The organism is Xanthomonas sp. NCPPB 3582 (assembly GCF_041475735.2).
Taxonomy (GTDB): domain Bacteria; phylum Pseudomonadota; class Gammaproteobacteria; order Xanthomonadales; family Xanthomonadaceae; genus Xanthomonas; species Xanthomonas codiaei.
The window spans coordinates 3,184,930-3,415,615 of the sequence record NZ_CM192968.1; the positions used below are offsets into that span (position 1 = coordinate 3,184,930).

Below are 230,686 nucleotides of genomic sequence, written 5' to 3' on the forward strand. Positions count from 1 at the left end.
AGTTTCGGTCGGTCCGTACTCGTTGACGATGACCGCGTGAGACAGCACGCGCTCGCGAAATTTTTCCACGCAGCGCCAAGTGAGCTGCTCGCCACCCACCACGATCATGTGCGGCGTCGACCGCGGTGGAGTTGCCGCCATTCCCGCGAGAGCTTCCAGATGCGCGGGTGTCACCTTGAGCAACCACGGTGACGACTGTTGGCAGTACGCCAACAACTGCATCAGGCAGCGATGGTTCTCGTCCGCCAACAACACCACCTGCTTGCCGCACAGCAAGGGCGTAACCAGCGTAGTCAACGTGGCGTCGAAACTGAATGGCGTCGATACCAGCGCGCCGGCCATGTCGTCGAGTAGATACGTTCTCGATGCGTGATCAAGATAGTTGAGCGCGGCCTCATGGTGAACCATGACGCCCTTGGGTAGCCCGGTGGAGCCCGAGGTGTAAATCACATAGGCAAGATGATGCGCCGCGAGTCCGCGGCCGCGGGAATCCGGGTTCTGTTCCGGCTGCGCGGACAACTCATCGCTGGAGGCGTCCAGCACCAGCGTCGGGATCGAATCGGACGAAATGCGTTCGCGCTGGGCTTGCTGAATCAGCAGCGCCTTCGGCGCGCTGTCCGTCAGCAGATATTGCAGACGCTCGATCGGATACGCCGGGTCGAGCGGGACATAGGCGCCGCCGGCTTTCAGCACGCCGAGCATAGCGATAACCAGATCCGGTGTTCGCTGCGTGCAAATGACAACACGGTCGTCCGCATGCACACCGTGGGCGATCAGGTAATGCGCGACCCGGTTCGCACGTGCATTGAGCTCGGCGTAGCTGAGTGATTGCGACTCGAAGACCAACGCGGTGGCATCCGGGTGGGCCGCAACGCAGGCTTCGAATTGCTCGTGGATGAACGAGTCGCTCGGCTTTTCCGCCGGAACGTCATTGAAATCCACGAGCACGCGGTCTTGCTCCGCTTGCGTCAGCAGCGGCAGCGTGCCGACACGCATGGCATCGTTCGCCGCCATGCCCTCGAGCAACGTCAGGAAATGCGTCGCGAAGCGCTCGATGGTTGCGCGATCGAACAAGTCGCAGGCGTACTCCAGCTCGCCGGTGAGCCCCGTGGTGTCATCGCTCAGCAACAACGACAAGTCGAAATGCGCCGTGGTGTGCGGCGTAGCGAGGGGAGTCATCGTCAGGCCGGGCAACGCCAGGCCACCTTGCAACGCAAGCTCGCTGTCCGGCGTATTGTCCATCGCGAGCATGACCTGGAACAGCGGGCTGTAGCCCAGGCTGCGGACCGGGTGCAACGCTTCCACGACCTGATCGAACGGAAGTTCCTGGTGACTGAATGCCTCAAGGGCACTCGCTTTCACCTGTGCCAGCAAATCGCGAACGCTCGGGTTGTCGTCCAGGCGCACGCGCAGCGCGAGCGTGTTGACGAAGAATCCGATCACGCTCTCCACTTCGCGGCGCTGCCGGTTGGCGACCGGAGTGCCAATGACCACATCCTGCTGGCCGCTCAGTCGCGCCAGCAACACCGACCAACCCGCCATCAACGTCATGAACAGCGTCACTCCATGGCGCTGTGACAATGCCCGCAGGCGCGCGGTGAGCTCCGGCGAGATGTCAAGCCGCACCATGCCCCCCTGGTAACCAGGCATCGACGGACGTGCACGATCGGTCGGCAGCGTGAGCAACGGTGGCGCGCCGTGCAGATGTCCGCGCCAGAAATCGATCTGTCGCTCGAGTTCCTCGCCCTGCAACCACTGGCGCTGCCATGCAGCGTAATCGGCATATTGAAATTCCAGCGCCGGCAGCGGGTCCGCCTCACCCGTGCTGAACGCGGCATACAGCGTCGCCACTTCACGCACCATCACGCCCACCGACCAGCCGTCGGTGACCAAGTGATGCTGGGCGATCAGGAGGACGTGTTCCTCCTGCGACAGACGCAACAGGCGTCCGCGGATGAGCGGGCCCGTCGCCAGATCGAATGGTGCGCTCGCCGATTCGGCGGCTTCCTCCGCGACGGTTCGTTCATGCTCTGCGTGCGCGAGATGACTCAAATCTTTTTCGGTCAGGGCGAAACCGACATCCGTCGGCGCCATCACTTGGTGCGGCACTCCGTCCACGGTGACGAAGCGCACGCGCAGTCCTTCCTGTCGCGCCATCACGCGGTCGAGCGCGGCCTGCAGCACGCTCCGATCGAGCTTGCCCGTCAGGCGCAGCGCCGCGGGCATATGATAGGCCGCGCTCGCCGCCGGATCCATCTGCGCGATAAACCACAGGCGTTGCTGGGCGAACGACAGCGGCAGTGGCCGGCCATCGCGCGCCGCGGGCGTGAGCGGCGGTAGTGAGGCCTGCCCTCTCTTCCCCGCGATGTGCTGCGCCATCACGTCCAGTTCCGCGTGTTCGAACAACTCGCGCAGCGGAACCTCGATGCCCAGACGATCCTCGATGAGGAATGCGAGCTGCACGGTTAGCAGCGAGTGCCCACCCATCTGGAAGAAGTGATCGTGACGCCCGACGGATTCGACACCGAGCAGCTTTTGCCAGATGGCCGCAAGGACCTCCTCGATCTCGCCTCGCGGGGGTTCGAACTGCCGTCGCACCAACGCATTGTCTTCCGGAACGGGCAAGGCATGGCGATCCAGTTTGCCGTTCGGCGTCAGTGGGAACGCGTCGAGCACGACGAACGCACCCGGCACCATGTAGTCCGGCAACTGCGCGGCCAGTTCCTCGCGCAAGATCGCCGCCGACAGGATGGCGCCGGCCTTGGCCGATAGATAGGCGACGAGACGTTTGTTGCCCAGCGCATCTTCCCGAGCCAGCACGGCGGCTTCGCCGACACCCGCGCACCTCGCCAGTGTGGCCTCGATCTCACCTAGCTCGACGCGGAAGCCACGGATCTTGACCTGGAAGTCGTTGCGACTGATGAACTCGAGATTGCCATCCGGCAACCAGCGCACGATGTCGCCGGTCTTGTACATGCGCGCACCCGGAACATCCGAAAACGGATCCTCCAGGAAGCGCTCGGCAGTCAGCTCCGGTCGATTGAGGAAGCTGCGCGCAATGCCCACACCAGCCGCATACAGTTCTCCGGGGACGCCGATAGGCGTGAGAACGCGTTGGTTGTTCAAGACATACGACTTCATGTTCGCGATCGGACGGCCAATCGGCACGCCGTCGCCATTCGAGGCGGCGCGGCCCTTGTCGCAGTCGAACATCGTGCACGCGACCGACGTTTCCGTGGGACCGTACTCGTTGAAGACGATGGCGTTGGGTAGAACCCGCTCGCGGAATTTCTGCAGCCCTCTCCAGGTCAGCAGTTCGCCGCCCATGGCCAATATATGCGGGGTCAGGCTGGGCGATTCGGAAGTCATCTCGACCAACGCCTCGAGGTGCGCGGGCGCGATGCTGAACAACCAGGGGGTGGTCTGCCGGCAGTACTCGTGCAGCTGCGTCAGGCAGTGATGATTTTCATCCGGCAGCAGCACCAGTTGTTTTCCGCACAGGAGCGGCGTGATCAACGTGGTGATGGACGAATCGAAATTGAACGGCGTCGTCACCACGGCACCCGCCGCGCCTTCCGGCAGGTAGTGCTGCAACGCGTGATGAAAGTAATTGAGCACGCCCTGGTGCAGGGCCGCGACACCCTTGGGCATGCCGGTCGAACCCGATGTATAGATCACATAGATAAGATGTCCCGACGCGAGCCCGCGGCGCCGGGCATCCGAGTTCGTCGTCGGCTGGGCGGCCAGTTCGCCTTCCGCGGCATCCAAGGCCAGGGTCGGTATGGAATGGGACGGCAATCGCTCCCGTACTGCCTGCTGAATCAGCAGCATCTTCGGCGCGCTGTCCGCCAGCACGTATGCGAGTCGTTCGCGCGGATAGGTCGGGTCAAGCGGCACGTAGGCGCCGCCCGCCTTCAGCACCCCGAGAATTCCCACCATCATGTCCAGCGATCGCTCGAGGCAGATCGCCACGCATACATCCGGGCCTACGCCCTGCGAAATCAGGTAATGTGCCAGCCGGTTCGCACGCGCGTTGAGTTCGGCATAGCTCAGCGACTGGTTTTCGTACGTCGCCGCGATCGCATCCGGCCGTGCCGCGACTTGGGCCTCGAATTGTTCGTGGACAAACGCGTCGTCCGGAAGAACCAGCGCGGTGTCGTTGAAGTCCACGAGCAGTTGCCGTTCCTGCTCCACTGTGAGCAGCGGCAGCGCCGCCACGTGGGCGTCATCGCTCGCAACCATGCCCTCGATCAGCGTCACGAAATGCCCGACGAAGCGTTCCACGGTCGCACGCTCGAACAGGTCGCTGGCGTATTCGATCTCGCCTGAATATCCCTCCTCGCTGTCGCTCAGTGCCAGAGACAAATCGAAATGCGCGGATGCGCGCGGAACGTCCAGTGGCGTCAAGGACACGCCCGGCAACGTCAACGTCCGTTCGACCGCCACCTTGTCGAAGATAAATACGGATTGGAACAGCGGGCTGTAGCTCAGGCTGCGCGCCGGCTGCACCGCATCGACGACCTGATCGAAGGGCAGCTCCTGATGACCGAACGCCGCCAGCGCGGTGCCCTTCACCTGTGCCAATAACTCACGCACGCTCGGATTGCTTTCCAGCCGCACGCGCAGCGCCAGCGTGTTGACGAAGAATCCGATGAGGCCTTCCACTTCGCGCCGCTGCCGATTCGCCACGGGCGTGCCGATGACCACTTCATTCTGATCACTCAACCTCGCCATCAAGACTGACCACGCCGCCAGCAGGGTCATGAAGTCGGTCACGCCATGGCGCTGGGCCAGCGTTCGCACGCGCGCGCTCAATTCTTTCGAAATTCGAATCGGTACCTGGGCGCCGGCGTAGCTCGGCATCGCGGGGCGCGCACGATCGACCGGGAGGGTGAGCAAGGCCGGTGCGCCGGTCAGATGCTCGCGCCAGAAACCAAGCTGACGCTGCAACTCCTCACCCTTCAGCCAATCACGCTGCCAAGCAGCGTAATCGGCGTACTGGATATCCAAGGCAGGCAATGAATCCGCTGCGCCCTGGCTCGCGGCTTCGTACAGCGCGGCTACTTCCCGCACCAACACACCGATCGACCAACCGTCACTGATGAGATGGTGTTGGGTGACGAGCAGCACGTGCTCGTCCTCCGCCAACCGGAGCAGGCGTCCGCGGATCATCGGTCCCGCCGCGAGATCGAATGATGCCCGCGACTCTTCGGCACACTCCGCCATGACCGCTTGCTCGCGCATGTCTTCCGCGAGATGCATCAGGTTGGTTTCGATCAAGGCGAAGCCGACACCGTCAGGCGCGATGACCTGGTGTGGCACACCGTCGAGCAGGACGAAGCGCGTGCGCAGTCCTTCCTGGCGCGCCATCAGACGATCGAGCGCGGCGCGCAACGCCGGGCGATCCAACTTTCCGGTCAGACGCAACGCCGCCGGGATGTGATAAGCCCCGCTCGCCGCGGAATCGAGTTGCGCAATGAACCACAGGCGCTGCTGGGCGAAGGACAAGGGCAACGGGCGATTGCGATCCACCTTGGGAATGACCTCGCGCGTGTTTCGGTCGCCGCGCGCGCCCGCCTCTTTCTGGATTTTTTTCAGCAAGGCTGCCCGCAGTAGTTCTTCGCGCGTGGGTAGTTTTACAGACACTACTTCAGGTCCTTTAGGTAGGCGAGAAGATCTTCGTCAGACATGGAGGCGAGCTCGGCCTCCATCTCTTCCACTTCCTTATCGCTGAACAGGTTCGCTTGCGCGTTGACGATCAACTCGCTCATGGACACCAAACTCGCGGCGCCAAACAGCGCCTCCAGCGTCAGCCGGACCTGGAATTTCTCCTGGATGCGAACCGACAAGGTGATCGCCAGGAGTGAATGCCCACCGAGTGCGCTGAAATTATCGTGGCGGCCAACGCGTGGAACGCGCAACAGCTCGCGCCAGATTTCCGCCAGCGCTTCCTCGGTGTGACCTTCGGGCGGCTCGTACTCGGCCGCCAACGATTCGCCTTCCGGCACCGGCAAGGCCTTACGATCCAGCTTGCCGTTGGGCGTCAGCGGAAAGGCATCGAGCACGACGAACGCGCTCGGCAGCATGTAATCCGGCAAGCGCGAAGCCAGCTGCGTCAGCGACTCCCCCGCGGAGAAGCACGTCTCGTCGTGGCACGTGAGATACGCCACCAGGCGCTTGTCGCCCGGCATGTCCTCACGCAGCAGCACCAGCGCCTCCCGCACATTCGGCTGCGCCGCGAGCTTGCTTTCGATTTCTCCAAGCTCGATGCGGAAGCCGCGGAGTTTGATCTGGGAGTCGCGGCGACCCAGGAATTCCAGTGAGCCGTCCGGCAGCCATCGCACCAGATCGCCGGTCCTGTACATGCGCGCGCTCGCATCGCTCGCGCCGAGCTCACGTGCGAACGGATCGCTTAGGAACCGCTCGGCGCTGAGTTCATCCCGGTTGAGATAGCCCCGCGCCAGCCCGGCCCCGGCCACGAACAGCTCACCCGCGACTCCGACCGGAACCGGTTGCAATGTGGGCGTCAGCACATAGAGACGCGTATCGGCGAACCCTCGGCCGATGGGCACGTTACCCGCGCCAGCCAGAGGTTCGGACGTCACCGGATACCAAGTGCTGAACGTCGTGGTTTCGGTGGGGCCGTAGACATGCAGCAGCCGCTTCGGCATGCCTTTGCGAACGATAGTGGCAACCGCGCCCGGCGACACAGCCTCGCCGCCGAACAGCAACGTCCCCAACGCGGCAAAACAATCCGGTTTGCTTTGCGCGTGCTGATTGAACAGCGCGGTGGTCACGAAGAGCACGTTGATGCCGTCTTCGCGAATCTGCGCCGCCAGTCGCTCGGCATGGACCAGGGTGTCTTTCTCAACCACGACCAGGCGACCGCCGTTGAGCAGCGCGCCCCAGATTTCGAAGGTTGCGGCGTCGAACGACGTATTCGAGGCCTGCGCCATGACCGTGCTGCTGTCGAGCTGCACGTAGTCTTGCGTGGTGACCAGGCGCACCACGCTGTGGTGCTCGACCATCACGCCCTTGGGCTCACCGGTCGAACCCGAGGTGTAGATGACATACGCCAGGTGAGAGTCGTTCAGATCGGGAGACTTGACCGGATCATGCGTGGGCTGCGACTTCAGAACCTCACCATCGGACGGCGCGTCCAGCACCAGCGTCGGCAGCGCATGCATGCCCACTCGCTCCGCCAGCGAAAGTTGTGTCAGCAACGCCACGGGAGCGCTGTCGGACAGCATGTACTGGATGCGATCCTGAGGATAGGTAGGGTCCAGCGGGACATAGCAGCCACCGGCCTTCAGCACGGCCAGCAGGCTGGTCACCATGTCCACGCCCTGCCTGAGGCATACAGCGACCCGGTCGTCGGGCTTCACACCCAGGGACCTCAGGTAGTGCGCCAACTGGTTCGCGCGCGCATTGAGCGCGGCGTAGTCGAGCACGTCACCTCGATGAACCACCGCCACCGAGTCCGGGCATGCGTTAACCTGCGCCTCGAACAGCTCGTGCACGAGCGCGGTTCGTGTGTAGTCGGAGGTGGCATGGTTGAAGTCCGCTAGCAGTTGCTGTCGCTCACCCTGAGGCAGGATGTCCAAGGTCAGAACGTCTTCGCTGTTACCGTCTTCCAGCGCACGGGCCACGTTCTCGATCGCGGAACGGAAATAGCCAGTGATGCGTTCCGCCTCAAGTCCCTCGACGCAAATCGCGCCCAGCGTGAATTCATCGCCGTAGTCATCCACTTGCACGGCGACGGGATAGTTGGCCGATTCTTCAGTGTGCAACACCCGCACGCCCGCGACCGTCAGCGGCAGTGATTCACCATGCTCCTGCCGCGCGCTGTGCCGATAGTTCAGCAGCGACGTGAACAACGGCAAAGGGGACGGCACGCCGCTGCACTGCAAAGCCAGACTCAGCGGAGCCCGTTCATGGGCCAACAACAATGCCAGTCGGTCCTGGCATTCCCGCACCGCATTCCTGACCGGGAGCCGCGCCAACGAAATATGCACCGGCAATGTGTTGATCAGCAAGCCGATGGCGTGCGCGAAACCTGCATCGCCCTGCAGACGACCGGACAACACGGTTCCGAAAACCACGTCAGTGCGCCCGGTGCAACGCGCCAGCACCAGCGCCCAGGCGGTATGGAACAAGGCCGATGAGGGAACCCCGAGACGGCGAGCGCAGTCCCGGATGCGCCGGGACCATGCCGAAGAAACCCGACACTGCGCGGTCGTGCTCGTCGAGCCCGTCGCCCGCAGGTTCAATACGCCAAACGGCGCAGTGGGTTCTTCGATATCCGCCAGAGTCTTGCGGAAGTAGACCTCGTGCGATTCGAGCGGCGTATTGCGCACATGCGCCACGACGTTCCGGAACGGAACGCTGGCCGGCAGAAGCTCTTCCGTGCCGTTCATCAGGCACTGCACCTCAGCCATGATCAGCGCCAGAGATTCGTGGTCGAAGGCGATGTGGTGAGCCGAAAGCTCGAGCGTCCACTTGCTGGACGCAGGCTCCAGGTAGCAACAGGCGGCGATCAACGGCGCTTGCCGCACATCCAGGCGGGCTCGTTGCAGCACAGCGCGGCCCAGCGATCGACCTACGGGCGATTCCGGTGAAGCCAGTTCTGTCGCGACGAGGGTGGCCTTTCGGAGCACGACCTGCACCGGCTGGGAGAGTCCCTCCCACAACACGGCGGTACGCAAGGCGTCGTGCCTCGCGATCACGCGGTTCAACGCCGCCAGGAAATCATCCAGTCGATCCCTGCGGTCGAACTCCAAGACCGCTCGCAAGACGTATGCGTCGCGCTCCGCTTGCATCAGGTGATGGAACAGCATGCCTTCCTGCAAAGGCAGCAGTGGATAGATATCCTCGATGATGGCAACGCCTTCGGGGATAGCGGTGGTAATGACCGCGATGTCCTGAAGCGTCAGGTTCGCGAGCGGCAGCATCTCCGGCAGGATGACCTGCGTTCCGGGCGGGATGCGGCTCACCGGAATGTCGGACGACTCGCTCGAACTAGAAATGGGAACGAGCGCCGCGGCGCAGTCGAGCAGCAAGGGAGTCATGAACACGGTTCTGGCTTCCGCTCTGAACCTGCGCGCGCGCAGCAACTCCACCAGCCGCATCGCCAGCATCGAGTGTCCGCCGAGCTCGAAGAAGTGATCATGGCGACCGACTCCTTCGATGCCGAGCAGCGTTTGCCAGCTCTCCGCCAGCACCGCTTCGGCTTCCGTCCGCGGCGCTTCGTACTCGCGATGCACCACGGCGGATCCATCGGGCGCGGGCAACGCCTTGCGATCCAGCTTGCCGTTGGCCGTTTGCGGCAAGGCATCCAGCACGACGAACGCGCTGGGCACCATGTACTCGGGCAACTGCGCCATCAACTGCTGACGCAGCTCCCCGACACATAGGTGGACGTCGTCCTTGGCCACTAGATAGGCCACCAGTCGCTTGTCGCCCGGTACGTCTTCGCGCACCAGCACCGCGACTTCGCTCACGCCGGGGCACGCCGCCAGTCGTGATTCGATTTCCCCCAGCTCGATTCGAAATCCGTGGATCTTGACCTGGAAATCGTTGCGTCCCAGGTATTCGATGTTTCCGTCCGGCAGCCAGCGCGCCAGGTCGCCGGTCTTGTACATGCGCGCGCCCGTTTCGCCGGTAAACGGATCCTTCAGGAAACGTTCGCGCGTAAATTGCTCGCGATTCAGATAGCCGCGCGCGACGCCCGCGCCGCCAATGTAGAGTTCTCCCGCGACGCCGATGGGCACCAGAGCACCTTGCTGGTCCAGGATGTAGATCCGGGTGTTGGCGATCGGGTAGCCGATGACTGGTGATTCACCGGATTCGGGCAGTGCGCACTCGGTGGCATAGACGGTGGCTTCCGTCGGACCGTATGCGTTGATGAAGCGAATCGACCGCGACGCCCGCAATGTTTTCCACATCGCGCCGTTGATGGCTTCGCCGGCGACGACCACCAGCTTCAAGGCGGTATCGTCGCCCTCCTCGAGAAGGCCGGCTTTGAGCAGGGTATCGAGTTGCATCGGCGTGCAATCGAATGCTTCGATGCAGTGCTGACGCGCGTAGCGCAAGAACAGATTCGCATCGAGGCGCGCGGCTTGAGGAATGACGACGACCGTTCGTCCGGACAGGAGCTGGACCAGGCCCTGTACGGAAACGTCGAACGTGATGGGCGCGTTTTGCGCGACTCGCGCGTTCGATGGCAGGTCGTGGAAAATCGTCTTTTCCATGCTCGCCCACACGTTGATGACCGACGCGTGCTCGACCATCACGCCTTTCGGTTGCCCGGTGGAGCCCGATGTATAGATCACGTACGCGAGATGCCGCGGCGTAACCCCGAGGCCGCGGGCCGCCGGATTTTGTGTGGAGTATGGTTCGAACTCTTCGGATGCTCCATCCAGCATCAAGGTAAGCAAAGCATCGGCGCCCACGCGATCGCGTAGTGGCCGCTGCGTCAGCAGGACCTTGGGCGCGCTGTCGGCAAGCATCAAGGCCAGTCGCTCGGGAGGATGGGCGGGATCGAGCGGGACGTAGCCGGCCCCCGACTTCAATATGCCCAACAGCCCGACGATCATGTCCAGGCCGCGTTCGACGCAGATGGCCACGCGGTCATCGGGTCGCACACCTTGCGCAACCAAGTAGTGCGCAAGGCGGTTCGCGCGCTCGTTGAGCTCGGCGTACGTAAGTGAACCATCTTCGCAGACCACCGCGACGGCCTGCGGCCGCGCCGCGGCCTGCAGTTCGAATAACTCGTGAATAAGCGAGTCTTTGGGATATTCGCTCGCCGTCGAATTGAACGTGGTCAGCAGCATCGCGCGTTCTTCCTCGGGAAGAACGTCGGGCAACGCGAGCGCCTTGTCGGGATTCGACGTCACCAGATTCAATAAATGGACCAGTCGACTGCCGAGAAGCCTCGCGTCCGACTCGGAGAAATAGCTCCGGTTGCAGTCGAGCTTGATCTCGATCGAACTACCGCATTCCCACGACGTCACCAACAAGGGCGTGCTTTCGTGGTTGTGGCTGACGTAGACCAGCTTGGACAGGTTTTCGTCGAACTCGACATCGTCTTCGAAGTTCAGATAGCTGAATCCGATGTCGTAAATCTTCTGCGCTCCTCCGGAAAGACCGAGGTCGCGCACGATGTCGCCGATGGGATATCGCTGATGACGGAGGTTCGCCTTCTGTTTTTCGGCGACGTGCCGGGCAACCTCCGAAAAACGCTGACCCGAATTCACCGACAAACGCATCGGGCTGACGCTGGTGAAGACGCTGATGGCTTTCTTTTGCGCTTCCCCATGCCGATTGTGGATGGGCAATCCGACCACCAGATCCGACTGATCGTGAGCGAGTCCCATGCTCGACGCCAGGACGGCCAGCAGCACGTGCGGGACGCCGACCCCGATATCCGTCGCCGCCTGTCGCAAGCGACCCAGCTCTTCTGCGCTTAGGGTTACGACGTGACGCACACTGCTGTGAACCACCTGCCCGGTACCGGCGCCGGTGCGGGGAGACAGAAGCCGTTCCGGCAAGCTCTTCAATTCATCACGCCAGTAGTCGCGGTCACGCGCATACCGTTCGCTGGTCTGATAATTCTCGTCACTCGCCGCGATGTCACGCCAGCACAAGACGCTTTGATCCTGCGTTCCCGGCTTGTAGTGAGCCGCCAGCGCATGCGCCAGATTGATGAATCCCCACCCGTCGCACATCAGATGATGCGCGATGACCACGTACCAGTATTCAGACTCACTCAGCTTCAGAAGCGACGCCTCGAACAACTCCGTATCTTCGAAGGGCATGCGCGCTTCGAACAGGCGAGTGACTTTCTCCCTGGCAGCTTCGGCAGGCGCGGGTTGACTCGACAGATCGATGATGGGCAGCCCGAGCGTGCGCTCGTCTTCGTCCACGATGCGCTGATGGGTGCCACTCTCTGAAGAGACGATACGAATTCCGAAGGCATCGTGCCCGCGAACCAGCATTGCATGCGCGCGCTGCACGCGGGCCGCGTTCACCGCGCCCAGCTTCAGATAGCCACCGATGTTGTAGATAGGCGCGCCGGGGTGACAGATCTGATCGAAATAGATGTCACGCTGAGTCAGCGTCAACGGAAATTCCGGGGCGACGGCGGCGTTCATAGCTGGAACATCGGTGTTCATTGTTAGGAGATCAACGTGACGTCGAAGCCGATCGTCGACCGATACCCGCTCCTGGTCTTGTCGATCGCGGTGATGGGCGTGACCTCGTGCCAGAGCTCCGTTCCGAGATCCGCCTGGAAGATGCCCTGCCCGGCCTGCAGTTCGACCTGCAGCAGCTTCGTGCGCTTGTCCCTCCCGTAGATGACGCTTTTCCCGCCACTGATGTTGTTTCTCTCGACGACTAGCGCGGAAACGATGAACTCCACGCCGTCCTGATGAATGCCCTCGGGCGAGTTCGTCACGAGCTGCTGCGGATGGCAGTAGACGACCGTATTGTGAACACTGACGTTGAGCTTCTGGATGGAGTGCTTGGTCTCACGGACCATATCCGCGACGCCAACCAGCAGCGCGCGCAGATTGCTGTCGAACAGCTCCCCGGGGAGCTCCTTGAACTTTCTTAACGACTGCCGGTAGTCGATTTCTCCATCGCAAGCAATCAGCGCCTTTGTTTGCGAAACGAGGCTGCTGGGAATGCGCTCGATGTTCCATTTCCCGTTCCAATGCATCGAGTATTCGGACATGCACCGCTTCCGGGTGGGCACCAGCGCCTCGATCCGCGATTTGTCGCTCGACGAAAGGCCTGGAAAGACCGTGTAGAGCTCAGGGTTCTGTATGACGCCGGTGTAGATGTCATACCAGGTGTCATTCGAAACGTGCGCCAGCGACTCCCGCGGAATGACTTCCTTGATGAGGGATATCTTGTTCTGCTGCAGCAGGTACGAGTCCCATTCGAACTCCGAGTACGCTTCGCGCATCTGGTGCTGAAACGCATCCACGTTCACGCCGTACTGGCCTACGTTCAATACCGTGATGGGGGTGTCGAGTCTTTCAAGCAACATGGCTAGTCCTTAAACGATTCCTGGTCTTCGGCGTAGAAAGCGCGGGTCAGCATCTGAGTCCCGATGGGTTCCTTCATGCAGTCGCTACTCAGGTGAATCACCTTGTCAAGCAGTCGCGGTGCGGGCATCTCCCGCGCCACACCGCTTTCCATCAGGTAGATGCGATCGGCTACATCGAAGTAGCGGTCATCGTGACTGACGACCACCACCGCCTTGTTACTGGATTTCAGGTAAGGCAGGACATCGTGATAGAAGGCCTTCTTGAATTCCGGGTCCTGATCCGCCGCCCACTCGTCGAACAGATAGATCGACTTGTCTTCCAGGAGCGCGACCACAAGGGCGAGCCGCTTGCGCTGTCCGTCGGAGAGGGAGAGCGTCGAGATGCGGCCATTCGTCAGGGTGAGCTTGTGGTCGAGCTGCATCCACTTGAGATATTTCTGGATCGTTGCCTCATCCGCGTGTTTCGCCGCGCCGAACAGCCGATCGAACAGATAGAAATCCGAGGAGATCAGCGACAACTGATTGCGGTACGTCGTGATCCATTCCCGGTCTATCACCTGCTGGCCCAGGCTCACTGTTCCCGCTTCGGGGAAGTAGTGAGCGGTGATGAGCTTGCCGACGGTGGATTTTCCAGAACCATTGCCGCCCACGATAAAGGTGGTCTCACCCCTGTGGATCTCGAAACTGATCGGACCCACGGCGAAGCCGCCTCGCTCTCCGTCGACCTCATACCGGTACGACACGTCCCGCAGATACAGCGTTTGCCACGGCGGCAGCACCTGCAGCGTTTGCCCGATCTCCTCGTGCGGCATCTCGGAGAACAATTTGTCCACGGTCTTCAGGGAAACATTGGCCGACACGAGGTCCGGAATCGCGCTGAGGACGACGCTGATGGGAGCGCTGATGTACAGCAGCACCATGATGGCGCCGATCAGCTCTTCCGAAGACACGGAATGGCGGTTCACGAATATGAACGCCGCGAACCCGATGACGAAGAAACTGATCATGTCGCCGTAGTTCATGGCGGATCGCAAGATGGTCATCCCGCGCTTGTTGGCCCTGCGCACCTCGTCTTCGGAGTGCAGCAGCACTTCATTCATGTAGTCGTGGCGTTTTGCCGCACACAGCTTCAACTCTTTCACACCCTGGATGTTCCCCCGGATTCCCTCGTGCAACACGTCGATCTTGTGGCGCGCGCGGCCGAAGAAACGACTCCCCAGCAGCAGCGGAATCTGGAAAGTAATTGCGCCGAAGATGATCGCCTTGCAGACGAACCAGAACAGGTTCGTGTTGAGGTACATCAGGAACAGGAGCATGCCAAGCGCGGTGACTCCGCTGATCAGCAGATCCGGCAAATGCTGGGCGCCTTGAATCACCGTCTTCACATCCGTCGTGATGGAGGCGATCAGGCGCGGACTACCTACCTTCTCCAGCTTCTCGAGCGGCGCGCGCAGGATCGTGTCGTAGTACTTCCGGCGCAGTTGCGAGGCGGCATCGATGGCCACCCACGAAAGCAACAGCTGCGAGTAGGTTCTCGCCACGATGATCACGATGCACGAGAGGAAGAACAGGGCCGCGAATCGAAAATGACTGACCTCGAAAGAGAAGAACCAGGCGGTGCCCTGGTTCAACGCCGGAAAGTCGCCACTGGTCTCGAGGCTGCTCATGACGAGCGGAATCAGCAACGCGTAACCAATGCCCGTCAGTATCCCGAGCAGCAACGACAGCACCACCTTGAGTGGCGCCTCGTCGATCAGGATGTTGAATAGTTTCACGTGCGTCCTAGTTAGCGGCGGTGGGCTTCAGGATGAGCGTGTGGTCGGCCGTCAAAGCTGATGGCCAGGCCTCGTACTTTCCCGCCGCGAACTTCTCCAACATGTCGTCATAGTGCTCGCTCACGACATTCCCCGACTGCCCGGTTGAATTCATCATCCGGTGCTGTCCCGGTGCCGACGCCGATCCGAGTTGCATGATTTGCCGGAATGCGGGTCCGGTCGTTTGCACGTACCCGTCTTTGTCGCTGTAGCTGAAACCGGAAAGATTGACGGTGTTCGGCGAGCCGACCGCGGGCACGCGGCGTTCGAAGAGGAAATCGAGCCCCTTCACATCACTGAATGGCGTGTGGCGGAAGATGGCTTTGTGCGCGCTGCTCCAATGCCAGTCATCCATGTCCGAGCCCTGCAGGCGAGTCAACTCCCGCGCGGCTGCGGACAGCGCTTCGAGTTTGATGGTCTCGCAGGACTCGTGCTCCGGCGTGTCCCGACGATCGCACCAATCGAACTGCGTATCGTGAAGCGCCTGCCGGACGGACTTAGGTTCCATGTCCGCGACGATCTGATTCATCCGGCGCTGCAGACGGACATCCCCCCAGAAGCCTTTCAGCTTTTCGGAGAGCAATTCCGACCGTAGATGACGCATCGAAGAATAGAAAATGGTCGCACCGATGCTTTCCGAACTGGCGTTGCCATCCCACTTGCGCAGATACTCCAGCATTCGCGCCGTCTCGTCATCGTCGGGTTTCACAGCGGCGAACTCGGACAACATCGCTCTCGCTTCCAGATCGAGCGTGTCCATCTGGAAGACTTCGTGATCCTCGATCGAAAGCGGTTGTCCGCTGGCGAGCTTCTTCTGCATGAGTTGCTCGATGCGTTGCGCACGCTCGGGCTGCGCGAAGTCTCCCGAGACAAAATAGGGATAGTCGGCGGCCATCATGCGGTTGTTAGCCGAAACGATGTAGCCGGACTCCGGATTGAAACTCCGCGGCATCTGTTCATCGGGGATGAAACCCCGCCAACCGGCGGACTCGTCCCATGCCGGCACGGGCGTCATGCCCTCGCCGCGGCCGCGCAGCGGGATCTTTCCGATGCCGAGGTATCCGATGTTTTGCTGATCGTCGATGTACAGCAGATTGAGCGCTGGCGAAAGCAGGCTCCGCATGGCAGTGTCCACTGCTTTCGAGTCAGCGGCGTAGTTCAGCTGGAAAAAGCTTTCGTACGAGGTGTCCTGCGTGGAGTCACCCACCCACCCGAGTGACAACGGTTGTCTGGAAGCACCCGTGACATCCGAGATGACCGGCCCCTTGTCCGTGCGACGCACCAGGATCTTCACGGGCGCAAGGGCTTCGCGCAGAATGGCCGGGAAATCCGCTTTCACCTGAATTGTTTCGACATGGCTGTCGAACTTTTTCCAGGCATCTCCGCGACGATACAGAGTACTGTCCTCCGCATTCACGTCCTCGAAATACAGATCCATGGTGTCGGCCATCATGTTGGTCACACCCCAGGCAACGTGCTCGTTCCGACCGAGCATGATCACGGGTAGACCGACCAGGCTCATGCCGGACGCGCGCAAGCGCGCGCCGTGAATGTCCACCGCGTACCACAACGAGGGCATTTCGAGGCCCAGGTGCGGGTCATTGGCAATCGTGGCAAGACCGTTCGGCGAAAATTTCGCCGCGACGACCCAGGCGTTGCTGCCAATCTGTTTGCCGCCCACGCGCCAGCGGGTTTCGGCTTCGGTGAAGACCTCACCAAGCGCCGCCATCTGCGCCTGACGAAATGGCGTGGCTGCCACGCTGCTCTCCGGCGGCGATTCGTGTCGGCCAAACAATGTTTCGTACTGCCTGGCCGGCAGGTTCTGCGCCACGAGATATCGATTGAGGTCCTGCTGATAGCTACCCGATAAACTGAGCGCGAACAGTTTGACAACCGCCAGCGAATCCGCGGCGCGCCACTGCTCGGGTTTGATGCCGAGTAATCGGAACTCGACGGGCAAAGGATGCCCTTCCGACAACCACGCGTTGACGCCCGCGGCATACGCCAACAATGACTGCCGACCGGGTTCATCCAGTGCGGCGACTGAGAGCTCGGCATTGCGGTAGAGGCCCAGGGTACGCATGTAGATATCGATGGGGACCGCGCTCTTGCCGAACACCTCGGCCAACTTGCCCTGCGCCATTCGCCTCTGCCGCTCCATCTGCCACAGGCGATCCTGCGCATGCACGTAGCCCATGGCGAAGAAGGCGTCACGATCGTTGTCGGCCGTGATAGAAGGCACACCGCTTTCATCGCGGGCGATGCGCACTTCGGACTGGATTCCAGACAACAGCCGGCTGCCTTGCGATTCCGGCAGCGTTGCCGCAAGCGAACGGTGAGCCTGATAGAACCCGAACGAGGCCGGGACGAGCACGATCGCCGTGAACGAGTACAACACTGCGTGGGACCGAAAGATCCGATAAAGACGCTGCACGATATTGATCGAAAGTCCCTGCCCCACCATGCAGCTTCCCCTTTCCAACTTGCTCAATGGCAGCCTGCAAGGAAGGCGGCCTCATCTTTCTGGCTCCGCACGTCGCGGACATGTCGTACGCCGGAAGCCCTGGGCCACACAAATATGTGTGCGGCGACGCGGCACGTCGCCGCCGCGGCATGGGAGAGACCGATCTGCGCTTCACGCAGACCGGATGTTTCCCAAACGCATCAGTTTCGCCTAAGACTACTCGGCGAAGTTGAGACCGCGACGATTCTGCTTCAACACCCGGTTGTGGGAAGAAGGGTCATCGCCGGAGACCACGATCACCCCGAAGTTATCGAGAGAGATGCGGCTGCCGTACTCTTCCACATGGTCGGAGTCTGGGTAGACGTGCACTGAAGCAGGAACGTAGCGGGCAGCGAAGCCCAGGCGGGTTTTGTCCGTCGTGGAATTCGGGTGGGACGCGTGCATGCACGTCGACCAGAAGATCACGAACTGACCCGCGCGCATCTGCATCGACGCTGCCTTCGACTCATCCGGACGCCAATCCGGATCTTTCTGAAGATTGCGGTAGTCGTAGCCGAAGAAGCCTCGCTTGATGCCGTCCTTCTCAAGCTTGTTGACGTTCTCCGGCTCGTACTTCATGCCCTTGGACTCGTCGTAGAACATCTCTTCGTGAGTGCCGGGCATGAAGCGCAGGCAGCCCATCTCTTCGGAGGCGTCGGTCAACGCCGTCCAAACGGTGATCGCGCCACCGAACCGATCATTCTGCGGCCAGACGATCTGGGGCTGGCCTGAGGCATGCGCGAATGTATCGGCCTGGTGCCAATCGGTTCCTTCGTCACCCGGGTACTTGGGGAACAGTTCGGAACGCCAGCAAATCAAATCGGGGCCGAGGATGTCGGCCACCTTGTCAACGATTTCGCGGCGCATGATGTGCTTGCTCAAATCGTTGACATCCAAGTGGCGGTCATAGCCCGCGATGACGCTCTTGTTGTCCAGTTCGTAAGCAGCATGTGAGCGATCGAACAGTTCCGCGCGAATGCGCTTGTACTTGTCCTTGATTTCGTCTGCCTCGTAGAGATCGAATGGGCCGATAAAACCGTTCGCTCTGAAGCTCGCCTGTTGTTCCTGCGTCAAACCAAATGTTTTTCTCATATGAATCCGCCCCCTCCGTTCAATTGCGCTTAGATTTAAGATCAGTCAACCGCGGCGACTTTGACCGCGGACTTCGCTTCGATATAGGCCACGACCCATCCGTCTATCATCGGATTGGCCATAAGGTGCGAAGTCGAAACAGTCACGCCCAACTTCTCCTCGATCTGTAGCTGCATGTCGATCACCGTGAGTGACGACACACCCGCGTCGAAGAAATCCTGGTCGCCAGGCAGATGCTGTAAGCTTGGCTTGGATTGGATCACGCCTAGGACAATGGCGCGTACATCGGCGTCGGACATTTTTCTCTCCTAAGGCGATTTGCATTCATTTGCTTGTTAGTTGCATCAGCTAGTTGAAACGACAGACTCCCTGATCCGTTGTCGATCGATCTTGCCGTTCATGTTGATCGGCAGATTGGTACTCAAACGAATCAGGTCGGGAACCATGTAAGCCGGCAGTTCTTCGGCCAGTGCCCGCTTCACTTCGGCCACCGTGGTCGCGCCTTCCGCATCCAGCAACAAGTCGGCAATCAGGTGCTGATCACCGTTGTCGAATTTCTCTACCATCACAGCGGCGTCCACCACGTGGTCCAATTTCAGCAAGCTGGCCTGCACTTCTTCCAGAGCCACCCGGTAGCCGCGAATTTTCGTCTGATTGTCGCGGCGCCCTCGGAATTCGATTTCATCGTTCGCATTGCGAAGTACTAGATCGCCGGTGCGGTAGATCAAGCCATCTGCGATGGACGGATTGTGGAAGAATGCAGTGCTGAGTCCGTCATCGTTTAGATAGCCCAGCGCCACACCTGCGCCGGAGGCGTACAGCTCGCCGATCTCACCGTCCGCGACCGGCTGCAGCGCCTCATCGAGGATGTGCACTTGCGTGCCGGAAATAGTCGTGCCGATAGGCACGCACTCGGTCGGGCGTTTTGCAGTCGTCATGCGGTGGCAGCAGGTGAACGTCGTGTTCTCCGTCGGTCCGTAGCCGTTGATGAGCACCAGCTCAGGCATTGCATCCAGGACCTTGTTAACCATTTTCGGATAGAGAACATCACCGCCCGCCAACAGCACCTTGATTCCTTTCAGCGAGGTCAGGAAGCGAGTGGCTATCAAGTGGAACAGCGCAGCGGTCAACCATAGGATCGTTATCCGCTGTTCACGGATTTCCTTGGCAAACAGACTGGGGTCGAACGTAGCGCCGGAATACAACACGAGCGTACTGCCATTTAGCAGCCCCCCCCAGATCTCGAAGGTGGATGCGTCGAACGAGAGCGGCGCGAATTGCAGGATGCTGTCGTGTTCCGAGATTTCGATGTAGTTGGATTGCTTCACCAAGCGAATGACAGCGCGATGGGGAACGATAACTCCCTTCGGCTGACCCGTCGAACCCGACGTGAACATCACGTAGCAACGATCGTCAGGTTCCCCTTCGATCTCTAGGTTGTCGGAATTCTCCTCGGAGAAAAGATCCGCCGAGCGACTGTCGACGATGTGTCTGCCCAGGGCCAGCGATTCATGGATCTCGTGATCCGCAAGCACCAGGCTGACTCGAGCGGCATTCAAGCACTCCGAATTGCGGGCCACGGGATTGTTGCCATCCAGGGGCAGATAGGCGCCACCGCACTTGAGGACGGCCAGAATCGCGACCAATTGCTCCGGAGAACGCGACATCATCACGGCAACCACGTCGCCCCGAGCGACTCCGCACGCGGACAAGTGAGATGCGACCTGATTGGCGCGGGTGTTGAGCTCCGCATACGTGAGCGCGACGCTGGCGCATCTCAGAGCAATGGCCTGCGGACGCTTGGAAGCCTCTGCTTCGAATATGCGCGAGATCGACGCGTACTGATTGTTCTTATGCGACACCTTCGTACGCTCCCGTCAAAAAATCGCGAGTGACCCCCATGACTCGGGTAGCGTCACGCAACAATTCGTAGTGATCTCCTTCGGGCTCGATGACGATCGACGAGTTTCTCATGTGTTTCTGGATTTGCATCGAGCTGTAGACGTTGGTTTGCAAATCCCGCTCACAGGCGATCAGGAGCGTGCGGTTGTTGACCGTCGATGCGAGCTCCTGAAAATTCGTGGAGCGATACGACAGGTAGTTGAGCGCGTAGCGCTGGAAGAAATGAGCTTGGGAAAACGGCAATCTGATGCCTTCGGGGACCTGGCGCGCGCTCAACAGTTTGCGTTCGTCCGGTAAGCGCTCGAGAATGAACTGCGCCGTTTTCCGGTCTTTCGAAGCCATCGGCAGCAGGCTGTCGATGTCGCGACCGAACTGCGTGACGCAAGCCGGTTGACTCAGCAAAGCATAGTCGCCGCTGACCAGCACCAACGCGCCGAATCGATCCGGGTTGACGTTCACAGCGGCCAAGGCAATCCCCGCGCCCGAGCAGTAGCCCACAATATGCGCTTGCTCGACTTCGCAGGCATCTAGAATGGCAAATAAGTCAGCGACATGGTGCTCGACCGTGAGCTCCTTATCACTCACCGGATGTTCCGCTGGCGCGAGTATCAATCTCGCCTCCCAGCAGATCACGCGGAAGGAATCCTTGAAGCGATCGATGAATGGCTGCGCGAGGCCGAGCTTGAGACCGAACGGAATGACGAACAGGAGAGCCGGCTTCGCGGACGAAAAATCGCTACAGAAGTACTGTATTTGTACGCTATCGCGGTCAGTCGTCAGGTGTTCCAAGATCAGCATCCCTTGCTGTAATTTGAGAATCGCTTCCGGTGCGCCTCAATGAGCAACTAATTGCCACATTACGAGACCGTTGCAATGCACTTATACCGATCTGCAGAAAAAATTACAATAGACCGGGCGGATTCAACTTCGAAGTGCAATTTCCTAGAACTGAAGCGGACCCAGGTGTCGTAGGCTGCCGCTTCACGACCAAGAGAAGTTGCCCATGTCCTATCAAGACCTGACCCAAGACGAACGCTACCAGACGACGCCCTGTTTGGCCTGGATTTGAGCTGTACCCAGATTGCCCCAGCTTGAACCGCCCCGGCTTTCTTGGAGGCCGCTTAGTTTCAGTCAGGCCGCCTTGACCTGGCTGGCTTGTTGCCAATAGTAAGCCGCTTCGGCTTCCGCTGACGGGACGTGGCCGATCGGCCCCAGCAGTCGTTTGTGATTGAAGCAGTGCACCCAGTCCAGTGTGGCCAGTTCCACCTGGTCGCGGTTGCGCCATGACTGTCGGTGGATCTCCTCGGCCTTGTACAGTCCGTTAATCGTCTCGGCCAGCGCGTTGTCATAGGAATCACCCACGCTGCCCACCGATGGCTCGATCTCGGCCTCGGCCAGTCGCTCGCTGATGCTCACGTATTGCGATCCCCTGGGGAGTAATGGATCAGTTCGCCCTCCCGCTGCCAGGCGTGCACCGCCTGCTCCAACGCATCGGGCACGAAGTCCGTCGTCATTGATGACTCTGCCTTCCAGCCCACGATCCGCTGCGCGTACACGTCGATCACGAACGCCACGTACGCCATGCCCTGCCAGCTCGAGACGTAGGTGAAGTCACTTACCCACGGCGCGTTCGGTCGCTCGGCCTGGAACTGCCGGTTCACCCGGTCCAGCGGACACGGCTGCGCTTGGTCGCTGACCGTGGTCTTCACCGGCTTGCCACGGACAACGCCACGCAGGCCCAGCCGGCGCGTCAGCCGTTCCACCGTGAAACGCGCCATCTGCCAACCTTCCCGCAACAATTGCTTCCAGATCTTCCTGGCGCCATACACCTGCTTGTTCTCCTCCCGGACCCGACGGACTTCCACTTCCAGCGCCCAATCACGCCACCAGCGATCCGGACGCGTCTCGGGATCAGCCTGCTGCGCTGCATGGCTGTAGTACGTCGACGGCGCAATCTTCGGTTACTGACAGCGCAAGCTGGCCCAGGATTCCGTAGCAGCCTTGCCAGCCACGCTGCCGATTCGTGTGGCAGCGCCACGCAGGCGCCGATCACGCAGGTGCGATTGCCCAAGCGGGGTGATCGTGTCGGTGCCTGCCGCCGATCCAGCCTGGCTGGCCAGTCTGCTGCGCGCGCTGGGCGCGTGCTGAACGCTGAGGCCTGGTGGCTGGTCACCATGCCGACGGATCTGCGCTGAGGGATAGATCGCTTGCTGTTGCAGGCGCAGGCCGTGCTGGGTCGATGCCGACCGAGGGCGAGGCCTTTGTATTCGCCAAGCGGGCCGGGACCCGGATGAAGTTGCTGAACGTGGACCGGCATGGGGTCTTTGCCCGGCGAGGCCGTCCGCACTCGAAGCGCGGTCAGCTTGTCCAGAGCCATGAGAGCGTCCTCGCATCCGCATTGGGGGTATCGTGCCCCCGGCTCCGCGTTGTACCCCTCAGATATCCCCACGCCGCAGAGACGTCCGAAGATCTCCTAGGACACCTTCGGACAAAAACCACTTAATATTCAATAAATTAGAGATCAACTACGCCTCTACCGCACGGTGTGAGTTGTCTACGGTGAAGCTCTCGCCGCAACCGCACTCGGCCGTGGCATTGGGGTTGCTGAAGGTGAAGGTCTCGCTCAGGCCGTGCTTGCCGAAGTCGATGCAGGTGCCATCCACCAGCGGCAGGCTGACCGGGTCGACGAAGATATGCACCCCGCCCTGCTCGAACACCGCATCGTCGTCGCGCTGCTCGCGCGCCAGGTCGGTGACATGCCCCCAGCCAGAGCACCCGGTCTTGGTCACGCCGAAGCGCAGGCCCAGCGCACCCGGGGTCTGCTGCACGAAACGCTGCACGCGCTCCAGCGCGGCGGGGGTGAGGCTGACGGCCATGAGGGCACTCCAAAACAGTGGTGACAAGTATAGCGAGACCGCAACAACCAGGCGGGGACGCTGAACGGCGATGCCTGCAACAGATGGGGGCGGTGTGCGCCTGCGACAAGCGCAGCCGCCGGCACGCCGTTCAGACGCTCGCGCCAGCGCGGCCGCAGCCAGTAAACTCGCCGATCATTCAAGATCGCAACGGCGGGGAATAGTCATGACGGTGGTCAGCGTTGAACATGCGCTTGCGGGCAAGCTGCCCGAAGGCGGCGAAGTCACGGTACGGGGGTGGGTGCGCACGCTGCGCGGATCCGCCGGACTGGCCTTCATCAACGTGACCGATGGCTCGTGCTTCGCGCCGATCCAGGTGGTGGCCAACGACACCCTGCCCAATTTCGATGAGATCAAGCGCCTGACCAGCGGCTGTTCGCTGGTCGCCAAGGGCGTGCTGGTGAAGTCGCAGGGCAAGGGCCAGTCGTTCGAGATCCAGGCCAGCGGCGTGGAGATTGTCGGCTGGGTCGAAGACCCGCTGACCTACCCGATCCAGCCCAAGCCGATGACGCCGGAGTTCCTGCGCGAAGTGGCGCACCTGCGCCCGCGCACCAACCTGTTCGGTGCGGTCACCCGTATCCGCAACTGCCTGGCGCAAGCGGTGCACCGCTTCTTCCACCAGAACGGCTTCAACTGGATCAGCACGCCGATCATCACCACCTCCGATGCCGAGGGCGCCGGGCAGATGTTCCGCGTCTCCACGCTGGACATGGTCAACCTGCCGCGCGACGCCAAGGGCAATGTGGACTTCAGCCGCGACTTCTTCGGCAAGGAGACCTTTCTCACCGTCTCCGGCCAGCTCAACGTAGAGGCGTACTGCCTGGCGCTGAGCAAGGTGTACACCTTCGGGCCGACCTTCCGCGCCGAGAACAGCCACACTACCCGCCACCTGGCCGAATTCTGGATGATCGAGCCGGAGATCGCCTTCGCCGACCTGGCCGAGGACGCGCGCCTGGCTGAGCAGTTCCTCAAGTACCTGTTCCGTGCGGTGCTGGACGAACGTGGCGACGATCTGGCGTTCCTGGCCGAGCGCGTGGACAAGAACGCGATCAGCAAGCTGGAGGCCTTCATCAATGCGCCGTTCGAGCAGATCGACTACACCGAGGCGGTGAAGCTGCTGCAGAACTCGGGCAAGAAGTTCGACTTCCCGGTCGAATGGGGCCTGGACCTGCAGACCGAGCACGAACGCTGGCTCACCGAAGAACACATCGGCCGCCCGGTGGTGGTGACCAACTATCCCGAGCACATCAAGGCCTTCTACATGCGCCTGAACGACGACGGCAAGACCGTCGCGGCGATGGACGTGCTGGCGCCGGGCATCGGCGAGATCATCGGCGGCAGCCAGCGCGAAGAGCGCCTGGACGTGCTGGACGCGCGCATGGCGCAGTTCGGGCTGGATCAGGAGCACTACGGCTGGTACCGCGATTTCCGCCGCTACGGCTCGGTGCCGCATGCCGGCTTCGGCTTAGGCTTCGAACGCCTGGTGGTCTACGTATGCGGGCTGAGCAACATCCGCGATGCCATCCCCTACCCGCGCGCGCCTGGCAGCGCCGAGTTCTGAGGTGGGCAACGCGGCGGCCACGGTCACGCTGCACCGCCCTGCGGGGCCGGAGGAATACGCATTGGTGCGCGACTCCGGCTTTCGGCGCTGGCCGCTACCGCTGCCTGAGCAACCGCTGTTCTATCCGGTGACCAATCGGCGCTACGCCGAGCAGATCGCGTCGCACTGGAACGTCAAGCACAGCGGGGTTGGCCATGTTGCGCAGTTCGCAGTACGCGCAACGTTCGTCGAACCCTGCGCCATTGAAGAAGTCGGCGGTACACACCACACCGAGTGGTGGATTCGGGCCGAAGATCTGAATGCGCTGAATAACGATATCGTCGGTCTCGTTGACATCATCGGCCGGTTCGATGCGCCGCCCACGGAGCACGATGCATGATTCTGTTCTTCGCCTTGTGTTTCGTCGGCGTCGCCGTCGCCGGCCTGACCGCGCTGCTGATCTTCTGGCCGCTGACCCTGGTACACCTGCGCGACCGCCACCCGGACGCACTGGACAGTTTCGGCGACCCGGCCTTCATCAGTCCCGTGGCGTTGCGCTGGTTGCTGGCGCGTCGTTACCGCAGTTTCCGCGACAGTGCGCTGTCCGGCCTGGCCACGCCCGCCTGGCTCTCGCTGCTGACCATCTTTTTCGGCCTGGGCATGGCGGCCCTGCTCGGCCTGCTTTCCAAGGTTCTGACATGACTCACGCTGCACCCGATACCGAACTCGATCGCGACCAGTGGTGGCTGGCCACCATCGGCCGCACCCTGATCTGGGCACGCCTGCGCATCAAGGCCGCCGGCACCGCCGAAGTGCTGGACAGCGATGGCAAGACGCTGGCCTACGACAGCGAAGACAGCGCGCGCGCCGCACTGTTCGATGCCGAATTCGTCGCGCTGGACGGGCTGGACGAAGAAGACGCGCTGATCCGCGGATTTTCGCTACACGAGATTTCGCCGCCGCAGGGCACCGACGATACCGATCTGCGCGAACGCATGGTGATCAGCATGGGCGGCCGCGCCTGAGATGTACGCACCGCGCGCCTTCGCACAGACCGATCTGGCGCTGCTGGACAAGCTGCTGGCGCACGACCCGTTCGTGACACTGGTCAGTCCGGGCAACGACGGCGTGCCGGCCATTTCGCACCTGCCGGTGCTGTACCGGCGCGACGAACAGGCAATCCTTATCGAGGGGCACTGGGCACGCCCCAACCCGCAGGCCCGCGCCCCTGGCCAGGCGGTGATCGTGGTGCACGGGCCGCATGCCTATGTGTCGCCCACCTGGTATCCGGACAAGGAAGCCGCCGCGCGCGTGCCGACCTGGAACTACGCGGTTGCACATCTGCACGGCCACTGCAGCCGGGTGGACGACGAGCAAGCGCTGGGCGATCTGATCGGTCGCATGAGCCGGCACTTCGAGCAGCGTGTCGGTAGCGACTGGCAGTTCGAGATGGAGCGCGACACCCATCGTCGCCAGCTGCGCGGCCTGGTGGGCTTTTGCTTCGTGCCCAGCCGTGTCGAACTCACCTTCAAGCTGAGCCAGAACCATCCGGCCGCCAATCAGCGCAGCGTCAGCCAGTTCCTGGCGCAGCAACCCGACCAAGCCTCGCACGCGATCGCAGCATTGATGCAGGCGGCCATGGACGCCGATACGACGCGCTGAAACGGCCGCAGCCGCTCACGCGAACGGCTGATCGCCACAGGATGGGAGGCGTCGGCCACGGTGTTGGCCGACGCCGGAACCGACCTGCGCCCAGGTCATTACATCGCGCTGGCCCTGCGCCAGGCGGTGCCCTCGCCCTTCGTTTCGCTCATAGCATGATCAGCAGATGCGGGCCGTACAACTCGTCGTCGCGCCAGCTCTGCTCATCCATGCCCGCTTCGTGCGGCGCGAGTCGATACCGCGCTGGATCGACTCCCAGATTGCGACGTGCCGCCAAGGCATCTGCCCTGGCCCACGGTTTGTAGTGGTTGGGAGAGATAAAAAAGCGGGTATTGAGATAGTCGAAGATCAGTCGAACATTGCTACAGCCCTCCAGCATCACCGTGTATTCCACATACCCGGTCAGCACATCGCTCGTGCCCGAACGTTCGCGCTGCCGGTTCTGAACGTATGCCTTGCCCCGCTCCAGTATGTAGTCGTGATAAAGCCCGGCCCGCCCCGTCGGCGATGCTGGATAGTCGAGAACCGGAAGATAGCGGCGACCTCGGTCGTCGTTCTGGTGCACGTCGCGCATGGACCCGTGCACATTTTCGCCGTGCTTGGATTCAGGCACTGCATCGTAGACGCCTGTGCCACGAAAGATGCTGGTGACCAGCGTCCGCACCGGTTCCGCCACGTCGGTCGCCGGCACCTGGTAGATCGGCCGCGCAACCGGCATGCCGGAAAGCGGCTGCAGCAGCGTGCCAGCCCGATCACGCGCAAGCACCCGCTCCAGCGATTGAATGAACTCCAGATTGCCACCTTGCCCGGTGGCAGTGGCATTCTCGGACATGCTCATATTGTTCTCCTTGATGCGCAACGACACATGCCGCCGTTGCGCCTTGATGGATATAGCAACGGGCAAACTACTTCAGCGCGCGAATGGTGTCTGCGATACCCGTGTCGCCGGTGTAGTCCTTGGATTGAACATAGTCGATGTAGTCCTGCAACTGCAACGGCAGCAATGGCGGAGTAGCGTGTGTCGTGCCTTTGAATTTCGTGCTCTTGAACCTGAGCGTGTGCTCATACATGTTCATCAACACACGATACGGCTCCAGTTCGACCCGCTCCCCAGCGATGGCTCTCTGCATCGCGCCTTCAATCAGCTTGGAACGCGCCGCCTCGCAAATCAGGCACACGACGACACTCAAGCGTTGATTCATGTCGGTACCGCCCTCGCCGCCCTTGGAGAGCGCGGCGACCAAATCGGCGTAGGAGACGCCAGGAAATTTACCAACGTGCCGGTAGCTCTTGAGGTCGTACCTGCTGCCACCGATTTCGTAGGCGTTCAATTCGAAGTTCGGGGACTTCAAGAAGTAACGCGAGACTTTCTTGCTTTCGTTTTCATCCACGTAGACCACCTCGACAGAGTCCTGGTGGTCGTTGTCATGCCGCACAGCTGTCAGCGCATCGGCATAGCCCTTTTCATCAAGCCGCAAGTTAATGCTCATGGATTTATCCTGTATTGAATGATGTTGCGTCGCTGGACGCGCCCTCTGCGCGTCTGGACGCACCACCAGTGTGCGAATGGCGACCATCCTTCGGTATCGGTCAGGAACCCAGATCCAGGGGTGCATGCGCGGACCTGCCGCCGGAAGAACGCTCAACGCTGCAAGTGGAGCGGCCCCGGCGCCAGCTTTGGACAAAGCGCAAGCCGCTGACTGCTCGCGGCGACGACGAGGCGCTGCGATAAAAGTTGACGCAACATTCTCACTGTCACGACAGGATTGGCGCCACCGAAAGGTTCCTGCAGGCGCTCGCAAACCGCATCGTTGAGCATCGCGTGACCGGAACGGAAAATCCATCGATCACTCTCGGCGTAGCGAAGCACCCCCTCTCGCGAGGGCATCGCAGCCATGCGCCGAATGCTGTGTGACTGGCACCCGTCTTTGCAAAAGCCTGGGCAACTCAGCCAGCTTGGCACGACCGCTGCGGCACGAATGCTTCCGACAGCTCGCCACCACCGCCGGATACAGGATCCAGTGGAGAAAGCCCTTGTGCGATTGCATAACGGGTGAGCTGGGCGATGCTTTGGATATTGAGCTTCAACATGCAGTTTTCGCGATGCGTCCCCACCGTTTTCACGCTCAAGTGCAGGCGCGTAGCGATCTGCCTGGTGGACAGACCCTCGGAGTAAAGCTGCACGATTTCGCGCTCACGCGAGGTCAGCCGGGTATACGCGGAGTCGTCCTTGGCGGCTCGACGCAGTCCTGCGATCAGCGAACGCGACATCTGAGGACTGATATAGATCTGATCTTGACCAACGAGTTGAATTGCACGCAACAATTCGGCGAAGGTGCTGGTTCGCGCCAGGTAGGCTTTTGCGCCTGCCTCGAAGACTGCGCTGGCACGCATGCAGGCATCAGATGGAGCAATGCAGATTGCCCGGCTGTTGGGACTGCGTTGAATCAAACGTCGCGTCAGATCTATGCCATTGAGGCCGGGGAGCAGGACATCCACCAGGACGATATCCGGCTGCTCTCTGGCAGCGATCTGAAGACACGCCAGCCCGTCTTCGGCGTGCCCTACCACTTCGAAATCCGGAACCTTTTGCAGCAAAGCGACCATACCCTCCACGAGGATGGTGCGATCAGCAGCGACGACGATACGTGTCTTCATCATTCCCTCGGTTGCACGAATGGGGACCGCACTGTGCAGCGGCTTTCGAGCGGCGCGCTGCAGCGAATCGACAGATGCTCGGCAGGAGCACTTGAGCGAGCTTGTCATACGCTCACCTCGGAACCATCGGTCCTGGACTGATTTGGAAACCGTCAAATGCTGGTTTTGAAGACGGTGTAGATGTCGGTGTGACGCAACGACGGGTACGTTTGCGCAAGGTGTGTTAACACGTTGAACGAGCCGAAGCGAACTGTGCCGCTCCACACCGACACACATCCCACCTGATGCTCGGCACGCTGTGCCAGACATCGTTTCTGCATAAGGTTGCAGATAAATCCAACTCGGCTCTCGCTGCAGCGCGCCCGCTAAAGATCACGAATCGCCGGACATCATCTGCCTGGCGAGGCCGGCCAGTTGCTGACGCACTTGATCCAAACGCGGGTCCGCTTCCATCTCACGCTGCAGGTCCAGCAGACCTGCAGCAAGCTCGCCGCGCGCGCGGATGCCTTCGGACTCGACCGATGCGCGCTGCGACTGGATCGCGGCAGCGGCGTGTTGGCTGGAATCGCCGCGGACGGCAGTTTCCATGACTTCGACCATGCGCTGCAGCAGGCGATAGACGGCACTTGCCGAAAATCCGCCCATCATCGCCAGAGCGGGTTTTCCGAACGCGCCCAGGCTAGTTTCGGCAAACAGATCCTCCGGCAGCAACTCCACCAAAATCAGGCCGGCGATGAGGCCCAGGATCATGCGCGCGGCATAGGAAGAATCGAATCGCGGATCGTACGTCGCGTCGGCGACGTAACGATGGGCCTGAAAGAGCGCAGAAAACGCTGCACCAAGCCCGGCACAGGCCAGGATGAACATCACATTCCAGGCCAGCGTGCTGCCCGAGGAATCGAGAAACCCGAGCGCGATGTTCTGCTCGTTGACCGAGCTAGACATCGCCAGTCCGACCACTGTGGCAAGACAGCCGACCGAGCTCAAGGTCAAGGTGCGGATCAGCGGAATTGGGCCGAGCCAGCGCAAAAGACCACCGCGCAACCGCTCCCGCTCGATCAGCACCACCGCTTGCGGAGTTGCCGGTTGGATCGCGCGAACCAGCTGTCGGTGCAGACCTGCCAGTTCGCGCGCGCCGGCTTCGCCATGCAGGGAGGCGCCAGGCATCACCCGTAGTTCCGCCAACCGGCCAGGCAGATCGGGGGACATTGCCAACCCCTGCTTTAGCGCATACGACACCATGGCCCGACATTCGAGCTCCAGTTGCTCAAGCACGCTGGAGAACACCGGCCCGGTGAATCCTGCCGGCGAGACGGACTGGGCCACTGCGCGTCGCCGCAGGCCGACGCGCATCCTGGTTCGCTTCCACATAAGTGATTCCCGAGGTGCAGGCGCACACCTAAGCCAACATCAGGGCATCCGCTCGAACAGTGTCGTATCGCGCTGACCTTTCACGATAAGAGCAAGCTCTGCACTGCCATCGTCGCGGATCCGCAGACTGGCCTGACCATCGCTGAGCTGGCGGCAGTAGCCTCTATCGTTGGCTCCGATCCAGGCGTTCAACATGCCTGCTGCACGCCCGGCATAGCGCAATTCCACCTGACAGTCGCGGGGGGCGCCATAGCGCAGGCGACCGAGCACGTCTCCCGGGCGGAGTGTGGTCGCCACGATCTCCAGCTGGGCGGAAATCAGGCCCGCCCCGCGCCAGCGCCCGGCTTCGGCCAAACCTGCACTGCTCTGGTCCAAGGCAACGACCAACGGCGAATCGCGGCCAGGCAGCGTGAGTTGCATGCCGGACTTCGCACCTTCCGTCACCTCAAGCTGGGCGCGGCCACCAGCTAGCGCATCGCAAAACCTGCCGCCATTGCGCGACAGCAGCGCGTAACCGTCCGGCTGCGCCCGTAGCTCCAGCGCACAATTGAAAGGAGGTCCAAACCGCACGTCCGCCGTTTTGGTGCCGTCAGCTTCCACCGCGCGCCCGCTCAGGCGGACATAAACCGGGCCGGCACCGCCGCTGGCGGACAGGATTCCGCGCCAGTCACCCGTCGGAATGCTGCCAGCCGGAGCGGCCTGTACTGCGGTCAACGAAAGACACAAGGCCAGGGCTGAGGCGATGCGGAGAACGTGAGGCTGATGATGAGGTTGGCCAGACATGAGAAAGCTCCGATAAGAAGTTGGACAGGATGGAAAGATCGATCAAGCTTCTGCTCAGCACACCGGCTGCAGCAATCACCAGAACGGCAACCAGGTAGATAATGAAGATGGATCGCCGCCTGCGCCAAGACCGCCGGCGGAGATCCGCATGCAGGGTCGCCACATCGGTTCCTAGCCGCTCGGCGAGCGCGCGGGCATCGGCGTCTGACAGCAGCAACCTCACGGCACCACTCCGGGATCGGAAGGTGGCTCGTCCACGAACGGATGAAGCGTCCATTCCTTCAACGCGACGCCATCGAACCAAAGCACGCCACGCGGACACGTGCTGCCCTGATAGCCGATTTTCAGCGTGTGGCTCGACGTACGGCTGCGTGGCGGCGCAATACGCAGCGCCAGTCCGGGAGCACCGTCGCTCTGCGTGACCGCCTCTATCTGCACGTCCAGCATCAACGAAAACTCGCTGATTTGCGATAGCCGCAGCGCGCGCAACTGGCAGACCGGAATGGACAGCACGGTCTCCATTTTGCCATGGGCCGTTTCTTCATCATCCACGCAGCGAACCTGCATGCCGCAGGCGGCCACTGCAGCATGCACCAGTGCGGCGTGGCGCTGGCGGCATCGCTGTTGCGCTCGTAGGACGGTCTGGTCGAGCAACTCCACGAAGGCGTCCAAGGAATAGTTCGCCTGTGCCATCTACGACTCCGTCAGCCAGATCGGCTTGCGCTTGAACCCAACGTGGTAGCACAACCATTGCAGCACCACCTGATGCTCGCCCAGCTGCAGGATATTGAAGCTCTTCTCGATCCCGAGAATCGCTCCCTTGGGCGCTTCGCTGAGGCAGCGATTGAGCAGTTGCTGCGCGGCATCGACCTGCTCGGCAGTCTGCATCTTTGCCGGGTTGTCGCTGCCGACGATGATGCGCTTGATATAGCTCACTTCTGATAAATCGATCATCGGCAACGACTCGGGTGATAGAAAGGTACAGGACTCAGCAGCGACGCTTACGGCACCTGCACAGGCGCTGAGACTTTGCGTGGCGCTGCGGCGGTCTGCAGGATGTCGAGCACGCGCGACAGCCCTTCGGGGGTGCCGCGATCTTCGGCGTGCAATGCGACGTGATACTTGGCCGAGTTATCCGAAGATCGCGTGTTTTCCTTGTGGCTGGACACCGATCCCTGCACGTTGACCTTGGCCTTGAACACGCCCCAGCCGACGCTTGCCTCCAGATCCACCTTGAGGCTCTTGTCTTCGGCTTCCTTTTCCGAGAAAGAGGATTTGACTTCCATATCGAAGGTCACGTCCACGGTCTGGATGCTCAGATTGGGAACATTGACCAAGGTCAGTAGCGGCACCACGATCTCCACTTCCTCCTCGGCCATCCCGGTACCGCTGGGGTCTTCGACCGGGCGTTTGAACTTGAACTGCGCAGTCCGTGTGCCGCCGTTTCCGTTGGGATCGGCAGCAGGGTCGGTCGGCGGCAGGAAACCGATGACCTTGATGAAGTCGGCGGTGGCGCGGGCCAGCATGACCTGCGCATCGCAGGCTGCACGCAACGGGGCGCCGATCAGATCCGCCATCGGCAGGCCCTTGAATTGGTCGGACATATTGACAATATCGCTCATGGTGCTCTCCTGAAGAGTGATGTTTCATAAGAATCGATGACGGCGGGAATCAGTCTCCCTTGACCGTCTTGAACACGCCTTGCGACTGCGCAAGACGATTGATGAGACGTGCCACGCCTTCGGTCGGCTCGCTGCCTTCCACGCGCAACACGACATGCACCGCACTGTGCCGCGCACTTTTTGCGTTGGAGCCGAGATCGATGCCGATCTGGCCGGGCAGCGCCGGCGGCTTGGGATGCCAGTCCTCGACGGCGGCTGGAACCGCCAGCGACGCCGGCAACGCTGCTTCGTCCAGTTCGCTGAGCTCGCCGAGTTGCGCATCGAAGCTGATCTCGACGTCCTTGATACGCAGGACGTTGGACGACACCAGCGGCAACAGCGGTGCGCGATACAGGTCTTCGTCGTTCTCGCCCGCTTCCGGATGCTGCGACGGCAAGCGGATCAGAACGCTTCTGGGACGGTTGTCCTCGTCGAAGAACGCGCCCAGATTGGCCATCTGGTGCTGTTCGATCCGGTCCTGGGCGTCGATGACCGCCCCGGCCAGCGCTTCGATCAGATCATTGAGAGAGATTTGCGCCATGTTGGACTCGTTGGTCGGAGATGTCGCTGGGCCGGTGCCGGCTCAGACCGCCTCGGGAAAGCTATCCACGCGTGCCAGCCATCCCTTGAGAAACTTGCCAAGCGCAGGTCGCGCGGCGACCAGTCGCTGGTAGTAGTCCTTGCGGCCGGCCCTGTAGCGTGCATAGAGGTCTTGCTGGTTGCTGGATGCCAGTGCGGCGAAAGTCGCCGGTCCCATCCGCCCGTCCGCCACCAGCGAGCCGCCGGTCTGCGCGTTGAGCACGGTCTGCAGCAGCTTGATCGCGTTGCCGCCGGCGTTGACATAGAAATCGAACAGGATGTTGGCCAACGGCTGCAGTGCGATCTGGTCGGCGCGCAGCCGGTCCCAGTACTGCGCCTTGTAAATCACCCCGGCCTGGGCATCCGTCAAGGCACGCAGGTTCGCCAGGCTTGGCTCCACGCCCAGCAAGTTCTGGGCGCAGGCCTTGAAGGTCAGCAGCGTGATGCCTTTGTTGGTGGCCCCACCCGGATCGGCGGGATCGTTGACGAAGCCGCCTTCGTGCTTGAGCAGGGTTGGAAAAAACACGTTGAAGTCAGCCATCGGCGCCACCTGTCGAATTGATCGGTGGCGCCAGTTTCCACATCGGTGCAACAGCCGGACATCGGCCATTCGCCGATACTAAGTTGCCTGAAAGCTGATTCATCCCGGGCCCCGGCAGGGGGCCACCACGACCGCGTTTTCTGGAATACTGACCCCATGAACGAGCTCAACCATCTGCTAGACAACAACCGTGCCTGGTCCGAGCGTATCCGTCGCGAAGACCCGGAATTTTTCTCCAAGCTGTCCACCCAGCAGACGCCCGAATACCTATGGATCGGCTGCTCTGACTCGCGCGTGCCGGCCAATCAGATCATCGACATGGCGCCGGGCGAGGTGTTCGTCCATCGCAACATCGCCAACGTGGTGGTGCATACCGATTTGAACTGCCTGTCGGTGATCCAGTTCGCGGTCGACGTGCTCAAGGTCAAGCACATCCTGGTGGTGGGCCACTACGGTTGCGGTGGCGTGTTCGCCAGCCTCACCCAGAAGCGCATGGGGCTGGTGGACAACTGGATCCGTCACGTCACCGATGTGGCCGACAAGCACGAGGCCTGCCTGCACGATGCGGGTGATCTGCCGGTGCAGCACGCGCGCCTGTGCGAGCTCAACGTGCTGGAACAGGTGGTCAATGTGTGCCGTACCACCATCGTGCGCGATGCCTGGGACCGTGGGCAGGCATTGTGCGTGCACGGCTGGGTGTACAGCCTGCGCGACGGGCATGCGCACGACCTGGGCATGTCGATCGATCGCCCGGAGCTGTTGCAGGAACGTTACGACGCGGCGCTGGCGCAGATCCAGGCCGACCACGCCGAACGCTGAGTCGTCGCCCATACGTGAGCCACCGCGGTGCCCATCGGCGCCGCCGGTTGGCTATGCTGGCCTTCTTTGTCGAGAAATGCCGATGCTGATCCCGCCGATCAATCTGCACGCCTGGATCGAGCAACACCGCCACCTGCTCAAGCCGCCGGTGGGCAACAAGTGCATCCAGCAGGATGGCTTCATCATCATGGTCGTCGGTGGGCCGAATGCACGCACCGACTATCACTACGACGAAGGCCCGGAGTGGTTCTTCCAGCTCGAAGGCGAGATGGTACTGAAGGTGCAGGACGAAGGCGTGGCGCGCGATATCCCGATCCGCGCCGGCGAGATCTTCCTGCTGCCGCCGAAAGTGCCACATTCGCCACAGCGCGCCGCCGGCTCGGTGGGTCTGGTGATCGAGCGCGAGCGCCTGCCGCACGAGCACGATGGGCTGCAATGGTATTGCCCGCAGTGCAATCACCAGCTGTACGAAGCGATGTTCCCGCTGCGCAATATCGAAACCGACTTTCCGCCGGTGTTCGACCACTTCTATCGCTCGCTCGCGCTGCGTACCTGTACGCGATGCGGGCACGTGCATCCTGCGCCCGAGCGCTATGCCACCGCCGAACAGGCGGTGGGCAGCGGGGCGTGATCACGGCGGGCACGCGCAGCGCGATGCAGGCGATCGCCCATGCGCAGGTGCACGCAGTACCCGCACGTGACGGTGTCTTGTGCATGACACCCACGCAGTCGTTGTTTCCGTCGTCACCTCGCCCATCGGCACCATGCTGCGCGCACTGATCGACCTCAAGCCGCGCGATGTGCCATTGCGCGTGGCCCTGCGCAACACCGCTGCGGTGGTGTTGCCGCTGGCGGTCGGGGTGGCCACCGGGCATGTCGCGGCCGGGCTGGCGGTGTGCAGCGGCGCGCTCAACACCATGTTCTCCGACCAGCCCGGCCCGTACCGCGCGCGCCTGCAGCGCATGCTGATGGCTGCACTGGCGGCGGGCCTGGCGGCCTTGCTGGGCGTGTGGGTCGGGCACGACACGCCGGCGTTGGTACTGGCCGGGCTGCTGCTCGGCCTGGGTGGCGGCCTGCTGGTCGCGCTGGGACCGGTGGCGGCGCGGGTCGGGCTGACCAGCATGATCCTGCTGGTGGTCAGCGCCGACATGCGGCTGCCGGCCGAGCAGGCGCCCGGCGTGGCGGCATTGATCTTCGCCGGCGGCCTGCTGCAGGTGCTGCTGGCGCTGGCGGCCTGGCCGCTGCAGCGCTATCGCCCGGAGCGCTTTGCGCTGGCCGAGCTGATGCGGCAACTGGCCGGCATCGCCCGGCAGCGTCCAGACGCCGGCGCCGCACCGCCGGCCACCCAGGAAGTGCTGGATGCGATGGTGATGCTGCACGGCGAACACCGCTCGCGCGCGATCGCGGTGCAGAGCTTTCGCATCATCGCCGAGCTGTGCGACCGCGTGCGGCTGGAGCTGCTGTCGCTGGCCGATGCCGACACCCGATTGAGCGATTCGCAGGCGCGCCCGGCGATCGAACGGGTACTGGAACGCGGCGCCATCGTGCTGGAGCAGCTGGCGCATGCGATGACGGCGGGCGAAGACCCGAAGGCGGCCGATGCATCGATGACCGGCTTCGACGATCTGGTCGCCGCGCTGGCGCAGTTCCAGCACGATAACGCCGACACCCGCGAGCGCCGCCTGGTGCGCGTGGCGGTGGCCCGCGCGCAGGGCCTGGGTGGGCAGCTGCGCGCCCTGATCCGCAATGCGCACTGGGCCAGCAGCCGTGGCGACATCCAGGCGCAACTGGCCGAAGCGCGCCTGCCGGCGGCACTGCGGCCAGCGGCCAGGTGGGCGACCCTACGTGCGAACCTGGATCTGTCCTCGGTGGCATTCCGCCACGCACTGCGCTGCGGGGTGTGCCTGGCGCTGGCGATCGCCTTCCAGCGCTGGCAGCAGATTCCGCATGGATTCTGGATCCCGATGACCACCGCCATCGTGCTCAAGCCGGATTTCGGCGGCACCTTCAGCTTCGGCGCGCTGCGCGTGGCCGGCACCTTCGTCGGCCTGCTGCTGGCCACCCTGCTCGCGCATCTGGCGATGGATGGCGCCAGCATCCGCCTGGCCCTGCTGGCGTTGTTCTGCCTGGGCTTCCGCTTGCTGACCCAGGTCAACTACGGCATCGGCGTGGCCTTCCTCACCGGCATGCTGGTGCTGCTGCTGTCCTTCGAGGGCGTCACGCCCGGCGAGGCCGTTGGCGCGCGCCTGCAGGCCACCGTGGCCGGCAGCGCGCTGGCGTTGATCGCCTACGCGCTGTGGCCCACGCGCGAACGCCGGCAGATCCGCAGCGCGCTGGCGCAGTTGCTCGACGCCTATCGCGAACATCTGCACAACCTGCTGCTTGGGCGGATGGAGCGCCTGAACGACAGCCGCGCCGCGGCACGCGTGGCGCGGACCAATACGCAGGCCTCGATCGAGCGGCTGCGTGGCGAGCCGCGCAGCCGGCGCAACCTGCAGGAGCTCAAGCTGGCCGAATCGTTGCTGGCCAATGGCAACCGGCTGATCCGCGCCACCTTGCTGCTGGAAGCGGTGTTGCGCGATGGCCACCCCTTGCCCACGCTGGACGCGCTGCCGGCATTTGCCGAACGTGCCGACCAGGCTCTGGCCGAGCTCATTGCCTGCCTGGCCGATGGTGGCACGCCGGCCGCGGCCACCTTGCGCAGCGCCGAGCGCACGCTGTCCGACGCGCTGGCCGCCTTGCCCGACAGCTCGCCAACCACCGTTGCGCTGGCCGACACCATCGACCGCGTCACCGACAGCATCGGCACGCTCACCCATCTGCTGCGCCCCGTCCGAGCGACCTCGACCGACACCGCGGCAACGGATGACGGCGTGCATGGAGCCGGCGGGTAAACTGCCGCATCGATTCAGACCACTGCGAGCCCGATGACCACCGACGCACTGTCCCGCTCCCATGCCGCGGCGCTGGATGCCGCCGACCCGCTGCACGCCCTGCGCGATGCCTTCGTGTTTCCGCAGCATGCCGGTGCCGACCAGACCTATTTCGTCGGCAATTCGCTGGGCCTGCAACCGCGCAAGGCGCGCGCCATGGTGAGCGAGGTGCTCGATCTGTGGGGCGCATTGGCGGTGGAGGGCCACTTCACCGGCCCTACCCAGTGGCTGACCTATCACCAGCTGGTGCGCGACGGGCTGGCGCGCGTGGTCGGCGCGCAGCCTGGCGAGGTGGTGGCGATGAATACCCTCAGCGTCAACCTGCATCTGATGATGGCGAGCTTCTATCGCCCCACTACCGAGCGCGGTGCGATCCTGATCGAGGCCGGCGCGTTCCCCTCCGACCGCCATGCGGTGGAATCGCAGTTGCGCCTGCACGGGTTGGATCCGGCCACCCATCTGATCGAAGTGCAGGCCGACGAAGCCGACGGCACGCTGTCGATGGCCGCCATTGCCCAGGCCATTGCCGTGCATGGCCCGCGGCTGGCGCTGGTGCTGTGGCCCGGCATCCAGTACCGCACCGGCCAGGCCTTCGATCTGGCCGGGATCGTGCGCCTGGCGCACGCGCAGGGCGCCGCGGTGGGATTCGACCTGGCGCATGCGGTGGGCAATCTCCCGCTGACCCTGCACGACGATGGCGCCGACTTTGCGGTGTGGTGCCACTACAAGTACCTTAACGCCGGCCCCGGCGCGGTGGGCGGTTGCTTCGTGCACGAACGGCACTCCAGCAGCGATCTGCCACGCATGGCCGGCTGGTGGGGGCATGAGCAGCAGACCCGTTTCCGCATGGATCCACAGTTCGTGCCCTCGCCCGGCGCCGAAGGTTGGCAGCTGAGCAACCCGCCGGTGCTGGCACTGGCGCCGCTGCGCGCGTCGCTGGAGCTGTTCGACCAGGCCGGCATGGCCGCCTTGCGCGCCAAGTCCGAACGGCTCACCGGCCATCTGGAACAGCTGATCCACGCTCGGCTGCCGCAGGTGCTGCAGATCGTCACCCCGGCCGAACCGGCGCGGCGCGGCTGCCAGCTGTCGCTGCGGGTGGCCGGCGGGCGCGCGCAGGGGCGCGCCCTGTTCGAACATCTGCGTGCGGCCGGCGTGCTTGGCGACTGGCGCGAACCGGACGTGATCCGCATCGCGCCGGTGCCGCTGTACAACCGCTTCAGCGATCTGCACACCTTCGTGGAGCAGGTGGAAGCCTGGGCCGCCGCCTGAGCGCGGCAGGCTGACTGCCGTGCCACCAGGCCGCGCGACCGGCACGCGGAATCGCCGCATGCGCACGTACACTCCCAGCCCCGCCCATGGCTGATGCCAGGGCGGCCGCCATTGCCAGTTGCTGTCTCCCCCTTTTTGCCGGCGCTGCGTCCGGCTGCTGCCGGACATTGCATTGAGCCCAGTCTCCCCTCGCTCCCTGACCCTGATCGGCGCCGGCCTGGCCGGTTGCCTGCTGGCCATCCTGCTGTCGCGCCGCGGCTGGCAGGTCACCGTCTACGAACGCCGCGGCGACCCGCGCATCAAGGGCTACGAATCGGGCCGTTCGATCAACCTGGCACTGGCCGAACGCGGCCGCCATGCGCTGCGCCAGGCCGGTGCCGAAGACGCAGTGATGGCCAAGGCGGTGATGATGCGCGGGCGCATGGTGCACCCGGTCAGCGGGGCACCGCAGCTGCAGCGCTATGGCCGCGACGACAGCGAGGTGATCTGGTCGATCCACCGCGCTGCATTGAACATCGCATTGCTGGACCTGGCCGAACAGGCCGGTGCGCGCGTGCACTTCCATCGCCGCCTGCACACGGTGGACTTCGATGCCGGCTATGCGCGCTTCATCGACGACCGCGACGACCAGCCGCACGAGATCCATTTCCAGAGCCTGATCGGCAGCGACGGCGCCGGCTCGGCGCTGCGTGCGGCGATGCAGCGCAAATCGCCACTGGGCGAGCGCATCGAATTTCTCGATCACTCGTACAAGGAACTGGAAATTCCGCCGCTGCCCGATGGCGGCTTCCGCATCGAAGGCAATGCGCTGCACATCTGGCCGCGTGGGCGCTACATGTGCATCGCGCTGCCCAACGATGGCGGCACCTTTACCGTCACCCTGTTCCTGCCCAACGCCGGCGAGCCCAGCTTCGCCACTACCCGCACCGGCGAAGAAGCCCATGCCCTGTTCGCCCGCGATTTTCCCGACGCGCTGCCGCTGATCCCGAAACTGGAAGAGCACTGGGAGGAACATCCGCCCGGACTGCTCGGTACCCTCACCCTGGAGCGCTGGCACCTGGATAGCCGCGCACTGCTGATCGGCGATGCCGCGCACGCGATGGTGCCCTTCCACGGCCAGGGCATGAACTGCGCGTTCGAAGACTGCGTGGCGCTGGCCGAGCAGATGGATGCGCACGACGACATCGGCAGCGCGTTCGCCGCGTTCGAAGCGGCGCGCCGCGACGATGCCGCCGCGATCCAGCAGATGGCACTGGAAAACTACCTGGAAATGCGCGACCGCGTCGGCGATGCCGACTTCCTGCTGCAACGCGACCTCGAGCAGCAATTGCAGGCGCGCTGGCCCACCCGCTTCGTGCCGCACTACACCATGGTGACCTTTCTGCGCACGCGCTATTCGATCGCGCTGGCGCGCAGCGAGATCCAGCGCCAGATCCTGGTCGAGGCCACGCGCGGACACAGCGACCTGTCCAAGATCGACTGGGCCGCGCTGGAAGCGGTGGTGCATGCCCGCCTGGAGCCGCTGGAGGGCGCGCACTGAAGCCTGCCGCGCCTTGCTGCAATGGCCACATGCAGCGCATGCCTGCAGCGCTGTCGCCGACAGTCGCACAGCTGCGCCTCAGCGCACCCGCTCGGCGATGAGGGATACTAGCGGCCACTAGGCGGCGCCTGCACCGTGCGCCGCGGATCTGGATGTCGCCACCGCATGCCCGAGACCTTTCTCTTCTACGACCTGGAAACCTTCGGCCAGGACCCGCGCCGCACCCGCATCGCGCAGTTCGCCGCGGTGCGCACCGATGCGCAGCTGCGCGTGATCGAAGAGCCGATCAGCTTCTTCGTACAGCCGGCCGACGACCTGCTGCCCTCGCCCTACGCCAGCATGGTCACCGGCATCACGCCGCAGCACGCGCTGCGCGAAGGCGTGAACGAGGCCGAAGCGTTCGCGCGGATCGCCGAACAGATGGGCCGCCCGCAGACCTGCACGCTGGGCTACAACTCGATCCGCTTCGACGACGAGTTCGTGCGCTGCGGCCTGTTCCGCAACTTCTACGACCCCTACGAGCGCGAATGGCGCGGCGGCAATTCGCGCTGGGACCTGCTGGACGTGCTGCGCCTGGTGCATGCCTTGCGCCCGGACGGCATCGTCTGGCCGCAACGCGAGGACGGCGCCACCTCGTTCAAGCTCGAACACCTGGCCGATGCCAACGACGTGCGCGAGGGCGATGCGCATGAAGCGTTGTCCGATGTGTACGCCACCATCGGCATGGCGCGCAGATTCCAGCAGCACCAGCCGAAGCTGTGGGACTACGCGCTGCGCCTGCGCGACAAGCGCTTTGCCGCCACGCTGCTGGATGTGATCGGCATGCAGCCGGTGCTGCACATCTCCCAGCGTTACCCGGCCTCGCGCCTGTGCGCGGCGGTCGTACTGCCGCTGACCCGGCACCCACGCATCGACAGCCGGGTGATCGTGTTCGATCTGGACGGCGACCCGGAGGTGCTGCTGCGGCTGAGCCCGGAGGAGATCGCCGAGCGGCTGTACATCCGCGCTGCCGATCTGCCCGAGGGCGAACAACGCATTGCGCTCAAGGAAGTGCATCTGAACAAGTCGCCGGCGCTGGTGGCCTGGCAACATCTGCGCGATGCCGATTTCCAGCGCCTGGGCGTGGACCGCACCGCAGTGTTGGCCAAGGCCGAGCGCCTGCGCGCACTGGGCCCCGCCCTGGCCGAGAAGGTCCGCCAGGTGTACGCCAACGAGCGCGGCGCCGATGCCGCGGGCAACGATGCCGACGCCTCGCTCTACGACGGCTTCCTGGCCGAAGGCGACAAGCGTCTGCTGGCCCAGGTGCGCGCCAGCGCACCGGCCGAGCTGGGCGCGCTGGAGGCGCGCTTCCGCGACCCGCGCCTGATCGAGCTGCTGTTCCGCTACCGCGCGCGCAACTGGCCGCAGACGCTGTCGATCGCGGAACTGGACCGCTGGAATGCCTACCGCCGCCAGCGCCTGCTCGAAGACCGCGGGCTGGGCGAAGTGACGCTGGCGCAGTACCAGGCGCAGATCGCGGATTTACGGCTTGCTCACCCCGACGATGCTACCAAGCAAGCCCTACTCGACCAGCTCGCCGCCTGGGGTTCGGACCTCCAACGCACGCTATGACCAGCTATTTTTCCGATGCCAGTTTCAAGTTCCTGCGCGCCCTGGCCCGCCACAACGACAAGACCTGGTTCAACGACCACCGGCACCAGTACGAGGCGCATGTGCGCCAGCCGTTCCTACAGCTGATCACCGATCTGCAACCGGGCCTGGCACAGGTCAGCGAGCACTATCGCGCCGACCCCAGGACCCAGGGTGGCTCGCTGTTTCGCATCTACCGCGATGCGCGCTTTTCCAACGACAAATCGCCGTACAAGAACTGGCAGGGTGCGCGCCTGTTCCATGCGCGCCGACGCGAAGTACCAGCGCCATCGTTCTACATCCATCTGCAACCGGGCGAGAGCTTTGTCGGTGCAGGCCTCTGGCATCCGGAACCGGAGACCCAGCGCAAGCTGCGCCAGTTCATTTTCGACAATCCGGGTAGCTGGAAAGCGGCTGCGCACAATCCCAAGCTACGCCGCAAGTTCGCGTTGGACGACAGCGAGAAACTGGTGCGTGCACCGCGTGGCTTTCCCAACGATTTCGAATTCATCGACGACCTCAAGCATCGCAACTGGGCCTACCTGCGCCACCTGGACGACGCCGTCATGACCGGACCACGCCTGCGCCAGACCATCGAGGCGGACCTGGTGATCCTGGCGCCGTTCGTCGATTACCTGTGCGCGGCGCTGGATCTGGAATTCTGATGCGTCTGGCGAGGCAAGCAGTCGCTCGCCTGCACCCGCGACGCGCAATCGGCAATGCCCATCGCGCCCGGAGGTGCCGCTACCAATGTCGCGTAGCTCGGCGATCGCCGGGCGAAACGCCTGCAGCCGCCGCCACACCCTGCCGTAGGAGCGCACCCGGGCGCGACCGGGCGTCCTGGATGCCCCCGAATCACCTTCGAGATTTCGCACACGCCAGTCTCGGCCCGCTGCGCGCCGACACCTCCCACCTGGCAACGGAGTGCGAACGATGAAGAAACGTTGGTGGTTGTTGCCCTTGGCAGCGGTGATCCTGCTGGCCGCCTACGTGGTGGCCGGGCCGTATCTGGCCATCCGCGGCATCAGCCAGGCCATCGCCGAACGCGACGCCGCGCAGCTGGAACGCCATGTGGATTTCCCCAGCCTGCGCGTCAACCTCAAGGCGCAGCTGGACGACTACCTGGTGCGCCAGGCCGGCAGCGGCATGCAATCGAGCCTGCTGGGCGGCTTCGCCCTGCAACTGGCCAGCGGAATCAGCAGCGCCGGCGTGGATACGCTGGTGACGCCGCTGGGCATCGGTGCCCTGCTGCAAGGCCATGGCGTGTGGAATCGCATGACCGGCGATACCGTCAGTGCCGATACCTACGCGGCGCCGGCACCGGCGAGGCCACTGCAGGGCGCGCGCCAACGCTTCGAATCCACCCGCCGTTTCACCGCCACCACCCAGACCGCGGCCGGCGCCCCAGTGGTGTTCGTGCTGACCCGCCAGGGCCTGCGCTGGCGGCTGACCGATATCCAGCTGCCGCTAGGCGATGCCAGCTCGCCGCCGGCGCAGTGACGTGGCGCCGCGCCAGCCAGCCAAGCCGTGCTGCCGATGGCCGGGTTACGAAAACCGCCAGGCCCGCTCCAGCCACGCGGCCTGCAGCCGTCGCATCGCGGGGCGCAACTGGCGGCGTGCCATCCACGGCAACGGTGTCAGGGCCTGCTGCAGCGTGCCCGGGGTACCTCGGCGGTTCCAGGCGAAGGCCACCTGGTTGCGCAGATCCGGCTCGGGCAGCACCAGCACCAACCCGTCGAAGATCGTACGCAGCTGCGCCAGCGGCCCGGCAATCGGCACATCGTACAGATTGACTGCCAGCACCCCGTCAGGCGTCAGTGCAGCGCGGCACCGCGCGTAGAAGTCGGGAGTGCACAACGCTGGCGGGATGCCGTCGGCATCGTAGGCATCCAGCAGCAACAGGTCGTAGCGCCCGGCGCGCCCGCCGATCCACTGCGCGCCATCGCCCAGGCTGATCTCCAGCCGCGCATCGTCGGGCGGCAGCACGAAGGCATCGCGCAGTGCCAGCACCTGCGCATCGGCCTCCACCGCCTCGATACGCGCATGCCGCAGATAACGGTGGCAGAACTTCAACTGCGCGCCGCCGCCCACACCGATCAGCCCGATGCATGCAGGATGCGGCTGCAGCCACAACGCGGCCAGCATGCTGCGCGTATACGACAGCACCAGCCGATGCGGTGCCCAGCGCGCCATGCGGGTCTGCACCGTGTCGTCGCTGAAGGACAGCTCCAGCGTGCGCCAGGTGCGACGTAACGCCACGCGCAATGGCGGCGGCGCTTCGCTCATCGGCCCGGCGGATCGTTGGCCACGCCGTGCGGCACGTGCCCGGCCGCCACATGCTGATGCTGCCGCGCACTGTCGATGTTGTGCTGCGAATCGTCGAAGAAGATATCCGCGCCGAAGGCTTCGAGGAACGGCCCCTTGTGCCGGCCGCCGAGAAACAGCGCCTCGTCCAGCCGCACGCCCCACTCGCGCAGGGTGCGGATCACCCGCTCATGCGCCGGTGCCGAGCGCGCGGTGACCAGCGCGGTACGGATCGGCGAGGCTTCGCCGGGCGGGAACGCCGCCTGCAGCGCATGCAAGGCCGACAGAAAATTACGGAACGGCCCCACCGACAACGGCTCGCGCGCGCGCTCGCGTTCATGCCGCCCGAAGGCTTCCACGCCCTGCTCGCGCGAGATGCGCTCGCTCTCGTCGCCGAAAATCACCGCATCGCCGTCGAAGGCGATGCGCAACTGCGTGGACAGCCGGCTTTCGTCGTTGTCCACAATCGCTGCAGCCGCCTCGGCACGCTCGCCCGGCGCACGCGGCATGATGGTGGCCGCAGCAATGCCGTGCGTCAGCGCACGCCGCACCGAGTCCGGGTTGGCCGACAGGAACAGATCGGTCCCGAACGGTTTGACGTACGGCCAGGTCGGCTCGCCGGAAGTGAAGGTGGCGCGCACGATGCCCAGGTTGTAGTGCTGGATCGAGTTGAAGATGCGCAAGCCGGTATCGGCCGAATTGCGCGACAGCAGGATCACCTCCACGCGCGGGGTTTCTTCGGGCACGTCGTGGTTGAGCGCCAGCAGCTTGCGCACCACCGGAAACGCAACGCCAGGCTGCAGGATGTCGTCCTCGTGCTCGCGCTGGAACGCCGAATACGCCTCCACCCCGCTGGCCTCGAACAAGGCATGGCCCTCTTCGAGATCGAACAGCGCGCGCGAGGTCACCGCGACGGTCAGGAGTCTGGGGGAGTTGTCGGGCATTGGGGCTGGGATTCGGGATTCGGGAGTGGGGATTGGTTTGAAGCGGACACCGCCGCTGCACGATGCCAGGATGATCGCACGTCAACTGCAGACAGCGGGCCGGTGATTGACCAATCCCGAATCCCGAATGCCCAATCCCCGCCGCTCAGACTGCAAACTGCTCGCTGAAGATGCGTTCTTCCAGGTTATGTTCCGGGTCGAACAGCAGGGTCACGCGGCGCTGCGTGGATTCGCGGATGGTCACTTCCACCACGTCGCGGATCTCGTGCGAATCGGCGGTGACGCTGACCGGGCGCTTGTAGGGATCGAGCACGCGGAAGCGCACCTCGGTATCGGCCTTGAGGATGGCGCCGCGCCAGCGGCGCGGGCGATACGGCGCGATCGGCGTCAACGCCAGGGTGTGCGAGCCCAGTGGCAGGATCGGACCATGCGCCGAATAGTTGTAGGCGGTACTGCCGGCCGGAGTGGCCACCATTACGCCGTCGCCGATCAGCTCGGCAATGCGGGTCTGGCCGTTGAGGTCCACGCTCAGATGCGCGGCCTGGCGGGTCTGCCGCAGCAGCGAGACCTCGTTGTAGGCCAGCGAGCCGGCACTGGTACCGGATTCGGTCTGCACCAGCATCTCCAGCGGCCGCAGGTGGGCGGGCTCGGCGCGTTGCAGACGGGCCAGCAGATCGACTTCGTTGTCGCGGTACTGGTTCATCAGGAACCCGACCGAGCCCAGCTTCATGCCGAACACCGGTTTGTCGGCAGCACCATGGCGATGCAGGGTCTGCAGCATGAAGCCGTCCCCGCCCAGCGCGCAGACCACCTCGGCGGTCTCCAGCGGATGATCGCCGTAGCGCTGCACCAGGCGCGCGCGCGCATTGGCCGCAGGCTCGGTCGGGCTGGCCAGGAAAGCGATACGGGGTGCTGCGGTCATCGTCGACTCCAGAACATGCGAATCAGCATACCGCAGCCCCGTGGCGGGCTCGTTGCCGCTGCGCCCTGCCCTGGCCTGCGCGGCCGCGATTGCGTCCGCACGTTCAGGCGCCACCACGCCTTGGAGCGGCGAATACAACGGTGCGAGCGGTCGTCAGGTGAGTGCGGATGGCGCGCAGGAGCCGCAGTGTACGCGTGGTACATGCCGCACCGAGCCCTGGCCGCGCCCGCCTGGCGGTGAGCGCCGTCGTTTTGGTGGCTGCCCTTCGCCGTGTGCCGATACGACAATTGCGCTTGCTGGCGACTTCGCCGCTGCATGCGGCGCTCCATCCAACACGAGCGGGCTGGGCTCAGGCCGTCAACCGCCAGGCGCGATGGATGCGCGCATGCCGCTCGAAATCCGGGTCGATGGTGCGCGGGCTGATCTCCTCGCACTGCGCGAACTCGGCCACGGCGTCTTCATCCAGCTTGAAGCGGCGGAAGTTGTTGGAGAAATACAGCACCCCACCCGGCGCCAGGCGCGCCACCGCAGCGCGCAACAGGCGCACATGCTCGCGCTGGATATCGAAATCCTCCGCGCGCGCGGAGTTGGAGAAGGTCGGCGGGTCGCAGAAGATCACATCGAAATGCGCACGCTCGGCTTCCAGCCAGGCCAGCGCATCGGCCTGCACCAGCTTGTGCTTGCTGCCGGCCTGGCCGTTCAAGGCCAGGTTGTCGGCGCACCACTGCAGGTAGGTGCCGGACAGGTCCACGCTAGTGGTGGCACTGGCACCGGCAACGGCCGCCTGCACGCTGGCCACGCCGGTGTAGCAGAACAGGTTGAGGAAGCGGCGACCCTTGCTCTGCTGCGCCATGCTGCCGCGCAACGGGCGGTGATCCAGGAACAGGCCGGTGTCCAGATAGTCGAACAGGTTCACCCGCAGCAGCGCGCCGTGCTCGCGCACGTTGATGATTTCGTTGCGCTGCTCCAAGCGGCCGTACTTGCTGCCGCCCTTGCCACGCTCGCGCGACTTCAGTGCGACACGCTCGGCCGGCACCTCGAACACCTCGCGCGCCGCCGCCAGCAACTCGCCCAGGCGACGGCGCACATCCGCCTCGGGAATGGTCGCCGGTGCGGCATACTCCTGCACGTGCAGGAAGATGCGCCGGTCGCCATCGGCTTGCTGGTACACGTCGATGGCAGCGGAATATTCCGGCAGGTCGGCGTCGTAGACGCGAAAACATTCGATACCTTCGCGCGCACGCCACTTCTTGAATTTCTGCAGATTCTTGCGCAAGCGGTTGGCCACCATCTGTGCGCCTTCGCTGAGCGCGGTAGGCGCCGCCAGCGGGGTGCGACGCGGTACCGCGATCGGGTCGCAGACGATCAGCGCGCACTCGATCGCGCCATTGAACACCTGGTATTTCTTGCCGGCGCGCAGCCCGGTGGCATAGGCCAGCTCGGCATTGCCGCACAGCAGGCTGGCACGCCACTGCGGCACCACCCGCTGCAGGGTATCGCCGAGCCGGCGGTACAGCGCCGCATCGGCGGCCAGGCGCTCGTCGTAGGGCGGATTGCACACCACCACGCCGGTGGCCTGCGGTGGGGTCTGCAGGTCGCCGACCTCGCGCACGCCGAACCAGATCGCTTCGGCCACCCCGGCCACCTGCGCATTTTCCCTGGCGGCGCGGATCGCATGCGGGTCCATGTCGCTGCCATGGATCACCTGCTTGAGCGCGGCACGCCCGGCGCTGTCGCGATCGCGCGCCTCGCTTACCAGCTGCTGCCACTGCTCGCGATCGAAGCCGCGCCAGCGACTGGGCACATCGCTGCCATAGCGCTGCAGGCCGGGCGCCACGTCGGCGGCCATCAGTGCGCCTTCGATCAGCAAGGTGCCGCTGCCGCACATCGGGTCCAGCAGGCCGCCGCCATCGGCATGGACGCGCGGCCAGCCGGCACGCAGCAACACCGCCGCAGCCAGGTTTTCCTTCAATGGCGCCTCGTTCTGCGCCATGCGCCAGCCGCGCCGGTGCAACGGGCCGCCGCCCAGATCCACCGAGATGGTGGCGCGGCCCTTGCGCAGCGACAGGTTCAGGCGCAGGTCCGGGCTGTCCACGTCCACCGACGGACGTTCCAGCCCCTCCCGGCGCATGCTGTCGACCACCGCGTCCTTGATGCGCTGCGCCGCATAGCGGGCATGGGTGATAGCGGTGCCGGAGACGTGCGCATCCACCGACAGGGTATGCCCCACCGCCAGATGCTCGTGCCAGGGCAGCGCGGCCACACCGGCGTACAGCGCGTCCTCGTCCGGGCAATCGAACTCGGTCAGCGGCCACAGCACCCGGCTGGCCAGGCGCGACCACAGCACGGCGCGCTGCGCGTCGCGCAACTGGCCTTCGACGTTGACACCGGAAATGGTGGCGGTGGCCTTGCTGGCACCGAGCGTCAGCAGCTCGTCGGCAAGCAGGTATTCCAGGCCTTTGGCGCAGGATGCGAAGAATTTCACGTGGGCAGGTATCAATAAAGACGCTGGCCGTGGCGGCGAGCGTGGGAGCAGGACGGCGGGCCGGCGCCCGCAGAGGGCAATGCCGTGGCCGCCGTGGACGGGCGCAAATGGTCGGCCATCGCGGCCGGCATTACCACCCCCGCCGGCCGCCGCGCGGTTCACCAAGGCGCCAGCCGCCACTGTGGCTGTGCGGTGTCCAGACGCTGCTGCAGGCCCAGCCGTTGCAGGAAAGCGGCATCGTGCGAGGCCACCAGCAGCGCACCAGTGTAGCCGCGCAGCAGCTGCCCGATCGCCTCCACCGAGGCCAGATCCAGGTGATTGCTGGGCTCGTCCAGCAACAGCAGCTGCGCCGGCCGTGCCCGGTACAGCGCGCAGGCCAGCGCGGCCTTGAGCCGCTGCCCGCCGCTGAGCTGGCTGCAAGGCAGATCCGCGCGCGCCTGATCCAGCCCCAGCAGGGCCAGCCGCAGGCGCTGCACATGCGCCGCAGTATCGGGGTCTGCGCCGTACAGGTGGGCGAAGGCCGAGTGCGCCGGGTCCAGCATGCCCAGGTCCTGGTCCAGATAGGCCACCGGCACATGCACCTGGCAACGGCCCGATGCCGGGCTCAGCCGCCCAGCCAGCAGCTGCAACAGCGAGGACTTGCCGCTGCCGTTGGGGCCGACCAAGCCGATGCGCGGCTGCCCGTGCAGCAGCAGGTCCAGCCGTCGCCCGCCCCAGTGCCCGTCACCCAGTTCCACCTGCTGCAGCGTTGCCAGCCGCTGCGACGCAATGGCCGGCCGTGCCGGCGCCAGTACGGCGATGGCCTGCGGCTCGTCTACCTGCGCCGCGGCCTGCACCACTGCCGCGCTCAGGCGGGCGTGTTCGGCCTGCTGGCGATGCTGCAGTCTGCCGGCACTGGCCTCGCTGCGTTGCTTCTGCGCGCCGAGCAGGATCAGCGCCTGGTTGGCCTGCGCGGCGCTGCGCGCCCCGCGCGCCTGGCGCTGCTGCTGTCGCTGCAGCTGCGCCTGCAGTGCCTGCTGGCCACGTGCACGGGCCTGTTTGCGCTGCGCGAGCAGCTCGGCCGCCGCCTGCTGCTCGCGAGCGCGCTGCTGCGCGTAATCGGTGTAGTTGCCGCCGTAGCTGCGCACTCCCTGCGCCGACAGTTCGACGATGCGTTGCATGCCCTCCAGCAGCATGCGGTCGTGGCTGATCACCAGCACCCCGCCCGGCCATGTCTGCAACTGCGTCACCAGCCGTTCCCGCTGCAAGCCATCCAGATGATTGCTGGGTTCGTCCAGGATCAGCAGGTCCGGTTGCAGCAGCCATGCGCCGGCCAGCGCCACCCGCATCGCCTCGCCGCCACTGAGGCGGGCGGCCGGCGACTGCGGATCGCGCCCGTCCAGCCCGTGCTGCTGCAGCGCGGCAGCAAAGTCGGCATGCGCCGTCCAGCGCTCGCCCACCAATTCGAAATCGGCCGGCGCCACGCTACCGCGTTCGATGCGCTCCAGCGCGTCCAGCACCGGCGCCACGCCGGCCAGGTCGGCGATGCGTTGGCCCGGCATCGCGCTCACCCGCTGCGGCAGGTAATGCACGCTGCCGCTGCGCAGGCAGCGCCCGGCACTGGGTGCCAGCTGGCCGGCCAACAGGCGACCGAGCACACTCTTGCCTACGCCGTTGCGGCCAACCAGGCCGGTGCGGCGCTGATCGATGTGCAGGCTCAGATCGGAAAACAGCGTGCTGCCGTCGGGCAGCACATACGTCACGCTTTCCAGCGTCAACGACGGACAGGTCATCAGCGTCTCCATTGCATGCCAGGACACGTCGCGTTCCGGGCGGAACGGCAACGGGTATGGCCGTCTTCACGACGGCGGCATCAATGGCGCATCGGACCGATCTCACATGGCGGGCTGTGCGCCCAGTCTACGCGCGCACCGAGCGGTGCAACACCCCAGGCATCCGGCTCCGCAGATGCCTGCATGCGGCCACGCGTTCAAGCAATGGCGTGTTGCCGGGCTGCAGGAGATCGGCGTGCGGTTGGCAACATGGAGCATCCGCGTGCCGGCGCGGCAAGCGCGGCGCTGCTGCACCCTTGCATGCGCTCCGACGCAGCGGCGCTCAGTCAGCAGGCTTTCGCGCAATCACCGTTGGAAACGCGCAGGCGCTGTCGTCGATGAAGCGCACATCCACAAAGCCTGCGCGCTCCAGCTGCTCACGGGTCTGCGCGTGGGTACGGAACGAGATGGCAACCTGCACGATCTCGGCAAGCACCAGCGTCTGCAGACGCAGGCCCTCGGCATCGACCGCGTCCAGATTCCAGGGAGACTCGGCAGACACGCCAGGTGGAGGCGTCAGTGCGCTGGTCACCAGCGTTCCACCCGGGCGCAAGCGCTCGTAGAACCTGCCGTACAGCGCCACCACGCGCTCGTCGTCCGGCTCATAGATGTTCAGGCCATTGCTGGTCAGCACCTCCACGCTGGCCGCCTCTCCCGGTGCCCAGGCATCGTCGAGCTGCAGCGACAGCTGGCCATCCAGACCATGCTGGCTGGCGAGGCGACGCGCACCCTCCAGCGCCTCGGGATCGAGGTCGATGCCGATCAGGCGCACGCCGGGGCACTCCCGATAGTCGAGCAGCAGCAGTTCGCCCATCCAGCCGCAGGGGATCGATGCCAGGGTGATGCCCGGACGCAGCAACGCCTGCAGCTGTTGACGAAAAATGCCGAACCGCTCGCGCGTGGCCAGCAGCAAGGGCATCGACTCGAACAACGCGTACTGCAGCGCCGGTGTCGACTCCTTCGCCAGGGTTCCCGATGGATGGGTCACCATCTGGTGCGCCCACTCGGCATTGAGCCCACGATTGATGAGCAGAAAGCGACCCAGCGCGAAGGTCCATAGCTCGTCGACCAGGGCGAGCAGTTCGTCCACGTGCGCATCGGCGCCGTTGGCGGTGGCCCGCAGACGCGCGCGGACCGCCTGCAACAACGCCTCGTCCTGCGGCGGGGGCTCGGCGGAATGGGAAATCAGCTGGCCACGAGAAGTGGATTGGCCCGGGTGCAGGTCGTTGTCTTGCATGGTCCGCCTCCGCATCGGCAATGGGGGATTGCATCGTCGTGCCCACGGTTGCAGAGCCCGACACCGTGCGGTGGTCGGAAGGACGAGGCCAGTTGCCGCGAAACGAATCATTGCCGGTGCGTGCATGCCGGCCGCTCATGACTGAGGGGCCGCAGCTTGATTTCGGGATTCGGGATTCGGGATTCGGGATTCGGGATTCGGGAATCGGGAATCGGGAATCGGGAATCGGGAATCGGGAATCGTAAAAGCGTGCGTTGTTGCGCTTGCAGGGTGTGCGCGATGGCGATGCCGGTGTGGATACGGCGCGCATCGCTCGTGTCGGTGCGCAGGCTGCCGTCGATACCGCCCAATCCGCGCGGTAGCTATTGCAGCCCGCACCAGGCCGTCACCCCACGAGGCTGGGGCCACCGTTCGCAATCGCACCGGCTACGCACCGGTTGCTGCGCACCCCGCCAATATCCAACGGAGGGCCGACCGTAACGTTGTCGCTGCGCTCTCAGCCCAGTCCGAACGTCGGGTGATACGCCACATCGGCCAGCGGCAGCAGGCGGTCGCCGAAGGCCAGCGCCTGCAGTTCCGACACCGGCGCTCCGGGCAGGCTCAGGCCGGGCTCCACCGCGAATCCCAGTCGCTTGAAGAAGCCCGGTGCCCCCAGCGCCAGGCAACCGGCCGCCCCGCGTTGGCGCAGATTCGCCAGCGCCGCCTGCACCAGCCGCGTGCCCAGACCCCGACCTTGATGTCCCGGCCCGACCGCCAATGGCCCCAGCGCATACCAACCGGACGAGCCGTCCGACAGCACGACCGGCGAAACCGCCAGATGCCCGACCACGTAGCCGTCGTGATCGGCCACCAGCGACAACGCCAACGCTCCGTCCTCGCGCAGCGCCGCGATCACGTACTGCTCGTCGTGGCGGCTGTGGTCATCGCGCATGAACGCGACCATGGTCAGGATCTCGATGGCCGCCGCATCGTCTTCGCCGGCCTCGCGAATCAGCACGTCCATCGCTCACCTGGCAGGCCGCGCCAGCCACGGCACGCGTGCATCACAGGCTGTTCAACAGGTCGGCGAATGCGGCCGACGCCGCATCCACATGCGCGGCCAGATCGTGTTCGTCGTCGACCAGCAACAAGCGCGCACGCCGCGCCTGCGCCCAGGCAATCACCTCCGCCGCCGGGATCAACGCATCGCGCCAGGCATGCACGATGGAGATCGGTACCGGCGCGGCATCCAGCGCCGGCATCGGGCCCATCGTGGTGGGTGGCACCATCAGGAACAAACCCTGTGTGGGCACCTGCAGCGACACCTGTGCGGCGATATACGACCCCAGGCTGGAACCGGCCAGCACCAGCGGGCCCTTATCTGCGGCTGCACGCGCAGTCTGCAACAGCCGCAGCAGCCGCCCCTGCACATCGCCAAGCCGGCTGATCTGGCGCTGCGCATCCAAGTCGGTGAAATCCGGGCGCTCGTGGCTCCAGCCCAGACGCTCGGCCACCTCTGCCAGCGCGGTGACCTTGCGTGCCGCCGGGCCGCTTTCGAAACCGTGCGCCAGAATGCAGTGACCGCGGCTCATAGCGCCTGCACCGCATCGCCCAGCCGCACCACGCCGCCGCGCAGGATGCGTGCGCACAAACCGCCATGCCCGCGCATCGCGTTGTAGCCACCGGCTCCCAGCGCGTCTTCCATGCGCGAGCAGGGGTCGCAGGGATCGGTGCCTTCCAGCTCGACATCGCCAATGCGAAAGCGCCGCCCCTTCAAGGCGATCAACGGAATCCCGCTGACCACCAGATTGCGTCGCAGCGTGGCCGGCGCGATCGCCGCGTGCCCGGCCAGCGCCGCGATCACCGGCAGATGCTCGACCTGGATCAGGGTGACCCCACGCTTGCCGCTGCCGCCCTTGTAACGATCGCCCACCAGCCCGACGCCGGCGGTGGCCTGTGCCGCGTCCACTTCCAGCATCGCCACATCACGCGCCGGACGCACGCCGATCCAGGTCACCTGACCGGTCTGCGGCAGCGTTGCCATCAATTTGCCCAGGGGGCTGTCGGGATTCAAAGCCATCGGGCAATGCTAGCATCCGCTTCATGTCCGATGCCGTCCTGCCGTCGCCGCCGATCACCTACGCGCCGTTGCCCTACGAATCGCGCCTGGCCCGCCGCGCGCTCGGCCAGATCGACATGGTGGTCATCCATTGCACCGAATTGCCGGACATGGCGATGGCGCGCGACTACGGCGAGCGCGTGCTCTACGACAGCGGCACCGGCAACAGCGGCCATTACTACATCGACCGCAATGGCAGCATCCAGCAGTACGTTGCGCTGGAGCGCATCGCCCATCATGTGCGCGGGCACAATCCGCACACGCTGGGCATCGAACTGGTCAACAGCGGGCGGTATCCGCACTGGCTGGATTCGCGCCATCAGCTGATGCAAGAGCCATATCCGCAGGCGCAGATCGCCGCGCTTGTCACGCTGTTGCAATGGCTGCAACAACAGTTGCCTTCGGTGCGCCGCATCGCCGGTCACCAGGAACTGGATACCACCCTGGAAGCGGCCAGCGACGATCCGGCGCGCAAGATCCAGCGCAAGCTCGATCCTGGCCCGCTGTTTCCGTGGCCCCGCATCGAAGCGGCGGTGCACTGGTCGCATGCAGTGCGTTGAACGCATGCCGGGTCAGGGCGTGCAACGCCCGAGCGATCAGGGATCCGGCGCGCGATAGGTCTTTTCGCCCGCGTCCACCGCCACGTCCAGCCGGTTTTGCAGTGGCGCGATCGGGCAGACCACATGCGGGGTGAAGGCGCAGGGCGGGTTTTCGGCCAGATTGAAATCCAGGGTCACCTGTCCACCGCTTGGCATCGCGGTGAACAGGTAGCGCGCGCCGCCATAGCTTTCCTTGCCGCTGGTACGGTCGGCAAACAGGAAGAACAGCCCGCTGCCGTCGTCCTGCATGATCGGCTGCAGGCGATATTCCCGGCCATCGCGTTTGAACACGGCCTCGCCCGGCACATCCACCGTCAACGGCGTGCCGATCGATGTCAGCAAGGTGATGCTGCGTGGCGTGGCATACGGCTGCCAGCGCGCCTTCACCCGCCATTGCGGGTCGGTCGGGAAATAGTCGAAGCCCTGAAAACGGCGGATCGTCGCTGCGCCCGGGTCGCGAAAGCGCCAGCCGAACAACGTGCCGGTCTGCACCAGATAGAACTGCCGGTTCTCGACATCCAGCCGGTCGCCGCGCTGCCCCGCGCGTTCGGGCTCCAGACCGACCTCCACCACCGGCTGCCCGTTCAAGCGCACCGGCACCCCGGCCGCAGCGCGGAAACGCACGTGCCCTTCGGTATCCAGGCTCAGCTCGCCCAATTGCCCCGGCCCGGCCGGCAGGACGAGATCGCTGTGCGGATCGCTACCAACCCGGTAACGGCCGGCGCGCAGGCGACCGGAGCCGGTGTAGCTCAGCCAGCCATCGGGTGCGCGCACCTGGTCCAGCCGCCGGGCACGCGCGTCTTCCAGCGCAACCTGATAGACCTGCGGCCCGTCCGCATCGTGGCGACCGCTCATCCGCACGCCGTCTGCGTCGGCGGTGGACCCCGCCGAACACGCCGCTATCGACATTACCGCGGCGCACACGACGCCGACCTGCAAGTGCAACCGCATGTCACGACCAACCCTGCAAGAATCCGCGCTCCGCGCCGCGAGCCTGCGTCCCCACAGACACCATTCCTGCCGGTATTGTGCCTGATCAGGCAGCGGTCGCGACCGGACGCGCCGGATCCTGCAGCCATCCGCTCCAAGAACCGGCGTACACGCGCGCACCCGACAGCCCGGCCACTTCCAGCGCCAGCAACAGATGGCAGGCAGTCACGCCGGATCCGCACATCACCACCGCCTGCTCCGGCCGGTACGTGCCCAGCAATGCGGACAGCTCCGCACGTAGTTCCTCGGCCGGCTTGAAACGGCCATCGCACAGGCTCAAGCCCAACGGACGACTGAGCGCGCCGGGCACATGTCCGGCAACCGGATCGATCGGCTCCACTTCGCCGCGAAAACGCTCGCCGGCCCGCGCATCCAGCAGCCAGCCCGGCGCCTGCTGCAGCCGGGCCTGGATCTGCTCGGCCTCCACCACCGCATCGGCATCGAAACTGCCCGGATACGCAGGGCCGGCGTGCAATGCAGGCGGCTCGGTGATCTCCGCCAGGCCGGCGGCGCGCCACGCTGCCAGCCCGCCATCGAGCACCGCCACCCGGCGATGCCCCATCAACCGCAGCATCCACCAGGCGCGCGCGGCCGCCATGCTGCCATCGCCGGCGTCGTAGACCACCACCTGGCTGTCCGGAGCGATGCCCCATGCGCCCAGGCGACTGGCGAAGTCGGCACTGTGCGGCAACGGATGCCGCCCCTGCCCGGGCCGCGACAGATCGGCCAGGTCATGGTCCAGATCCACGTAGTGCGCACCGGGCAGATGCCCTTGCGCGTAGGCCTTGCGTGCCGCATCCGGGTCGGGTGCGGTGGGCGGCGCGGCGCGCGCATCCAGCAAGCGCAGCTGCGGATGCGATAACGCGCCGGCCAACGTGGCGGTGTCCACCAGGGTGGTCCAGTTCGGCTCTGCACTCATGCGACCTGCTCCAGGCGACGACGAAGATTGAGAAGAATGGCGGCCGTGGCGCCCCAGATGCGCTGCCCGGGCCAGTCGTACTCGAGCACGCGGCGCGGCCGCCCGCGGAATTCCAGCTCCACGCTGCGCAGATTGTCCGGGTCCATCAGATAAGCCAGTGGCACCTCGAAGACCTCGGCCACTTCCTCCGGCTGCGGCACCGCCACGAAACCGGGGTCGATCACCGCCACCACCGGCGTCACCCGAAAGCCGCTCACGGTCAGGAAGGGATCCAGGTACCCCAGCGCATGCACCTGCCCCGCGCCCAGCGCGATTTCCTCGCAGCTCTCGCGCAAGGCCGCCGCCGCCGCGTCGGCATCGGACGGCTCCATCCGCCCACCCGGAAAGCTGACCTGCCCCGCATGATGGCGCAGGCTGTCGGTGCGCCGGGTCAGCAGCACCGTGGTGCCCTGCGCGCGCGGCACCAGTCCGCACAGCACCGCCGCTTCGGCGCAGGTACCGCCCTCGCTCAGATCGATCAGCTCGGCATGGTTCCAGCCCGGCCCATCGGGTGCGGTGTCCAGCGGATACAGCGCCCGCCGCAGCCGCGCATGCTCGGGCAGCGTGGCGATCAGCCCGCGCGCCGGCAAGACGGTGTGCAACAACTCCTGGCGTTCGGTGTCGCTCATGCTCATCCAGCGTGCAATTTCATCCAGGCTGCGCAGGCAGCCGACGCAGTGCGACTGCGCGTCCAACGAACATACACCGATGCAGGGGCTGGGCAGCGGCGCACCGGCCGAATCGGTCTGGCTCATCGGTCGCTGCTGCCATGGTGGTGCGATCTGTCCATCGCTCTGCTCGCGCCTGTCTATCGGTCCAAAACGACGACGCCGGCCTGGTGGCCGGCGTCGTCACTGCAACAGCAAACACGGCAAACGCGATTACTTCACGCTGACCAGCTTGATCTCGAACTGCACGGCCACGTTCGGCGGGAACGGCGTGCGCGGATCGGCGCCATAGGCCTGCTCCGGCGGCAGGGTCACTTCCCACTTGGAGCCGGCCGGCATCTGCAGCAGCGTCTCGCGCATCGCCTTCATTTCGACTTCGCTGACCTTGATGGCCGGAATCTGCTGCGCCGGACGCGCCTTCTCGCGGTCGCCGAAGGGGAACGGGCCGGCCACTTCCAGCTGCACGGTGCTGGCCTGGGTCGGCTTGGCGCCCTTGCCGGCTTCGATCACGCGGTACTGCACGCCGCTCGGCAGGCTCTGCACGCCAGCGGTGCCCTTGTTCTTGGCCAGGAACGCATCGCTCTTGGTCTTGTTGGCGGCAGCGGCCTTGTCGTACTCGGCCTTGGCCTGCTGGGCACGGCCCTGCTCGCGCTTCTGGAACGCTTCGACCGCCGGCTTCAGCTGGTCGGCCGTGATCGCCGGCTGCTTCTTGGCATAGGCGTCCTGCAGACCCTTGACCACCGAGTTGATGTCGAGCTGCTCGCCGCGACCGCTGAGTTCGGCAAGGTTGTTGCCGTAGTCGTAACCGAAGTAATAGCTCAACTTGCCCTTTTCGGACGTCGTGTCCTGGGCCAGTGCATTGCCCGTCAGGGCCAGGGCCGCCACGGCGACCGCGATAGAACGCAACTTCATCAAACAATTCTCCAGGGTGGTGGCACAGGACGGGTCTGCCGCCTGAGATGACGCGCTAGGATAGCGGCCGCGCTAGCGAACCGCTACTTATCGCGAAAGCTAGGACCAGCAAGGCTTTCGGAAGTTCCGCATTTACTATTTTTTTACGTTCACAAGGGTTTTCGATGTCCAATCACGTCATTCTGATCGCCGATCACGCCAGTGTCCGGACCATTACGGTCAACCGGCCGGACAAACTGAACGCCTTGAATCGCGACACCATGTTGGCGCTGGACCAGGCCTTCGCCGACGCGGCCAAGGCCGACGAGGTGCGCGTGGTGATCCTCACCGGCGCCGGGCCCAAGTCCTTCGTGGCCGGCGCGGACATCGCCGAAATGAGTGAGCTGTCGGCGATGGAGGGCCGTGACTTCTCGCTGGTGGGGCAGCAGCTGATGCGCCGGATCGAGCGCATGCCCAAGCCGGTCATTGCGATGGTCAACGGCTTCGCGCTGGGCGGCGGGCTGGAACTGGCCATGGCCTGCCACCTGCGCATCGCCGCGAGCAGCGCACGACTGGGCCAGCCGGAAGTCAATCTTGGCCTGATCCCCGGCTTCGGTGGCACGCAGCGCCTGCTGCGCCTGACCGGACGAGCCGCCGCGCTGGAGCTGTGCCTGCTTGGTCAACCGATCGACGCGGCGCGCGCCTTGCAGCTGGGCCTGGTCAACCGCGTGGTCGAAGCCGACGCCCTGCACGAAGAAACCCTGGCAGTGGCGCAGCGCCTGGCCGACTCGGCACCGCTGGCGGTGCGCGGCATCCTGGACGCGGTGGTGTTCGGCGGCGAATGCGGCCTGGAAGAGGGGTTGCAGCTGGAAACTGCGGAATTTGCACTGCTGTTTGCCAGCCAGGACATGCGCGAGGGCACCCGCGCCTTTCTCGACAAGCGCCCCGCCCAGTTCCGCAATCGCTGACGCATCATGCCGCCCAACCCCACACCGGCAATGCACGCGCTGCCGCTGCAACTGTTCGACTGCGTGCGGGCGGACGATCTCGATCGTGCGCTTGCACTCGGACTGATGGACTACCAGCCGACGCCGCAACAAGACGGTGCGGACGCCACGCCAGCCGACGTCGTCGCCGCACTGCTCGCCGCGCAACAGCGCCTGCGCACTGCCTGGGCCGCGCGCGAACGCTACCGCGCACGCGCAGCCCGCCTGCAACGCCGTGCTGCCGAGCGCGAGGCGCGACGTGCGCCTGCCCCGGCTCCCAGCCAGACGGCCGCGCCCGCACTGCCGCCGCTGGCCGCCGCCATCCTGGCGCGTGCCAAGGCCAAGGCCGCCGGAGGCGCGCAGTCTTGACTCCCGTTCGCTCAACCGCTGCGCCACGCCGCGGCCGCACCATGCGCACACCCGAGATCCAGGAAATGTTCGCGCGGCTGCGCGAACTCAATCCGCATCCCACCACCGAGCTCGAATACACCACGCCGTTCGAATTGCTGATCGCCGTGCTGCTCTCGGCGCAGGCCACCGATGTCGGCGTCAACAAGGCCACCCGCAAGCTGTATCCGGTGGCCAACACCCCGCGCGACATCCTGGACCTGGGCGAAGAAGGCCTGAAGCGCTACATCTCCACCATCGGCCTGTTCAATGCCAAGGCCAAGAACGTCATCGCCACCTGCCGCATTCTGCTGGAGCAGTACGGTGGCGAGGTGCCGCACGATCGTGCGGCGTTGGAGGCATTGCCCGGGGTCGGCCGCAAGACCGCCAACGTGGTGCTCAACACCGCCTTCGGCGAGCCGACCATGGCGGTGGACACGCATATCTTCCGGGTCGCCAACCGTACCGGCCTTGCACCCGGCAAGGACGTGCGCGCGGTGGAGGACACACTGGTCAAGGTCATCCCTGCAGAGTTTCTGCATGACGCCCACCACTGGCTGATCCTGCACGGGCGCTATGTCTGCAAGGCGCGCAAACCGGATTGCCCGGGCTGCGTGATCCACGACCTGTGCCGCTACCCCGACAAGACCCCGCCGGCCCCAGAGCGGCAAACAAAAACGAGCAATGATGCGGCTATGGCATCAACACCAGCCCGCAGCAAGACGAAAGCGCAGTAGAGAACCCCGATCCACACCCAGCAAACGCACGGCCATACGCTTTTGCGATTCCCGAATCCCGAATCCCGAATCCCGGCCCAAAAAAAATCGCGACCGGATGATGCGTCTTTCGGCGCCATGCATCATCCGGTCACGACAGAACTGCTCCCGGCGCGAACGCCGGGACGACAACAGGCTTATGCCGCCTTGCGCGGTTCCACCACCGGCGCGCTTTCCACGGCGCGCTGGCCTTCCACGCGCCGCTCCAGCTCCTTCCAGTCCACCACCAGCTCGCATCCGCGCGAGGCCGCATTCCGGCTCCAGTCGCGCAGCAACTCGATGCAGGCATGGTCCACGTGGTGCAGCTTGGCCACGTCCAGATGCAGCGCGGTGTTCGGCGGCACGCTTTCCAGCGTACGTGCCATCGCCGGCACCTTCAGGAAGGTGGCCGAGCCCTGCAGGGTCAGATGCATCTCGTCCTTCTTGTCGGCGTGCTCGCGCACCTCGACCTTCAGACGCGAGGAATGCAGCGCCAGGCGGAACAGCGACAGGCCGAAGCCGATCAGCACGCCGGTCAGCAGGTCGGTGGCCACGATGGCGAAGGTGGTCGCCAGGTAGATCGCAGCCGTTCCACGACCGTAGGTCGCCAGCTCCTTGACCTGCCCGATCTTGATCATCTTCACGCCCGTGTACACCAGGATGCCGGCCAGACACGCCACCGGCGTCATCCGCAACAGCCACGGCAGCAGCATCGCGAACACCAGCAGCCAGCTGCCGTGCAGGATGGTCGATACGCGAGTGGCCGCGCCAGCCTGCACATTGGCCGCACTGCGCACGATCACGCCGGTCATCGGCAACGCGCCCAGGAAGCCGCACAGCATATTGCCCACACCCTGCGCCGCCAGCTCACGGTCGTACTGCGTGCGAGCGCCCTGGTGCATGCGATCCACCGCCGCCGCCGAGAGCAAGGTCTCAGCGCTGGCGATGAAGGCAAAGGTCACCGCCGACACCAGCAGCGTGTGATTGAACACGCCGAAGATCTCGGAAACGCTGGGGATGCTGATCGCGGAGAACAGGTTGCTGGGCACGTCGACGCGGTTGACGTCCAGGCCCTGCAGCTGCGCCGTGGCGGTGACTGCGACCACTGCGATCAATGCACCAGGCAGGAAGCGCAGACGCTGCGGACGCAGCTTGTCCCATGCCAGGATGATGCCGATGGTGGCCAGACCCACGAACAACGCGGTGCGGCCGGTGCCTTCGCTGATGGCCTGCCACAGCACCGCAGGCAGCGCGGCGAAGTTTTCCAGGCCGCGTGCCTTGGGCGCCGCATCCATCAACACGTGCGCCTGCGAGGCCACGATCAGAATGCCGATCCCCGACAACATGCCGGCCACCACCGCCGGCGATGTCATGCGGAACCACACGCCCGCCCGACACAGACCGGCAATCAGCTGGATCGCGCCGGCCACCAGGATCACTGGACCGAGCGCGGCGGCGCCGTGCTCACGGACCAGCTCGAACACCAACACAGCCAGGCCGGCGGCCGGCCCGCTCACCTGCAAAGGAGAGCCCGCCAGAAAGCCGACGACCAGACCACCGACGATACCGGTGATCAGGCCCGCGGCCGGCGGCATGCCGGAGGCGATCGCGATACCCATGCACAAGGGCAATGCGACCAGGAAGACCACGACCGACGACAGCAAATCGCGCCCGAACAGTCCCTGGCGGAAATATCCGCCGATACCCGATGTGTTCATGATCGGCTCCGTCAGGCCAGTTCAGCGCGGACGACTTGTTGCAGTCGCGGACGCGGGGTCGCCTCGGGGGTGCTCTCGCCCAGCAACGGACGGAAGCCACCCTTCTCGGCATCGAAGGCGCGGATGTCGCCGTGGGCGATGTCGTAGATCCAGCCGTGGATCCGCAGGGTACCGGCGGCCAGACGCGCAGCCACCACCGGTTGCGTGCGCAGATGGTCCAGCTGCGAGACCACGTTCTCTTCGGTCATGCAGCTCAGCGCGTCCGGGCTGGCCGGATCGTGCCCGTGATGGGCGGTGACATGGCGCGCCGCATCGGTGTGCTTGAGCCACGCCGCCACCGAAGGCACGTCTTCCAGCGATTCCGGCTTGAGCACGGCCTTCATGGCGCCGCAGTCGGTATGGCCACAGATCACGATGTGACGCACGCCCAGCACGGCGATGGCGTACTCGATCGCTGCCACCACGCCGCTGACGTGCTGGGAGTACGGCGGCACCACGTTGCCGATATTGCGGTAGACGAACAGTTCGCCGGGCTGCGCGGAGAAGATCAGCTCCGGCATGACGCGCGAGTCGGCGCAGGTGATGAACAGGGTGTGCGGGCTCTGGCCGCCGGCCAGTTCCTGAAAGCGCGCGCTCTGCTGTGGATAGACTTCCTTACGGAAATGGCGAAAACCTTCGAGCAAACTTTCCATGGGAGATTCCTTCTAGGCAACGGATGGCTACCCGCGGCGCAAACCGCAGGTCGCAAAAGAAAACGAAAGAGAAAATCCGGCGCGCGGTGCACCGGTTACAACGACCGCTGGGGATCAGCCAAGCAACGCGTTTGGAGGACGCAGTTGCGGGATCAGGTCGCGTTTGTGACTCACCGGCGCGTGGTGCGCGTGCCAGGAAGGGGAATACCGCGCCAGCATCGGCCATGCTTGGGAGAGCAAGGGGATATCGTCCGCAGGCTGGGTATCGACCTGGCTCTGGGTATCGCCGTCGTCCTGCGGATCTTCTGCTGTATCGCGTTCTTCGCCAGCATCCACCATCACCGCCAGACCGTCGCCCACCAGCGCATCCTGGATGCGCGTGTGTGCACTGGCCGCCGACCACGCGCCGAGCGCGAGCAGGCAAACCAGCAACAGTTGGAGGAATCGAGGAAACATGGCCTCGAAACTAACAATTTAGGCAAGGCATGCGCAAGTGGTGCGTCGCACAAACCGACATATATGTTCATCCTGCAATAGTTGCAGTTCAGGTCGCCAGTGACGCAGACCTCAAAACAGCGCCTACGGCCCTGGTCCACGCGCTGTCATAAAACGATTGCATTCAGATTTCTGACACACGACGACACAGTTGAAACGATCGTAAACTCTTGTCTTTATTGGCAAAAATCAATTGTGACGTCTTTGCTGATTTGTCACATTAACGCAACCTTCACGCCATAGCCTGCGCCCACTTTCTCAGGTCGCAAGGCATCCATGAAACTCGCTCCTACCCTGCTCTCCTCCGCGCTGCTGCTGGCGCTTTCCGCTCCGGCAGCACACGCCGAAATCGCCATCGATGTGATCGGAGGCTCGGAAGTCTCGCTGGAGGGCCTGGTCCAGGCCGATGGCAACTGGTTCCATAACGATGTGCAGGATCTCAACGGCCCGATCGGTGCCAATGGCGACAACTCCGAATTCAGCATCCGCCGCGCCGAGCTGGTGCTCAAGGGCAAGGGTCCGGGCAACTTCGAATGGGTGGCCGGCTACGACCCGAGCGTGTTGAAGGACGTCACCATCCGCGGCACCACCATCCGCAGCACCGGGCGGTTCCTGGACAACAACATCAAGTACAAGTTTGGCGGCAACGCCAACAACTACCTGCAGATCGGCCAGTTCAAGCAACCCAACAGCCTGGAAGAACTGTCCAGCACCAAGAACAACGACTTCGTCTCCAAGGCATCGGTGACCAATACCTACGGCATCTCGCGCCGTCTGGGCGTGGCCTATGGCATGGGCGACAACAACTGGAGCCTGACCGCCAGTGCGTTCGGCCGCGAACTGACCCGTAACCAGGCACACGGCAGCGGCTACGGCGCACGCGGCACCTGGGCGCCTATCAACGAGACCGGCAACGTGCTGCACGTCGGTCTCAGCTACCTGGCCTACGACACCGACGACGATACCCTGCGCCTGCGTGCCCGCCCGGACGCCGACCTGACCACCATCCGCCTGATCGACAGCGGCGCCATCACCAATGTCGACGACGTGGGCGTGGCCGGTGCCGAGGCGATGTGGATCACCGGCCCGTTCAAGCTGCAGAGCGAGTACTTCCAGGAAAACGCCAACCGCATCGGCGCCAACGCGCGTGACTATAAGAGTGACGGCTGGTACGTCAGCGGCGTCTGGAACATCACCGGCGAAACCTGGGGCTACAAGGCCGGGGTGCCGACCACCCCGCTGCCCAACGAACCGGCTTCGGGCATGTGGCAGCTGGCAGTGCGCTACGACACCCTGGACCTCAACGACGGCCACCTGGTCTCCAACGGCACCACGCCGTTCGTCGATGGCGTGCTGGGCGGCAAGATGAATGTATGGACGGTCGGCGCCAACTGGTACTGGCGGTCGAACTTCAAGTTCGCCCTGGACTACGCCAAGGTGGAAAGCACCCGCTACAACAGTGCCACCCGTGGCCTGGTCGACGACAACCCGTCGATCATCGAGGCGCGCGCGCAGTTCTACTGGTAAGCCATCCGCTGCGTCGGTCGCCGGGCGTGCTTGCCGAGCACGCCCGGCCCCCATCCGCGCCGCACCCGATCCTGCAGGCGTTCGCGCCTGCGCGTCATTGTCCTGTCATCTCTTCGACACCGCGCAGTCATGCCGCTGCCCTGCAATGGCGTGCCTGCGGGACGTCCTGACCTCAACCCTACTGGAGCTGTTCCGTGACCCATTCCTTCAAGACCCGTCTGGCCGTGGGCGTCCTGGCCGCCTCGCTGGCCTTGTGCGCCCACGCCGCCGACGTCACCGGCGCCGGTGCCTCGTTCATCTACCCGGTGATGTCCAAGTGGTCGGCCGACTACGACACCGCCACCAAGAAGCAGGTCAATTACCAATCGATCGGTTCAGGCGGCGGCATCGCCCAGATCAAGGCCGCCAGCGTGGACTTCGGCTCCTCCGATGCCCCGTTGAAGCCGGAAGAACTGGCCGCGGCCGGGCTGGCGCAGTTTCCCTCGGTGATCGGCGGCGTGGTGCCGGTGGTCAACGTACCCGGCATCGCTGCCGGCGCGCTCAAGCTCGATGGCAAGACCCTGGGCGACATCTTCCTGGGCAAGGTCAGCACCTGGAACGATCCGGCCATTGCCGCGCTCAACCCGGGGGTGAAGCTGCCCGAAGGCAAGATCACCGTGGTGCATCGCTCCGACGGTTCGGGCACCAGCTTCAACTTCACCAACTACCTGTCCAAGGTCAACCCGGACTGGAAGGGCAAGGTCGGCGAAGGCACCGCCGTGCAGTGGCCGACCGGCATCGGCGGCAAGGGCAACGAGGGCGTGGCCGCGTACGTGAAGCAGATCAAGGGCGGCATCGGCTACGTCGAGCTGTCGTACGCGCTGCAGAACAAGATGGCCTATACCGCGATGAAGAACGCGGCCGGCAAGTTCGTGCAGCCGTCCGACGAGACCTTCGCCGCGGCGGCCAACAGTGCCGACTGGGGCACGGCCAAGGACTTCTACTTGGTGATGACCAACGCCGCCGGCGACAACGCCTGGCCGATCACCGCCACCAATTTCATTCTGGTGCAGAAGAAGCCCAAGAATCCGGCCGGCCTGAAGAACACGCTGGACTTCTTCCGCTGGGTCTATACCAAGGGCGATGCGCAGGCCAAGCAGCTGGACTACGTGCCGCTGCCGGACAGCCTGGTGACCCAGATCGAGGCCTACTGGGCCAAGAACCTGCCGCGTTGATCTAGCCTGCGCGGTGGGCGCGATAGGCGGCTGGTCACCACCAGCCGTCCATCGGCACGGACACTCCAGTTCACGCGACATGCCCATGCCGGTACAGGATGGCGCCTGGGCCCCCGGGGCTGCCGTTGTCCGAGGACCGGATTGACAACGTACAGGAACGACGCCGTCTCTCTCCCCGGGGTCGGGACCGGGACGCGGATCCCGGAGGGTGCGATGCCCTCCGTGGTCCGCGTCTTTTTTGTGATGCCTTCGCCAGAAGGCACTGTCATGCACGTGTAACAAAAACATCATTTCATAGCGTGGTCTGCCGGACACCCGGCCAATCCAGCCTTGGAGCTTCCATGAAATTGCAGTCGGCCAGCCTGACCGCCCTGTCCCTCACCATCGCCCTTGCCCTGGCTGCATGCTCGCCCGGCAAGGACGCGCAGTCCGGCGACACCGCCAAGGGCGCTCCCAGCGCCGGCGCCACGGCCAGCGACAGCAAGGGCGCCGAGATTTCCGGTGCCGGCGCGTCCTTCATCTATCCGCTGGTATCCAAGTGGTCGGCCGACTACAACGCCGCCACCGGCAACAAGGTGAACTACCAGTCGATCGGTTCCGGCGGCGGCATTGCGCAGATCAAGGCCGGCACAGTGGATTTCGGTTCGACCGACAAGCCGCTCGATAGCGCCGAATTGCAGCAGGCCGGGCTGGGCCAGTTCCCGTCGGCGATCGGCGGTGTGGTGCCGGTGGTCAATCTGGAAGGCATGGCACCGGGCAAGCTGCGCCTGACCGGCGCACTGCTGGCCGACATCTTCCTGGGCAAGGTCACCATGTGGAACGACGCGGCGATTGTCGCGGCCAATCCCGGCGTGACCCTGCCGGCCACCAAGATCAACCTGGTGCATCGCTCGGATGGTTCGGGCACCACCTTCAATTTCTCCAACTACCTGTCCAAGGTCAGCCCGGAGTGGAAGAGCAAGGTCGGCGAAGGCACCTCCGTGCAGTGGCCCGGCGGCGTGGGCGGCAAGGGCAACGAAGGCGTCGCCTCGTACGTGCAGCAGATCAAGGGCTCGATCGGTTATGTCGAACTGGCCTACGCACTGCAGAACAAGATGCCCTACACCTCGCTGCAGAACGCGGCCGGCCAGTGGGTGGAACCGAATGCGGACAGCTTCGCCGCCGCGGCCGCCAGTGCCGACTGGGCCAACGCCAAGGATTTCAACCTGGTGATCACCAACGCACCGGGCGAGAAGGCCTGGCCGATCACCGCCACCAACTTCATGCTGATGCACAAGCAGGCCAAGGACGCCGCCCGCAGCAAGGCGACGCTGGACTTCTTCAAGTGGGCGCTGGAAAACGGCCAGGCCCAGGCCAGCGAGCTGCACTACGTGCCGCTGCCGCCGGAGCTGGTGAAGCAGATCGAAGCCTACTGGGGCAGCGAGTTCAAGTAATGCCTGCATCCCGCCTGCGCGGCGGGCTGCGCGGCGGCGAGGTGCCTGAGGGCGCCTCGCCGTTCCTGATGTCTCACGCTCCCGCCACCGCGCGGGTGACGGGTTCAATCGAATGAATGCCACCGCAATCCCCGAAGCGATGACCGCACCCCGCGGCCGCGACCTGCGCGATGCGCGCGCCGATCGCCTGTTCAAGCTTGCGCTGGCCGCCACTGTCGTGTTCGTGCTGCTGGCGCTCGGCAGCGCGGCACTGTCGATGCTGTGGGGCGGACGCCATGCCCTGCAGATGCAGGGCCTGAGTTTCTTCTATTCCGCCGACTGGAATCCGGTGGAAAACAAGTACGGCGCGCTGGCGCCGATCTACGGCACCCTGGTCACGGCCGTGATCGCGATGGTGATCGCGGTGCCGGTGAGCTTCGGGATCGCCTTCTTCCTGACCGAGGTGGCGCCGCGCTGGCTGCGTGGCCCGGTCGGCACCGCCATCGAACTGCTGGCCGGCATTCCGTCGATCATCTACGGCATGTGGGGCCTGTTCGTGCTGGTGCCGGTGATGACCGAACACGTGACGCCCTGGCTGAACGACCATCTGGGCACGCTGCCGCTGATCGGCCCGCTGTTCCAGGGGCCGCCGTTGGGCATCGGCCTGCTCACCGCCGGCTTCGTGCTGGCGATCATGGTGATCCCCTTCATTTCCTCGGTGATGCGCGAAGTGTTTCTGACCGTACCTACGCGCCTGAAGGAATCGGCGTACGCGCTGGGCTCCACCAAATGGGAAGTGAGCTGGGACATCGTACTGCCCTATACCCGCTCGGCGGTGATCGGCGGCGTATTCCTGGGCCTGGGGCGTGCGCTGGGCGAGACCATGGCGGTCGCTTTCGTGGTCGGCAACACGGTGCGGCTGTCGCCGTCGCTGCTGGAGCCGGGCACCACCATTGCTGCATTGATCGCCAATGACTTCGGCGAGGCCACCGAAACCTACCGTTCGGCCCTGTTGCTGCTGGGCTTCGTGCTGTTCATCGTGACCTTCATCGTGCTGGCCATTGCGCGCTTCATGCTGATGCAGCTCTCGCGCCGGGAGGGCAACTGATGTCCGCTTCTTCCGTTTCGCAATCGCTGTACAACCGGCGCCGCATCACCAATGCGGTGGCGCTGCTGTTGTCGTGCATCACCGCCTTGTTCGGGCTGTTCTTTCTGGCCTGGATCCTGTGGACACTGCTGTCCAAGGGCGTGCCCGGCATCGATCTCAATCTGTTCACCAAGATGACCCCGCCGCCGATGCAGGAAGGTGGCTTGCTCAATGCCTTCTTCGGTAGCGCGGTGATGTGCGGGCTGGCGCTGGCGATCGGCACTCCGCTGGGCGTGGCCGCCGGCACCTGGCTGGCTGAATACGGCAATGCACGCAAGGCCGGCATCGTGGTGCGTTTCGTCAACGACATCCTGTTGTCGGCGCCGTCGATCGTGCTGGGCCTGTTCGTCTACACCTTGTACGTGATGCAGACCGGCGGGCGCTTTTCGGCGTTTGCCGGTGCGTTGTCGCTGGCCTTCATCGTATTGCCGGTGGTGGTACGCACCACCGACGAGATGCTGCGGCTGGTGCCGGCGCAGATGCGCGAAGCAGCGCTGTCGCTGGGCATTCCGCAGTGGAAGGTGACCGTGCAGGTGCTGTACCGCAGCGCCTCGGCCGGCATCGTCACCGGCGTGCTGCTGGCGCTGGCGCGCATCAGCGGCGAAACCGCGCCGCTGTTGTTCACCGCGTTCGGCAATCAGTACTGGAACAGCAACATCTTACAGCCGATGGCCAGCGTGCCGGTGATCATGAACCAGTTCGCCGGCAGCCCGTACGAGTCCTGGCAGACGCTGGCCTGGGCCGGCGCACTAGTGCTGACCGTCTTCGTGTTGCTGGTGAGCCTGGGCGCGCGTGCGCTGCTGTTGCGCAACAAGATTTCCAATGACTGACCTTCCCCTCCGGACACCTGACATGAACGATCTCCAAAACGCCAAGCCGATGCATCGCATCGCTGTTCCGGCCGCCAAGGGGGCGCCGACTGCGCAGACGCCGGTGAAGGTGGCCGCACGCAATCTGGATTTCTACTACGACAAGTACCACGCACTGAAAGGCATCAACCTGGAAATCCCGGAAAAACGCGTCACTGCGCTGATCGGGCCTTCCGGTTGCGGCAAGTCGACCCTGCTGCGCATCTTCAACCGCATCTATGCGCTGTATCCGAAGATGGACGCACGCGGCGAGGTGCTGCTGGATGGCGAGAACATCCTGTCGCCGAAGTACCCGATGAACCGCCTGCGCAGCAAGGTCGGCATGGTGTTCCAGAAGCCGGTGCCGTTTCCGATGACGATCTTCGAGAACGTGGCCTACGGCATCCGCCACCACGAAAAACTCTCCAAGGCCGACATGCAGAACCGCGTCGAGCAGGCGCTGCGCCAGGGCGCGCTGTGGGACGAGGTCAAGGACAAGCTGGGGCAAAGCGCGCTGGGCCTGTCCGGTGGCCAGCAGCAGCGCCTGTGCATCGCACGCGCGGTGGCCCTGCGGCCGGACGTACTGCTGCTGGACGAACCGACCTCGGCGCTGGACCCGATCTCCACCAGCCGCATCGAACAGTTGGTGGAAGAACTCAAGCGCGACTACACCATCGTGATCGTGACCCACAACATGCAGCAGGCCGCGCGCGTATCCGACTACACCGCCTTCATGTACCTGGGCGACCTGATCGAACACGACCGCACCGAAACCATCTTTTCCCAGCCCTCCAAGCAGCAGACCGAGGACTACATCACCGGCCGGTTCGGTTGATGTCAGGCGCGCCAGCGCAACGCCGCATTGACGCAGTTCCGCCGCACCGCCCGGCACGACATTTGCATCCTGTGCCATGTCGCCAAGGTTACGGCGGACATCCACCACTGCCACGAACGAGACCACGATGAACCAGCACCTCAACGACCATATCGTCAAAAGCTACGACGAGGAGCAGCACCGTCTCGTCGCCGAGATCGTGCGCATGGGCGATACGGCGGTGGCGCAGCTGGAGGCGGCGCTGGACGTGGTCGAGCGTCGCGATGACAACGCCGCACACCGCATTGTGGTCAACGACGAAGCGATCGACGCGCTGGAACACGCGATCAGCCATGACGTGATGCGTCTGGCCCTGCGCGGTCCGATGGCGCGCGACCTGCGCGAAATCCTGGCCGGCCTGCGGATTCCGGCCGATATCGAACGCATCGGCGACTACGCCGCGAACGTGGCCAAGCGCTCGATCGCGCTCAATGCCGCACCGCCGCTGCCGCAGACGGTGGGCCTGCGCGCGCTCGGCCAGATGGCCGCCGATGCGGTGCGCGAAGCGGTGCAGGCTTACCGCGACAAGGACGCCAACGCCGCGATTCGGGTGCGCGACGAAGACGCGCGCCTGGATGCGCAGTACACCGCGCTGTTCCGCGAGCTGCTCACCTACATGATGGAAGACCCGCGCAACATCACCCCCTGCACGCACCTGCTGTTCATGGCCAAGAACCTGGAACGCATCGGCGACCACGCCACCAACATCGCCGAGAACGTGTGGTTCCTGGTGCACGGCGAACAGCCGCTGCCGCCACGCGTCAAGCGCGACGACACCAGCACGACCGGCGTGATCTGAGCCGCTGCACAGGCGCGTGCACGGCACGTCCGGCTAGTGCCGTCGCGCGAGCGCCTGCCCCGCCGATCGCCGTCTGTCGCTCACAGTGTCGTTAGAGTGGCCCGACCCGCAGGCACTTGGGTCGGGCCTTCTTTTTTCGATCGCGCTAAGCGTCGCCCCTGCGTGCGACGGGTCCGGCGCCACGGAGATCCCCACTCGCTGACCGCGTACGCCCTGTTCGCCGCGCCCAGCGCGCGCGTGTGCCTGCCGACGCAAGGCCGCAACCCACCGGCTGGACGTGCCGAACGCCAGGGCGGAGACGGCCGACGATGAGCCAGTCAGGCCCGGGGTGCGACCTGCTAGGCTATGCGGATGAACGAATCGGTCGACCCACAGCCTGCTGCCACTTTCCTGCCGATGTCACGGCGTTTCCGCGGCTATCTGCCGGTGGTGGTCGATGTGGAGACAGGTGGCTTCGACTGGAACAGGCATGCGCTGCTGGAAATCGCCTGCGTGCCAATCGAAATGGACGACCAGGGACGGTTCTTCCCCGGTCAGACCGCCAGCGCGCATCTGGTGCCGGCCCCCGGACTGGAGATCGACCCGAAGTCGCTGGAGATCACCGGCATCGTGCTCGATCACCCGTTCCGCTTCGCCAAGCAGGAAAAGGACGCGCTGGACCACGTGTTCGCTCCGGTGCGCGCGGCGGTGAAGAAATACGGCTGCCAACGCGCGATCCTGGTCGGCCACAACGCGCATTTCGACCTGAACTTCCTCAACGCGGCGGTAGCGCGCGTGGGGCACAAGCGCAACCCGTTCCACCCCTTCAGCGTGTTCGATACGGTCACCCTGGCCGGCGTCGCCTACGGGCAGACGGTGCTGGCGCGCGCCGCGCAGGCGGCCGGGCTGGAGTGGAACACGGCGGACGCGCACAGCGCGGTCTACGACACCGAGCAGACCGCACGGCTGTTCTGCACGATCGCCAATGCGTGGCCTGGGCCGGTTTAGGTCGGGATTGGGGATTGGGGATTCGGGATTGGCAAGGGCGTGCTCCGCCTGGGCTGAAAGTCGTTGTGCTTGCTAAAAATCTAGAGCAGCCGATGCGTCGCCCGCGTGGATTTTCACAGGCACCTTCGCCATCGGCTCGAACCCCTCATCTGCTGCAAGCGTTGGGTCTTACGCCCGGACACAAAGAGCGTCAACGCCACGCTTCACAAATCCCGAATCCCCAATACCCAATCCCAGCTTCTAAGCCCCGCTGATCCGGTCGCGCCCCGCGCTCTTGGCTTCGTACAAGGCGTGATCGGCGCGCTGCATCAGCGACGAGCCGGTGTCCTCGTCGCGCAGTTCGGCGATGCCGGCACTGAAGGTCACCTGCAGGCCTTGCACGCCACCCCAGTCGTTTCGCGCGTGGAAGAGCGCGCGAATGCGCAGGCACAACGCGTGCGCGTCGGCCAGGGTGGTATCGGCCAGCAGCAGGGCGAACTCTTCGCCGCCCAGGCGGGCCGGTAGATCCGAAGCGCGTGCGGCCGCGGTGAGCAGCGCGCCCACCTCATGCAGCACCGCGTCGCCGCTGGCATGCGAATAGCGGTCGTTGATGCGCTTGAAATGGTCGATGTCCAGGATCGCCAGCACCAGCGGCCGGCCGCTGCGGCGTGCACGGCTGAGATCGCGCGCCAGCGCTTCATCGAAATGGCGGCGGTTCGGCAACCCGGTCAATGCGTCTTCGTGCGCCTGGCGTTCGAACACATCGGACTTGATGCGCAGCCGGGTCAGCAATTCGCTTTTTTCCTGATTGGCCTGCAGCAGGCGTTGCGCCTGCCGCTGCAGGTCCTGCGTGCGCTTGCGGACCAGCTCGGCCAGGCGGTCGTTATGGGTCTTGTAGCGATGCAGCAGCATCCGATACAGCAATGCCAGCGCGAACAGCGCGCCCAGCACGGCGGCGAACCGCACGTCCTGGCGCTGCCACCACAGCGGCAGCACCTCGAAGGTCCAGCGCGCCTCCTGCCGGCTCCATGCACCGCCCGGGTGGCGCGCGGACACGCGCAAGCTGTAGTGACCCGGCGGCAGGCCGATGAGTTCCACGCTGCGCTGGCGGCCGCGGTCGATCCACACGTTGTCCAGCCCATCCAGGCGGGTGCGGTACTCGATGCGCTCGGACAGCAGAAAACTCATGCCCGCATACGAGATGTTGAGCCGGTCGCCGCCTGGCAACTGCGCCTGCTGCCGCCAGGCCAGCGGGCGGCCGTCCTGCTGCACGCTTTCGATCACCGCCGGCGGCGGGCGCCGTTCGCGAAAGCGCTGCAGCCGCGCGGGATCGACCATGCTCACGCCACCGGCCGTGACCACCCACACCGACCCATCCGCGCGTTCGATCATGCTCGGACCGGAGCTGCCGTTGGCCTGCGCATTGCCCATGCCGTCGATCTCGCCATAGCGCTCGATGGCGAGCCTGCCGCGTCCGTCGGCAACCGCATCAAGCGCGGCGAACCCGGTGCGCAGCATGCCCCGGTTACTGCTGATCCAGGCATTGCCCAGGCGGTCGTCGATGAGCTGGAACACGGTGTCCACCGGCATGCCCTGCTCCAGGCCCACGCGCGCCAGCGCGCCGCCACGCACGCGGTACAGGCCGCGATCGGTGGAGATCCAGACCGCGTCGCCGATCGCCTGGAAACCGAACACGCTGCGCGCGCCACCCAGGCGTTCCAGATCCAGTTGCTGCACCCTGCCATCGCGCAACACCGCCGCCCCGTCGACCGAGCCGATCCACAACGCGCCATCGACGCTGGCCAGCGCGGTGATCACGCCATCGGGCATGCCGGCGATCGCCAGCGGCACGCGTTTGCCATCCACCAGCTTCACCACGCCGCGTTGGGTGGCCAGCCACACCGCCTGCTGCGCGTCGATCGCGATGGCACGGATATGGCCGCTGGGAATGCCTTGCGCCTCACCGACGTGCTGCAGCAGTTGTCCCTCACGCAGCACGAAGACGCCGTCGGCGTAGGTGCCCACCCACAGATCGCCGCGCCGATCCAGCGCCAGGCTGAGCACCGACAGCCGGCGCCCGGATGGCGTGGCCACCGGCACCTGGACGATCCGGCCATCCGGCAACATGCGGTCCAGGCCCGCGGTGCCGGCGATCCACAGGCTGCCATCGCGGTCTTCCAGCACCGCACGGGCGTAGTCGCCGCTCAGGCCGTCGCGCTGGCTGTAGCTGCTGAACAAGGTCTCGCGCAGACGGAACAGGCCGCCGTTGGCGCCCACCCAGATGCTGCCTTCGGCATCCTCGCGCAGGCTGACGATGCGCCCGGTGGGCAGGCTACGCCCAGCAGGCAGGTACTCCACGCCATGGCTGCCGATGCGCAGCAGGCCCTGGTTTTCGCTGCCCAGCCACAGATCGCCATTGCGATCCTGCAGCATCGCGGTGAAGTGGCCCTGTCCCGGCACCCGATGCACGCGTTCGGCGCGTTCATCGTGCAACCGGTACAACCCCTCGCCCGCCACCACCCACAGGGTGCCGTTCGGGGCGCGGTACGGCCAGGCCAGACCGGGCGGCAAGCCGAATGCCGCCGGCGCGCGGCGCATGCGTCCGTCCGGCTCGCGATAGATCAATCCATCCAGCGTGCCGATCAACAGCCGGCCGCGATCGTCGAACAGCATGCGCGGAAAACTGCTCTGCAGCGGCACGCCGTCGCGCGGCGGAAAATAGTCAAACCGCCCATCCGGCCACAGGCAGCCCAGCCCGTGCCCCTCGAACAGCAGCCACATGCGGCCATCGGCATCCATGGTCATCGCGTGGATCAGCGCCTGCGGCCACTGCCCGCTACGCTGCCAGTGCCGCCATTGCCCGTCGGCGCTCCGGCGCACCAGATTGCCGCGCGCATCGCTGAGCCAGAGCGCGCCATCGCGATCGACGTATAGCGCGCCTACGCCGTTATCGGGCAGTCCGGGCCGGGTGCTGCGGTCGATGACGCTGAATTCCAGGCCGTTGTAGCGCACCAGCCCTTCCCAGGTTGCGAACCACAGCGCGCCGTCGGGCGTCTGGGCGATATCGCGCAGCGAGTTGTGCGGCAGGCCGTTGCGCGAACTCCAGCTGTCGATGGCGTAGTCGCGCAGTGGCGCGGTGGCGACCGGCGCTGCGCTCGCCGCAAGCGCGCACAGCATCAGCAGCACGCACACACCGGCACCGAGCCAGCGCCGCCACTGCCTATGCCGTCGTGCCGACGCCTGGCCGGCGTCCCCATTCTCGCCCCTACCGCAGGCGCCCACCCCAAGTTTCATCAGACACGACACGCCGTTTGCTGCCGATATGGTAGGCAAAAAGCCGCGTGTGCGCTGCGCGCCTGCGGCACCGGGCGCCGCAAGCGTTGATCCAGCAGCGTTGCGCACGCATCCCGCGCGTCCGCATCAACCGGATCCAGGCGGCGATCTGCGCAGATTCGATCGTCGGCCACGCGCGTGGGCGGCACGCATTCGGTACTCCATGAGTGGCTACCAAACGTAGCCAGCGGTCATCAGGTGAGTGCGGACGAGGCGGAGGAACCCGAGTATGGGAGCGGTGCATGCCGCACCGAATACCGGCCGCGCCCGCCTGGCGGTGAGCGCAGCAGTGTTGTTCGCTACTCCAAGCGCTTCACCCGCTGTGCGAACCTGGGAAGGTCACTTGCCCAGGCGCTGGCGCACGGCCTCGAACAAGGTCACGCCGGTGGCCACCGACACATTGAGGCTTTCGATCTCGCCCGGCATCGGGATCTTGACCAGGCCGTCGCAATGCTCGCGGGTGAGCCGGCGCAGGCCATCGGCCTCGCCACCGAGCACCAGCCCGACATTTCCGCGCAGGTCCACGCTGTACAGCGAGGCCTCCGCTTCGCCAGCCAGGCCGTACAGCCACACGCCCTGCTTCTGCAGGTCGCGCAGGCAGCGCGCCAGGTTGGTCACCGCCACCACCGGGATACGGTCGGCAGCACCGGCCGAGGTCTTGCGCACGGTGGCATTCACCGTGGCCGACTTGTCCTTGGGGATCACCACTGCGGTGACGCCCGCCGCCGCCGCGCTGCGCAGGCAGGCACCCAGGTTATGCGGGTCCTGCACACCATCGAGCACCAGCACCAGCGCACGCCCTTCGGCGGCCTCGACCAGGCCTTCCAGCTCGTTTTCGGCCCACAGCCGCGCGGCCGCATAGCGTGCGGCCACGCCCTGGTGGCGCACCTGCCCGCCCACGCCGTCCAGCGCCTGCGTATTGACCCGACGCACATCGATGCCCTTGCGGCGCGCCTGTTCCTCGATCTCGGTCAGCCGCGGGTTCTTGCTGCCGGCCTCGATCAGGACCTCGCGCACGTTGTCGGCGTCGTTCTCGACGGACGAGGCGACGGCGTTGACGCCGACGATCCACTGGTTCTGCTTGCTCATTGCGCCGGTGCTACGAAAATGGAGGGGGAATGGTAGGGCCTGCGGCCGGTCACGTCACGGCCGGGACATGCAGGACCTGGACGGCACCGGCGAAACGGTGCCGCGATGACATCGGAATTCCACGCGGGGCGTGTGCGGACCGCGCCGACGCACGCCCGGCCCGAACGCCTGACTGCCATGCAGACCATCGTGCCGACGGATTGGCTGTCAGACCAGGCATGGGGGGCTGACCGCAGCGACCAACCGCAGCAAGCGTCCTGACGCCCCGTACCGGAATGCTCAGGCGGCAGGAGCGGCAGCACGACGCCGGGACCGCGCCTCAGACCGGCCAGTGCTCGGTGTCGTGATCCGGATGTTGCCGCGACACCACGCTGGCCAGGAAGGCCTCCGCGGCGGCATCGTTTTCCAGTGGACGTGTGGGCAACTGCGCCAGGGTATCGACGAAGGGCAGCTTGCGATCCAGCCCGTACTGGACCTGCGGCGGCAGCTGTTCCGGATGATCGAATGCCCCGGCGGCAATGGCCACGCCGTCGGGCGCTTCGTAGGTCAACGGGGTGCCGCAATCGGCGCAGAAACCGCGCTGCACCACCGACGAGGATGCAAAGCGCCGGGGCTCGCCACGGGTCCAGCGAAACACGCTGCCGCGCACGGACACCAGGGGCGCGTAATACGCACCGAAGGCCTTCTGGCACATCCGGCAGTGGCAGATCGAGGCGTCGGTCAGTTTGCCGCGCACATGGAAACGTACGGCGCCGCACTGGCAACCGCCGCTGTAGTCGTTCGTTGCATCCATTGCCTTCTCCGCACACCAGCCTGCCAAGATCGCCGCCATGGACATGGAGCAGTCCTGGCGGCACCACACTCCACCTGCCGATCCAACGGGTTGCCGGCGGCACGGGGCCACCGGCAAGGTCATGCCTCACATCAGTGCGACTTCTTCTTGCGCTTGGCGGGCTTTTCCCGCGGCGGCAATGGCGCCTCGCCGGGGTCGCTATTTTCGGCCAGGCGGAAATCGATCTTGCGCTCTTCCATGCTGGCCTTGAGCACCAGCACGCGCACCGGGTCGCCCAGACGGAACTCGCGGCCACGGCGCTCGCCACTCAGCGTCTTGCGGATCGGGTCGAACTGGTAATAGTCCTGCGGCAACTGGGTGACATGCACCAGGCCATTGACCTTGGATTCGTTCAATTCCACGAACAGGCCGAAGCCGGTCACGCCGCTGATCACGCCATCAAACTGGCCGCCGACATGCTTCTCCATCCAGGCGGCGCGATAGCGCTCGTCCACCTCGCGCTCGGCTTCGTCGGCGCGACGGCCGCGCTCGGAGCACTGCAGCGCCAGCGCCGCCATCTGCCGCGGCGAATAGATGAACTTTTCCGGGCTGGCGCCGGTCAGCGCGTGCTTGATCGCGCGGTGCACCAGCAGGTCCGGATAACGGCGGATCGGCGAGGTGAAGTGCGCATACGCCTCCAGCGCCAGGCCGAAGTGGCCGTGGTTGTCGGGCGAATACACCGCCAGGCTCTGGCTGCGCAGCAGCACCGATTCCAGCAACGCCGCATCCGGGCGCGCACGCACCTTCTTCAGCAGCTTGGTGTAATCGCCTGGGCGCACCTTGCTCCAGGCCGGCAGGCTGAGCTGGAATTCCTTGAGGAACTCCAGCAGGTCCTCGTACTTGCTCTCCGGCGGGCGCTCGTGCACGCGGTAAGGTGCAGGCACGTGCACGCTCAACAGGTAGCGCGCGGCCTCGACGTTGGCGGCGATCATGCATTCTTCGATCAGCTTGTGCGCATCGTTGCGCACCAGCATGCCGGCCTGGGTCACTTCGCCAGTGTTGTCGAGCACGAAGCGCACTTCGGAGGTTTCGAACTCGATCGCGCCGCGGTGCGTGCGCGCCTTCGACAGCAGGTGATACAGCTGGTGCAGGCGCTGCACCTGCGGCAACAGCGGGCCGATGAAGGCCTTGGTGTCGGCATCGTCCTCGCCCACCGCCTTCCAGACCTGGTTGTAGGTCAGGCGCGCGTGCGAATTCATCACCGCTTCGTAGAAACGCGAGCCGGTCACCTCGCCATCGCGGCCCACCTGCATGTCGCAGACGAAGCACATGCGGTCGACCTTGGGCATCAGCGAGCAGATGCCGTTGGACAGGGTCTCCGGCAGCATCGGCACCACGAAACCGGGGAAATACACCGAGGTGGCGCGCTTCTGCGCTTCGTCGTCCAGCGGCGTGCCGGGACGCACGTAGTTGGACACGTCGGCGATCGCCACCACCAGGCGGAAGCCGTCGGCGTTGGGTTCGCAATACACCGCGTCGTCGAAGTCCTTGGCGTCTTCGCCGTCGATGGTGACCAGCGGCATCTGCCGCAGGTCCACGCGCCCGCCGATCATCTGCGGCTGGACCACCAGCGGCACGGCCGCGGCTTCGTCCAGCACTTCCTGCGGGAATTCGTGCGGCAGTTCGTGGCCGTGGATGGCCATTTCCACCACCAGCGACGGAGTCAGCTTGTCGCCGAGCACCGCGATGATCTTGCCGATGGCGGGGCGGCGCGCATCCGGGGGCGCGATCAGTTCGCACACCACCAACTGGCCTTCGCGCGCCTCGCCGATGCCGTCCGGGGCGATCTGGACATTGCGCTGCACGCGCTTGTCGTCCGGATCGACGTAGGCCACGCCGTGTTCGTAGAAAAAGCGCCCCAGCATGCGCGACATGCCACGCTCGAGCACCCGTGCAATGGCGCCTTCGCGGCGGCCGCGGCGATCGATGCCGGTGACATTGGCCAGCGCACGGTCGCCGTGCATCACCTTGCGCATTTCGAAAGGCGGCAGGAACAGGTCGTCGCCGCCCTCGTCCGGCTTGAGGAAGCCGAAGCCCTCGGGGTTGGCGATCACCACGCCGGCAATCAGGCTGGTCTGCTGCACCGGGGCATAGCCGCCGCGACGGTTCTGCACCAGCTGCGCTTCGCGCACCATCGCGGCCAGGCGCTTGCCCAGCGCATCGATGCGGTCGCTCAGGCCGAGCTGTTCGGCGATCTCTTCGGCGGTCTGCGGACCGTCGCAGGCATCCAGCAACTGCAGGATGGACTCACGGCTGGCGATCGGCTCGGCATAGCGCAGCGCCTCGCGATCGGCATGCGGATCCTTGAAGCTGGCGGCAGGCGCCGCAGCGGCCTCTGCAAAGCGCTCTGGAGGTGGTGCCGGCGGGCCGCTCTTGCGCGGATGCGGCGCGCGCGGGGCGGCAGGCGTTGGAGCGGAGGGCTGCTGCGGTGCCGCTTTGGCGGCAGCGCGCTTGTTGGCGGACTTGGTCGATGCGCCGGCAGCGGCGCGAACCAGGAAGTCCGGCATCCACCCCGGCAATTTTTGCTGTTCGGCGGTGGAGGAGTCGCCCGGGCTGGCGGATTTACGGCGGCTGGGCCGGGCGGAATCGTGGGGGGTTTTCTTTGTCATTGCCCTAATGGTACCCCCTGTGGTCCTGGCGTGGGCGGCAGGCACCCCCGGCGGTCGGCGACGGATGCGCGAACCCGTTGACAAGGCTGCCAGGAGTCTGCAAAATTCGCGGCTCACCTGCCCAGGTGGCGGAATTGGTAGACGCACTAGCTTCAGGTGCTAGCGGGGGCAACTTCGTGGAGGTTCGAGTCCTCTTCTGGGCACCAGTTTAAAAAGACCTCCGAGCGATCGGGGGTCTTCTGGTTTCTGGGGTCGGGAGTCTTGCGGTGGCGTGATCGATTATCGGCCGCATGGATCACCAGCGTCCTGCGATGCCTGCTTGGCACGCCGTAGAGACCTCGGCCGCGCTTGGCACTCTCTCAGGCGGTGTGCCCTGTATCCACGCGGATGCACGACGCCACGGCTCGAACCACGCCTGCGGCCTCACCGCTTTTGCAGCGCTACGCGACCTCCACTGCGGCAAGCGAGCGCAAGCAACTGCACGCATTGCGACAACCGCCGGCCATTACCAGCGGCGCTGCCATCACCACCACGCTGCCCCGCGACAGCAGCGATCCCTGCCCTCACCGCGTCACGGCGCGGCAGTGATTCCTGCCTTGCGCAATGCCTGCGCCCAGATGCGGTAACCGGCTTCGCTGGGATGGGTGCTGTCTGGCATCAGGGCTTCGGGCAGGGAGCCGTCGGGTTGCAGCATCTGCGGGCCGATATCCAGCAGACGTACCGACGGGTCCTTGCCGAAGCGGGCGGCAAGCAAGCGATTGGTCTCGGCGATTGGCCCGCGCAGCGGACTATCGGCACGGAAGCCGCGCGGCATGATCTGCATCAGGATCAACCTGCTGTTGGGCAAGCGGCGACGCACCTCGGCGACCACGGCCTCCACGCCCTGGGCAGCCTCGGCTGGCGTGCTGGCGCGCGACTGTGCGGTGCCGGTGAGGTTATTGGTGCCGATGTGCAGCACCACCCAACGTGGATCCAGGCCGTCGAGTTCGCCCTGGCGGATGCGCCACAGCACGTTCTGGGTGCGATCCCAGCCGAAGCCCAGGTTCAGCACCGGCCGCTTGCCGTATAGCCATTGCCAGGATTCCGCGCCGCTGACGCGGGTGGCCTGCGGCGGACCGGCCCAGAAGTGGGTGATCGAGTCGCCGATCATCACCACCTCCGGTTTGAGCGTGCGCGCCACCGCCAGCGCAGCATGGTGGCGGGCGTACCAGTCGTAAGAATCCTGCTCCAGCCAATCGACCGGCATCAACGACGTTGCCGCATCGCGGCCGAGCTCGGCCACCGGCTTGACCGGCGACTCGCCGAGCAGCCGCGCCAGGGTCGGCTCGATCGCCTCGGCCAGCATGCGTTGCCCCCGGGTATCCGGATGCAGGGCGCCGGCGGCAGGCCGGAAGCGGGTGTCGTAGAACAGCTCGGTCCGCAGCTTGCCCGCACGCTGGAAGACCGAGCTGACGTCCAGATAGCTCACGCGCGGGTTGTCGCCGTAGCGTACCGCCAGGCCCTGGTTGACCTGCGCGTCGCGCCGCGACTTCTCCGCCGACACATCACTGGGCAGCACGCTCAGCAGCAGGATGTGGGTGCGCGGCAGTTTCTGTTCGATTGCGGCGACCACCGCGTCGATGCCGAGCTGGGCCTGCTCGGCGCTCTGGCCGAGATGACCGGTGTTATTGGTGCCGATCAGCACCAACGCGACCTTGGGATTCAGGCCATCCACTTCGCCATTGGCCAGCCGCCACAGCACGTGCTCGGTGCCATCACCGCTGAAGCCCAGGTTGAGCGCGCCACGGCTGCCGTAGAAGGTCTGCCAGGTGGACCGGAACTCTTCGTCCGGCGCCTTGGCCTTCTCGTAGTTCTGGGTGATCGAGTCGCCGATCAGCAGCAGCGGTGCGTCGGCGTGCTGCTTCACCTGTTCCAGCACCTGTGCATGCCGCTGTGCCCACCAGGGCTCCTGCAGCCGGTCGGTGGGCACGATCGAAGGCGGTGGCGTCTGCGCACCTGCCGTGGCGCAGACCAGCAACAGCCCCCAGCACACCAGCGCGTGCGCGATGGCAGACAGCGAAGGGCGGGAGAGCACAGCGTGCAATGACCGGAACATGCGCGCACCAGCGACGGGGAGAAGCACGGATTGTGGTCCGCGGGCGCAGCGAACGACAAGCGTCAGCGCGCAGCGCCTGCCAGCAGGCGCTGCACGATGATCGATGCAGGTTGGCGGCCGGGTGATGCAGCTGCATCCCAGCTGCACGCACCAGCCTATATGTAGGAGCGTGCCTGCGCGCGACGAGGCGTTATCGAGAACGCTCCGTCGCGCGCGGGCACGCTCCTACCAAGCAATCTCAGCCCAGCCCCGGAACTCTCGCTGACCAGCCGACGCACTGATCGATGACGCGCTTACGCAACGTGGCCGAGGTCAGCGCAGCCCGGTCTCGCCGCGCGCGATCACCACGCGCTGAATCTCCAAGGTGCCTTCGTCGATCTCGGTGATCTTGGCATCGCGGAGAGCGCTCCAGCGTTGCCGCATCTGCGGCAGCGCTGGAGTGCGGCCGACCTCAGCGCAAGCCGGTCTCGCCGCGCGCGATCACCAGGCGCTGGATTTCCGAGGTGCCTTCGTAGATCCCGGTGATCTTGGCATCACGGAGAGCGCTCCAGCGTTGCCGCGCCTGCGGCAGCGCTGGAGTGCGGCCGACCTCAGCGCAAGCCGGTCTCGCCGCGCGTGATCACCAAGCGCTGGATTTCCGAGGCGCCTTCGTAAATCTCGGTGATCTTGGCATCGCGGAGAGCGCTCCAGCGTTGCCGCATCTGCGGCAGCGCTGGAGTGCGGCCGACCTCAGCGCAAGCCGGTCTCGCCGCGCGCGATCACCAGGCGTTGAATCTCCGAGGTGCCTTCGTCGATCTCGGTGATCTTGGCATCGCGGAGAGCGCTCCAGCGTTGCCGCGCCCGCGGCAGCGCTGGAGTGCGGCCGACCTCAGCGCAAGCCGGTCTCGCCGCGCGCGATCACCAAGCGTTGAATCTCCGAAGTGCCTTCGTAGATCTCGGTGATCTTGGCATCGCGGAGAGCGCTCCAGCGTTGCCGCATCTGCGGCAGCGCTGGAGTGCGGCCGACCTCAGCGCAAGCCGGTCTCGCCGCGCGCGATCACCAGGCGCTGGATTTCCGAGGTGCCTTCGTAGATCTCGGTGATTTTGGCGTCGCGGAAGTAGCGCTCCAGCGGCATCTCCTTCGAATAACCCATGCCGCCATGGATCTGCACCGCCTGGTGGGTGATCCACATCGCCGCTTCGGAGGCGGTGAGCTTGGCCACCGCCGCTTCGGTGCCGAACTTGCGCCCCTGTCCCTTGAGCCAGGCCGCGCGCAGCGTAAGCAACAGCGCCGCATCCAGCTTGCACTTCATGTCGGCGATCTTGGCCTGGGTCATCTGGAAGGTGCCGATCGCCGCGCCGAACGCCTTGCGCTCCTTCGCGTAGGCCAGCGTGGCTTCATAGGCGGCACGCGCGATGCCCACCGCCTGCGAGGCGATGCCGATGCGCCCGGCATCCAGCACGCTCATCGCGGTCTTGAAGCCCTCGCCCTCGGCACCCAGCACCTCGTCCGGCTGTGCCACGTAGTCGGCGAACTCGATCTCGCAGGTGGCCGAGGCGCGGATGCCCAGCTTGGGCTCGGTCTTGCCGCGGTGGAAGCCGGCGCGCTCGGTATCGACCATGAACGCGGTGATGCCGCGCGAGCCCTTGTCCGGTTCGGTCACCGCGAACAGCACGATGTACTTGGCCACCGGGCCGGAGGTGATCCAGCTCTTCTTGCCGTTGATGACGAAGCTGCCATCGCCCTGCTTGACCGCGCGGCAGCGCATCGCCGAGGCATCGGAACCGGACTGCGGCTCGGTCAGCGCGAAGGCGCCGATGTGGGTGCCTTCGGCAATCGCGCGCACGTAGAGCTGCTTCTGCGCTTCGGTGCCGTTTTTCAGGATGCCGGTGCAGAACAGCGAATTGTTGACCGACATGATGGTGGAATGCGCGCCGTCGGCGGCGGCGATCTCGATCATCGCCAGCGCATAGCTGATCGGGTCCATGCCGGCACCGCCGTACTCGGCCGGCACCTCGATGCCCATCAAACCGTTCTCGCCCAGCAGCCGGATGTTCTCTAGCGGAAACTCGCCGCTGCGGTCGAAGTGCTCGGCGCTGGGGGCGATCTTTTCCTGGCCGATCCGGCGGGCCACGTCCTGGATCATCAGTTGTTCTTCGGTAAAGCTGAAATCCACGTTCGACCCCTCCCGGGTATTGACTGTGCGTCCATTGTAGCCACAACCATTCGCATGCGTATGTAGTTGACCTCACCCCCTGCCCGGCCGAAAATATCTCCATATCGCGATATAGAGATATTCATGGATCTGGAAGACTGGTCGGCCCGCCTGAAAGTATTCGCCGACGCTACCCGTGTCCGCCTGCTGGCCCTGCTGGAGCAGGAAGAACTCACTGTGGCCGAGCTGTCGGCCATCACCCGCCTGGCCCAGCCGCGGGTGTCCACCCACCTGGCCAAGCTGAAGGAAGCCGGCCTGGTGCGCGACCGCCGCGCCGGCGTGTCCGCGTATTACCGCTTCGACGAGGTCTCGCTGGACCCGGCCCAACGCGCGCTATGGCTGGCACTGAGCACCGGCAGCGACGACCCGCTGCTGCGCCAGGATGCCGAGCGCGTGGCCGCCGTGCTCGCCAATCGCGCCGCCGACCAGAACTGGGCCGATTCGGTGGCCGGCGACATGGAGCGCCATTATTCGCCCGGGCGCACCTGGGAAGCGCTGGCGCGCACCGCCCTGCCCCTGCTGGAAGCCGGCGACGTGCTGGACATCGCCTCCGGCGACGGCGTGCTGGCCGAACTGGTGGCCCCGCACGCCACCCGCTACATCTGCATCGACACCAGTGCGCGCGTGGTGGCCGCCGCCAGCGAGCGCCTGCGCAAGCTGGGCAACGTGGAAGTGCGCGAAGGCGACATGCATGCGCTGCCGTTCCCCGATGCCAGCTTCGACCTGGTGGTGCTGATGCATGCACTGACCTATGCCGCCAAGCCGGCGCAGGCGGTGGCCGAATCGGCGCGCGTACTGCGCCCCGGCGGCCGCCTGCTGCTGTGCAGCCTGGCCAAGCACGAACACCGCGCGACCGTGCATGCCTACGGCCACGTCAATCTGGGATTTGCCGCCAAGGAATTGCGCAGGTTCGTCGAGAAAGCCGGGCTGGACGTGTCCAGCCTGGAGACGGTGACGCGCGAAAAACGGCCGCCGCATTTCGAGGTGATCTCGTTGATTGCGCTGAAGCCGGGATTGGGGAGTCGGGATTCGGGATTGGTGGGAAACAAAGACACTGCGGCGAGGAGAACCTGACCATGACGCACGCGCCAATCCCCAATTCCCAATCCCCAATCCCGTTTGCGTTGCCGTGGCTGCATCCGGAGCGCGCCGCCAAGCTCACTGCCGCCTTGCGTGAGCGCATCCTCATCATCGATGGCGCGATGGGCACCATGATCCAGCGCCACGATCTGCAGGAGCCTGACTACCGCGGCACCCGCTTTGCCGAGGGCTACGACAGCGCGCACGTGCACGGGCCCGGTTGCGATCACGCACACGCGCCGGAAGGGCATGACCTGAAGGGCAACAACGACCTGCTGCTGCTGACCCGCCCGGAGATCATCGCCGGCATCCACCGCGCGTATCTGGATGCCGGTGCCGACCTGCTGGAAACCAACACCTTCAACGCGACGTCGGTGAGCCAGGCCGACTATCACCTGGAACATCTGGTCTACGAGTTGAACAAGGCCGGCGCGCAGGTGGCACGCACGTGCTGCGATGCCGTCGAAGCGCTGACCCCGCACAAGCCGCGGTTCGTGATCGGCGTGCTCGGCCCGACCAGCCGCACCGCTTCGATCAGCCCGGACGTCAACGATCCCGGTTACCGCAACACCAGCTTCGATGCGCTGCGACAGACCTATCGCGAGGCGATCGAAGGCCTGATCGATGGCGGTGCCGACACCTTGATGGTGGAGACCATCTTCGACACGCTCAATGCCAAGGCCGCGCTCTACGCCATCGAAGAAGTCTTCGAAACCCGCGGCGGGCGTCTGCCGGTGATGATCTCCGGCACCATCACCGATGCGTCCGGGCGCACCCTGTCCGGGCAGACCGCCGAAGCGTTCTATGCTTCGGTGGCGCACGGTCGGCCGTTGTCGGTGGGTCTGAACTGCGCACTGGGCGCCAAGGACCTGCGCCCGCATGTGGAGACGCTGGCGCAGATCGCCGACGGCTATGTCAGCGCGCATCCGAATGCCGGCCTGCCCAATGCCTTCGGCGAATACGACGAAACCCCGGAAGAAATGGCGGCCACGCTGCGCGAGTTCGCCCAAGCCGGCCTGCTCAATCTGGTCGGCGGGTGCTGCGGCACCTCGCCGGATCATATCCGCGCCATCGCCGCGGCGGTGGCCGACCTGCCGCCGCGGCAATTGCCTGGCGCGCAGGAGCTGGCGGCGTGATGCGTCAGGCTCGCCCTCATCCGCCCTTCGGGCACCTTCTCCCGCAGGCGGGAGAAGGACGGCGCATGCTTCCGCTGGCGGTAGAGGGACAGCACGGCGCTTGGGCTGCCACAAGGACGCGACGTGCGCAGCGAATTGCCCTTCTCCCGCCTGCGGGAGAAGGACGGCGCATGGATCGGCTTGCCGCACATACGCGCCGTGCGCGGCGAACTGCTCTTCTCCCGCCTGCGGGAGAAGGACGGCGCATGGATCGGCTTGCCACACATATGCGCCATGCGCAGCGAATTGCCCTTCTCCCGCCTGCGGGAGAAGGACGGCACATGGATCGGCTTGCCACACATATGCGACGTGCGCAGCGAATTGCCCTTCTCCCGCCTGCGGGAGAAGGACGGCGCATGGATCGGCTTGCCACACATATGCGACGTGCGCAGCGAATTGCCCTTCTCCCGCCTGCGGGAGAAGGACGGCGCATAGATCGGCTTGCCACACATATGCGCCGTGCGCAGCGAATTGCGCTTCTCCCGCCTGCGGGAGAAGGTGGCGCGCAGCGCCGGATGAGGGCCGCATTCCACCGCGCCCCATCGTCTGGCCCCAAGCGCGCCCCCACCAAGACCGATCGCGCCGTCACCGTCCAGCAGAGCGTTTCATGAGCACTCCCCGCTACACCCGCCTGTCGGGCCTGGAACCGCTGGTCATCACTCCGGACCTGCTGTTCGTCAACGTCGGCGAGCGCACCAACGTCACCGGCAGCGCGCAGTTCCGCAAGCTGATCAAGGAAGAGCGCTACGAAGAGGCGGTCGAGGTGGCGCGCCAGCAGGTCGCCAACGGCGCGCAGATCCTCGACGTCAACATGGACGAAGGCCTGATCGATTCCGAAAAAGCGATGACCCGCTTTCTCAACCTGATCATGTCCGAGCCGGACATCGCGCGCATCCCGGTGATGGTGGATTCGTCCAAGTGGAGCGTGATCGAAGCGGGCCTGAAATGCCTGCAGGGCAAGAGCGTGGTCAACTCGATCTCGCTCAAGGAAGGCGAAGCGGTCTTCATCGAACAGGCGCGCAAGGTGCTGCGCTATGGCGCGGCCGCGGTGGTGATGGCCTTCGATGAAGCGGGACAGGCCGACACCTGCGCGCGCAAGGTGGAAATCTGCACGCGCGCCTACAACGTGCTGACCGAACAGGTGGGTTTTCCGCCGGAAGACATCATCTTCGACCCGAACATCTTCGCCGTGGCCACCGGCATCGAGGAGCACGACAACTATGCGGTGGACTTCATCGAAGCCACCCGCATCATCAAGGACACACTGCCGCATTGCCACGTCTCGGGCGGCGTTTCCAATGTCTCGTTCTCGTTCCGCGGCAACGAGACGGTGCGCCAGGCGATCCATTCGGTCTTCCTGTTCCATGCGATCAAGGCCGGCATGGACATGGGCATCGTCAATGCCGGCGGCATGCTGATCTACGACGAACTGGACCCGGAGCTGCGCGAGCGCGTGGAGGACGTGATCCTCAATCGCCGCCGCGACGGCACCGAGCGCTTGCTGGACATCGCCGAGCGCTACAAGGGCACCAAGGGCGCATCGAAAGCCGAAGACCTGGCCTGGCGCGACAAGCCGGTACGCGCGCGTCTGGCGCATGCGCTGGTGCACGGCATCGACGCCTATGTGGACATCGATACCGAGCAAGCGCGCCAGCAGTCCACTCGCCCGCTGGATGTGATCGAAGGCCCGCTGATGGACGGCATGAACGTGGTCGGCGACCTGTTCGGGGCCGGCAAGATGTTCCTGCCGCAGGTGGTCAAGTCGGCGCGCGTGATGAAGAAGGCCGTCGCTTACCTGCTGCCTTTCATCGAGGCGGAAAAACTGCGTACCGGCGATGTCGGCAAGTCCAACGGCAAGATCATCATGGCAACCGTCAAGGGCGACGTGCACGACATCGGCAAGAACATCGTCGGCGTGGTCCTGGCCTGCAACAATTTCGACGTGGTCGACCTGGGCGTGATGGTCAGCGCGCAGGTCATCCTGGACCGCGCGCGCGAAGAACATGCGGACCTGATCGGGCTGTCCGGCCTGATCACGCCATCGCTGGAAGAGATGTCGCACGTGGCGCGCGAGATGCAGCGCCAGGGCTTCGAGATTCCACTGCTGATCGGCGGTGCCACCACCTCGCGTGCGCACACCGCGCTGAAGATCGACCCGCATTACACCGCGCCCACCGTGTGGGTGAAGGACGCCTCGCGTGCCGTAGGCGTGGCGCAATCGCTGATCTCGCGCGATCTGCGTGCGGCATTCGTCGCCGCCAACGACGCCGACTACGCGGAGATCCGCGCACGCCATCGCAACCGTGGCGATGCCAAGCGGTTGGTGTCGCTGGAGAAGGCGCGCGCGCAAAGGTTCGATGGCGACTGGAGCACCTACGCGCCCCCCGCTCCGCGCCAACCCGGCCTGCACGTCTTCTACGACTACCCGCTGGCCGAGCTGGTGGAGCTGATCGACTGGACTCCGTTCTTCCAGGCCTGGGAACTGGCCGGCAAGTTCCCGGCCATCCTCAGCGACGAGATCGTCGGCCCCCAGGCCAGCGAGCTGTATCGCGATGCACGACGCATGCTCAAGCAGATCGTCGACGAGAAGTGGCTCACGGCCAAGGCGGTGTTCGGGCTGTGGCCGGCCAATAGCGTGGGCGATGACGTTGAAGTGGTCCTGACAGACCACCGGTATTCGGCAATCGGGAGTGGGGAGTCGCCGCAGCCCAGCCAATCTCCAATCCCCAATCCCGAATCCCGGCGTTTATTGCATTTCCTGCGCCAGCAAGTCGACAAACCCATCGATCGCCCGGACTTCTGCCTGGCCGATTTCATCGCGCCCAAGGACAGCGGCAAGCAGGACTGGATCGGTGCGTTTGCAGTCACTGCCGGTCTTGGCATCGATCCGCACGTCGCCGGCTTCGAGGCCGCGCACGACGACTACAACGCCATCCTGCTCAAGGCATTGGCCGACCGCCTGGCCGAGGCGCTGGCCGAGCGCCTGCACCAGCGCGTGCGCACCGAATTCTGGGGCTACGTGGACGACGAGGACCTGGACAACGAGGCGTTGATCGCCGAGCGCTATCGCGGCATCCGACCGGCGCCCGGTTACCCGGCCTGCCCCGAGCACAGCGAGAAACGCACGCTGTTCGATATGCTCGATGCCGAGCGCAATGCCGGGATGTCGTTGACCGAGAGTTTTGCGATGCTGCCCACCGCCGCGGTGTCCGGCTACTACTTCAGCCATCCCAGGAGCCAGTACTTCGTGGTCGGGCGGCTGGGCAAGGAGCAGGTGGCCGACTATGCCAGGCGCAAGGGCATTACGCTGGCATTGGCCGAGCGCTGGCTCGCGTCGAACCTGGATTACGACCCGGAATAAGAGCGGGTCCCCATCATCGCAAGCACCAGCAAACCAATGTAGGAGCGCACCCGGGCGCGAAAGGGCTTTACCGATAAAGCCCCATAGCGCCCCGGTGCGCTTCTACACAGCCGCGGCACCGATGATCTCGGCGCCGACGAATTTCGTTAGCATCACGTTGCCGGCCGCAACACGTTCAACACTTCGTGGCAGGCGCCCATGGTGTGGTAGTCGGTCTTGCCGGCCGGGCTCTTCTCGTCGCTGTACTTGCGGTTGTCCGTATCCAGGATGCGATACCACGCGCCGTAGCGGTGGTCGATCATGTGCGTCCACGCGTAATTCCACAGCTTGTCGTACCACTGCCAATAGCGTTCATCGCCGCTGCGTTGTGCCAACAAGGCCGCGGCAGCCAAGGATTCGGCCTGCACCCAGAAATACTTGTCGTCGTCGCACACCTGGCCATCCGGGGCGAAGCCGTAGTACAGCCCGCCGCGCTGCGCATCCCAGGAGCGCTCCACCGCCACATCGAAGAGGTGCCGGGCAGTCGGCAACAACCAGTCCGTGGGTGCATAACGATCCAGCAGCATCAGCAGCTTGGCCCATTCGGTCTGGTGACCCGGCTGGAAGCCCCAGGGCCGGAACAGATGCTTGGGATTGTCGCGGTTGTAGTCCCAGTCGATATTCCACTGCGGGTCGTAATGCTCCCACACCAGGCCATCGGCCTTGGCGGCCTGGCGCCGGGTCATGTTGTCGGCCAGCTGCAGCGCGCGATCGAGGTAGCGCTGCTCGCCACTGGCCTCGTACGCGGCGATCATCGCCTCGCACATGTGCATGTTGGCGTTCTGGCCGCGATACGTGGTGAAGTTGAACTGGGCATCGGCTTCGTCGCGGTACAGGCCGAATTCCGGCTCCCAGAAGTGTTTCTCCAGCAGCTGCCAGGTTTCGTCCATCCACGCGCGGGCCTCGGCGATGCCGGCCTTCAGCCCGCACGAATACGCCAGCAGCACGAACGCAACGCCGTAGCAGTGGTTCATATCGTCTTCCACGACGCCATCGCGCAGCGTCCAGGCGTAGCCGCCGGTATCGGCGTTGCGATGCACGTTGCGCAGGTAATCCAGGCCGTGGCGCACTGCCTCCAGGTACTCGGCATTGCCGAACTCGCGATAAGCCATTGCATAGTTGAAGACGAAGCGCGTGCTGCTCACCAGATGCCGGTGGCCGGCATCGTAGATGCTGCCGTCATCCTTGAAATACTGGAAGAAGCCACCGGCCGGATCGATCGCGCGCGGGTGGTAGAACGCCATGGTGTCGGCGATGTGCTGGCGCAGGACGTCGGCCGAACGGAAATCGGGTGCGGGGGATGCGGGCAACGGGCTCATGCTTGTTCCTGGATCAGGGTATGGACGTCATCGATGCCGGGCATCGCGGCGAACGCGCCCTTGCGCGTCACCGCCAATGCACCGACAGCAGCGGCGAAACGGATCACCTCGGCCATCGCCGTGGGATCGCCGCATAGCTGCTCGAGCGGAATCGCGCGCGCAGCCAGCTGATACAGCAGGCCACCCACGAAGGCATCGCCTGCCGCGGTGCTGTCGCGCACCTGCACGTCGAAGGTCGGCACCTGACCCGCATCGGTACGGGTCTGCCAGTGCACCGGGCCACCGCCGTCGGTGACCAGCAGCCAGCGCGCCTGCCCCTGCCATAGCTTCTGCGTCACCGCGCCAGCATCGGCGTGCAAGGTGCCGGCAAGATAGTCGAGCTCTTCGCGCGAGAGCTTGACCACATCGGCCAGCGCCAGCGCCTCCCACAGGACCGGCGCCGGATCAACGTCCTGCGGCCACAGCATCGGGCGCAGGTTGAGGTCCAGGCTGACGATGGCGCCAGCCTCACGTGCGCGGCGCATGCCATCGAGCGTGCATTGCGCGATCTCCGGCTCGGTCATGCTGTTGGAGCACACGTGCAGCACTGCCGCCTGCGCGAAGCCGTCGGCGGCGAAATGTTCGGCGCGGAACAGCAGGTCCGCCGCCGGCGGCCGGTAGAAACTGAAACTGCGCTCGCCCGCCGCATCGAGGGCGACGAAGGCCAGCGCGGTCTTGGCCTGGTCGGTGCGCACGATGCCATTGGTGGCCACGCCGGCCTGCTGCAGGCTCTGCAGCAGGAAGTCGCCGAACATGTCGCGGCCCAGCATGCCGACGAAATGCGCTGCGCCACCGAGTTTGGCCACTGCCACCGCCACGTTGGCCGGCGCGCCGCCGGCGTATTGCGCGAAGGTGCGCGCATCGTCGCTGGCGGCCTGCGGCAGGGCCAGCATGTCGATCAAGGCTTCACCGAAGCAGATCACCTGATTCCTGATGGTGCTCATGCGTGTGCCTCCGCCAGGGCGCCACGCAGGCGCGAGCCCCAGATGCCGTAGAACACGATGTACAGGTAGCACACCAGCGGCAGCACGAACGACTCATGCAGGCTGATACTGTCGGCCAGCAAGCCCTGCAGGTAGGGCACGATCGCGCCGCCGACAATGGCCATGATCAACAGGCTGGAGGCGCGGCCGGTCAACGGACCCAGGCGCTCGATGCCCAGGGTGAAAATGGTCGGAAACATGATGGAGTTGAACAGGCCGATCGCCACCAGCGCATACACCGCCAGCATGCCGCCGCTGGCCATGGTCAGCCCCAGCAACAGTGCATTGATCGCTGCGAACACCGACAGCAGCACGCGCGGCGACAGCTTGGCCAGCAGCGCCGAGCCGATAAAGCGGCCGATCATCGCCAGCGTCCAGTAGGCCGAGACGTACTTGGTCGCCTCGCGCTCGGTGAATCCGCCGATCTGCGGCAGCGAGAAGTAGTTGACCATCAGGCTGCCGATCGCCACTTCCGCCCCGACGTAGAAGAAGATCGCCAGCACACCGAAGCGCACATGCGGATGCTGCAACGCGTCCAGCAGCGAATGAGTACTGTCGCTCTTTTGCGCACCGGTATCGGTCAGCGCCGGCAGGCGGAACAGGAACACGAAGATCGCCAGCAGGAACAGCACCACACCCAGGCCAATGTACGGGCCCTGCACCGCCTGCGCCTCCTGCACGCGGTAGGCAAGCTGCTCGGGTTCCGGCAGCGCCTTGAGCGCGTCGCTGCTCATCACCGTGTTGGACAGGATCAACCAACCGCCCAGCAACGGCGCGATCGCGGTGCCCAGCGAGTTGAGCGCCTGCGCCAGGGTCAGCCGGCTGGACGCACTGCGTTCGGGGCCCAGCAACGCAACGTAGGGATTGGCAGCCACCTGCAGGATGGTGATGCCGGTGGCCAGCACGAACAGCGCACCCAGGAAGGCACCGTACACGCGCAGCTCCGCCGCCGGCCAGAAGCCCAGCGCGCCGACCGCCGCCACTGCCAGCCCGGCCACGATGCCCAGCTTGTAGCCCAACCGGTTCACCAGCCAACCGGCCGGCAGCGACATCAGGAAGTACGCGCCGAAGAAGGTGAACTGCACCAGCATCGCCTGCGCGAAGTTGAGCTCGAACACCGACTTCAAATGCGGAATCAGGATGTCGTTGAGGCAGGTGAGAAAGCCCCACATGAAGAAGATCGTGGTGACCACCGACAACGCGACGCCGTTGTTGACGGGCGCCTTGTTGCCGCTTGGCACGGTGGATTGCGTGGAAAGGGAAACCATAGGAGTTGCCTGGTCAGCGGCCGGAGGCCTTGGTGGGGGAAGGGATGGAAGAGCGATGCAACGGAGCGGGCGAAATCGCCGGTGTCGGTGCACAGGCGCTGCTGGCGCGAATCTGCAGCGCCACTGCGGCGATGAGCCGCTGCGCCGCCAGATCGGGACTGCCGATACGTTGCAGCACCAGTTGCGCAGCCTGGCGGCCGCGCGCGCGCGGATCGGCCGCCAGCGTGGTCAGTGCGGGAGTGAACAACGCGGCCTCGGCGATATCGTCGAAGCCGGTCACCGCGAAGTCGCGTCCCGGCACGATGCCGCGCATCGCCAGGGCCGCCATCAGGCCCAGCGCGACGCTGTCGTTGTAGCAGACCGCCGCGGTGACGCCATGCGCGCCGCCGTCGAGCATGCGTGCGCCACATAGCGCGGCATCCTGGCGGTTGGGTGCCGACTCGACGTAGTGCACCGCCAGCCCGGCCGCGGACATCGCCCGCGCATAGCCGGCACGGCGCTGCCGGCAGGAGCTGGAATCGGCATGGCCGCCGAAGAACACGATCTGCCGGTGTCCCTGCGCGATCAGATGGGTACAGGCGAGCAAGGCGCCCTGCTCGTTGTCCAGCGCCAGCAGATCCCAGCCTGCCCCGTCCACTTCGCGGTTGAACAGCACTACGTTGCGTTGACGGCCCAACACCTGCGCCAGCGCCTGCGCCTGGCTGCCCTCGGCAGGCGAGAGGATGATGCCGGCCGGCGTGTGCTCCATCAGCGAGGTCAACACAGCGTGCTGGCGCTGCGTGGATTCGCCGGTACTGCCCAGCAGGGTCACATACCCGGCCGCGCCCAGCGCCTCGTCGACACCAGCGGCAAATTCGGCGAAGAACGGGTTGGACAGGTCGTTGATGACCAGCGCGATGCTGGACGAGGTACGCTGCCGCAGATTGGCCGCAGCGCGGTTGTAGACGTAATGTTGCCTATCCAGCTCGGCTTCCACCCGCGCGCGGGTGGTGGCATGCACTAAGGGGCTGCCACGCAGCACCAGCGACACCGTGGCGCGCGACACGCCGATCGCGCTGGCAATATCGCGCAGCGTCACCGCACCGCGACGGGACGCACGCGTTTCGCCCGCCTCCGGCGTGGCCGGTGCCTGCCCGGAACGCGTCAAGCGCCCGCCCCCGCTGAATGGAAATCGTGCATGCAATGGACTGAAATTGGATCGATCCAATTAAGCCTCCTCCCCGCACCCAATGCATGCGGCAGTGCAGCATCGAATGCCACGGTCGGCGGTCGCGGCAGCGCTATCGAGTAGCACAACGGCTCCCAGGGCTCCCAGGGCTACCCGGGCCTACCGGTCTTGCGGCCCGACGCCTCCCCTGCGTTGAGCCAGGCAGACCCGTCAGTGGAAGGCGATCGACAACCCGATCCCACCCTGCCAGTCCGGGCTGTCCGACGTCAGCCCGCGCAACACCGACACATCCAGCTGCATGGCATGCGGCAATTGCCAGGCGCCGCCGGCACCGGCCACACGCGAGTGCTCGCTGCCGGTCTCCACGCCCGCTTCCACATAACTGCTGAAGCGTTCGCCGGAAAAGAACGTGTAGTTGGGCGCGAAGGTCCAGGTGTGCCCATCGTCGTCGCGCGCGTAGTTGACGTACAGCGCCAGCGCACGCTGCTGCGCAAGGTCCCAGGATGCGGTGAGCCCCAGTTCGCGCGCATGGCCGTTACTGAAGGCAGGGCTGCCGGTCGGCACGCTGTAGGTGCCCAGCGCTGCCCAGTGAAAGCTATCCGAGCGCGAGGGCAAGGCGACCTTCAGGCCGACATGGCTGTCGCCCCCGCCACGCACGCGCGTACCGCCGCCGCGCTGCCAGTTATAACTGTCGCTGCCCAGCTGCAGCTCCACATGCTGCGATAGCCCCAGACGCAGCACGGTGTCGGCGGTGTAGAGCGTGGTGCGCTGGCCATCGGCACGGTCGGTGCTCGCATCCGGCAAGCCCTGCTCCCAGGCGAACGCACCGGGCTGCAGTACCTCGGCGGCAAACGGAATACCGGGGCGATCGAATGCGGGCGGCTCCTCCGCCTGCGCGGCCACCTTCCCGCTGGCCACGCAGAGCGCCAGCAGGGCGCCGGCCAGCGCCAGAGTGCGACCTGTCGGCACACGCCTATCGCACGCCACCTCAGCGGGCATCGACCACCGCGCCGCAACCGCGCGCGCTTGCAGTGCATCGGAAAACTGGGACATATGCAGCACCATCGGCAGGAAGTGAGCAGCAGCGCAGTCGACCTTATGCCCGACTGCGCCAACCGGCAACGGCCCGCATGGTGCCGCCCCGGCCGTGACCGGGTTGTCTATCGCGGTCCCGGCCCGCTACTGCGCAGCCGCATTCGCCGGCAGCCCGTGCAGGTGCGCGGCGAAGTCGGGCAACAGCACGCGGTTGCCGTAGCCACTGAGATGGTCGGCATCGAAGAACACTGGCCTGCCCTGCCGGGTCGGCGCGCACCACTGCGCATCGCACAGCAGCGGCAGCGGATCCCAGACGCTGGCGCCGCCCAGGCCTGCCGCGATATGGCGCAAGCCATCCAGCGCGGGTGCGCGATAGCGCTCCATCACCGCCCGTTCGATCTGCATGCCGTTGCGGCAGATCGCGTTGCTGCGATTGAACCAGTCAGAGCACCGGTAAGGGGGCGCCTTGAGCACCGGCTTGGGCGCTTCGAACACGATCAGCACGCCCTTGGCCTGCACCGGTGCCAGCAGTGCGATCGTCGCCGCAACCATTGCATCGCGCTCGGCCTGCGCCTGCGCGCCGTGCAACGCGGCAAGGTTGCTGTCCAGATCGAACAGCGCGTCCTGCTCTGCCAGCCGCGGCACACGCAGCCCCGGCAAGAACAGCACATCGCCCGGACGCGCGTGGGCCATCACATCCTCCAGCACCGGGCGGACGAAGGCCTCGCAACCGGGCAACTGCCCGCCCGGCTGCATCGACGCGATCGAACAACCGGCCACGCCGTACAGGCGGACGCTGCCACCTACGAGCAGCGGAAAACGCCGCAACATTTCGTTGTAGGCCAGCGCATGCGAATCGCCCATCACGAATACCTGTCGTTGCGTCGTGGCAGGCCGTGTGCATTGCCCGCGCGCAAAGATCCGCACCGGCTGCCCATTGACCGCGGCGTTGCTTGCCTGCAGACGGCACTCCGGAAGTTCCTTGCGCAGGCCGCGCGCGTACGCATACCAATCCAGCGGATGCCGGCTGACCACGCTTAGCGATACGTAAGGCGCCGACTTGATCAACAGCGACTGCACCCCTGCGGCCAGTACCAATGCAGCCAAGCCGGCACACACCACGCGCACGTTCGACCAGGCCCCGACACGCCGGCTGCGCCAGGGCACTTCCACCCAGCGATACGAAGCAAGCGCACACACGAAGGTCAGCGCTACCGCCACCAGCCTGGCGCCCATCGATTCCAACCCGACGGTCCAGCGCAGTACCACCAGCACCGGCCAATGCCACAGATACAGCGAATACGAGATGCGCCCGATCGCCACCACTGGCCTGGCCGACAGAACGCGTCCTGCCCAGCCATCGGCATGGCGATGCAGCAAGGCCAGCAAGGCCAGCGTTCCCAGCACCGGCCACAGGCCGTCGCTCCACGGCGAGTGGCCGGGGCGTGCATTCCACATTCCGTGACCGATCGCGGCCAGTGCCAGCATCACCAGCAACGTGCGCAGCGGAGCCGGCAACGCAATGCCGGTGGCAAACAACGACTGTCCGCCGCGGCGTCCCAACAGCGTCATCGCCTGGTACAGCAACACGCCGGCTCCCAGCTGCCAGAACCGCGCGGTGGTCAGGTAGAACGAAGTGATCTCATGTCCTGGCAGCTGCGTGCGCTGCCAGGCATACCCCAGCGAGGCAGCACTGGCGAGCGCGAACACGCCCAGCGACCAGACACGCCCTGCACCGCCACGCATCCAGGCCAGAAACATCCAGGGAAACAGCAGATAGAACTGCTCCTCGACCCCGAGCGACCATGTCTGCGTATAGGGATTGAACTCCGCGCGCGGCGAGAAATAATCCTGCCCCACGCTGGCCAGCACCCAGTTGCTCAACCCGAACAAGGCCATGCGCCCGGTCTTGCTGCTGGACTCGCTCAGCCACGATTCGGGGATGAACAGCATCGACACCAGCGCGGTCGCCACCAGGCAGGCCAGCAGCGCCGGCGCAATCCGCCGCAATCGGCGCGCGTAGAAACGCGCCAGTTCCGCGGCCACCGACACGCGCGGCAGCCGATCGACCGACGCGCTGACCACGAATCCGGAAATGACGAAGAAGATGTCGACGCCGGTGAACCCGCCGGGCAACCAGCCCGAATCCAGGTGATAGACGATGACCGACAGCACGGCCAGCGCGCGCAGGCCATCGATATGGGCGAAGTAACCGTTCCCTGCGACTGAGCGCGTCATCCTGATCCTTGATTGATGTGATCCAGGCAATGGTCGACACTCGTGGCCGTCCGCCCAGATCCCGTCAGTCGGCGCAGCGGCACCGGGCCTGTCGCACCGCGTCTGCCAGTCGCGGTCCAATGCGGCGATGCGGAAATACCAGCCTCGTCACCGCCTGCTTAAACCATGGGCACCCGCAGGTGCCCATGAACACTCCAACCTGCACCCAAGCCTTACCAGACCAGATCGTCGGGCACCTGGTACTTGGGGTCGGCATACGGGTCGTCGCCCGCAGGCGCATTGGGATCCACCTTCAATGCGACCGAGGCAGCGAACACCGCTTCGGCTTCAGCGAGGACCTCGGCGGTGACCAGCAGGTAGCGCCCGTTGAGCTGCAGCACGCCCAGCTCGCCGGCGTTGAGTGCCTTGAGCTGATCGGCGGTGACATAGATGCGCTTGATCTTGCCGCCGTACGGGAAATGCCGGGCGATATCCGCATCGGCGTGGTTCAGGCCCTTGTCCTTGAGCAATTCTTCCAGCTTGGCCTTGGCCTCGCGACGCAGGCGCGCTTGTTCCTGCTTCACGCGCTCGGCTTCGATGCGCTCGTCCTTCTCGCGCTGCGCACGGATCGCATAGGCCTTGGCCAGGTCGATGTCCTCGCGCGTACGCGCAGGCCTTGGGCCGCGCCGGTCTGGACCGGGCTGTTGCGGGCGTGGCGACCCTGCAGGCTTGCCATCATGGCGCCGGCCAGGCCTGCCATCGCCTTTGCGTTCGCCAGTTGCATCGGTCGATGCTGCGGCGTGCGGCCGCTGCGGTCCCCTGCCGTGGCCACCCGGCGTGTTGCCGCCCGGTGCAGGCTTGCCACCCTTGCCATGCGGACGCGCGGCAGGCCGCGCATCGGGTTTGCGTTCGGGCTTGGGCGCGGCCTTGAAGCCCAGGCCAAGCAACTGGTCACGTAAGGTATCGCTCATAGGGCTGGCAATCTGCAATCAATAATGCGGCGGCGGTTCGTCGGCGCCGTCGGCAAACAACGTGGAGCGCACCTTGCCCAGATCCTCGAGCAGGTGGCGGATCAGTTCGGCATTGCGTGCACCGGTCAAGCGTGCATCGGCCAGCGCCTCGCTCAGTTCATTGAGCGCGTGCTCCTGAAAGGACAGCCGCGTTTCCAGTTCGATCAACCGCTCTTCCAGCGCGCGGTCGTGCAGCGGGAGTTGCTCATGCATACAGCAAACGACCTCGTCCAATGGCGTCACGAGCCGGACCGGCAGCCGCGATGCCGAGTCCGCTGCGCAGTTGCTCGACGTCGGCACCGAGGTACCCGGCGATGGTGGCGGCCGCATTCCTGCGACCGATCCTGATCGCCGGCATCGCGGATGCAGCAGCGCGCCGCCGTCCCGGTCCAGCGGCTTGCCCACGGCGATGAGGGTATTCCCGACCCGCGGCTGCCGCATCGCGGCCAAAGCGCACCCGGCCTCGGGCGTAGCCGGCTTTCGCCATCTTCGCCAGGCCGGGTTCGTTCACCAGCACCATGCCGCGATCGAGGCCCTCACCCTTGGCCTGGCCGATGTCCACGCCAACGACCTGAGGCCCGACTTCCGCCAGGCAGGTAACGGTGGCAAGGCCCACATAGCCGGTGCCGAAGATCGCAACGCGCATGGATGCAATGGCTCCCGCGGAAAGTCAGGGCAGGATGCCCATCAGTTCGACATCGAACGTCAAGGTTGCATCCGGTCCGATCGGTCCACCCTGCGTGCCGTTCGGGCCGTAGGCAAGGTTGGACGGGATCCAGAAGCGGTACTTCGAGCCGACCGGCATCAGCGCGACGCCCTCGGTCCAGCCGGGAATGACCTGGTCCAGGCCGAACTCGGCCGGCTGGCCGCGCTGGTAGGAACTGTCGAACACCTGGCCGTTGAGCAGCTTGCCTTCGTAGTTCACACGGACCTTGTTGGTGCGCATCGGGCGCTCGCCGCTGCCCTGGCGCAGCACCATGTACTGCAGGCCGGACGCGGTGGTGATCACGCCCTTCTCGGTCTTGTTCTTGGCCAGGAAGGCATTGCCTTCTTCGCGGTTCTTGGCACCGGCAGCGCCCTGCTTGGCAGCGGCGAAGGCCTGCATGGTGGCGGCCGCTTGCTGCTGGGTCAGGCGCGTGGTGCCCTTGGCGAACACGGTACGCACCGCCTCCATCAGGATCGACAGGTCGATCTCGTCCTTGATGCCGGCCAGCGACGGGCCGACCGCACGGTCGCCCAGCATCAGGCCGACGTTTTCCTTGGACGGCGCGGCCGGCGCGGAACCCGGCGCCATGCCCGGCACCTGCTGGCCGTTACGGGCCGCCAGCGCGGTGCGCAGGGCGGTGTCGGTGGCCTGGGTCTGCTCGTCGGACAGCAGCGGCTTGCCACCCTTGAACGCATTTTCGATGGCGCGTTGCATTGCGCTCAGATCGATGTCCTGGGCAATCGGCTCGAACGAACGCGCCACATCCATGCCGATGGCGTAGCTCACGTCGTCGCGCGTGCTCTTCTCAGACGATGCATTCAAAACTGGCTTCTCCTTGGTGGCCGCTGCGGCCGGTTGCTGCGACATCGCCGGCATCGAAGCCGCCATTGCCACCATCAGTAGCGACGCCGCCGCGCCGCGCTTTCCCATCTTCATTCGATGCAGTTCCCGAAAGTGAAAAGACACGCCACCGACGGCGTTGAATACGCATTGTCGCATGCGCACGCGGCGTTGCGAGAGCCGCGCTCAGCGCGACGGCGTACCCAGTTCGCGTTCGATGGCCGCCAGCACGCTCGGATCGTCCGGCTTGATCTTGCTGGGGAACTGCGCCACCACGCGTCCATCGCGACCAATCAGATACTTGTGGAAGTTCCAGCCCGGCGCCACGCCGGTGGCCTGGGTCAGCCGCTGATACAGCGGCGTCGCGTCCTTGCCCAGCACGTGCACCTTCTCGAACATCGGGAACTTGACCCCATAGGTCAGCGTGCAGAATTCCTGGATCTGCTTCTCCGATCCCGGCTCCTGTCCCTGGAAATCGTTGGATGGGAAGCCCAGCACCGCAAAGCCCCGGCTGCCGAAACGCTGGTTGAGCGCTTCCAGGCCTTCGTATTGAGGGGTGTAGCCGCACTTGCTGGCGGTATTGACCACCATCAGCACCTTGCCGCCGTAACTACGGTTCAGGTTGATTGGCGTCTTGCCGGCCAACGGGCGGTACTCGAGATCCAGCAGCGGCGCACCGGCGGCCACTGCCGCACTCGCAAAAACGCCAGCAAATACAACGGCCAACAGACGTTTCAACATCATGGACAGGTCCTCGGGAGTGTTGGGGCGCCCCGCCGCATGCGGGGTGCCATCAGTTGGGTATGACAGGCAGTTGACTGCCTGCGTGTCGGTGTTATAGTTGAATACAACACCAGTCATCCAACGCAGGGGAAAGCATGAACAGCACACGTGTCACGCGACCAGTTCCGCTGTTGCTGTTCGGCAGCACCCTGTTGGTTCTTGGTTGGCTGGGAGCCGCTTCCAGTCAGGTGACGGAGTCCGGCGCCGATTATGGCGTGTCGGAGGCGGTTACGGAAAACCCGACACCTCCCCCCGAGGAGCGCACCCGGCCCGGCCGGCACCTGCGCACCTCGCTGTCGATGCCCTATTTCTCCTTCGCGCAGGTTCTGCGCCCACGGAGCTGACCATGAACGACATCCAATGGAGCGACGGCGCTCCCATCTACCGCCAACTCAAGGAACGGGTCATTGCCATGATGCTCGATGGAATCCTCAAGCCGGGCGACGCCCTGCCCTCGGTGCGCCAGGTGGCAGCGGACTATCAACTCAATCCCATCACCGTCTCGCGCGCCTACCAGGAACTGGCCGACGAGAACCTGGTGGAAAAGCGTCGTGGCCTGGGGATGTTCATGACCCCGGAAGCGGCGCAGAAGCTGCGCGGCAGCGAACGCGAGCGCTTCTTGAATGAAGAATGGCCGGCGGTGCTGGAACGGATCCAGCGGCTGGGCCTGTCCATCGACGATCTGTTGCCACAGGGGAAAACACCATGACCGCCGTCTCCACCGACCATGTCGTCGACGCCCGCGGCCTGCGCAAGGCCTACAAACACCGGCTGGCGCTGGACAACACCAGCTTCACCATCGCCCCCGGCCGCATCGTCGGATTGATCGGCCCCAACGGCGCCGGCAAGACCACCGCGCTCAAGGCCGTGCTGGGGTTGACCGACTTCGACGGCGAGCTGCGCGTACTGGGCATGGACCCGCGCACCGAGCGCAATGCGCTGATGAACGAGGTCTGCTTCATCGCCGACGTGGCGGTGCTGCCGCGCTGGTTGCGGGTGGGCGAAGCGATCGACTTCGTCGCCGGCGTACACCCGCGCTTCGATCGCGCCAAGTGCGAGCGTTTCCTGGCCAACACCCAGCTCAACCGCAAGTCGCGGGTGCGCGAGCTGTCCAAGGGCATGATCGTGCAGCTGCACCTGGCGCTGGTGATGGCCATCGACGCACGCATCCTGGTGCTGGACGAGCCCACCCTGGGGCTGGACATCCTGTATCGCAAACAGTTCTACCAGCGCCTGCTGGAGGATTATTTCGACGAGCAGAAGACCATCATCGTCACCACCCACCAGGTCGAAGAGATCGAACACATCCTGACCGATGTGATGTTCATCCGCGATGGCCGCATCGTGCTGACCGCCGACATGGAAGACGTGGCCGAACGCTATACCGAAGTACTGGTCGGTGCCGAACACCTGGATGCCGCACGCGCGCTCAAGCCGATCGACGAGCGCAGCCTGCCGTTCGGCAAGACCGTGATGCTGTTCGATGGGGTGCCCAAGGCACAGCTCGCCGGCTTTGGAGAAACCCGCAATCCCGGCCTGGCCGACCTGTTCGTTGCCGTCATGAAGGGGACCTACGCATGAACGCCATGACCAACCACGCATCGCCCGCCCGCGCCTTCGGCTGGCTGCTCAAACGCGAATACTGGGAACACCGCGGCGGCTTCGTCTGGGCGCAGGTGATCACTGGCGGCATTGCGGTGTTCTTCGCGCTGCTGGGTGCGGTGATCGGTGCGATCACCGCGCGCCGCAACATGGTCGGCGACAGCGTCAACCTGGACGATATGGCCGAATACACCCGTACCCTTGGCCAGGTTGGCGACGGCCTGCTGCTGGGCGGAATCGGTATCGCCTCGGTGGTGCTGGCCTTCGTGGTGTTCTTCTACGCACTGGGCAGCCTGTACGACGACCGCCGCGACCGCAGCGTGCTGTTCTGGAAATCGTTGCCGGTCTCGGATGTGCAGACGGTGCTGTCCAAGGCCGCCTGGGCGCTGTTGCTGGCGCCGCTGATCGCCATCGCGATCGGCCTGGTGGTAGGCCTGGCGCTGTGGCTGATCGCCATCGGCGGCGCCCTGATCGCCGGTGCGCCCAGCCCGTGGGCGATGGCCACGCACTCGCACCCGTTCTCGCTGTTGTGGCTGCTGCTCAAGACCGTGCCGATGAGCTTGATGTGGTCGCTGCCGACCGTCGGCTGGCTGATGTTCTGCTCGGCCTGGGCCAACAGCAAGCCGTTCCTGTGGGCGGTGCTGTTCCCGCTGCTGGCCTGCGTGATGCTGAGCATTCTGTCGGCGATGCCGGGCGTGTCGCTGCCGATCGGCTGGATCTGGTACATCGTGTGCTACCGCGGCCTGCTCAGCGTGTTGCCTGGCACCTGGTCGCCGCGTGCGGTCAGCGGCAACCTGGACAGCAGCGCCATGCAGAACCCCAGCGACCTGGTGCAGTGGGCCCTGCAGCACACCGACAGCGCACGCGTCTACGGCAACGCCGATATCTGGATCGGTGCCGCCATCGGTGCGGCCCTGATCGTCGCCTCCATCTACTTGCGCCGCCGGCGCTCCGAAGCCTGAAGGACATCGCATGCGCCTGCCCCTGACCCTGGCCGTCCTATTCGCATTGCCCGGCGCCGCAGCTGCCGAAGAGCAATGCAAGTTCTCCGAGCCGCGCAGCCTGGAGCTGCAACTGGCGGGAGTGAAGTCGGTGTTGTTCGAGGTCGGTTCCAACGACCTGCGTCTGGATGCAGCGCCCGGCACCGGCGGACGCCTGCACGGGCGCGCCTGTGCGGCCAAGTCCGAGCTGCTCAAGCATCTGAACGTGACCCAGAAGCGGGTCGGCGACAAGCTGGTGGTGAACCTGGCCGAAGACCGACTCATCCGCATGTCCATCGGCGAAAACTATTCGTATGTGGACCTGCGCGGCAGCGTGCCCAACACCCTGCTGGTGCAGTTCGATGTGGGTTCCGGCGATGCCGAGATCACTGGCGCCGCCGCCGTCAGCGCCGACGTCGGTTCGGGCGATATGGTCATTCGCCGCAGCAAGGGCCGCGTCACCGCAAAGGTGGGATCCGGCGACATCGAACTGGAGGACATCGGATCGCTGCGTGCACTGGCAGTCGGCTCGGGCGATCTGAAGGCCAGGCAGATCCATGGCGCAACCGAGGTCGGCACGGTCGGCTCCGGCGACGTCAAACTGCGTGGCGTGGCAGGCAACGTGAGCGTCGGCACCGTGGGATCGGGCGATGTGGAGATCGAGGATGTGCAGGGAAGCGTCATGATCGAGGCGATCAAGTCCGGCTCGATCCAGGTGCGCAAGGTCAGTGGCGACGTAAGCCTTGCGCGCAAGGGCAGCGGCGACATCAGCGCCAGCGATGTGGGCGGCGCCGTGCGCGTGCCGGCAGACAAATAACTCTTCAATCGGGGGGATAGCTCATGAAACTGCTTGTTTCTGCGGTAATGGCCAGCGTGTTGCTGGTGGGCTGCGGCAAGTCCGAGCCCAAGGTCGTGGTGTCGGGCCAGAACGACAGCGGCGGCGTGACCTTCAATGGCCAGAGCGTGACGCTCAAGCGCAGCGGCATGCCGGCGGCGACCATCAGTGCCGACGGCGCACTCAGCATCGACGGCAAGCCGGTGAATTTGAACGACGTGCAGCATCGGGCGATGCGCGATTACTACGCGCAGATCCAGGGTGTTGCGGCCAAGGGCATCGATATCGGCACGCAGGGCGCGGCATTCGGCGCGCATGCCGCCGGTGAAGCGCTCAAGGGCGTACTGAGCGGCAACCCGGACCAGATCGGCGACAAGATCGAAGCCGAAGCGGAGACCTTCAAACAGAAGGCCATGCTGATCTGCGACCAGCTGGACAAGCTGCGCGGCGCGCAGGATGCGGCGGCCAGCGCCGTGCCCGAGTTCGGCCCCTACGCCAATCTCACCCAGAAGGATGTTGCCGACTGCCGCGAGTGAGGGCGTCGTGAGTCTGTTGGCGTGACGCGGCCTGGCGCCCCGCCATGGCCGCGCCGGATACGGCTATTCCGGGCACCGGCAGTGGCGCGGCTGCAGCGCGATGGCGCTGGTGCGGCAGCTGGACATTTAGTGGGTCACCGCGGAATCCGGCGCGCCGCTGGCACCGCCGCTTCGATGAGCCAGAGCCGGCGGTTCGGCTACGCAGCGGTCGCTGCAGTGCTTGCAGCCACGGCGTCGCGCTGGTCGGACATCGCTGCGGCAATCGGCCAGCACACCGCGCGCTGGTGAAAAGCGAGGCGTCACCTGCAGACCGAGGGGCGTACTGCACCGCCAATGGACGCACGCCTGCGACGTTTTGTCCGCCCCGACCGCCAGACGCGCGGGCATCCGCAGACTGTGGCGGGATTACACTAATGCGCTCCCCTCGACCCAGCGATCCAATGAACAAGTTCGTGATGCTCTGCATGGCGCTATTGCTATGCACACTCGCCGCCTGCGGCGATCAGTCGTCCCGGCGTGCCGAACGCGGCAAACCGCGCGTTGCCATCACTACGCAGTCGGTGATGATCCGTCGCCCGCCCGCCGCAAACGCGGAGATCACTCCGGACGGCACGCTCAAGATCGACGATATCGCGCTGCCGCAGCAGGAAGCCACCCGCGCCAAGCTGCAGCTACTGTTCGGTCACCTGCAGATGCTGCGCCAGCAGGCGGTCAACGACGCCGGCCCGGACCCTGACTACAAATCGATCAAGCTGACCGCGACGCCGGAAATCCAGCAACTGAGCGAAGAGTTGCTCAAGGAAATCCCCTCGCTGCAGCCGTACCGCGAAAGCTTCGGCAACGTGCAGGCCGAGCGGCACTGAGCCAGGCGGCCTCGCCGTCGCCAGGGCTTCGATCGCCAGTGCCGGGCATGATGGGATGGCCCCCCATCATGCCACCGGTCTTGCCGCATCGACGGCAAGACCCGATGCAGCCGCTCTACCCGGCTGGCGGCGATCAGCCGCCGCCACCTCCGCCACCGGCATGGATGCCGCCACGCGTCAGCGCGGCCGGATCCAGCAAACGGCGCAGATCCGCCTCACTGAGCCCGCTGTCTTCCAGCGCCACCTCCAGCACCGGTCGCTGTTCCTTGTAGGCGCGCTTGGCGATCGCCGCTGCCTTTTCGTAACCGATGATGGGATTCAAGGCGGTGACCAGGATCGGATTGCGGTCCAGCGCCTCGCGCACACGCTCCTGGCGCACCTTCAATCCGGCGATGGCGCTATCGGCCAGCAGCCGCGACACATTGCCCAGTAGCGTGATCGAATCCAGCAGGTTGTAGGCGATCAGCGGCAGGGTCACGTTCAACTGGAAGTTGCCGGTCTGCCCCGCCACCGTGATCGCGGTGTGGTGGCCGATGACCTGGGCGCAGGCCATCACGGTAGCCTCGGGGATCACCGGATTGACCTTGCCCGGCATGATCGAGCTGCCCGGTTGCAGCGCCGGCAATTCGATCTCGCCCAACCCGGCCAACGGGCCGGCGTTCATCCAGCGCAAATCATTTGCGATCTTGATCAGCGCCACCGCCAGCGCATTGAGCTGGCCGGACAACTCCACCGCATCGTCCTGCGCGGCCAGGCCTTCGAACTTGTTGTCGGCGCTCTCGAACTTCGCCCCGCTCAAGGTCGACAAGGCCTTGGCAGCCTTGGCGGCAAACCGCGGGTCGGCATTGATGCCGGTGCCGATCGCGGTGCCGCCGAGCGGCAGCCGGCGCAGGCGCTTGAGCGCATCATCGATGCGTTCCTGCGCGGAACTCAACTGCGCAGACCAGGCGCCGAATTCCTGCCCGAAGGTCAGCGGCATCGCATCCATCAGATGGGTGCGTCCGGTCTTGACCACCTTGTCCAGCGATCTGGCGCGCTTGTCGATGGTCTTGCGCAGGTGCTTGAGCGCCGGCTGCAGCTGTTCGTGCACCGCAAGCAGTGCGGACACACGGATCGCGGTGGGCACCACATCGTTGGAACTCTGTCCCAGGTTGACGTGGTCGTTGGGGTGCACCGCCGCCTTGCCGGCACGCGTGGCCAGCGTGGCGATCACCTCGTTGGCATTCATGTTGGACGAGGTGCCCGAGCCGGTCTGGTACACATCGATCGGGAACTGCGCGTCATGCGCGCCTTCGGCCACCTGCAAGGCCGCATCCTGCACGGTCTTGGCGATTGCCTTGGGCAGCAGCCCCAGGTCGGCATTGACGCTCGCCGCAGCGGCCTTGATCAAGCCCAGCGCGCGAATGAAGCCGCGCGGCATCGGCTGGCCGGACACCGGGAAGTTCTGCACCGCGCGCTGGGTTTGCGCGCCCCACAGCGCCTCGGCGGGCACCTGTAACTCGCCCATGCTGTCGTGTTCGGTCCTGAAACGTTCGCTCATCTGCACTCTCCGCAATTGGTGATGTTGTGGTGACGCAATGGCTGGCCGCGGGCGCACCCACGCTGGCGAGGTCGTCTACGATACTCGCTACGCGCGTTGCACTGTGTCGTGGCATTGCGAGGTCCAGCGCGTTGCGATGCGTGTTGCGTTGCATCTCGCCCCCGGAGGCCACCCAGGACAGCCGCCTCGCCCTGGCACGACAGGCCACCGGCCGTGTCGCGCTCACCTCCACCTACATGACACGCTTTAGACTGCCGGCTCATTTCATCCGAGGAACCACGCCGCCATGGGCGACGAGCCTGACTGTAGAAACGCACCGCGCGTGTCGTGCTTCACTGCACACCCCACCGTTACGCCGCTGCCCACCTTGATGCGCTCGGGCGCCGCAGTCGATCGTTGCGGAGGCGGACATGCTCGGTAACGTCCTGCTGCTGTTCGTCGCGCTGCTGCTGGTGCTGTTGAACGGATTCTTCGTTGCCGCCGAATTTGCATTGGTCAAACTGCGGCATACCCAGGCGGTGGGCCTGGCACAGAACAATGGCTGGCGCGGACGTTTGCTGCTGGGCGTGCATGCGCACCTGGATGCGTATCTGTCGGCCTGCCAATTGGGGATCACCCTGGCCTCGCTCGGCCTGGGCTGGGTGGGCGAACCCGCATTCGCGCACCTGCTGGAGCCGGTGTTCGACCTGCTCGGACTGTCGCCGGACGCTTCGCAGTTCACCGCGCTGGCGATCGCCTTCAGCCTGATCTCGTTCCTGCATATCGTGCTGGGCGAACTGGCGCCCAAGACCATGGCGATCCGACGCCCGGAGCGGATGTCGCTGTGGACCGCGGCGCCGCTGTATGTCTTCTACTGGATCATGTTTCCGGCGATCTGGCTGCTCAATACCAGTGCCAACGGCTTGTTGCGGCTGCTGGGCTGGGGCAATGTCGAACATCAGTCGCACCGCTACTCGCGCGAGGAACTCAAACTGATCGTCGGCCGCCAGGACCCGAATGCGCCTGCGCCCGATCATGGCCTGACGCTGATGAGCCATGCGCTGGAATTGCCGGACCTTGTGGCCGGCGACCTGATGCGCCCGCGCGAGCACATGCGCAGCCTGCGCGAGGGCATGAACCTGGATGCGGTGCTCGCCGAGTTCAGCGAATCGCGTTACAGCCGCTACCCCTGGTTCGACACCGACGGCGAGCAGGTGCTGGGCATCCTGCACACCAAGGACCTGCTGGTGGCGATGGCGCGCGGCCAGGAACTGGACGACCTGCGCCCGCTGCTGCGCCCGGCCACGTTACTGACCCTGGAAACGCCGATTCCCAATGCGCTGGAGCAATTCCGCACCGGCACCACCCATCTGGCGCTGTGCGTGGAGGACGAAGGCCGCATCCTGGGCTTCTTCACCCTGGAAGACCTGCTGGAAGTGGTGGTGGGCGAGATCGAGGACGAGCACCGCCACGTGGTGCGCGATGCCCCGGTCCGCAGCCAGGACGGTTCGCTGCTGGTGGCCGGCAGCACCTCGATCTTCCGGCTGGAACGCCTGCTCGGCCAGGATCTGAGCGCGCCCGACCACGTCAATTCGGTCGGCGGCCTGATCGTGCACCAGCTGCAGCGGCTGCCCGAAGAAGGCGAAACCCTGGAACTGGACGGCCACGCGTTGACCGTGCGGCGCATGGCCGGCCATCGCATCCAGGCGGTGACGGTGCGGCCGGTGGGCGAAGCCGGGGCCGGGGCGGCGTAGAATACCGGCCCCGCCAGACTCCCAGTGCCCTGCCCATGTCGGATTCCGCCCTGCTCGCCCTGTCCCCGCTCGACGGCCGCTACGCCTCCAAGGTGGACGCGCTGCGCCCGATCTTCTCCGAATACGGCCTGATCAAGGCGCGGGTGAAGGTCGAGATCGAGTGGCTGCTGGCCCTGGCCGCCGAACCGGGCATCGCCGAGCTGGCGCCGTTCTCGGACACCGCCGTGCGGCGCCTGCGTGCGCTGGCCGACGGCTTCAGCGTCGCCCATGCCGCGCGCGTCAAGGAGATCGAGCGCACCACCAACCACGACGTCAAGGCGGTGGAGTACTTCATCAAGGAGCAGCTCACCGACGACGCCGAACTGGGCCCGGCGCTGGAATTCGTGCATTTCGCCTGCACCAGCGAGGACATCAACAATCTCAGCTACGGCCTGATGCTGGAGCAGGCACGCCGCGAGGTGCTGCTGCCCGCGCTCGACGGCATCACCGCCTCGCTGCGCGCCCTGGCGCATGCGCAGGCCGCCCAGCCCATGCTCTCGCGCACCCACGGCCAGACCGCCTCGCCCACCACGCTGGGCAAGGAAATCGCCAACGTGGTGGCGCGCCTGGAGCGCCAGCGCAAGCAGATCGCCGCGGTCGAGCTGACCGGCAAGATCAACGGCGCGGTCGGCAACTACAACGCGCACCTGGTGTCGTACCCGCAGCTGGACTGGGCCGCGTTCGCGCAGCGCTTCGTCGAGAGCCTGGGCCTGGTGTTCAATCCCTACACCACCCAGATCGAGCCGCACGACAACGTGGCCGAGATCGGCGATGCCGCACGCCGCGCCAACACCATCCTGATCGATCTGGCGCGCGACATCTGGGGCTATATCTCGCTGGGCTATTTCAAGCAGAAGCTCAAGGAAGGCGAAGTCGGCTCGTCCACGATGCCGCACAAGGTCAACCCGATCGACTTCGAGAATGCCGAAGGCAATTTCGGCATCGCCAATGCCTTGTTCGAGCATTTCTCGGCGAAGCTGCCGATCAGCCGCTGGCAGCGCGACCTCACCGACTCCACCGTGCTGCGCGCGCTCGGCACCGCGTTCGGCCACACCCAGGTCGCGCTGGATTCGCTGGCCAAGGGCCTGGACAAGCTGACCGTCAATCCGGAGCGCCTGGACGCCGACCTGGACGCGGCCTGGGAAGTGCTGGCCGAAGCGGTGCAGACAGTGATGCGCCGCCATGGCCTGCCCAATCCGTACGAGCAACTGAAGGCGCTGACCCGCGGCCAGGGCATCACCGCCGCCTCGATGCAGGCTTTCGTGGAAAGCCTGCAATTGCCGGAGGAAGACAAGCAGCGCCTGCGCGCGCTCACCCCGGGCGGCTACACCGGCCTGGCCGAACAATTGGCCCGCGCGATCTAGACGGGGCAACGAAACGACTGCGCAACACCGCACGGGCGCGAGTGGCGCCCGGAATCGACATGCGGCGCAGGTAACGCTCGGGTTCCGATCGCGCCACCCATCCCACCTGGCCACTGCCGGCCATGATTTGGCGTCGCTCCAAGCCGATGGAACGCAGACAATGGCCGTGCCGGGCGGGCGCGGTCGTTGCTGATGCACGGTGGATGGTCGCGCGTCTGCCACCGTTCCGAGCGGGAAGCGTGGCCGGATTGGCCGGCAATGCCCAGGCGTCGAGCCGGCGTCAACGACGCCTTCCGGCCTGGCTGCTATGGTGCCGGCCTCATCCAAGTGAGGGACCACCCATGCGTGCAGTTCGGAATATCGCGCTGCTGTTCGCCCTGTCCAGTATCGCCGCATTGAGCGGCTGCGGTGCCGATGGCCCGGCCGCACAAGCGGCATCGGCCATGTCCTCCGCCCTCACCGACCCGGCCAGCGGCGCGGACTGCAGTGGCAAGGATGTCCGCCTGACCCGCAACGACAGCGAGTGGATCCTGCATGGCAACTGCGGCGCCGTGACCATCACCGCCTCGCGCGGCGCGATGAATCTGGACAATGCCCGCAGCATCCGCGTGGAAGGCAGCAACTTCACCGTGCTCAACAGGCAGCTCGGCCAGCTCAGCGTGACCGGTCACGACAACACATTGAATCTAACCAATGTGGATGGCGTGGACATCCAGGGCAACAAGAACCTGGTGTTGGCGCGCGAAGTGAAGCACGTCCGGTTTTCCGGCAACGACAACACCGTCAACCCATCCAGCAAACCGACGCTGGACGACAGCGGCAGTGGCAACAAGGTGATGTGATTCACCTCCAAGCCGCTCACAGAACGTGGCGAGCAGTCGTCGCGCAGATGGACGGCGCGCTCGGAATCGGAACGTATGCGTGGCCGATGCCACTTCCGCACACTGGCCGCGCCCGCCTGGCGACTGCGCAACAATTGCCGGATGCACTGGTGCGCAGCGCCGCTACCGACGCTGCGCTCTGGCGGCAGGCACCCGTGCAATCAAGAGCCGTTGCCGGGGCCATGGCTTACGCCGCTATCGCCACTTCGGCAAGCGCCACGTTGCAACGGGGAGTCTCGCTCACCGGACAACAGCGCCCCCCGGCATTGCCACCGATCAGGGGCGACGCGCCGCCACCAGCGTCACCTCGCGCGGCTTGGCGGTCCCCCGCACGATCATGAAGCGCAATGATTCCCCGACCTTGCGATCGACCGCGGTCTTGAGCACATCGGCCTTGCTGCCCGCCACGGGGATGCCCTGCGCCGCCACGATCGCATCGCCCACCTGCAGGCCGGCCGCCGCGGCAGGCGATGCCGGCTTGACCGAGTCGATGGTCACCGAGGTCAGCGTGGGATTGAACGAAAACCCCTCGCTTTCCACCGCAAAACTCAAGCCGAACCAGCCTTTCTCTCCGGCGGCCTGCGCGAGGCCGCTCATCCCCAGGGTGGCAATCAGCACCAGCGCACCCAGTCTCCAATGACGCATCGCATCCATCCTTGCCGAAACGCAGCGAAGCGGCTGCGGCAATGCAGTGTGTGGCTCAGTCCGCGGCGGACTCATGTGCCATCGGGCACCCCACCGCCAAGATCAGTCCCGGATCCGCCTCCCGGGCGCCTCATCGGCGGCCAACCCGTCACCGCGGCCTCGCCGATCGTCTCCACATGCAGGGCCAGGCCGTATCGGCGTGCGCACGGCAGTGCCCGTCTCGCCCCAGCCGGCCTGCATCGGGATCGTCGATCGCCGGCCACCGCCTCCCTGAAGCCTTGCCTGTTCGCGTCCCCGCCTGCAGGTGCAGATCCGGCGCAGGCATCGGACAATAGCCCGGTACGCGCCGGCCCGGCCTGCGCCGCTGGCACTTCATCGATCCCCTGCAAGGAACCCCCATGGCTGCACGCAAGGCAAACCCTCCCGTCATCGAAGTCCAGGCCCGCCCCGGGCAGCCGCTGGGCATGCCGGTGGAGCGCTTCCTGCGCACCTACTGGCACAAGCACCCGCTGCTGATCCGCAATGCCTTCGCGGACTTCGTCTCGCCGCTGCAGCCGGAAGACCTGGCCGGGCTGGCCTGCGAGGATGGCGTGCTGGCGCGGCTGATCAGCCACGACCGCGCCACCGACGACTGGAGCGTGCGCACCGGCCCGTTCCAGGAAACCGACTTCCCCGGCCTGCCCGACCATGACTGGACCTTGCTGGTGCAGGACGTGGATAAATGGGACGCCGATGTGCGCGGCCTGCTGGAGCAGTTCCGCTTCCTGCCGCGCTGGCGCATCGACGACATCATGATCAGCTTCGCCGCCACCGGCGGTTCTGTCGGCGCGCATGTCGACCATTACGATGTGTTCCTGCTGCAGGGCCAGGGCCACCGTCGCTGGCAGATCGACGCACGCGCCTCGCAGGGCCGCAAGCCCACGCCGCAGGCATTCCGCGACGATGTCGACCTCAAGCTGCTGCGCGAGTTCAAGCCCACCCACGACTGGGTGCTGGGCCCGGGCGACATGCTGTACCTGCCGCCGCTGGTGCCGCATCACGGCGTGGCGCAGGATCCGTGCCTGACCTTCTCCATCGGCACCCGCGCGCCCTCCTCGGCCGAGCTGATCGGTGACTACCTGGATACCCTGATCGCCGATGCCGACGAGGCGGTGCGCTACCACGACGAAGACCTGAAGGTGCCGGCCGACCCGTACGAGATCGACGTCACCGCGATGAACCGCGTGGTCGCCGCGCTCAATGCGCTGCGCATGAACGACCCCGATCGTCTGGGCGACTGGTTCGGCCGCTTCATGACCACCTACCGCGCCTCCGGCGACGTGGTGCCGGCACCGGAGCCGATCCCGCGCGAGGCAGTGGAACAGGCACTGGACGAAGGCGTGGTGCTGTATCGCCACCCGTGGTCGCGGCTGGCCTGGCGGCGTGCCAAGCGTGGCGCCACCCTGTTCTGCAGCGGGCTGGAATTTGCGCTCTCGGCCAAGGACGCCGCTCGCCTTGCGGCAGCCGAACAGATCGATGGCACGCTCTACGGGCAGCTGTCGGCGCGCGGTCGCGAGGTGGTGCTGGAGCTGCTGGCGCAGGGCCATTACCAGCGCGCCCATGAGGATACGCACGAGGACATCGAGGACATCGACGACGCAGGGGCAGCCGCGCTGAGCGTGTCGGCCGATCACGACGACACGCATGACGATGCCGCTACCGTGGACGCCGACGATGCCATCGACGACGCTGCGGATGTCGAGGAGGTGGCCGACGATGCGGAGACCCCGGAGCAGCGCATCGATGCCGCCGAAGCGGAACTCGGCGAGGAGGAGCTCGGCGAGGACGAGAACGGGGACGACGACGAAGACGCCTCGGACGACGACCAAGACCAAGGCAGCTCTCCGCGCCCATGAGCCCACACGGCAGGCCACAGATCGTTTCGCTGGACCCGGCCACCGACGCTGCCGCCCTGCGTACGCTGCGCCTTGCCTGCGGCGGCACGGCCCCGGGCGGTGCGGCCGAGGCCGAGTGGGACGCGCTGGACCCGCTCAGCCTGCACCTGGCCGCGCGCACCGGGGAGGGCCAACTGGTCGCCTCGGTCCGGCTGACCCCGGACCGGCGCATCGACCGGCTCGGCCTGGTGCCGGACTGGCGCCGCCGCGGCCTGTCGGACCAGCTGCTTGCCGCCGCAGTGGCCAGCGCCGTCCAGCGTGGCTGGCCCGGCCTGCGGGCCCGTGTGAGCGCAAACGCCGAAGCGGTCTTCGCACGCCAGGGCTTTCTTCCCGACGGCCCTGCGGACCTGCCACCCGAGAGCAGCACCGATGCCGGCGATCCACCCGGCACGCCGCTCCATCGCCGGCTCGACGGCCCCATGGCGGTGGATACCCTCGGCGCGGCCCTGGCCGCCACCACCGGCCTGCTGTGCAGCGCGCGCCGGCAGGTACTGATCTATACCCGTGCCCTGGACCCGCCGCTGTTCGACAACGCCGCGGTGCTGGACGCACTGCGCCGTTTCGCCACCGCCCGTCACGACAAGCGGGTGCAGGTGCTGGTGCAGGACACCGCCAGTGCCACTGCCAGCAGCAGCGCGATGCTACGCCTGGCGCAACGCCTGCCCAGCGTGTTCCGGTTCCGGGCGGTCAGCGATCCGGTCGATACCAGCTATGCATCGGCCTACGTGGTCGGCGACGACGCCTACTACTTTCGTCCAACGGGTCATCGCTACGACGACGGCGAAACCTGGCTGTCCGGCGCGGCCCGCAGCCGCCAGCTGGAGCGCGAATTCGCGCAGATATGGGAGCGCAGCGCACTTTGGAACGAACCGCGCGCACTCGGCATCTGATGGCGCAATGCCCTTCGCAAATAGGCGCGCAAGCGATTGGTCTACCCCGCCGGTCAGCTTGCAGACGCCCCCTCACAAGCGCAAGGGGGTATAATTTTTCGAGATTTGAGACCGACCGGCAAGGCATCTTGCCCTGCCGCTTCCGCACAATCATCCCCACAGCAGACCCGACTTACCATCGTGGATAATCTCCTAAAGCACTTCGCGCAGTCATCGCAGCTCGCCGGCGGCAACGCCGCCTACATCGAGGATCTGTACGAGCAGTACCTCGTCGCCCCGGACAGTGTCGATCCGAAGTGGAAGAGTTATTTCGACGGCTTCGAGGGTCGCGGTGCCGGTGATGTGCCGCATTCGGCCGCCATCGCCCACATTCTCACCGCCTCCAAGCAGGCCGCCTATGCCGGAACCGGCGCAGGCGCCAGCGACGAGCGCGAGCGCAACGTCGGCCGCCTGATCACCGCCTACCGTGCGCGCGGCCACCTGGGCGCGCAGCTGGATCCGCTCGGCCTGACCCCGCCGGTCAACCCGCCCGACCTGGACCTGCCGTTCCACAGCCTCTCACAGGCCGATCTGGACAGCGAGTTCAGCACCGGCGGCGTCGGCGGCCAGCCGCGCATGAAGCTCAAGGACCTGCTGGCACGCCTGAAGGCGACCTACGCCAGTACCATCGGCGCCGAATTCATGCACATCCAGGAATTCGACCAGCGCCAGTGGATCTACCGTCGCCTGGAAGATGCCGGCGGCAAGATCGCCGGCGATGCGGCCAGCCGCAAGCGCACCCTGGAGCGGCTCACCGCCGCCGAAGGCCTGGAGCGCTACTTGCACACCAAGTACGTCGGCCAGAAGCGCTTCTCGCTGGAAGGCGGCGACTCGCTGATCCCGATGATGGACGAGATCATCCGTCAGTCCGGCAACGATCAGGTCAAGGACATCGTGATCGGCATGGCCCACCGCGGCCGCCTCAACGTGCTGGTCAATACGCTGGGCAAGAATCCGCGCAAGCTGTTCGACGAGTTCGAAGGCAAGTTCGAGCATGCCCATGACGACCGCGCGCACACCGGCGACGTCAAGTACCACATGGGCTTCTCGGCCGATATCGCGGTCGGTGGCGACAAGCAGGTGCATCTGGCCCTGGCGTTCAACCCCTCGCACCTGGAAATCGTCGACCCGGTCGTGGTCGGCAGCGTGCGTTCGCGCCAGGAGCGCTTCGGCGATGCCGAGCGCAAGGCCGTGCTGCCGATCCTGATCCACGGCGACGCCGCCTTCGCCGGCCAGGGCGTGGTGATGGAACTGTTCCAGATGTCGCAGGCGCGCGGCTTCGCGGTCGGCGGCACCGTGCACATCGTGGTCAACAACCAGATCGGCTTCACCACCAGCACCCGCGACGATGCCCGCTCCACGCTGTACTGCACGGACGTGGCCAAGATGATCGGCGCGCCGGTCTTCCACGTGAACGGCGACGACCCGGATGCGGTGATGTTCGTGTCCAAGCTGGCCTACGAATTCCGCCAGCAGTTCAAGAAGGACGTGGTCATCGACCTGGTCTGCTACCGCCGCTGGGGCCATAACGAGGCCGACGAACCGGCCGCGACCCAGCCGGTGATGTACCAGACCATCCGCAAGCACAAGACCACCCGCGAACTGTATGCCGCCAGGCTGGAAAGCGAAGGCGTGCTGAGCGCCGACGAGGCCAAGGCGCTGGTGGACGGCTACCGCAACAAGCTCGATTCGGGCGAATACACCACCGAGCTTGCCAAGCGCAAGCCGGACGAATTCGCCATCGACTGGTCCAAGTATCTGGTCGGCACCGCCGCCGATCCGGTCGACACGCGCGTCCAGCGCGCGCAGCTGGACCGCCTGGCCAAGCTGATCACCACCATTCCCGAAGGCGTCGAGCTGCATGCCCGCGTGGCGAAGATCTACGAAGATCGCGTCAAGATGGCGGCAGGCGACCAGCTCGGCGACTGGGGCTTCGCCGAGAACCTGGCCTATGCCACCTTGCTGGCCGAAGGCCACAAGCTGCGCCTGGTCGGCCAGGACGCCGGTCGCGGCACGTTCTTCCACCGTCACGCGATCCTGCATGACCAGAAGACCGACAACTATTACCTGCCGCTGCGCCAGCTGGTGCAGAACCCCGAAGACGCTACCGTCATCGACTCGCTGCTCAGCGAAGAAGCGGTGATGGGCTTCGAATACGGCTACTCCACCACCGACCCGAACGCGCTGTGCATCTGGGAAGCGCAGTTCGGCGACTTCGCCAACGGCGCGCAGGTGGTGATCGACCAGTTCATCGCCGCCGGCGAAGCCAAGTGGGGCCGTATCGCCGGCCTGTCGCTGTTCCTGCCGCATGGTTACGAAGGGCAAGGCCCGGAGCACAGCTCCGCACGCCTGGAGCGCTTCCTGCAGCTGTGCGCGCTGGAGAACATGCTGGTCTGCGTGCCGACCACCCCGGCGCAGTGCTTCCACATGATCCGCCGCCAGATGCGCATGACCACCCGCAAGCCGCTTGTGGTGATGACGCCCAAGTCGCTGCTGCGCCACAAGCTGGCGGTATCGAGCCTGGAAGAACTGGCCGATGGGCAGTTCCAGCACCTGATCCCGGATGCCAAGGCCGACGCGGCCAAGGTCAAGCGCGTGGTGCTGTGCTCGGGCAAGGTGTATTACGACCTGCTCGAAGACCAGACCAAGCGCGGCCAGGACGATGTCGCCATCGTCCGCATCGAGCAGCTGTATCCGTTCCCGCGTGCGCAGCTGGCGGCCGAGCTCAAGAGCTATGCCAACGCCACCGACGTGGTGTGGTGCCAGGAAGAGCCGCAGAACCAGGGTGCGTGGTACCAGATCCGCCACCATCTGAACTTCTGCCTGGCCGGCGGTCAGAGCCTGCATTATGCCGGCCGCGCCCGCTCGCCCTCGCCTGCTGCCGGCCACATGGCCGACCACATCGTCGAACAGCAGAAGCTGGTCGCCGATGCGCTGCTCAATCCGTTCAACGACCAAGTCGCTGAATAACTCCTCTTCCCCAAAGAACGAAAACCCTAGGACGCTCCCCGAATGGCCACCGAAGTCAAAGTTCCGGTACTGCCCGAATCCGTTTCCGACGCCACCATCGCCAGCTGGCACAAGAAGGCCGGCGAAGCGGTCAAGCGCGACGAGAATCTGGTCGACCTGGAAACCGACAAGGTCGTGCTGGAAGTTCCTTCGCCGGTCGACGGCGTGTTGAAGGAAATCAAGTTCGACACCGGCAGCACGGTCACCAGCAACCAGATCCTGGCGATCATCGAAGAAGGCGCCGTGGCCGCAGCCGCGCCCGCCGAGGAGAAGAAGGCCGACGCTCCGGCACCGGCCGCTGCTGCGCCGGCACCGGCACCGGCTGCCGCCGCTGCGCCGGCTCCCGCGTCCAAGTCCGCCGCCGATGCGCTGCCCCCGGGTGCGCGGTTCTCCGCGATCACCCAGGGCGTGGATCCGTCGCAGGTCGAGGGCACCGGCCGCCGCGGTGCGGTGACCAAGGAAGACATCGTCAACTTCGCCAAGGCCGGCGGCGTGGGCAAGGCCTCGGGCGCCCGCCCGGAAGAGCGCGTGGCGATGACCCGCGTGCGCAAGACCATCGCCAAGCGCCTGATGGAGTCCAAGAACTCCACCGCGATGCTGACCACCTTCAACGAAGTGAACCTGGCCAAGGTGTCGGCCGCACGCAAGGAACTGCAGGACGAGTTCCAGAAGGCGCACGGCATCAAGCTCGGTTTCATGAGCTTCTTCGTCAAGGCCGCCGCCAACGCGCTGCAGCGCTTCCCGCTGGTCAACGCCTCGATCGACGGCGACGACATCATCTATCACGGCTACAGCGACATCTCGATCGCGGTGTCCACCGACAAGGGCCTGGTCACGCCGGTGCTGCGCAACGTCGAGCGCCAGTCGTTTGCAGAGGTCGAGCAAGGAATTGCCGACTACGCCGCCAAGGCGCGCGCCGGCAAGCTGGGCCTGGACGACCTGCAGGGCGGCACGTTCACCATCACCAATGGCGGCACCTTCGGCTCGCTGCTGTCCACCCCGATCATCAACCCGCCGCAGAGCGCCATCCTGGGCATGCACGCGATCAAGGAACGTCCGATCGCCGAGAACGGCCAGGTCGTGATCGCCCCGATGATGTACCTGGCGCTGTCCTACGACCACCGCATCATCGACGGCAAGGACTCGGTGCAGTTCCTGGTCGACATCAAGAATCAGCTGGAAAACCCGGGCCGGATGTTGTTCGGTCTGTAAGGCTCAAAGCCCCTCTCCCATCGGGAGAGGGGTTGGGGTGAGGGTACGGCCGCACTTGCATGTCCGGGTGCCCGTCCCCAATCCAGCAGCACAGTCGGCAGCGCCATCCCGCTCCGCCGCACCCTCATCCGGCGCTACGCGCCACCTTCTCCCGCAGGAGAAGGGAAAGGCAAAGGACTCTAAAAATGGCTGAAAACTACGACGTCGTCGTCATCGGTGCCGGCCCGGCCGGCTATCACGCGGCGATTCGCGCGGCCCAGCTGGGCATGAAGGTCGCCTGCATCGACGCGGCACTGGGCAAGGACGGCAAGCCCGCCCTGGGTGGTACCTGCCTGCGCGTAGGCTGCATTCCGTCCAAGGCGCTGCTGGATTCCTCGCGCCAGTTCTGGAACATGGGTCACCTGTTCGGCGACCACGGCATCAGCTTCAATGACGCCAAGATGGACGTGCCCACCATGATCGGCCGCAAGGACAAGATCGTGAAGCAGTTCACCGGCGGCATCGCGATGCTGTTCAAGGCCAACAAGATCACCCCGTACTACGGCTTCGGTCAGTTGCAGCCGGGCAACATCGTCAAGGTCACCCAGCACGAAGGCGGCGAGATCGAGCTCAAGGGCACCAACGTGATCCTGGCGGCCGGTTCGGAATCGATCGAACTGCCGTTCGCCAAGTTCGATGGCGACACCATCGTCGACAACGTCGGCGGCCTGGACTTCACCGCCGTACCCAAGCGCCTGGCAGTGATCGGCGCCGGCGTGATCGGCCTGGAGCTGGGCAGCGTGTGGAAGCGCCTGGGCGCCGAGGTCACCATCCTCGAAGCGCTGCCGGATTTCCTGGCCCTGGCCGACGCCGAAGTGGCCAAGACCGCACTGAAGGAATTCAAGAAGCAGGGCCTGGACATCAAGCTCGGCGCCAAGGTCAGCAAGACCGAGATCACCGGCAGCGGCGATGCCAAGCAAGTGGTGCTGAGCTACACCGACGGCGCCGGCGAGCAGACCCTGACCGTGGACAAGCTGCTGGTGGCCGTGGGCCGCAAGGCCGCCACCAAGAACCTGCTGGCCGACGGCACCGGGGTCAAGGTCACCGACCGCGGCCAGATCGAGGTCGATGGGCACTGCCATACCGGCGTCGACGGCGTCTGGGCGATCGGCGACTGCGTGCGCGGCCCGATGCTGGCGCACAAGGGTTTCGAGGAAGGCATCGCGGTGGCCGAATTGATCGCCGGCCTGCCGGGCCACGTCAACTTCGACACCATTCCGTGGGTCATCTACACCGAGCCGGAAATCGCCTGGGTCGGCAAGACCGAGCAGCAGCTGAAGGCCGAGGGCGTCGCCTACAAAGCCGGCAGCTTCCCGTTCGCGGCGATCGGCCGCGCGGTGGCCATGGGCGAGCCGGCCGGCTTCGTCAAGGTGATCGCCGATGCCGAAACCGACCGCGTGCTGGGCATGCACCTGGTGGGCGTGGGCGTGTCCGAGCTGGTCCACGAAGGCGTGCTGACGATGGAATTCAACGGCTCGGCCGATGACCTGGCACGTATCTGCCATGCGCACCCGACGCTGTCCGAAGCCATCCACGACGCCGCGATGGCGGTGAGCAAGCGCGCGATCCACAAGGCCAACTGAGGCCGGGATTTGGGATTCGGAAGTGGGGATTGGCAACCGCGGTTCCCGCCTCCGACGATTCCCAGCCATGACATAACGCCGGGTAGATTCCGGCGTTATGTTTTTCAGGCCCAGTCAGAAGTCGTGCAAAGTGCATTCCACAACTTTCCAGATGACATCGACGCGCCGCGCCCCGCTTTTACGAATCCCCACTCCCGAATCCCGAATCCCATGAAAAGCATCTGCGTCTATTGCGGCTCCAACGCCGGCAACAAACCCGCCTATGTCGAACGCGCCACCGCGCTGGGCCAGCGCATCGCTGCGCAAGGTCTACGTCTGGTCTACGGCGGCGGCAATGTCGGACTGATGGGCACGGTGGCCAATGCGGTCCTTGCTGCCGGCGGTGAAGTCACCGGCGTCATTCCGCAGCAGCTGGCCGACTGGGAAGTGGCGCACCGCGGGCTGACCACGCTGGAAATCGTCGGTTCCATGCACGAGCGCAAGATGCGCATGTTCGAACTCTCCGATGCCTTCGTCGCCCTGCCCGGCGGCTTCGGCACCATGGAAGAGATCTTCGAAATGCTGACCTGGCGCCAGCTCGGCATCGGCAACAAGCCCTGCGCCTTCCTGGATATCGAAAACTTCTATGCGCCGCTGATCGGCATGATCGATCGCATGGTGGAAGAGCGCTTCCTGCATCCGGATCAGCGCACCGACCTGTGGTACGGCAGCGACATCGAGCAGATGCTGGAATGGATGCAGCACTACACGCCGGCCCAGGCCTCGAAGTGGATCGACGAGAAGCGCCGCTCCACGCTGGTGTAAGCGGCGACCACCGGCGCCGCACCAGGATGCGTCGGCACTCTGAGGCGCATCCAGTCGTCCATGGCACCGTCGAGTGGCATGCCGGCCACGGCGATCACCATGACCGCAGCGGGCGGCACCAACGCCTCGCATAGAATGACGGCGATGCTCGATACCCTTGCCGCTGACGCGCACTACAGCCTGGACATCAAGCACAGCCGCTTTCTGGCCCATGCCTGTGCCCTGGAATCGTCGGCACAGGCGCTTCAGATCCTGCAGCGCGTGTCGGTGCCGGAGGCCACGCATAATTGCTGGGCCTATCGCTTCGGGCAGGAGTATCGCTCCAGTGATGATGGCGAACCCAGCGGGACGGCCGGCAGGCCGATCCTGGCGGCAATCGATGGCCAGGGCTTCGATCGCACCGTGGTGGTGGTGACCCGCTGGTACGGCGGCATCAAGCTCGGCGCCGGCGGGTTGGTGCGCGCCTATGGCGGCGCCGCGGCCGAGTGCCTGCGGCTGGCGACGCGGCGGCCATTGATCGCACTGACGCTGCTCGATCTGCGCTGTCGGTTCGACGACCTGGGGCTGGTGCATGCCGCCCTGGTCGCCTTCCATGCCCACAGGCTGGACGAACGTTTCGATGCCGATGGTGCGGCATTGCGGGTGCAATTGCCCGCAGATCGGCTTGCAGGCTTGAAAACCCGTCTGTGCGACGCCACTCGCAACCGTGTCCATCTCTCAACACCGGAAGCCGCATGAACCAGCCAGCCGCCGCCAGGCCCAATCCGTTGCGGAAGCTTGGCAGCCTGCGCACCCTGTGGCCGTTCGTGCAGCGCCAGCGCGGCCTGTTCGCCGCATGGCTGATAGCGCTGGCGATTTCCTCGACGGCCACGCTGAGCCTGCCGGCCGCGGTCAAGCGCATGATCGACCACGGCTTCTCCGGCGGGGCGCAGATCAACCAGGCATTCGCCCTGCTGTTCGCGGTTGCGGTGGTGCTGGCACTGGCCACGGCGGCGCGGTTCTACTTCGTCTCGCTGCTGGGCGAAAAGGTCGTCGCCGACCTGCGTGGCCGCCTGTATGCGCATCTGATCGGGCTGGACGCCGGCTTTCACGACCGCAGCCGCAGCGGCGAACTGGTGTCGCGGCTGTCGGCCGACAGCGAACTGCTGCGCGGTCTGATCGGTACCACCATGTCGGTGGCCTTGCGCAGTTCGGTGACGGTGATCGGCAGCATGGTGATGCTGTTCGTGACCAGCCCGCGCCTGGCCGGCTTCACCCTGATCGGCATCCCGCTGGCGGTGCTGCCGATCGTGCTGGGCGCGCGCCGGCTGCAGAAGATCTCGCGCGCCAGCCAGGACCGCGTGGCCGATGCCAATACGCTGGCTGCCGAAACCCTGGGCGCGGTGCGCACCGTGCAGGCGCATGCGCGCGAGCATTACGAGAGCCAGCGTTTCAGCCAGGCGCTGGTGTCCGCCATCGACACCGCACGGCTGCGGGTGCGTACCCAGGCAGGCGTGACCGCGGTGGCGATCATGCTGATCTTCGGCGCCATCGTCAGCGTGCTGTGGCTGGGCGCGCACGACGTGGTGTCCGGCCGCATGACCCCGGGCACGCTGGGCCAGTTCGTGCTGTATGCCCTGATCGGCGGCGGCTCGGTCGGCGCACTGGCCGAGGTCTGGAACGAGCTGCAGCGCGCAGCCGGCGGCATGGGCCGGGTCGGCGAACTGCTCGACGAACAGCCGGCGATCGTGGCGCCGGCCACGCCCACGCCCTTGCCGCAGCCGCTGCATGGCGCGATCCATTTCGACCAGGTGGTGTTCCATTACCCGCAGCGCCCCGATGCACCGGCGCTGGATCGCTTCGACCTGCATGTCCGCCCCGGCGAGACCGTGGCCCTGGTCGGCCCCTCCGGCGCCGGCAAGAGCACGGTGCTGTCGATGCTGTTGCGTTTCCATGACCCGGTGAGCGGCCGCGTGCGCATCGACGAGGTAGATCTGCGCTACACCGACCCGGTGCGCCTGCGCGAGCATATTGCGCTGGTGCCGCAGCAGCCCACCCTGTTCGCCGCCAGTGCCGCCGACAACATCCGCTACGGGCGGCTGCAGGCCAGCGATGCCGAGGTGGAAGCCGCCGCCGCGGCCGCCGAAGCGGACGTCTTCATCCGTGCGCTGCCGCAAGGCTACGCCAGCGAGCTGGGCGAGCGTGGCACGCGCCTGTCCGGTGGCCAGCAGCAACGCGTGGCGATCGCGCGCGCTCTGCTCAAGGACGCGCCGATCCTGCTGCTGGACGAGGCCACCAGCGCACTGGATGCGCAGAGCGAGCGCGCCGTGCAACAGGCGCTGGACCGGCTGATGCAGGGCCGCACCACCCTGGTCATCGCGCACCGCCTGGCCACCGTGCTCAAGGCCGACCGCATCGTGGTCATGGACGCCGGCCGCATCGTCGCGCAGGGCACCCACGCGCAGCTGATCGCCGAGGGCGGCCTGTATGCGGAATTGGCGCGGCTGCAGTTCATCGATCAATGACCGCCTGGGTGAGGCCCACGCCGGCCGCGATGTTTCGCATGGCGACCGGACGCAGGCGCCGTGCTCCGCTCCAACCAACGCATTGAGCTCGCCATGGCCCGCCCCAGAACCACCATCCGCCAGCTCAGCTATTTCGTCGCATTGGCCGACACCGGCAGCTTTACCCGCGCTGCCGAGCAGATGGGCGTGTCCCAGCCGTCGCTGTCGCAGCAGATTCGCGCACTGGAGACCATCATCGGTGCGCCGCTGTTCGAACGCGGCGTGCCGGCAATCCTGACTCCGCTGGGACGCGACCTGCACGACCGCGCGCGCAGCATCCTGCTGGACGTGGCCGACCTGGAGGACGTGCGTGCCACCTCGGCCGATCCCCTGATCGGCACGATCCGGCTCGGCGTCTCGCCGACCCTGGGCGCCTACCTGATGCCCAGCCTGGTGGCGCGCCTGCACCGCGAGCATCCGGCGTTGCGCGTGCACGTGCGCGAAGGCCTGCCGACCGTGCTCGCCAGCGATCTGGCCAACGGCGTGCACGACCTGGTGCTGGCGCAATTGCCGGTGGCCGGACGCAGCCTGCACAGCGAGCGCCTGTTCCGCGAACCGTTGCACGTGACCATGGCCGCCGATCACCCGCTGCGCAGCAAACGCTGCATCACCCCGGCCGATCTGCGCGGCGCCAACCTGCTCACGCTGATGCCGGACTATCGCTTGGCCGAACAAGTGGCCGCGATTGCGATGGACGTCGGCGCGCATGTGCTGCGCGATTACGAAGGCACGAGTCTGGATGCGATCCGACAAATGGCCGGCATGGGCATGGGCCTGGCGCTGCTGCCGGACCTGTACGTGCGCCAGGAAATCCGCGAAGGCGACGATGTGGTGGTCCGCCCGATCAAGGGAGGCCGTTATTACCGGGATATCGGCCTGCTCTGGCGCCAGGGCGCGGGGCGTGCGCCAGCGTTCGGTTTGATCGCCGACATGCTGCGCGCGGCGGCCGCATAGGAAAATCCTATACAACGGATAAGCACGCCGGCCTTGTCCTGTCGCCGCAACTCGTCAATGCTTTACTGAACTCATCAATGGACATTCAATGGCGGCGCAGCGGATCGGATGGCGGGAAGCGGTAGCCTGGCTGGCGGAGATCGTCGGGCCGGACATGCCGTATGTGCGTCTTGCCCTGGTGTATGGCGTGGCGATCAGCCTGCTGTCGCTGGCCACTCCCATCTCGGTGCAATTGCTGATCAACAGCGTCGCCAACACCGCGCTGCCCACGCCGTTATGGACCCTGTCGGGCCTGTTGCTTGGCCTGCTGCTGCTGGTGGCGGCCCTGAGCGCGATGCGGGTGTGGGTGATGGCGTTGTTCGAGCGCCGGCTGTTCGCGCGGGTGGTGGCGGAAATCACCGTGCGCGCGGTGCATGCGCAGAACCCGTTCTTCGCCGACCAGAACCGCAACGACATGTTCAACCGCTACTTCGATCTGGTGGTGGTGCAGAAGGCGGTGCCCAGCCTGGCGGTCGGCGCCTTCACCATCGTGCTGCAGTCGGCGGTGGGCCTGATCGTCACCAGCTTCTATCATCCCTTCTTCCTGGGTTTCAACGCGCTGTTGCTGCTGACCATCTTCTCGATCTGGATGATCTGGTCGCGCGGCTCGATCCGCTCGGCGGTCGAATTGAGCCATGCCAAGCACAATGCCGCGCACTGGCTGGAAAGCGTTGGCGGCTCCAACGGGTTCTATAAATCCAGCCGCCACCTCAACTTCGCGATGGAACGCTCCGAAGCGGTGACGGCAGCCTACGTGGCGCGGCATCGGCGCCATTTCCGCTACACCTTCACCCAGACAGTGGCGTTCCTGCTGACCTATGCGGTGGCCAGCGCGGCGCTGCTGGCGCTGGGCGGCAGCCTGATCCTGCGCGGCGAGCTGTCGATCGGCCAGCTGGTGGCCGCCGAGCTGATCCTGAGCGCGGTGTTCTACGGCATCGCGCAGCTGGGCAGCTACCTGGACGTGTTCTACGACCTGGTCGCCAGCGCCGAGGAATTGTCGCTGCTGTACGCCATCCCGCAGGAGCGCCCGGTGGCTGCCGCAGGCGAGACCCCGAGCAACAGCGCCGTGCGCCTGGACGACGTGGTGATCGAGGGCGCGCGCTTCAATTTCGCGCTGGAGGCCGGCGAGCAATTGGTGACGTTGGCAGGTGGTGGCGCCGAACGCCTGCTGGCCATGGTGCTGAAGCGCCACGTCGTGCCCGATCGCGGGCTGGTGATGGTCGGCGGCGCCGACATGGCCACGTTCGACATGTACCTGCTGCGCTCGGAGGTGACCGTGCTCGATCGGCCGACGATCGTGGAAGTCACCATCCGCGAATACCTGGCGATGGCCTCGGCCAACGTGACGTCCGAGGCCATGCTCCAGGCCATCGATGCGGTGGGGTTGCGCGCGCGCATCGCCGCCTTGCCGCAAGGCCTGGACACCCGGCTTGCCGCGTCCGGCTATCCGCTGTGGATCGGCGATGTGATGGCGTTGAAACTGGCCAACGCGCTGCTGGTGCGTCCGCGCGTGCTGATGCTGTCGCAGCTGTACGACCTGCTGCCGGCAGAACGCCTCACCCAGATACTGCGACGCCTGAAGGATGCCGGCACAACGGTGCTGCTGTGCACCGGCCGGCCGGAGGACATCACCCTGGATGGCTGGTTCCGGCTGGAACCGGAGCGCCAGCAACGCTACGCCACACGCGCCGAGCTGATCGCGTCCACGCAGGAGGCGAACGATGCAGCACGTCTCTGACCGGATCGCGCACTTCCCTACCCTGGCGGCGATGCGCCCGCCCAGCATCGCCAAGGCATTGGCCTGGATGCTGTTGATCGGCATCGCCATCGCCGGCGCCATCCTGGCGTTTGCGCCCTGGGTGCAGACCGCCAGCGGCAAGGGCCAGGTGGTCTCGCTGGATCCGGGCGATCGCCAGCAGCAGGTCACCGCCTTCGTCCCTGGCCGGGTGGAGCGCTGGTATGTGCACGATGGCCAGCACGTCTCCAAAGGCGACCCGATCGCCCGGGTCAGCGACCTGGACCCGGACCTGCTCACCCGGCTTGCCAGCGAGCGTGCGCAGGTGGCCGCGGAGATCGCCGCCCTCCAGCAATCGCGCGCGGTCGCCAGCATCGACGTGGAACGCAGCCGGCAATTGCTTGCCGAAGGCCTGGCCGGCCGCCGCGACTTCGAACTGACCCAGATCAAGGTGGCCGAGGCCGATGCCAAGCTGGCCGAATCGCGTGCCAAGCTGACCCGCATCGATATCCAGTTGAACCGCCAGTCGGCGCAATTGGTCCGCGCCCCGCGCGATGGCCGCGTACAGCAGCTCAACGCCGCCAGCGGCAGCGCGATGGTGTCGCCGGGCACCGTGCTGGCCGTCATCGCACCCGAGCGCGTGGAGCGCGCGGTGGAGCTGTATATCGACGGCCGCGACGTGCCGCTGATCCGTCCGGGCCGCCCGGTGCGGCTGGAGTTCGAAGGCTGGCCGGCGATCCAGTTCAGCGGCTGGCCATCGGTGGCGCATGGCATGTTCGACGGCCGCGTGCGGGCGATCGACCCCAATGCCGCACCCGATGGCCTGTTCCGCATCCTGGTCGAGCCGATGCCGGGCAAGCCGGCCTGGCCGGCGCAGGAATTCGCCCGCCAGGGCGGCAAGGTGCGCGGCTGGGTGCAGGGCGAAACGGTGCGGGTGGGCTACGAACTGTGGCGCCAGCTCAACAACTTCCCGCTGGAATTCGGGCGGCGTCCGTCGGCCACCATGCAGGACGAGGGCAAGGCCAAGCCGGCAGCCGGCGACAAGTCCGAAGACGACGCGACGGGCAAGAAGTGATGCGCCGTCTTGTTGCCCTGCTGATCGCACTCTGCCCCGGTGCGGCATTCGCCCAGGCCACGCCACTGAGCCTGGACGAGGTCCTGCAATCGTCGGCCCGCTCCGCGCCACAGATCATCGAGTCGCTGGCCAAGGTGCGCCAGGCCGAAGGCAAGGGCATCTCCGCCGACGGTGCCTTCGATACCGTGTTCGATATCGAAGGCCGCTCGCGCGAGGCCGGCTACTACGACGGCAGCACCATCGAAACCGGCGTCAAGCGCCCGTTCGAGGAAAACGGCGGCTACTACTACGGCGGCTACCGCTCCTCGCGCGGCGCGTTTCCGGTCTACGAAGACAAGTCGTACACCGACCGCGGCGGCGAAGTGAAGGTCGGCGCGCTGTATGCGCTGTTACGCGACCGCGTGGTGGACGAGCGCCGCACCCGGCGCAGCGTGGCCAGCGCCGACATCGACGTTGCCCAGTACGAAGCAGAGATGGTGGCGATCGGGGTGCAACGGCGTGCGGTCGACGCCTACCAGAGCTGGGTCGCTGCCGGCCTGAAACTGCGCGCCTACAGGGATCTGCTGGACCTGGCCGAACGCCGCCGCAACGCGATCTCGCGGCAGGTGACGCTGGGCGCACGTCCCACGATCCTGTTGACCGAGAACGACCAGAACCTGGTACGTCGTCGCGCGCTGGTGGTGCGTTCGGAGCAGGAGTTCGCCAACGCGGCCAATGCCTTGTCGCTGTACCTGCGCGATGACGCCGGCATGCCGATGATCGTCTCCGACCAGCGCCTGCCAGCCGACACCTCCGCGCTGGAAGGGCTGGCCGGCGCCAGCAAGATCACCGCGCCGGTCGAGCGGCCGGATTATCGCGCCGTGCTGACCCGTATCGACCAGGCCACCGCGCGGCTGATGCTGGCGCAGAACGACCTGAAGCCGCGCCTGGATGTGAGCGTGGAAGTCAGCAAGGACCTGGGCCCGCCTGGCGTGGGCGGCCCCAACCGCTCGCCCACCGATGCCATCATCGGCTTCCGCTTCAGCGTGCCGCTGGAAAACCGCGCCGCCAAGGGCCGCGTGGCCGAAGCGCGCGCCGAGATCGAAGCGCTGGATCAGCGCAGCCGCTACCTGCGCGACCAGATCTCGGTGGAGGTGGAATCCATCGTGATCTCGCTCAATGCCGCCGAACGCCTGGCCAGGATCGCCGAAGAAGAACGCAGCCTGGCCGACCGCCTGGCCACCGCCGAACGGCGCCGCTTCGAACTGGGGTCGGGTGACTTCTTCCTGGTCAACCAGCGCGAAGAAACCGCCAACGATGCACGCGTGCGCCTGATCGACGCGCAGGCACGCATCGCCTCGGCACGCGCCGAACTGGCGGCGGCCACCGCCGACCGGGATGCGCTGCAGCTGCGCCGCTGAGCGCGTCGGGCCTGTCTGCACGCAAGCGGGCAGCAGCAATCGGATCCAGCGGGCTCGATGCAGTGACGGTACCGCGATCCAGCGGGGTCGCATTGGACCAGCCAGCACGGTCGAGAGCGTCTTCGGCATGCCGAGCCTGGGACAAACGCGTTTCCTCGCACACACGGCGCAATGACGCATCGATAACATGGGCGTGCGCATGCTCGGTCTTGCAGCCCAGCGCTCCCGGTGCGACGCGCTGCAACCCTGGAGTCTTCGGAGGTCACCATGTCTTTCCGTCAATTTCCCGCGGTCGATGCAGATGGCGAACCCTATGTGATCGTCGAGTTTCGCGACGAGCAGGCTTGCCGATCCAACACCCGGTCCGCTCCGCGCTACGAGTTGCCCGACGGTCGCCATCTGCAGCGACAGGGCCAGCGCTTCGTCACCGAAGGTGGCGAGTTGCGGCTTTCCGCCGCCTGACCCCCTGGTCATTTTTTGACCACACCGCATCCAGCCCTTGCGCAGCAAGGGCTGGATCGGGTTATCCACATGCTTGTGCAGATTTCATCCACACCCGGTGTGGATGAAATGGTCATGCCCAGCGCGCCAGACGCATCCTGGCGCTGCCTGTTGGAAACTCGGTAATGTCAGTGCTCCGAGAACTGTATTCGGCCGTCATGTCCGGCAGGGACCGTCAGCGGCGCGCGGCGTTGGAGTTGCCGCCCACGTCGACGACGTCGCAGCGAGCGTCGGCTGGATGCGAGCCCGAACCCGAGACATCACGTCACGTGCCAGCGGCGCGGTGCAACGGCGCACACAGCGATCCTGCAGACGCCATCCACCAAACAACGTGCCTCACTCATTCAGCCCGATCCGAGCGCTCCAGCACGCGTCCGATCTTGCTGTGATCGATCTCGCTGGCCGCCCGCGCCAGAGCGCCACGATCGCTGCGTTGCTCGAAACCGATCCGGAAATGCAACTCGCCTGCCGGTGTGCGCGAGGAATGGATCGAGGCCAGGTTCACCCCATGCCGCTCGAAGACATGCAGCAATGCGCGCAACGAGCCGGGCTGGTCTTCGGGCAGGTAGACGCTCAGCGTCAACGGCTCGGTGAGGTCGGCCAGCAGGTAGCCCACCCGCTCGTAGGTGTAATTGCCGGCAGCCAGCGCCTGCTGTTGCAGGGCCTGCGCGTTGTCGTCCAGAAAGCGGCGGCGGAACTGCGCACGCGCCGCGTCATCGCCCTGCGCCACCAGCGCGCGCAACTGCTGCAGATGCGCCAGGAGCCGGTCGAGCATTTCGCCAACGTAGGGATTGCCGAACTGGATGTCTTCGTAGATCGCCGGATTGAGCGAGAGGATGCGCGCGATGACCGCGGTATCCAGTTCGAACGAAGCCGACCGGTAGGGCATCAGCGTCTGCAGCTCGCCCAGCAGCGGCGCGTAATCCCGCAAGGTGCCGGCCTGCGCCAGATGGGTGGCGTGCACCATCGCCTGCACCAGTGCCATCACCCGGTCGTGGTGCTCGGGAGTTGCGTAAACGCAGTGCGCCTGCAAGGCCGTGCACAGCGTCTGCACCCACGCCGACCAGTGCTGCAGGCGCGCCTGGCAAACCACCATCACCCTGCCCTTCAAGGTCGGCGACTTCGGCGGCGCGGTCATCGGATGCAGGCCGATCACCTCGGCACGGGATGCCAGCATCGCTGCCACCGGCGCCTGCTTGATCGAGGTGACATCCATCCATAGTTGCGATGCAGCGCGGGCGCCAGCGAGCTCGACATAGCGCCCGATCAATGCGGCGGTATGGCGAATCGGCGCGGAAAAGATCAGCACGTCCGCCCGTTGCGCCAGAGTGGCTTCGTCGATGCCGCCACTGTCTGCAGGATCAAAGCCGATGACTTCCAGTTGCATGCGCGTGCGCAGGAACTGCGCCAGCCAGCGTCCGTACGCGCCGGCGATGCCGACGATGCCGACAACCGGCTGGGCCATCACGCCAGCCGCTCGACGGCGAAGCGTGGCGACGCCGCGAGCGCGGCCGGCGCGGCGGCCAGCACATCGAACTCTTCGTGCCCTGCCGCCAGGGTCGCTTCCAGCGCGCCATGCACGCCACTGAGCGCATGGCCCACCGCCTGCTCGAACGGCACATCGCGCAGCAACAAACCGACCAGCAAGGCCATCAACACGTCGCCAGTACCGGCCACGTCCACTGGCAAGTGCGGTGTCGCCCAGCGATACACCGCCTCGTTGCTGACCGCCAGGGTGACCAGCTCGCCCGCCGCACCGGCTACGCTATGCGCAAGCACCCACTGCGGCCCACGCGCGAGCAAGGCGCGCGCGGCGGCGAGGGCATCGTCCTGTTGCAGGCTAGGCAGGCCGGTCAATCGCCCCAGTTCGAACGCATTGGGCGTCACCAGCCAGGCATGCGGCAGCAGGCGTTCGGCGAAGACACGCTCCAGCCCCGGCTCGACGTAAGGACCGGTATGCGTATCGCCGATCACCGGATCCAGGCAATAGCGCAGCTGCGGCGCCTGCGGCAGGGTCTGTTCCAGCCAGTGCGCAAACGCCTGGCCATTGTCCACGCTGCCGAAATAGCCGGATACCAGCATGCGTGCGCGCTGCGGCAGCCCACGCTCGCTGGCGCCGAGCAACAGATCGGCCAGCCAGTCGGCCGGCAGGATACGCCCGCGCAAGGTGGCGTAGAACGGCGCATTGCTCAGCAGCGTGGTGGGCACCTCGGCCACGCGCAGGCCGAGCGCACGCAACGGCGGCACGGCGGCGCTGTTGCCGGCATGGCCGTACACCAGCTGCGATTGCACCGAGATCACATCGATCGGCGAAGGACCCTCCGGACGCTGACGGCGACCGTGGACGAGATGGCTGTCGGTTGCATCGCTCATGGGAGGCGCCGTCGTAAGAAGAGAGCAACATTATCGGACGCCCAGCGTTAGCGCGTGGAGTGCCTAACGCGATGCGTGGTCGAGTTGCATCCCGAACCGGATGCGATCCTTTGACGGCGCCGACGTCCAAGAGCGGCCGACAAACTTACTGCGCGGCCGATGCTCGGAATCGGCATGTCGCACGCCTACCCTCCCGTTCCTCCGCGCCGTCCGCACCCACCTGGCGACCTCGCCACGTTTTGTCAGTCGCTCCACGTCGACCTGCTCTGCAAGCGCGGCCGAACGCTTCAACGCTGTGCACCGCCTGCGTAACCGGCACCTTTCGAGAGCAACGGTGCCGGTTGCAGGCTGGCGTTGGCCTGGCAGTCGGTACGCGCCCTACCCTCACCCGCCCTTCGGCCACCTTCTCCCGATGGGAGAAGGGTGTCGTTCTGCTGGCACTTCTCGCGAGGACAGCTTCCGCGAATCGGTGCCCTCACGCCAAGAGCTCTCCAGCAAGAAGCAGACGTCGCCTACGACGTCATCCGGTCCCAGAAGCCCTTGACGCCATCGATGAACGTGGCCGACTTGGGCGAATGCTTGCGGGCGTCCTCACCGGTGAACGTAGCCTCGAACTGCTGCAGCAGTTCGCGCTGGTCGGCAGTGAGGTTGACCGGTGTTTCCACCACCACACGGCAATACAGATCGCCCTCGCTGCGGCTGCGCACCGACCGCACGCCCTTGCCGCGCAGGCGGAAAAGCTTGCCGGTCTGGGTCTCGGCCGGGATGCGGATTTCCGCCTCGCCGCCCAGGGTGGCTACACGCACGGTATCGCCCAACGCCGCCTGCGAAATGCGGATCGGCACTTCGCAATGCAGGTCGTCGCCATCGCGCTGGAAGATCGCATGCTCGCGCACGCGCACCTCCACGTACAGATCGCCCGGCGGGGTGCCGGCCGGACCGGCCTCGCCCTCGCCTGCAAGACGGATCCGGTCGCCGGTATCCACGCCGGCCGGCACCTTGATCGACAGCACCTTGTCTTCTTCCACACGACCGGCACCGTGGCAGGTCTTGCACGGATTCTGGATCCGCGTACCGCGGCCATCGCAATGCGGGCAGCTCTGCTGCATGGCGAAGATGCCGCGCTGGATGCGCACCTGGCCGCGCCCATGACAGGTGCCGCAGGTCTCGACCTTGCCGTCTTCCGAGCCGCTGCCGTGGCAGGGCGCGCATTCGATCAGCGTCGGGATCTCGATGCGCCGCTCGATGCCGGCGACGGCTTCTTCCAGATCCAGTTCCAGCACGTAACCGACGTCGGCACCACGTCGCGCAGCGCGCGGACCGGCGGCGCCACCGCCAAAAATATTGCCGAAGATATCGCCAAAGATATCGCCCATGTCCGGGCCGCCCGGCCCGCCACCACCGCCCATGCCGTGCTCGAACGCCGCATGGCCGTGCGCGTCGTAGGCACGACGCTTATTGCCGTCGGACAGCACTTCGTAGGCTTCCTTGCACTCCTTGAACGCCGCTTCGGCAGCAGCATCGCCCGGATTGCGGTCGGGGTGGTGCTTCATGGCACAACGCCGATAAGCCTTCTTCAGCTCCTCGTCGCTGGCGCCGCGGGCAACGCCCAGCACTTCGTAGTAATCGCGTTTGCTCATAAACCGGGATTCGGGATTCGTGATTCGAGATTCGTTGAAACGCAAAAGCGGACAGCGTGTGCTGGTCCGCCTTGGCGACGCGACGCGTAGAGGATATCGGGGTGAGGACTCACCCGCACGGCGGCGTGCGAATCCCCACTCCCGACTCCCAAATCACGGCTTACTTCTTGTCGTCCTTGACCTCGGTGAACTCGGCGTCCACCACGTCGTCGGCGGCCTTGGAGGCCTGCGCGTTGCCGCTGGCCGCATCGGCGTTGCCGCCCTGCTCTGCCGCGGCGGCCGCTGCATACAGCGACTGACCGGCTTCTTCCAGGGTCTTGCTGCGCGCTTCGATCTGCGCCTTGTCGTCGCCCTTCATGGCGGTTTCCAGATCCGCCAGCGCCGCTTCCACCTTGCCGATCACATCGCCACCGACCTTGCTGCCATGCTCGGTGATCGCAGTGCGGGTGGCGTGGATCAGGCCATCGGCCTGGTTACGCGCCTGTACCAGCTCCTGGAACTTCTTGTCTTCCTCGCGGTTGGCTTCGGCGTCGGCGACCATGCGCTGGATCTCTTCATCCGACAGACCCGACCCGGCCTTGATCTCGACCTTCTGTTCCTTGTTGGTCTTCTTGTCCTTGGCCGACACATGCAGGATGCCGTTGGCGTCGATGTCGAAGGACACTTCCACCTGCGGCATGCCGCGCGGCGCCGGCTCGATGCCGGACAGGTCGAACTTGGCCAGCGACTTGTTGAAGCGGGCCTGCTCACGCTCACCCTGCAGCACATGCACGGTCACCGCCGACTGGTTGTCCTCGGCGGTGGAGAAGGTCTGCGAGGCCTTGGTCGGGATGGTGGTGTTCTTTTCGATGATCTTGGTGAACACACCGCCCATGGTTTCGATACCCAGCGACAGCGGGGTCACGTCCAGCAGCAGCACGTCCTTGACGTCGCCGGCCAGCACGCCGCCCTGGATCGCGGCGCCCACGGCCACCGCTTCGTCCGGATTGACGTCCTTGCGCGGTTCCTTGCCGAAGAAATCGGCCACCGCCTGCTGCACCTTCGGCATGCGGGTCTGGCCGCCGACCAGGATCACTTCGTTGATGTCGCTGGCGCGCAGGCCGGCGTCGTTCAACGCGGTGCGGCACGGCTCGATCGACTTCTTGACCAAGTCTTCCACCAGCGCTTCGAGCTTGGCACGGGTCAACTTGATGTTGAGGTGCTTCGGGCCCGAGGCATCGGCGGTGACGTACGGCAGGTTCACTTCGGTCTGCTGGCTGGACGACAGCTCGATCTTGGCGCGTTCTGCGGCGTCCTTCAGGCGCTGCAGCGCGAGTGGATCCTTGCGCAAGTCGATGCCCTGGTCCTTGTTGAACTCATCGACCAGATACTCGATGACGCGGTTGTCGAAGTCTTCGCCGCCCAGGAAGGTGTCGCCGTTGGTGGCCAGCACCTCGAACTGCTTTTCGCCATCGACTTCGGCGATCTCGATGATCGACACGTCGAAGGTACCGCCGCCCAGGTCGTACACGGCGATCTTGCGGTCGCCGCCGTTCTTGTCCAGGCCATAGGCCAGGGCCGCGGCGGTCGGCTCGTTGATGATGCGCTTGACGTCCAGACCGGCGATGCGGCCGGCATCCTTGGTGGCCTGGCGCTGGCTGTCGTTGAAGTACGCCGGCACGGTGATCACCGCTTCGGTGACCTTCTCGCCGAGGAAGTCTTCGGCGGTCTTCTTCATCTTTTCCAGCACGCGCGCGGAGATTTCCTGCGGCGCCATGCGCTTGGAATCGCTGGTCTGCACCCAGGCGTCGCCGTTGTCGTGCGCCAGGATGCCGTACGGCACGTGCGAGATGTCCTTCTGCACTTCGCCATCGGTGAACTTGCGGCCGATCAGGCGCTTCACCGCGTAGAAGGTGTTCTTCGGGTTGGTCACCGCCTGGCGCTTGGCCGAGGCACCGACCAGCACTTCGCCATCCTTGGTGTAGGCGACGATGGAGGGCGTGGTGCGGTCGCCCTCGGAATTTTCGATGACGCGGGCCTTGCCGCCGTCCATGATCGCCACGCACGAATTCGTGGTGCCGAGGTCAATACCAATGATCTTGCCCATGGATACGCTCCTGATGAGTCTTTAGCTGTGTCCGGCGACGCCGGGTCTGGCTGAGATGTGGGGGTGGCGCGCAGGTGTTCAAGCCACCCGTGCGCATCTGTGTTTCATCCGTGCGCCTGGCAGTTCAGCCGGCGCTATCGATCAGTCCTGCTTGGCCACGACCACCAGGGCCGGACGCAGCAGGCGATCGTTGAGCAGGTAGCCCTTCTGGAACACCTGCACCACGTGGCCGGGCGCGATACCTTCCGCCTCGCCCTGGCTGATCGCCTGGTGCTGGTCCGGATTGAACGGCTGGCCGACCGGGTCGAGCAGGGTCAGGCCGTTATCGGCGGCGACCTTGAGCAATTGCTTGTAGGTCATGTCCAGGCCATCGCGCAGCGGGCTGGGTTGGCTGCCGGCCGCGGTCAGCCCGGCGTCCAGGCTGTCGAACACCGGCAGCAACTCGCCCAGCAGCTTCTCGTTGGCGAACTTGCGGGCGTTCTCGACGTCGCGCGCGATGCGCTTGCGCTGGTTCTCCAGGTCGGCGCGCTCGCGCAGGGCATCGGCCTTGACCAGGGCGATCTCGCTGCGCAGCGACTCGATCTCGGCCTTGAGCGGATCGGTCTCGGGCGGGTTCTGGGACAGGTCTTCGGAGTCGAATTCGGGGTGGTCTTGATTCATATGCAGTTCCCGGGCAAGCGGAACGCCCGCCCCAACGTCACCCCGTATGTGGGCGCCGGCGCGCGTTTCAAGCGAAAACCCATCGCCGCGATCGAGCGCGGTTATCGCGTCCCGGGCGGCTCCATCGCCGCGCCCAGCACCTGGGCGGCGGTCTGCACCAGCGGAATCACCCGGTCGTAGGCCATGCGTTTGGGGCCGATCACCCCCAGCACGCCCAGCACCTGCCCACCGGCGGCATACGGCGCGGTGACCAGCGAGACGTCTTCCAGCGACACCACGCCGGTCTCCTCGCCGATGAAGATGCGCACGCCCGGGGCCTGGATGGTGCGTTCGAGCAGCTGCAGGATCTCGCGCTTGCTGGCGAAGGCCTCGAACAGCTCGCGCAGGCGATCCAGGTCCGACAGGTCCTGCACTCCCATCAGCCGGGTCTGCCCGGCCATCACCATGTCGTCGGCCTCGGCCGGCACCAGCGCCTCGCTGGCCAGGTCCACGCTATGGGCCAGCAGCTGCTCCATCTCGTTCTTGGCCATGCGCAGTTCGCGTAGCAGGCTGGCACGGATGTCGGCCAGCGCGCGCCCGGCGAACTGCGCATTGAGGTAGTTGGCCACCCGCTCCAGCTCGGCCGGCTCGTAGGCGCGGCGCGGCTCGATCACCCGGTTCTGCACCTCGTTGTCGGCAAACACCAGGATCGCCAGCACCCGCCGCGCATCCAGGGACACGAAATCGATATGCCGGAACGCGAACTGCTCGCGCTTCGGGGCGCTGACCACCCCCACGAAATGGCTCATCGCCGACAGCATCTGCGAGGCGCTGCCCAGCAGCGACTGGGTGCCGTTGCCGCTGGCCAGCTCGGCGCGCAGCCGGCGCACTTCGTCTTCGCCCGGCGGCTGCATCTGCACCAGGCTGTCGACGAACACCCGGTAGCCATGCGCGGTCGGCACCCGCCCGGCCGAGGTGTGCGGGGAGCTGAGCAGTCCCACGTCTTCCAGGTCGGCCAGGATATTGCGGATGGTGGCCGGGCTCACGTCCAGCCCGGCATGCTGGGCCAGGGTCTTGGAGCCCACCGGCTCGCCGTCGCGGATGTAGCGCGCAATCAGCGTACGCAGCAACTGGCGGGCGCGAGGGTCGAGCATTGGGGACTGGGACGCGCGCATGGGATCATCCGGTGAGACTGGGCATAGATAATGTCTGGCCCCGGGGATGGCAAGCGTCCGACTCCCTGCCCACACCCTCAGGCCCTAAGCTTCCCCAACGCATTCACTCTCGACCCTCATGCTCAGACATCTCTCGATCAAGGATTTCGCCGTTGTCCGCGCCACCGAGCTCGAATTCGGGCCGGGCATGACCGTGGTGTCGGGTGAAACCGGCGCCGGCAAGTCGCTGATGGTGGACGCGCTGGGCTTCCTGTCCGGCCTGCGCGCCGATAGCGGCGTGGTGCGCCACGGCGCCGACCGCGCCGAACTGTCGGCCGAATTCCAGCTGCCGGCCGAGCACCCCGGCCTGGCCTGGCTGGCCGACAACGAACTGGATGACGATGCCCAGTGCCAGCTGCGCCGGATCATCCGCGCCGATGGCGGCTCGCGCGCCTGGATCAACGGCCGCCCGGTCACCTCCTCGCAACTGGCCGAGCTCGCGGCGCGGCTGGTGGAAATCCACGGCCAACACGAACACCAGGCGCTGATGGCTCGCCACAGCCAGCTCGCCCTGCTCGACGCCTACGCGCGCAACAGCGCCCAGCGCGAGCAGGTGCGCCAGGCCAGCCAGCGCTGGCAGGCGCTGCTGGACGAGCGCGATGCGCTGTCGGCGCAGGGCGATGTTTCCGACCGGATCGGCTTTCTGGAACACCAGCTGGCCGAGCTGGAACGCGAAGACCTGGACCCGGCGGCGATCGCCGCGCTGGACATCAACCACCGCCGCCAGGCCCATGCCACCGCGCTGATCGGCGCCTGCGACAGCGTGGCCCGGCAGCTCAACGGCGACGATGGCGCCTGCGCGCTGGGCCTGTTGCAGGACAGCCGCCACGACCTGTCCCGCGTGGCCGAGCACGAACCGCGGCTGGGCGAGGTGGACGCGCTGCTGGACAGCGCCGTCATCCAGATCGAAGAAGCGCTGGCCCTGCTCGACCGGGTGCGCGACGACCTGGATGCCGACCCCACCCAGTTCGAGGCGATGGAGCGCCGTCTCGGCCGCCTGCACGATCTGGCCCGCAAGCACCGCGTCGCCCCGGACGAGCTGGCCGCCCACCGCAATCATTTGAATGCCGAGGTCGAGAGCCTGCGCGGCGCCGACGAGCGCCTGCAGCAGCTGGACAAGCATATCGACACCGCCACCGGCGCCTGGCAGGCCGCGGCCGGCGCGCTCAGCGCCAGCCGCCAGAGCGCGGCGCAGGCCCTGTCGGACGCCACCACCACCCTGATCGGCGAGCTGGGCATGGGCGGCGGCCAGTTCCTGATCCAGTTGCAACCCCAGGACACCCTGCGCCCAGACCCGAACGGTGCCGAGCGGGTGGAATTCCTGGTGGCCGCCAATGCCGGCCAACCGCCGCGTGCGCTGCGCAAGGTCGCCTCCGGCGGCGAGTTGTCGCGCATCTCGCTGGCCATCGAAGTGGCCGCGCTCGGCCTGGACAGCGTACCGACCATGGTGTTCGACGAAGTGGATTCGGGCATCGGCGGCGCGGTGGCCGACATCGTCGGGCAGAAGCTGCGCGCGCTGGGCGAGGAACGCCAGGTGCTGTGCGTGACCCACCTGCCGCAGGTCGCGGCCAAGGGCCACGCGCACTACCGGGTCAGCAAGGCGCCGGTGGACGGCATGACCCAGAGCGCGGTCGAACTGCTCGGCCCGCAGGCCCGCCAGGAAGAACTGGCGCGCATGCTAGGCGGCGTGGAGGTCAGCAAGGAGGCCCGCGCAGCAGCGCGCAAGCTGCTGCAGAGCGCCTGACCGCAGCGAGCAGCCCGCAAAGTCGGAGGCCCGTTCCCATCCACGCCGACGAAGCTCCCTTCCCCCGCCTGCGGGAGAAGCGATGCCTGGCCGCACGTGATCTCTACGATTGCACCGCAACTGACCGCCCACCGCCCCCTTCCCCCGCCTGCGGGGGAAGGTGCCCGAAGGGCGGATGGGGGCAGCATCGCTGCGAGGCGACTACCACAAGCGCGACAAGCGCAAACGGTGTCGCCCTCATCTGGCGCTACGCGCCACCTTCTCCCGCCAGCGGGAGAAGCGATGTCTGGCCGCACGTGATCTCCCGATTGCACTGCAACTGACCACCCACCGCTCCCTTCCCCCGCCAGCCGGAGAAGCGATATCTGGCCGCACGTGACCTCTCGATTGCACTGCAACTGACCGCCCACCGCTCCCTTCTCCCGCCAGCGGGAGAAGCGATGCCTGGCCGCACGTGACCTCTCGATTGCACCGCAACTGACCGCCCACCGCTCCCTTCCCCCGCCTGCGGGGGAAGGTGCCCGAAGGGCGGATGGGGGCATGGGCCTGCACCACCAACACGCCACAGAACGCACAAGGCGGCCGAAGCCGCCCTGTCATTACATATCTGCAGACACCAAACTCAGCGCGTACGCTTCTTGCGCACGTACAGCACCAGCGAATGCTCTTCCAGCTCATAGCCGTGCTTGGCCGCGATCTGCCGCTGCAGCGCCTCGATCTCTTCGCTTTCGAATTCGATGACATGGCCGGTGTCCACATCGACCATATGGTCGTGGTGCCCGCCGCGGTCCAGCTCGTACACGGCCTGGCCGCCTTCGAAATTGTGCTTGAGCACCAGGCCGGCAGCCTCGAACTGGGTCAGCACGCGGTACACCGTGGCCAGCCCGATCTCGTCGCCGTGATCGAGCAACTGGCGATAGATGTCTTCTGCGCTGAGGTGATGCTGGTTGCTCTTCTGTTCAAGCAACTCCAGGATCCGCATCCGCGGATGGGTCACCTTTAGCCCGACTTTGCGCAGGTCGTGGGTTTCCATACGTTCTCCGTTCATTGGCGATTTAGCGCCAGCTGCCTTCAAACGGGTCGCGGCGACCGGTGGGAGTGTATCATCGGCGTGATTTCCTCAGCACTTACTCCCCGATGCGCAATCTCCTGCTGGTCGCCGCCGTTGCTCTGTCCACCGCTGGCTGCGGCATCATCTACAAGCAGCCGATCTACCAGGGCAATCTGATCAAGCAGAACGCCGTGGAGCAACTGCAGGTAGGCCAGAGCAAGCAGCAGGTCAGTGCATTGCTGGGCACCCCGTCGATCCCCGACCCGTTCCATGCACAGCGCTGGGACTACACCTCCACCCAACGCGTGGACCGCCTGGCGCGGACCGAGATCAAGAACTTCACCGTGTTCTTCGAGAACGACCAGGTGACGCGCTGGGAAGGCGACTACTTCCCGTCGCAGGACGAGCAACTGGCCAAGTCGGCACCCAAGCAGTTCGGCCGCAATCTGGCACGCGACAAGAAGAAGCAGCGCGGCCGTTGATGCACTCGGTCAAGGGGCGTTCGACGCCTGACCGCAGACCTGCCCCGGACGCTATCCGCCTGCCCGCTTGCCCGGCCCGGCCCGACGGCGACGCGCCTCCTTCGGGTCCAGCAGCAGCGGCCTGAGCAACTCCACCCGGTCGCCGTCGCGCACCTCGTGGGTCGGCTGGACGACCTGGCCGTGGATGGCGATTGCCGCAGGCGGATGCCGCTGTGCCAGGCCCGACGCGGCGACCACCTCGGCCACCGTGGCACCCTCCGGCAGCTGGAGCTGCACCGCGCTGTAGCGGTCCGGCCAGGCCAGCACCACCTCGACCTGCATCGTCACTTCACGCCTCGCCGCGATCGGCGACCCGCACGAAATCGTTGACCATGCGGTCGGCCAGGCCCTGGAAACCAAGCGCCAGGGCCGGACCCAGCAGGCGCGAACTGGTCTCCACTTCCAGGGTCAGGCTGACCTTGCAGGCGTTCTCGCCCAACGCCTGGAATTCCCACAGGCCCTCCAGGCGCTTGAACGGCCCGTCGCGCAGGTGCATCGCAATGCGCTCGGGGCGCTCGAGGATGTTTTCGGTGGTGAACCAGGTGCGGAACGTGCCCAGCCCCAGATCCAGCCGCGCCACGATATGCGCCTGATCCTGCTCGAGCACATGGGCGGCATCGCACCAGCCGAAGCGGCGCGGATAGGCGGCGACATCATTGACCAGGTCGAACATGCGGGAGGCGCTGTGTTCGACCAGGGCACTACGACGGATGGTAGGCATTCGCTAACTTGTGAAAGACGGAAGATCGTTTGACGACACCGAATCGGCGACAATGGCGTCATGAGCAAGAAACCATCCAAGGATAAAGCAAACGGCGCGAAGGCCACGAAAACCATCGCGTTGAACAAGCGTGCGCGCCACGAATACCACCTGGAAGAACGCTACGAGGCCGGCCTGGCGCTGCAGGGCTGGGAGGTCAAGGCGATCCGCGCCGGCCGCGCCAACATCGTCGATGGCTACGCCTACGTCCGCTCAGGCGAGATCTACCTGATCGGCGCGCAGATCACCCCGCTGATCCAGGCCTCCACCCACACCGTGCCGGTGGAGCGGCGCGACCGCAAGCTACTGCTGCACCGGAACGAGATCGACAAGGTGCTCACCCGGGTCGAGCGCGAGGGCTACACGCTGGTGCCTACCGCGCTGTACTGGAGCAGCAACAAGGTCAAGCTGGAAATTGCGCTCGCCAAGGGCAAGCAGAACCACGACAAGCGCGACGCCGCCAAGGACCGCGACTGGCAGCGCGACAAGCAGCGCGTGATGCGCCGGCATAACCGCGATGCGTGAGGAGCCGGGATTCGGGATTGGGAATTAGGGAGTCGTTACAGCGGTTGTGCGAACTGGCACGCCGCTGGCTTGCGATCCACTCAAGTACCCACGCAAGACGTGGCCTTGCGGCTCTTGCCAATCCCCAATCCCGACTCCCGAATCACGTCGCCCCGAGCATTCGCATCAAATTCGGCACTCCCCTGCCCTGCACATAGCGGTCGCGCTCCAGATCGGTGCACGTATCGAGCATCAGTTGCTTGACCCGGCCCGGGAAGCCGATGAACTCGCGGCGTGCCGACAGGAAGCCGGCCAGTACGCCGGAGACGTGCGGTGCGGCCATGCTGGTGCCGCTCATCTCCACCATCAGGCTGGCAGGATCCTTCGGGTCGAAGTCGTAGTAGGCCGAGACGATCTTTTCGCCCGGCGCCACCACGTCGGGCTTGCCGCGGCCATCGGCGGTGGGCCCGCGCGATGAGAAATACGACACCCCGTAGTTGTGCGGGCTGCTCTTGTGCACCGAGCCCACCACGATCGCCTCTTCGAGATTGCCCGGGTCACTGATCGAAAGGTCCATATTGGCCGGATACGCACCACCGTCGTTCTGCATCAGCCAGGTCAGTCCCTCGTTGCCGGCCGCCACCACCACCAGCACGCCCTGCCGCCATAGCCGGCGCAATTCGTTGCACAGCGGGGTGAAGCCGCAGCCGTAGCTCTCGGGATCGAAGCAACCGCCCAGGCTCAGGTTGACCCCGTGGATCACCAGCTCGCCGGCGCGTTCGTTGATCGCGGCCACCTGCTGCACCGCCTTGATCATCCACGAATCGCGGCCGTTTCCGGCATCGTCGAGCACCTTGAAACCATACAGGCGGGTGTCCGGCGCCATGCCGGCAAATTCCAACGGGCTGCCGGGATTGCCTTGCGGGTCGGGAATCGAGGCATGGCAGTGGCCGGCGATGATGCCGGCGATGTGGGTGCCATGCCCATGCCGGTCCAGCCCGGCAAACGTTTCGCCGTCGGCACGGGTGAGCTGCCTGGGCGCGCCGCGCCGCGTGCAATCCCACTGCGCCACCACGTTGTCGCGCTGGCCCTCGACGTAGAAATGCGGGTGACTGGCCGCGATGCCGGTGTCCAGCACCGCCCAACCGATCTGCTGCCCGCGTGCGCGATACGCGGTGCGTGCCGCATCGGCGTGCAGCACGTTGCCGGAGACGTGGATCAGCGCACGCTTGCCGGCATCGCGCCAGACCCGGCGAAAACCCAGTGCGCGGTAGCGGTCTTGCAGCGACTCGATCTCGTAGCGCGTCAGCCGTACGGAGACGAAACGCTGCAAGCCATCCTCCAGTTCGATCGCCTCGTCCAGCGCATCGCCCTTCAAGCCGGTGCTGTGCCCGGCGATCTGCCGCAAGTGCGCCAGCAACTGGGCGCGTACGCCGCCCGGGTCCGTGCCCAGCACCCGCCGATCCAGCTCGATCAGCACCTCGTGCCGATACTCGGCGCCATGCGCTTCGAGCTGCTCGCTGAGATCCTTGATCAGCACCGCGTTGGACACCGGCTGATCGAACCCGACACCGACCGCCTGACGCACCGCCGCGCGCACCTGCGGAATCGACAGATATCCCGAGCCCGAATGCGGGTTGTCCTGCCAATCCGGATTCAGGCGCGCGGCGGCCAGATTTTCGAAGCGCCCCTTGGCATTGCCGATGTCGTCGGTGAGATCGGGGTCCAACGCGATCGGGTCGCGAGTGTCGGCCACGTTGACCCAGCGCTGCACGCAGTCGGGAAACGGCAGTTTGCGGGTGCCGGTCCAGCGCTTGAACATGCTGCGCACCTGCGGCAAGCCCAGCGGCGACCCCACGCTCAAGAAAAGCGTCACCTCGCACTCCGCTGCCTGCAGTTGCCGCAGTACGTCGTAGGCGATCATCGACCCCTGGCTGTGCGCGACCACCACGAACGGCCCGCCACCGGCACGCAGTCGCTGTGCCAGGCTCTCGCGCATCAGCGCCGCGCGTTCGGGCACGAAGAACAGGTCATGCACGTCCTGCAGCAGCGCGGCGGAGATCAGCCGCAGCAGCACCCGATTAATCGCATCGACCGGGCCCTTGGCCTGCACGCTGCCCGCTGCGCCGGCGCCTTCCAGTTCGTCCAGCAGGCGGTGCAACTCCACGCGTTCCTGTGCGTTGTTGGCCAATGCGTCGGCCAGCAGGTGCAGGTCCTGCGTGCCCGGCACCAGGCCCAGGGTGCTCAGCGCCCGTTGCACGCTCTGGTTCAGCGCCGGCCCCACATCGCGGCTGTCGCAGCTTCCCGGCTCGGGCACCGGATAGCGCTCGCGATTGACCCAGTAAGCCATCCGCGTGCGCTCGCCCATCGGCCGCCCGAACAAGGCCTTGTCCCACTGGCAACGCAGCACCTCGGCCGGCGGCTTGTTGCCGATGCCGTGGATGTAGATCACCGTACGCGCCCTGCCTTGCACGCGGGTGGTCGTGGCCTGCTGCACCTCGTCCACAGGCGAGGCCGCCTTGTCGCGCTGCCGGGGAGCGGGCCTGGTAGTCCTGCGCGGCGCCGCGCGTGCCGATCGTGGACGTGGGGGCTTGCCTGTCGCCATCGCTTCGCTCCTTCGCTTTCGGACTTTTCCGTTTGGTACGGACTGAAGCAACTGTAAGCGCTGGAAGTCGCACCACTTGTGACAGGGCGCGCCGATCCCTACACTGATCGGGTCAGCGTTTGATGCTTTCCCCGGGGGTGCACTGGTTTCGACGGGGGTCGCGAAGTCGCTTGGCGCATGCCGAGGGGGCAGCTTTCCTCGTTAATCCAGCAGCAAACTTTTAGTTGCCAACGACGACAACTACGGTTCGGACTTCGCTATCGCCGCTTAATTGGCTTTAGTTGTAGTTCTACAGCCGCCTAAGGCGAACCCCCGAAACTACTTGTGCCCGTGCTCGTAGATGTAGGGTCATTATCACGGAACCGCCGGTAGTGGCTGCCTGTCAGCTGCCGGTCAGATCAAGCAGGCTGGTTCTCAGGTGCGCTTTGCCCGCCGTGCTGCCTGGGGACGAGATCTAACGGAGGGATAAGCATGTAGTGCCGGGGATGGAGTGCTTCCGGACGGCGGTTCGATTCCGCCCACCTCCACCATCTATACGTCTAGCGACGTACAACAAAGGCTGGAAACCCTAGAGAAATCAAAGGTTCCGGCCTTTTTTGTGTCCAGCATCGTCCGACACGACCTCTTGAAGTCCGACAGTAGGTGACAGTAGGGTTGACAGTAACTCCCTTGCTCTAGATTCGCCTACTGTCATGGCCCGCTCTATCGCTAAGCCCCTCTCCGATCTATTGATCCGTAAGGCCAAACCCGGCGACAAGGCGCTGCGGGACGGTGGCGGCCTCTACCTCTTGATTGGGGAAGGCGGACGTCACGGCTGGCGCCTGGATTACCGCATCGCAGGCGTGCGCCGGACGATCAGCCTGGGCGTGTACCCAGATGTCACTCTGGCGGCCGCTCGCGAACGCCGAGAGGAGGCCCGGCGACTGGTTGCCGGAGGCATTGATCCCAGCGCGAAGCGACAGGCCACCAAGGCCGCAGCCGGTGAGCGAGCAGCAAACAGCTTCGAGGTCGTCGCGCGTGAATGGCTGGGTAAGCAAAAATGGGTTGAGAGCTATCGGGTCAAAGTCATCGCATGGATGGGCAATGACGTTTTCCCGTGGATCGGGTCACGCCCGGTAGCAGAACTGACCGCACCAGAGTTCCTAAAAGTGGCCCATAGGATCGAGGAACGAGGCGCCGTCGAGTCAGCCCACCGCATCATGCAGAATTGCGGTCAGGTCATGCGCTACGCCATCGCCACCGGCCGTGCTGACCGAAATCCAGTGGCAGACCTAAGGGGTGCACTCGCATCCCCACAGGGGAGGCACCACGCGGCCATCATCGACCCCAAGGAAGTGGGCGCACTACTGCGGGCCATCGACGCTTACACGGGCGATGCGACGACTCGGGCGGCCCTCGGCCTTGCTCCACTGCTATTCGTGCGTCCGGGTGAACTACGACATGCCGAGTGGTCAGAGATTGACTTGGATCGGGCCGAATGGAACATCCCGGCAGAGAAAATGAAGATGCGCCAGCCGCACTTAGTTCCCCTGTGCAGTCAGGCAGTCGCGATTCTGCGGGAGCTTCACCCGCTTACAGGACATTTGCAGTACGTCTTCAAGGGCGGCACGTCCCCTCGCCGCCCGTTGAGCAACAATGCCCTCACAGCCGCCCTCCGCCGTATGGGATATGACGGCAACACAATGACCATCCACGGCTTCCGAGCAACCGCTCGTACGCTATTGGACGAAACTTTGGGCTACCGACCTGACTTCATCGAGCATCAGCTGGCGCACGCAGTACGAGACCCCAACGGCCGCGCCTACAATCGTACCGCGCACCTCGCAGAACGCCGAAAGATGATGCAGGGCTGGGCTGATTATCTGGATGGATTGCGTGCAGATACTGGCGCCGTGGTGGTCCCATTCAAGACGAAGGCAGCATAGCGTCGCCAGATGCCACGCCCGCAAACCGAGGAGCCATAGACGTAGCTCCTTCTGGTGGCTAATTGCCTACAGAGGCGACGGATGCAGGGCTCACGGAGCAGCGCTGACGGACACCAGCGGTGCAATCCACAGCACTCGGCGCCCCATGCCAATGCAAAGGAAGCGCCCCGGCTCCCGGTCGATCCAGAAGCCTTCCTGCCATGGAGTCGCGTGCTCCGTGAAAACCTCCAGTCCGAAACGCGCAAGTGCGCTGGCGAGGATGTAGCGAGCGGTCTCCGTAAACTTTCCCATATGGCTTCCCCTATCTGTCGTTTTTTGATTGCCGCAGGTATGCGGTGCGAAAACGGTAGAGCGCTTGCCGAATCCCGGTCAATGCTTTCGGAATCATCCAAATGTGGTGCATCTATCGTTTATGAGACGTGTCCCGTCCAGGGGTGAATTGAAGCAATAACTTCAGCGACTTACGCAGCTGGATGCACCGCAAAGCTCGCTGGAAAAGCCTGGAAGCTTGTAATGATTCACGACCAATGAGTGGCTATTTCTTCGCCGAAATTTTTCCAAATGCGCAAAAACGGCGTCGAGCGACGCGGCCAGAGGTGACACAAATCCAATCGGTACCTTGTGGCCTGAGCACTGTCGAAGCTACGCTCTAAGTTCGCTAGGAAGCATCAGGGGATGCGCTGTGACATCAGAGCCATGGATCGCGTTTGCAGTTGTGTTCGGAACGATTGCGCTAGCGGCTTGGGGGCGTTATTTGCGGAGTGGAGCGACGATGATCCTTCAGGAATACGGACAGGGACACCAGCAGGCCAACGGGATGATACGCCCAGAGTTCCGTAGACACTCAAGACCCTCGTTGCGCGTAGCGCCGTTCAAACTCTACAGGGGACAGGTCACCAGTTGAACCGTGGCGGCGGTTGGGGTTGTAGAACATCTCGATGTAGTCGAATACCTCGGCGCGTGCGGCGTCCTTGGTGGGATAGATCCGTCGCCTGATCCGCTCGCGCTTGAGCAGGCCGAAGAAGCTCTCCACGGGTGCGTTGTCGTGGCAGTTGCCACGCCGACTCATGCTGCACACCAAGCCATGGGACGCCAGGAAACTCTGCCAGTCATCGCTGGTGTAGACCGACCCTTGGTCCGAGTGAACCAAGCAACCAGCGTTGGGTTTGCGCCGCCACACCGCAGACAACAAGGCCTGCACGACCAACTCGGTGTCGGCCCGATCGCGCATCGCCCAGCCGACGACTTGCCTGGAAAACAGATCGATCACCACAGCCAGGTACATCCAGCCTTCGTGCGTGCGAATGAAGGTGAAATCGCTCGCCCAGGCCGTGTCCGGCTCGGTCACGTCGAACTGCCGATCCAGCAGGTTGGGTGCCGCCTTGCACGGCGTTCCGCCATGGAAGCGCGGTTTGCGACCATAGCCCACCTGGGCACGCAGTCCCTCGGCGCGCGTCAATCGATGCACACGATGGCGACTGCAACGCTCACCCAGATCGCGTAGATCCTTGGCGATCTTGCGATGCCCATACACACTGCCGCTAGCCAGCCCGTGGTGCTTGATCAGCCCCAGCAGGCGTTCGTCTTCCTTGGCGCGCTCACTGTCGGGCGAGCACAACCAGGCGTAATAGCCCGACCGGCTGACCCGCAATACCCGGCACATCGCACACACCCTGAATTCTCTGCAGTGGGCTTGCATGAAGGCGCACTTTGCCTTTACCCCTTGGCAAAGTACGCGGCGGCCTTTTTTAGGATGTCGCGCTCCTCGGTGACGCGGCGCAACTCGGCCTTCAGGCGCCGAACCTCGGCGCTCTGGTCCACCTCGGCGCGCTGTACCACGCCGGGCTTGCCGAACTTGCGCAGCCAGGCGTACAGGCTGTGCGTGATGACACCCAGCCGCTCGGCGACTTCTGCCACCTTGAACCCACGATCAGTCACTTGCCGGGCCGCCTCGATCTTGAACTCATCCGTATACCGCTTGCTGCTCATAGACACCTCCGAATCGACCATTTTCCATGGCCATGACATGTCTAGGAAACACTGGGCGTATCACCTACCTCTATGCAGAGACAGAGGACTAGCAGAACTCATCCAGGAGTTCATGCAGCTTCCCACCAAAGATCAGCGCGCGCTTTTGGCGGACATCAAGTCACGCTCGCAACTGTCGCGGAAAAAATAGTCCAGGGACGGCTGGCGCATCATTGGGTAGGGAAATTCTGATAATCGATAGGATTTTGGATCGAACGTGAAGATGGTCACGTTACTCTCGATTGCAGACTTGTGGGACATCGCCATTCATTTTGTTAAGCCGACGGTGATTGCGCGATCTTATGGTGACACCGCTCGGAACTTCACTATACTGACGACGGGCGCAGCGTCAGGACAATAGCGCGGCCCATCCCCCGAAATCGTAGTCCACTGGAAGGATATCGAAATGAAAGTTGGTCTTACAAAAGCCTCGCTACATAGCGTTGCCGTTGTTTTCATGCTTAGCCTGAGTGGCGGCGTTTTTGCCCAGGCAAAGGTGGCGCAAGAAAATATGACCACGGGCCAGAAAAAGCAATTGGAGTCTGATCTGACTGGCTTGGTGCAAGACGTATTAAATGAAAATAATTTCAAGTATGGGCCTTCAAGAAAAACTAAATTTAAGCTGACCTACGACCAGCTGAAAGACACGATCTATATCGATTTCGATAAATCTGCTATCCCTAAGGAACACACCCCTTCATTCGATGAGGATTTGCAACTTATTTTCCAAACCGTCAGTGATGCCGTAGGCCAATCTGTTCCCGTGTCCGAGATTAAGTTTCTCTTCGGCGGTTTTGATATTTATCATTATTTTCCTGAAGATCGCATTCCAGCGGAAAATCCTGGCAAAGGCATGGCGGCTCGCTCACAGAAGTCTGCCGCAAACCCAGTGATGCTCATTTCAGCAGGGCATGGGCTTGTGCTGGTGAATGCCACCAATCCTGCCAAAGCCGCGTGGGCATACCAGCGGCCTACAATCAATAATCAGATTGAAGATCTGCAAACATCTGTTCTTGCATCAGCAGTTGCAACGAGCGTTTCTGCACGCAGTAGCAACGTCACACAGTATCTTGCAAGATCTACTTCAAACGATGCTTATAATGAGGCATGCTCTGGGAACCCTGTGGTCTGCCCGCCCTTCAAAAATATGGCCGGCAGACATTATATCAAGAGTTTGCTGCCGGATAACCCGGAGATCTGGAACAACTATTCTGCGGAAAACAAGCGCAACCCGAAAGATCATGAATATGACGATATCCGCTCGCGCGGGTTGTATGCGAATCATGTTCAAGCTGACCAGATGATCACCATCCACACGAATGCAGCATCCAATGCAGGCACTCCCCAGACCACCGCCTCAGGTAGTCGCTTATTTTATAATAGTAGTAAAGCCGGTGCTTCCACATTGGCATCAAATCTTACTTGTGCCATGAAAGAGATCATCAATTCGAATTCGACATATGCAAATTGGGCTGTTACGACTCAACAGCCGACGACTCTTTACGGTGAGAATAACTTCGCAAATCTTCCGGCAGTGGTCGTTGAGGTAGGCTTTAAAGATAATGTCAACGACGCAACTGCGATGGCCGACACAGTGTTTCAGGGGCTGATGGCTAAGGGCATTGAGAAAGGTGCGCGCCTTTCAAGAGAGTCAAAAGTCTGTAAGCCATTTAAGTTGCTCAGTGCTGCTAATATTAGTGGTCCCCATAAAACTCGTCCGCCGGTCGTAGTGAAGCTTGAAGGATTCCCGCAATACCCGATCAAGGTCCACGCCCATGTGGCCAGCTGTCCGACTGGCAGTTGCTATGATGCAGACTTCACCATCAATTCAACAGCCGATAATACCTTTACATGGAACTTCGGATGCAACGCGCCTGCATCGAGCTCAACTGTCACTTTTGGTGTCGAAACCACAGCGGTAGACGCCGACGGAGTCAAGGTGGCTGCCGTTAAATCCAATGTCACGTGTCAACAAGTTGTTGCTAGCAGCTAACAAAAGACGCTGGGATATATTTGTTAGTGGGCAGATCCTCCACTGACACCGCGTCGAATTCGCACAGGTTTAACCGTGCTGCGCCCTAAGCTAGCTTAAAAATAGAGATATAAAAATGAGGAGGCTAAACCCTCCTCATTTTTTGCGCAGATCTCATTTTTTGCGCAGATCTTAAGCTGGATACGATGCCACTAACTTGTGCCTAGCTGACGCTCTTCTAGAAGATCTCTAAGTTTATTTGCAGAGATCAACTCTCTACATATGGTATAGAAGAGCCAAGCGCACCATAGCAAGACCGGGAAGGCAAACAGTGACGAACGTTTTTGCTTAGGCACTTCTTTCGCTAAATGTGATTTAAGGACAGGGTCTTTCCACACCTCGCAAAGGATTTTAAGATCTCTCGGGTCGAATGTGGGCGCGATGACTTGTTTGTCGGCAGTGTTTTTGCACTGTTCGATAGTCAAAGTGTCGCTCCTGCTTAAAAAAAGCCCTGTCGTTTTTGCCTCAGTTTCTGAAATATATAAATCGGTCCCTGTCTCTTTCAAGCTAACCAATAAGCTATCTTTTGTTGCAATCACACCCAAGACGACAGCGAGAAAAATAGATGCTGCGAGAGGGATGAATGGAAGAATCACCCACCACTTAGAGTGAACTCGTTTCGGGTGGATGACATGGCTTTTGAGGTCAAATGCCCAGCCGGCATGCCCAATGAGTTTTAGTGGAATATTATGCAAATCCGAAAAGCCGATGAGAGCCTTAGCGTCTTTAAGCGTTTGGACGCGAATTTGATGTGCCATTCGAAATCCAGCAAGTGCGGAGTGATCCGCCAAATTCTTCCGAATGACTTCGTCTTCGATGTCGTCTTTACTGATAAAAAGACGCAGCACACGGGTGTTGATAGGATGGAGAGAGCCCGAGCGCCAGCATGCAAATACAGTTGCCGAAAGAAAAGCAATGATGGAGCCAGCAGCGATCTCGCCTGTTAAAAATTTAAGCCATTCCATTTTTTTATCGCTGCCTTCTGGTTGTTATTGCGGTCTCTGTTTGCCGTTGATTGCGACATGTGGGATCACATTATACTCAGTCCGCACAGGTTTTGTTCATGTTCGTTTCATCTTGGACACTGCCCGTCTGCATCCTGCAAAATATTTTTTAAATTCACACCTAATATTTACTGAAAGTAATAACTAAAAAAATAGTCACGCATTGAAGAAACTTCACCATAAACATCGAAATTCTCCGCCTTGCAGATTTCAACTGCGATCAATCCACTCACTAATATTCTCTTTTAACCGGCGCGACGCAGACCAGAGCGCCTAGTCCGCCTCTTTCTCATTGGGGCAGGCTTAATCTTTGCACTGGAAACACCATTGCTGCAATTCACTTTTGCCAGCATCACGTTCGCATACCCCAATTCGACTAATCGTGCATGGACACTTTTGAGGATCACTGTCGCAAAAAAAGGTAAATGGAGATCTGGTTTGTTGGACTGGCTAATGATCGCAAAGACAATGGTGTATCGTGCTACATCCCGAACAGAGAACTTCTCCCCAGCCGGATCTAGCGGAAGCTGGTGAGTCATTAAAAGCTCTTTGTTGGCGAGGGAAACATACGGTTCATGCGAACGAAGTAGTTCACCAGATACAAGGCCCTGATTGAACAAATGGGCTAGGACAGCAGAACTTCCGTAATGCTTGACATGGATGATTTCTCCACTGCCATAGAGATCGCAAAATCGACCTTGTCGTGAATTCCTCCGACGCGGAGCATTTTCTTATCCATCAGACACCAGCGGCCACCACTTCCACCCACTGCAGACTCGTTGTAGTGCCCTTCGTCTCGATGATTATAAGCAGGTAGAGAGCCGGGATATTTCGCGATGTCTTTAAAGGAACTCTCTACTGCGCTTACAAAGTCTTTGTCAACTTCAAACCAGCGCCCAGCTGAAAGAATATAAGACTTCCCATCATCATCGATTTCACAATGAATGCAACGATAAAGCGCCCATCTGTCCACTGTTTTTTCGTCTTCATCAACAGACATCGCATAATGTTTACGGAGAAAAGAAAGACTAGGCTCTTCGCCAGAATGCGCAGCAATCAGAGCCCGAAAACGTAGATCACTCCACACACCCTCTCCCTTTGCGCTTGTGAATTTAAACCCATCGACCTTTTCCCAATCCACAATATCGGGAACTGCCAGCCAGCAACCATCGACAACACCGTTATTGTGCCAAGCTTCTTTTACTTTATCGACAAGCATGGCATCTAACTTGGTGGCATTTGTTCCTTTGGGGATCAGCTGGCGGACCTGGTCAATCCACGGGAAATTGGCTTGGTAGTCTTTGGACTCGAATTTTTTGAGATAACGCCGCAATAAAGCTCTGAGGCCGGGAACTCTGACGTCAGAGGTGACGGTTAAAGCATCAGCACCGGCCAACCTTCTCCCAAGTCTGAAATCCACTGGGCGACCCACAATGCCGCGAACTAAATCGCGTTCGATATCAACTCCAAAACTTAAAGCTGACGCGGCTTGTGCTGTTTGGACTCTGCTATTTTGGTCTTCGACAAATGCCCGCTTATCAATGCTTCGGAGCGCGTCTGAATTAATTGAATTGAGCGTTACGATCAATCCGAACCGTTCTTCATAGGCATCCGGATGAAGCAAAAAACGACCTTGCCCGAAGGTTAAGGCAAAAAGGCGTTGATCGACTGGAATTATAAAAGCTGCCGAAGAGGACTGGACAGTCCCAAAAAGCTTTTTATCGATGTAGCTTTCGAACAGCTCAGCCCATTTGGGTGGCTTAGGCTTTGTGTCTTTGACGAACAGCTGCCCATATTTTGAAAGCCCATCTTCAATGGGATTTTCTTTGGCACCATCGATGACAGCATCTCGTGCCGTTTTGACAGACTCACGCAGCAAATAGATCGTAAATGTAGCCAACGTCTCTCCCCCTGGATGACGCCACAGACTCCGTGTCCCAAGGCTCTGCCTTGGCAGTTCAGCCGAGTGTGCCACCAATTTGGCCGGTTGGGTCGGAGGAAAAACCTGATGTCTGCTGAGCCGATCGAATTGTCTACTCAGCTCGCGGCATCTGGGCGCATCTTCTCGCCCCATTTCGAGGTATCATTCAACGTATCAAAGCAAACCCATCCATTAAGTTCTAATTTCTTTAGGATCAAGGGGTTGTCTGAGGGCGTTTACAGGCTCCGCCCATCTCCACCACACCACGGTCCTAAGACGACCGACCAAGGCCGGGAATTCTCGATATGGAGGATTCCCGGCCTTTTTCGTGGCCGAACCGACACCTGCGCGGCGCCCTGGACGGCGCGGGCCACACGACAGCGCGCCGCGCGTCAGTTACTGACGCAGGTGGGCGGATCGTTGGTGGCGGTCGCCGCCCCCTGGCGTTGGCCTGCATGCGCCAGCGGCGCCGGTTTGTCGCCACGGAGTCGGTCGAACAGCGCCAGCAGTTCGGTGGCTTCCTGCTGCAGCAGGACCAGGGCGCTTTTGTTGGGTTCATCCATTCCACTGCTCCGACGACGCTCCCCAGCGTCCTGGTTGATCGGAGCAAACTGCATGCCAACCTGGCCAGGCCGGTCATGTGAGGCCATCTTTCATCGAACCGCACCCACGTGCCCTGCCCTGCCTAGCCTGGCGCTGGGAGGCTCAACGGGTCACCGTCATCGGGGGCAAAGATGTTTCGGCGAAACAGCCCTACCAGCACGGTGACGACCACGGCGGCCACGATGGGCCGTGCCGTCGAACGGCGCGCGCCGCTCAGCGGACAGCCAGCGGCGTACGATCAGACGTATTCGAGCTGCCGCAGGGCTTCGGCGTGCATCGCTTCCAGGGTGACCATGCCCGCGACGCGGGCGGCAGCCATGGCGCTGCGATGGGTGGGAAAGGTGTGCGACAAGCTGGCGCCTGCCAATTCGCCGGCCCTGCCGGCGCCGATCTGGTCGATGCGCCAGCCTGCGCTCCAGGACATGGCCGTGTCGTTGCACTGCGCCGCGCGGCAGGTCAACCGGTAGCTTCCAAGAAAAATGACCAAGGGGTGTTCGGCTCGACGGAGTGCGCCGAGCATACCGCCGCACAGGCATGACGGCGAGTGCGCCCCCATCTGCCAGCTGACTGGCCGCGTGGCGACGTGCAAGCACGCCGCTTGCCTCGGACTCAACCAGACCATCGGTCTCGGGGACACGATGCTGACCAGGAAAGCCAAACGCGGCACCGCAGGGGCCTTGCTGCTGAGTGACGCCATCTTCGTGATCGGCGTGGGCGGCTACCTCGCCACCCAGCGCTCGCTGGTCAATGCCGGGCGGGTGACGCATCCACAGGAGGTGCTTGCCGGTATCGACGAAATCCACGCGGGCCTGCTGTCGGCAGAGTCGTCGGTGCGCAGGCACGTGCTGACCGACAACAAGGCGTTTCCCGGCGTGTAACCGATGCGATCTGGCGCCTGCCCGAGCGCATCGCGCAGCTGGAAGGACAATCCCGTGCAACGGCGCAACGCACTGCCGCCTGGTAAACCTGCCGCTGGTGCAGGTCGACGATCTGTTGCACGAGTGCGGGGCTGCCCCCCGGAGTTCCGATTGCGCGAGCAGCGGCGCATGCGCCGCACGCTGCGCTGCACCGCGGCGGGCTGGCAAGGAAGTCGAAACGACCGTCGTTACCGGACCACTTCGGCCTCGCTATGCGTCTTGACTCATAGCCCCCACGGCTGCGTCCAGCCAACGATTGCCTGCGCGCACCACGCTGTCGGAGACGCTCGCGCATCGCGTACATACAGGCAGCGCGCCTGTCGCGCATCACGACAATGGCCCGATCGGCCGATCGCGGACCCAGGATCCGGGCGTCTCAACGCGGGCCTGGTCCATCCTCGTCGCCCGGAATCAGGCCGGCGCCGGCCAGCATGCCGTCGATGCGGCTACGCACATAATCCGCGTCGTCATGCCCGGCGCTACGTAGCACCGCTTCGGCACGCGCCTGGAAATCGAGGTAGTCGAAGTCTGCGTCCTCGTCGGCAGACAGCTGCGGCAATGCCTTCTGCAGCGCATCCAGGCAGGCATCGAGCTCTTGGCGTGTAGGCATAGCGAACTCCAACGACAGGCGCACTACGGTTGCGGCGGGGCCGTCAAGGATGCGCGAAGCCTTGCCATAGAACGCTTCATTTTCCTACCCGCTGCGGCGGTATCGCGCATGCTCAACTTTTGCAGCGGGCGGCCGATAATGAGGCCGACTCCTACAGAACCTTCCATGTGATCCTCCACCTGCGGCGGGATTTCCGCCTTGGCATCGTCAAGATGCTCGGGCCAATCACCGCGCTGTTGCTCTGCCTCTATGCGGTGTATCTGGCCGTCACCGGCCAGGTCGTGACGTGCCTGATCACCGCCACACTGGGCATGCTGGCGATCTGGCGTGGCTGGAAGATGCGCAATGCCGAGCGCACCGGCACCGGCGGCCTCTGGCTGGCATCGATCAATGTCGCAGGCTGCCTGGTGGGTTGCTGGACCGGTGGCGATGGCGCCCTGCCCTGGCTGTTCCCGGTGCTGGCCACCAACTATTTCCTGTGTGGGCCACAGCGGGCGGTCTTGCTGAGCCTGCCGTTGATGGCCGCGCTGCTGCTCTTGCCCGGCCTGATCGTCAGCCCGGGCCAGGGGGTGTCGACCGTGGTGGTGACGCTGGTGACGCTGGCGGTGGGGTACTCCTTCTCGTTGCGCATGCAGGACGACCGCGTACATCTGGAAGAGCTGGCCTCGCTGGATGCGCTCACCGGCCTGCCCAACCGGCGCATGCTCGAACGCGCGCTCACCCATCAGATCGACCAGCGCCAGCCGCAGGAGCGGCTCAACAGCCTGATCATCCTGGACCTGGATCACTTCAAGGAGGTTAACGATCTGTACGGACACGCTGCCGGCGATGCGGCGCTGTCGGATCTGGCCACCATCCTGCGCTTCGAAGTGCGCGAGCCGCACCAGGTGTTCCGCTTCGGCGGCGAAGAATTCGTGGTGCTGCTGCGAGCCGGTTCGCTGGCCGAACTGGAGGCGGCCACCGAGCGGTTGCGCAAGGTGATCCGCAACGGGCTGCGCGGCCCGGGCGGGCGCATTACCGTCTCGCTGGGCGCGGCCCGCCATGATGGCGAGACGCATTGGCAGGACTGGTTTTCGCGTGCCGATGCGGCGCTGTATCTGGCCAAGAACAGCGGCCGCGACAGCGTACGGGTTGCCGACTGAGTCCAGCGACCACGGGCGGCCACGCCGGGCTGCGCGGCTGAGAGGTCGGTGCCTGCAAGCGGGTCGCACGATCTCTGCAAGCCACTGAAGCCGCTCGGCGCAGTGGCGACGCACCACAACTGCACCAGGCTGCGCCGAGCAGGCAAGGCGCAGCCTCATGGCGTCAACCAGGCATCTTCAAACAGGTTCATCCGGGGCGCCTGGGCGCTGGGTTGGCCTGGCAGCGCCCATCGTCCAGACCAGCCCCGGATGAACCACCTGCCGAGCGATCACATCTGGCGATCGACCACGGCCACCGGGGCGGCAGGCGCCTGCTCCTGTTTCCAGCCGCCCAAGGCCTTGTACACGCCGACCACACCGACATTGACTGCCGCCTCGGCCTGCGCCAGGGCATCGTCGGCCGCCAGTTGGGTGCGCTGTGCATCCAGCAGGGTCAGGAAGTCTTCCGAGCCTTCGCGGTAACGGATCTGCGCCAGCTGTTCGGCACGCCGTGCGGCATTGGCCTGTTCGACCACGATCGCCAGGCGCGCCTGTTGCCGGCCGTACCCGATCAAGGCGTTTTCGGTGTCTTCCAGCGCCAGCAGCACGGTCTGCTGATACTGCGCCAGCGCACCTTCGGCCTGCGCCTTGCTGGCACGCAAGCGTGCCCGCACGGTGCCGAAATCGAACGCCGCCCAGCTGATCGACGGGGTGACCGACCAGGCCTTGGCATTGCCCTCGGTCAGCCGTGCTGCATCGCCGGACAGAAAGCCGACAAAACCGCTGACGCTGATACGCGGGAACAGATCGGCCGTGGCCACGCCCACCTGCGCAGTGGCCGCCGCCAACCGGCGTTCGGCGCTACGCACGTCCGGGCGCTGACGCAGCAATCCGGCCGTATCGCCCAGCGGCAACGGGCGCGCAAACGCCGGCATGCTGCGTGCCACCAGGGTGGCATCCAGCGCATTGGGCTGCTGGCCGAGCAATACCGCCAGACGGTGACGGTACTGCGCCTCGGCGGTTTCCAGCAGCGGAATATCCGCCTCGATGGCCTTCAGGCGCGCCAGGCTGCTCTGCACATCCAGTTCGCTGCCGGCGCCCAGATCACGACGGGTCTGGGTCAGTTTCTGGGTGTCGCGCAGGTTGCCCAGGGTGCGCCTGGAGACGTCCAGCTGCTTTTGCGTGCCGCGCAACTCGAAGTAGTTGCGCGCCACTTCCGCCGCCACGGTGACCTGCACGTCCTGCAGATTGGCCTGCTCCGCGTCCAGGTCGGCGCGCGCGGCTTCCGATGCACGGCGCTGGCGGCCGAACAGGTCCAGTTCCCAGGCCGCATCCAGGCCCAGGGTGGTCTGTTCAGTGAGGAAGCGCTGGTTGCCGGCGATCACCTGCTGCTGCTCGCGACGATCGAAGCTGCCTTGCGCGGTGATGTGCGGGGCCTGGTCCAGGCGCCGCTCGACGAACACCGCGCGCGCCTGCTTGACCCGCGACACCGCAATGCGCAGATCGTGGTTGGCGAACAGCGCATCGCGGACCAGCGTTTCCAGCACCGGGTCGTCGAATTGCGACCACCAGTTGCCGACCGGCGATTCGGTGCTGAAGGACGCGTCGCGTGCGCCCTGCAGCGTGACCGAGGCGGGCGGGTCGGGCCGGTAATCCGGCCCCACCGCGCAACCGCTGAGCACCAGCGCGGCCAGCGCCGTGCCGAGCAATGTTCTTACCATGGCAAGGTCTCTCCCAGGTGGGTGTAGCTGCCGGTGGGGCCGTGGGCGTCCAGCAGCGCCATCTGCACGCTGCTGTGCGCGCCCTGCTCTACCTCGATCTCGCCCTCGCCACTGTTCATGTCGGTCTTGACGTAGCCCGGATGCACGGTATTGACCTTGATCGGGGTGTCGCGCAGTTCGTAGGCCAGATGTACGGTCCAGTTGTTCAAGGCGCTCTTGGAGGCGTTATAGGCCGGCACCTTGAAGTGGTAGATCGGCGAATCGGGCTGGCTGTGCAGGGTGAGCGAACCGAGGATGCTGGAGACGTTGACCACGCGCCCGGCCAGCGAGCGGCGCAGCAACGGCAGGAATGCATTGGTCACACCGACTACCGCGAACAGGTTGGTGTCGAACGTGCGCTTCCAGGTGTCCAGGCTTTGCTCGGACGGCTTGCGCTGCACGTCGTCGATCATGATGCCGGCGTTGTTGACCAGGATGTCCAGATGGCCGTGACGCTCCTTCACCGTGCCGACGGCTGCGGCGATGCTGATGTCGTCGTTGACGTCCAGTTGAATCGCCTCCACCGGCAGGCCCTCGGCCTGCAGCTTGAGCGCGGCGGCCACGGCGTCGTCGCGCTTGCGCCCGGCCAGCAGCGTGTGCACGCCGGCCCGGGCCAGTTGCCGGACGGTTTCCAGGCCGATGCCGCGGGTGGCGCCGGTGACCAGTGCGATCTTGGTGTTGCTCATGGTGTCAGTCCTTAAAAATGGGGGGGAATCACGCCTTGACGGCATCATGCGGAACGGTGGCCGGTGCGGCGGGCCCGCGACGGGTCACCCACTTGCGCAGCGTCACGTAGAACACCGGGGTCAGGAACAGGCCGAACAGGGTCACGCCCAGCATGCCGGCGAACACCGTGATGCCGGTGACCGAGCGCACTTCGGCGCCGGCGCCATGGCCGACCAGCAACGGCACGGTGCCGGCGATGAAGGCGATGGAGGTCATCACGATCGGACGCAGACGCAGGCGGCAGGCTTCCAGCGCGGCATCGACGACGCTGCGGCCCTGCATCTCCAGCTCACGGGCGAACTCCACGATCAGGATCGCGTTCTTGCACGCCAGGCCCATCAGCACCACCAGGCCAACCTGCACGAACACGTTGTTGTCGCCACCGGTCAGCCACACGCCGAACAGCGCAGACAGCAATGTCATCGGCACGATCAGGATCACCGCCAGCGGCAGGGTCCAGCTCTCGTACAGGGCCGCCAGCACCAGGAAGGCCAGCAGCACCGCCAGCGGGAACACGATCAGCGCCGAGTTGCCCTGGGTGGACTGCTGATAGCTCAGATCGGTCCACTCGATGTTCATGCCGTTGGGCAGCACCTGCGGCGCCATCGACGACAGCTTCTGCATCGCTTCGGTGGAAGACAGCACCCGCGGATCGGCTTCGCCGATCAGGTCGGCAGCCGGATAGCCGTTGTAGCGGATCACCGGATCCGGACCATAGGTCTGGCCCAGCGTGACCATGCTGCCGATCGGCACCATCTCGCCGGCGGCATTGCGGGTGCGCAGGTTGGCGATGTCCTCCACGCTGTCGCGGAACGGACCGTCGGCCTGGGCGATCACCTGGTAGGTGCGGCCGAAGCGGTTGAAGTCGTTGACGTAGGCCGAGCCGAGGTAGGTCTGCAGCGTGTCGAACAGGTTGGTCAACGGCACACCCTGCGCCTTGGCCTTTTCGCGATCGACCTGGGCATCGAGCTGCGGCACGTTGGCCTGGTAGGTCCCGATCGGGAACTGCATGCCGGGCGTCTGCGAGATCGCCCCGGACATCGCCGTCACCGCCTGCTGTAGCGGGCCGTAGCCCAGTCCGGCGCGGTCCTGGATGTACAGGCTGTAGCCAGAACCCTGGCCCAGGCCGAGGATCGGCGGCGGCATGAAGGCGAAGGCGAAGCCCTGCTGGATCTGGCTGATGCGTGCGTTGATCTCCGCGTTGATCTGCTCGGCGCTGCGCTTGCGCTCGCCGAACGGCTTGAGGGTGAGGAACACGGTGCCGGTATTGGGCGTGTTGGTGAACTGCAGCGGATTCAGGCCCGGGAAGGCGATCGCATGGTCCACGCCCTCGGTCTGCAGCGCGATCTGGGTGATCTGGCGAATCACCGCATCGGTACGCTCCAGCGAGGCGCCTTCGGGCAGCTTGGCGCCGGCGATCAGGTACAGCTTGTCCTGGGTCGGGATGAAGCCGCCCGGCACCAGCTTGAACATCACCCCGGTGCCGACCAGCAGCAACAGATAGACCACGAACACCGCACCGCGCTTGCCAAGGGCCCGCGACACCGCCCCCTGGTACTTGTGCGAACTGCTGTTGAAGAAGCGGTTGAACGGACGGAACAGCCAGCCGAACAGACGGTCGATCAAGCGCGACGGAGCATCCTTCGGCGCGTCGTGCGCCTTCAGCAGCATGGCCGCCAGCGCCGGCGACAGGGTCAGCGAATTGATCGCCGAGATCACCGTGGAGATGGCGATGGTGACCGCAAACTGCTTGTAGAACTGGCCGGTCACGCCCGACAGGAACGCCATCGGCACGAACACCGCGCACAGCACCAGGGCGATGGCGATGATCGGCCCGGACACCTCACGCATCGCCTGATGCGCGGCAGCCAAGGGGCTCAGACCTTCCTCGATATTGCGCTCGACGTTCTCCACCACCACGATCGCATCGTCGACCACGATGCCGATCGCCAGCACCAGCCCGAACAGGCTCAGCGTGTTGATCGAAAAACCCAGCAGGTACAGCGCGGCAAACGTACCGACCACCGACACCGGCACCGCCAGCAGCGGAATGATCGACGCACGCCAGGTCTGCAGGAACAGGATCACCACCAGCACCACCAGCAGCACCGCTTCCAGCAGCGTGTGCACCACCGAGCTGATCGAATCGCGCACGAACACGGTGGGGTCGTAGGCGGCCGACCAGGCCACGTCCTGCGGGAACTGCTTCTCCAGCTCGGCCATCTTGGCGCGCACCGCGTCCGACAGCTCGATCGCGTTGGCGCCCGGCGACTGGAACACGCCCATGCCCACCGCGTTCTTGTTGTCCAGCTGCGAACGCAGGGTGTAATTGCCCGCGCCCAGCTCCAACCGGGCCACGTCGCTCAGATGCACGATCTCGCCGCTGTTGCCGCTGCGGATGACGATCTTGCCGAACTGATCTTCGGTGGTCAGCCGGCCCTGGGCGTTGATCGAGAGCAGGAAGTCGCTCTTGTTGGGCATCGGTTCGGCGCCGAGCTGGCCGGCGGAGACCTGCACGTTCTGCTCGCGGATCGCGGCGACCACGTCGCTGGCGGTCAGCCCGCGCGCGGCGACCTTGTTGGGATCCAGCCAGATCCGCATGGCGTAGTCGCTGGCGCCGAAGATCTGCACCTGGCCCACGCCGGGCAGGCGCGACAGCTCGTCCTTGATCTTCAAGGTGGCGTAGTTGCTCAGGTACAGCGAGTCGTACTTGCCCTTGGGCGAGGTCAGGTTGACCACCATGGTCAGCGTGGGCGACTGCTTCTGCGTCGTTACGCCCTGGCGCCGCACGTCCTCGGGCAGGCGCGCCTGCGCCTGGCTGACGCGGTTCTGCACCTGCACCTGGGCCTGGTCCGGATCGGTGCCGGGCTTGAAGGTCACGGTGACCACCAGCACGCCATCGGAGCCGGCCACCGACTTCATGTACATCATGTTTTCCACGCCGTTGATGGCTTCCTCCAGCGGCGTGGCAACGGTCTCGGCGATGACCTTGGGATTGGCGCCCGGATACACCGCGCGCACCTGCACGCTCGGCGGTACCACTTCGGGGTATTCGCTGATCGGCAGCAGCGGCATGGCGATCAGGCCGGCCGCGAAGATGATGATCGACAGCACCGCGGCGAAGATCGGCCGGTCGATGAAAAAACGGGAAAAGTCCATTGGGGTGGTCCTGAAAGAGGGTGCCGCCGGGTGGCGGCGCGGCACGGCGATCCCGATCCGGCCCGGAATGCGGGTCGGCGGTCGAGGGCGCGCTGCAGCGATGGATCAGTTCGAGGCGGTGCGTTTGTCCGGAGCGGCGGCCATGGCCACGGTCTTGGCATCGACCGGCATGCCGGGCATGAAGATCTTCTGCACGCCGTCGACCACGACGCGGTCGCCGGCGGCCAGGCCGGTGCGCACGATGCGCAGACCATCGGCGCTGCGGCCGAGCTCCACGTCGCGGCGCTGCGCCTTGCCGTCCTTGTCCACCACGTACACGTACTTGCGGTCCTGGTCGGTGAGCACGGCCTTCTCGTCGACCAGCATGGCCTTGAACTGGCCGCTGCCCAGCAGCTGCACATGCGCATACAGCCCTGGCGTGAACTGGCGCTGCGCGTTGTCCAGCACCGCGCGGACGCGGATGGTGCCAGTGCTGCGGGTCACCTGGTTGTCCAGGAAGTCCACCCGCCCGGTATGCGGAAAGCCCTGCTCGCCGACCAGGCCGATCCGCACCGGCAACTGGCCGCCGCGTTCGTCCGGACGCTCTCCGTTGCGGGCCATCTGCGAATAACGCAGGAAGGTGCCTTCATCGGCATCGAAGTAGACGAACACCTTGTCCAGCGAGACCAGGGTGGTCAGCACGCTGGCACTATCGCCGGCGGTCACCAGGTTGCCGGCGGTGACCATCGCACGGCCGGCGCGGCCATCGATGGGTGCACGCACGCGGCTCCAGTCCAGGTTGAGCCTGGCGGTATCCACCGCTGCCTGCGCGGCCAGCAGGTCCGCGTCGGCCTGATCGGCGGCGGCGCGGCGCTGCTCCCAGATCTCGGTGGAAATGGCCTGCTGCTCGGAGAGCTTGCGCGCACGGGCCGCTTCGCTGCGGGCCAGGGTGGCCTGGGTGCGCGCACGCACCAGCGCGGCATTGGCACGCGCGAAATCGGCGCGGTAGCTGCGGTCGTCGATGCTGAAGAGCACGTCGCCCTTCTTCACTTCCGCGCCTTCGGTGTAGTTGACCTTGTCGATGTAGCCGGACACGCGCGGGCGCAGCTCGACGCTTTCCACCGGCTCGATGCGGCCGCTGAATTCGTCCCACTGGCTGATGTCCTTCAGCAGCACCGGAGCGACGCTGACGCTGGGCGGCGGCGGCGCGCCGGTCTGCGCGGCACCGCCACCGCAGGCGGCAAGCACGGCCGCAAGGACAGCGGCGGTCAGCACCGGGCGCACGGGAAAACGGAACGGGGTGGCGTTCGGGGTCATGGGGAGATCTCTCGAGTGGTGATAGGCAAATGCAGACCGGCCAGCCGGTCCGCCGACGGGGCGGCATGCGGACGACGGCTGACGGTCACGATGGGTTGTCCGGGCTGGCCAGGCCCGGCGATCAGGGACACGGCGGCGCGACCGACATCCACGGCACGAATCCATTCCGGACACGCGTCCTTGGCACGGCCCGGCGTGCACACCGGCTGCTCGACCGACAACAGGTGCACGCGCACGCCCAGCGGCTTGGCTTCCTCGTGCAGCACCTGGGCCAGCATGCGGTTGGCGGCCGCGGCCACCGAGCGATCGCCGTGCGCCGCCCATGCACGCAGCGCGCACGGGCTGCCGAGCAGCAGGTAGCGGCCGCCGCCATCGGCTTCGGCCAGCAGCGGCAGCAGATGGCGGGCGGCCGCCAGGTGCGGCAGCACGTCACGCTCCAGGCGGCGGCGCAGTGCGGCCACCGGGCGGTCAAGCAGCCGCCCGGCCTTGGGCGGGCTACCCAGGCTGGCGATCACCGCGCCCAGCGGGCGCGGCCGCTGGGCCAGTTCGACGGCCAGGCGCTGCGCGGAGGCGTCGTCGGCCACCGAGCCCTGCATGGTGTCCAGCAACGCCGAATCGCCATGCCGGGCACGCAGCGCGGCCAATCTGGCGGCATCGCGTCCGATCGCCAGGACCGGCATGCCGGCATCGAGCAATGCGGCGACGATGCCGGCGCCTACATCGCCCGCGCCGCCGATCACGGCCGTTTCGGATTGCACCATCCCGCTCATGGGACTTTTGTTCCCGACATCGGGACAATGCCGCGCTGTGCCCAACGCGTGGTTAGTCCAGTCCGCTTCGTCGGCGCACCGCCGGCCTGCCGCTTCGGCGAGGCGGCGAAGCTGCGCGAACCGCTGGCGCGCTGGACTTTTGCTGGAGAAAGCACGGGATCGAAGGCGCTTTCGATGGCGCTGCGGGAGGGAGAGGACAAGCCGAAGACATCGCACAACCACATGGCCGTGCTCCTGGATGGAAGGGATGCCGCATAAGCTAGGCCTCAAAGCAGCACTTGATTAGTCCGGATTTAGGGGAATAATCGTCCCGTAAGCGGTCTAATCCCTCCTGACCCCCGGAAGGCAGTCCCATGACACACGATCTGAACGACACCCTGATCTTCGTCAAGGTGGTCGAACAAGGTAGTTTCATCGCCGCGGCCAACGCGCTTGGTCTGCCCAAGACCACCGTCAGCCGCAAGGTGCAGGAGCTGGAAACGCGCCTGGGCGCGCGCCTGCTGCATCGAACCACGCGCCGCATCGGGCTGACCGAAGCCGGCTCGGTGTACCACGAACATTGCCAGCGCATCGCCCGCGAGCTGGAAGAGGCCGAAAGCGCGGTGGGGCAATTGCAATCCGGCCCACGCGGCTGGTTGCGTTTCACCGTGCCCTATTCGCTGGGCATCACCTGGATCGCGCCGTTGCTGGGCGAATTCCATGCGCAATATCCTGAAATCCAGCTGGATATGCATCTGGGCAACGAGAAGCTGGACCTCATCGGTGGCGAAGCCGATCTGGCGCTGCGCGTCGGTGCCCTGCCCGATTCCAACCTGGTCGCGCGCAAACTCGGCAGCCTGCGCACGCAGGTGTTCGCCAGCCCATCGTACATCGAGCGCTATGGCGAACCGCTGCATCCGGACGAGCTGCAATTCCACCGCACGCTGGCATTGCGCAAGAACCGCAACGTGCACAACAACCGTTTTTTCTGGTCGCTCAGCGATGGCAGCGACGTGCGCGATTTCCCGGTCAATCCGCTGATGGTGGCCAACGATCCGGCTGCGCTCAACGGCGCAGTACTGTGCGGCGAAGGCCTGTTGCTGACTGGCGACGTGATGGCCAAGCCGTTCGTGCAATCGGGCCTGGTGCGCCGCGTGCTGGCGGGTTGGACCGGGCCGGAAGTGGATTTCAACGCCGTGTTTGCCGGCGGGCGACTGGTCTCGCCCAAGGTGCGCGCGTTCGTGGACTTCCTGGTCACGCGCATGAATTTCGACGCCGACTACATGATGGCGCAATGCCCTGCCCGGCTGGCCGCGCAAAAGGCCCACAGTGAGGCAGAGGTGGAAGTCGAACTGGAAGCCGAGCGTGCGGAAGGCAAGCGCATCCTGGAGAACGTCACCGCGTAACGACGAGCGGCGCGAAACCGCTGCACCGGCGCTTGCAGCGGCCGGCGAGGATGCCGCTGCGCATGTCGCGCGGGATGCAGCATCCGCTTCCGGGCACTTGAGACCGTCCCTGCAGTCGCTGCGTGCCAGCGCACCACGGCGACTGCGGCGATGGGAGACGATGGCAGGCCGATTCCTCGTGGCGGCCGAAGCCGTTCGGCGTGTCGGTCTGGCGTCAGGCGCTGCCCACCGCGGGTCGCGGAGGAATACCGGTTCCAAGCAACACCGCGAATCGGCTGGATGTCAGCCTGGTGCACGTCCCATCGCCCTCAAACAGCCACTGCACGCGTCGGAGACGCAGCTCAGTTGCCGGGGATCGCCAGCCCGCCGACCAGCACGATCAAGGCGGCATCCAGGGGAGACGGCCCGACCTTTTCCGGCACCAGCAGCCCATCGATGGCCAGCATGGTCATGCCATGCACCATGCCCCAGCACGCGGCGGCCTGCCCATCGAGCGGCTGCTGGCGCACCCTGCCCTCGACCTGCCCGCGCTGGAGCAGATCGACCACGACCTGGAACACGGCCATCGCCGGCGCATCCAGATGCACGCCCACCACCCGGCCTTCTTCGGCGCTGAACATCAGCCGATACAGCGCCGGGTTCGCCGCTCCGAACGCGATGTAGGCGCGCGACACCGCACTGACCTCCTCCAGCAGCGTCGTGCCTCCCTTGGTCCCGGCCGCCAGCAACGCGCCGCGCAACCGTTCGAAGCCGATGGTGGCCAGCTCGCTCAGCAAGGCGGACTTATCGGGAAAGTGTTTGTACGGAGCCGCATGGCTCACCCCTGCGCGGCGGGCGACTTCGCGAAGGGTGAACTGCCAGTTGTTTTCCTCCTGCAGCAGGTCCAGCGCCGTGTCGACGATGGCGCGGCGCAGATCGCCGTGGTGATAGGGACGGTCGGATGGAGCTTGCATGGCGCCTCAAACAGATGTTGACACCGTCTACTTTAGCGCATAAGGTCGCGCCGTGGAAGTTTCCACTGTCTACATTGGAATCGAGATGAACGCGATCGAAGTCACCCCAGAGCCAGATCCGCTGCCGGCCCTGCTCGCACGGCAGCGCGCAGCCTTCCTGCGCGATGGCGCTCCCTCCCTGACGCAGCGACGCGCCGACCTGACCCGGTTTCGGGCCGCCTTGATCGGCCATCGCCGGGAAATCGAAACGGCGATCAGCGCCGACTTCGGCCACCGGTCACGGCACGAAACAGCGATCATGGAAGTCGGCGGCGTCGCCGAGACGACCAGCTACCTGCTGCGCCATCTGCGCCGCTTCATGGCGCCGACCCGCCGCCATGTCGCGCTGCCCATGCGGGCAGGCACGGCGCGCATCCAGTACCAGCCACTGGGCGTGGTCGGCGTCATGTCGCCCTGGAACTACCCGGTGAACCTTGCCCTGGCTCCGGCGATCACCGCCATCGCGGCGGGCAACCGGGTGATGCTCAAGCCATCGGAGTTCACCCCGGCCACCAATGCGCTGATCGCCAGGATGCTGGGCGAGCTGTTTCCCGAAGACCAGTTCGCCGTCGTGACTGGCGATGCGGACGTGGGCAGGGCATTTTCTGCGTTGCCGTTCGACCATCTGGTATTCACCGGCAGCACGGCCGTGGGGCGCTCGGTGATGAAGGCCGCCAGCGACCACCTGGTTCCGGTGACGCTGGAACTGGGCGGCAAGTCGCCGACGATCCTCGCCAACGGCCATCGCCTGGACCAGGCCGCCGCGTCCATTGCATTCGGAAAACTGCTCAATGCCGGCCAGACCTGCATCGCGCCGGATTACGCACTGGTCCCGCAGCAGGACATCGATGCCTTCGTCGCCGCCTATGGGCGAAAAGTGGCCGACTACTATCCGGACGGCCCCACCAGCCAGGACTACACCGCGATCTTCAATGCGCGCCACCACGCACGGCTGCAGGGCCTGCTCGAGGATGCCCGCGCCAAGGGCGCGCAGGTGATCGAAGTCGGACCTCGACCGCAGGCGGCGGCCTCGCGTGCCCACACCATGGCGCCGACCGTGGTGCTCGGCGTGACCGACAGCATGCAGATCGCCCACGAAGAGATCTTCGGGCCGATCCTGCCGGTGTTCGCCTACAACCGGATCGAGGAGGCGATTGCCTTCGTCAATGCACGGCCCCGTCCACTCGCCCTCTACTATTTCGGTCCTGACGATGAAAGACGGCGCAAGGTGCTCGCCGAGACGACCTCGGGCAACGTCACCATCAACGGCACCATCATGCACATCGCCCAGGACGACCTGCCCTTCGGCGGCGTGGGGCCCAGCGGCATGGGCGCCTACCACGGCGTGGAAGGCTTCCGGAGCTTCAGCCATGCCAAAGGCATCTACGAGCAAGGACGCTGGAACCTTGCGCGCCTGCTGCATGCGCCGTTCAAGCAACCGGTCGACACCCTTCTCAACCTGATACTGCGGTGATCCCAATGCGCCATTCCAACGCATCCGAGCCGGCGTCAACCATGGTCGGCCCCGCCTTGCCGCTGCACGGCCGCTGCGAATGCGGCGCCTGTACGTTCGACGTGCATGCGCGTGCAAACGCGCGTTTCCGCTGCCATTGCCTGATCTGCCAAGCGTTCAACGGCAGTCCTTACGCGGACGTGGTGGCCGTCCGCGGCAAGGACGTGGTGCTGCATCATGCCGGCAACATCGCATTCAAGAAGCACCGCTCGCCGCCGAACTTCGATCGCGGTACGTGCCGCGTGTGCGGCAGACCGGTGATCGAGATTGCAGGTGCCGGCGCGCTCAAGGTGATGTTCATCCCTGTCGCCAACTTCGATGCAGGCACGCCGCTTCCACCGGTACGCATGGATATCTTCTACCACCGTCGCGTCCACGACATGCCAGACGGTGCACCACGCTATTGCAGCTATTTTTCCAGCGAACTGGCGGTGGGCAGGTTGATCCTGCGCGGACTCTGAGCCGTGTGCACGGCACATTGCTGGAGCATCGTGCACGCGCTACCGCCATGGCACCGGGCTTGCGTCACTATCGCCAGGACAGGCCGCTGGTGCAGCCCATCCTGGCGAACAGACCTGCCGAGGACTGGCCCGGCTGCGGTAGGTCAGCGCATGCCGGTATTGCTGGCAGCGCCTTCGGCACGTAGCGGAATCAGGCGGATTTCGACGCGACGGTTCTGCGCACGGCCGGCATCGGTGCTGTTGTCGGCAATCGGATACCGCTTGCCGGCGCCCATGGTTTCCATGCGCTCGCGCTGCACGCCCTGCGCGGTCAGGTATTGCGCCACCGCACTGGCGCGTTCTTCGGACAGGCGCTGGTTCACCGCATCGCTGCCCACGCTATCGGTATGGCCCACCACTTCCACCATGGTCTGGTTGTATTCGCGCAGCGTCGAGGCCACTCCATTGAGCGCGCTGTAGAACTGCGGCTTCAACGCGGACTTGCCGAAATCGAAGGTGATGCCGTCGGGCAGGTTCAAGGTGATGTTGTCGCCCTGGCGCTGCACATCGATGCCGGTATTGGCGGTACGCTCACGCAGCGCGCGCTCCTGGCGATCCTGGTACTGGCCCACGGCCGCGCCACTCAGCGCACCGATACCGGCACCGATCATCGCGTGCTGGCGGCGCTCGGTGGCGCTGTCGCCGGTGAGCAAGCCGGCAGCCACACCGATGGCGGTACCGATCAGCGCGTTGCGCCCGGTGCGGTTCTGCTGTTGGGTCTGCTCGCCGTACTGGTCGCGCTGCACGTACGAACCGCCGGTAGCGCAGGCGGACAACGCGATCGCGCTGACCAGCGCAACGGCAAGACTCTTGGTGGCTGCTGAGGACATGCTGTTCTCCTATCGCCGGAACGTCCGGCACTCAATCGTGGAACGAGGATAAACAGCGTCACGCGACCGGCACATGATGAAAGCACGCGTTGATGGCGTGCAGCTGGCTCACCATTCAGGAAAACGTTTTCCGCGGCGCATAGCGAGAATCCTGTCAACGCGCGCCTGCAGCCATCGGGTGCAGAGAAGCCGCGTAGAAGGGCCCGGATGGTGAGCGCCTGCACTTTCAGACGGCACGCCGACCTCACGGGTGGTCGCGAGTTGGACCGCGATACGGCCATGCGGGACTTCAATCGAACGCCGATCAAATCCGCTGCGCCGTCGTTGCACACATCGCTGTCGCCGGCATGCGCAACGCATGTTCGCGCCTGCGCCCGGCAACGCACGCGCGCCGCGCACATGCGCTATTGGCGTGTCTTCGCATACGCCGCCAGGGCCGCATCGCGCCCTTCGGACAGCCCGATAATGGGCGAGCGTGGATACTCCGGTGCCAGGCGTGCCAGCGACAACGGATGCTGCCACGGCGCGAAGCGCTCCTTCACCGCCAGCTTGCCGAGCTCGGGCACCCAACGGGTGATGTAGGCCGCTTGCGGGTCGAATTTTTCCGCCTGCGTCACCGGATTGAACACGCGGAAATACGGCGCGGCATCGGCGCCGGTACCGGCCACCCATTGCCACCCCATGGTGTTGTTGGCCAGGTCCGCATCCACCAGCGTGTCCCAGAACCAGCGCGCGCCTTCGACCCAGTGCACGCGCAGATGCTTGCACAGCAGGCTGGCCACGATCATGCGCACGCGGTTGTGCATCCAGCCGGTGTGCCAGAGCTGGCGCATGCCGGCATCGACGATGGGAATGCCGGTGCGCCCACGTTGCCAGGCCTGCAACGTCACCGGATCGGCCTTGGCCCAGTCGAAGCCTTCGAAGCGCGGATTGAGATTCTGGTTGGTGGTCTCCGGGAAGTGATGCAGCAGGTGATAGGCGAAATCGCGCCAGCCCAGCTGGCGGAGATAGCCATCGATCTCCGCGCCGTTGCGTGCATTGCGCTGTGCGTTCAACGCAGCGGCGATCCGCCACGGCGCGATCTCGCCGAAGTGCAGGTGCGGCGATAGTTGCGAGGTGCCGACACGATCGGGCCGGTCGCGATTTTCGCGGTAACCGGAGAGCGCGCCATCGATGAAGATCTCCAGCATCTCCTGCGCACCGGCCTCGCCCGGCTGCCAGTGCTCCCAGAAGCCCTGGTCCCAGTTCAGCGCCGGCAGCAGTCCCAAGCTGTCCAGCGCCTCGCTTTTGAGCCTGGCCGGCAGCGGCGGCAGGCTGCGCGGCGCCGGCACCGCGTCGGGCAACTGCAACTGGGTCAGCGCGTTGCGCCAGAACGGGGTGAACACCTTGTACGGACCGCCCTGTTGGGTGGTGAGCTGCCAGGGCTCCAGCAGCAGCGCGGAATTGCAGCTCTGCACCTCGATCCCGCGCTCACGCAGGCTGCGCTTGATCTGTGCATCGCGCGGCTGGGTGACCGGTTCGTACTTGCGATTCCAGTACACCGCCGCCGCACCGGTTTGCGCGATCACCTCGTCGAGTACCTGCGCGCTGTTGCCGGCACGGATCACCAGGCCGCTGCCAAGTGTGCGCAGGGACGCATCCAGCGCTGCCAGCGAGCGATGCCGCCAACTGCGCGAGGCCTCGCCCGGTGTCCACTCGCCTTCCTCGTGTGGAGCATCGATATAGAGCGGGATCGGGTGGTGCCCGGCATCGAGTGCGGCACGCAGGGCCGGATTGTCTTCCAGGCGCAGATCGCGACGGAACCAGACGATGGCGTATGACATGCGGACTCGGCAGCGGCAGGTGAGGCCGCGCAGCATAAGCCAGCAGATGCAACGATGGCGCGATGCAGCGGCAGGCGTTCCTGCTGCGGCAAGGGCACTGCAGCAAACGCCAAGACCTCGAGTGCGCGGTGCCCTCACCGCTTGCGGGACACGCCGTTAACCCCTCCATGGGGGCTCGGTGGCGGCATCCATGCCGCCAACGGTCCCGCAATCGGTGAGGACACCGCATCAGACAGTTGGCTTGTGGTTTTTGAACGCTCTACGCACCGACCAACTTGACAGGTCCCTGCCCGCTCACCGTCGCGCGGCCTTTGGCGGCATGGACGCCGCCAAAGAGCTTACTTGGACGTACTTGCAGCGTGTCCTGCGATGCTGGGCGGGCAAGGACCACGCAGCCAAGCCGCAGATCGCACGCTTTGTACCTGACACATCCGCACCGTCCCCGCGCAAAGCTGGCGCCCCTGCGTTGCGGCGAGCGCAATGGTTATCTGATCGACCCCAACCCCATCACCTACCAACTACCAACTACTCGAAACTGCCCACCGAGTCGTGGGCCAGATTGTCGAAGCGGGTGTATTCGCCGAAGAACTTGAGCTTGCACGAGCCGGTCGGGCCGCCGCGGTGCTTGCCGATGATGATCTCGGCCAGGCCCTTGTCCGGCGAGTTTTCCTTGTTGTAGTAATCGTCGCGGTAGATGAAGACGATCATGTCCGCGTCCTGCTCGATGGCGCCGGATTCGCGCAAGTCGGCCATCACCGGGCGCTTGTCGGTACGCGTTTCCAGCGAGCGGTTAAGCTGCGACAAGGCGATCACCGGCACGTTGAGTTCCTTGGCCAGGCCCTTCAGCGAGCGCGAGATTTCCGAAATTTCGGTCGCGCGGTTTTCGCTGTTGCCCGGCACCGACATCAGCTGCAGGTAGTCGATCACGATCAGGCCCAGGTCGTGTTCGCGCTTGAGCCGGCGGCACTTGGAGCGCAACACTTCCGGCGACACACCCGGGGTGTCGTCGATGAAGATCTTGGTTTCTTTGAGCATCTTGATCGCGCCGGTCACGCGTGCCCAATCCTCGTCTTCCAGCGCGCCGGTACGCAGGCGCTGCGCGTTGATGCGCCCGTTGGAGGAGATCAGGCGCATCGCCAGCTGCGAGGCCGACATTTCCATCGAAAACACCGCCACGCCCTTCTTGGACTTGATGGCGGCGTATTCGGCAATATTCAGCGCGAAGGTGGTCTTGCCCATGGCCGGACGCGCGGCCAGGATGATCAGGTCGGTCGGCTGCAGGCCGGCGGTCATCGCGTCGAAATCGTTGTAGCCGGTGGGCAGGCCGGTGATGTTGCCGCCGTTCTCAAAACGGTTGCGCAGTTCCTCGAAGGCGTCCTTCAACGCACCCGGCATCGCCACGAAGTCGGTGCGCCCGCGCGCGCCGGCCTCGGCAATCTTGAACACCGCCTTTTCCGCCGCCGACAGCAGCTCCACGCTCTCGCGGCCTTCCGGCTGGAAACCGTCGTTGACGATGGTGGTGCCTACCTCGATCAACTGCCGCAGCACCGCCTTGTCGCGCACGATTTCCGCATATGCGGCGATGTTGGCCGCCGACGGCGTGGTGCTGGCCAGCTCGATCAGGTAGGCGCCATCGCCGACCTGCTCCAGCTTGCCCTGCGACTCGAACCACTCGCCCAGGGTCACCGCATCGAACGGGCGGTCTTTTTCCGCCAGTTCGCGAATGGCGCGGTAGATCAGCCGGTGGTCGCGCCGGTAGAAGTCGTTTTCGGTGAGCTGGTCGTTGACCCGGTCGAACGCATCCGGCGCCAGCATCAGCCCGCCGAGCACCGCCTGCTCGGCCTCGACCGAATGCGGCGGCACCCGCAGCTGGTCAAGACGCGGCTCGGGACGATCGTAATCGTCGTCGTCGCGATCGCGATTGCGCTTGGAACGGAAACCAGGACGAGCGGACATGGACAAACAGACCTGACGCAGGGGGACACGAGGGCAGGAAGCATAGTCATCGGCGCCGCCGGCGACCATGCACAACTCTGTGGATAACGCGTGGACAGCCGGTGCAGCACTGTTCTATCCGGCCGCTTTCGCACCCACCGCGACCCTTGTGCTGCAAGGGTTTCCCAGCCCGCGCGGGAGCTGCGAGCCTGCGCCGCGCAGGCTGTGATCAACTCAGCGCTTCAGGTGCCCGACCAGGCCCAGGAAGGCGTCCACGAAGCCCTGCAGGAAGGTGCGGCTGTCGGCGTTGGCGATGGTGTCGTCCGGCCCGAACAGGCCATCCTTGTATTGCAAAAACACCTCCGGCTGGCCAAGCACGTGCATGTTCAGATAGGCCAGCACATTGCGCAGGTGCTGCTGCGCGGTGGCGGTGCCGATCGCACCGACCGAGATGCCGACCACCGCCGCCGGCTTGCCGGCGAACGCACTGTCGCCATACGGCCGCGAACCGGTATCGATGGCGTTCTTGAGCACGCCGGGGATCGAGCGGTTGTATTCGGGGGTGACGAACAGCACCGCATCGGCGGCGCGGATCCGCTGTTTCAGGCGCGTGCCTTCGGCCGGGAAGTCGCCATCGCGGTCCTGGTTGTACAGCGGGATATCGCCGATCTCCAGGTAGTCGAATACCGCCCGGTCGCCAGCCAGATGCGCCAACGCGCGCGCCAGCTGGCGGTTGTAGGACTCTGCACGCAGGCTGCCGACCAGCACGGCGATGGTGAGCTTGCTCATGGATACGCTCCGTGGAAACAGGGCCACACCCTACCCAGCGCCATGCTCAGGGCTGGTGAAACGGCGCGGCGGCTCCGGCCGCAGCGCCACCGCACACAAACGCAGGCTGTGCCCGGCCCGATGTGCGAGCCGCGGCGACAAGCAACAGCAATCCCCCGCGCACCGGAGCGCCATCTCCAGCACCTCCACGACGGGTCGCCGTGCCCCTGATCAGCGCGCGATGGCCGCGCGTTGGTCGCGCCAGTGCGCCTGCCAGGCCTGGAACATCAGCACCGTCCACAGGTGGGTATGCCATTTGCGTTCGCCGCCGTTGAAGTCGCGCCACAACCCGGCCACGGTATCGGCCGCGAACACGCCCTCGCGCTGCAGCGTGCCGTGCGCCAGCAGATCGTCGGCCCAGCCATGCAGGTCCCCGCGCAGCCAGGCGCTGACCGGGGCGCCGAAGCCGCGCTTGCCGCGATGGACCATCGGGTCGGGCAGGTAACGGCACAGCACGCGCTTGAGCAGGTACTTGCTGACCCCGTCGCGGTACTTGAGCGACAGCGGCAGCGACCAGGCGAACTCGGCCACGCGCCAGTCCAGCAGCGGCGCGCGCGCCTCCAGCCCCACCGCCATGGTGGTGCGGTCCACCTTGCACAGCAGATCGTCGGGCAGATACGCGGCGAAATCGGCCAGCATCATCGCGTCGGCCGGCGTGCCCGAGCCGTGCAATGGATCGGCAAGGCTGTAGAAGCTGTCCGGCTCGGTGGCGCCCAGCACCACCGCGGCCGGATCGCGCCAGCGCGAGATGCGGTTGCGGTAGATGTCGCCGATGCCGCGCGCGCCGGCCTCGGCCACCAGCGCGGCCAGCCCGCCAGTGCGCGAGGATTCGCCGTTGCGGCGGGCTGCCAGCGCCATCAGCCGACGCAACGGCCCCGGCACCAGCCCATGCATGCGCCAGTTGCGCAGCGCACGCTGGTAGCGGCCATAGCCGAAGAACAGTTCGTCGCCGCCATCGCCGGACAGCGCCACCGTCACCCCGCCGCGTGCCAGCCGCGCCACCAGCGCCGTGGGCACCTGCGAGGCATCGGCGAAGGGCTCGTCGAACATGTCCGGCAGGCTCGGCACCACCGCCAGCGCGTCGGCGCCGCTGACGTACAGCTCGGTGTGGTCGGTCTGCAGATGCGTGGCCACTTCGCGCGCCAGCGGCGCCTCGTCGTGGTGCGAGCCTTCGAAGCCGATGCTGAAGGTGTGCACCGACTGTGCGCTCTGTGCCTGCATCATCGCGGTGACGATGGACGAGTCGGTGCCGCCGGACAGGAACACGCCCACCGGCACGTCGGCCACCATGCGCAGCGCCACCGCATCGCGCAGCACGCTGTCCAGCTGGTCTTCGGCCTGTGCATCGGTGCCGGTGAACGGCGCTGCCAGCGCACGCTGCATCGCCTCGCGCGCATTCCAGAACGGTTGCTGCGCCTGGTCGGGCCGATGCGCTGCCGCGCCCGCGGCCACGGCCTGCGCATCCATCCGCAGCACCCGGCCCGGCATCAGCTTGAAGGTACGCTCGTGGATGCAGGCCGGCGCCGGGATATAGCCCAGCCGCAGCAGCAGGGTGAGCGCATCGCGATCGACGCCGTTGTCGAAGTCCGGATGCTGCCACAGCGCCTTGAGCTCGGAACCGAACACCAGCGTGTCGCCGGCCCAGCCGTAGTACAGCGGCTTCTTGCCGACGCGGTCGCGCGCCAGGAACAGGCAGTTGTCGCGCTCATCCCACAATGCAAGGGCGAACATGCCGTTGCAGCGGGTCAGGGTGTCGTCCAGTCCCCACTCCACCACCGCCGCCAGCAGCACTTCGGTATCGGAATGGCCGCGGAAGCGATGCCCCAACGCAGCCAGCGCGCCACGCAGCTGCGCGAAGTTGTACACCTCGCCGTTATAGGCCAGCACGTAGCGGCCATCGGCCGAGCGCATCGGCTGATGGCCCAGCGGCGACAGGTCCAGGATGCTCAGGCGCTGATGCGCCAGCGCTACGCCTGCCTGCGCATCGCACCAGCTGCCGGCATCGTCTGGGCCGCGGTGGCGCAGTGCGGCGCCCATCGGGCCCACCAGTGCCTCTAGCTGTTCGCCATGCAGCCGCGGCGTGGCCATCAGCAATCCTGCCAATCCGCACATCGTCAGCGTCCCCCGCAACGCGCGGTGCTGCCGACAACGCACCATCGCGCGGTCGCGGCAACGCCGGGAGCTCGCTCGGTGCGGCCGGCGCCGGGCTGCGCAGCAGATCGGCCCTGCGTGCACCACAGCGGCGGCGTCGCGCGCACGGCCGTACCGGGCTGGCGCAGGCCGCTCATGCGGTCACCGACCCGGGAGCAGGCATCGGCACGAATCCGGGCAGCGCGCGCACGCGGTGCAGCCAGGCGCCGATCGCCGGCCAGCGTTCCAGCTCGAAGCCGCCGTCTTCGGCGCAATGGGTGTAGGCAAACAGCGCGATATCGGCAATGCCGTAGTCGCCGCCGGTGAACCAGGCCTGCTGCTGCAGGTGCCGCTCCATCACCGCCAATGCCTGCTCGCCGCGCACGCGCAACTGCGGCAGCTCGGCGCGCCGCGCCGCATCGGGCGCGGTCCACAGGCTGATGAAACGCGCCACCGCCACGTACGGCTCATGGCTGTATTGCTCGAAGAACATCCAGCTCAGCGCCTGTGCGCGTTGCCAGGCGTCGGTGGGCAGGTACGGGGTGCCTTCGGCCAGCCAGAACAGGATCGCATTGGATTCGGTCAGCACGCGGCCGTCGTCGCGCTCCACCATCGGCACCTTGCCGTTGGGATTGATGGCCAGGTACTCGGGCGTGCGGGTCTGCCCGGCCACGCTGTCGACCTCGACCCAGTGATAGCGACTGCCCAGTTGCTCCAGCAGCAGGCGCACCTTGTAGCAGTTGCCGGAACTGGACATGCCATGGACGGTCAACGGGGGACGCACGGTCGACATCAAGCTGGCTCCGCGGCAGCGACGAGGGGGCTGGCAGTGTCACAGCCCCGTGCGCCTTTGCAAAGCCCTGTGCGCAGCGGCAGTGGCCGGCGGCCATCGCCACTGGGCCGCAGCGCGGGCGGCATGGATCTGGCGCCCGTCGCTACCCCATCGCGACGATCGCCACCGGCACGCCCAGCACCGCGCTCGCCACACCCAGCAGCGACAGCGTCAAGGCCCAGGCGCCGAAGGCGCGGGACCGCGCACAGCCGGTCGCGCCAGCGAGCGCCTGCACCGAGCACACCGACCACCACAGCCCGCCCAGCAACAGCAGCAGGATGCACATCGCCAATTGCGCCATGCCGGCCGGATCGCTCGCACCGGTCTGCAGCAGCGCCACCCGGCCCTGCAACGCCACCAGTGCGGCGAACACGCAGACCAGCCAGGGCAGCACGCTGCCCGCCATCGCCGGCAGCAGGCGCTGCAGCTGCGCCGCACTGCCCATCCAGCGCAGCAGGTACATCAGCAACACGCAGCCCAGCGCCAGCGGCGCGGCCACCGCGATGGCGCCGGCGACCTGCAGCCACCACGGCAGCGCCTGCAACCACATCCATGCAGACACCAGCGTGGTCAGTGCGAACACCCCCCAGGCGCCGCGCCGCAGGCTGCCATGCTGCGGCATGCGCTGCGCCGTGCCGTGCGGGTCGAACAGCATCCCGCCCAGCCCACCGCGGCGCCACCAGGGCAGACAGGCGAGCACCGCCACCAGCAGCGCCAGCAACGCGGCCAGCGGAAAGCCCAGCGCGCGCCAGTCGGTCGGCTGCCTGCTGCGCTGTGGTTCGAGGTCGTGATCGAAGTACACCAGTTCGCGCGCACGCTCCATGTCGGCCGCCGCACGCGCCACGCCATCGGCGGGAATGCGGTCGCTGAAGCGCTGCCATTCGCCGACGATGACGATGCGGCCATCGCGCTGCGAGATCGTGCGCGTGAAGCGGAACCAGGGGTTGGCAACGGTCTGGGTGTCCGCCTTCAGCTGCACCGGCGGATCCACCTGCACGCGCACGGTCTGCCGCGCCAGCCGCGGGCCGCCCAGCGCCAGGGGACTCTTGCGCGCCTCCTTGGGCAAGGAATCCATCCAATCGCTGAGCTGGAACAACGGAAACCCGAGCTCGTCGCCCTCCTCTGCCGGCCATTGCAGGCGGTAGCGCTCGCGCGTGCGCACGTTCAACGGATCGGTCGCGTCGATGGTCGGTACGTCCACCTGGGTCAGCGCGGTGTAGTACTGCTGCATGAACTCCAGATAGTGCGCGCCGATCGTCTGCGCGCCGTCGCTCTCGAAGCTGGCGGCAACGCGTTCGCCGCGCCCCTGCCGATAGATGGTGTCCACGGTGAAGGTCGCCACCCGCTGCGGCGTTCGCAGCGAGATCACGATGTCCTGGTTCACCTCGACCTGCGGCAACGTCGGCATTGGCGAGGGCACCGCGACCAGCGCGTTCTGCCCGGCCAGTACCGGCAACCCACGCACGAACGGCAGCGGCCGGCGCTGCGCCAGCGGGCCGTCTTCGCGGTCGCGGGTGGCGTCCACCCACACCTCGCCCTGCGGCAGGTGCGCGCGCACCACCACATGATCGAACGCATACGGGCTGGGCAGGCGCTTGTCCAACGCACTGCCCTTGTCGCTGCTGACCAGCACCGGCTCGGCCCGGATGCCGGCCAGTTGCAGCAGCGCGATCAACAGCGTGGCCTTGTCCTTGCAGTCGCCGTAGCGGTTGCGCAAGGTCGCTTCCGGCGCATGCGGGGCGTGCGAATTCTCGCCCATGTCCAGGCCGACGTAACGGATCTCGCCCTGCACGAAGGCCACCGCGCGCAGCAGCGTGCCCTGCGGATCGTCGCGGCGCAACTGCAGGCTCTGCAGCATCCCGGCCGCCACCTGCCGGTCCTTGAAGGCATCCGGATACAACTGCACCGCCCAGTCCGCCACCGCGGCCCAATTGCCGGCGGTGGAGACTTCGATCAGGCCGTACGGGTCCACATCGTCGGGCGCGTCTTTTTCCTCGTGCACGGCAGCGAGCTTGCTCGCTGCGATGGTCAACAGCGTGACCCCATCGGCCTTGCTGACAGTGCGGCTGAAACCCGGCGCGCTGATCCGCCACTGCAAGGCCATATCGGCGGGATAGCGCAGCCGGACCCGGCGCTCGCCCAGCGGCACGCCATAGCGCGCATCGAACACGTCGTAATAGCCCTTGCCGAACACCGGATTGCTGCCGGTGATGGTCACGCCATAGTCCACCCGGTCGCCGACGCGCAGATCCGGCAAGGTGATCGACAAGGTCAGCGCGCCGTCGATCAGGCCCTCTTCCAACCCGCTTTCGCGGCGCAACCTGGCGTAATGCGCGCGGTTGCGCATGTCGATGCGTTTGCCATCGCGCCAGACCTCCAGGCTGTTGAGTTCCAGCGTCTGGTACTGCGGCTGGTAGTCGATGGAGATCTGTCCGGCCTCGTCCAGGCTCTTGGCGCGCAGCACGGTATAGCTCAGGCGCCGATAGGCGCGCGCGGCGCGGCCGGTCAGATCGACCTGGTCGGAAACCAGCTCATAGCGCAGCCCGCCTGCGCCGGGCACGCTGTCGGGCACGGCATCGGCCACCACCCAGGCCGGCGTCGGCGCCATGCTCGGCGCTTCGTTCGCCAACGCCGGTGCGATCGCCATGGCGGCCAGTACCCACATCGCCCACATCACCCGGACCATGCCCGGCACGCGCGTCATCACATCCTTGCCGATCAATCCCTGCTCCCCGTCAAAACGCATTGAGTCCGGTCAGCGCACGCCCCACCACCAGCTGATGCACGGTTTCGGTGCCTTCATAGGTGATCACCGATTCCAGGTTCAGCGCATGCCGGATCGCCGCGTGGTCGGTGGTGATGCCGGCCGCGCCGAGCAGGTCGCGGCACTCGCGCGCCACGTCCAGCGCCATGCGGCAATTATTCCATTTTGCCAGCGAAATCTGTTCCGGCCGCAGCGTACCTGCCTCTTTCAGGCGACCGAGCTGCAGCGCCAGCAGCTGCGCGGTGGAGATCCGCCGCGCCATCTCGGCCAGCCTGATCTGCGCGCTCTGCGTGGCGGCCAGCGGCCGCCCGAACAGGATGCGCTCGCCGGCATAGGCCAGGGCCTCGCGCAGGCAGGCCACCGCCGCGCCGATCGCGCCCCAGGCGATGCCGTAACGTGCCTGGCTCAGGCATCCCAGGGGCGCCTTGAGCCCGGCCGCGTTCGGCAGCCGCATCTGCTCGGGCACGAACACGTTGTCCAGGAACAGGGCAGAGGTGACCGAGGCGCGCAGACTCATCTTGTGCGCAATGTCCTGTGCGCTGAAGCCGGGGCTGTCGGTCTCCACCAGAAAGCCGCACACGCCATCGTCGGTCTGCGCCCAGATGATGGCCAGCGCGGCGATGCTGCCGTTGGTGATCCACATCTTGGCGCCGTTCAAGCGCCAGCCGTCGCCATCGCGCACCGCGCGCGTGGTCATCGCCGCCGGGTCCGAGCCGCCTTGCGCCTCGCTCAGGCCGAAACAACCGATCGCCCGGCCGGCCGCCATCTCCGGCAGCCAGCGCTGCCGCTGCGCATCGCTGCCATAGGCGTGGATGGGATACATGCACAGCGACGACTGCACGCTGACGAAGCTGCGCACGCCGCTGTCGCCGCGCTCCAGCTCCTGGCAGATCAGTCCGTAGGACACCGCGCCCAGGCCGGCGCCGCCGTCGCTGACCGGCAGGCTGGCACCGAGCAACCCCAGTCCGGCCAGTTCCGGCACCCATTCGCGCGGGAAGCGCCCCGCATCGAAGGCAGCGCCGATCGCCGGCAGCACGCGCTCGTCGGTAAAGCGCGCCACCGCCTCCTGCACCGCCCGCTCTTCGTCGGTCAGCAGTGCACGCACATCGAACAGATCGTCAGGACGCAGCGGCATCGTCGCTTCCAGCCAGGAGACAGGGACCAATTATCTGCCAGTTGCCGGATCGATATCGCCGTGTCGACACGCCGGCCGCGCACAAAAAAAGAGCCGGCAATGCCGGCTCTTTCTCACACACCGCGCCGCTGTCGATTACTGACGGCTGCTCACCGCGTCCTGACGGATGCCGGAGTCGCCCACGGCCGACGCAGTCTGGGTCACCAGCTGGCCATCGACCACCGGCAGGCGATCGCTGGCCGGCTTGTCGTTCATGCGCACGGTCTTTTCGAACCCGTCGTAACGGTAGGTCACGTCGTAGGCCACCACGTTGTCGGCGTCGCCCAACGAGATACGCTCGCCCGGCTTACTGTCCATCCGCATGGTGCCGGTGGTGCCGTCGGCATTGCGATAGGTGACGTCGTAACCGACCACGCGCGAAGACGAGGAATTGGCGTTTTCGGTGTGGCACTGGCGCTCGGTGCGATCCACCACGCGGCCGCCGACATGGTTGCGGTCGACGCGGTTACCGATGAAGCCGCCGCCCACCGCACCGGCGGCGGTCGCCAGCTTGCGGCCGTTGCCGCCACCGACCTGGTTACCGATCAGGCCACCGATGACCGCGCCGGCCACGGTGCCGCCGACGTTGCCATCGCGCTCGGGCAGGCGCTCCTGTACCACCACGTCGCGGCACACCTCGCGCGGCGACGAACTGGTGGTGGTTTCGCGGATCGCACTGGTATTGATGACCTGCGCGTACTCCGGCTCGCGCTGCGTGATCGGCGCCACCCGGACCACGTCGGCGTATTCCAGACCGCGCGGGGCCGGCTGGCCGTTGGCAACGAAGTCGCCGGACGACGGACGGTTGTTCATGAAGGCAGCCGTGGCCACGCCTCCAACCAGCAAGGCACCAGCAGCGACCAGTATAGTTGTCGTATTGCTCTTCATTACCAGCTCCCTGCGGACACACCGCGTTGTTGACGGCGTGATTCCAGCATGGGAACCCTGAACGAAAACGCCCTCGCTCATGAATGGCGCGGTTAAGTTCAGCTAGCGGTTACTTCATGCACTTCTAACAGTGGGAGCCAATGCATGCGAAATCCTCTGACCACGCGCGCGCTGGAATGGGCCGGCAAGTTGCGCTACCCCACGCTGTTCAAACTGGTGGTCGTGCTGTTTGCGGTGGACCTGTTGTTGCCCGACCCGCTTCCCTTCCTGGACGAGTTGCTGTTCGGCCTGACCACGTTGCTGCTGGCGAACTGGAAGACCCGCAAGGCGCCACTTCCGGCACCGGCACGCCGCCTGTGATGGAGTTGATCGACAGCCATTGCCATCTGGATGCCGGCGAATTCGACCATGATCGCGCTGCGGTCATCGCCCGTGCACGCGCTGCCGGCGTGGTGCAGCAGGTGATACCGGCCATCGCCGCGGCCAGCTGGCCGGGCCTGCGCCAGGTGTGCAGCCAGGCGCCCGGGCTGTATCCGGCCTACGGGTTGCACCCGATCTTTCTGGACCAGCATCGCCCCGAGCACCTGGAAGCGCTGGCGGACTGGATCGAGCGCGAGCGCCCCTGTGCCATTGGCGAATGCGGGCTGGATTTCTACCTGGACGGGCTGGATGCGCAGGCGCAGCGCGATTACTTCGATGGCCAATTGCGTCTGGCAAAACGCTTCGACCTGCCACTGATCGTGCACGCGCGCCGCGCCACCGAAGAGGTCATCGCCCGCATCAAGGCCATCGGCGGCCTGCGCGGCGTGGTGCACAGCTTTGCCGGCAGCCCCGAACAGGCCCGGCAGCTATGGACACTGGATTTCATGATCGGCCTCGGCGGACCGGTGACCTACCCGCGCGCCAATCGCCTGCGCGGGCTGGCCGCGACGATGCCGCTGCAGCACCTGTTGCTGGAAACCGACGCGCCCGATCAGCCCGACGCCAGCATCCGTGGCCAGCGTAACGAGCCGGCCCAGCTGCGCACGGTGCTGGACTGCATCGCCCAGCTGCGCGGAGAAGATGCCGCGGTGATCGCGGCGCAGACCACCGCCAACGCACGCCGCTTGTTCGGCTTGCCGCCCAGCTGATGGCCCCGCACGCCGCGCAGGGCGGCATGCCTGTTGCGATTACGAGGCCGCGGCAATCGCCGCCGCCGGCGTGGCGGTACCGGCCTTGGGCTTGAGCAGCATCTCCAGCGCCTTGCCTACCGCCACGAACGCGAAGGTGCCGGTGATATGCGTGGCGGCGCCCAGCCCGGCGCCGCAGTCCAGCTTGAGCGTGGCATCGGCATCGAGCTGCGGACGGATCCCGCACACGCTGCCGTCGGCCTGCGGATACTTGACGTTCTCCAGCGAATACACCGCCGGCACACCGAAATAACGCTGTGGATTCTTGGGAAAATTGAACTCGCTGCGCAGCTTCTTGCGGATCAGCGCCAGCATCGCATCGTGCTCGGTACGCGAGACATCGCGCACCCGCACCAGGGTGGGATCGGTGCGCCCGCCGGCGGCACCCACGGTCAGCAGCGGCAGCTTGCGCCGGCGGCACCAGGCGATGGTTTCCACCTTGACCCGGAAGCTGTCGCAGGCATCGATCACCAGATCGAAGCCATCGCCCAGCAGTGTGTCGATGTTGCCGGCGGTGAGAAAGGACTCCACCGCATCGGCGTCGATTTCGGGATTGATCGCCAGGCAGCGCTCGGCCATCGCGCGCGCCTTGTTGCGCCCGTAGTGCCCGGCCAGCGCCGGCAACTGCCGATTGGTATTGGACACACACAGGTCGTCCGCATCGATCAGACGCAGATGACCAAGGCCGGTGCGGGCCAGTGCCTCCACCACCCACGAGCCCACCCCGCCCATGCCGACCACCGCCACGCGGCAGGCGGCCAGGCGCTCCACCGTGCCGACCCCATACAGCCGGTCGATACCGGCAAAGCGTTCACGCCATTGTGCTTTCATCGCCCTATTTTACGCGCGCCATCCGCGGCGCGTCCGCCCAACCGCACGCCGCGCCGCCGGAGCATTCGTCATGACCGACTCCCCTGCCCATCAACCGCATCAATCATGCGCGGCGCGCTATGCCTTCATGCTGGTGCTGGGCGTGCTGATCGGGCTGGTGACCACGGTGATGGTGGCGCGCGTGCTGCAGGCCCGACGCGACCCGGTCCCCGACAGCCTGATGCAGGTCATGGCCTACCAGTTGCGCGCGCTGCAGCCGCCCGGCTCGACCTGCGCACCGGCGCAGCAACAGGCGCGCCTGCGCTCGCTGCGCCTGCTCGCCGACGAACTGGAGCCCGCATTTGCGAACCTCGGCGAGGATCGCCGCTTTGGCGAACATGCCGACATGCTGCGCGCCGCGCTGGACCGCGCGCAGCGCGCGCCAACCGCCGATTGCGCGGCAGTTGCGCGTTTGATAGTGCCGATTTCCGACGCCTGCGACGCCTGCCACCGTGACTTTCGATGAACAGGACGATCGGGTTTCGTTAAGCCAGCAGTGATCCAGTTGGCAAACCGTTCACCTGCACCGTCAGAGGATGACGTCGCCGCGGCCCCGACCGCCTTCAGAACCTCCGGAGACACCTCATGAAGACCCGACTGCTCGTTATCGGCCTGGCTGCAACCGCGACCCTGGTCGGCTGCGCCACGTCCCAGCCCCAGTACGGCAGCTATCGCGGCGACCGTGGTTATGACCAGGGGTATTCGCAGCAGGCACCGCGTTGCGTGGACTGCGGCATCGTCACCCGCATCGATGAAGTCGGCCCCACCCGCACCGCGCCGACCGGCACCGGCGCAGTGCTGGGCGGCATCGTCGGCGCAGTGGCCGGCCGCCAGATCTCCAAGGAAACCGGCGGCAGCAAGGGCAACAAGAATGTCTCCGCCGTCGCTGGCGCCGCTGCCGGTGCACTGGCCGGCAACGCCATCCAGAACAACGTCACCAGCAGCAGCTTCGATGTGCAGGTGCGCATGGACGACGGCCGGGTGATCGTGGTGAACCAGCGCGACCTGGCCGGTGTGCGCGAAAACGCATACGTGCGCGTGGTCAACGGACGGGTGGTGTTGCGCTGATCAGCGCACCACGCCTGTGGCAGACAGCAGAAAGGCCCGGTGACGGGCCTTTCTGCTGTCTGCGCATTGTCCCGATGCCGCGGCCGATCAGACCACCTGCACCGCATCGGCCTGCAGGCCCTTCTGGCCCTGCACGACGGTAAAGCTGACCTTCTGGCCTTCCTTGAGGCTCTTGAAGCCCTGGATCTGGATCGCGCGGAAATGGACGAAGACGTCTTCGCCGTTTTCGCGACTGATGAATCCAAAGCCCTTGGCATCGTTGAACCACTTCACGACACCATTCTCGCGTTCGATGTTGGACATCTCGACTGACTCCCTACGACACTGTGATGGACTGGCGGTGGTGGCTGTGATTGCAAGGAGGAAGCGAGGTACAAGGATGTAGCGGATCGGACGATCTACCGCATCAGGCCACGATTCACGGTGACCTTTGCAAACAGCAGCGGCTGCAACTTAACCCGCACAAAATGAATTTTTAAGCACCCCTTGCGTATTTCCGTCAAGCCTGAAATAGGACATTTTCAAACCATCATGGACACGACTGCCGTCTACTACGTTTTGGCCGGGGCGCTGGTGTTGGTCGGCCTGGCCGGGGTCATCCTGCCCGCCCTGCCGGGCCTGCCACTGGTGTTTGCCGGGTTGTTGCTCGCCGCCTGGGCCGACGGCTTCGCCCACGTGGGATGGATCGCCCTGGTGATCCTGGGCTTGATCACCGCGCTGTCGTTCCTGATCGACTTTCTGGCCACCGTCTATGGCGCCAGGCGCGTCGGTGCCAGCAAGATGGCATTGTGGGGATCGGTGGTCGGCGCCATCGCCGGCATCTTCTTCATGCCGATCGGCCTGTTCGTCGGCCCGTTCGCCGGCGCCTGGATCGGCGAGTACTACCAGACCCGCAAGACCGATCAGGCCACCAAGGTGGGCATCGGCACCTGGCTGGGCATCGTGCTCGGCACGGCGACCAAGCTGGCCTTGGGCCTGTGCATGCTGGGCGTGTTCGCGATCGCCTGGTTCTTCTGAATCCTGGCTCTTCTTAGAGTGGCTAACAAAACGTAGCAAGCGCTCATCAGGTGGGTGCGGACGGCGCGGAGGAACCACAGCGCATGAGTGGTACACGAGGATTCCGAGCACCGACCGCGCCCGTCTGGGGGCCGCGCAATAGGTTTGCTAGCTGCTCTTGATCGGGAGATCGCACAACGCGCATCGGCACAGGCGCGCCACGTACGCCGCGGCGTGGGCACTGCGGTGCGAGGGAATGGGTGGCCGGGCGCGTTCGCTGCTGCATGTTATGCGCTTGTGTACACATCGCGTATGCAGACGCGACCGTTAAGCTGCGCCTCTTCGCGCCGGCCTGGCGCCCTCACTTCGGCCAGACCGCCATGTCCACGCACCACACCCGCCCCTTGATCTTGATTGCCCTGGCCGCGGCGCCACTGGCACACGCGCAGGAAATCGCACCGCAACCCGCCTCGCCGCAGGCCTGCACCTCGGTGACCTCGGATGCGGCGCGCCTGGCCTGTTATGACCAGGCGCTGGGCTATACCCCGCAGGCCGTCCAGCAGGCAGACGCGGCAGCGCAACTGGCCAAGCAGGCCGCCGCCAAGCCCGACGATGCCCGTACGCTCAGCCGCGTGGGCGACTTCTTCCGCGCCGATGGCCAGGACCCGTCGAAGGAAGAAGCCGTGGCCAATGCCGGGCGCGGCTCGTTGCTGGACCGCCGCTGGGAACTGGCCAAGGATTCCAAGCTGGGCACCTTCCAGCTGCGCGGCTACAAGCCGGTGTACCTGCTGCCCGCGTTCTGGACCAGCGACACCAACCGCACCCCGCAGTCGCCGAACCCGGCCAACTCGGTGTCCACGCCGCAGCAGCTGGACAGTGCGGAACTGAAGTTCCAGCTCAGCTTCAAGACCAAGGTGGCCGAGGACCTGGTCGGCGACAACGGCGACATCTGGATGGGCTACACCCAGAGCTCGCGCTGGCAGGCCTACAACTCCGAGGCCTCGCGTCCCTTCCGCGAGACCAACTACGAACCCGAAGCGATGCTGGTGTTCCGCAACAACTACAGCATCTTCGGCTGGAAGGGCCGCATGAGCGGCATCAGCCTCAACCACATGTCCAACGGCCGCGCCGACCCGCTGTCGCGCTCCTGGAACCGGGTGATCCTCAACATCGGGCTGGATCGCGAGAACTGGGCACTGACCCTGCGCCCGTGGTTCCGCATCAAGGAAGACCGCGCCGACGACAACAATCCGGACATCGAGGATTACATGGGCCGCGGCGATGCGACCCTGGTCTATAACAAGAACGGCCACGAAGTGGCGCTGATCGCGCGCCACTCGCTGCGCAGTGGCGACCGCTCGCACGGCTCGCTGCAGGTGGACTACGGGTTCCCCATCACCAACCTGCTGCGCGGCCACGTACAGGTCTTCGATGGCTATGGCGAAAGCCTGATCGACTACAACCACAAGGCCACCTACATCGGCCTGGGCGTGTCCCTGCTGGAATGGTTCTGAGCGCGATCGCCCAGACCTGAGCCGACGCGGGCTGGCGGCTGCCCGGATGCCATGGCGCTCCCGGGCCAGCGCGGTCGGTGGACATGGCCGCGCCGCGCAGGGCGATCGCCTTGCGCGGCGTTGCGGCCGGAGCGACGATCAGACGTCGAAGAAGTCGACCTTGCCGTCCTTCAAGGTGTAATAGGCGCCAACCACCTTGCATGCGCCGGTGCGCAGGGGTTCGAGCAGCGCCGGTTCGGAGGCGCCGCGCAGGCGATCGACGGTGCGCTTGACGTTGGCCTTGACCGAGGCGGCCAGCAGGTCGTCGCCTCCCTTGGTCTTGGCGGTCAACACGGCCGGGACGATGGGTTCGATCATGGCGCCGATCGCGCCCGGGAAAAACGCGTTCTGCTCCACCACCGAAACCGCCGCCGCCACTGCGCCGCAGCTCTCGTGGCCCATCACCACCACCAACGGCACACCGAGCTGGCTCACCGCATATTCGATCGAGCCCAGCGCCGTGGTGTCCACGGTATTGCCGGCGTTGCGAACGATGAACATCTCGCCCAGCCCGCGGCCGAACAGCAGCTCCGGCGGCACGCGCGAATCCGAGCACGACACCAGGATCACGAACGGGGTCTGGCCCAGCGCCAGCTCCAGCCGGCGGCGGCTGTCGGAAATCACCTTCTTGGGGCGGTTTTCGACGAAGGCGGCATTGCCGTCGCGCAGGACCTGCAGCGCCTGGTCGGCATTCAGATCGGTCTTCTTCGACGGTGCGGCACGCGCCGCAAACGGAAGCGACGCGGTGGCCGCGGCAATCGGCGCGCAACAGGCGCACTGCAGCAGCTTTCGACGGGATACGGAATGCGACATGGACGAGCCCCTGCTCTCTGGTTGGTGCGGCGATCGTACTATGTGACAACGAGCCCAAAACGACTCATTGGGAGGTTATGCGCACAGAACTTCGCAGCCGCGAGCCGTCCATTCAGGTCCAGTCGATCAAGCCCTCGCGGCGATAGATTTCCTGAAATGCCGGGCGCGCTTTCATACGCTGCGCATGTGCCTGCAACGCAGGCCAGGTGTCGGTCGGCCGCGGCATGTTGCGCGACCAGCGCATCAGCATGGTCAGCATGAAGTCGGCCGCCGACAGCTGCTGGCCCAGCAGGTACGGGCCATGCGCCTGCAGATGCGCATCCACTTGGGCCCAGGCCGCTTCCAGCCTGGCGCGCGCCTGCGCCTGCGCAGCATCGGCGTGCGCGGCACCGGCCGGTTCGTCGGGGTAGAACCAGGCGCGATACGCCGGCTGCAAGGTGTTGGCGCAGAAGAACATCCACCTGTAGTACGCCGCGCGCTCGGGCGAAGCGACCGGCGGCGCCAGCCCGGCCTGCGGGTACAGGTCGGCCAGGTGCAATACGATCGCCGCCGCTTCGGTCAGCACCTGCCCGTCCAGCACCAGGGTTGGCACCACCCCGGCCGGGTTCAGCGCCAGATACTCGGGCGATTTCTGCTCGCGTCGGTCGAAGTCCAACGGATGCAGCACGTGGGGTACGTCGAGTTCGATCAGCAGCCAGTGCACGACCAGGGCCGCAGTGCTGGGGGTGTGGTACAGCGTGGCGACCATGCGTGCTCCGGGGTCAGTTGGTACAGGCGCGCAGGCAGGCAAGCTTGCGCGGTTCGCAGCGGGTGTTCTCGCTCTGTTGGGTGCAATCGAAGACCTGCGCCAGGCAGTTGGCCCGCTGCGCCGGGTTCTGCACCTCGTCGCAGCGCTGCCCACGCGGTGCCGCCCGGCTGCTGCAACTAGGGAGTGTCATCAATTGAGCAAGATGACGGAGGCGATCCAGTAGATCGCTCCAAGGAAGTTGCAGGCGGTCTTGTCGTAGCGAGTCGCAATGGCGCGGTACTGCTTGAGTTTGGCAAAGAAGTTCTCAATCAGATGTCGATCCTTGTACAGCACCCGGTCGTAGTCGCGCTGCACCTTACGGGTCGGATGGGAGGGGATGACGATCTGCGTCCCCCGCCGCTGCATCGGTTCGATGACCCGTGCACTGGCATCGTAGGCTCGATCAGCGAGCAAGGCTCCCACCGACACGTGCGGCAACAAGACATCTGCACCTTCCAGATCCGACGCCTGGCCTGCGCTCAGATGAAACGCCACTGGATTGCCCAGCGCATCGACCACTGCGTGGATTTTGCTGCTCAGTCCTCCGCGACTACGTCCGACGGCTTGTGGCTCCCCCCTTTTGCCCCGGCGCTGTGCTGATGCGCCCGGACGATGGTGCTGTCGATCATTGCGTATTCGTTGTCGGCGTCTTCGGACAGCGCCTGGAACACCCGTTGCCAGACGCCGGCCCGACTCCAGCGGCTATGTCGCAGGTGGATCACGCGGAAATCACCGAAGCGCTCGGGCAGATCCCGCCAAGGGATGCCGGCTCGGTAGCGGTACAGCACCGCTTCGACAAAGAGCCGGTTGTCTTTGGCGGTGACACCGACGTATCCGACTCGGCCAGGAAGCAGATCGCGGATGCGATCCCATTGATCGTCTCGCAGAGCGTAGCGACGTGCCATTGCAGGAGAGGGCGAAAAAGGACAGCAAGCATCGCCTATTCGATCAATTGATGACACCCCCTAGCCTCGCTGGGCCGGCCGCGGCGGCATTGCCTGGCACTGTCGTTGCACTGCGCGATGCAGCGGTCTGCGACGGCCGGCCCGTTGAACCGCGTGGCGGTGGCGTCCTGCTTGGGCGGCTTGCGCTCCTGGAACGGCACCGGATCCGCAGGCCGCGGCGCGTAGTTGCTGGACGGAAACAACACCGTCGGCGCCTTTTGCTGCTGCGCCAACGCACCCAGGCTCAGGCATGACAGCAGCACGACACAGATGCGGCGGAGCATTCCTGTTCTCCCTGGGAACCAGCTGATGCGCCGAGCATAGCCGCTTCCTGCACGGCGGTGGCACGCGTCGGCGAGCCAGCTCGCTCGGCCAGCTCGCCAGCATCGCGCAGGAGCATAGCTGCGCGCGACGGGGCGATACAGGCAACCCCGCATCGCGCCCGGGCACCTGCACTGTCGGTGTCTCCTAAGGCGCTTCATCTCCACGAAGCGACGCTGCAGAGATGCATCGACCGCCCGCCGATTCCCGGCACGCAGAGGCCTGTCGTTTATTGCAACCACGTGGGTCGGGATGGCTGCGGGAAACGGTGTGACCCTGCAGGGCCTCGCCCACCAGACCAGACTCGTCAGTGGCAACGCGCGCAGCCTGGCAGTCGATCGGTGAGAGGCATCCAATGCAGATCACGCGCATTGGACGCAGGCCATGCCGCTGATGGAAGCCGGCCACGCCTGCCTGACGGCAACCCAGCCGGTCCGATCGCAGCGCTTATTCCACCAGCACCGGAATCTTGCCGATACGCGACTGCCACTGCCGTGGGCCGGTCTTGTGCACCGACTCGCCGGTGGAATCCACCGCCACGGTCACCGGCATGTCCTTGACCTCGAATTCGTAGATCGCCTCCATGCCGAGGTCCTCGAACGCCAGCACGCGCGCGGCCTTGATCGCCTTGGACACCAGGTAGGCCGAGCCACCGACCGCCATCAGATACACGGCCTTGTTGTCGCGGATCGCATCGATCGCCGCATCGCCGCGCTCGGACTTGCCGACCATGCCGAGCAGGCCGGTCTGCTCCAGCATCTGGCGGGTGAACTTGTCCATGCGCGTGGCGGTGGTCGGGCCAGCCGGGCCCACCACTTCATCGCGCACCGGATCGACCGGGCCGACGTAGTAGATGAAGCGGTTGGTGAAATCCACCGGCAGGGTTTCGCCGCGGTTGAGCATGTCGATCATGCGCTTGTGCGCGGCGTCGCGGCCGGTCAGCAGCTTGCCGTTGAGCAGGATCACTTCGCCCGGCTTGAAGCTGGCGACTTCTTCGCGGGTGATGGTGTCCAGGTTCACCCGGCGCGCATTGGTCGGGTTGTAGGTGAGCTTGGGCCAGTCTTCCAGCGACGGCGGGTCCAGCATCACCGGGCCGCTGCCGTCCAGGGTGAAGTGGGCGTGGCGGGTGGCGGCGCAGTTGGGGATCAAGGCCACCGGCAGGTTGGCGGCGTGGGTGGGGTAATCCTTGACCTTGATGTCCAGCACCGTGGTCAGGCCGCCCAGGCCCTGTGCACCGATGCCGAGCGCGTTGACCTTTTCGTACAGCTCCAGGCGCAGTTCTTCGGCGCGATTGGAGGCGCCGCGCGCCTGCAGGTCGACGATATCGATCGGCTCCATCAGGGCTTCCTTGGCCAGCAGCATCGCCTTTTCGGCGGTGCCGCCGATGCCGATGCCGAGCATGCCCGGCGGGCACCAGCCGGCGCCCATGGTCGGTACGGTCTTGAGCACCCAATCGACGATGGAATCGGACGGGTTGAGCATGGCGAACTTGCTCTTGGCTTCCGAGCCGCCGCCCTTGGCCGCGACGATCACCTCGACATGCTCGCCCGGCACGATCTTGGTATTGACCACTGCGGGCGTATTGTCCTTGGTATTGGCACGCTTGCCGGCCGGATCGGCCAGCACGCTGGCGCGCAGCTTGTTGTCGGGGTGGTTGTAGGCGCGGCGCACGCCCTCGTTGACCATGTCTTCCACGCCCATCGTCGCGTCGTCCCAGCGCACGTTCATGCCGATTTCCAGGAACACGGTGACGATGCCGGTGTCCTGGCAGATCGGGCGGTGGCCTTCGGCGCACATGCGCGAGTTGATCAGGATCTGTGCGATGGCGTCCTTGGCGGCCGGCGATTCTTCGCGCTCGTAGGCAGCGGACAGGTTCTTAATGTAGTCGACCGGGTGGTAGTAGCTGATGTACTGCAGCGCATCGGCGACGGACTGGATGAGGTCTTCCTGCTTGATCGAGGTCACGGCTGGCTCTACGGCTGGCGGGGGGCAATCCCGGCATTTTAGAACAAACCGCCGGCCGGACCGACGCGGCCGCGGGAAGGCTGCGTTGCGGAAGGCGCTGCATGACACTGCCCTGCGTCCATCGCCTTGCCAGGACGTGGGCCAACAGGCCTGAGCGGCGGCGACCTGCCCTCCCGACAGCGCCCAACACTCCCGGCGCACGCTGCGCCCGGCACACTATGCGCATGTCAGCTTCCCACTCCGGCGCCACTGCGCCCGCTCCCCGTACCGGCCCCACCCTGCGCGAACGCCTGGATGCGCTGCGCAATCTGCCCCCGTTCCTGCGCCAGATCTGGCAGACCAGTCGTTGGTTGAGCGCCAGCAGCATCGGCCTGCGCGTGCTGCGCGCCTTGATGCCGATCGCCACGCTCTACATCGGCAAGCTGATCATCGACGAGGCGGTCCACCTGGTGGGCCAGCCGCCGGCGTTCGAGTCGTTCGCCCAGGCGCTGGGCAGCGGCCGCCTGAACCGGCTGCTGGAATTGCTGGCGCTGGAACTGGCACTGGCGATCGGCTCGGACCTGCTCGGGCGCATGGTCGGTTATGCCGATGCGCTGCTGTCGGAGTTGTTCAACAACGCCGCCAGCGTGCGCCTGATGGAACATGCCGCGCAGCTGGATCTGGAGGATTTCGAAGACCCGGACCGCCAGGACAAGCTGGACCGCGCGCGGCGCCAGACCATGAACCGCATGAACCTGATGAGCCAGCTGTTCGGCCAGGTGCAGGACGCCATCACCGTGATCAGCCTGGCGGTGGGCCTGGTGGTGTATGCGCCGTGGCTGATCGTGCTGCTGGCCATTGCCCTGATTCCGGCGTTCATCGGCGAGGCGCACTTCAATGCACTGGGCTATTCGCTCAACTTCCAGTGGACGCCGGAGCGACGCCAGCTCGACTACCTGCGCCAGGTGGGCGCCAGCGTGGAGACCGCCAAGGAAGTCAAGATCCTCAACCTGCACCGCTTCCTGATCGCGCGCTACCGCCGGCTGGCCGACAAGTTCTTCCACGCCAACCGCGCGCTCGCACGCAAGCGGGCGTTGTGGGGCGCGCTGCTGGCGGCGCTGGGCACGCTGGGCTATTACGCCGCCTATGGCTACATCGCCTGGCGCACGGTGCGCGGCGATTTCAGCATCGGCGACCTGACCTTCCTGGCCGGCAGCTTCCTGCGCCTGCGCCAGCTGCTGGAAGGCTTGCTGATCGGCTTTTCGCAGGTGGCCGGGCAAGCCCTGTATCTGGACGACCTGTACTCGTTCTTCACTATCGTGCCGCAGATCCGCTCGCGCCCGGATGCGTTGCCGGTGCCGCGCCCGATCCGGCAGGGCTTCGTGTTCCAGGACGTGGGCTTCCGCTACCCGGAGGCGGAGCAGTGGACGGTGCGGCATCTGGACTTCGAACTGCGCGCCGGCGAAGTGCTGGCGCTGGTCGGCGAGAACGGCGCCGGCAAGACCACGCTGGTGAAGCTGCTGGCGCGGCTGTACGACCCGACCGAAGGCCGCATCCTGCTCGATGGCCGCGATCTGCGCGACTACGATCTGGACGATGTGCGCGCCAATCTGGGGGTGATCTTCCAGGACTTCGTGCGTTACCACCTGAGCGTGGGCGAGAACATCGGCGTGGGCCAGGTGGATGCGATGGACGACACCGGCCGCATCCAGGCCGCTGCGCAGCGCGCGATGGCCGGCGAGCTGATCGCCGGGCTGCCGCAGGGCTACGACCAATTGATCGGCCGCCGCTTCAAGAACAGCGTGGACCTGTCCGGTGGGCAGTGGCAGAAGATCGCCATCGCCCGCGCCTACATGCGCGACGCGCAGCTGATGATCCTGGACGAACCCACCGCCGCGCTGGACGCACGCAGCGAGTTCGAGGTGTTCCAGCGCTTCAAGGAGCTGTCGGACGACCGCACCGCGGTGCTGATCTCGCACCGTTTCTCCAGCGTGCGCATGGCCGACCGCATCCTGGTGCTGGTGGCGGGGCGCATCGAGGCGGCCGGCACCCATGAAGAGTTGATGGCCCAGGGCGGGCGCTATGCGGAGCTGTTCGAGCTGCAGGCGGCGGGGTATCGATGAAGCCGGGATTCGGGATTGGGGATTGGGAAGAGCTGCCGGCTCAGCCACGAGCCCGACTCGTCCAGGACCCAGGATCTGCTCTTGCGAATCCCCAATCCCGACTGCCGAATCCCGGCCGTCCAAATGAGAGTTCATCTCATTTGGACGGCTTGAGGTAGAATTGCCGGGTACTCCTCCCACGACACTCACCGGTATGTCTTCCGCTTTCGGCGCCGAAACGGTGCTTGAGGTCCGTCACTGGACCGATGCCTACTTCAGCTTCACCACTACCCGCGACCCCGGTTTTCGTTTCGAGAACGGCCAGTTCGTGATGATCGGCCTGGAAACCGAAACGCGCCCCTTGCTGCGTGCGTATTCGATCGCCAGTGCCAACTGGGAAGAACAGCTGGAGTTTTTCAGCATCAAGGTGCCCGATGGCCCGCTGACCTCGCGGCTGCAGCACATCCAGCCCGGCGACAAGGTGCTGGTCGGCAAGAAGCCCACCGGCACGTTGCTGATCAGCGACCTGCACCCGGGGCGCAACCTGTACCTGCTGGGCACCGGCACCGGGCTGGCGCCGTGGCTGTCGATCATCAAGGACCCGGAAACCTACGAACGCTTCGACAAGGTGATCCTCACCCACGGCGTGCGCTTCGAACAGGATCTGGCCTATCGCGACTACTTCGAGCGCGAGTTGCCGCAGCACGAATTCCTGGGCGACATCCTGCGCGACAAATTGCTGTACTACCCCGCAGTGACCCGCGAAGCCTTCGCCAACCAGGGCCGCCTGACCGAGCTGATGGCCGATGGCCGCATGCAGCAGACACTGGGCCTGCCCACGCTGGATCCGGCCAACGACCGCTTCATGATCTGCGGTAGCCCGCAGATGCTGGCCGACCTGCGCACCCTGCTGGACAGCCGCGGTTTCCAGACCTCGCCGCGCATCGGCACGCCGGGGCATTACGTCTTCGAGCGTGCGTTCGTCGAGAAGTGAGAGTGTTCTTGCGATACCTCGGCATCGCAGCCTCGTAGCAGCGCACCCGGGCGCGATGAAGCTTTCCCGGTAACGCCCTCGCGCCCAGGTGCGCTCCTGCGCAGGGCTGCGCGCTGGTCTGCCACCACTGCCACATCTCACGCGCATCGCAGGCTCGGCATGGGTGCACCAGCTACAGCGCATCGGCACACCGCTGAGCAACCCGTGCCGTAGATACCGTCTTGCCCCTCACCTGGCAAGGGCTTTCTGTGGGTCAAATGCGGTGCCCGATTTGAGGACGCCATAGACCAGATGCAGCAGCTTGCGCATGGCGGCGCAGACGATCTGCTTGCCGTGTTTGCCGCGTGCATGCAGACGCTGTTTGAGCGCGGTGATCACCGGGTTATGACGTATGGCGACCAGGGCTGGCATGTACAGTCCGGCGCGCAGCCGCGCCGAGCCGGTGCGGGAGATGCAGACCTTGCCCTGATACCTGCCTGATTCGTGCAGGCGCGGGTTCAGGCCGGCGAAGGCCGTCACCGCGCCCGCGTCGGCGAAGCGGCTTACCGGGCCCAGCTCGGCCAACAGCAGCGCAGCGCTGATGTCGCCGATCCCGTTGATACTGGTCAGCAGATGACGCTGCTGACGCAGGTCCGGGTCTTGGTCGATGTGATCGTCGATGGCCTGCTGGATCTCGTTGATCCGGGCTTGTAGATGCGCGATCAGCCCCTGGATCGAGGGTTGCACGTCTGCGGGGGCAACCTCCAGCCGGTTGCGCTCCATCAGCAGCATCTCCAGCAGGTCATCGCGGCGACGCACCAGCGCCTTGAGCGTCTTCAGGGCCGGTGGATCGGGCTGCCAGGCGCGCAGCTGGTCGCGATGGCGCAGCCCGTAACTGGCGATCAGCTTCGCATCGCTGCGGTCGGTCTTGACCCGCCGCAACTGGCTGCGCGCATACAGCGCCACCTGCGCCGGATTAAGCACGCACACCCGATAGCCGCACTCGTGCAGGAACTCGGCAAGTGCTTCGTGATAGCTGCCGGTGGCCTCCATCACCACCCAGCTATCCGGCTGCGCGTGGGTGCGCAGCCACGCGTGCAGGGCAGCAAATCCCTTGGGATCGTTGGCGAGCTTGGCCTTGGTGCGGTGCTTGCCATTGGCCAGCTCGATGGCCAGATCCACGCTGTGTTTGGCGACGTCGATGCCCACGATGGGGGACATGGAAACCTCCTGAAATCAGATGGACGACGATCAGCGCTGGTCCAGGTCCTGCCTTGTGATGCGAGTTCACGCCTGTGGCGGACTCTTGATACCGTCCGGACACCGAGGGCCAGCAGTTGCAGATGCAGAGCCGATCTACGATACAAGCTCGAGGCTTAAGGAGCGCATGGGCTTCTTGCATCTGCTCCGATGATCAGTCGGAAGACATAACGCTGTTATGCGGCCATGTCCAGATACAAGGAGCGCACCCGGGCGCGAAGAAGCTTTCCCGGTAAGGCTTCGTCGCGCCCGGGTGCGCTCCTACCTACATGTTGGGCTTCACGCCCCGCGGGATCACGCGCCCAATGCGCGCTCGATGTCGGCCGCGATGGCTTCGGGCTTGGTCGTCGGCGCGTAGCGCTCCAGCACCGCGCCGTCGCGGCCGATCAGGAACTTGGTGAAATTCCATTTGATCGCTTCGGACCCCAGCACGCCGCGTTGTTCGTGCTTGAGCCACTGCCACAGCGGATGCGCGCCGCTGCCATTGACCTCGATCTTGGACGACAGTGGAAAATCCACCGAGTAATCCAGCGAACAGTACTGCCGGATCTGCGCCTCGTCGCCCGGCTCCTGATGTCCGAACTGATCGCAGGGGAATCCGATCACCACCAGCCCGCGCTCACGGTAGCGCTGCCATAGCGCCTGCAATCCGGCGTATTGCGGGGTAAAGCCGCACTTGGACGCTACATTCACTACCAGCACCACCTTGCCCAGGTAATCGCGCATGGACTGCGTGCGACCATCCAGGTCGGTGAATTCGAAGCTGGAGAGGTTGCGCATGTCTGGCTCGATGATTGCGAAGGCCGCAGGGTAACGCGTTGCCTGCGTTGCTGCAGCGCAGCTGTACGCCGCCGAAGGTCGCCATGCGGCACGTCCTGCGCGCTCCAGGCACGCCGGAGAGCGCTTTCCGCACACCCCCGGTCCGCGCACGATGCCCCGGCAAAACGCCACGGCAGCACGCTGCGCTACGGCCCCGCCCGCCTTGCCAGATCGTCAGCGCCCGCCCTGCCCTGCGCACAAACGCCGCCCGGGCATGCCTTTTGTCACAGGCCTGTGCGGGCCAGCTGGGTTAGCCTCGGCGGTTCGCACTTTGGAGCAACCCTCTTGACCACCCGTCTCGCTTTTGCCCTGGCCGCTTCCCTGGGACTTGCCATGCCGTCCTACAGCATCGCCGCGCCTGCCGCCACGCAGGCCTCCACCCAAGCCAACCCCTTCTTTGCCGACAGCACCCTGCCGCTGCACTACCCGCAGTTCGAAAAGATCACCGACAGCGACTTCGCCCCCGCCTTCGATGCCGGCATGGCCGAGCAATTGAAGGAAGTGGACAAGATCGCCAACCAGAAGGCCAAGCCGAGCTTCGAGAACACCATCATCGCTCTGGAAAAGAGCGGCGCCACCCTCGACCGTGCCACCACCGTGTTCTTCAACCTGGTGGGTGCCGACACCAACGATGCGCGCAAGAAACTGCAGGCCGATTATTCGGCCAGGTTCGCCGCGCACCGCGATGCGATCTCGCTCAACGGCAAGCTGTTCGCGCGCATCCAGACCTTGTACGACCAACGCGCCAAGCTGGGACTGGATGCGCAAGGCGTGCGTCTGGTCGAGAAGTACTACAGCGACTTCGTGCGCGACGGCGCCAAGCTCTCCGATGCGGACAAGACCACGCTCAAGGCGATGAATGCCGAGCTGGCCAAGCTGGGCACCACCTTCAGCCAGAACGTGCTGGCCGAGGTCAACGCCGCCGCGGTGGTGGTGGATGACGTCAAGCAGCTCGACGGCCTGTCCGAACAACAGATCGCCGCTGCGGCCGAAGCGGCCAAGGCGCGCAAGCTCGAGGGCAAGTACGTGATTGTCCTGCTCAACACCACCGGCCAGCCGCCGCTGACACAGTTGAAGAACCGCGAGCTGCGCAAGAAGATCTACGACGCCTCGGTGTCGCGCGGCAGCCACGGCGGCCAGTACGACAACACCGCGCTGGTGTCGCGCATCATGAAGCTGCGTGCCGACAAGGCCAAGCTGCTCGGCTTCCCCACCTACGCTGCCTATTCGCTGGAAAACCAGACCGCCAAGACCCCCGAAGCGGTCAACGCCATGCTGGGCAAGCTGGCACCGGCGGCGGTGGCCAATGCCAAGCGCGAAGCCGCCGACCTGCAGGCGATGATCGACAAGGAACAAAAGGCCGCACGCAAGCCCAGCTTCAAGCTCGAAGCCTGGGATTGGGCGTACTACAGCGAAAAGGTACGCCAGGCCAGGTACAACTTCGACGAGTCGCAGCTCAAGCCGTACTTCGAACTGAAGAACGTGCTGGAGAACGGCGTGTTCTACGCCGCCACCCAGGAATACGGCCTGACCTTCAAGCAGCGCACAGATCTGCCGACCTACCGCGACGACATCACCGTCTACGACGTGTTCGATGCCGACGGCAAGCAGCTGGCGATCTTCATCGCCGACATGTACGCCCGCGAATCCAAGCGCGGTGGCGCCTGGATGAACTCCTATGTGTCGCAGTCGGAGCTGACCGGTTTCAAGCCGGTGGTGGCCAACCACCTCAACATTCCCAAGCCGCCGGCCGGCCAGCCGACGCTGCTGACCTGGGACGAAGTGACCACCATGTTCCATGAGTTCGGGCATGCGCTGCACGGCATGTTCTCCGACGTCAAATACCCGTATTTCTCCGGCACCAGCGTGCCGCGCGACTTCGTCGAGTTTCCCTCGCAGGTCAACGAGATGTGGGCCGACGAGCCGTCCATCCTGAAGAACTACGCCAAGCATTACCAGAACGGCACGCCGATGCCGCAGGCCTTGCTGGACAAGGTGATTGCCGCATCCAAGTTCAACCAGGGCTTTGCCACCACCGAATACCTGGGAGCGGCGATGCTGGACCAGAACTGGCACCAGATCAGCGCCAGCGACGTGCCCGATGCGGCCGGCGTCATGGCGTTCGAGGCCAAGGCCCTGCAGCAGGACGGCATTGCCTATGCGCCGGTGCCGCCGCGCTACAAGACCCCGTATTTCAGCCACATCATGGGCGGCTACGCGGCCGGCTACTACGCCTACATCTGGTCCGAAGTGCTGGATGCCAATACCCAGCAATGGTTCAAGCAACACGGCGGCCTGAGCCGCGCCAACGGCGACCGCTTCCGCAAGACCTTGTTGTCGCGTGGCGGCAGCGTGGATGCGATGGAACTGTTCCAGAACTTCGCCGGCCATGCGCCGCAGATCGAACCGTTGCTGGAAAAGCGCGGCTTGAGTGCGCAGGGCGGCGATGGCGCCACCCCGGAAACACCGCAGTCCAAGCCGTAATCCGGCCTGCAGCCTTGCTTCAAACACAGCGCCGCCCGGAGCGATCCGGGCGGCGCTTTTGCTGCAGGCAGAGGCGGGGCATGCCGCACGCGAGGCACTGGCCGCCTGGCGAAAACCAGTGCGTGACTAAAGAGCAGCTGGCAAAACGACTGCGCATCGCCAGGCGGGCGCAGTCGGTGCTTGGTGCTTGGTGCTTGGTGCTTGGTGCTTGGTGCTTGGTACGGCATGTACCACGCGTACACTGCGGTTCCTCTGCGCCGTCCGCATCCATCTGACGACCGCTAGCTACGTTTTGTTGGCCGCTCTAAGGCTGGCAAGTTGCGTGTATTGCCGTCTTGCGAGGTTCGGGTACCGTCCCGCCAACCGGCCCGGATGCACTGACCGCTGTCAGGACTCCACCGCGTCCACGCCATCGAGCAGCTTCTTCAACAACTTCTCCAGGCGCACCTGTTCGGTATCGCTGATGCCGGCCGTTTGCGCATTCAACAGCGTGCACGCTTCCGGCAACAGGCTATCGATCAAGGCCAGCCCTGCCGGCTGCAGGGTCAGTACGATCTTGCGGCGGTCGTCGGGACTGGCGCCGCGGGCGATCAAGCCCTTCTCGCACAGCTGATCGGTGAGCCGGGTGATGTTGGCCGGTTTCTCGCTGGCCGCCTCGGCCACTTCGGTGGGCGTGATGGCCTGTTCCGGCGTGCCATAGAGCATCATCAGGATTTCGTATTCCGGCGGACTGATGCCGTACGGCTTGAGCCGCACGCAGGCTTGCGTATGCATTCGCTTGTAGAGATGCTTGACCAACCTCACCAGGACGGCCGGTTCCCGCGGAAATTCCGGGTAACGCGCGCAGGTGTGGTCCACGCGGTTTGCGGTTGGATCGAAACTACTCATATCACCCGTTGGAATACATTACAGAATTGTCGAGCCATTCAATCACATCGACTGCGGGGCGATACATCAGCGAGCGAAGAGATGTGCATATTCCGGCGCGACCCACGGCAGCAATGTGGATGCAGCGACGTCGGCGGTTTGCGTGCCATCCGAATACGGCCCCACCTGATACGGAGGAAACACGAAACGCAATGCGGTGATCTGCCCGGCTGCATCCAAGAGCGGGACGAACTGCGCGAAGTTGTCCACCTGCGCGGCAGTGCCCTCGGCGATCATGCGATCGGCCGAGGCCACCTGTTCGGCCTGTTCTTCGATCGGCACGCGGTCGGCTGCCACGCGTTGCGTGGCAGCGGCATGCAGCTGTGCGGCCACCGCGCTGCCGATCTTGCCCCATCCTGCCGCGTCAGGAATCAGCGCCTGCGCAGTCAACTGCTTGCGCTCCTTGACCAGCCACACGAAGCGCGCCACCAATGGCTCGCCATGTGCGCCGCCGGTATAGCGGCTGCCGTCGGCAGAGATCACGATCAGGTCGGCGGTCTGCAACACCGTTTCGAATGCCAGCGACAATTCGTAGGGCGCGGCGGGCTTGTCGTTGCCGAGACCGGAAACGGCCTGCATCAATTCGCTGCGCGCGTCCTGCGCGTACTTGCGGATCAACGCGGTCAGTTCCGGATAGGCATCCAGGCCCCGCGGATAGCTGATACCCACCATGTAGGCAGGCGCGTGCTCGATCACATCTTCCAGCGGGCCGCTCTGCACCATCGCCGGCTCGACCGGCGGCGGCGGTGCCACGGCCGCATCGGCCGCCGGCTCGGCCGGCTCAGAGGTTGCCGGTTCGCGCTGCGTACAGCCGGTCAGCAGCGCCAGCACCAGCAGGCCCCGCACCCCATTTCCTGCTAACAACCGACCCATTCCCACCCGCTCCCCTGATTGACTTGCCGCTGCGGCCGTCAGGCCAGCAGATCCTGAAACTGTGGATGTCGACGCATATAGGCCTGCGCATAACTGCACGCGGGTACCACCTTGAGCCCGGATGCACGCGCAAACCCCAGAGCGGCCTCAACCAATGCGCCGGCGATCCCGCGCCCGGCGATCGCCTCCGGCACCAGCGTGTGAGTGATGGTCATGCCTGCACTGCCGCGGCGGTAGACCAGCTCGGCACGGTGTCCATCGGCGTCTACGACGAAATGCTGCTGTGTCGGGTCGTGATCGACGTGCACTGTCGCTGCCTCCATCGTGATTGGCGCCGCTGCCAAGTGCGGTCAGTGTGACCAGCGCGGCGCCGCGCCTGCGTGAAAATGAATCCACGCTGTGAACGGCCGCCCGGCTTGGCGATGCGCTGCTCAAGTTCGCTGCAGCAGCGCCGATAGCTGACTCGAAGGCGCTCGCTGCAACCGGTCTCCGGCATGCCTGGCGCCCTCGTCTCACCTATGAGGAGTCACCGCATGCACAACGATTCGGCAGGAAACAACGCGCAGAGCGACAGCTCGCTGCTGGAAGGGCTGTTACAGTTCGCCATCGCTGGCGACACCCATAATCCCGACTTCGCGCAGCTCAACGACACGGTGTATCAGCGCCTGCAGCAGGCCTACGGCGCGGTGTCCGGCTCGGCACTGGCCACCGATCAGAAACGCACCGCGGCCTGAGGCCGGCACCGCCGCATCCGCCAGGACCCGTCGTGCACCACCGCGGTCCTGGCCGGTTTGCCGCACGCCCCCGCCGGCCACGGCTCAGCCAAAGCGCGGGTTGGAGAGCTGGTCCAGGAAGATCTGCAGCACCCTTGGCTCCATGATCAGCATGAACATCACCCCGAATGCCGCGCCGGCCAGGTGCGCGCTGTGGTTGATGCGATCGCCGCCGCGGCGGTCCATCCACAGGCTGTAGCCCACGTAGAACACCGCATAGATGATCGCCGGTGCCGGAATGAACAGCACCAGGATGATGGTCCACGGCTGCAGCAGGATGAAGGCGAACAGCACCGCCGACACCGCACCGGAGGCGCCCAGACTCAAATAGTTGGGGTTGTTCTGGTTCTTCAGGTAGCTGGGCAGGATCGACACCACCAGCGCGGCCAGATAGAACAGCGGATAGGTCAGCATGCTGCCGGTAAGCTGCAGCATCACCTTCTCGATCACCCGGCCGAAGAAGAACAAGGTGATCATGTTGAAGACCAGGTGGCCCAGGTCGGCATGGATGAAGCCGTAGGTCACCAGCCGGTCGTATTGCTTGTGCTTGTCCACGGCCGGCGGCCACAGGATCAGGCGGTCGTTCAACTTGCGGTTGTTGAACGCCATCCAGGAGACGATGCCGGTGATGGCGATCAAGATCAGGGTAATCATGCGGACCTCAGGCAGAACGGTAATTGTCGACCATGCGATAACCGCGCGCATACAGGCCGAAGGCCAGTGCCGCCAGGAATGCGAAGGCCGCGAAGAAGAACATCAGGAACGCCGCTTCGCTGAGTCCAGTATCGGCGATATGCGCGGTCACCGTCTCGTTGCGCACCGCCACGTTCGATAGCAGCACCCACAGGTTGCCGACCGTGGTGGTCAGATACCAGAAACTCATCACCACGCCCTTCATCGATGCAGGCGCCTGGCTGTAGGCGAACTCGATACCGGTGGCCGACACCAGCACCTCGCCGAAGGTGAGCAAGGCATAGGGCAGGATCTGCCAGGCGATGTGCATCGGCTCGCCGCCATCCATCACCACCTGGATCGCTCCCACCACGATCCAGGCCACGCCGCTGAAGGCGATGCCGCTGGTCATGCGCCGCAATGGCGTGGGCTCCCAGCCAACCCGGCGCAGCAGCGGGTACAGCACCAGGTTGTTGAACGGGATCAACAGCATCACCAGCAACGGATTGATCGCCTGCATCTGCGAGGCGGTGAACCAGGCCGGCATGGTCATCTCGCGCCCCTGCAGCACCCAGGTCGAGGCCTTCTGGTCGAACAGCGAAAAGAACGGCGTAACCAGCGCGAAGATCACCAGCACCCGCAGCAGCGCGCGCCCGCCTTCGACCGCGGTATCGGGATGGATGCCGCGCGCACGCTCCAGCTGCCACCAGGTGCCGCCGCCGATGCCGGCCAGCAACAGCACCAGCGCAATGCACAGGCAGATGACGATGCCCAGCGGCTCGATCCAGGCGAAACTCGCCAGCGCCAGCACCACCGACAATGAGGCCAGCACCAGGCCCGGACGGCCCTGCCCCGGCACGCGCGTCAGCAACGCGGTGCGCACCACCGCGCCGAATCCGTGCGGGTCCTTCGGCGGCAACGGCACCCGCACGTAGCGGTTGCGCCCCAGCCAGAACACCAGCGTGGCCACGAACATCAGGATGCCGGGAATGCCGAACGCCCAGGACGGCCCCAGGTTCTTCAGCGCCAGCGGAATCAGCAGCGAGGCGAACAGCGAGCCGAAATTGATGATCCAGTAGAACGCGTCGAACACCACCTTGGCCAGGTGCTTGTTGGACTGGTCGAACTGGTCGCCCATGAACGAGGCCACCAGCGGCTTGATGCCGCCCGCGCCCAGCGCGATCAGGCCCAGCCCGACGAAGAAACCGCTGCGGCTGCCTTCGAACATGGCAAGACACGCATGCCCGGCGCAGTAGACCAGGCTGAACCACAGGATGGTGTTGTACTTGCCGAACAGCCGATCGGCCAGCCAGCCACCCAACAGCGGGAAGAAATACACCCCGATCATGAAGCTGTGCAGGATGTGCTTGGCTTCGGCCTCGCGGCCCGGGCCGCCGATCTCCTGCAACAGCAGCGAGGTGATCAGGAACTGCACCAGGATGTTGCGCATCCCGTAGAAGCTGAAACGCTCGCAGGCTTCATTGCCGATGATGAAAGGAATCTGGCGCGGCAGGCGCGCGCCGGCAGTGGGGCCGGGCAAGGTCGTGGTAGTCAAAGGCGGTCCGGTCGAACTGGTGACAGGCCCTATCGTACCGGCGTCAGCTGCCTGGCCGCCATGCGGCGGGTGTGGCTGCATCCGTGAGCTTGCCAACGTCGCGCCGGAACGACGGTGGATGGGTCCAGCACAGGGGCAACACACGCCTGCCGATTGCGACGCGCCAGGTCGTCGTGGCCGCTCGAACGATGCGCGCATGCCGCAGTGCAGATTGGCCTGCCGCGCCGGCTCGGCTACATTGCAAACGTTTTCCTGAAACACCGGACCGCTGGATGCCCCGCTACACCCGCCTGGCCTTGGGCCTGTTGTTGTCGACTTCCGTTTCCACTGCGCTTGCCGCCGCGCCGCTGACCACCGTGGCCGAGCGCAGCGGCTTTATGCAAACCGGCCGCTACGACGAAGTCGTCGCGCTGTGCGATGCCTTTGCGCAGCGCTATCCACAGGCGGTGCGCTGCACGCAGTTCGGCACCACGCCCGAAGGCCGGCCGATGAAGGCGCTGGTCGTCTCCACCAGCGGCGCACTGGATGCAGACGCCGCCGCGCAACGCAAATTGCCGGTGGTGCTGATCCAGGGCGGCATCCATGCCGGCGAGATCGATGGCAAGGACGCCGGCTTCCTGGCCTTGCGCGAGCTGCTCGAGGGCAAGGCCGGCAAGGGTGTGCTCGACAAGCTGGTGTGGGTATTCGTACCGGTGTTCAACGTCGATGGCCATGAACGCTTCGGCGCCTGGAACCGCCCCAACCAACGTGGCCCGGAGCAGATGGGCTGGCGTACCACCGCACAGAACCTCAACCTCAACCGCGACTACGTCAAGGCCGATGCGCCGGAAATGCAGGCCATGCTGCAGCTGGTGCAGCAGTGGGACCCGCTGATGTATGTGGACCTGCACGTCACCGACGGCGCCAAGTTCGAGCACGACGTGTCGGTGCAGGCGGAGCCGGTGCATGCCGGCGATACCGCCCTGCAGCGCGATGGCACCCGTTGGCGCGATGCGGTGCTGGCCGACCTGCGCAAGCAGGGCTCGCTGCCGCTGCCGTATTACCCCTCCTTCGTGCGCGAGGACGATCCCGCCTCCGGCTTTGCCGACGACGTGTCGCCGCCGCGCTTCTCGCATGGCTATTTCCTGCTGCGCAACCGCTTCGGCATGCTGGTGGAAACGCACTCGTGGAAGGATTACCCCACGCGCGTGCGCATCACCCGCAACACCATCGTCTCGGTGCTGCAGCAGGCCGCCAGGCACGGCACCGCCTGGCGCGCCGATGCGCTGGCCGCCGACCAGCGCGCCAGCCGCCTGGCCGGCACGTCCGAACCGCTGAGCTTTGCGGCCGGCCTCAAGGCGCGCACCGTGGCATTTCGCGGCTATGCCTACACGCGCACGCCCTCGCCGATCTCCGGCGCACTGATGACGCGCTACGACGAGAACACACCGCAAATCTGGAACGTGCCGCTACGCGATCAGATCGCCCCAGATGTGGTGGTCGACGCGCCGCGCGGCGGCTATCTGGTGCCGGCCGCGCAGGCCGCCTTCGTCGCAGAGAAGTTGCGCCTGCACGGCATCGCCTTCCGCACCATCGACAGTGCTGCCGACTACCCGGTGCAGAGCTTCCGCGCCGAAGACACCCGTTTTGCGGCACGTTCCAATGAAGGCCATCAGACCGTGGAGGTCAGCGGGCAATGGCGCGAGGAACGCCGCGCCGTCCCGGCCGGCTCGCTGTTCGTGCCGATCGCCCAGCCCAAGGCGCGGCTGGTGATGGCGATGCTGGAACCGCAGGCGCCGGACTCGTTGCTGCAGTGGGGCTTTTTCAATACCGCCTTCGAACGCAAGGAATACATGGAGGCCTACGTCGCCGAAGACGTGGCGCGCGACATGCTGGCCCGCGATGCCGGCCTGAAGGCGCAGTTCGAACAACGTCTGGCCAACGACACGACCTTTGCTGCCGACCCGCAGGCGCGGCTGGAATTCTTCGCCAGGCGCCATTCCTCCTGGGACGAGCGCTATCAGCTGTATCCGGTGCTGCGGACCGCGCAGACCGACTTCTGACGGCCCCGCCAGTCCGGCGAGCGGCCAGGCGCGCCAGAGCGCCATCCGATCCGGGCACCGCGGTGCCCGACCCGTTTCGACACGACCCCGCAGTAGAAGGACAGCCTGTGCCACATCCCGATATGAAAACGTTTACACACCCCACCCCCTGTTCGCGCCCGCTGATGCTGGCGTTGGTGATGAGCCTGGGCATGGCCCTGGCTGCGCCGGCGGCGGTGGCGCAAACGGCAGCGGCGCCGCAGCCTTGGATGGATACCGCACTGACGGCCGACCAGCGTGCCGACCGGCTGCTCGCCCAGATGAGCGAAGACGAAAAATTCCAGATGCTGCGCAGCTACTTCGGCCTGGGCACCGACAAGATCCCCAAGCCCGAGGGCGCGTTGGGCTCGGCCGGCTATGTGCCCGGTATTCCACGGCTGGGCGTCCCCGCGCAGCAACTGGCCGATGCCGGCGTCGGCGTCACCAATCCCGGCGGCATCCGCAAGGGCGACTACGCCACCGCGATGCCGTCGGGCACGTCCACCGCGTCCAGCTGGAATCGACAGCTGGCCTTTGAAGGCGGCCGGACCATGGGCCGCGAATCCTGGCAGCAGGGCTTCAACGTGCTGCTGGCCGGCAGCGTCAACCTGCAGCGCGACCCACGCAACGGCCGCAATTTCGAATATGCCGGCGAAGACCCGCTGCTGGCCGGCAGCATGGTCGGCGAGTCGATCCGCGGCGTGCAGAGCGCGCATGTGTTGTCGACGATGAAGCACTTCGCGCTCAACGACATGGAAACCCGGCGCAACTTCCACAGCGCGCAACTCGGCGAGCAGGCCATGCACGAATCGGACCTGCTGGCCTTCGAGATTGCGCTGAAGATCGGCGACCCTGCCTCGGTGATGTGCTCCTACAACAAGATCAATGGCATCTACGGCTGCGAGCACGATTACCTGCTCAACCAGGTGCTCAAGCAGGAGTGGCACTACCCCGGCTACGTGATGTCCGATTGGGGCGGCGTGCACAGCGGCTCCAAGGCCGCGCTGGCCGGGCTGGACCAGCAATCGGCCGGCGAAGTGTTCGATGCGGCGGTGTTCTTCGATGCGCCGCTGCGCATGGCGGTGGGTGCCGGGGTGGTGCCGCGTGCGCGCCTGGACGACATGGTCAAGCGGGTCTTGCGCAGCTTGTTCGCGCATGGCGCATTCGATCACCCGACCCAGCGTCAGCCCATCGATGGCAAGGCCGGGCAACTGGCCGCGCAGCATGTTGCCGAAGAAGGCAGCGTGCTGCTGCGTAACGAGCAAGCCACCCTGCCGCTATCCAGCCAGCTGCGCCGCATCGCGGTCATCGGCGGCCATGCCGACAAGGGCGTGATGTCCGGTGGCGGCTCCTCGCGCGTGGACTACACCATCAACGGCGGCAATGCGGTGCCCGGCCTCACCCCGACCACCTGGCCGGGCCCGGTGATCATCCATCCGTCTTCGCCGCTGCAGGCGCTGCGCGCCGCATTGCCGAACGCGCAGATCGACTACGTGGATGGCAAGAACCGCGCCGCTGCCGCACGCGCGGCCAGGGCCGCCGATGTTGCGATCGTGTTCGCCACCCAGTGGGCGGCCGAATCGGTGGACCTGCCGGACATGCAATTGCCCGACAACCAGGATGCCTTGATCGAGGCGGTGGCCAAGGCCAACCCCAAAACCACGGTGGTCCTGGAAACCAACGGACCGGTGCGCATGCCCTGGGCCGAGCGCGTGCCGGCGGTGTTGCAGGCGTGGTACCCGGGCATCGGCGGCGGCGAGGCGATCGCCAACCTGCTCACCGGCGCGGTGAATCCGTCCGGCCACCTGCCGGTGACCTGGCCGGTGGACGAATCGCAGCTGCCGCGTCCGTCGATTCCCGGCCTCGGCTTCAAGCCGGCCAAACCCGGCGAGGACACCATCGATTACAGCATCGAAGGCGCCAACGTCGGCTACAAATGGTTTGCCGCACGCAAGCTCACCCCGCGTTACCCATTAGGACATGGCCTGTCGTACACCCGCTTCGACATGGGCAACCTGCAGGTGGACGCAAACGGCAGCACGCTCACCGCGCGTTTCGACATGCAGAACACCGGTGACCGCGAAGGCGCTGCAGTACCGCAGCTCTACCTCGTGCTGCCGGAGGGGCACACCACCCCGCTGCGGCTGATCGGCTGGCAGAAGCTCACGCTCAAGCCCGGCGAAAAGCGCCGCGTGCAGGTGGTGGCCGAGCCGAAGACGCTGGCCGATTTCGACGCGAAGGCACGGCACTGGAAGATCGCAGCGGGCACGTATCGCGTGCAGCTGGCGCGCTCGGCCAGCGAACCGGTGCAGAGCGTGGAGGTCGCCTTGCAGGCCACGCAGCTGCCGTAAGCGGCGATGGCGGGCGCATGCCGCGGGCCTGCGCCCATGGCGGCGCTGTCCGGATCACGCACAGCGCGGGCAACGGCAACTATTTTTTGCAAAAGATGCGTTGACAGCCGCGCCCGCAGCTTGCACAATTCGCCCCCTGAGTCGCCCAGGTGGCGGAATTGGTAGACGCACTAGCTTCAGGTGCTAGCGGGGGCAACTTCGTGGAGGTTCGAGTCCTCTCCTGGGCACCACGACTCACGGTAGATCGTAAAAAACCTCGCTTCGGCGGGGTTTTTTTCGTTTGGGGCATTGGCTGGGTATTGATGACGTCATGTCGTACCGGCACTGACGCGCGGCCACGTGCACCGGCGTTGCGCAGTGGCGACCATGCTGATGCAGGACCGCGGACCGGTCGCAGAATGGGATAGCCCTGCGCGCGCCGCTGGCCGTGAGCGCAGTGGGCGTTCTTGCCGCCACACCCATGACGCATGTAGGCCAGCCGCGCGGACCTGCATGCGCATCATCGCCCCCGTCTACTTACCGGCGACTTGCTCCTGATAATCGGTCAGGTAATGCTCGGGATTGATCTGCTCGGCGGCGCCGGCATCGTAGCCCACGCGTATCGGCTTCGGAGCGCCAGGCAGATACAGCTCGCCACTGCCTTCGTCGAGGATCAGTAACACATACGGCCGTCCTTTGAGCTGGATCGTGTAGCGCATGTCCTTCTGTGTGGCAGCGGTCGTCGCCAACAGAATCCTGTTGTCGATCTCGCTGTCGGCGCCGGTCACCTGCACCAGCGCCTGGTTCCGATCGCGCGGCCCATAACGCAAGGTCGATACCATTTGACCGTCGCTCGAACTGTAGGCCTTAGCCTGCTTGGCGACCTCCGGGCGCGCCGCCGCATGGGTCGGCGGGACGATGCCAAGACAGAGGATAGGGAGGAGCAGTACAGCGGCGGAGACACCGCGCAGCCGGGATAGAGACATCGTCGAAGCTTCCTTGTGATGGTCAAACGCAGGCGGCATGCCCGCGCACTGCGCGGCCCGTGCCCCTGTCAGCAACAGGACCGCACGCGCCGCGACCCGGCATGCTACCCCAGGCGAGCGCAGCCCCACCTGCTCAACGCGATATCAGTACGCTGGGGCTCCCCGCTCAGGGGCGCGCCCGATGACAGAGGCGCACGGCAGCGACACGCTGCCGCGGATTTCAGCGTGTACATCCCCACGCGCCTGCGGGATTACGGGAGGACTGGAAACGGATCAATGCCCGCCAGCCGCCGCCGCGCCACCGGCGCCCGCACCGAATGGCGGCTTGGCCAGCCACAGGAAGAAGATGATCGCCAGGAAGGTCCAGCCCAGCAGGTAGAAGATGTCGTTGAAGCCCATCTGCGAGGCCTGGTGGTTGATCATGTTGTTGAGAAAGGCCGCACCACGTTGCAGGTCGCCCTGCCCCATCGCGGTGACCTGCTCCTGCATGCCGGGCGTATAGACCGAGATGTGTTCGGTGATATGCGCATGGTGCACCTGGGTGCGGCGCGCCCACAGATAGGTGGTCAGCGAGGCGGCGAAGCTGCCGCCCAGCGTGCGCAGGAAGGTGGCCAGGCCCGAGCCTGCCGCAATCTCGCGACCATCCAGATCCGACAGCAAAATCTGCAGCACCGGCATGAAGAACAGCGCCACGCCCACGCCCATCACCAGCTGGATCGTGGCCACATGGGCGAAGTCCACCTGCAGGTTGAAGTTGGAGCGGAAGAAGCTGGTGAACGACATGAACACGAAGGCGATGGTGGCCAGCATGCGCAGGTCGAAGCGCAGCGCGTACTTGCCCACGAACGGGGTCATCAACACCGGCAGGATGCCGATCGGCGCGGTCGCAAGGCCAGCCCAGATCGCGGTATAGCCCATGTCGCGCTGCAGCCATTGCGGAATCAGCAGGCTCACGCTGAAGAATGCCGCATACGCCACCACCATCGCCAAGGTGCCGGCGCGGAAGTTGCGATGCCGGAACAGCTTGAGATCGACGATGGGATCCTTGTCGGTCAGTTCCCAGATCACGAATACCACCAGCGCCACCGCGGCAACGCAGGCCAGCACGATGATCTTGTCCGAGGAAAACCAGTCTTCGTCGTTGCCCAGGTCCAGCACCAGCTGCAGCGCACCCACGCCCACCACCAGCAGGATCAGGCCGATATAATCCATGCGCGGCGTTTCCAGCTGTTCGGGACGATGCCGCAACTGCGAACCGACGATGCTGCTGGCGATGATGCCCAGCGGAACGTTGATCAGGAAGATCCATTCCCAGCTGTAGTTGTCGGTGATCCAGCCGCCCAGGATCGGCCCGGCGATCGGCGCCACCACCGTGATCATCGCCAGCAACGCCAGCGCCTGGCCGCGTTTTTCGCGCGGATAGATCGACACCAGCAGGCTCTGGGTGATGGGATACATCGGGCCGGCTACGAAGCCTTGCAGCGCGCGTGCGACCACCAGCATGCCCATGCTCTGCGCCAGGCCGCACAGCAGCGAGGCGATGGTGAAGGCCAGCGTGGACCACACGAACAACTTGGTTTCGCCGAAACGCCGGCTCAGCCAGCCGGTCAGCGGCAACGCGATCGCGGTGCTCACCGCGAACGAGGTGATGACCCAGGTGGCCTGCTGCGAACTGGCGCCGAGATTACCGGCGATGGTGGGCAGCGAGACGTTGGCGATGGTGGTGTCCAGCACCTGCATGAACGAGGCCATCGCCAGGCCCACGGTGCACAACGCCACGCTCGCCGGGCGAAAGCCGGCCGCGGGCGCCGGTGCCGCCGGGCCGCCGGACGCGGTGGGGGCTTGCGAAGACATGCTGGCTCAGCCCGCCTTGGTGGCAGCCTGCGTCGGCAGGTTGTCCTGGATGATGCGATGGATGTCGGCGTCGGCGGCCTGGAGCTGCTGCGCATACACGTCGGTGGAAAACACCGCGCCGGTGGCGGCCTTGGCCGGCAGCACACGGCCCTGCTGGTCGCGCAGGTTCACATCGACCTTCATCGACAGGCCGATGCGCAACGGGTTGCTGGCCAGCTGCTTGCTGTCCACCACGATGCGGACCGGCACGCGCTGCACGATCTTGATCCAGTTGCCGCTGGCGTTCTGCGCAGGCAGCAGCGAGAACGCGCTGCCGGTGCCCAGGCCCAGGCTTTCGATGCGACCGGTGTAATCCACGCCACCGCCGTACAGATCCGAATGCAGCTCCACTTCCTGGCCCAGGCGCATGTGCTTGAGCTGGGTTTCCTTGAAGTTGGCTTCCACCCACACCTGCTCCAGCGGCACTACCGCCATCAGCACGCTGCCCGGCTGCACGCGCTGGCCGACCTGCGCCGAGCGCCGCGCCACATAGCCGGACACCGGCGCCACCACCCCGGTACGCGCGTGGTTGAGATAGGCCTGGCGCACCTGCGCGGCAGCGGTCTGCACGTCCGGCTGGCCGGCCAGGTCGCTGTCGTCCACCAGCGCGCGATTGCGCTCGAAGCTCTCGCGCGAACCGCTCACCGCGGCCTCGGCGGCCGCCAGTTCTTCGCGGGCATGCGCCAGTTCTTCGTTGGAGATGGCACCGCTGGCGGCCAGATCCTTGCGGCGGGCAAAGTCGGCACGCGCACTGCGCAGGGTCACTTCGCGCGCAGATACTTCGGCCTGCGCACCTTCCACGCTGCGGTACAGGCCGCGCACCTGGCGCACGGTCTTGGCCAGATTGGCTTCGGCCTGCTGCAAGGCGACCGCGGTATCGGCCGGGTCCAGCTGCACCAGCAGCTGGCCGCGCTCCACGCGCATGCCGTCTTCGGCGCCGATGCTGACCACGGTGCCGCCCACCATCGGGGTGATCTGCACCTGGTTGCCCTGCACGTAGGCGTCGTCGGTGTCCTCGTGCCAACGGCCCACCAGCAAGTACCACGCCACCAGGGCGATGATCGCCAGGATCACCACAATGGCCACGATGCGCAGCGCCGCACGGCGCTTGCCGGGTGCGCCCGGCGCGGGTTGGGAAGAAGCAGGAGTCGTCTGGCTCATCGTCGATGTCTCAGGAATTCGGTTGTGCGGAAGTGGGCGCGGTGCGTGCGGTGTCGCGTGCGGGCTCCGGCGTGAATCCGCCGCCCAGTGCACGCTGCAGCCTCACCGAGGCCAGGAGTTGTTGCGACTGCAGCCCGGCCATGCGCTGGCGTGCAACGAGCAGCTGCTCCTGCACGCTGAGCACTTCCAGATAGCTGCCGATGCCGGCGCGGTAACGCTGCTGGGCGAGCGCGAAGGCCGCGCCCGCCGTCTGTACGACCTCGTCCTGCGCCTGTGCACGCTGCTGCAGCGAACGCACGGCAGTGACCTGGTCGGCCACTTCATGCAGCGCGGCAATCACCTTCTGGTTGTAGTCGGCCACCGCCAGGTCGTATTGCGCATCGCTGCCGGCCAGGTTGGCGCGCAGCTTGCCGCCGTCGAAGATCGGCAGGCTCAGCGCCGGCGCCACCAGCCCGAACACCGAGCCGCTTTCCAGCAGCTTGCCGACATCCGGGTTGACCGCCCCGCCCAGCGCGGTGAGGTTGAGGCTGGGATAGAAGCGGGTCTTGGCGACCGCGATGTCCTTGTCGGCCGCCTCCACCCGCCAGCGCGCCGCCACCACGTCCGGGCGACGGCCCAGCAGATCGGCCGGCAGGGTGCTGGGCAGCTGCGTGGCGAGCCCGGCGCCCAGCGTCGGGCGCGCGATCTGCAGCCCGCGATCCGGGCCCTGCCCGACCAGCGCGGCCAGCGCGGTGCGCGCTTCGTCGATCTGCTGCTGCGCGGACTGCAGCTGCTGCTGCGCGGCCGGCACGCGCGCCTGCGCCTGACGCACCTGCAGGTCGCTGTCGATCCCGGCACCACGGCGTTGCTGCGTCAGCTCCAGGGTCCGCTGCGCGCGGCCCAGCTCGTCGCTGGCCACATCGTGCAGGCTCCACGCGTAGGCCAGTTGCGCATAGCCTTCGGCGATCGCCGCCGACAGATTCAGCCGCGCCGCCTGCGCATCCACTTCGGCCGCGTGCGCCTGGTCGACCGCCGCTTCCCAGGCGGCACGCTTGCCGCCCCACAGATCCACGCCATAGCGGAAGTCCAGCACCACCTGCGCACTGCCGCCGTAGCTGCCACCCAGTTCGTCGCCGACCATCGATTCGGGCAACTGCAATCCGGTGTAGCCGCCGGACACCGACAGGCTGGGGCCGCGCTCGGCCTGCGCGCTGCCGATGCGCGCCTGGGCCTGGCGCAGCCGCGCATCGGCAGAGGCCAGAGTGGGGCTGTGCTGCAGGCCTTCGGCAATGAGGGCGTCCAGCTGCGCATCGCCCAGCGCGCGCCACCAGTCGCTGGCCGGCCAGGCGGCCGGACTCAACCCGGCCTGCGCCAAGGTGCGCTCGGCATGCACGTCGCCGGGCTGCAGCAGGCTGCCTTGCGGCGCCAGGCTACGGCTGCTGGCGCATGCAGCCAGCGCCAGGGTCAGCGCGGTGAGGACGAGCGGCCGCGCCAGGCGCATCGAGCGCGGGCGCAGCGTCTGAAGGAGGCAACTAGCAGCGTTCATGAGTTGAGTGCATCGCGGACACGGATGAGAAGAGAAGTGAGTTGCTCGCGCTCGGGTTCCGACAGGTCGCGCAGGCCGTACTCGATGGCACGTTCGCCGCGCAGGCGCAGGCGCTCCCACAACGCCACGCCCTGCTCGGTCATGACGATCTGCAGCGCGCGCCGATCCTGAGCGTGCGGCTCGCGTCGCACCGCGCCGAGCGCTTCGAGCTTGTCGAGCAGGCGGGTCACCGCGCTCGGGGTCTGGTCCAGCGCCAGTGCCAGCTCGTTGGCCGTACACGGCGAACGCACCGACAGCACCTTCAGGCCGACGTAGTGGCTGAAACCGAAGTCGGGCAGTTCGCCCTTCATCTCGGCATCGAGCTGACGCATCAGCGCGTCGCGCACCTGGCGCAACAACAGGCCGAACGACGGCGAGGGGGTGGAGGGTGGATTCATGGCCGACATTTTGTTCCGAAAAATATATTTGTCAACGCAAATATGTTACCCGGGATTAAACCGCTCGCAAGGATCGTCACCTTACGCGCCGCTGCGGCTGGCCCGGTAATACAATCGGGCCAATGACTATCGAAAACCCGCCAACCTCAGTCGACGCCTTGCCGCCCGGGGTCAGGGCCAGCTTCGAGTGGGCCGACGGCCCGGTACTGATTGCCTTCCTGGCCGAGCTGCGCGCGGTGTGGGCGCCGGAAACCGCCTGGCACGCACACGTGCGTGGCCAGCTGATGTTCGTGGAGCACGGCGTGCTGACCGTGCATACCGAACAGGGCACGCTGTCGTTGCCGCCGGGCTGCGCCGGCTGGATGCCGCCGGGCCGGCAGCACACAGCCGAGCTGGCCGGGCCGCTGCGTGGGTGGGGCGTGGCGATACGGCCGGATGCCTGCCATGCCCTGCCCGGGCAAATCGGCGTGATCCGCCTGACCGCGCTGGCGCGCGAGGCGATCATGCGCGCCGCCAGCTGGCCGCTGGGTCAGCCGCTGGATGCGGCCCAGCAACGCCTGGCCGCGGTGCTGCTGGACGAACTGTGCCAGGTGCAGATCGACCACCTGCATCTGCCGATGCCGGCCGACCGTCGGCTGCTGCGGATCGCCCGCCAGCTGCTCGACACCCCCGCCGACCCGCGCTCGCTGGAAGACTGGGCGGGCTGGGGTGGGCTGTCGCCACGCAGCCTGAGCCGGCATTTCCGTACCGAAACCGGCCTGAGTTTTGCGCAGTGGCGGCAGCAGGCGCGGCTGGCCGAAGGTCTGCGCCGGCTCAGCCAGGGCAGCACGGTGGCGCAGGTCGCCGACCAGCTCGGCTACAGCAGCCCCAGCGCCTTCGTCAGCGTGTTCCACCGCCATTTCGGCGCCCCGCCCACGCGCTATCTGGCCGGCGGCCACGCGCGCGGCTTGGCATCCCCCGCCGCATCCGGATAATCGGCGCTCTTCGAGTCCGCGCCCTGGCGCGGATTCTTCTTCACGCAGGACCTGGCTTTACATGACCGATCTGACCCGCCCCACCTTCCATGGCTTCGAACAGCTGCCGCTGCGCGAGTACGCCGAACGCGCCTATCTCGACTACTCGATGTACGTGGTGCTGGACCGCGCCCTGCCGTTCCTGGGCGATGGCCTGAAACCGGTGCAGCGCCGCATCGTCTATGCGATGAGCGAGCTGGGCCTGAACGCGGCCGCCAAACCGAAGAAGTCCGCGCGCACCGTGGGCGATGTGATCGGTAAGTACCATCCGCATGGCGACAGCGCCTGCTACGAGGCGCTGGTGCTGATGGCGCAGCCGTTCTCCTACCGCTACCCGCTGATTGAGGGCCAGGGCAACTTCGGTTCCACCGACGACCCCAAGTCGTTCGCAGCGATGCGCTACACCGAATCCAAGCTGACCCCGATCGCCGAAGTGCTGCTGGGCGAGATCGGCCAGGGCACCACCGACTGGGCGCCCAACTTCGACGGCACCCTGGAAGAACCCACCTGGTTGCCGGCGCGCCTGCCGCACCTGCTGCTCAACGGCACCACCGGCATTGCGGTGGGCATGGCCACCGATGTGCCGCCACACAACCTCAACGAGATCGTCAGCGCGCTGCTGCGCCTGCTCGACGATCCCGATGCCAGCGTCGCCGACCTGTGCGAGCACGTGCTGGGCCCGGACTACCCGACCACCGCCGAGATCATCACCCCGCGCGCGGACCTGCGCGCGATCTACGAAACCGGCCACGGCAGCGTGCGTGCGCGCGCCACCTACAAGAAAGAACACGCCAACATCGTCATCGATGCGTTGCCGTATCAGGTCTCCCCGTCCAAGGTGATCGAGCAGATCGCCCAGCAGATGCGCGCCAAGAAGCTGCCATGGCTGGAAGACATCCGCGACGAATCGGACCACACCAGCCCGGTGCGGGTGGTGCTGGTGCCGCGCTCCAGCCGCGTGGACGCCGAACAGCTGATGGGCCACCTGTTCGTCACCACCGATCTGGAACGCAGCTACCGCGTCAATCTCAACGTGATCGGCCTGGACGGCCGCCCGCAGGTCAAGAACCTCAAGCACCTGCTGAGCGAATGGCTGAGCTTCCGCAGCGATACGGTTACCCGCCGCCTCAACCATCGCCTGCAGAAGGTCGAGCGCCGCCTGCACCTGTTGGAAGGCCTGTTGGTCGCCTTCCTCAACCTGGACGAAGTGATCCGCATCGTCCGCAGCGAGGACGAACCCAAGCCGGTGCTGATCGCGCGCTTCGCGCTGAGCGAGGAACAGGCCGAATACATCCTGGAAACCAAGCTGCGCCAGCTGGCGCGCCTGGAAGAAATGAAGATCCGCGGCGAGCAGGAAGCGCTTGCCAAGGAACGCGCGCAGATCCTGGCCATCCTGGACAGCAAGGCCAAACTGAAGAAGCTGATCAAGGACGAACTCACGGCCGACGCCAAGAAATTCGGCGACGCACGCCGCTCGCCGCTGGTGCAACGCGGCGCCGCCCAGGCCATCGACGAAACCGAGATGGTCGCCAGCGAACCGATGACCGTAGTGCTGTCGGAAAAAGGCTGGGTGCGCGCGGCCAAGGGCCACGAGGTGGATCCGGCCGGCATGTCGTATCGCGATGGCGATGGCCTGCTGGTGGCGGTGCGCAGCCGCAGCACCCACCAGGTGGCCTTCCTGGATTCGGACGGCCGCGCCTATTCCACCGCGGTGCACACCCTGCCCTCGGCGCGCGGTAACGGCGAGCCGCTGACCGGGCGGTTCTCGCCGGCCTCGGGCGCCGCGTTCCAGGTCATGGCCAGCGCCGACAACGCCACCCGCTTCGTGCTGGCGTCCTCGCACGGCTACGGCTTCGTCACCCGCTTCGAAAACCTCACCGGCCGCAACAAGGCCGGCAAGGCGATGCTCAATCTCACCACCGGCTCGCACGTGCTCATGCCGGCACAGGTGAGCAACCCGCAGACCGACCGCATCGTCGCAGTCACCAGCGCCGGCAACCTGCTGGCGGTGCCGGCCACCGAGGTACCCGAGCTGGACAAGGGCAAGGGCAACAAGATCATCGAGATCCCCAAGGCCAAGCTCGGCACCGAACGCGTGGTGGCGGTGGTCGCGGTGGCCCCGGGCAATACGCTGCTGGTGCGCAGCGGCGCACGCACCATGAGCCTGTCGTTCAAGGATCTGGACGAGTATGTGGGTGCGCGGGCTAGCCGTGGGTCGTTGTTGCCGAGAGGGTGGCAAAAGGTGGATGGGCTGGAAGTGCAGTAACGGCTTTTCATTCACCCGGCGCGCAGCGGCGCGGCTGATACTGCGGTCGCCTCAGGCTGCTGAGGCGCGGCAAAAGGTGGATGGGCTGGAGGTGCAGTGACGGTGATTCACTCGTCTGGCGCGCGGCGGCGCGGCTGATACTGCAATCGCCTCAGGCTGCTGAGGCGCGGCCACGAGAGCTGGAGCTATCTTGGCCACGGCATCATGGTCGACACGGATTTTTGCGGCCTGGTGCATTACGACCAGGCCTGTGCCGATGCAGAGGGACTGCTGCTCATTGCGCGTCTGCCAGTCAGTTGAATCCTGCAGCGACGCGACTCGATTCCCACAATCGCTGTAACGGCCCGGCTAAGAGCGGCCAACAAAACGTAGCGAGCGGTCGTCAGGTGGGTGCGGACGGCGCGGAAGAACCGCAGTGCAGGAGTGGTACATGCCGCACCGAGCACCGACCGCGCCCACCTGGCGGTGAGCGCAGTCGTTTTGCTAGCTGCTCTAAAGCACCGCACACGGTTCGGCGAGCCCTCCTCCTCCTGACATGCGATGATGCAGCCGGCGATCTGATCGATGCGCCTGGCTGCAAAACCCATTCCAATCCCCGCAACATCGAGCAGGCCCGCCGCGCTGCGCGCGCAGGCGCGATTTTTTCGCAAGCGCGCGACGCCGCATCGCGTTGCACCAACACGACCAGACCATGGACACAGACTTCTGGCTGCAACGCTGGCAGGACGGACAGACAGGCTTTCATCAGGACGAGGTCATGCCGTTGCTGCAGAAGCACTGGCCCGCACTGCAGCTACCACACGCTGCACGCGTGTTGGTGCCGCTGTGCGGCAAGACCCTGGACATGCACTGGTTAGCCGCGCAAGGCCATCGCGTCCTGGGCGTGGAGCTGTCGCCGCTGGCCGTGACGCAGTTCTTCGCCGACGCGGGCCTGCAGCCGCAGCGCCATATCAGCAGCGCGGGCGAGCATTTCATCGCCGGCCCCATCGAGATCATCTGTGGCGACGCATTCGCGCTCGATCGCAGCGTGCTGGCCGATTGCCAGGCGGTGTACGACCGCGCGGCGCTGGTGGCCTTGCCCGCCGACCTGCGCCGGCAGTATCTGCACACGACCTATGCGCGCCTGCCGACCGCTTGCCGCGGACTGCTGATCACCCTGGACTATCCGCAGGCCGAAAAAGCCGGCCCGCCCTTCGCGGTGGATGCCGACGAAGTGCACGCGCTGTTCGATGCGCAGTGGCAGGTGCAGCAACTGGAACAGCGCGACATCCTCGAGCAGGAACCGCGCTTTCGCGCCGAGGGCGTCACCGCGCTGACTACGGCGGTCTATCGCCTGCAGCGCAACTGAGCGCGTCGACCGTCGGGGCGATGGCCCGGCACGGCATCGATCGTCCGGCGGCGATCACCTTGGGCATGTGCGCGGGCAGCGCGCACGCATGCCAAGTTTCGGCGCGACACCAGGTCTGGCGAGTCCGTGACCAATGGCCGGCTGCCATTGGCCTGCACGCGGCATCGCCAGTGCGACGCGGCCGAACCACCGCTACAGCACGTCTGCACGGCGTGCCAGCGTCATCGGCGCCATGCGGCATTACACCGCGCGGCGGTCGGGTCCCGCCCGGCTGATCAACCGGCTACGCGACCCTTGTCGATCTTGGAGGTCTGGTACAACTCCAGGCCGATCCGCTTGATCAGGCCCAGCTGCTGCTCCAGCCACCAGGCGTGGTCTTCTTCGGTGTCCTGCAGCTGCTTGAGCAGCACGTCTCGGCTGACATAGTCGCCATGCTCCTCGCACAGCTTCATGCCGGCGGCAAGCGCGGCGCGCACTTCGTATTCCACCACCAGATCGCGCTCGAGCATCTCCACCACCGTCTTGCCCGGGGTGAATTCGGCCGGTCGCATGTCCGGGTCGCCTTCCAGGAACAGAATGCGCCGCAGCAGCGCGTCGGCGTGCTCGGTTTCTTCCTGCATCTCGTGATTGATGCGCTCGTACAGCGCCATCAGGCCCTGGTCCTCGTAGCGGCGCGAGTGCAGGAAATACTGGTCGCGCGCGGCCAGCTCGCCGCGCAGCAGCTGCTTGAGGTAATCGACGACTTCGGGATGGCCTTTCATGGTGTGCTCCAGCGACGCAATGCGCGCATGGTGCCCTATGCGGGCGGGCAATGATCTAATCGGAATCACTTTCAGTTGCGCTTGCGCCCAGACCCATCACGGTCACGAGCGGAAGCGACACTGCCCGCGACGGACCAAACGCCTTGCAGCGACCAATCCGGCGCGGCCCGGGCGTCGAATCGGCATCTGCCGCTCGTACACTGCCGGTCGATCATACCGCCTGCCCCTAACCAACCGCCTGCCGCATCCGCCGCCCCCAACCGAACTCGAGGAACCGACAATGCGCAAATGGCTGGGCCGGCTATCGCTGGGAATCGTGGTGCTGGCGCTGGCTGCCGTTGCGACGGCGTACCTGCTGCTGCGCGGCAGCCTGCCGCAGCTGGACGGCACCACCGCGCTTGCCGGCTTGCGCGCACCGGTGGGCGTACAGCGCGATGGCAACGGCGTAGTCACCCTCGACGCGCAGGACCGGATCGATGCGATGCGTGCGCTCGGCTACGTGCATGCGCAGGAACGTTATTTCGAGATGGACCTGATGCGCCGCGCGCCCGCCGGCGAGCTGTCCGAACTGTTCGGTGCCAAGGCGCTGGATCTGGACAAGCGCAATCGCGTGCATCGGCTGCGCGCACGCGTGCGCGCCAACCTGGAGATCGCCATGGGCGGCCAGCGCGACGCGCTGCAGGCGTATACCGACGGGGTGAACGCCGGGCTGGCGGCGTTGCGGGTGCGGCCCTGGCCTTACGTGTTGCTGCGGCAGAGCCCGCGCGCCTGGAACATGGAGGATTCCATCCTCACCGGCCTGGCGATGTATGCCGACCTGCAGGACAACGACAACCAGACCGAGCTGGCCGCCGCGCGCATTCGCGCCGTGGTGCCGCCTGCGCTGGCCGCACTGCTCGATCACCAGGGGTCGAGCTGGGATGCGCCCCTGTTCGGCCCACCCCAGGGCGATGCCAGCTTGCCGGATGCGGCAGCGCTGGACCTGCGCCGGCTGCCGCATCCGCCCACCACACCGCACATCGAGCAGCCCACCCCGGGCAGCAACAACTTCGCGGTGGATGGCACGCTCACCGCAGACGGCCGCGCCATCGTCGCCGACGACATGCACCTGGGCCTGCGTGCGCCCAACATCTGGTTCCGCGCGCGCTTGCGCTACCGCGACACCAGCGCCACCGACGGCAAGGTGGATGTCACCGGTTTCACCCTGCCCGGCCTGCCGGCGATGGTGGTGGGCAGCAATGGACATGTGGCCTGGGCCTTCACCAACAGCTATATCGACACCGCCGACTTCGCACGCATTCCCGCCGCAACGCCCGCGCATCCGCAAGCGCTGACCACACATGTGGAAACCATCCGCGTGGCCGGCGCCGCGCCGGTACGCCTGGACGTGCGCGAAGCGGCCTGGGGGCCGATCGTGCACGCGAACGCCGACGGCAGCCTGCTGGCGTTGCGCTGGGCCGCGCAGTTGCCGGGCGCGATCGGCCTGGACTTTGCGCAGATGAGCAGCGCCGGCGACCTGGAAGGCGCCTTCGCCGTGGCGGACCGCTCGGGCATTCCCGCACAGAACCTGATAGTGGCCGACCGCAGCGGACGCATCGCCTGGCGCCTGATCGGCGCGCGCCCCGCGCGCAATGCCGGCTGCAGCCCGACGGGCATCGCAGAACTGGCGAACGCCTCGGTGTCGGTACCGCCAGCGACCATTCCGCCAACCATCGCCACGGCTGGCTGCACGCCCTGGCCGGTGCGCAGCGATGATGCGCCTGCCTTGGTCGACCCGCCCTCGCATCGGCTCTGGACCGCCAACAGCCGCGTCGTCGACGCGCAGCAGCTGGCGATCCTCGGCAACGCCGGCTACGACCTCGGCGCGCGGGCGCAGCAGATCCGCGACGACCTGTTCGCCAGGCATCGCTTCACCGAGCGCGATCTGCTGGCGATCCAGCTGGACGATCGCGCGGTGCTGCTGACGCGCTGGTGGCAGCTGTTGCGTGGCGTGGTCACGCACAGCAAGGACCCGGCACTGCAGCAGATCGAGCGCGTCACGCGGCACTGGGACGGCCGCGCGTCCGCCAGCTCGGTCAGCTACCGCATCGTGCGCGAGTTCCGCAGCAAGACCATCGATGCGGTGGAGGCCGGATTGCTGGCGCCGGCGAAGTCGGCGCTGGGCGAGGGGTTCCTGCCGCCACGGCGGGCACAGATGGAAGGGATCGTCTGGCCGTTGCTGCAGCAGCGCCCGGTGCATCTGCTGCCGCCCGATCATGCCAGCTGGGATCAACTCCTCGTCGATGCCGCGCGCGATGCGCACACTGCGCTGCTGGCGCAAGGCGAGCCGGGCCAGCCGCTCGGCGAACGCAGCTGGGGCGAACGCAACACCGCGGCCATCTGCCACCCGATCGCGCGGGCCCTGCCTGCGCTCGCCAGGCGCGGGCTGTGCATGCCGCCCGATCCACTGCCGGGCGATCGCGATATGCCGCGCGTGCAAGGCCCGGCGTTCGGCGCCTCCGAACGCATGGTGGTCTCCCCTGGCCACGAGCAGGACGGCATCGTGCACATGCCGGGCGGCCAGAGCGGACACCCGCTGTCGCCGTTCTGGGGCGCAGGACACGACGATTGGGTGCATGGCCGGCCCACCCCATTCTTACCCACCGCCACCCGCCATACGCTGCAATTGCAGCCGAAGTAAGCCGGTTCATGGCGCTTGGTTGATCGGGACGAGGACGTCGGCGTGTTCGTATTGCCTCGTTGATCGGTGCGAGCACGCGGCGCTGGCGCGTGTGCCCTGGAGCGCCCGCGCGGAAAGCGCGGGCCGGAGCGCAGAGCGGGGTCGGGATGGGGGACGCGCGTATGCCATGCCACGGTCGCATGCGATGCCGCGCATCCTGCGCTGCTTTCGAGCAGCCTTCTGCATTACGAACGGCTTTCTGCATGACATGCGGCATGGGGCTTCGCTCGTACCCTCATCCGCCCTTCGGGCACCTTCTCCCGATGGGAGAAGGGATGCGCTGCACGTCTGCGACTTGGCGATTTGCGATCTGGCGTCTGCGAGTACGCATTGCAGCTCGCACCTGTGCACATCCGTGCGCCGCAGCTATTGCTTCGCCCACGATCCGAGAAATCAAGCAAGCACAACATGCTAAGATGCATTTGATAACCATTCCCATTATTGAACAATGCGCCCCACGCTCCTTGTCACCGCGCTCGCCACTGCGCTGGCGCTGGCGTTGACCTCGCCCCACGCCCTCGCCCAGCAACACACCCACACCGATGTCACCGAGCTCGATGGCGTCAACGTGATCGGCCGTGCGCAGACCCTGTACAAATCCGAAGATGCCGCAGTGGCCACGCGCACCGACACCCCGCTGGCGCTGGTGCCGCAGTCGGTGCAGGTACTGCCGCGCGAGTTGATCGACGATCAGGCCGCCCGCCAGATCACCGATCTGTATCGCAGCATCAGCGGCATCAGTTTCTTCAGCTATGCCGGCGTCACCCTGCGCGGGTTCCGCCAGGAAAACGTGCTGTACGACGGCCTGCGCGGCGATCCGTATGCCGGTTTCTCGGTGCCGCAGCTGTTCAATATCGAACGGGTGGAAGTGCTCAAGGGACCAGCCGGCGCCCTGTATGGCGGCGGCGAACCGGGCGGCGTCATCAACTACGTTACCCGCAAGCCTGCGCACCAGGCGCAGCGAAGGGTGGAGCTGCAACTGGGCAATCAGTCCTTCGGCGCGGCCTCGTTCGAAGCCACCGGTCCGGCGCGCGCCGATGGCCGGGTGCGCTACCGCATCGGTGCGTATGCCGATGGCGAAGACGGCTTCCGCTGGAATACCGACAGCCAGAGCCAGATCGGCGATGCCTCGGTGGCGCTGGACATCGGCCGGACCGGGGAACTGGTCCTGCAATACACCGACATCACCCAGAACCTGGGCGGCAATCGCCTGCGCGGCGTGCCGGTGGACGACGATGGCAACTTCCTCACCGACCGGCGCTGGAACCACAACGAGCCCACCGACTTCCTGGACATGCGCGCCAAGGTGGCGTTCGCGCAATATCGCTTCTCGCCGTCCAGCGCGTGGGATATGGACATGGCACTGCGCTGGTTCAAGAACGATGAGCATCAGATCTATCACGAGCCGATGGGCCTGATCGATCGCGATCGCGATGGCAGCGCCGAATGGATGACACGCCAGTTGCGCAACCAGTACCGCGACAACGATGCGATCTCCGGCAACGTCAACGCGGTGTTTCGCACCAGCACCGGCGGCATCGAACACAAGGTGCTGATGGGCGCCGACTACTACCGGCTGGATGCCGATTTCCGTGCGCAGACCGCCAACACCGCAGACACCGGACGCGTCCGCGGGCCCGTGCCGGGCATCGACCTGTTCAACCCGGTGTACGGCCGCAGCGGTTTCTACGACTACGGCCTGGACACGTTGCCCTGGCGTGCCACCAGCACCCGCAGCCAGCGCTACGGTGCCTATCTGCAGGACGAACTTACCCTCAGCCCGCGCTGGCATGCGATGGCCGGGCTGCGCTGGGACGGCTTCAAGGACGACAACCTGCTGGATGATTCGCGCGTCACCGGCAACGATCTCAGCTGGCGCGTCGGCAGCACCGTGGTACTGCGCGAAGGCATCAATGCCTATGCCAGCTACGCCAGCGGTTTCGTGCCGCAGGATGCGGCCAGCCAGGACGCCAGCGTGGGCGGGCCCTTCGACCCGGAGCGCAGCAAGCAGTGGGAGCTGGGCCTGAAGACCGCGCTCAACGATGGCGGGCTCAGCTTGAACACCGCGCTGTATCGCATCGAGCGCAGCAATATCGTGCAGGCGAACGGGCAGATCGTGGACGGCGTCAATCAGCTGTCCGCATTGGGTCTGGTGCGCAGCGAAGGGCTGGAGGTCGACCTGCTGGCCGACCTCACCGAGCGCTGGGTGCTCAACCTCACCTACGCCTACAACGATGCGCGCGTGCTCGATGCCGGCACCAATGGCATCACCAATGCCTCCGGTGACCGCTTCGCCAATGCGCCGCGCAACACCTTCGGACTGTGGACGCGTTACGACCTGCCGGCCTGGCGCTCGGCCATCGCCTTCGGCGCCGACTACGTGGGCGAACGCGTCAGTCTGGATGGTCAGCGTGTCAAGCCATATGCGATCTACGACATCAGCTGGCAGACCCAGTGGGATGCGTGGAAGCTGCAGGTCAACGTCAAGAACCTGTTCGACAAGGTCTATGCCGTCAGCGGTTTCAACGCCCGCGGCGGGCATTTCCCAGGCGAGCAGCGGCGTATCTACGCGCAGCTGGCCTACAGCTTCTGAGAGCGACCAACAGAACGTTGCGAGCGGTCGTGCGGTGGGCGTGGAAGGCGCGCCCGGAACCGGAGCGTAGGTGTGGTGCATGCCGCGCCCAGCACCGGCCGCGCCCGCCTGATGGCCTCGCGCACAGGTGTCAGGTGGACGCGGCGACGAACCGATGATCGGCATGGCGCGTGGTGCATGTCGATTCCGTGCACCAATCGCTCCATGCACCGACCGCATCTGCCTGGAGGCAGCGCAGCAAGTGTGTCGATTGCTTGGAGCGCGCCGGTGCGCGTGTCGCCTGGCACGCAGGCAGCGCGCTTTCGACCTGCAGCGCATGGCTCACACCACGCGCACGCCGACGAGCGCGAATGCTGTACCGACTGCGGCGTGGCGCGCATCCCTCCTCGCGTGCGGCCCCAGGCAATGAACCTGCGCCGAATCGCGCAGGCGCGCCTGGGCCGGAACTTAACGTCCGGTGGGACACACTAGAGGCCGTCGCGATCGATTGCCCGCTCACGCACGATCGCCCCCCTCCCCTCACTGACCGGAATCCGCATGCCTCAGCTTGCCCGCTCCGTTTCCGCCCTGTTACCCCTGGTGTTCGCCGCCGCCTGTTCGGCCGCGCCGCCAACCACTCCCGGCCCGCCGGCCGCGCCCGTGGCCACTTGCACCGCCAAGGTCAGGCCCGGACAGGACCTGCAAAAAGCCATCGACAAGCTGCCGCAAGGCGACAAGCCCGCGGTGCTGTGCCTGGAAAAAGGCGAGTTCCCGCTCAACGGGCTGGTGTCCATCCATCGCGGCAACCTGGTCCTGCGTGGCAAGGGTCCGGCGACGGTGCTGCGGATGGCCGATGGCGTACAGCAGCCGGCGCTGGTGGTGGGCGACTATGAGAACCAGCGGCCGACCGGCGTGATCCGCAATGTCAGCATCGAGGACATGCAGATCGTGGCCAGCACCGGCGACCAGGAATTCATGCCCGAGCGTCCTTATCTGAGCAACAGCGCCGTGGTGGTCCGTTCCGGCGAAGGTATCCGCCTGGCCGGCCTGCAGGTCAACAAGTGCCGCAGCGCCTGCCTGCTGAGCGAATACGACACGCGCGATATCACCATCGAGAACAACGACGTGTCCGGCGCGATCTGGGACGGGGTGTCGTTCAACCGCACCGCCAAGGTCACCATGGTCAACAACTACATCCACGACAACGTAGCCGCAGGCCTGACCACCGAGCACCTGGAAGACAGCGAGATCCGCAACAACCGCTTCGAGCGCAACGGCAGCCAGGGCATCTATCTGTCGGACGCGCGACGCAACCGCTTCAGCAACAACGTGTTCGATGGCAACAAGGTGGCCGGCGTCTTCCTGGCCTGCGCCATCCGCTACCGCACGCCGGAGATCCTGTGCTGGGACAACAGCATGAGCCAGGACAACGTGTTCGAGAACAACCGCTTCGCCAATACGCCGTTTACCTACACCATCGGTGTGGACCGTGCGGCCAACTGCACCGCCGCCGACTTCAAACCGAACATCTGGCGCAACAACCAGGCCGACGTGGCGGGGGTGGATATCGATCCGCAGCGCTACGGCTACTGCGTGCGCCACGAGCAATGAGCGCGGCCGACAGCATGTAGCGCGCAGTCGCCGGGTGGGTGGCGCGCGCAGGAGCCGGAGCGCACGGCCAGGACATGCCGATCCCGGGCACCGGCCACGCCCGCCTGACGGCTGCGCAGCAGTCTGTTGGCCGCTCCCGGGCCGGAGCGGCCGGCAGCGCCTCGGCGCATGCCGGCCGCTGCGGTTGGTTGCCGCGGATTACGACGCCAGCGCCTGCGCATGCACCCCTGCGATGGCGCGGCCGGACGGGTCGGCCATCGCGGCGAAGCTTGCGTCCCAGGCAATGGCTGTCGGCGAGGAACAGGCGATCGACTTGCCGCCCGGCACCGTCTCGGCCGCTGCCTGGCCGGGGAAGAACTGCTCGAACAGGCTGCGGTAGAAATACGCTTCCTTGGTCTGCGGCGGGTTGACCGGAAAACGCCGGTCGGCCGCGGCCAGTTCGCGATCGCTGACATGCGCGGCCGCATGCGCCTTGAGCCCGTCGATCCAGCCATACCCCACGCCGTCGCTGAACTGCTCCTTCTGCCGCCACAGGATGGAATCGGGCAGATACCCGGCAAACGCCTCGCGCAGCACGCCTTTTTCCATCCGGATCGCGCCGCCGCTGGTCTTGTCGATCATCTTGTGGCTGGCGTCCATGCGCATGGCCACATCCAGGAACTCGCGATCCAGAAACGGCACGCGCGGCTCCACGCCCCAGGCCATCATCGACTTGTTGGCGCGCAGGCAATCGTAGTTGTTGAGCGCGTCGAGCTTGCGCACCAGCTCCTCGTGGAATTCGCGGGCGTTGGGCGCCTTGTGGAAGTACAGATAGCCGCCGAAGATTTCGTCGCTGCCCTCGCCCGACAGCACCATCTTGACGCCCATCGCCTTGATCCGTCGCGCCAGCAGGAACATCGGCGTGGAAGCGCGGATGGTGGTGACGTCATAGGTCTCGATGTGGCGGATCACTTCCGGCAACGCATCCAGCCCTTCTTCGAAGGTGTATTCGAAACCGTGATGCACGGTGCCGATCGCCGCGGCAGCCACTTCGGCAGCGGCAAGATCCGGCGAGCCCTTCAACCCGATCGCGAACGAATGCAGCCGCGGCCACCAGGCTTCGGTGGTGTCGTTCTCCTCGATGCGATGGCGTGCGTAGCGCGCGGCCACGGCGGCGACCAGCGACGAATCCAGGCCGCCGGACAACAACACTCCGTACGGCACGTCGGTCATCAGCTGGCGGTGCACCGCACGTTCGAACGCCTCGCGCAATTCCTGCAGCGGCACCTGCACGCCCTCCACTTCGCCGTACTCGCGCCAGGCGCGCTCGTAGTAGCGGCTGAGTGCGCCGGTGGCGCTGTCGTACCAATGGCCCGGCGGAAACTGCGCGGCATCGGCGCAATGGTCCACCAGCGACTTCAGTTCGGAGGCCACCCGCAACCGCCCTTCGCGGTCGTGGCCCCAGTACAACGGCACCACGCCGATCGGATCGCGCGCGATGATCACCCGCCCGGCGGCCTTGTCCCACAGCGCGAAGGCGAAGATGCCGTTGAGCCGGTTGAGATACGAGGCCGGCGCATCCTCGCGGTACAGCGCATTGATCACCTCGCAATCGGAGCCGGTCTGGAAGGCGTATGGCTGCAGCAGTTCGGCCTTGAGTTCGCGATGGTTGTAGATCTCACCGTTGACCGCCAGCACCAGTTGCCCGTCCTCGGACAGCAACGGCTGCGAGCCGCCGGCCGGGTCGACGATGGCCAGCCGCTCGTGCACCAGGATCGCACCGGCATCGACATGGACGCCGCTCCAGTCCGGGCCGCGATGCCGTTGCCGTTGCGAACATTCCAGCGCCTGCCGACGCAGGGCCTGCATATCGTCGCCGGGTTGCAGGCCGAAAATACCGAAAATGGAACACATGGAAACACTCCTGATGAAACTGCGGGATTGAGTGGCCGGTGGACAAGCGTGCTGCACGAGAATGACATCCATAAAAAAACCCGCATCGGCCGATGCGGGTTTTCTGATTCCTGGGCGTTTGGTTGTACTTCGCCTAGTCGCAGACCCGCATCGGCCGCGCACGATTATTCGCGCGCAGGGCGTTGCGGTTGGCGTTATCGAGGTTGGCGAGGCACAGGTCCATGCAGGCGACGCTAACCGTTCGTTTTCCCTGGCGCAACTGTTTCAGCGGCAACGACGCAGAGAGCCAATTGCAGCAGGTAGCGAGCAGTCGTCAGGTGGTGTGGATGGCGCGCCCAGCACCGGAAGATGCGAGTGGTACATGCCGATTCCGAGCACCGGCTGCCGCGCGCCTGGCGGCTGCGCAACGGTTCCGTGCGCTTCCTGCGCACCGCCACTCACTCGATCAGCAGCCGCTCGACCAGCTTGCGATACAGCGCAGGCAGGGCCTGAAGATCGGCCACGCGCACGTGCTCGTCGACCTGATGGATGCTGGCATTGACCGGGCCGACTTCGATGCACTGCGCGCCCAGCGGCGCGATGAAGCGCGCATCGGAGGTGCCGCCGCCGGTGCTTTCTTCCGGCGGCGCGCCAGCGAACTGGCTCAGCACCTCGCGCGCGACGCT

Annotated in this window: 191 protein-coding genes, 2 tRNA genes, 7 other RNA genes and 7 pseudogenes (2 of these 207 running past the window's edge); 85 read left to right on the top strand and 122 right to left on the bottom strand. The window is 65.4% G+C overall.

Annotated features, from left to right (window positions below; all coding sequences use genetic code 11):
- The 11 genes and pseudogenes from ACCQ05_RS13320 to ACCQ05_RS13370 form a co-directional block, all read right to left on the bottom strand.
- A pseudogene (locus ACCQ05_RS13320) lies at window positions 1–5,646 on the bottom strand (non-ribosomal peptide synthase/polyketide synthase); its annotated part reaches 11,811 nt to the left of the window's first position; the annotation flags it as partial.
- Window positions 5,646–12,173, bottom strand: a complete 6,528-nt coding sequence (locus ACCQ05_RS13325; protein ID WP_372390815.1) for a non-ribosomal peptide synthetase — start codon at window positions 12,171–12,173, stop codon at window positions 5,646–5,648. The pseudogene ACCQ05_RS13320 and the gene ACCQ05_RS13325, both read right to left, overlap by 1 nt.
- A gap of 2 nt (window positions 12,174–12,175) precedes the next feature.
- Window positions 12,176–13,051 carry a 2OG-Fe dioxygenase family protein gene (locus ACCQ05_RS13330; RefSeq protein WP_228961616.1) on the bottom strand — a complete coding sequence of 292 codons (876 nt, stop codon included), beginning with the start codon at window positions 13,049–13,051 and terminating at the stop codon, window positions 12,176–12,178.
- Between the two features lie 2 nt (window positions 13,052–13,053).
- Entirely contained in the window at window positions 13,054–14,826 is a 1,773-nt protein-coding gene (locus tag ACCQ05_RS13335; RefSeq protein ID WP_228961617.1) for a cyclic peptide export ABC transporter, read from the bottom strand.
- Window positions 14,827–14,833: 7 nt separating this feature from the next.
- Entirely contained in the window at window positions 14,834–17,356 is a 2,523-nt protein-coding gene (locus tag ACCQ05_RS13340) for a penicillin acylase family protein (RefSeq protein WP_228961618.1), read from the bottom strand.
- 189 nt (window positions 17,357–17,545) lie between these two features.
- Window positions 17,546–18,460: a chlorinating enzyme gene (locus ACCQ05_RS13345; protein ID WP_228961619.1), complete on the bottom strand. Its 915-nt coding sequence runs from the start codon at window positions 18,458–18,460 to the stop codon at window positions 17,546–17,548.
- 41 nt (window positions 18,461–18,501) lie between these two features.
- The gene (locus ACCQ05_RS13350) at window positions 18,502–18,759 is read right to left on the bottom strand and encodes an acyl carrier protein (protein ID WP_055820682.1); all 258 of its coding nucleotides are present in this window, start codon (window positions 18,757–18,759) and stop codon (window positions 18,502–18,504) included.
- A gap of 45 nt (window positions 18,760–18,804) precedes the next feature.
- On the bottom strand, window positions 18,805–20,322 hold the full coding sequence (locus tag ACCQ05_RS13355) for an amino acid adenylation domain-containing protein (RefSeq protein ID WP_372390817.1): 1,518 nt from the start codon (window positions 20,320–20,322) through the stop codon (window positions 18,805–18,807).
- The gene (locus ACCQ05_RS13360; protein ID WP_506191524.1) at window positions 20,312–21,151 is read right to left on the bottom strand and encodes an alpha/beta fold hydrolase; all 840 of its coding nucleotides are present in this window, start codon (window positions 21,149–21,151) and stop codon (window positions 20,312–20,314) included. The genes ACCQ05_RS13355 and ACCQ05_RS13360 overlap by 11 nt, the downstream gene beginning before the upstream one ends.
- Before the next feature lie 342 nt (window positions 21,152–21,493).
- Window positions 21,494–22,320: pseudogene (locus tag ACCQ05_RS13365) on the bottom strand (IS3 family transposase); the annotation flags it as partial.
- Between the two features lie 567 nt (window positions 22,321–22,887).
- Entirely contained in the window at window positions 22,888–23,238 is a 351-nt protein-coding gene (locus ACCQ05_RS13370; RefSeq protein ID WP_372390821.1) for a HesB/IscA family protein, read from the bottom strand.
- A 205-nt stretch (window positions 23,239–23,443) separates the two neighbouring features.
- Here ACCQ05_RS13370 and asnS point away from each other — a divergent pair, with 205 nt between their 5' ends.
- Genes asnS through ACCQ05_RS13395 form a run of 5 tightly spaced genes read left to right on the top strand, consistent with a single transcriptional unit; the run spans window position 23,444 to window position 26,479 of the window.
- A complete protein-coding gene (gene asnS, locus ACCQ05_RS13375; RefSeq protein WP_228961623.1) occupies window positions 23,444–24,838 on the top strand; it encodes an asparagine--tRNA ligase in 1,395 nt (464 codons plus the stop codon).
- Window positions 24,795–25,217 carry an ADP-ribosylation/crystallin J1 gene (locus tag ACCQ05_RS13380; RefSeq protein ID WP_372390823.1) on the top strand — a complete coding sequence of 141 codons (423 nt, stop codon included), beginning with the start codon at window positions 24,795–24,797 and terminating at the stop codon, window positions 25,215–25,217. Before asnS ends, ACCQ05_RS13380 begins: the two co-directional genes overlap by 44 nt.
- A complete protein-coding gene (locus ACCQ05_RS13385; RefSeq protein WP_104540622.1) occupies window positions 25,214–25,519 on the top strand; it encodes a hypothetical protein in 306 nt (101 codons plus the stop codon). The genes ACCQ05_RS13380 and ACCQ05_RS13385 overlap by 4 nt, the downstream gene beginning before the upstream one ends.
- Window positions 25,516–25,842, top strand: a complete 327-nt coding sequence (locus tag ACCQ05_RS13390; protein ID WP_372390825.1) for a hypothetical protein — start codon at window positions 25,516–25,518, stop codon at window positions 25,840–25,842. Before ACCQ05_RS13385 ends, ACCQ05_RS13390 begins: the two co-directional genes overlap by 4 nt.
- 1 nt (window position 25,843) lies before the next feature.
- Window positions 25,844–26,479 carry an FMN-binding negative transcriptional regulator gene (locus tag ACCQ05_RS13395; protein WP_372390827.1) on the top strand — a complete coding sequence of 212 codons (636 nt, stop codon included), beginning with the start codon at window positions 25,844–25,846 and terminating at the stop codon, window positions 26,477–26,479.
- A 148-nt stretch (window positions 26,480–26,627) separates the two neighbouring features.
- On the opposite strand, the gene ACCQ05_RS13400 is transcribed toward ACCQ05_RS13395, so the two are convergent.
- The 10 genes from ACCQ05_RS13400 to ACCQ05_RS13445 form a co-directional block, all read right to left on the bottom strand.
- Window positions 26,628–27,317 carry a hypothetical protein gene (locus ACCQ05_RS13400; protein ID WP_372390829.1) on the bottom strand — a complete coding sequence of 230 codons (690 nt, stop codon included), beginning with the start codon at window positions 27,315–27,317 and terminating at the stop codon, window positions 26,628–26,630.
- Between the two features lie 67 nt (window positions 27,318–27,384).
- Window positions 27,385–27,969: a hypothetical protein gene (locus ACCQ05_RS13405; RefSeq protein WP_372390831.1), complete on the bottom strand. Its 585-nt coding sequence runs from the start codon at window positions 27,967–27,969 to the stop codon at window positions 27,385–27,387.
- Window positions 27,970–28,426: 457 nt separating this feature from the next.
- Window positions 28,427–29,140, bottom strand: coding sequence for a LuxR C-terminal-related transcriptional regulator (locus ACCQ05_RS13410; RefSeq protein WP_324250813.1), 714 nt, complete (start codon window positions 29,138–29,140; stop codon window positions 28,427–28,429).
- A gap of 369 nt (window positions 29,141–29,509) precedes the next feature.
- Complete coding sequence (locus ACCQ05_RS13415; RefSeq protein ID WP_372394083.1) at window positions 29,510–30,379, bottom strand: hypothetical protein; 870 nt, start codon at window positions 30,377–30,379, stop codon at window positions 29,510–29,512.
- A gap of 168 nt (window positions 30,380–30,547) precedes the next feature.
- A complete protein-coding gene (locus tag ACCQ05_RS13420) occupies window positions 30,548–31,291 on the bottom strand; it encodes a hypothetical protein (protein ID WP_372390833.1) in 744 nt (247 codons plus the stop codon).
- Between the two features lie 219 nt (window positions 31,292–31,510).
- Window positions 31,511–31,984, bottom strand: coding sequence for a hypothetical protein (locus tag ACCQ05_RS13425; RefSeq protein ID WP_372390835.1), 474 nt, complete (start codon window positions 31,982–31,984; stop codon window positions 31,511–31,513).
- The gene (locus tag ACCQ05_RS13430; protein WP_372390838.1) at window positions 31,985–32,245 is read right to left on the bottom strand and encodes a hypothetical protein; all 261 of its coding nucleotides are present in this window, start codon (window positions 32,243–32,245) and stop codon (window positions 31,985–31,987) included.
- Window positions 32,246–32,292: 47 nt separating this feature from the next.
- Window positions 32,293–32,913: a DUF2589 domain-containing protein gene (locus ACCQ05_RS13435; protein WP_104540615.1), complete on the bottom strand. Its 621-nt coding sequence runs from the start codon at window positions 32,911–32,913 to the stop codon at window positions 32,293–32,295.
- Window positions 32,914–32,962: 49 nt separating this feature from the next.
- Window positions 32,963–33,493 carry a DUF2589 domain-containing protein gene (locus ACCQ05_RS13440; RefSeq protein ID WP_228962591.1) on the bottom strand — a complete coding sequence of 177 codons (531 nt, stop codon included), beginning with the start codon at window positions 33,491–33,493 and terminating at the stop codon, window positions 32,963–32,965.
- 42 nt (window positions 33,494–33,535) lie between these two features.
- A complete protein-coding gene (locus ACCQ05_RS13445) occupies window positions 33,536–34,072 on the bottom strand; it encodes a glycoside hydrolase family 108 protein (RefSeq protein ID WP_228962607.1) in 537 nt (178 codons plus the stop codon).
- A 156-nt stretch (window positions 34,073–34,228) separates the two neighbouring features.
- On the opposite strand from ACCQ05_RS13445, the gene can reads away from it, so the two are divergent.
- From can to ACCQ05_RS13485, 8 genes are all read left to right on the top strand, one after another.
- Complete coding sequence (can, locus tag ACCQ05_RS13450) at window positions 34,229–34,891, top strand: carbonate dehydratase (protein WP_029220919.1); 663 nt, start codon at window positions 34,229–34,231, stop codon at window positions 34,889–34,891.
- 82 nt (window positions 34,892–34,973) lie between these two features.
- Complete coding sequence (locus ACCQ05_RS13455; protein ID WP_372390840.1) at window positions 34,974–35,522, top strand: 3-hydroxyanthranilate 3,4-dioxygenase; 549 nt, start codon at window positions 34,974–34,976, stop codon at window positions 35,520–35,522.
- A gap of 133 nt (window positions 35,523–35,655) precedes the next feature.
- Window positions 35,656–37,785: an FUSC family protein gene (locus ACCQ05_RS13460; RefSeq protein ID WP_372394085.1), complete on the top strand. Its 2,130-nt coding sequence runs from the start codon at window positions 35,656–35,658 to the stop codon at window positions 37,783–37,785.
- Between the two features lie 33 nt (window positions 37,786–37,818).
- On the top strand, window positions 37,819–39,093 hold the full coding sequence (gene kynU / locus ACCQ05_RS13465; RefSeq protein WP_228962593.1) for a kynureninase: 1,275 nt from the start codon (window positions 37,819–37,821) through the stop codon (window positions 39,091–39,093).
- 172 nt (window positions 39,094–39,265) lie between these two features.
- Window positions 39,266–40,633: an FAD-dependent oxidoreductase gene (locus tag ACCQ05_RS13470; RefSeq protein ID WP_372390842.1), complete on the top strand. Its 1,368-nt coding sequence runs from the start codon at window positions 39,266–39,268 to the stop codon at window positions 40,631–40,633.
- Between the two features lie 165 nt (window positions 40,634–40,798).
- A complete protein-coding gene (gene sbcB / locus ACCQ05_RS13475) occupies window positions 40,799–42,244 on the top strand; it encodes an exodeoxyribonuclease I (RefSeq protein WP_372390844.1) in 1,446 nt (481 codons plus the stop codon).
- On the top strand, window positions 42,241–42,927 hold the full coding sequence (locus ACCQ05_RS13480; RefSeq protein ID WP_372390847.1) for a DUF2461 domain-containing protein: 687 nt from the start codon (window positions 42,241–42,243) through the stop codon (window positions 42,925–42,927). Before sbcB ends, ACCQ05_RS13480 begins: the two co-directional genes overlap by 4 nt.
- A gap of 268 nt (window positions 42,928–43,195) precedes the next feature.
- Window positions 43,196–43,762, top strand: coding sequence for a DUF2939 domain-containing protein (locus ACCQ05_RS13485; RefSeq protein WP_372390849.1), 567 nt, complete (start codon window positions 43,196–43,198; stop codon window positions 43,760–43,762).
- Window positions 43,763–43,807: 45 nt separating this feature from the next.
- Here the strand turns inward: ACCQ05_RS13485 and ACCQ05_RS13490 are convergent, their stop codons facing one another.
- The 11 genes from ACCQ05_RS13490 to ACCQ05_RS13540 form a co-directional block, all read right to left on the bottom strand.
- Entirely contained in the window at window positions 43,808–44,548 is a 741-nt protein-coding gene (locus ACCQ05_RS13490; RefSeq protein ID WP_372390851.1) for a spermine/spermidine synthase domain-containing protein, read from the bottom strand.
- Window positions 44,545–45,510 (bottom strand): 5'-nucleotidase, encoded by a 966-nt coding sequence (locus ACCQ05_RS13495; RefSeq protein ID WP_372390853.1) that lies wholly within the window; start codon window positions 45,508–45,510, stop codon window positions 44,545–44,547. Before ACCQ05_RS13495 ends, ACCQ05_RS13490 begins: the two co-directional genes overlap by 4 nt.
- A gap of 145 nt (window positions 45,511–45,655) precedes the next feature.
- Entirely contained in the window at window positions 45,656–46,432 is a 777-nt protein-coding gene (locus ACCQ05_RS13500; RefSeq protein ID WP_228962600.1) for an NAD kinase, read from the bottom strand.
- Between the two features lie 127 nt (window positions 46,433–46,559).
- Window positions 46,560–46,635: non-coding RNA, sX9 sRNA (locus tag ACCQ05_RS13505), on the bottom strand.
- Window positions 46,636–46,781: 146 nt separating this feature from the next.
- Complete coding sequence (gene rlmKL / locus ACCQ05_RS13510; RefSeq protein ID WP_372390856.1) at window positions 46,782–48,917, bottom strand: bifunctional 23S rRNA (guanine(2069)-N(7))-methyltransferase RlmK/23S rRNA (guanine(2445)-N(2))-methyltransferase RlmL; 2,136 nt, start codon at window positions 48,915–48,917, stop codon at window positions 46,782–46,784.
- 158 nt (window positions 48,918–49,075) lie between these two features.
- Complete coding sequence (locus ACCQ05_RS13515) at window positions 49,076–50,689, bottom strand: ABC-F family ATP-binding cassette domain-containing protein (protein WP_372394087.1); 1,614 nt, start codon at window positions 50,687–50,689, stop codon at window positions 49,076–49,078.
- Between the two features lie 322 nt (window positions 50,690–51,011).
- Window positions 51,012–51,965 carry an SAM-dependent methyltransferase gene (locus ACCQ05_RS13520; protein WP_372390858.1) on the bottom strand — a complete coding sequence of 318 codons (954 nt, stop codon included), beginning with the start codon at window positions 51,963–51,965 and terminating at the stop codon, window positions 51,012–51,014.
- Window positions 51,966–52,072: 107 nt separating this feature from the next.
- The gene (locus ACCQ05_RS13525; RefSeq protein WP_372390860.1) at window positions 52,073–52,315 is read right to left on the bottom strand and encodes a hypothetical protein; all 243 of its coding nucleotides are present in this window, start codon (window positions 52,313–52,315) and stop codon (window positions 52,073–52,075) included.
- A 146-nt stretch (window positions 52,316–52,461) separates the two neighbouring features.
- On the bottom strand, window positions 52,462–52,968 hold the full coding sequence (locus ACCQ05_RS13530; protein ID WP_372390862.1) for a GNAT family N-acetyltransferase: 507 nt from the start codon (window positions 52,966–52,968) through the stop codon (window positions 52,462–52,464).
- A gap of 40 nt (window positions 52,969–53,008) precedes the next feature.
- A complete protein-coding gene (locus ACCQ05_RS13535; protein WP_228962604.1) occupies window positions 53,009–53,536 on the bottom strand; it encodes an alpha/beta family hydrolase in 528 nt (175 codons plus the stop codon).
- Window positions 53,533–54,024 carry an MOSC domain-containing protein gene (locus ACCQ05_RS13540; protein WP_372390864.1) on the bottom strand — a complete coding sequence of 164 codons (492 nt, stop codon included), beginning with the start codon at window positions 54,022–54,024 and terminating at the stop codon, window positions 53,533–53,535. Before ACCQ05_RS13540 ends, ACCQ05_RS13535 begins: the two co-directional genes overlap by 4 nt.
- Before the next feature lie 23 nt (window positions 54,025–54,047).
- Here ACCQ05_RS13540 and ACCQ05_RS13545 point away from each other — a divergent pair, with 23 nt between their 5' ends.
- On the top strand, window positions 54,048–54,623 hold the full coding sequence (locus ACCQ05_RS13545) for an N-acetylmuramoyl-L-alanine amidase (protein WP_104540598.1): 576 nt from the start codon (window positions 54,048–54,050) through the stop codon (window positions 54,621–54,623).
- A 36-nt stretch (window positions 54,624–54,659) separates the two neighbouring features.
- Here ACCQ05_RS13545 and ACCQ05_RS13550 read toward each other — a convergent pair whose 3' ends face one another.
- The 4 genes from ACCQ05_RS13550 to ACCQ05_RS13565 all read right to left on the bottom strand — a co-directional run bounded on the left by ACCQ05_RS13550 (window position 54,660) and on the right by ACCQ05_RS13565 (window position 58,190).
- Window positions 54,660–55,613 carry a DUF1684 domain-containing protein gene (locus tag ACCQ05_RS13550; RefSeq protein WP_372390866.1) on the bottom strand — a complete coding sequence of 318 codons (954 nt, stop codon included), beginning with the start codon at window positions 55,611–55,613 and terminating at the stop codon, window positions 54,660–54,662.
- A gap of 85 nt (window positions 55,614–55,698) precedes the next feature.
- Entirely contained in the window at window positions 55,699–56,571 is an 873-nt protein-coding gene (locus ACCQ05_RS13555) for a sulfurtransferase (RefSeq protein WP_372390868.1), read from the bottom strand.
- Window positions 56,568–57,365, bottom strand: a complete 798-nt coding sequence (locus ACCQ05_RS13560; RefSeq protein ID WP_372390870.1) for a CoA pyrophosphatase — start codon at window positions 57,363–57,365, stop codon at window positions 56,568–56,570. Before ACCQ05_RS13560 ends, ACCQ05_RS13555 begins: the two co-directional genes overlap by 4 nt.
- 126 nt (window positions 57,366–57,491) lie before the next feature.
- On the bottom strand, window positions 57,492–58,190 hold the full coding sequence (locus ACCQ05_RS13565) for an FKBP-type peptidyl-prolyl cis-trans isomerase (RefSeq protein ID WP_228961580.1): 699 nt from the start codon (window positions 58,188–58,190) through the stop codon (window positions 57,492–57,494).
- A 164-nt stretch (window positions 58,191–58,354) separates the two neighbouring features.
- Between ACCQ05_RS13565 and ACCQ05_RS13570 the strand changes: the two genes are divergently transcribed.
- From ACCQ05_RS13570 to nth, 3 genes are read left to right on the top strand one after another with little or no spacing between them, the layout of a single operon-like run.
- On the top strand, window positions 58,355–59,137 hold the full coding sequence (locus tag ACCQ05_RS13570; protein ID WP_228961579.1) for an enoyl-CoA hydratase/isomerase family protein: 783 nt from the start codon (window positions 58,355–58,357) through the stop codon (window positions 59,135–59,137).
- Between the two features lie 6 nt (window positions 59,138–59,143).
- Entirely contained in the window at window positions 59,144–59,524 is a 381-nt protein-coding gene (locus ACCQ05_RS13575; protein WP_228961578.1) for a hypothetical protein, read from the top strand.
- 41 nt (window positions 59,525–59,565) lie between these two features.
- A complete protein-coding gene (gene nth, locus ACCQ05_RS13580; RefSeq protein ID WP_228961577.1) occupies window positions 59,566–60,279 on the top strand; it encodes an endonuclease III in 714 nt (237 codons plus the stop codon).
- A 176-nt stretch (window positions 60,280–60,455) separates the two neighbouring features.
- Here the strand turns inward: nth and ACCQ05_RS13585 are convergent, their stop codons facing one another.
- From ACCQ05_RS13585 to ACCQ05_RS13595, 3 genes are all read right to left on the bottom strand, one after another.
- A complete protein-coding gene (locus ACCQ05_RS13585; protein WP_228961576.1) occupies window positions 60,456–62,015 on the bottom strand; it encodes a SulP family inorganic anion transporter in 1,560 nt (519 codons plus the stop codon).
- An 11-nt stretch (window positions 62,016–62,026) separates the two neighbouring features.
- Entirely contained in the window at window positions 62,027–62,707 is a 681-nt protein-coding gene (locus ACCQ05_RS13590) for a carbonic anhydrase (protein WP_104540589.1), read from the bottom strand.
- 114 nt (window positions 62,708–62,821) lie between these two features.
- A complete protein-coding gene (locus tag ACCQ05_RS13595; RefSeq protein ID WP_372394089.1) occupies window positions 62,822–63,142 on the bottom strand; it encodes a hypothetical protein in 321 nt (106 codons plus the stop codon).
- 336 nt (window positions 63,143–63,478) lie between these two features.
- Between ACCQ05_RS13595 and ACCQ05_RS13600 the strand changes: the two genes are divergently transcribed.
- The 8 genes from ACCQ05_RS13600 (at window position 63,479) to rnt (ending at window position 72,010) form a co-directional block, all read left to right on the top strand.
- Window positions 63,479–64,729 (top strand): OprO/OprP family phosphate-selective porin, encoded by a 1,251-nt coding sequence (locus ACCQ05_RS13600; protein ID WP_228961575.1) that lies wholly within the window; start codon window positions 63,479–63,481, stop codon window positions 64,727–64,729.
- A 194-nt stretch (window positions 64,730–64,923) separates the two neighbouring features.
- Entirely contained in the window at window positions 64,924–65,943 is a 1,020-nt protein-coding gene (gene pstS / locus ACCQ05_RS13605; protein ID WP_372390873.1) for a phosphate ABC transporter substrate-binding protein PstS, read from the top strand.
- A 341-nt stretch (window positions 65,944–66,284) separates the two neighbouring features.
- The gene (pstS, locus tag ACCQ05_RS13610) at window positions 66,285–67,376 is read left to right on the top strand and encodes a phosphate ABC transporter substrate-binding protein PstS (RefSeq protein ID WP_104540585.1); all 1,092 of its coding nucleotides are present in this window, start codon (window positions 66,285–66,287) and stop codon (window positions 67,374–67,376) included.
- Between the two features lie 112 nt (window positions 67,377–67,488).
- Complete coding sequence (gene pstC, locus ACCQ05_RS13615; protein ID WP_104540584.1) at window positions 67,489–68,463, top strand: phosphate ABC transporter permease subunit PstC; 975 nt, start codon at window positions 67,489–67,491, stop codon at window positions 68,461–68,463.
- Window positions 68,463–69,332 (top strand): phosphate ABC transporter permease PstA, encoded by an 870-nt coding sequence (gene pstA / locus ACCQ05_RS13620; protein WP_372390875.1) that lies wholly within the window; start codon window positions 68,463–68,465, stop codon window positions 69,330–69,332. Before pstC ends, pstA begins: the two co-directional genes overlap by 1 nt.
- Before the next feature lie 22 nt (window positions 69,333–69,354).
- Window positions 69,355–70,185 (top strand): phosphate ABC transporter ATP-binding protein PstB, encoded by an 831-nt coding sequence (gene pstB / locus ACCQ05_RS13625; RefSeq protein WP_104540582.1) that lies wholly within the window; start codon window positions 69,355–69,357, stop codon window positions 70,183–70,185.
- Window positions 70,186–70,312: 127 nt separating this feature from the next.
- Window positions 70,313–71,023 carry a phosphate signaling complex protein PhoU gene (gene phoU / locus ACCQ05_RS13630; protein WP_104540581.1) on the top strand — a complete coding sequence of 237 codons (711 nt, stop codon included), beginning with the start codon at window positions 70,313–70,315 and terminating at the stop codon, window positions 71,021–71,023.
- 345 nt (window positions 71,024–71,368) lie between these two features.
- Complete coding sequence (gene rnt, locus ACCQ05_RS13635; protein ID WP_228961987.1) at window positions 71,369–72,010, top strand: ribonuclease T; 642 nt, start codon at window positions 71,369–71,371, stop codon at window positions 72,008–72,010.
- A 240-nt stretch (window positions 72,011–72,250) separates the two neighbouring features.
- Here rnt and ACCQ05_RS13640 read toward each other — a convergent pair whose 3' ends face one another.
- The 4 genes from ACCQ05_RS13640 to rnr all read right to left on the bottom strand — a co-directional run bounded on the left by ACCQ05_RS13640 (window position 72,251) and on the right by rnr (window position 79,852).
- Entirely contained in the window at window positions 72,251–75,283 is a 3,033-nt protein-coding gene (locus ACCQ05_RS13640) for a diguanylate cyclase domain-containing protein (protein ID WP_372390878.1), read from the bottom strand.
- A 378-nt stretch (window positions 75,284–75,661) separates the two neighbouring features.
- The gene (gene rlmB, locus ACCQ05_RS13645; RefSeq protein WP_228961985.1) at window positions 75,662–76,411 is read right to left on the bottom strand and encodes a 23S rRNA (guanosine(2251)-2'-O)-methyltransferase RlmB; all 750 of its coding nucleotides are present in this window, start codon (window positions 76,409–76,411) and stop codon (window positions 75,662–75,664) included.
- Between the two features lie 319 nt (window positions 76,412–76,730).
- Window positions 76,731–77,204 (bottom strand): GFA family protein, encoded by a 474-nt coding sequence (locus ACCQ05_RS13650; RefSeq protein WP_372390880.1) that lies wholly within the window; start codon window positions 77,202–77,204, stop codon window positions 76,731–76,733.
- Window positions 77,205–77,335: 131 nt separating this feature from the next.
- A complete protein-coding gene (gene rnr, locus ACCQ05_RS13655; protein ID WP_372390882.1) occupies window positions 77,336–79,852 on the bottom strand; it encodes a ribonuclease R in 2,517 nt (838 codons plus the stop codon).
- Between the two features lie 119 nt (window positions 79,853–79,971).
- Between rnr and ACCQ05_RS13660 the strand changes: the two genes are divergently transcribed.
- A tRNA-Leu gene (locus ACCQ05_RS13660) sits at window positions 79,972–80,058 on the top strand.
- A gap of 365 nt (window positions 80,059–80,423) precedes the next feature.
- Here the strand turns inward: ACCQ05_RS13660 and ACCQ05_RS13665 are convergent.
- The 7 genes and pseudogenes from ACCQ05_RS13665 to ACCQ05_RS13695 all read right to left on the bottom strand — a co-directional run bounded on the left by ACCQ05_RS13665 (window position 80,424) and on the right by ACCQ05_RS13695 (window position 84,103).
- Window positions 80,424–81,947, bottom strand: coding sequence for a platelet-activating factor acetylhydrolase IB subunit (locus ACCQ05_RS13665; RefSeq protein ID WP_372390884.1), 1,524 nt, complete (start codon window positions 81,945–81,947; stop codon window positions 80,424–80,426).
- Between the two features lie 312 nt (window positions 81,948–82,259).
- Window positions 82,260–82,370: an acyl-CoA dehydrogenase gene (locus ACCQ05_RS13670; protein ID WP_372390886.1), complete on the bottom strand. Its 111-nt coding sequence runs from the start codon at window positions 82,368–82,370 to the stop codon at window positions 82,260–82,262.
- A 28-nt stretch (window positions 82,371–82,398) separates the two neighbouring features.
- Window positions 82,399–82,485: pseudogene (locus ACCQ05_RS13675) on the bottom strand (acyl-CoA dehydrogenase family protein); the annotation flags it as partial.
- Between the two features lie 52 nt (window positions 82,486–82,537).
- Entirely contained in the window at window positions 82,538–82,648 is a 111-nt protein-coding gene (locus ACCQ05_RS13680) for an acyl-CoA dehydrogenase family protein (RefSeq protein ID WP_506191525.1), read from the bottom strand.
- Between the two features lie 28 nt (window positions 82,649–82,676).
- Window positions 82,677–82,796, bottom strand: a complete 120-nt coding sequence (locus ACCQ05_RS13685; RefSeq protein ID WP_506191553.1) for an acyl-CoA dehydrogenase family protein — start codon at window positions 82,794–82,796, stop codon at window positions 82,677–82,679.
- A 19-nt stretch (window positions 82,797–82,815) separates the two neighbouring features.
- Window positions 82,816–82,902: pseudogene (locus tag ACCQ05_RS13690) on the bottom strand (acyl-CoA dehydrogenase family protein); the annotation flags it as partial.
- Window positions 82,903–82,954: 52 nt separating this feature from the next.
- Entirely contained in the window at window positions 82,955–84,103 is a 1,149-nt protein-coding gene (locus tag ACCQ05_RS13695; RefSeq protein ID WP_372390891.1) for an acyl-CoA dehydrogenase family protein, read from the bottom strand.
- A 123-nt stretch (window positions 84,104–84,226) separates the two neighbouring features.
- Here ACCQ05_RS13695 and ACCQ05_RS13700 point away from each other — a divergent pair, with 123 nt between their 5' ends.
- From ACCQ05_RS13700 to metH, 4 genes are all read left to right on the top strand, one after another.
- Window positions 84,227–85,216, top strand: coding sequence for an ArsR/SmtB family transcription factor (locus ACCQ05_RS13700; RefSeq protein WP_372390893.1), 990 nt, complete (start codon window positions 84,227–84,229; stop codon window positions 85,214–85,216).
- 2 nt (window positions 85,217–85,218) lie between these two features.
- Window positions 85,219–86,358 carry a homocysteine S-methyltransferase family protein gene (locus ACCQ05_RS13705; protein WP_372390896.1) on the top strand — a complete coding sequence of 380 codons (1,140 nt, stop codon included), beginning with the start codon at window positions 85,219–85,221 and terminating at the stop codon, window positions 86,356–86,358.
- A 123-nt stretch (window positions 86,359–86,481) separates the two neighbouring features.
- Complete coding sequence (locus ACCQ05_RS13710) at window positions 86,482–86,832, top strand: hypothetical protein (RefSeq protein ID WP_372390898.1); 351 nt, start codon at window positions 86,482–86,484, stop codon at window positions 86,830–86,832.
- 172 nt (window positions 86,833–87,004) lie between these two features.
- On the top strand, window positions 87,005–89,758 hold the full coding sequence (metH, locus tag ACCQ05_RS13715) for a methionine synthase (protein ID WP_372390900.1): 2,754 nt from the start codon (window positions 87,005–87,007) through the stop codon (window positions 89,756–89,758).
- A gap of 152 nt (window positions 89,759–89,910) precedes the next feature.
- Here the strand turns inward: metH and ACCQ05_RS13720 are convergent, their stop codons facing one another.
- The 12 genes and pseudogenes from ACCQ05_RS13720 to ACCQ05_RS13775 form a co-directional block, all read right to left on the bottom strand.
- Window positions 89,911–91,116 (bottom strand): AGE family epimerase/isomerase, encoded by a 1,206-nt coding sequence (locus tag ACCQ05_RS13720; protein WP_372390902.1) that lies wholly within the window; start codon window positions 91,114–91,116, stop codon window positions 89,911–89,913.
- Entirely contained in the window at window positions 91,113–92,099 is a 987-nt protein-coding gene (locus ACCQ05_RS13725; RefSeq protein WP_372390904.1) for a carbohydrate kinase family protein, read from the bottom strand. Before ACCQ05_RS13725 ends, ACCQ05_RS13720 begins: the two co-directional genes overlap by 4 nt.
- Window positions 92,096–93,406 carry an L-fucose:H+ symporter permease gene (gene fucP / locus ACCQ05_RS13730; protein WP_372390906.1) on the bottom strand — a complete coding sequence of 437 codons (1,311 nt, stop codon included), beginning with the start codon at window positions 93,404–93,406 and terminating at the stop codon, window positions 92,096–92,098. The genes ACCQ05_RS13725 and fucP overlap by 4 nt, the downstream gene beginning before the upstream one ends.
- Before the next feature lie 13 nt (window positions 93,407–93,419).
- A complete protein-coding gene (locus ACCQ05_RS13735; RefSeq protein ID WP_372390908.1) occupies window positions 93,420–94,553 on the bottom strand; it encodes a LacI family DNA-binding transcriptional regulator in 1,134 nt (377 codons plus the stop codon).
- A gap of 231 nt (window positions 94,554–94,784) precedes the next feature.
- Window positions 94,785–95,639: a transporter gene (locus ACCQ05_RS13740; protein ID WP_372390910.1), complete on the bottom strand. Its 855-nt coding sequence runs from the start codon at window positions 95,637–95,639 to the stop codon at window positions 94,785–94,787.
- A gap of 114 nt (window positions 95,640–95,753) precedes the next feature.
- Complete coding sequence (locus ACCQ05_RS13745; protein WP_372390912.1) at window positions 95,754–97,847, bottom strand: acyltransferase family protein; 2,094 nt, start codon at window positions 97,845–97,847, stop codon at window positions 95,754–95,756.
- Window positions 97,848–98,059: 212 nt separating this feature from the next.
- On the bottom strand, window positions 98,060–98,797 hold the full coding sequence (locus ACCQ05_RS13750) for a DUF2058 domain-containing protein (protein ID WP_372390914.1): 738 nt from the start codon (window positions 98,795–98,797) through the stop codon (window positions 98,060–98,062).
- An 18-nt stretch (window positions 98,798–98,815) separates the two neighbouring features.
- Window positions 98,816–99,049, bottom strand: a complete 234-nt coding sequence (locus tag ACCQ05_RS13755; protein WP_372394091.1) for a SlyX family protein — start codon at window positions 99,047–99,049, stop codon at window positions 98,816–98,818.
- A 159-nt stretch (window positions 99,050–99,208) separates the two neighbouring features.
- Window positions 99,209–99,482 (bottom strand): annotated as a pseudogene (locus tag ACCQ05_RS13760) (UDP-glucose 6-dehydrogenase); the annotation flags it as partial.
- Between the two features lie 24 nt (window positions 99,483–99,506).
- On the bottom strand, window positions 99,507–100,430 hold the full coding sequence (locus ACCQ05_RS13765) for an FKBP-type peptidyl-prolyl cis-trans isomerase (RefSeq protein ID WP_244183596.1): 924 nt from the start codon (window positions 100,428–100,430) through the stop codon (window positions 99,507–99,509).
- Entirely contained in the window at window positions 100,348–100,533 is a 186-nt protein-coding gene (locus ACCQ05_RS13770) for a hypothetical protein (protein ID WP_228963444.1), read from the bottom strand. Before ACCQ05_RS13770 ends, ACCQ05_RS13765 begins: the two co-directional genes overlap by 83 nt.
- Window positions 100,534–100,568: 35 nt before the next feature.
- Window positions 100,569–101,126 carry a glutathione peroxidase gene (locus ACCQ05_RS13775; protein WP_104540566.1) on the bottom strand — a complete coding sequence of 186 codons (558 nt, stop codon included), beginning with the start codon at window positions 101,124–101,126 and terminating at the stop codon, window positions 100,569–100,571.
- 134 nt (window positions 101,127–101,260) lie between these two features.
- Here ACCQ05_RS13775 and ACCQ05_RS13780 point away from each other — a divergent pair, with 134 nt between their 5' ends.
- The 7 genes from ACCQ05_RS13780 to ACCQ05_RS13810 all read left to right on the top strand — a co-directional run bounded on the left by ACCQ05_RS13780 (window position 101,261) and on the right by ACCQ05_RS13810 (window position 105,981).
- The gene (locus ACCQ05_RS13780; protein WP_104540565.1) at window positions 101,261–101,509 is read left to right on the top strand and encodes a hypothetical protein; all 249 of its coding nucleotides are present in this window, start codon (window positions 101,261–101,263) and stop codon (window positions 101,507–101,509) included.
- Between the two features lie 2 nt (window positions 101,510–101,511).
- Window positions 101,512–101,874 carry a GntR family transcriptional regulator gene (locus ACCQ05_RS13785; protein ID WP_003483692.1) on the top strand — a complete coding sequence of 121 codons (363 nt, stop codon included), beginning with the start codon at window positions 101,512–101,514 and terminating at the stop codon, window positions 101,872–101,874.
- Window positions 101,871–102,746 (top strand): ABC transporter ATP-binding protein, encoded by an 876-nt coding sequence (locus ACCQ05_RS13790; protein ID WP_228963431.1) that lies wholly within the window; start codon window positions 101,871–101,873, stop codon window positions 102,744–102,746. Before ACCQ05_RS13785 ends, ACCQ05_RS13790 begins: the two co-directional genes overlap by 4 nt.
- The gene (locus tag ACCQ05_RS13795) at window positions 102,743–103,729 is read left to right on the top strand and encodes an ABC transporter permease (RefSeq protein ID WP_372390920.1); all 987 of its coding nucleotides are present in this window, start codon (window positions 102,743–102,745) and stop codon (window positions 103,727–103,729) included. The genes ACCQ05_RS13790 and ACCQ05_RS13795 overlap by 4 nt, the downstream gene beginning before the upstream one ends.
- Before the next feature lie 10 nt (window positions 103,730–103,739).
- On the top strand, window positions 103,740–104,564 hold the full coding sequence (locus tag ACCQ05_RS13800; protein ID WP_372390922.1) for a DUF4097 family beta strand repeat-containing protein: 825 nt from the start codon (window positions 103,740–103,742) through the stop codon (window positions 104,562–104,564).
- Between the two features lie 23 nt (window positions 104,565–104,587).
- Complete coding sequence (locus ACCQ05_RS13805; protein ID WP_372390924.1) at window positions 104,588–105,118, top strand: DUF2884 family protein; 531 nt, start codon at window positions 104,588–104,590, stop codon at window positions 105,116–105,118.
- A gap of 440 nt (window positions 105,119–105,558) precedes the next feature.
- Complete coding sequence (locus tag ACCQ05_RS13810) at window positions 105,559–105,981, top strand: hypothetical protein (RefSeq protein WP_372390927.1); 423 nt, start codon at window positions 105,559–105,561, stop codon at window positions 105,979–105,981.
- 133 nt (window positions 105,982–106,114) lie between these two features.
- Here the strand turns inward: ACCQ05_RS13810 and ACCQ05_RS13815 are convergent, their stop codons facing one another.
- Window positions 106,115–107,521 (bottom strand): class II fumarate hydratase, encoded by a 1,407-nt coding sequence (locus ACCQ05_RS13815; RefSeq protein ID WP_372390929.1) that lies wholly within the window; start codon window positions 107,519–107,521, stop codon window positions 106,115–106,117.
- Window positions 107,522–107,931: 410 nt separating this feature from the next.
- Between ACCQ05_RS13815 and ACCQ05_RS13820 the strand changes: the two genes are divergently transcribed.
- The 3 genes from ACCQ05_RS13820 to ACCQ05_RS13830 all read left to right on the top strand — a co-directional run bounded on the left by ACCQ05_RS13820 (window position 107,932) and on the right by ACCQ05_RS13830 (window position 111,499).
- Window positions 107,932–109,254, top strand: a complete 1,323-nt coding sequence (locus tag ACCQ05_RS13820; RefSeq protein WP_372390931.1) for a hemolysin family protein — start codon at window positions 107,932–107,934, stop codon at window positions 109,252–109,254.
- Between the two features lie 35 nt (window positions 109,255–109,289).
- The gene (gene purB / locus ACCQ05_RS13825) at window positions 109,290–110,657 is read left to right on the top strand and encodes an adenylosuccinate lyase (RefSeq protein WP_372390933.1); all 1,368 of its coding nucleotides are present in this window, start codon (window positions 109,290–109,292) and stop codon (window positions 110,655–110,657) included.
- A gap of 341 nt (window positions 110,658–110,998) precedes the next feature.
- Complete coding sequence (locus ACCQ05_RS13830; protein WP_228964236.1) at window positions 110,999–111,499, top strand: DUF3060 domain-containing protein; 501 nt, start codon at window positions 110,999–111,001, stop codon at window positions 111,497–111,499.
- Window positions 111,500–111,814: 315 nt separating this feature from the next.
- Here ACCQ05_RS13830 and ACCQ05_RS13835 read toward each other — a convergent pair whose 3' ends face one another.
- Window positions 111,815–112,078: a PDZ domain-containing protein gene (locus ACCQ05_RS13835; protein WP_104540641.1), complete on the bottom strand. Its 264-nt coding sequence runs from the start codon at window positions 112,076–112,078 to the stop codon at window positions 111,815–111,817.
- Between the two features lie 503 nt (window positions 112,079–112,581).
- On the opposite strand from ACCQ05_RS13835, the gene ACCQ05_RS13840 reads away from it, so the two are divergent.
- The 13 genes from ACCQ05_RS13840 (at window position 112,582) to ACCQ05_RS13900 (ending at window position 129,901) form a co-directional block, all read left to right on the top strand.
- The gene (locus ACCQ05_RS13840; RefSeq protein WP_372390935.1) at window positions 112,582–114,078 is read left to right on the top strand and encodes a ribosomal protein uL16 3-hydroxylase; all 1,497 of its coding nucleotides are present in this window, start codon (window positions 112,582–112,584) and stop codon (window positions 114,076–114,078) included.
- Window positions 114,075–115,007, top strand: coding sequence for a GNAT family N-acetyltransferase (locus tag ACCQ05_RS13845; protein ID WP_228964234.1), 933 nt, complete (start codon window positions 114,075–114,077; stop codon window positions 115,005–115,007). Before ACCQ05_RS13840 ends, ACCQ05_RS13845 begins: the two co-directional genes overlap by 4 nt.
- Window positions 115,008–115,187: 180 nt before the next feature.
- Entirely contained in the window at window positions 115,188–118,016 is a 2,829-nt protein-coding gene (locus ACCQ05_RS13850; RefSeq protein ID WP_506191526.1) for a 2-oxoglutarate dehydrogenase E1 component, read from the top strand.
- Window positions 118,017–118,058: 42 nt separating this feature from the next.
- Window positions 118,059–119,267 carry a dihydrolipoyllysine-residue succinyltransferase gene (gene sucB / locus ACCQ05_RS13855; protein ID WP_104540551.1) on the top strand — a complete coding sequence of 403 codons (1,209 nt, stop codon included), beginning with the start codon at window positions 118,059–118,061 and terminating at the stop codon, window positions 119,265–119,267.
- Between the two features lie 185 nt (window positions 119,268–119,452).
- Entirely contained in the window at window positions 119,453–120,889 is a 1,437-nt protein-coding gene (gene lpdA, locus ACCQ05_RS13860; RefSeq protein WP_372390940.1) for a dihydrolipoyl dehydrogenase, read from the top strand.
- Window positions 120,890–121,099: 210 nt separating this feature from the next.
- On the top strand, window positions 121,100–121,693 hold the full coding sequence (locus ACCQ05_RS13865; RefSeq protein WP_104540548.1) for an LOG family protein: 594 nt from the start codon (window positions 121,100–121,102) through the stop codon (window positions 121,691–121,693).
- Between the two features lie 135 nt (window positions 121,694–121,828).
- Complete coding sequence (locus tag ACCQ05_RS13870) at window positions 121,829–122,431, top strand: IMPACT family protein (protein WP_372394094.1); 603 nt, start codon at window positions 121,829–121,831, stop codon at window positions 122,429–122,431.
- A complete protein-coding gene (locus ACCQ05_RS13875; RefSeq protein WP_372390942.1) occupies window positions 122,428–124,197 on the top strand; it encodes an ABC transporter transmembrane domain-containing protein in 1,770 nt (589 codons plus the stop codon). The genes ACCQ05_RS13870 and ACCQ05_RS13875 overlap by 4 nt, the downstream gene beginning before the upstream one ends.
- A gap of 93 nt (window positions 124,198–124,290) precedes the next feature.
- Window positions 124,291–125,190 (top strand): hydrogen peroxide-inducible genes activator, encoded by a 900-nt coding sequence (locus ACCQ05_RS13880; protein ID WP_104540546.1) that lies wholly within the window; start codon window positions 124,291–124,293, stop codon window positions 125,188–125,190.
- Window positions 125,191–125,278: 88 nt separating this feature from the next.
- Entirely contained in the window at window positions 125,279–126,967 is a 1,689-nt protein-coding gene (locus ACCQ05_RS13885) for an ATP-binding cassette domain-containing protein (protein WP_104540545.1), read from the top strand.
- On the top strand, window positions 126,951–128,039 hold the full coding sequence (locus ACCQ05_RS13890; protein WP_104540544.1) for an HlyD family secretion protein: 1,089 nt from the start codon (window positions 126,951–126,953) through the stop codon (window positions 128,037–128,039). Before ACCQ05_RS13885 ends, ACCQ05_RS13890 begins: the two co-directional genes overlap by 17 nt.
- Window positions 128,036–129,439 carry a TolC family protein gene (locus ACCQ05_RS13895; protein ID WP_228964227.1) on the top strand — a complete coding sequence of 468 codons (1,404 nt, stop codon included), beginning with the start codon at window positions 128,036–128,038 and terminating at the stop codon, window positions 129,437–129,439. Before ACCQ05_RS13890 ends, ACCQ05_RS13895 begins: the two co-directional genes overlap by 4 nt.
- Window positions 129,440–129,706: 267 nt before the next feature.
- A complete protein-coding gene (locus ACCQ05_RS13900) occupies window positions 129,707–129,901 on the top strand; it encodes a hypothetical protein (protein WP_372390946.1) in 195 nt (64 codons plus the stop codon).
- 379 nt (window positions 129,902–130,280) lie between these two features.
- On the opposite strand, the gene ACCQ05_RS13905 is transcribed toward ACCQ05_RS13900, so the two are convergent.
- Both ACCQ05_RS13905 and pdxY read right to left on the bottom strand, forming a co-directional pair.
- On the bottom strand, window positions 130,281–131,408 hold the full coding sequence (locus ACCQ05_RS13905; protein WP_372390948.1) for a prephenate dehydrogenase: 1,128 nt from the start codon (window positions 131,406–131,408) through the stop codon (window positions 130,281–130,283).
- Window positions 131,405–132,313: a pyridoxal kinase gene (gene pdxY, locus ACCQ05_RS13910; RefSeq protein WP_372390950.1), complete on the bottom strand. Its 909-nt coding sequence runs from the start codon at window positions 132,311–132,313 to the stop codon at window positions 131,405–131,407. Before pdxY ends, ACCQ05_RS13905 begins: the two co-directional genes overlap by 4 nt.
- A 174-nt stretch (window positions 132,314–132,487) precedes the next feature.
- Here pdxY and ACCQ05_RS13915 point away from each other — a divergent pair.
- A non-coding RNA gene (locus ACCQ05_RS13915) (sX9 sRNA) lies at window positions 132,488–132,561 on the top strand.
- A 264-nt stretch (window positions 132,562–132,825) separates the two neighbouring features.
- Here ACCQ05_RS13915 and dnaJ read toward each other — a convergent pair.
- The 4 genes from dnaJ to hrcA all read right to left on the bottom strand — a co-directional run bounded on the left by dnaJ (window position 132,826) and on the right by hrcA (window position 137,832).
- Window positions 132,826–133,953, bottom strand: a complete 1,128-nt coding sequence (gene dnaJ / locus ACCQ05_RS13920) for a molecular chaperone DnaJ (RefSeq protein WP_228964223.1) — start codon at window positions 133,951–133,953, stop codon at window positions 132,826–132,828.
- A gap of 160 nt (window positions 133,954–134,113) precedes the next feature.
- Complete coding sequence (gene dnaK / locus ACCQ05_RS13925; RefSeq protein ID WP_372390952.1) at window positions 134,114–136,039, bottom strand: molecular chaperone DnaK; 1,926 nt, start codon at window positions 136,037–136,039, stop codon at window positions 134,114–134,116.
- Window positions 136,040–136,180: 141 nt separating this feature from the next.
- Complete coding sequence (grpE, locus tag ACCQ05_RS13930; RefSeq protein ID WP_104540537.1) at window positions 136,181–136,699, bottom strand: nucleotide exchange factor GrpE; 519 nt, start codon at window positions 136,697–136,699, stop codon at window positions 136,181–136,183.
- A 101-nt stretch (window positions 136,700–136,800) separates the two neighbouring features.
- The gene (hrcA, locus tag ACCQ05_RS13935; protein ID WP_372394096.1) at window positions 136,801–137,832 is read right to left on the bottom strand and encodes a heat-inducible transcriptional repressor HrcA; all 1,032 of its coding nucleotides are present in this window, start codon (window positions 137,830–137,832) and stop codon (window positions 136,801–136,803) included.
- 139 nt (window positions 137,833–137,971) lie between these two features.
- Between hrcA and recN the strand changes: the two genes are divergently transcribed.
- Window positions 137,972–139,636 (top strand): DNA repair protein RecN, encoded by a 1,665-nt coding sequence (gene recN, locus ACCQ05_RS13940; RefSeq protein WP_372390954.1) that lies wholly within the window; start codon window positions 137,972–137,974, stop codon window positions 139,634–139,636.
- A gap of 622 nt (window positions 139,637–140,258) precedes the next feature.
- Here recN and fur read toward each other — a convergent pair.
- Complete coding sequence (gene fur / locus ACCQ05_RS13945) at window positions 140,259–140,669, bottom strand: ferric iron uptake transcriptional regulator (RefSeq protein WP_064508877.1); 411 nt, start codon at window positions 140,667–140,669, stop codon at window positions 140,259–140,261.
- A 104-nt stretch (window positions 140,670–140,773) separates the two neighbouring features.
- Here fur and ACCQ05_RS13950 point away from each other — a divergent pair, with 104 nt between their 5' ends.
- A complete protein-coding gene (locus ACCQ05_RS13950; RefSeq protein WP_104540533.1) occupies window positions 140,774–141,169 on the top strand; it encodes an outer membrane protein assembly factor BamE in 396 nt (131 codons plus the stop codon).
- Window positions 141,170–141,220: 51 nt separating this feature from the next.
- Here ACCQ05_RS13950 and ACCQ05_RS13955 read toward each other — a convergent pair whose 3' ends face one another.
- Both ACCQ05_RS13955 and ACCQ05_RS13960 read right to left on the bottom strand, forming a co-directional pair.
- Window positions 141,221–141,490, bottom strand: a complete 270-nt coding sequence (locus tag ACCQ05_RS13955) for an RnfH family protein (RefSeq protein ID WP_228964243.1) — start codon at window positions 141,488–141,490, stop codon at window positions 141,221–141,223.
- A 7-nt stretch (window positions 141,491–141,497) separates the two neighbouring features.
- Window positions 141,498–141,929 (bottom strand): type II toxin-antitoxin system RatA family toxin, encoded by a 432-nt coding sequence (locus ACCQ05_RS13960; protein ID WP_064508875.1) that lies wholly within the window; start codon window positions 141,927–141,929, stop codon window positions 141,498–141,500.
- Between the two features lie 60 nt (window positions 141,930–141,989).
- On the opposite strand from ACCQ05_RS13960, the gene smpB reads away from it, so the two are divergent.
- Window positions 141,990–142,493, top strand: coding sequence for an SsrA-binding protein SmpB (gene smpB, locus ACCQ05_RS13965; protein WP_029221007.1), 504 nt, complete (start codon window positions 141,990–141,992; stop codon window positions 142,491–142,493).
- 142 nt (window positions 142,494–142,635) lie between these two features.
- Here smpB and ACCQ05_RS13970 read toward each other — a convergent pair whose 3' ends face one another.
- Entirely contained in the window at window positions 142,636–144,978 is a 2,343-nt protein-coding gene (locus ACCQ05_RS13970; protein WP_372390957.1) for a S8 family serine peptidase, read from the bottom strand.
- A 232-nt stretch (window positions 144,979–145,210) separates the two neighbouring features.
- Here ACCQ05_RS13970 and ssrA point away from each other — a divergent pair.
- Window positions 145,211–145,607, top strand: a transfer-messenger RNA (tmRNA) gene (gene ssrA / locus ACCQ05_RS13975).
- Window positions 145,608–145,769: 162 nt separating this feature from the next.
- Window positions 145,770–147,002 (top strand): tyrosine-type recombinase/integrase, encoded by a 1,233-nt coding sequence (locus ACCQ05_RS13980; RefSeq protein WP_372390960.1) that lies wholly within the window; start codon window positions 145,770–145,772, stop codon window positions 147,000–147,002.
- 844 nt (window positions 147,003–147,846) lie between these two features.
- On the opposite strand, the gene ACCQ05_RS13985 is transcribed toward ACCQ05_RS13980, so the two are convergent.
- Both ACCQ05_RS13985 and ACCQ05_RS13990 read right to left on the bottom strand, forming a co-directional pair.
- Window positions 147,847–148,991, bottom strand: a protein-coding gene (locus ACCQ05_RS13985; protein ID WP_372394098.1) for an IS3 family transposase whose coding sequence is annotated in 2 segments (ribosomal slippage) — window positions 147,847–148,754 and window positions 148,754–148,991 — 1,146 coding nt in all. Because the reading frame shifts where the segments join, the coding sequence is not laid out codon by codon here.
- Between the two features lie 132 nt (window positions 148,992–149,123).
- Window positions 149,124–149,261 (bottom strand): hypothetical protein, encoded by a 138-nt coding sequence (locus ACCQ05_RS13990; RefSeq protein WP_372390962.1) that lies wholly within the window; start codon window positions 149,259–149,261, stop codon window positions 149,124–149,126.
- 175 nt (window positions 149,262–149,436) lie between these two features.
- Here ACCQ05_RS13990 and ACCQ05_RS13995 point away from each other — a divergent pair, with 175 nt between their 5' ends.
- Window positions 149,437–151,023 carry an N-acetylmuramoyl-L-alanine amidase gene (locus ACCQ05_RS13995; RefSeq protein WP_372390964.1) on the top strand — a complete coding sequence of 529 codons (1,587 nt, stop codon included), beginning with the start codon at window positions 149,437–149,439 and terminating at the stop codon, window positions 151,021–151,023.
- A gap of 191 nt (window positions 151,024–151,214) precedes the next feature.
- Here the strand turns inward: ACCQ05_RS13995 and ACCQ05_RS14000 are convergent, their stop codons facing one another.
- From ACCQ05_RS14000 to ACCQ05_RS14015, 4 genes and pseudogenes are all read right to left on the bottom strand, one after another.
- Window positions 151,215–152,027 carry a DUF6216 family protein gene (locus tag ACCQ05_RS14000; protein ID WP_372390966.1) on the bottom strand — a complete coding sequence of 271 codons (813 nt, stop codon included), beginning with the start codon at window positions 152,025–152,027 and terminating at the stop codon, window positions 151,215–151,217.
- Between the two features lie 284 nt (window positions 152,028–152,311).
- A pseudogene (locus ACCQ05_RS14005) lies at window positions 152,312–154,140 on the bottom strand (DUF6119 family protein).
- A gap of 239 nt (window positions 154,141–154,379) precedes the next feature.
- The gene (locus ACCQ05_RS14010; protein ID WP_372390973.1) at window positions 154,380–154,550 is read right to left on the bottom strand and encodes a hypothetical protein; all 171 of its coding nucleotides are present in this window, start codon (window positions 154,548–154,550) and stop codon (window positions 154,380–154,382) included.
- A 278-nt stretch (window positions 154,551–154,828) separates the two neighbouring features.
- Window positions 154,829–155,077, bottom strand: coding sequence for a hypothetical protein (locus ACCQ05_RS14015; RefSeq protein WP_104540638.1), 249 nt, complete (start codon window positions 155,075–155,077; stop codon window positions 154,829–154,831).
- 151 nt (window positions 155,078–155,228) lie between these two features.
- On the opposite strand from ACCQ05_RS14015, the pseudogene ACCQ05_RS14020 reads away from it, so the two are divergent.
- Window positions 155,229–155,589: pseudogene (locus ACCQ05_RS14020) on the top strand (CHASE3 domain-containing protein); the annotation flags it as partial.
- A 294-nt stretch (window positions 155,590–155,883) separates the two neighbouring features.
- Here ACCQ05_RS14020 and ACCQ05_RS14025 read toward each other — a convergent pair.
- Complete coding sequence (locus ACCQ05_RS14025; protein WP_228964240.1) at window positions 155,884–156,129, bottom strand: hypothetical protein; 246 nt, start codon at window positions 156,127–156,129, stop codon at window positions 155,884–155,886.
- Window positions 156,130–156,284: 155 nt separating this feature from the next.
- Between ACCQ05_RS14025 and ACCQ05_RS14030 the strand changes: the two genes are divergently transcribed.
- Window positions 156,285–157,259, top strand: coding sequence for a GGDEF domain-containing protein (locus ACCQ05_RS14030; protein WP_228964214.1), 975 nt, complete (start codon window positions 156,285–156,287; stop codon window positions 157,257–157,259).
- Window positions 157,260–157,528: 269 nt separating this feature from the next.
- Here ACCQ05_RS14030 and ACCQ05_RS14035 read toward each other — a convergent pair whose 3' ends face one another.
- From ACCQ05_RS14035 to ACCQ05_RS14060, 6 genes are all read right to left on the bottom strand, one after another.
- Window positions 157,529–158,959, bottom strand: coding sequence for an efflux transporter outer membrane subunit (locus ACCQ05_RS14035; protein ID WP_372390975.1), 1,431 nt, complete (start codon window positions 158,957–158,959; stop codon window positions 157,529–157,531).
- Entirely contained in the window at window positions 158,953–159,684 is a 732-nt protein-coding gene (locus tag ACCQ05_RS14040; protein ID WP_372390977.1) for an SDR family oxidoreductase, read from the bottom strand. The genes ACCQ05_RS14035 and ACCQ05_RS14040 overlap by 7 nt, the downstream gene beginning before the upstream one ends.
- A gap of 28 nt (window positions 159,685–159,712) precedes the next feature.
- Window positions 159,713–162,883, bottom strand: a complete 3,171-nt coding sequence (locus ACCQ05_RS14045) for an efflux RND transporter permease subunit (RefSeq protein ID WP_228964211.1) — start codon at window positions 162,881–162,883, stop codon at window positions 159,713–159,715.
- Window positions 162,884–162,988: 105 nt separating this feature from the next.
- Complete coding sequence (locus ACCQ05_RS14050) at window positions 162,989–164,179, bottom strand: efflux RND transporter periplasmic adaptor subunit (protein ID WP_104540526.1); 1,191 nt, start codon at window positions 164,177–164,179, stop codon at window positions 162,989–162,991.
- Window positions 164,176–164,949: an SDR family oxidoreductase gene (locus ACCQ05_RS14055; protein WP_228964210.1), complete on the bottom strand. Its 774-nt coding sequence runs from the start codon at window positions 164,947–164,949 to the stop codon at window positions 164,176–164,178. Before ACCQ05_RS14055 ends, ACCQ05_RS14050 begins: the two co-directional genes overlap by 4 nt.
- Entirely contained in the window at window positions 164,946–165,173 is a 228-nt protein-coding gene (locus ACCQ05_RS14060; RefSeq protein ID WP_372390979.1) for a hypothetical protein, read from the bottom strand. The genes ACCQ05_RS14055 and ACCQ05_RS14060 overlap by 4 nt, the downstream gene beginning before the upstream one ends.
- Window positions 165,174–165,302: 129 nt before the next feature.
- Here ACCQ05_RS14060 and ACCQ05_RS14065 point away from each other — a divergent pair, with 129 nt between their 5' ends.
- Window positions 165,303–166,334, top strand: coding sequence for an XC_2801 family transcriptional regulator (locus ACCQ05_RS14065; RefSeq protein WP_228964208.1), 1,032 nt, complete (start codon window positions 165,303–165,305; stop codon window positions 166,332–166,334).
- A 341-nt stretch (window positions 166,335–166,675) separates the two neighbouring features.
- Here ACCQ05_RS14065 and ACCQ05_RS14070 read toward each other — a convergent pair whose 3' ends face one another.
- Window positions 166,676–167,287 (bottom strand): TetR/AcrR family transcriptional regulator, encoded by a 612-nt coding sequence (locus tag ACCQ05_RS14070; RefSeq protein ID WP_372390981.1) that lies wholly within the window; start codon window positions 167,285–167,287, stop codon window positions 166,676–166,678.
- Window positions 167,288–167,372: 85 nt separating this feature from the next.
- On the opposite strand from ACCQ05_RS14070, the gene ACCQ05_RS14075 reads away from it, so the two are divergent.
- Window positions 167,373–168,800 (top strand): coniferyl aldehyde dehydrogenase, encoded by a 1,428-nt coding sequence (locus ACCQ05_RS14075; RefSeq protein WP_372390983.1) that lies wholly within the window; start codon window positions 167,373–167,375, stop codon window positions 168,798–168,800.
- A gap of 5 nt (window positions 168,801–168,805) precedes the next feature.
- Window positions 168,806–169,300, top strand: coding sequence for a GFA family protein (locus ACCQ05_RS14080; RefSeq protein ID WP_372390985.1), 495 nt, complete (start codon window positions 168,806–168,808; stop codon window positions 169,298–169,300).
- Between the two features lie 143 nt (window positions 169,301–169,443).
- Here ACCQ05_RS14080 and ACCQ05_RS14085 read toward each other — a convergent pair whose 3' ends face one another.
- From ACCQ05_RS14085 to ACCQ05_RS14125, 9 genes are all read right to left on the bottom strand, one after another.
- Window positions 169,444–170,169 carry a YiaD family glycine zipper/OmpA-like lipoprotein gene (locus ACCQ05_RS14085; RefSeq protein ID WP_228964204.1) on the bottom strand — a complete coding sequence of 242 codons (726 nt, stop codon included), beginning with the start codon at window positions 170,167–170,169 and terminating at the stop codon, window positions 169,444–169,446.
- 404 nt (window positions 170,170–170,573) lie between these two features.
- On the bottom strand, window positions 170,574–171,992 hold the full coding sequence (locus ACCQ05_RS14090; RefSeq protein WP_372390987.1) for a cryptochrome/photolyase family protein: 1,419 nt from the start codon (window positions 171,990–171,992) through the stop codon (window positions 170,574–170,576).
- 525 nt (window positions 171,993–172,517) lie between these two features.
- A complete protein-coding gene (locus ACCQ05_RS14095) occupies window positions 172,518–173,948 on the bottom strand; it encodes a replicative DNA helicase (RefSeq protein ID WP_104540517.1) in 1,431 nt (476 codons plus the stop codon).
- A gap of 213 nt (window positions 173,949–174,161) precedes the next feature.
- Window positions 174,162–174,716, bottom strand: coding sequence for an NADPH-dependent FMN reductase (locus tag ACCQ05_RS14100; RefSeq protein ID WP_228964909.1), 555 nt, complete (start codon window positions 174,714–174,716; stop codon window positions 174,162–174,164).
- A 210-nt stretch (window positions 174,717–174,926) separates the two neighbouring features.
- Entirely contained in the window at window positions 174,927–176,867 is a 1,941-nt protein-coding gene (gene asnB, locus ACCQ05_RS14105; protein ID WP_372390989.1) for an asparagine synthase (glutamine-hydrolyzing), read from the bottom strand.
- Window positions 176,868–177,039: 172 nt separating this feature from the next.
- The gene (locus ACCQ05_RS14110) at window positions 177,040–177,678 is read right to left on the bottom strand and encodes a glutathione S-transferase family protein (RefSeq protein WP_372390991.1); all 639 of its coding nucleotides are present in this window, start codon (window positions 177,676–177,678) and stop codon (window positions 177,040–177,042) included.
- Between the two features lie 142 nt (window positions 177,679–177,820).
- A complete protein-coding gene (locus ACCQ05_RS14115; protein ID WP_372394100.1) occupies window positions 177,821–180,364 on the bottom strand; it encodes a DUF3857 domain-containing protein in 2,544 nt (847 codons plus the stop codon).
- 88 nt (window positions 180,365–180,452) lie between these two features.
- On the bottom strand, window positions 180,453–181,628 hold the full coding sequence (locus ACCQ05_RS14120; protein WP_372394102.1) for an acyl-CoA dehydrogenase family protein: 1,176 nt from the start codon (window positions 181,626–181,628) through the stop codon (window positions 180,453–180,455).
- Window positions 181,629–181,751: 123 nt separating this feature from the next.
- Window positions 181,752–182,543, bottom strand: coding sequence for a glycine zipper 2TM domain-containing protein (locus tag ACCQ05_RS14125; RefSeq protein ID WP_372390994.1), 792 nt, complete (start codon window positions 182,541–182,543; stop codon window positions 181,752–181,754).
- A gap of 144 nt (window positions 182,544–182,687) precedes the next feature.
- Between ACCQ05_RS14125 and ACCQ05_RS14130 the strand changes: the two genes are divergently transcribed.
- Complete coding sequence (locus ACCQ05_RS14130; protein WP_104540512.1) at window positions 182,688–182,903, top strand: DUF6116 family protein; 216 nt, start codon at window positions 182,688–182,690, stop codon at window positions 182,901–182,903.
- A complete protein-coding gene (locus ACCQ05_RS14135) occupies window positions 182,903–183,673 on the top strand; it encodes a TatD family hydrolase (protein ID WP_372390996.1) in 771 nt (256 codons plus the stop codon). Before ACCQ05_RS14130 ends, ACCQ05_RS14135 begins: the two co-directional genes overlap by 1 nt.
- Window positions 183,674–183,712: 39 nt before the next feature.
- On the opposite strand, the gene ACCQ05_RS14140 is transcribed toward ACCQ05_RS14135, so the two are convergent.
- Window positions 183,713–184,543 (bottom strand): tRNA threonylcarbamoyladenosine dehydratase, encoded by an 831-nt coding sequence (locus tag ACCQ05_RS14140; protein WP_372390998.1) that lies wholly within the window; start codon window positions 184,541–184,543, stop codon window positions 183,713–183,715.
- A 70-nt stretch (window positions 184,544–184,613) separates the two neighbouring features.
- Between ACCQ05_RS14140 and ACCQ05_RS14145 the strand changes: the two genes are divergently transcribed.
- Entirely contained in the window at window positions 184,614–185,048 is a 435-nt protein-coding gene (locus ACCQ05_RS14145) for a hypothetical protein (RefSeq protein WP_372391000.1), read from the top strand.
- A gap of 119 nt (window positions 185,049–185,167) precedes the next feature.
- Window positions 185,168–185,650 (top strand): glycine zipper 2TM domain-containing protein, encoded by a 483-nt coding sequence (locus ACCQ05_RS14150; RefSeq protein ID WP_104540508.1) that lies wholly within the window; start codon window positions 185,168–185,170, stop codon window positions 185,648–185,650.
- A gap of 87 nt (window positions 185,651–185,737) precedes the next feature.
- Here the strand turns inward: ACCQ05_RS14150 and ACCQ05_RS14155 are convergent, their stop codons facing one another.
- A complete protein-coding gene (locus ACCQ05_RS14155; protein ID WP_003483561.1) occupies window positions 185,738–185,953 on the bottom strand; it encodes a cold-shock protein in 216 nt (71 codons plus the stop codon).
- Window positions 185,954–186,181: 228 nt separating this feature from the next.
- Here ACCQ05_RS14155 and ACCQ05_RS14160 point away from each other — a divergent pair, with 228 nt between their 5' ends.
- Entirely contained in the window at window positions 186,182–186,667 is a 486-nt protein-coding gene (locus tag ACCQ05_RS14160) for a DUF456 domain-containing protein (RefSeq protein ID WP_372391002.1), read from the top strand.
- A 20-nt stretch (window positions 186,668–186,687) separates the two neighbouring features.
- Here the strand turns inward: ACCQ05_RS14160 and ACCQ05_RS14165 are convergent.
- Window positions 186,688–186,763: non-coding RNA, sX9 sRNA (locus ACCQ05_RS14165), on the bottom strand.
- 263 nt (window positions 186,764–187,026) lie between these two features.
- Between ACCQ05_RS14165 and ACCQ05_RS14170 the strand changes: the two genes are divergently transcribed.
- Window positions 187,027–188,160 (top strand): phospholipase A, encoded by a 1,134-nt coding sequence (locus ACCQ05_RS14170; protein WP_372391004.1) that lies wholly within the window; start codon window positions 187,027–187,029, stop codon window positions 188,158–188,160.
- A gap of 138 nt (window positions 188,161–188,298) precedes the next feature.
- On the opposite strand, the gene ACCQ05_RS14175 is transcribed toward ACCQ05_RS14170, so the two are convergent.
- From ACCQ05_RS14175 to ACCQ05_RS14195, 5 genes are all read right to left on the bottom strand, one after another.
- The gene (locus ACCQ05_RS14175) at window positions 188,299–189,012 is read right to left on the bottom strand and encodes a carbonic anhydrase (protein ID WP_372391006.1); all 714 of its coding nucleotides are present in this window, start codon (window positions 189,010–189,012) and stop codon (window positions 188,299–188,301) included.
- A gap of 112 nt (window positions 189,013–189,124) precedes the next feature.
- A complete protein-coding gene (locus tag ACCQ05_RS14180; RefSeq protein WP_228964917.1) occupies window positions 189,125–189,760 on the bottom strand; it encodes a glutathione S-transferase family protein in 636 nt (211 codons plus the stop codon).
- A 189-nt stretch (window positions 189,761–189,949) separates the two neighbouring features.
- Window positions 189,950–190,704 (bottom strand): IS5 family transposase gene (locus ACCQ05_RS14185; protein WP_372391008.1). Its coding sequence is split into 2 segments (ribosomal slippage): window positions 189,950–190,377 and window positions 190,377–190,704, totalling 756 coding nucleotides; the frame shifts between segments, so codons are not numbered across the junction.
- 35 nt (window positions 190,705–190,739) lie between these two features.
- Window positions 190,740–191,027, bottom strand: a complete 288-nt coding sequence (locus tag ACCQ05_RS14190) for a hypothetical protein (RefSeq protein WP_372391010.1) — start codon at window positions 191,025–191,027, stop codon at window positions 190,740–190,742.
- A gap of 484 nt (window positions 191,028–191,511) precedes the next feature.
- Window positions 191,512–193,029, bottom strand: coding sequence for a fumarate hydratase (locus ACCQ05_RS14195; protein ID WP_104540504.1), 1,518 nt, complete (start codon window positions 193,027–193,029; stop codon window positions 191,512–191,514).
- Between the two features lie 224 nt (window positions 193,030–193,253).
- Here ACCQ05_RS14195 and ACCQ05_RS14200 point away from each other — a divergent pair, with 224 nt between their 5' ends.
- Window positions 193,254–195,131 carry an ABC transporter ATP-binding protein gene (locus ACCQ05_RS14200; protein WP_372391012.1) on the top strand — a complete coding sequence of 626 codons (1,878 nt, stop codon included), beginning with the start codon at window positions 193,254–193,256 and terminating at the stop codon, window positions 195,129–195,131.
- Between the two features lie 193 nt (window positions 195,132–195,324).
- Window positions 195,325–196,104: a ferredoxin--NADP reductase gene (locus ACCQ05_RS14205; RefSeq protein WP_228964921.1), complete on the top strand. Its 780-nt coding sequence runs from the start codon at window positions 195,325–195,327 to the stop codon at window positions 196,102–196,104.
- A gap of 228 nt (window positions 196,105–196,332) precedes the next feature.
- Here the strand turns inward: ACCQ05_RS14205 and ACCQ05_RS14210 are convergent, their stop codons facing one another.
- Entirely contained in the window at window positions 196,333–197,304 is a 972-nt protein-coding gene (locus ACCQ05_RS14210; RefSeq protein WP_104544391.1) for an IS110 family RNA-guided transposase, read from the bottom strand.
- Between the two features lie 333 nt (window positions 197,305–197,637).
- The gene (locus tag ACCQ05_RS14215) at window positions 197,638–198,123 is read right to left on the bottom strand and encodes a glutathione peroxidase (RefSeq protein ID WP_372391014.1); all 486 of its coding nucleotides are present in this window, start codon (window positions 198,121–198,123) and stop codon (window positions 197,638–197,640) included.
- A gap of 324 nt (window positions 198,124–198,447) precedes the next feature.
- Here ACCQ05_RS14215 and ACCQ05_RS14220 point away from each other — a divergent pair, with 324 nt between their 5' ends.
- Together ACCQ05_RS14220 and ACCQ05_RS14225 are read left to right on the top strand one after the other, a co-directional pair.
- Complete coding sequence (locus tag ACCQ05_RS14220) at window positions 198,448–200,646, top strand: M3 family metallopeptidase (protein ID WP_372391016.1); 2,199 nt, start codon at window positions 198,448–198,450, stop codon at window positions 200,644–200,646.
- Between the two features lie 225 nt (window positions 200,647–200,871).
- A non-coding RNA gene (locus ACCQ05_RS14225) (sX9 sRNA) lies at window positions 200,872–200,947 on the top strand.
- A gap of 86 nt (window positions 200,948–201,033) precedes the next feature.
- Here ACCQ05_RS14225 and ACCQ05_RS14230 read toward each other — a convergent pair.
- From ACCQ05_RS14230 to ACCQ05_RS14240, 3 genes are all read right to left on the bottom strand, one after another.
- Entirely contained in the window at window positions 201,034–201,534 is a 501-nt protein-coding gene (locus tag ACCQ05_RS14230; protein WP_104542610.1) for a MarR family winged helix-turn-helix transcriptional regulator, read from the bottom strand.
- A 66-nt stretch (window positions 201,535–201,600) separates the two neighbouring features.
- Window positions 201,601–202,446: a DUF3298 and DUF4163 domain-containing protein gene (locus ACCQ05_RS14235; RefSeq protein WP_372391018.1), complete on the bottom strand. Its 846-nt coding sequence runs from the start codon at window positions 202,444–202,446 to the stop codon at window positions 201,601–201,603.
- A gap of 38 nt (window positions 202,447–202,484) precedes the next feature.
- Window positions 202,485–202,769, bottom strand: coding sequence for a GNAT family N-acetyltransferase (locus tag ACCQ05_RS14240; RefSeq protein ID WP_372391020.1), 285 nt, complete (start codon window positions 202,767–202,769; stop codon window positions 202,485–202,487).
- 210 nt (window positions 202,770–202,979) lie between these two features.
- On the opposite strand from ACCQ05_RS14240, the gene ACCQ05_RS14245 reads away from it, so the two are divergent.
- Window positions 202,980–203,180, top strand: coding sequence for a hypothetical protein (locus ACCQ05_RS14245; protein ID WP_104542616.1), 201 nt, complete (start codon window positions 202,980–202,982; stop codon window positions 203,178–203,180).
- An 84-nt stretch (window positions 203,181–203,264) separates the two neighbouring features.
- On the opposite strand, the gene ACCQ05_RS14250 is transcribed toward ACCQ05_RS14245, so the two are convergent.
- Together ACCQ05_RS14250 and ACCQ05_RS14255 are read right to left on the bottom strand one after the other, a co-directional pair.
- Window positions 203,265–203,873 carry a rhomboid family intramembrane serine protease gene (locus ACCQ05_RS14250; protein WP_104542618.1) on the bottom strand — a complete coding sequence of 203 codons (609 nt, stop codon included), beginning with the start codon at window positions 203,871–203,873 and terminating at the stop codon, window positions 203,265–203,267.
- 7 nt (window positions 203,874–203,880) lie between these two features.
- Entirely contained in the window at window positions 203,881–205,446 is a 1,566-nt protein-coding gene (locus ACCQ05_RS14255; RefSeq protein ID WP_372391022.1) for a POT-type proton-dependent oligopeptide transporter, read from the bottom strand.
- 272 nt (window positions 205,447–205,718) lie between these two features.
- Here ACCQ05_RS14255 and ACCQ05_RS14260 point away from each other — a divergent pair, with 272 nt between their 5' ends.
- The 3 genes from ACCQ05_RS14260 (at window position 205,719) to ACCQ05_RS14270 (ending at window position 210,087) form a co-directional block, all read left to right on the top strand.
- Window positions 205,719–207,488 (top strand): M14 family metallopeptidase, encoded by a 1,770-nt coding sequence (locus ACCQ05_RS14260; RefSeq protein WP_372391024.1) that lies wholly within the window; start codon window positions 205,719–205,721, stop codon window positions 207,486–207,488.
- Window positions 207,489–207,667: 179 nt separating this feature from the next.
- A complete protein-coding gene (locus ACCQ05_RS14265; RefSeq protein WP_372394104.1) occupies window positions 207,668–209,857 on the top strand; it encodes a beta-glucosidase family protein in 2,190 nt (729 codons plus the stop codon).
- A gap of 143 nt (window positions 209,858–210,000) precedes the next feature.
- Window positions 210,001–210,087 (top strand) — tRNA-Leu (locus tag ACCQ05_RS14270).
- A gap of 282 nt (window positions 210,088–210,369) precedes the next feature.
- On the opposite strand, the gene ACCQ05_RS14275 is transcribed toward ACCQ05_RS14270, so the two are convergent.
- The 5 genes from ACCQ05_RS14275 to ACCQ05_RS14295 all read right to left on the bottom strand — a co-directional run bounded on the left by ACCQ05_RS14275 (window position 210,370) and on the right by ACCQ05_RS14295 (window position 215,838).
- The gene (locus tag ACCQ05_RS14275; RefSeq protein ID WP_228962425.1) at window positions 210,370–210,822 is read right to left on the bottom strand and encodes a hypothetical protein; all 453 of its coding nucleotides are present in this window, start codon (window positions 210,820–210,822) and stop codon (window positions 210,370–210,372) included.
- 273 nt (window positions 210,823–211,095) lie between these two features.
- Window positions 211,096–212,676 carry a DHA2 family efflux MFS transporter permease subunit gene (locus ACCQ05_RS14280; RefSeq protein ID WP_372391026.1) on the bottom strand — a complete coding sequence of 527 codons (1,581 nt, stop codon included), beginning with the start codon at window positions 212,674–212,676 and terminating at the stop codon, window positions 211,096–211,098.
- 6 nt (window positions 212,677–212,682) lie between these two features.
- Window positions 212,683–213,876, bottom strand: coding sequence for an HlyD family secretion protein (locus ACCQ05_RS14285; RefSeq protein ID WP_372391028.1), 1,194 nt, complete (start codon window positions 213,874–213,876; stop codon window positions 212,683–212,685).
- Between the two features lie 10 nt (window positions 213,877–213,886).
- Window positions 213,887–215,401: an AdeC/AdeK/OprM family multidrug efflux complex outer membrane factor gene (locus ACCQ05_RS14290; protein WP_372391030.1), complete on the bottom strand. Its 1,515-nt coding sequence runs from the start codon at window positions 215,399–215,401 to the stop codon at window positions 213,887–213,889.
- Entirely contained in the window at window positions 215,398–215,838 is a 441-nt protein-coding gene (locus ACCQ05_RS14295) for a MarR family winged helix-turn-helix transcriptional regulator (protein WP_104542707.1), read from the bottom strand. Before ACCQ05_RS14295 ends, ACCQ05_RS14290 begins: the two co-directional genes overlap by 4 nt.
- A 122-nt stretch (window positions 215,839–215,960) precedes the next feature.
- On the opposite strand from ACCQ05_RS14295, the gene ACCQ05_RS14300 reads away from it, so the two are divergent.
- Window positions 215,961–216,812, top strand: coding sequence for an AraC family transcriptional regulator (locus tag ACCQ05_RS14300; RefSeq protein WP_372391032.1), 852 nt, complete (start codon window positions 215,961–215,963; stop codon window positions 216,810–216,812).
- Between the two features lie 61 nt (window positions 216,813–216,873).
- Entirely contained in the window at window positions 216,874–219,117 is a 2,244-nt protein-coding gene (parC, locus tag ACCQ05_RS14305) for a DNA topoisomerase IV subunit A (RefSeq protein WP_372391035.1), read from the top strand.
- Window positions 219,118–219,473: 356 nt separating this feature from the next.
- Here parC and ACCQ05_RS14310 read toward each other — a convergent pair.
- Window positions 219,474–219,549: non-coding RNA, sX9 sRNA (locus ACCQ05_RS14310), on the bottom strand.
- Between the two features lie 259 nt (window positions 219,550–219,808).
- On the opposite strand from ACCQ05_RS14310, the gene ACCQ05_RS14315 reads away from it, so the two are divergent.
- The gene (locus ACCQ05_RS14315; RefSeq protein WP_372391037.1) at window positions 219,809–220,465 is read left to right on the top strand and encodes a thiopurine S-methyltransferase; all 657 of its coding nucleotides are present in this window, start codon (window positions 219,809–219,811) and stop codon (window positions 220,463–220,465) included.
- Window positions 220,466–220,740: 275 nt separating this feature from the next.
- Here the strand turns inward: ACCQ05_RS14315 and bfr are convergent, their stop codons facing one another.
- Window positions 220,741–221,226 carry a bacterioferritin gene (bfr, locus tag ACCQ05_RS14320; protein ID WP_372391039.1) on the bottom strand — a complete coding sequence of 162 codons (486 nt, stop codon included), beginning with the start codon at window positions 221,224–221,226 and terminating at the stop codon, window positions 220,741–220,743.
- A gap of 280 nt (window positions 221,227–221,506) precedes the next feature.
- On the opposite strand from bfr, the gene ACCQ05_RS14325 reads away from it, so the two are divergent.
- Window positions 221,507–223,906 carry a penicillin acylase family protein gene (locus ACCQ05_RS14325; RefSeq protein WP_372391041.1) on the top strand — a complete coding sequence of 800 codons (2,400 nt, stop codon included), beginning with the start codon at window positions 221,507–221,509 and terminating at the stop codon, window positions 223,904–223,906.
- 487 nt (window positions 223,907–224,393) lie between these two features.
- Window positions 224,394–226,538: a TonB-dependent siderophore receptor gene (locus ACCQ05_RS14330; RefSeq protein WP_372391043.1), complete on the top strand. Its 2,145-nt coding sequence runs from the start codon at window positions 224,394–224,396 to the stop codon at window positions 226,536–226,538.
- A gap of 4 nt (window positions 226,539–226,542) precedes the next feature.
- On the opposite strand, the gene ACCQ05_RS14335 is transcribed toward ACCQ05_RS14330, so the two are convergent.
- Window positions 226,543–226,619, bottom strand: a non-coding RNA gene (locus ACCQ05_RS14335) — sX9 sRNA.
- Between the two features lie 456 nt (window positions 226,620–227,075).
- Here ACCQ05_RS14335 and hpaM point away from each other — a divergent pair.
- A complete protein-coding gene (gene hpaM / locus ACCQ05_RS14340) occupies window positions 227,076–228,128 on the top strand; it encodes a type III secretion-associated outer membrane-bound protein HpaM (protein ID WP_228962411.1) in 1,053 nt (350 codons plus the stop codon).
- Window positions 228,129–228,326: 198 nt separating this feature from the next.
- Here hpaM and asnB (ACCQ05_RS14345) read toward each other — a convergent pair whose 3' ends face one another.
- Window positions 228,327–230,021 (bottom strand): asparagine synthase B, encoded by a 1,695-nt coding sequence (gene asnB, locus ACCQ05_RS14345; protein WP_372391045.1) that lies wholly within the window; start codon window positions 230,019–230,021, stop codon window positions 228,327–228,329.
- A 437-nt stretch (window positions 230,022–230,458) separates the two neighbouring features.
- Window positions 230,459–230,686, bottom strand: the end of a protein-coding gene (gene dapE, locus ACCQ05_RS14350) for a succinyl-diaminopimelate desuccinylase (RefSeq protein ID WP_372391047.1). The gene runs 906 nt beyond the window's last position; the window shows 228 of its 1,134 coding nt (coding positions 907–1,134); the start codon falls outside the window, past its right edge; it ends in the stop codon at window positions 230,459–230,461.

Bases quoted from the DNA above. Each gene is read 5' to 3' on its own strand.
- ACCQ05_RS13890 (WP_104540544.1), top strand. From the start codon at position 126,951: ATGCAGCACGTCTCTGACCGGATCGCGCACTTCCCTACCCTGGCGGCG.
- ACCQ05_RS13775 (WP_104540566.1), bottom strand. From the start codon at position 101,126: ATGATGTTGAAACGTCTGTTGGCCGTTGTATTTGCTGGCGTTTTTGCG.
- ACCQ05_RS14140 (WP_372390998.1), bottom strand. From the start codon at position 184,543: ATGAAAGCACAATGGCGTGAACGCTTTGCCGGTATCGACCGGCTGTAT.
- ACCQ05_RS13725 (WP_372390904.1), bottom strand. From the start codon at position 92,099: ATGAGCACCATCAGGAATCAGGTGATCTGCTTCGGTGAAGCCTTGATC.
- ACCQ05_RS13405 (WP_372390831.1), bottom strand. From the start codon at position 27,969: ATGAGCATTAACTTGCGGCTTGATGAAAAGGGCTATGCCGATGCGCTG.
- ACCQ05_RS13875 (WP_372390942.1), top strand. From the start codon at position 122,428: ATGAACCAGCCAGCCGCCGCCAGGCCCAATCCGTTGCGGAAGCTTGGC.
- ACCQ05_RS13385 (WP_104540622.1), top strand. From the start codon at position 25,214: ATGATTCTGTTCTTCGCCTTGTGTTTCGTCGGCGTCGCCGTCGCCGGC.
- metH (WP_372390900.1), top strand. From the start codon at position 87,005: ATGAGCACTCCCCGCTACACCCGCCTGTCGGGCCTGGAACCGCTGGTC.
- ACCQ05_RS14090 (WP_372390987.1), bottom strand. From the start codon at position 171,992: ATGTCATACGCCATCGTCTGGTTCCGTCGCGATCTGCGCCTGGAAGAC.
- ACCQ05_RS14075 (WP_372390983.1), top strand. From the start codon at position 167,373: ATGAACGCGATCGAAGTCACCCCAGAGCCAGATCCGCTGCCGGCCCTG.
- ACCQ05_RS14300 (WP_372391032.1), top strand. From the start codon at position 215,961: ATGACTATCGAAAACCCGCCAACCTCAGTCGACGCCTTGCCGCCCGGG.
- ACCQ05_RS13560 (WP_372390870.1), bottom strand. From the start codon at position 57,365: ATGAGCCAGACCGATTCGGCCGGTGCGCCGCTGCCCAGCCCCTGCATC.
- ACCQ05_RS13800 (WP_372390922.1), top strand. From the start codon at position 103,740: ATGCGCCTGCCCCTGACCCTGGCCGTCCTATTCGCATTGCCCGGCGCC.
- phoU (WP_104540581.1), top strand. From the start codon at position 70,313: ATGAACCAGCACCTCAACGACCATATCGTCAAAAGCTACGACGAGGAG.
- ACCQ05_RS13545 (WP_104540598.1), top strand. From the start codon at position 54,048: ATGTCCGATGCCGTCCTGCCGTCGCCGCCGATCACCTACGCGCCGTTG.
- ACCQ05_RS13665 (WP_372390884.1), bottom strand. From the start codon at position 81,947: ATGTTCCGGTCATTGCACGCTGTGCTCTCCCGCCCTTCGCTGTCTGCC.
- dnaK (WP_372390952.1), bottom strand. From the start codon at position 136,039: ATGGGCAAGATCATTGGTATTGACCTCGGCACCACGAATTCGTGCGTG.
- ACCQ05_RS14215 (WP_372391014.1), bottom strand. From the start codon at position 198,123: ATGCGCAACCTCTCCAGCTTCGAATTCACCGACCTGGATGGTCGCACG.
- ACCQ05_RS13490 (WP_372390851.1), bottom strand. From the start codon at position 44,548: ATGAGCGAAGCGCCGCCGCCATTGCGCGTGGCGTTACGTCGCACCTGG.
- ACCQ05_RS13460 (WP_372394085.1), top strand. From the start codon at position 35,656: ATGCTGCGCGCACTGATCGACCTCAAGCCGCGCGATGTGCCATTGCGC.
- sucB (WP_104540551.1), top strand. From the start codon at position 118,059: ATGGCCACCGAAGTCAAAGTTCCGGTACTGCCCGAATCCGTTTCCGAC.
- pstB (WP_104540582.1), top strand. From the start codon at position 69,355: ATGAACGATCTCCAAAACGCCAAGCCGATGCATCGCATCGCTGTTCCG.
- ACCQ05_RS13960 (WP_064508875.1), bottom strand. From the start codon at position 141,929: ATGCCTACCATCCGTCGTAGTGCCCTGGTCGAACACAGCGCCTCCCGC.
- ACCQ05_RS14055 (WP_228964210.1), bottom strand. From the start codon at position 164,949: ATGAGCGGGATGGTGCAATCCGAAACGGCCGTGATCGGCGGCGCGGGC.
- ACCQ05_RS14330 (WP_372391043.1), top strand. From the start codon at position 224,394: ATGCGCCCCACGCTCCTTGTCACCGCGCTCGCCACTGCGCTGGCGCTG.
- ACCQ05_RS14040 (WP_372390977.1), bottom strand. From the start codon at position 159,684: ATGAGCAACACCAAGATCGCACTGGTCACCGGCGCCACCCGCGGCATC.
- ACCQ05_RS14070 (WP_372390981.1), bottom strand. From the start codon at position 167,287: ATGCAAGCTCCATCCGACCGTCCCTATCACCACGGCGATCTGCGCCGC.
- ACCQ05_RS13900 (WP_372390946.1), top strand. From the start codon at position 129,707: ATGTCTTTCCGTCAATTTCCCGCGGTCGATGCAGATGGCGAACCCTAT.
- ACCQ05_RS13755 (WP_372394091.1), bottom strand. From the start codon at position 99,049: ATGCATGAGCAACTCCCGCTGCACGACCGCGCGCTGGAAGAGCGGTTG.
- ACCQ05_RS14115 (WP_372394100.1), bottom strand. From the start codon at position 180,364: ATGGCGATCGCACCGGCGTTGGCGAACGAAGCGCCGAGCATGGCGCCG.
- ACCQ05_RS14085 (WP_228964204.1), bottom strand. From the start codon at position 170,169: ATGTCCTCAGCAGCCACCAAGAGTCTTGCCGTTGCGCTGGTCAGCGCG.
- ACCQ05_RS14150 (WP_104540508.1), top strand. From the start codon at position 185,168: ATGAAGACCCGACTGCTCGTTATCGGCCTGGCTGCAACCGCGACCCTG.
- ACCQ05_RS13795 (WP_372390920.1), top strand. From the start codon at position 102,743: ATGAACGCCATGACCAACCACGCATCGCCCGCCCGCGCCTTCGGCTGG.
- ACCQ05_RS13600 (WP_228961575.1), top strand. From the start codon at position 63,479: ATGAAACTCGCTCCTACCCTGCTCTCCTCCGCGCTGCTGCTGGCGCTT.
- ACCQ05_RS13810 (WP_372390927.1), top strand. From the start codon at position 105,559: ATGAACAAGTTCGTGATGCTCTGCATGGCGCTATTGCTATGCACACTC.
- ACCQ05_RS13530 (WP_372390862.1), bottom strand. From the start codon at position 52,968: ATGGACGTGCTGATTCGCGAGGCCGGCGAAGACGATGCGGCGGCCATC.
- ACCQ05_RS13640 (WP_372390878.1), bottom strand. From the start codon at position 75,283: ATGAAACTTGGGGTGGGCGCCTGCGGTAGGGGCGAGAATGGGGACGCC.
- hrcA (WP_372394096.1), bottom strand. From the start codon at position 137,832: ATGCTCGACCCTCGCGCCCGCCAGTTGCTGCGTACGCTGATTGCGCGC.
- ACCQ05_RS13565 (WP_228961580.1), bottom strand. From the start codon at position 58,190: ATGAAGTTGCGTTCTATCGCGGTCGCCGTGGCGGCCCTGGCCCTGACG.
- ACCQ05_RS13400 (WP_372390829.1), bottom strand. From the start codon at position 27,317: ATGAGCATGTCCGAGAATGCCACTGCCACCGGGCAAGGTGGCAATCTG.
- ACCQ05_RS14280 (WP_372391026.1), bottom strand. From the start codon at position 212,676: ATGTCTTCGCAAGCCCCCACCGCGTCCGGCGGCCCGGCGGCACCGGCG.
- lpdA (WP_372390940.1), top strand. From the start codon at position 119,453: ATGGCTGAAAACTACGACGTCGTCGTCATCGGTGCCGGCCCGGCCGGC.
- ACCQ05_RS13780 (WP_104540565.1), top strand. From the start codon at position 101,261: ATGAACAGCACACGTGTCACGCGACCAGTTCCGCTGTTGCTGTTCGGC.
- ACCQ05_RS13345 (WP_228961619.1), bottom strand. From the start codon at position 18,460: ATGAGAAAAACATTTGGTTTGACGCAGGAACAACAGGCGAGCTTCAGA.
- ACCQ05_RS14130 (WP_104540512.1), top strand. From the start codon at position 182,688: ATGCGAAATCCTCTGACCACGCGCGCGCTGGAATGGGCCGGCAAGTTG.
- ACCQ05_RS13845 (WP_228964234.1), top strand. From the start codon at position 114,075: ATGAGCCCACACGGCAGGCCACAGATCGTTTCGCTGGACCCGGCCACC.
- ACCQ05_RS13535 (WP_228962604.1), bottom strand. From the start codon at position 53,536: ATGAGCCGCGGTCACTGCATTCTGGCGCACGGTTTCGAAAGCGGCCCG.
- nth (WP_228961577.1), top strand. From the start codon at position 59,566: ATGCGCACACCCGAGATCCAGGAAATGTTCGCGCGGCTGCGCGAACTC.
- ACCQ05_RS13950 (WP_104540533.1), top strand. From the start codon at position 140,774: ATGCGCAATCTCCTGCTGGTCGCCGCCGTTGCTCTGTCCACCGCTGGC.
- ACCQ05_RS13500 (WP_228962600.1), bottom strand. From the start codon at position 46,432: ATGACCGCAGCACCCCGTATCGCTTTCCTGGCCAGCCCGACCGAGCCT.
- ACCQ05_RS14050 (WP_104540526.1), bottom strand. From the start codon at position 164,179: ATGACCCCGAACGCCACCCCGTTCCGTTTTCCCGTGCGCCCGGTGCTG.
- ACCQ05_RS13770 (WP_228963444.1), bottom strand. From the start codon at position 100,533: ATGCGTATTCAACGCCGTCGGTGGCGTGTCTTTTCACTTTCGGGAACT.
- ACCQ05_RS13740 (WP_372390910.1), bottom strand. From the start codon at position 95,639: ATGGTGCTGCATATGTCCCAGTTTTCCGATGCACTGCAAGCGCGCGCG.
- ACCQ05_RS13420 (WP_372390833.1), bottom strand. From the start codon at position 31,291: ATGTCTGGCCAACCTCATCATCAGCCTCACGTTCTCCGCATCGCCTCA.
- ACCQ05_RS14170 (WP_372391004.1), top strand. From the start codon at position 187,027: ATGTCCACGCACCACACCCGCCCCTTGATCTTGATTGCCCTGGCCGCG.
- recN (WP_372390954.1), top strand. From the start codon at position 137,972: ATGCTCAGACATCTCTCGATCAAGGATTTCGCCGTTGTCCGCGCCACC.
- ACCQ05_RS13445 (WP_228962607.1), bottom strand. From the start codon at position 34,072: ATGGCTGACTTCAACGTGTTTTTTCCAACCCTGCTCAAGCACGAAGGC.
- ACCQ05_RS14010 (WP_372390973.1), bottom strand. From the start codon at position 154,550: ATGGATGAACCCAACAAAAGCGCCCTGGTCCTGCTGCAGCAGGAAGCC.
- ACCQ05_RS13390 (WP_372390825.1), top strand. From the start codon at position 25,516: ATGACTCACGCTGCACCCGATACCGAACTCGATCGCGACCAGTGGTGG.
- ACCQ05_RS13395 (WP_372390827.1), top strand. From the start codon at position 25,844: ATGTACGCACCGCGCGCCTTCGCACAGACCGATCTGGCGCTGCTGGAC.
- ACCQ05_RS13680 (WP_506191525.1), bottom strand. From the start codon at position 82,648: ATGCGGCAACGCTGGAGCGCTCTCCGCGATGCCAAGATCACCGAGATT.
- ACCQ05_RS13350 (WP_055820682.1), bottom strand. From the start codon at position 18,759: ATGTCCGACGCCGATGTACGCGCCATTGTCCTAGGCGTGATCCAATCC.
- ACCQ05_RS14230 (WP_104542610.1), bottom strand. From the start codon at position 201,534: ATGAGTAGTTTCGATCCAACCGCAAACCGCGTGGACCACACCTGCGCG.
- ACCQ05_RS13485 (WP_372390849.1), top strand. From the start codon at position 43,196: ATGAAGAAACGTTGGTGGTTGTTGCCCTTGGCAGCGGTGATCCTGCTG.
- ACCQ05_RS14190 (WP_372391010.1), bottom strand. From the start codon at position 191,027: ATGCTCCGCCGCATCTGTGTCGTGCTGCTGTCATGCCTGAGCCTGGGT.
- ACCQ05_RS13865 (WP_104540548.1), top strand. From the start codon at position 121,100: ATGAAAAGCATCTGCGTCTATTGCGGCTCCAACGCCGGCAACAAACCC.
- ACCQ05_RS14080 (WP_372390985.1), top strand. From the start codon at position 168,806: ATGCGCCATTCCAACGCATCCGAGCCGGCGTCAACCATGGTCGGCCCC.
- ACCQ05_RS13765 (WP_244183596.1), bottom strand. From the start codon at position 100,430: ATGGCGGCTTCGATGCCGGCGATGTCGCAGCAACCGGCCGCAGCGGCC.
- ACCQ05_RS14035 (WP_372390975.1), bottom strand. From the start codon at position 158,959: ATGGTAAGAACATTGCTCGGCACGGCGCTGGCCGCGCTGGTGCTCAGC.
- ACCQ05_RS14045 (WP_228964211.1), bottom strand. From the start codon at position 162,883: ATGGACTTTTCCCGTTTTTTCATCGACCGGCCGATCTTCGCCGCGGTG.
- ACCQ05_RS13555 (WP_372390868.1), bottom strand. From the start codon at position 56,571: ATGAGTGCAGAGCCGAACTGGACCACCCTGGTGGACACCGCCACGTTG.
- pstS (WP_104540585.1), top strand. From the start codon at position 66,285: ATGAAATTGCAGTCGGCCAGCCTGACCGCCCTGTCCCTCACCATCGCC.
- ACCQ05_RS14260 (WP_372391024.1), top strand. From the start codon at position 205,719: ATGCCCCGCTACACCCGCCTGGCCTTGGGCCTGTTGTTGTCGACTTCC.
- sbcB (WP_372390844.1), top strand. From the start codon at position 40,799: ATGCCCGAGACCTTTCTCTTCTACGACCTGGAAACCTTCGGCCAGGAC.
- ACCQ05_RS13570 (WP_228961579.1), top strand. From the start codon at position 58,355: ATGTCCAATCACGTCATTCTGATCGCCGATCACGCCAGTGTCCGGACC.
- parC (WP_372391035.1), top strand. From the start codon at position 216,874: ATGACCGATCTGACCCGCCCCACCTTCCATGGCTTCGAACAGCTGCCG.
- pstC (WP_104540584.1), top strand. From the start codon at position 67,489: ATGAATGCCACCGCAATCCCCGAAGCGATGACCGCACCCCGCGGCCGC.
- purB (WP_372390933.1), top strand. From the start codon at position 109,290: ATGTCGGATTCCGCCCTGCTCGCCCTGTCCCCGCTCGACGGCCGCTAC.
- ACCQ05_RS14095 (WP_104540517.1), bottom strand. From the start codon at position 173,948: ATGTCCGCTCGTCCTGGTTTCCGTTCCAAGCGCAATCGCGATCGCGAC.
- ACCQ05_RS13820 (WP_372390931.1), top strand. From the start codon at position 107,932: ATGCTCGGTAACGTCCTGCTGCTGTTCGTCGCGCTGCTGCTGGTGCTG.
- ACCQ05_RS14265 (WP_372394104.1), top strand. From the start codon at position 207,668: ATGAGCCTGGGCATGGCCCTGGCTGCGCCGGCGGCGGTGGCGCAAACG.
- ACCQ05_RS13515 (WP_372394087.1), bottom strand. From the start codon at position 50,689: ATGACCTGTCCGTCGTTGACGCTGGAAAGCGTGACGTATGTGCTGCCC.
- ACCQ05_RS14240 (WP_372391020.1), bottom strand. From the start codon at position 202,769: ATGGAGGCAGCGACAGTGCACGTCGATCACGACCCGACACAGCAGCAT.
- grpE (WP_104540537.1), bottom strand. From the start codon at position 136,699: ATGAATCAAGACCACCCCGAATTCGACTCCGAAGACCTGTCCCAGAAC.
- asnB (WP_372390989.1), bottom strand. From the start codon at position 176,867: ATGTGCGGATTGGCAGGATTGCTGATGGCCACGCCGCGGCTGCATGGC.
- ACCQ05_RS14205 (WP_228964921.1), top strand. From the start codon at position 195,325: ATGTCTTCCGCTTTCGGCGCCGAAACGGTGCTTGAGGTCCGTCACTGG.
- ACCQ05_RS13440 (WP_228962591.1), bottom strand. From the start codon at position 33,493: ATGGCGCAAATCTCTCTCAATGATCTGATCGAAGCGCTGGCCGGGGCG.
- ACCQ05_RS14180 (WP_228964917.1), bottom strand. From the start codon at position 189,760: ATGGTCGCCACGCTGTACCACACCCCCAGCACTGCGGCCCTGGTCGTG.
- ACCQ05_RS13495 (WP_372390853.1), bottom strand. From the start codon at position 45,510: ATGCCCGACAACTCCCCCAGACTCCTGACCGTCGCGGTGACCTCGCGC.
- rlmB (WP_228961985.1), bottom strand. From the start codon at position 76,411: ATGAGCAAGCAGAACCAGTGGATCGTCGGCGTCAACGCCGTCGCCTCG.
- ACCQ05_RS14065 (WP_228964208.1), top strand. From the start codon at position 165,303: ATGACACACGATCTGAACGACACCCTGATCTTCGTCAAGGTGGTCGAA.
- ACCQ05_RS13830 (WP_228964236.1), top strand. From the start codon at position 110,999: ATGCGTGCAGTTCGGAATATCGCGCTGCTGTTCGCCCTGTCCAGTATC.
- hpaM (WP_228962411.1), top strand. From the start codon at position 227,076: ATGCCTCAGCTTGCCCGCTCCGTTTCCGCCCTGTTACCCCTGGTGTTC.
- ACCQ05_RS14210 (WP_104544391.1), bottom strand. From the start codon at position 197,304: ATGTCCCCCATCGTGGGCATCGACGTCGCCAAACACAGCGTGGATCTG.
- rnt (WP_228961987.1), top strand. From the start codon at position 71,369: ATGCGGATGAACGAATCGGTCGACCCACAGCCTGCTGCCACTTTCCTG.
- ACCQ05_RS13455 (WP_372390840.1), top strand. From the start codon at position 34,974: ATGCTGATCCCGCCGATCAATCTGCACGCCTGGATCGAGCAACACCGC.
- ACCQ05_RS14315 (WP_372391037.1), top strand. From the start codon at position 219,809: ATGGACACAGACTTCTGGCTGCAACGCTGGCAGGACGGACAGACAGGC.
- ACCQ05_RS13575 (WP_228961578.1), top strand. From the start codon at position 59,144: ATGCCGCCCAACCCCACACCGGCAATGCACGCGCTGCCGCTGCAACTG.
- ACCQ05_RS13415 (WP_372394083.1), bottom strand. From the start codon at position 30,379: ATGGTGTCGTATGCGCTAAAGCAGGGGTTGGCAATGTCCCCCGATCTG.
- smpB (WP_029221007.1), top strand. From the start codon at position 141,990: ATGAGCAAGAAACCATCCAAGGATAAAGCAAACGGCGCGAAGGCCACG.
- pdxY (WP_372390950.1), bottom strand. From the start codon at position 132,313: ATGAGCGATGCAACCGACAGCCATCTCGTCCACGGTCGCCGTCAGCGT.
- ACCQ05_RS14325 (WP_372391041.1), top strand. From the start codon at position 221,507: ATGCGCAAATGGCTGGGCCGGCTATCGCTGGGAATCGTGGTGCTGGCG.
- ACCQ05_RS13870 (WP_372394094.1), top strand. From the start codon at position 121,829: ATGACGGCGATGCTCGATACCCTTGCCGCTGACGCGCACTACAGCCTG.
- ACCQ05_RS13540 (WP_372390864.1), bottom strand. From the start codon at position 54,024: ATGGCTTTGAATCCCGACAGCCCCCTGGGCAAATTGATGGCAACGCTG.
- ACCQ05_RS13410 (WP_324250813.1), bottom strand. From the start codon at position 29,140: ATGATGAAGACACGTATCGTCGTCGCTGCTGATCGCACCATCCTCGTG.
- ACCQ05_RS13995 (WP_372390964.1), top strand. From the start codon at position 149,437: ATGAAAGTTGGTCTTACAAAAGCCTCGCTACATAGCGTTGCCGTTGTT.
- ACCQ05_RS14125 (WP_372390994.1), bottom strand. From the start codon at position 182,543: ATGAAGAGCAATACGACAACTATACTGGTCGCTGCTGGTGCCTTGCTG.
- rnr (WP_372390882.1), bottom strand. From the start codon at position 79,852: ATGACAAAGAAAACCCCCCACGATTCCGCCCGGCCCAGCCGCCGTAAA.
- ACCQ05_RS14250 (WP_104542618.1), bottom strand. From the start codon at position 203,873: ATGATTACCCTGATCTTGATCGCCATCACCGGCATCGTCTCCTGGATG.
- ACCQ05_RS13750 (WP_372390914.1), bottom strand. From the start codon at position 98,797: ATGAGCGATACCTTACGTGACCAGTTGCTTGGCCTGGGCTTCAAGGCC.
- kynU (WP_228962593.1), top strand. From the start codon at position 37,819: ATGACCACCGACGCACTGTCCCGCTCCCATGCCGCGGCGCTGGATGCC.
- ACCQ05_RS13980 (WP_372390960.1), top strand. From the start codon at position 145,770: ATGGCCCGCTCTATCGCTAAGCCCCTCTCCGATCTATTGATCCGTAAG.
- ACCQ05_RS13805 (WP_372390924.1), top strand. From the start codon at position 104,588: ATGAAACTGCTTGTTTCTGCGGTAATGGCCAGCGTGTTGCTGGTGGGC.
- bfr (WP_372391039.1), bottom strand. From the start codon at position 221,226: ATGAAAGGCCATCCCGAAGTCGTCGATTACCTCAAGCAGCTGCTGCGC.
- ACCQ05_RS14200 (WP_372391012.1), top strand. From the start codon at position 193,254: ATGTCAGCTTCCCACTCCGGCGCCACTGCGCCCGCTCCCCGTACCGGC.
- ACCQ05_RS14285 (WP_372391028.1), bottom strand. From the start codon at position 213,876: ATGAGCCAGACGACTCCTGCTTCTTCCCAACCCGCGCCGGGCGCACCC.
- ACCQ05_RS14100 (WP_228964909.1), bottom strand. From the start codon at position 174,716: ATGAGCAAGCTCACCATCGCCGTGCTGGTCGGCAGCCTGCGTGCAGAG.
- ACCQ05_RS14245 (WP_104542616.1), top strand. From the start codon at position 202,980: ATGCACAACGATTCGGCAGGAAACAACGCGCAGAGCGACAGCTCGCTG.
- ACCQ05_RS13370 (WP_372390821.1), bottom strand. From the start codon at position 23,238: ATGGCCGTCAGCCTCACCCCCGCCGCGCTGGAGCGCGTGCAGCGTTTC.
- ACCQ05_RS13720 (WP_372390902.1), bottom strand. From the start codon at position 91,116: ATGAGCCCGTTGCCCGCATCCCCCGCACCCGATTTCCGTTCGGCCGAC.
- dnaJ (WP_228964223.1), bottom strand. From the start codon at position 133,953: ATGAGCAAACGCGATTACTACGAAGTGCTGGGCGTTGCCCGCGGCGCC.
- ACCQ05_RS14110 (WP_372390991.1), bottom strand. From the start codon at position 177,678: ATGTCGACCGTGCGTCCCCCGTTGACCGTCCATGGCATGTCCAGTTCC.
- ACCQ05_RS14295 (WP_104542707.1), bottom strand. From the start codon at position 215,838: ATGAATCCACCCTCCACCCCCTCGCCGTCGTTCGGCCTGTTGTTGCGC.
- ACCQ05_RS13330 (WP_228961616.1), bottom strand. From the start codon at position 13,051: ATGTTGCTTGAAAGACTCGACACCCCCATCACGGTATTGAACGTAGGC.
- ACCQ05_RS13745 (WP_372390912.1), bottom strand. From the start codon at position 97,847: ATGACGCGCTCAGTCGCAGGGAACGGTTACTTCGCCCATATCGATGGC.
- ACCQ05_RS14160 (WP_372391002.1), top strand. From the start codon at position 186,182: ATGGACACGACTGCCGTCTACTACGTTTTGGCCGGGGCGCTGGTGTTG.
- asnB (WP_372391045.1), bottom strand. From the start codon at position 230,021: ATGTGTTCCATTTTCGGTATTTTCGGCCTGCAACCCGGCGACGATATG.
- ACCQ05_RS13435 (WP_104540615.1), bottom strand. From the start codon at position 32,913: ATGAGCGATATTGTCAATATGTCCGACCAATTCAAGGGCCTGCCGATG.
- ACCQ05_RS13430 (WP_372390838.1), bottom strand. From the start codon at position 32,245: ATGATCGATTTATCAGAAGTGAGCTATATCAAGCGCATCATCGTCGGC.
- ACCQ05_RS13520 (WP_372390858.1), bottom strand. From the start codon at position 51,965: ATGCAAGACAACGACCTGCACCCGGGCCAATCCACTTCTCGTGGCCAG.
- ACCQ05_RS13840 (WP_372390935.1), top strand. From the start codon at position 112,582: ATGGCTGCACGCAAGGCAAACCCTCCCGTCATCGAAGTCCAGGCCCGC.
- ACCQ05_RS13425 (WP_372390835.1), bottom strand. From the start codon at position 31,984: ATGGCACAGGCGAACTATTCCTTGGACGCCTTCGTGGAGTTGCTCGAC.
- ACCQ05_RS14145 (WP_372391000.1), top strand. From the start codon at position 184,614: ATGACCGACTCCCCTGCCCATCAACCGCATCAATCATGCGCGGCGCGC.
- ACCQ05_RS13815 (WP_372390929.1), bottom strand. From the start codon at position 107,521: ATGAGCGAACGTTTCAGGACCGAACACGACAGCATGGGCGAGTTACAG.
- ACCQ05_RS13550 (WP_372390866.1), bottom strand. From the start codon at position 55,613: ATGCGGTTGCACTTGCAGGTCGGCGTCGTGTGCGCCGCGGTAATGTCG.
- ACCQ05_RS14155 (WP_003483561.1), bottom strand. From the start codon at position 185,953: ATGTCCAACATCGAACGCGAGAATGGTGTCGTGAAGTGGTTCAACGAT.
- can (WP_029220919.1), top strand. From the start codon at position 34,229: ATGAACGAGCTCAACCATCTGCTAGACAACAACCGTGCCTGGTCCGAG.
- ACCQ05_RS13380 (WP_372390823.1), top strand. From the start codon at position 24,795: ATGCCATCCCCTACCCGCGCGCGCCTGGCAGCGCCGAGTTCTGAGGTG.
- ACCQ05_RS13955 (WP_228964243.1), bottom strand. From the start codon at position 141,490: ATGCAGGTCGAGGTGGTGCTGGCCTGGCCGGACCGCTACAGCGCGGTG.
- fucP (WP_372390906.1), bottom strand. From the start codon at position 93,406: ATGGTTTCCCTTTCCACGCAATCCACCGTGCCAAGCGGCAACAAGGCG.
- ACCQ05_RS13705 (WP_372390896.1), top strand. From the start codon at position 85,219: ATGACGCACGCGCCAATCCCCAATTCCCAATCCCCAATCCCGTTTGCG.
- ACCQ05_RS13670 (WP_372390886.1), bottom strand. From the start codon at position 82,370: ATGCGGCAACGCTGGAGCGCTCTCCGCGATGCCAAGATCACCGAGATC.
- ACCQ05_RS13785 (WP_003483692.1), top strand. From the start codon at position 101,512: ATGAACGACATCCAATGGAGCGACGGCGCTCCCATCTACCGCCAACTC.
- ACCQ05_RS13590 (WP_104540589.1), bottom strand. From the start codon at position 62,707: ATGGAAAGTTTGCTCGAAGGTTTTCGCCATTTCCGTAAGGAAGTCTAT.
- ACCQ05_RS13585 (WP_228961576.1), bottom strand. From the start codon at position 62,015: ATGAACACATCGGGTATCGGCGGATATTTCCGCCAGGGACTGTTCGGG.
- ACCQ05_RS13880 (WP_104540546.1), top strand. From the start codon at position 124,291: ATGGCCCGCCCCAGAACCACCATCCGCCAGCTCAGCTATTTCGTCGCA.
- pstA (WP_372390875.1), top strand. From the start codon at position 68,463: ATGTCCGCTTCTTCCGTTTCGCAATCGCTGTACAACCGGCGCCGCATC.
- ACCQ05_RS14290 (WP_372391030.1), bottom strand. From the start codon at position 215,401: ATGAACGCTGCTAGTTGCCTCCTTCAGACGCTGCGCCCGCGCTCGATG.
- ACCQ05_RS13885 (WP_104540545.1), top strand. From the start codon at position 125,279: ATGGCGGCGCAGCGGATCGGATGGCGGGAAGCGGTAGCCTGGCTGGCG.
- ACCQ05_RS14175 (WP_372391006.1), bottom strand. From the start codon at position 189,012: ATGTCGCATTCCGTATCCCGTCGAAAGCTGCTGCAGTGCGCCTGTTGC.
- ACCQ05_RS14235 (WP_372391018.1), bottom strand. From the start codon at position 202,446: ATGGGTCGGTTGTTAGCAGGAAATGGGGTGCGGGGCCTGCTGGTGCTG.
- ACCQ05_RS14275 (WP_228962425.1), bottom strand. From the start codon at position 210,822: ATGTCTCTATCCCGGCTGCGCGGTGTCTCCGCCGCTGTACTGCTCCTC.
- fur (WP_064508877.1), bottom strand. From the start codon at position 140,669: ATGGAAACCCACGACCTGCGCAAAGTCGGGCTAAAGGTGACCCATCCG.
- ACCQ05_RS14135 (WP_372390996.1), top strand. From the start codon at position 182,903: ATGGAGTTGATCGACAGCCATTGCCATCTGGATGCCGGCGAATTCGAC.
- ACCQ05_RS13790 (WP_228963431.1), top strand. From the start codon at position 101,871: ATGACCGCCGTCTCCACCGACCATGTCGTCGACGCCCGCGGCCTGCGC.
- ACCQ05_RS13325 (WP_372390815.1), bottom strand. From the start codon at position 12,173: ATGAACACCGATGTTCCAGCTATGAACGCCGCCGTCGCCCCGGAATTT.
- ACCQ05_RS13700 (WP_372390893.1), top strand. From the start codon at position 84,227: ATGGATCTGGAAGACTGGTCGGCCCGCCTGAAAGTATTCGCCGACGCT.
- asnS (WP_228961623.1), top strand. From the start codon at position 23,444: ATGACGGTGGTCAGCGTTGAACATGCGCTTGCGGGCAAGCTGCCCGAA.
- ACCQ05_RS14060 (WP_372390979.1), bottom strand. From the start codon at position 165,173: ATGTGGTTGTGCGATGTCTTCGGCTTGTCCTCTCCCTCCCGCAGCGCC.
- ACCQ05_RS13480 (WP_372390847.1), top strand. From the start codon at position 42,241: ATGACCAGCTATTTTTCCGATGCCAGTTTCAAGTTCCTGCGCGCCCTG.
- ACCQ05_RS14000 (WP_372390966.1), bottom strand. From the start codon at position 152,027: ATGGAATGGCTTAAATTTTTAACAGGCGAGATCGCTGCTGGCTCCATC.
- ACCQ05_RS13650 (WP_372390880.1), bottom strand. From the start codon at position 77,204: ATGGATGCAACGAACGACTACAGCGGCGGTTGCCAGTGCGGCGCCGTA.